This is a genomic window from Paenibacillus oenotherae (genome assembly GCF_019443105.1).
Taxonomy (GTDB): domain Bacteria; phylum Bacillota; class Bacilli; order Paenibacillales; family Paenibacillaceae; genus Paenibacillus_Z; species Paenibacillus_Z oenotherae.
On sequence record NZ_JAHZIJ010000009.1, the window covers coordinates 1 to 186,256 of the forward strand.

At 48.5% G+C, this 186,256-nt stretch carries 173 protein-coding genes, 9 tRNA genes and 2 pseudogenes; 91 read left to right on the plus strand and 93 right to left on the minus strand.

Annotated elements, in window-relative coordinates; genetic code table 11:
• Together K0T92_RS13725 and K0T92_RS13730 are read right to left on the minus strand one after the other, a co-directional pair.
• A partial coding sequence (locus K0T92_RS13725; RefSeq protein ID WP_219873059.1) for a DUF6531 domain-containing protein occupies positions 1-622 on the minus strand: 622 nt, incomplete at its 3' end.
• Between the two features lie 50 nt (positions 623-672).
• A complete protein-coding gene (locus K0T92_RS13730; protein ID WP_219873060.1) occupies positions 673-2,970 on the minus strand; it encodes a DNRLRE domain-containing protein in 2,298 nt (765 codons plus the stop codon).
• Between the two features lie 442 nt (positions 2,971-3,412).
• Between K0T92_RS13730 and K0T92_RS13735 the strand changes: the two genes are divergently transcribed.
• On the plus strand, positions 3,413-5,836 hold the full coding sequence (locus K0T92_RS13735; protein WP_219873061.1) for a TIM-barrel domain-containing protein: 2,424 nt from the start codon (positions 3,413-3,415) through the stop codon (positions 5,834-5,836).
• A gap of 79 nt (positions 5,837-5,915) precedes the next feature.
• Here K0T92_RS13735 and K0T92_RS13740 read toward each other — a convergent pair whose 3' ends face one another.
• Entirely contained in the window at positions 5,916-8,147 is a 2,232-nt protein-coding gene (locus K0T92_RS13740; RefSeq protein ID WP_219873062.1) for a YhgE/Pip family protein, read from the minus strand.
• Between the two features lie 402 nt (positions 8,148-8,549).
• Between K0T92_RS13740 and K0T92_RS13745 the strand changes: the two genes are divergently transcribed.
• On the plus strand, positions 8,550-8,960 hold the full coding sequence (locus K0T92_RS13745) for a hypothetical protein (RefSeq protein ID WP_219873063.1): 411 nt from the start codon (positions 8,550-8,552) through the stop codon (positions 8,958-8,960).
• A 104-nt stretch (positions 8,961-9,064) separates the two neighbouring features.
• Here K0T92_RS13745 and K0T92_RS13750 read toward each other — a convergent pair whose 3' ends face one another.
• From K0T92_RS13750 to K0T92_RS13830, 17 genes are all read right to left on the minus strand, one after another.
• Positions 9,065-10,126: a LacI family DNA-binding transcriptional regulator gene (locus tag K0T92_RS13750; protein WP_246628152.1), complete on the minus strand. Its 1,062-nt coding sequence runs from the start codon at positions 10,124-10,126 to the stop codon at positions 9,065-9,067.
• A 43-nt stretch (positions 10,127-10,169) separates the two neighbouring features.
• Entirely contained in the window at positions 10,170-10,862 is a 693-nt protein-coding gene (locus K0T92_RS13755; protein ID WP_219873064.1) for an MgtC/SapB family protein, read from the minus strand.
• An 86-nt stretch (positions 10,863-10,948) separates the two neighbouring features.
• Positions 10,949-11,791, minus strand: a complete 843-nt coding sequence (locus K0T92_RS13760; protein ID WP_219873065.1) for a sugar ABC transporter permease — start codon at positions 11,789-11,791, stop codon at positions 10,949-10,951.
• A complete protein-coding gene (locus K0T92_RS13765) occupies positions 11,788-13,029 on the minus strand; it encodes a sugar ABC transporter permease (protein WP_219873214.1) in 1,242 nt (413 codons plus the stop codon). The genes K0T92_RS13760 and K0T92_RS13765 overlap by 4 nt, the downstream gene beginning before the upstream one ends.
• Before the next feature lie 135 nt (positions 13,030-13,164).
• The gene (locus tag K0T92_RS13770) at positions 13,165-14,457 is read right to left on the minus strand and encodes a sugar ABC transporter substrate-binding protein (protein ID WP_219873066.1); all 1,293 of its coding nucleotides are present in this window, start codon (positions 14,455-14,457) and stop codon (positions 13,165-13,167) included.
• 28 nt (positions 14,458-14,485) lie between these two features.
• On the minus strand, positions 14,486-15,109 hold the full coding sequence (locus K0T92_RS13775; protein WP_219873067.1) for a histidine phosphatase family protein: 624 nt from the start codon (positions 15,107-15,109) through the stop codon (positions 14,486-14,488).
• 205 nt (positions 15,110-15,314) lie between these two features.
• Complete coding sequence (locus tag K0T92_RS13780) at positions 15,315-15,935, minus strand: histidine phosphatase family protein (RefSeq protein ID WP_219873068.1); 621 nt, start codon at positions 15,933-15,935, stop codon at positions 15,315-15,317.
• Positions 15,936-16,708: 773 nt separating this feature from the next.
• Complete coding sequence (locus tag K0T92_RS13785) at positions 16,709-16,888, minus strand: hypothetical protein (protein WP_219873069.1); 180 nt, start codon at positions 16,886-16,888, stop codon at positions 16,709-16,711.
• A gap of 346 nt (positions 16,889-17,234) precedes the next feature.
• A complete protein-coding gene (locus K0T92_RS13790) occupies positions 17,235-17,645 on the minus strand; it encodes a 6-pyruvoyl trahydropterin synthase family protein (RefSeq protein ID WP_219873070.1) in 411 nt (136 codons plus the stop codon).
• Between the two features lie 85 nt (positions 17,646-17,730).
• Positions 17,731-18,660 (minus strand): pseudouridine-5'-phosphate glycosidase, encoded by a 930-nt coding sequence (locus K0T92_RS13795; protein WP_219873071.1) that lies wholly within the window; start codon positions 18,658-18,660, stop codon positions 17,731-17,733.
• 120 nt (positions 18,661-18,780) lie between these two features.
• On the minus strand, positions 18,781-19,974 hold the full coding sequence (locus K0T92_RS13800; protein WP_219873072.1) for an amidohydrolase family protein: 1,194 nt from the start codon (positions 19,972-19,974) through the stop codon (positions 18,781-18,783).
• Positions 19,959-20,930 (minus strand): carbohydrate kinase family protein, encoded by a 972-nt coding sequence (locus K0T92_RS13805; RefSeq protein ID WP_219873073.1) that lies wholly within the window; start codon positions 20,928-20,930, stop codon positions 19,959-19,961. The genes K0T92_RS13800 and K0T92_RS13805 overlap by 16 nt, the downstream gene beginning before the upstream one ends.
• 6 nt (positions 20,931-20,936) lie before the next feature.
• Positions 20,937-22,076, minus strand: a complete 1,140-nt coding sequence (locus tag K0T92_RS13810) for an ABC transporter ATP-binding protein (RefSeq protein WP_219873074.1) — start codon at positions 22,074-22,076, stop codon at positions 20,937-20,939.
• A gap of 136 nt (positions 22,077-22,212) precedes the next feature.
• Positions 22,213-23,025 carry a nucleoside phosphorylase gene (locus K0T92_RS13815; RefSeq protein ID WP_219873075.1) on the minus strand — a complete coding sequence of 271 codons (813 nt, stop codon included), beginning with the start codon at positions 23,023-23,025 and terminating at the stop codon, positions 22,213-22,215.
• Positions 23,026-23,064: 39 nt separating this feature from the next.
• Entirely contained in the window at positions 23,065-23,874 is an 810-nt protein-coding gene (locus tag K0T92_RS13820; RefSeq protein WP_219873076.1) for an ABC transporter permease, read from the minus strand.
• The gene (locus K0T92_RS13825) at positions 23,871-24,776 is read right to left on the minus strand and encodes an ABC transporter permease (protein WP_219873077.1); all 906 of its coding nucleotides are present in this window, start codon (positions 24,774-24,776) and stop codon (positions 23,871-23,873) included. Before K0T92_RS13825 ends, K0T92_RS13820 begins: the two co-directional genes overlap by 4 nt.
• 39 nt (positions 24,777-24,815) lie before the next feature.
• Complete coding sequence (locus K0T92_RS13830; RefSeq protein WP_219873078.1) at positions 24,816-25,916, minus strand: extracellular solute-binding protein; 1,101 nt, start codon at positions 25,914-25,916, stop codon at positions 24,816-24,818.
• A gap of 715 nt (positions 25,917-26,631) precedes the next feature.
• Here K0T92_RS13830 and K0T92_RS13835 point away from each other — a divergent pair.
• Together K0T92_RS13835 and K0T92_RS13840 are read left to right on the plus strand one after the other, a co-directional pair.
• Positions 26,632-27,426, plus strand: a complete 795-nt coding sequence (locus K0T92_RS13835; protein WP_219873079.1) for a creatininase family protein — start codon at positions 26,632-26,634, stop codon at positions 27,424-27,426.
• A 38-nt stretch (positions 27,427-27,464) separates the two neighbouring features.
• The gene (locus tag K0T92_RS13840; RefSeq protein ID WP_219873080.1) at positions 27,465-29,069 is read left to right on the plus strand and encodes a PucR family transcriptional regulator; all 1,605 of its coding nucleotides are present in this window, start codon (positions 27,465-27,467) and stop codon (positions 29,067-29,069) included.
• A gap of 328 nt (positions 29,070-29,397) precedes the next feature.
• On the opposite strand, the gene K0T92_RS13845 is transcribed toward K0T92_RS13840, so the two are convergent.
• The 15 genes from K0T92_RS13845 to K0T92_RS13915 form a co-directional block, all read right to left on the minus strand.
• Positions 29,398-29,739 (minus strand): thioredoxin family protein, encoded by a 342-nt coding sequence (locus K0T92_RS13845; protein ID WP_219873081.1) that lies wholly within the window; start codon positions 29,737-29,739, stop codon positions 29,398-29,400.
• A 97-nt stretch (positions 29,740-29,836) separates the two neighbouring features.
• A complete protein-coding gene (locus tag K0T92_RS13850) occupies positions 29,837-30,298 on the minus strand; it encodes a DUF2306 domain-containing protein (protein ID WP_219873082.1) in 462 nt (153 codons plus the stop codon).
• 465 nt (positions 30,299-30,763) lie between these two features.
• Complete coding sequence (locus tag K0T92_RS13855; RefSeq protein ID WP_246628153.1) at positions 30,764-31,354, minus strand: ribonuclease H-like YkuK family protein; 591 nt, start codon at positions 31,352-31,354, stop codon at positions 30,764-30,766.
• 52 nt (positions 31,355-31,406) lie between these two features.
• Positions 31,407-31,488 (minus strand) — tRNA-Leu (locus K0T92_RS13860).
• Positions 31,489-31,540: 52 nt separating this feature from the next.
• Positions 31,541-31,617: transfer RNA gene (locus K0T92_RS13865), tRNA-Asp, on the minus strand.
• Between the two features lie 5 nt (positions 31,618-31,622).
• A tRNA-Glu gene (locus tag K0T92_RS13870) sits at positions 31,623-31,700 on the minus strand.
• A gap of 6 nt (positions 31,701-31,706) precedes the next feature.
• A tRNA-Pro gene (locus K0T92_RS13875) sits at positions 31,707-31,783 on the minus strand.
• 3 nt (positions 31,784-31,786) lie between these two features.
• Positions 31,787-31,872 (minus strand) — tRNA-Tyr (locus K0T92_RS13880).
• Positions 31,873-31,881: 9 nt separating this feature from the next.
• Positions 31,882-31,954, minus strand: a tRNA-Lys gene (locus tag K0T92_RS13885).
• A 146-nt stretch (positions 31,955-32,100) separates the two neighbouring features.
• Positions 32,101-32,186, minus strand: a tRNA-Leu gene (locus K0T92_RS13890).
• Between the two features lies 1 nt (position 32,187).
• Positions 32,188-32,261: transfer RNA gene (locus K0T92_RS13895), tRNA-Gln, on the minus strand.
• 75 nt (positions 32,262-32,336) lie between these two features.
• Positions 32,337-32,412, minus strand: a tRNA-Glu gene (locus K0T92_RS13900).
• A 255-nt stretch (positions 32,413-32,667) separates the two neighbouring features.
• Positions 32,668-32,889 (minus strand): hypothetical protein, encoded by a 222-nt coding sequence (locus K0T92_RS13905; RefSeq protein WP_219873083.1) that lies wholly within the window; start codon positions 32,887-32,889, stop codon positions 32,668-32,670.
• A 381-nt stretch (positions 32,890-33,270) separates the two neighbouring features.
• Positions 33,271-33,411, minus strand: coding sequence for a hypothetical protein (locus K0T92_RS13910; RefSeq protein WP_219873084.1), 141 nt, complete (start codon positions 33,409-33,411; stop codon positions 33,271-33,273).
• Positions 33,412-34,334: 923 nt separating this feature from the next.
• Positions 34,335-34,796, minus strand: a complete 462-nt coding sequence (locus tag K0T92_RS13915) for a MarR family winged helix-turn-helix transcriptional regulator (RefSeq protein ID WP_219873085.1) — start codon at positions 34,794-34,796, stop codon at positions 34,335-34,337.
• A gap of 193 nt (positions 34,797-34,989) precedes the next feature.
• Here K0T92_RS13915 and K0T92_RS13920 point away from each other — a divergent pair, with 193 nt between their 5' ends.
• Positions 34,990-35,361 (plus strand): CidA/LrgA family protein, encoded by a 372-nt coding sequence (locus K0T92_RS13920; protein WP_219873086.1) that lies wholly within the window; start codon positions 34,990-34,992, stop codon positions 35,359-35,361.
• A gap of 2 nt (positions 35,362-35,363) precedes the next feature.
• Positions 35,364-36,050: an LrgB family protein gene (locus K0T92_RS13925; RefSeq protein ID WP_219873087.1), complete on the plus strand. Its 687-nt coding sequence runs from the start codon at positions 35,364-35,366 to the stop codon at positions 36,048-36,050.
• Positions 36,051-36,139: 89 nt separating this feature from the next.
• Here the strand turns inward: K0T92_RS13925 and K0T92_RS13930 are convergent, their stop codons facing one another.
• Positions 36,140-37,528 carry an aldehyde dehydrogenase gene (locus tag K0T92_RS13930; RefSeq protein WP_425517656.1) on the minus strand — a complete coding sequence of 463 codons (1,389 nt, stop codon included), beginning with the start codon at positions 37,526-37,528 and terminating at the stop codon, positions 36,140-36,142.
• A gap of 182 nt (positions 37,529-37,710) precedes the next feature.
• Here K0T92_RS13930 and K0T92_RS13935 point away from each other — a divergent pair, with 182 nt between their 5' ends.
• On the plus strand, positions 37,711-38,007 hold the full coding sequence (locus K0T92_RS13935) for a hypothetical protein (RefSeq protein ID WP_219873088.1): 297 nt from the start codon (positions 37,711-37,713) through the stop codon (positions 38,005-38,007).
• 657 nt (positions 38,008-38,664) lie between these two features.
• On the opposite strand, the gene K0T92_RS13940 is transcribed toward K0T92_RS13935, so the two are convergent.
• Positions 38,665-39,534: a hypothetical protein gene (locus K0T92_RS13940; protein ID WP_219873089.1), complete on the minus strand. Its 870-nt coding sequence runs from the start codon at positions 39,532-39,534 to the stop codon at positions 38,665-38,667.
• Entirely contained in the window at positions 39,521-40,069 is a 549-nt protein-coding gene (locus K0T92_RS13945; protein ID WP_246628154.1) for an RNA polymerase sigma factor, read from the minus strand. Before K0T92_RS13945 ends, K0T92_RS13940 begins: the two co-directional genes overlap by 14 nt.
• Positions 40,070-40,226: 157 nt before the next feature.
• Here K0T92_RS13945 and K0T92_RS13950 point away from each other — a divergent pair, with 157 nt between their 5' ends.
• Entirely contained in the window at positions 40,227-41,003 is a 777-nt protein-coding gene (locus tag K0T92_RS13950; RefSeq protein WP_219873090.1) for a Cof-type HAD-IIB family hydrolase, read from the plus strand.
• Positions 41,004-41,248: 245 nt separating this feature from the next.
• Here the strand turns inward: K0T92_RS13950 and K0T92_RS13955 are convergent, their stop codons facing one another.
• A complete protein-coding gene (locus tag K0T92_RS13955; protein ID WP_219873218.1) occupies positions 41,249-42,010 on the minus strand; it encodes a GTP pyrophosphokinase in 762 nt (253 codons plus the stop codon).
• Positions 42,011-42,531: 521 nt separating this feature from the next.
• A complete protein-coding gene (locus K0T92_RS13960; protein ID WP_343223707.1) occupies positions 42,532-42,894 on the minus strand; it encodes a DUF6036 family nucleotidyltransferase in 363 nt (120 codons plus the stop codon).
• Between the two features lie 516 nt (positions 42,895-43,410).
• On the opposite strand from K0T92_RS13960, the gene K0T92_RS13965 reads away from it, so the two are divergent.
• Positions 43,411-44,535 carry a hypothetical protein gene (locus tag K0T92_RS13965; RefSeq protein ID WP_219873092.1) on the plus strand — a complete coding sequence of 375 codons (1,125 nt, stop codon included), beginning with the start codon at positions 43,411-43,413 and terminating at the stop codon, positions 44,533-44,535.
• Between the two features lie 470 nt (positions 44,536-45,005).
• Here K0T92_RS13965 and K0T92_RS13970 read toward each other — a convergent pair whose 3' ends face one another.
• The 6 genes from K0T92_RS13970 to nirB (K0T92_RS13995) all read right to left on the minus strand — a co-directional run bounded on the left by K0T92_RS13970 (position 45,006) and on the right by nirB (K0T92_RS13995) (position 54,594).
• Entirely contained in the window at positions 45,006-45,362 is a 357-nt protein-coding gene (locus K0T92_RS13970; RefSeq protein ID WP_219873093.1) for a nucleotide excision repair endonuclease, read from the minus strand.
• Positions 45,363-45,961: 599 nt separating this feature from the next.
• On the minus strand, positions 45,962-48,103 hold the full coding sequence (gene nasC, locus K0T92_RS13975; RefSeq protein WP_246628155.1) for an assimilatory nitrate reductase catalytic subunit NasC: 2,142 nt from the start codon (positions 48,101-48,103) through the stop codon (positions 45,962-45,964).
• Positions 48,104-48,113: 10 nt separating this feature from the next.
• The gene (gene nirB, locus K0T92_RS13980; protein WP_219873094.1) at positions 48,114-50,516 is read right to left on the minus strand and encodes a nitrite reductase large subunit NirB; all 2,403 of its coding nucleotides are present in this window, start codon (positions 50,514-50,516) and stop codon (positions 48,114-48,116) included.
• Positions 50,517-50,568: 52 nt separating this feature from the next.
• Positions 50,569-51,744: an MFS transporter gene (locus tag K0T92_RS13985; protein WP_219873095.1), complete on the minus strand. Its 1,176-nt coding sequence runs from the start codon at positions 51,742-51,744 to the stop codon at positions 50,569-50,571.
• 64 nt (positions 51,745-51,808) lie between these two features.
• On the minus strand, positions 51,809-52,144 hold the full coding sequence (nirD, locus tag K0T92_RS13990) for a nitrite reductase small subunit NirD (RefSeq protein ID WP_219873096.1): 336 nt from the start codon (positions 52,142-52,144) through the stop codon (positions 51,809-51,811).
• A 20-nt stretch (positions 52,145-52,164) separates the two neighbouring features.
• On the minus strand, positions 52,165-54,594 hold the full coding sequence (gene nirB, locus K0T92_RS13995) for a nitrite reductase large subunit NirB (RefSeq protein ID WP_219873097.1): 2,430 nt from the start codon (positions 54,592-54,594) through the stop codon (positions 52,165-52,167).
• Positions 54,595-55,165: 571 nt separating this feature from the next.
• Between nirB (K0T92_RS13995) and K0T92_RS14000 the strand changes: the two genes are divergently transcribed.
• Entirely contained in the window at positions 55,166-55,384 is a 219-nt protein-coding gene (locus K0T92_RS14000; RefSeq protein ID WP_219873098.1) for a helix-hairpin-helix domain-containing protein, read from the plus strand.
• A 322-nt stretch (positions 55,385-55,706) separates the two neighbouring features.
• Positions 55,707-55,862 carry a hypothetical protein gene (locus tag K0T92_RS14005; RefSeq protein ID WP_219873099.1) on the plus strand — a complete coding sequence of 52 codons (156 nt, stop codon included), beginning with the start codon at positions 55,707-55,709 and terminating at the stop codon, positions 55,860-55,862.
• Positions 55,863-56,013: 151 nt separating this feature from the next.
• Here K0T92_RS14005 and K0T92_RS14010 read toward each other — a convergent pair whose 3' ends face one another.
• The 4 genes from K0T92_RS14010 to K0T92_RS14025 form a co-directional block, all read right to left on the minus strand.
• A complete protein-coding gene (locus tag K0T92_RS14010) occupies positions 56,014-56,337 on the minus strand; it encodes a hypothetical protein (RefSeq protein WP_219873220.1) in 324 nt (107 codons plus the stop codon).
• 444 nt (positions 56,338-56,781) lie between these two features.
• Positions 56,782-57,705: a DUF6612 family protein gene (locus tag K0T92_RS14015; RefSeq protein WP_219873100.1), complete on the minus strand. Its 924-nt coding sequence runs from the start codon at positions 57,703-57,705 to the stop codon at positions 56,782-56,784.
• A gap of 174 nt (positions 57,706-57,879) precedes the next feature.
• Complete coding sequence (locus K0T92_RS14020) at positions 57,880-59,895, minus strand: FtsX-like permease family protein (RefSeq protein WP_219873101.1); 2,016 nt, start codon at positions 59,893-59,895, stop codon at positions 57,880-57,882.
• Complete coding sequence (locus K0T92_RS14025; RefSeq protein ID WP_219873102.1) at positions 59,882-60,643, minus strand: ABC transporter ATP-binding protein; 762 nt, start codon at positions 60,641-60,643, stop codon at positions 59,882-59,884. Before K0T92_RS14025 ends, K0T92_RS14020 begins: the two co-directional genes overlap by 14 nt.
• Positions 60,644-60,927: 284 nt before the next feature.
• Here K0T92_RS14025 and K0T92_RS14030 point away from each other — a divergent pair, with 284 nt between their 5' ends.
• The 3 genes from K0T92_RS14030 to K0T92_RS14040 are packed head-to-tail and all read left to right on the plus strand — an operon-like array spanning position 60,928 to position 64,168.
• Positions 60,928-61,476 carry a hypothetical protein gene (locus K0T92_RS14030; protein ID WP_219873103.1) on the plus strand — a complete coding sequence of 183 codons (549 nt, stop codon included), beginning with the start codon at positions 60,928-60,930 and terminating at the stop codon, positions 61,474-61,476.
• Positions 61,473-63,632: an ABC transporter transmembrane domain-containing protein gene (locus K0T92_RS14035; protein WP_219873104.1), complete on the plus strand. Its 2,160-nt coding sequence runs from the start codon at positions 61,473-61,475 to the stop codon at positions 63,630-63,632. The genes K0T92_RS14030 and K0T92_RS14035 overlap by 4 nt, the downstream gene beginning before the upstream one ends.
• 20 nt (positions 63,633-63,652) lie before the next feature.
• Positions 63,653-64,168 carry a GNAT family N-acetyltransferase gene (locus K0T92_RS14040; RefSeq protein WP_219873105.1) on the plus strand — a complete coding sequence of 172 codons (516 nt, stop codon included), beginning with the start codon at positions 63,653-63,655 and terminating at the stop codon, positions 64,166-64,168.
• Between the two features lie 304 nt (positions 64,169-64,472).
• Here the strand turns inward: K0T92_RS14040 and K0T92_RS14045 are convergent, their stop codons facing one another.
• Together K0T92_RS14045 and K0T92_RS14050 are read right to left on the minus strand one after the other, a co-directional pair.
• Complete coding sequence (locus K0T92_RS14045) at positions 64,473-68,111, minus strand: Npt1/Npt2 family nucleotide transporter (protein WP_219873106.1); 3,639 nt, start codon at positions 68,109-68,111, stop codon at positions 64,473-64,475.
• A 214-nt stretch (positions 68,112-68,325) separates the two neighbouring features.
• Entirely contained in the window at positions 68,326-68,991 is a 666-nt protein-coding gene (locus K0T92_RS14050; RefSeq protein WP_219873107.1) for a YceI family protein, read from the minus strand.
• Between the two features lie 197 nt (positions 68,992-69,188).
• Between K0T92_RS14050 and K0T92_RS14055 the strand changes: the two genes are divergently transcribed.
• Positions 69,189-69,869 (plus strand): response regulator transcription factor, encoded by a 681-nt coding sequence (locus tag K0T92_RS14055; RefSeq protein ID WP_219873108.1) that lies wholly within the window; start codon positions 69,189-69,191, stop codon positions 69,867-69,869.
• 14 nt (positions 69,870-69,883) lie between these two features.
• Entirely contained in the window at positions 69,884-71,221 is a 1,338-nt protein-coding gene (locus K0T92_RS14060; RefSeq protein WP_219873109.1) for a sensor histidine kinase, read from the plus strand.
• Between the two features lie 34 nt (positions 71,222-71,255).
• Here the strand turns inward: K0T92_RS14060 and K0T92_RS14065 are convergent, their stop codons facing one another.
• Together K0T92_RS14065 and K0T92_RS14070 are read right to left on the minus strand one after the other, a co-directional pair.
• Entirely contained in the window at positions 71,256-71,894 is a 639-nt protein-coding gene (locus K0T92_RS14065) for a TetR/AcrR family transcriptional regulator (RefSeq protein WP_219873110.1), read from the minus strand.
• Between the two features lie 51 nt (positions 71,895-71,945).
• Positions 71,946-72,545, minus strand: coding sequence for a class I SAM-dependent methyltransferase (locus K0T92_RS14070; RefSeq protein ID WP_219873111.1), 600 nt, complete (start codon positions 72,543-72,545; stop codon positions 71,946-71,948).
• Positions 72,546-72,721: 176 nt separating this feature from the next.
• On the opposite strand from K0T92_RS14070, the gene K0T92_RS14075 reads away from it, so the two are divergent.
• The gene (locus tag K0T92_RS14075; protein ID WP_219873112.1) at positions 72,722-73,306 is read left to right on the plus strand and encodes a TetR/AcrR family transcriptional regulator; all 585 of its coding nucleotides are present in this window, start codon (positions 72,722-72,724) and stop codon (positions 73,304-73,306) included.
• A 61-nt stretch (positions 73,307-73,367) separates the two neighbouring features.
• The gene (locus K0T92_RS14080; protein ID WP_219873113.1) at positions 73,368-75,221 is read left to right on the plus strand and encodes an alpha/beta fold hydrolase; all 1,854 of its coding nucleotides are present in this window, start codon (positions 73,368-73,370) and stop codon (positions 75,219-75,221) included.
• A gap of 522 nt (positions 75,222-75,743) precedes the next feature.
• On the opposite strand, the gene hflX is transcribed toward K0T92_RS14080, so the two are convergent.
• Positions 75,744-77,021: a GTPase HflX gene (gene hflX / locus K0T92_RS14085; RefSeq protein WP_219873114.1), complete on the minus strand. Its 1,278-nt coding sequence runs from the start codon at positions 77,019-77,021 to the stop codon at positions 75,744-75,746.
• 704 nt (positions 77,022-77,725) lie between these two features.
• Between hflX and K0T92_RS14090 the strand changes: the two genes are divergently transcribed.
• From K0T92_RS14090 to K0T92_RS14100, 3 genes are all read left to right on the plus strand, one after another.
• Positions 77,726-79,198 (plus strand): sensor histidine kinase, encoded by a 1,473-nt coding sequence (locus K0T92_RS14090; protein WP_219873115.1) that lies wholly within the window; start codon positions 77,726-77,728, stop codon positions 79,196-79,198.
• Positions 79,199-79,204: 6 nt separating this feature from the next.
• Complete coding sequence (locus tag K0T92_RS14095) at positions 79,205-79,900, plus strand: response regulator transcription factor (RefSeq protein ID WP_219873116.1); 696 nt, start codon at positions 79,205-79,207, stop codon at positions 79,898-79,900.
• A gap of 137 nt (positions 79,901-80,037) precedes the next feature.
• Positions 80,038-81,537, plus strand: coding sequence for an S-layer homology domain-containing protein (locus K0T92_RS14100; RefSeq protein WP_219873117.1), 1,500 nt, complete (start codon positions 80,038-80,040; stop codon positions 81,535-81,537).
• Between the two features lie 354 nt (positions 81,538-81,891).
• Here K0T92_RS14100 and K0T92_RS14105 read toward each other — a convergent pair whose 3' ends face one another.
• The 12 genes from K0T92_RS14105 to K0T92_RS14160 all read right to left on the minus strand — a co-directional run bounded on the left by K0T92_RS14105 (position 81,892) and on the right by K0T92_RS14160 (position 96,848).
• A complete protein-coding gene (locus K0T92_RS14105; protein ID WP_219873118.1) occupies positions 81,892-83,409 on the minus strand; it encodes a cysteine peptidase family C39 domain-containing protein in 1,518 nt (505 codons plus the stop codon).
• A gap of 385 nt (positions 83,410-83,794) precedes the next feature.
• Positions 83,795-85,219, minus strand: coding sequence for an RtcB family protein (locus K0T92_RS14110; protein WP_219873119.1), 1,425 nt, complete (start codon positions 85,217-85,219; stop codon positions 83,795-83,797).
• Positions 85,220-85,505: 286 nt separating this feature from the next.
• Positions 85,506-86,045, minus strand: a complete 540-nt coding sequence (locus K0T92_RS14115; RefSeq protein WP_219873120.1) for an NUDIX hydrolase — start codon at positions 86,043-86,045, stop codon at positions 85,506-85,508.
• A 76-nt stretch (positions 86,046-86,121) separates the two neighbouring features.
• On the minus strand, positions 86,122-87,060 hold the full coding sequence (locus K0T92_RS14120) for a 5'-nucleotidase (RefSeq protein WP_219873221.1): 939 nt from the start codon (positions 87,058-87,060) through the stop codon (positions 86,122-86,124).
• 191 nt (positions 87,061-87,251) lie between these two features.
• Positions 87,252-87,671 (minus strand): DUF3995 domain-containing protein, encoded by a 420-nt coding sequence (locus K0T92_RS14125; protein ID WP_219873121.1) that lies wholly within the window; start codon positions 87,669-87,671, stop codon positions 87,252-87,254.
• 12 nt (positions 87,672-87,683) lie between these two features.
• A complete protein-coding gene (locus K0T92_RS14130) occupies positions 87,684-88,238 on the minus strand; it encodes a TetR/AcrR family transcriptional regulator (RefSeq protein WP_219873122.1) in 555 nt (184 codons plus the stop codon).
• Positions 88,239-88,423: 185 nt separating this feature from the next.
• Positions 88,424-89,092: a hypothetical protein gene (locus tag K0T92_RS14135; RefSeq protein WP_219873123.1), complete on the minus strand. Its 669-nt coding sequence runs from the start codon at positions 89,090-89,092 to the stop codon at positions 88,424-88,426.
• The gene (locus K0T92_RS14140; RefSeq protein WP_219873124.1) at positions 89,089-90,300 is read right to left on the minus strand and encodes an AAA family ATPase; all 1,212 of its coding nucleotides are present in this window, start codon (positions 90,298-90,300) and stop codon (positions 89,089-89,091) included. The genes K0T92_RS14135 and K0T92_RS14140 overlap by 4 nt, the downstream gene beginning before the upstream one ends.
• 272 nt (positions 90,301-90,572) lie before the next feature.
• Positions 90,573-92,474 carry an AraC family transcriptional regulator gene (locus K0T92_RS14145; protein WP_219873125.1) on the minus strand — a complete coding sequence of 634 codons (1,902 nt, stop codon included), beginning with the start codon at positions 92,472-92,474 and terminating at the stop codon, positions 90,573-90,575.
• A gap of 40 nt (positions 92,475-92,514) precedes the next feature.
• Complete coding sequence (locus K0T92_RS14150) at positions 92,515-93,786, minus strand: MFS transporter (protein ID WP_219873126.1); 1,272 nt, start codon at positions 93,784-93,786, stop codon at positions 92,515-92,517.
• Between the two features lie 65 nt (positions 93,787-93,851).
• Positions 93,852-94,523: an ArsR/SmtB family transcription factor gene (locus tag K0T92_RS14155; protein WP_219873127.1), complete on the minus strand. Its 672-nt coding sequence runs from the start codon at positions 94,521-94,523 to the stop codon at positions 93,852-93,854.
• Positions 94,524-94,760: 237 nt separating this feature from the next.
• Complete coding sequence (locus K0T92_RS14160) at positions 94,761-96,848, minus strand: methyl-accepting chemotaxis protein (RefSeq protein WP_219873128.1); 2,088 nt, start codon at positions 96,846-96,848, stop codon at positions 94,761-94,763.
• 277 nt (positions 96,849-97,125) lie between these two features.
• Between K0T92_RS14160 and K0T92_RS14165 the strand changes: the two are divergent.
• Positions 97,126-97,770: pseudogene (locus tag K0T92_RS14165) on the plus strand (Fic family protein); the annotation flags it as partial.
• A 154-nt stretch (positions 97,771-97,924) separates the two neighbouring features.
• Here the strand turns inward: K0T92_RS14165 and K0T92_RS14170 are convergent.
• From K0T92_RS14170 to K0T92_RS25045, 3 genes and pseudogenes are all read right to left on the minus strand, one after another.
• Positions 97,925-100,309, minus strand: a complete 2,385-nt coding sequence (locus K0T92_RS14170; protein ID WP_219873129.1) for a polyprenyl synthetase family protein — start codon at positions 100,307-100,309, stop codon at positions 97,925-97,927.
• Positions 100,310-100,625: 316 nt separating this feature from the next.
• Positions 100,626-101,378: a VCBS repeat-containing protein gene (locus K0T92_RS14175; protein WP_219873130.1), complete on the minus strand. Its 753-nt coding sequence runs from the start codon at positions 101,376-101,378 to the stop codon at positions 100,626-100,628.
• Between the two features lie 129 nt (positions 101,379-101,507).
• Positions 101,508-101,630: pseudogene (locus K0T92_RS25045) on the minus strand (AraC family transcriptional regulator); the annotation flags it as partial.
• A gap of 384 nt (positions 101,631-102,014) precedes the next feature.
• Between K0T92_RS25045 and K0T92_RS14180 the strand changes: the two are divergent.
• The 4 genes from K0T92_RS14180 to K0T92_RS14195 all read left to right on the plus strand — a co-directional run bounded on the left by K0T92_RS14180 (position 102,015) and on the right by K0T92_RS14195 (position 112,397).
• Positions 102,015-102,629 (plus strand): TetR/AcrR family transcriptional regulator, encoded by a 615-nt coding sequence (locus tag K0T92_RS14180; protein WP_219873131.1) that lies wholly within the window; start codon positions 102,015-102,017, stop codon positions 102,627-102,629.
• Positions 102,630-102,677: 48 nt separating this feature from the next.
• On the plus strand, positions 102,678-105,041 hold the full coding sequence (locus tag K0T92_RS14185) for an MMPL family transporter (protein ID WP_219873132.1): 2,364 nt from the start codon (positions 102,678-102,680) through the stop codon (positions 105,039-105,041).
• A 692-nt stretch (positions 105,042-105,733) separates the two neighbouring features.
• Positions 105,734-111,448: a DUF6531 domain-containing protein gene (locus K0T92_RS14190; protein WP_219873133.1), complete on the plus strand. Its 5,715-nt coding sequence runs from the start codon at positions 105,734-105,736 to the stop codon at positions 111,446-111,448.
• 19 nt (positions 111,449-111,467) lie between these two features.
• Positions 111,468-112,397 (plus strand): hypothetical protein, encoded by a 930-nt coding sequence (locus tag K0T92_RS14195; RefSeq protein ID WP_219873134.1) that lies wholly within the window; start codon positions 111,468-111,470, stop codon positions 112,395-112,397.
• A gap of 61 nt (positions 112,398-112,458) precedes the next feature.
• Here K0T92_RS14195 and K0T92_RS25660 read toward each other — a convergent pair whose 3' ends face one another.
• The 5 genes from K0T92_RS25660 to K0T92_RS14220 form a co-directional block, all read right to left on the minus strand.
• On the minus strand, positions 112,459-112,794 hold the full coding sequence (locus K0T92_RS25660) for a hypothetical protein (RefSeq protein ID WP_425517657.1): 336 nt from the start codon (positions 112,792-112,794) through the stop codon (positions 112,459-112,461).
• A gap of 63 nt (positions 112,795-112,857) precedes the next feature.
• Entirely contained in the window at positions 112,858-113,037 is a 180-nt protein-coding gene (locus K0T92_RS14205) for a hypothetical protein (protein WP_219873135.1), read from the minus strand.
• Between the two features lie 125 nt (positions 113,038-113,162).
• Positions 113,163-113,975 (minus strand): ABC transporter permease, encoded by an 813-nt coding sequence (locus tag K0T92_RS14210; RefSeq protein ID WP_219873136.1) that lies wholly within the window; start codon positions 113,973-113,975, stop codon positions 113,163-113,165.
• 8 nt (positions 113,976-113,983) lie between these two features.
• On the minus strand, positions 113,984-114,778 hold the full coding sequence (locus tag K0T92_RS14215; RefSeq protein ID WP_219873137.1) for an ABC transporter permease: 795 nt from the start codon (positions 114,776-114,778) through the stop codon (positions 113,984-113,986).
• 2 nt (positions 114,779-114,780) lie between these two features.
• Complete coding sequence (locus K0T92_RS14220) at positions 114,781-115,800, minus strand: ABC transporter ATP-binding protein (RefSeq protein WP_219873138.1); 1,020 nt, start codon at positions 115,798-115,800, stop codon at positions 114,781-114,783.
• A 103-nt stretch (positions 115,801-115,903) separates the two neighbouring features.
• Here K0T92_RS14220 and pdxR point away from each other — a divergent pair, with 103 nt between their 5' ends.
• On the plus strand, positions 115,904-117,325 hold the full coding sequence (pdxR, locus tag K0T92_RS14225) for a MocR-like pyridoxine biosynthesis transcription factor PdxR (protein ID WP_219873139.1): 1,422 nt from the start codon (positions 115,904-115,906) through the stop codon (positions 117,323-117,325).
• A gap of 554 nt (positions 117,326-117,879) precedes the next feature.
• Here the strand turns inward: pdxR and sigJ are convergent.
• A complete protein-coding gene (gene sigJ, locus K0T92_RS14230; protein ID WP_219873140.1) occupies positions 117,880-118,782 on the minus strand; it encodes an RNA polymerase sigma factor SigJ in 903 nt (300 codons plus the stop codon).
• Positions 118,783-119,071: 289 nt separating this feature from the next.
• Here sigJ and K0T92_RS14235 point away from each other — a divergent pair, with 289 nt between their 5' ends.
• Positions 119,072-119,515 carry a carboxymuconolactone decarboxylase family protein gene (locus tag K0T92_RS14235; RefSeq protein ID WP_219873141.1) on the plus strand — a complete coding sequence of 148 codons (444 nt, stop codon included), beginning with the start codon at positions 119,072-119,074 and terminating at the stop codon, positions 119,513-119,515.
• 28 nt (positions 119,516-119,543) lie between these two features.
• A complete protein-coding gene (locus K0T92_RS14240; RefSeq protein WP_219873142.1) occupies positions 119,544-120,974 on the plus strand; it encodes an MFS transporter in 1,431 nt (476 codons plus the stop codon).
• Between the two features lie 76 nt (positions 120,975-121,050).
• Here K0T92_RS14240 and fabF read toward each other — a convergent pair whose 3' ends face one another.
• On the minus strand, positions 121,051-122,289 hold the full coding sequence (gene fabF, locus K0T92_RS14245; protein WP_219873143.1) for a beta-ketoacyl-ACP synthase II: 1,239 nt from the start codon (positions 122,287-122,289) through the stop codon (positions 121,051-121,053).
• Positions 122,290-122,419: 130 nt separating this feature from the next.
• Here fabF and K0T92_RS14250 point away from each other — a divergent pair, with 130 nt between their 5' ends.
• On the plus strand, positions 122,420-123,259 hold the full coding sequence (locus tag K0T92_RS14250; RefSeq protein WP_219873144.1) for a helix-turn-helix transcriptional regulator: 840 nt from the start codon (positions 122,420-122,422) through the stop codon (positions 123,257-123,259).
• Between the two features lie 41 nt (positions 123,260-123,300).
• On the opposite strand, the gene K0T92_RS14255 is transcribed toward K0T92_RS14250, so the two are convergent.
• Complete coding sequence (locus tag K0T92_RS14255; RefSeq protein ID WP_219873145.1) at positions 123,301-124,221, minus strand: VOC family protein; 921 nt, start codon at positions 124,219-124,221, stop codon at positions 123,301-123,303.
• A 225-nt stretch (positions 124,222-124,446) separates the two neighbouring features.
• Between K0T92_RS14255 and K0T92_RS25515 the strand changes: the two genes are divergently transcribed.
• Positions 124,447-124,776 carry a transporter gene (locus tag K0T92_RS25515; RefSeq protein WP_343223708.1) on the plus strand — a complete coding sequence of 110 codons (330 nt, stop codon included), beginning with the start codon at positions 124,447-124,449 and terminating at the stop codon, positions 124,774-124,776.
• A gap of 535 nt (positions 124,777-125,311) precedes the next feature.
• Here K0T92_RS25515 and K0T92_RS14260 read toward each other — a convergent pair.
• Positions 125,312-125,947, minus strand: a complete 636-nt coding sequence (locus K0T92_RS14260) for an FMN-dependent NADH-azoreductase (RefSeq protein ID WP_219873146.1) — start codon at positions 125,945-125,947, stop codon at positions 125,312-125,314.
• Between the two features lie 246 nt (positions 125,948-126,193).
• Between K0T92_RS14260 and K0T92_RS14265 the strand changes: the two genes are divergently transcribed.
• Positions 126,194-126,589, plus strand: coding sequence for a VOC family protein (locus K0T92_RS14265; protein WP_219873147.1), 396 nt, complete (start codon positions 126,194-126,196; stop codon positions 126,587-126,589).
• Between the two features lie 587 nt (positions 126,590-127,176).
• Here K0T92_RS14265 and K0T92_RS14270 read toward each other — a convergent pair.
• Positions 127,177-128,070, minus strand: a complete 894-nt coding sequence (locus K0T92_RS14270; RefSeq protein WP_219873148.1) for a carbohydrate kinase family protein — start codon at positions 128,068-128,070, stop codon at positions 127,177-127,179.
• A 4-nt stretch (positions 128,071-128,074) separates the two neighbouring features.
• Positions 128,075-128,854, minus strand: a complete 780-nt coding sequence (locus tag K0T92_RS14275; RefSeq protein ID WP_219873149.1) for a hypothetical protein — start codon at positions 128,852-128,854, stop codon at positions 128,075-128,077.
• A gap of 165 nt (positions 128,855-129,019) precedes the next feature.
• On the opposite strand from K0T92_RS14275, the gene K0T92_RS14280 reads away from it, so the two are divergent.
• Entirely contained in the window at positions 129,020-130,081 is a 1,062-nt protein-coding gene (locus K0T92_RS14280; protein ID WP_219873150.1) for an ArsR/SmtB family transcription factor, read from the plus strand.
• A 207-nt stretch (positions 130,082-130,288) separates the two neighbouring features.
• Here the strand turns inward: K0T92_RS14280 and K0T92_RS14285 are convergent, their stop codons facing one another.
• From K0T92_RS14285 to K0T92_RS14300, 4 genes are all read right to left on the minus strand, one after another.
• A complete protein-coding gene (locus K0T92_RS14285; RefSeq protein ID WP_219873151.1) occupies positions 130,289-130,696 on the minus strand; it encodes a type II toxin-antitoxin system death-on-curing family toxin in 408 nt (135 codons plus the stop codon).
• Positions 130,693-130,956: an AbrB/MazE/SpoVT family DNA-binding domain-containing protein gene (locus tag K0T92_RS14290; protein WP_219873152.1), complete on the minus strand. Its 264-nt coding sequence runs from the start codon at positions 130,954-130,956 to the stop codon at positions 130,693-130,695. Before K0T92_RS14290 ends, K0T92_RS14285 begins: the two co-directional genes overlap by 4 nt.
• A 419-nt stretch (positions 130,957-131,375) precedes the next feature.
• The gene (locus K0T92_RS14295) at positions 131,376-132,899 is read right to left on the minus strand and encodes a recombinase family protein (RefSeq protein ID WP_219873153.1); all 1,524 of its coding nucleotides are present in this window, start codon (positions 132,897-132,899) and stop codon (positions 131,376-131,378) included.
• A 390-nt stretch (positions 132,900-133,289) separates the two neighbouring features.
• A complete protein-coding gene (locus K0T92_RS14300) occupies positions 133,290-133,919 on the minus strand; it encodes a LexA family protein (protein WP_219873154.1) in 630 nt (209 codons plus the stop codon).
• 159 nt (positions 133,920-134,078) lie between these two features.
• Here K0T92_RS14300 and K0T92_RS14305 point away from each other — a divergent pair, with 159 nt between their 5' ends.
• The 25 genes from K0T92_RS14305 (at position 134,079) to K0T92_RS14420 (ending at position 149,193) form a co-directional block, all read left to right on the plus strand.
• A complete protein-coding gene (locus tag K0T92_RS14305) occupies positions 134,079-134,321 on the plus strand; it encodes a helix-turn-helix transcriptional regulator (RefSeq protein ID WP_246628158.1) in 243 nt (80 codons plus the stop codon).
• Between the two features lie 366 nt (positions 134,322-134,687).
• Positions 134,688-135,338 carry a Rha family transcriptional regulator gene (locus tag K0T92_RS14310; protein ID WP_219873155.1) on the plus strand — a complete coding sequence of 217 codons (651 nt, stop codon included), beginning with the start codon at positions 134,688-134,690 and terminating at the stop codon, positions 135,336-135,338.
• Between the two features lie 7 nt (positions 135,339-135,345).
• Positions 135,346-135,477 (plus strand): hypothetical protein, encoded by a 132-nt coding sequence (locus K0T92_RS25305; RefSeq protein WP_281423150.1) that lies wholly within the window; start codon positions 135,346-135,348, stop codon positions 135,475-135,477.
• A 5-nt stretch (positions 135,478-135,482) separates the two neighbouring features.
• Complete coding sequence (locus tag K0T92_RS14315; protein WP_219873156.1) at positions 135,483-135,656, plus strand: hypothetical protein; 174 nt, start codon at positions 135,483-135,485, stop codon at positions 135,654-135,656.
• Positions 135,640-135,807: a hypothetical protein gene (locus K0T92_RS14320; RefSeq protein WP_219873157.1), complete on the plus strand. Its 168-nt coding sequence runs from the start codon at positions 135,640-135,642 to the stop codon at positions 135,805-135,807. Before K0T92_RS14315 ends, K0T92_RS14320 begins: the two co-directional genes overlap by 17 nt.
• Positions 135,808-135,890: 83 nt before the next feature.
• The gene (locus K0T92_RS14325; RefSeq protein ID WP_219873158.1) at positions 135,891-137,519 is read left to right on the plus strand and encodes an AAA family ATPase; all 1,629 of its coding nucleotides are present in this window, start codon (positions 135,891-135,893) and stop codon (positions 137,517-137,519) included.
• Positions 137,520-137,522: 3 nt separating this feature from the next.
• Complete coding sequence (locus K0T92_RS14330) at positions 137,523-138,260, plus strand: RecT family recombinase (RefSeq protein WP_219873159.1); 738 nt, start codon at positions 137,523-137,525, stop codon at positions 138,258-138,260.
• Entirely contained in the window at positions 138,241-139,053 is an 813-nt protein-coding gene (locus K0T92_RS14335; RefSeq protein WP_219873160.1) for a PD-(D/E)XK nuclease-like domain-containing protein, read from the plus strand. The genes K0T92_RS14330 and K0T92_RS14335 overlap by 20 nt, the downstream gene beginning before the upstream one ends.
• A 363-nt stretch (positions 139,054-139,416) precedes the next feature.
• Positions 139,417-139,938 carry a hypothetical protein gene (locus K0T92_RS14340; protein WP_219873161.1) on the plus strand — a complete coding sequence of 174 codons (522 nt, stop codon included), beginning with the start codon at positions 139,417-139,419 and terminating at the stop codon, positions 139,936-139,938.
• Entirely contained in the window at positions 139,932-140,345 is a 414-nt protein-coding gene (gene ssb, locus K0T92_RS14345; protein ID WP_219873162.1) for a single-stranded DNA-binding protein, read from the plus strand. The genes K0T92_RS14340 and ssb overlap by 7 nt, the downstream gene beginning before the upstream one ends.
• Positions 140,346-140,396: 51 nt before the next feature.
• Complete coding sequence (locus K0T92_RS25310; RefSeq protein ID WP_281423151.1) at positions 140,397-140,528, plus strand: hypothetical protein; 132 nt, start codon at positions 140,397-140,399, stop codon at positions 140,526-140,528.
• Between the two features lie 15 nt (positions 140,529-140,543).
• On the plus strand, positions 140,544-141,422 hold the full coding sequence (locus tag K0T92_RS14355; RefSeq protein ID WP_219873164.1) for a hypothetical protein: 879 nt from the start codon (positions 140,544-140,546) through the stop codon (positions 141,420-141,422).
• On the plus strand, positions 141,419-141,754 hold the full coding sequence (locus K0T92_RS14360; protein ID WP_219873165.1) for a hypothetical protein: 336 nt from the start codon (positions 141,419-141,421) through the stop codon (positions 141,752-141,754). The genes K0T92_RS14355 and K0T92_RS14360 overlap by 4 nt, the downstream gene beginning before the upstream one ends.
• A complete protein-coding gene (locus tag K0T92_RS14365; RefSeq protein WP_219873166.1) occupies positions 141,751-142,197 on the plus strand; it encodes a hypothetical protein in 447 nt (148 codons plus the stop codon). The genes K0T92_RS14360 and K0T92_RS14365 overlap by 4 nt, the downstream gene beginning before the upstream one ends.
• Positions 142,175-143,608 (plus strand): DNA cytosine methyltransferase, encoded by a 1,434-nt coding sequence (locus K0T92_RS14370; protein ID WP_219873167.1) that lies wholly within the window; start codon positions 142,175-142,177, stop codon positions 143,606-143,608. Before K0T92_RS14365 ends, K0T92_RS14370 begins: the two co-directional genes overlap by 23 nt.
• Before the next feature lie 4 nt (positions 143,609-143,612).
• Entirely contained in the window at positions 143,613-144,362 is a 750-nt protein-coding gene (locus tag K0T92_RS14375; protein ID WP_219873223.1) for a DNA-methyltransferase, read from the plus strand.
• 10 nt (positions 144,363-144,372) lie between these two features.
• The gene (locus K0T92_RS14380) at positions 144,373-145,023 is read left to right on the plus strand and encodes a hypothetical protein (protein WP_219873168.1); all 651 of its coding nucleotides are present in this window, start codon (positions 144,373-144,375) and stop codon (positions 145,021-145,023) included.
• A 22-nt stretch (positions 145,024-145,045) separates the two neighbouring features.
• Complete coding sequence (locus K0T92_RS14385) at positions 145,046-146,104, plus strand: hypothetical protein (RefSeq protein WP_219873169.1); 1,059 nt, start codon at positions 145,046-145,048, stop codon at positions 146,102-146,104.
• Between the two features lie 39 nt (positions 146,105-146,143).
• Positions 146,144-146,461, plus strand: a complete 318-nt coding sequence (locus K0T92_RS14390) for a hypothetical protein (protein ID WP_219873170.1) — start codon at positions 146,144-146,146, stop codon at positions 146,459-146,461.
• 32 nt (positions 146,462-146,493) lie between these two features.
• A complete protein-coding gene (locus tag K0T92_RS14395) occupies positions 146,494-147,153 on the plus strand; it encodes a coiled-coil domain-containing protein (RefSeq protein WP_219873171.1) in 660 nt (219 codons plus the stop codon).
• Positions 147,150-147,626 carry an ASCH domain-containing protein gene (locus K0T92_RS14400; protein WP_219873172.1) on the plus strand — a complete coding sequence of 159 codons (477 nt, stop codon included), beginning with the start codon at positions 147,150-147,152 and terminating at the stop codon, positions 147,624-147,626. The genes K0T92_RS14395 and K0T92_RS14400 overlap by 4 nt, the downstream gene beginning before the upstream one ends.
• A complete protein-coding gene (locus tag K0T92_RS14405; protein WP_219873173.1) occupies positions 147,623-147,943 on the plus strand; it encodes a DUF551 domain-containing protein in 321 nt (106 codons plus the stop codon). The genes K0T92_RS14400 and K0T92_RS14405 overlap by 4 nt, the downstream gene beginning before the upstream one ends.
• Positions 147,940-148,365, plus strand: coding sequence for a hypothetical protein (locus tag K0T92_RS25055; RefSeq protein ID WP_246628160.1), 426 nt, complete (start codon positions 147,940-147,942; stop codon positions 148,363-148,365). Before K0T92_RS14405 ends, K0T92_RS25055 begins: the two co-directional genes overlap by 4 nt.
• Positions 148,362-148,610, plus strand: coding sequence for a DUF3310 domain-containing protein (locus K0T92_RS14415; RefSeq protein ID WP_219873174.1), 249 nt, complete (start codon positions 148,362-148,364; stop codon positions 148,608-148,610). The genes K0T92_RS25055 and K0T92_RS14415 overlap by 4 nt, the downstream gene beginning before the upstream one ends.
• Positions 148,588-149,193: a sigma factor-like helix-turn-helix DNA-binding protein gene (locus K0T92_RS14420; protein WP_219873175.1), complete on the plus strand. Its 606-nt coding sequence runs from the start codon at positions 148,588-148,590 to the stop codon at positions 149,191-149,193. Before K0T92_RS14415 ends, K0T92_RS14420 begins: the two co-directional genes overlap by 23 nt.
• A gap of 327 nt (positions 149,194-149,520) precedes the next feature.
• On the opposite strand, the gene K0T92_RS14425 is transcribed toward K0T92_RS14420, so the two are convergent.
• Positions 149,521-149,748: a helix-turn-helix domain-containing protein gene (locus K0T92_RS14425; RefSeq protein WP_219873176.1), complete on the minus strand. Its 228-nt coding sequence runs from the start codon at positions 149,746-149,748 to the stop codon at positions 149,521-149,523.
• A 652-nt stretch (positions 149,749-150,400) separates the two neighbouring features.
• Between K0T92_RS14425 and K0T92_RS25520 the strand changes: the two genes are divergently transcribed.
• The 19 genes from K0T92_RS25520 (at position 150,401) to K0T92_RS14520 (ending at position 165,673) form a co-directional block, all read left to right on the plus strand.
• Entirely contained in the window at positions 150,401-150,580 is a 180-nt protein-coding gene (locus tag K0T92_RS25520; protein ID WP_343223710.1) for an HNH endonuclease, read from the plus strand.
• Between the two features lie 434 nt (positions 150,581-151,014).
• On the plus strand, positions 151,015-151,560 hold the full coding sequence (locus tag K0T92_RS14435; protein ID WP_246628161.1) for a P27 family phage terminase small subunit: 546 nt from the start codon (positions 151,015-151,017) through the stop codon (positions 151,558-151,560).
• A complete protein-coding gene (locus K0T92_RS14440) occupies positions 151,550-153,142 on the plus strand; it encodes a terminase large subunit (RefSeq protein ID WP_219873179.1) in 1,593 nt (530 codons plus the stop codon). The genes K0T92_RS14435 and K0T92_RS14440 overlap by 11 nt, the downstream gene beginning before the upstream one ends.
• Positions 153,143-153,201: 59 nt before the next feature.
• The gene (locus tag K0T92_RS14445; protein WP_219873225.1) at positions 153,202-154,491 is read left to right on the plus strand and encodes a phage portal protein; all 1,290 of its coding nucleotides are present in this window, start codon (positions 153,202-153,204) and stop codon (positions 154,489-154,491) included.
• Complete coding sequence (locus K0T92_RS14450; RefSeq protein WP_219873180.1) at positions 154,430-155,065, plus strand: HK97 family phage prohead protease; 636 nt, start codon at positions 154,430-154,432, stop codon at positions 155,063-155,065. The genes K0T92_RS14445 and K0T92_RS14450 overlap by 62 nt, the downstream gene beginning before the upstream one ends.
• A 43-nt stretch (positions 155,066-155,108) precedes the next feature.
• Positions 155,109-156,296, plus strand: coding sequence for a phage major capsid protein (locus tag K0T92_RS14455; protein WP_219873181.1), 1,188 nt, complete (start codon positions 155,109-155,111; stop codon positions 156,294-156,296).
• A 54-nt stretch (positions 156,297-156,350) separates the two neighbouring features.
• Positions 156,351-156,509 carry a hypothetical protein gene (locus K0T92_RS14460; RefSeq protein ID WP_219873182.1) on the plus strand — a complete coding sequence of 53 codons (159 nt, stop codon included), beginning with the start codon at positions 156,351-156,353 and terminating at the stop codon, positions 156,507-156,509.
• Positions 156,490-156,792 (plus strand): head-tail connector protein, encoded by a 303-nt coding sequence (locus tag K0T92_RS14465; protein WP_219873183.1) that lies wholly within the window; start codon positions 156,490-156,492, stop codon positions 156,790-156,792. Before K0T92_RS14460 ends, K0T92_RS14465 begins: the two co-directional genes overlap by 20 nt.
• Positions 156,789-157,118 (plus strand): phage head closure protein, encoded by a 330-nt coding sequence (locus K0T92_RS14470; RefSeq protein ID WP_219873184.1) that lies wholly within the window; start codon positions 156,789-156,791, stop codon positions 157,116-157,118. The genes K0T92_RS14465 and K0T92_RS14470 overlap by 4 nt, the downstream gene beginning before the upstream one ends.
• 1 nt (position 157,119) lies before the next feature.
• Positions 157,120-157,569 carry an HK97 gp10 family phage protein gene (locus K0T92_RS14475; protein WP_246628162.1) on the plus strand — a complete coding sequence of 150 codons (450 nt, stop codon included), beginning with the start codon at positions 157,120-157,122 and terminating at the stop codon, positions 157,567-157,569.
• A gap of 5 nt (positions 157,570-157,574) precedes the next feature.
• A complete protein-coding gene (locus K0T92_RS14480) occupies positions 157,575-157,973 on the plus strand; it encodes a DUF3168 domain-containing protein (protein ID WP_219873185.1) in 399 nt (132 codons plus the stop codon).
• Between the two features lie 5 nt (positions 157,974-157,978).
• Entirely contained in the window at positions 157,979-158,395 is a 417-nt protein-coding gene (locus tag K0T92_RS14485) for a phage tail tube protein (protein ID WP_219873186.1), read from the plus strand.
• 16 nt (positions 158,396-158,411) lie between these two features.
• Positions 158,412-158,792 carry a hypothetical protein gene (locus K0T92_RS14490; RefSeq protein WP_219873187.1) on the plus strand — a complete coding sequence of 127 codons (381 nt, stop codon included), beginning with the start codon at positions 158,412-158,414 and terminating at the stop codon, positions 158,790-158,792.
• 44 nt (positions 158,793-158,836) lie between these two features.
• Positions 158,837-159,082, plus strand: a complete 246-nt coding sequence (locus K0T92_RS14495; protein WP_219873188.1) for a hypothetical protein — start codon at positions 158,837-158,839, stop codon at positions 159,080-159,082.
• 39 nt (positions 159,083-159,121) lie between these two features.
• Positions 159,122-162,064, plus strand: coding sequence for a hypothetical protein (locus K0T92_RS14500; RefSeq protein ID WP_219873189.1), 2,943 nt, complete (start codon positions 159,122-159,124; stop codon positions 162,062-162,064).
• A 13-nt stretch (positions 162,065-162,077) separates the two neighbouring features.
• Complete coding sequence (locus K0T92_RS14505) at positions 162,078-162,443, plus strand: DUF6711 family protein (RefSeq protein WP_219873190.1); 366 nt, start codon at positions 162,078-162,080, stop codon at positions 162,441-162,443.
• Between the two features lie 3 nt (positions 162,444-162,446).
• A complete protein-coding gene (locus K0T92_RS14510; RefSeq protein ID WP_219873191.1) occupies positions 162,447-164,579 on the plus strand; it encodes a DUF3672 domain-containing protein in 2,133 nt (710 codons plus the stop codon).
• A gap of 40 nt (positions 164,580-164,619) precedes the next feature.
• Positions 164,620-165,207, plus strand: coding sequence for a hypothetical protein (locus K0T92_RS14515; RefSeq protein WP_219873192.1), 588 nt, complete (start codon positions 164,620-164,622; stop codon positions 165,205-165,207).
• Between the two features lie 67 nt (positions 165,208-165,274).
• Complete coding sequence (locus tag K0T92_RS14520) at positions 165,275-165,673, plus strand: hypothetical protein (protein ID WP_219873193.1); 399 nt, start codon at positions 165,275-165,277, stop codon at positions 165,671-165,673.
• Here the strand turns inward: K0T92_RS14520 and K0T92_RS25665 are convergent.
• Positions 165,608-166,084: a DUF2513 domain-containing protein gene (locus K0T92_RS25665; protein WP_425517658.1), complete on the minus strand. Its 477-nt coding sequence runs from the start codon at positions 166,082-166,084 to the stop codon at positions 165,608-165,610. The two genes, K0T92_RS14520 and K0T92_RS25665, sit on opposite strands and share 66 nt — an antisense overlap.
• Between K0T92_RS25665 and K0T92_RS14530 the strand changes: the two genes are divergently transcribed.
• From K0T92_RS14530 to K0T92_RS14580, 11 genes are all read left to right on the plus strand, one after another.
• The gene (locus tag K0T92_RS14530) at positions 166,084-166,269 is read left to right on the plus strand and encodes a hypothetical protein (RefSeq protein ID WP_219873195.1); all 186 of its coding nucleotides are present in this window, start codon (positions 166,084-166,086) and stop codon (positions 166,267-166,269) included. The genes K0T92_RS25665 and K0T92_RS14530 overlap by 1 nt on opposite strands.
• Positions 166,262-168,109 (plus strand): hypothetical protein, encoded by a 1,848-nt coding sequence (locus K0T92_RS14535; protein WP_219873196.1) that lies wholly within the window; start codon positions 166,262-166,264, stop codon positions 168,107-168,109. Before K0T92_RS14530 ends, K0T92_RS14535 begins: the two co-directional genes overlap by 8 nt.
• Before the next feature lie 12 nt (positions 168,110-168,121).
• Positions 168,122-168,457, plus strand: coding sequence for a hypothetical protein (locus K0T92_RS14540; RefSeq protein ID WP_219873197.1), 336 nt, complete (start codon positions 168,122-168,124; stop codon positions 168,455-168,457).
• Positions 168,450-168,590, plus strand: coding sequence for an XkdX family protein (locus K0T92_RS14545; protein WP_219873198.1), 141 nt, complete (start codon positions 168,450-168,452; stop codon positions 168,588-168,590). The genes K0T92_RS14540 and K0T92_RS14545 overlap by 8 nt, the downstream gene beginning before the upstream one ends.
• Before the next feature lie 28 nt (positions 168,591-168,618).
• Positions 168,619-169,095 carry a phage holin family protein gene (locus tag K0T92_RS14550; RefSeq protein ID WP_219873199.1) on the plus strand — a complete coding sequence of 159 codons (477 nt, stop codon included), beginning with the start codon at positions 168,619-168,621 and terminating at the stop codon, positions 169,093-169,095.
• Positions 169,079-169,780 (plus strand): stalk domain-containing protein, encoded by a 702-nt coding sequence (locus K0T92_RS14555; RefSeq protein WP_219873200.1) that lies wholly within the window; start codon positions 169,079-169,081, stop codon positions 169,778-169,780. Before K0T92_RS14550 ends, K0T92_RS14555 begins: the two co-directional genes overlap by 17 nt.
• A gap of 13 nt (positions 169,781-169,793) precedes the next feature.
• Entirely contained in the window at positions 169,794-170,183 is a 390-nt protein-coding gene (locus K0T92_RS14560; RefSeq protein WP_219873201.1) for a hypothetical protein, read from the plus strand.
• Positions 170,184-170,196: 13 nt separating this feature from the next.
• Complete coding sequence (locus K0T92_RS14565) at positions 170,197-170,988, plus strand: hypothetical protein (protein ID WP_219873202.1); 792 nt, start codon at positions 170,197-170,199, stop codon at positions 170,986-170,988.
• Positions 170,985-171,305 (plus strand): hypothetical protein, encoded by a 321-nt coding sequence (locus K0T92_RS14570; protein WP_219873203.1) that lies wholly within the window; start codon positions 170,985-170,987, stop codon positions 171,303-171,305. Before K0T92_RS14565 ends, K0T92_RS14570 begins: the two co-directional genes overlap by 4 nt.
• A 489-nt stretch (positions 171,306-171,794) precedes the next feature.
• Positions 171,795-171,965: a hypothetical protein gene (locus tag K0T92_RS14575; RefSeq protein WP_219873204.1), complete on the plus strand. Its 171-nt coding sequence runs from the start codon at positions 171,795-171,797 to the stop codon at positions 171,963-171,965.
• Between the two features lie 430 nt (positions 171,966-172,395).
• Entirely contained in the window at positions 172,396-172,872 is a 477-nt protein-coding gene (locus tag K0T92_RS14580; RefSeq protein WP_219873205.1) for a Panacea domain-containing protein, read from the plus strand.
• 590 nt (positions 172,873-173,462) lie between these two features.
• Here the strand turns inward: K0T92_RS14580 and K0T92_RS14585 are convergent.
• Both K0T92_RS14585 and K0T92_RS14590 read right to left on the minus strand, forming a co-directional pair.
• On the minus strand, positions 173,463-173,867 hold the full coding sequence (locus tag K0T92_RS14585; protein WP_219873206.1) for a type II toxin-antitoxin system death-on-curing family toxin: 405 nt from the start codon (positions 173,865-173,867) through the stop codon (positions 173,463-173,465).
• A complete protein-coding gene (locus K0T92_RS14590; RefSeq protein WP_219873152.1) occupies positions 173,864-174,127 on the minus strand; it encodes an AbrB/MazE/SpoVT family DNA-binding domain-containing protein in 264 nt (87 codons plus the stop codon). Before K0T92_RS14590 ends, K0T92_RS14585 begins: the two co-directional genes overlap by 4 nt.
• A 496-nt stretch (positions 174,128-174,623) precedes the next feature.
• Here K0T92_RS14590 and K0T92_RS14595 point away from each other — a divergent pair, with 496 nt between their 5' ends.
• From K0T92_RS14595 to K0T92_RS14605, 3 genes are all read left to right on the plus strand, one after another.
• A complete protein-coding gene (locus K0T92_RS14595) occupies positions 174,624-175,079 on the plus strand; it encodes a UPF0158 family protein (RefSeq protein ID WP_219873207.1) in 456 nt (151 codons plus the stop codon).
• Between the two features lie 204 nt (positions 175,080-175,283).
• On the plus strand, positions 175,284-175,742 hold the full coding sequence (locus K0T92_RS14600; RefSeq protein ID WP_219873208.1) for a plasmid pRiA4b ORF-3 family protein: 459 nt from the start codon (positions 175,284-175,286) through the stop codon (positions 175,740-175,742).
• A gap of 414 nt (positions 175,743-176,156) precedes the next feature.
• On the plus strand, positions 176,157-181,823 hold the full coding sequence (locus tag K0T92_RS14605) for a 5'-nucleotidase C-terminal domain-containing protein (protein ID WP_219873209.1): 5,667 nt from the start codon (positions 176,157-176,159) through the stop codon (positions 181,821-181,823).
• Positions 181,824-182,213: 390 nt separating this feature from the next.
• On the opposite strand, the gene K0T92_RS14610 is transcribed toward K0T92_RS14605, so the two are convergent.
• From K0T92_RS14610 to K0T92_RS14625, 4 genes are all read right to left on the minus strand, one after another.
• The gene (locus tag K0T92_RS14610; protein WP_219873210.1) at positions 182,214-182,606 is read right to left on the minus strand and encodes a type II toxin-antitoxin system death-on-curing family toxin; all 393 of its coding nucleotides are present in this window, start codon (positions 182,604-182,606) and stop codon (positions 182,214-182,216) included.
• A 1-nt stretch (position 182,607) separates the two neighbouring features.
• Entirely contained in the window at positions 182,608-182,964 is a 357-nt protein-coding gene (locus tag K0T92_RS14615) for an AbrB/MazE/SpoVT family DNA-binding domain-containing protein (RefSeq protein ID WP_246628163.1), read from the minus strand.
• A gap of 596 nt (positions 182,965-183,560) precedes the next feature.
• A complete protein-coding gene (locus K0T92_RS14620) occupies positions 183,561-185,303 on the minus strand; it encodes a hypothetical protein (RefSeq protein WP_219873211.1) in 1,743 nt (580 codons plus the stop codon).
• 26 nt (positions 185,304-185,329) lie between these two features.
• Positions 185,330-185,635, minus strand: coding sequence for a hypothetical protein (locus K0T92_RS14625; RefSeq protein WP_219873212.1), 306 nt, complete (start codon positions 185,633-185,635; stop codon positions 185,330-185,332).
• Positions 185,636-186,256: the final 621 nt, after the last annotated feature.

Consider the following 186,256-nt stretch of genomic DNA (forward strand, 5'->3'; position numbering starts at 1 on the left):
CTGTATTGTCGTTATATCTCTCTGTATAGCTGATCGCATCGTATTCAATGATACAGGAGCAAAATAAGCCGAAAGATACCTCTTTGTCGTAGACATTCGAGGAGGAAGAATCGTAGTAACGGCTCAAGGTAAAGGATAAGCCATTGCGCCCAGGCAGGGACAGATCCGCTTCCTGCAGCGATAAGCTGCCGCTTACGGGCGAGATGCTCTCCGCCCCTTTGTTGATTCGGAAGGGGGATTGCATGTTTTTGAGATTCAGATTGTTAATGGCAGACAGGATACTCGGTGAAGGAATCGGATCGGACATGGCCGTCATCATACGGGCACTTCTGCCGTATACGGAGTCCGTTACGGTCGGTTCCTCACCGTATACCGCATCAACAACCTGGGGAAGCTTGTCTACGATTATTGCTCCATCTACATTACTCAATTGAACGGGATCGATGGGTTCGATAATAGTATTCACTGATTGAATTGGCTCATTCTCGAATGGCACGACAGAGTATGATTCTGTATACGGTGTCCTGTCATTAACAGTCTTCGTACCGGAATTGGCGCTTGCGGTGTTAATGCCTGTTAATAAGAGAGATAAAACAAGCATTACAACTATCATTTTTCTCATATAACAAAGCCCTCCTTGTATAATTTATCTTTAGGTAAGTATGCAATCGTCTATTTTCTCTCTGTTTGAGTACTAATCCGCTTGATGATGTTTCCGTTTAAATCATAAATGTACTCGGTCCTCATGTAGTAGAACCCCCAATAATATGAGATAAATTGCAAACGCCCCAATGAATCATAGATGTAAGAATACTGGTTTTTCAAAAAGGAATGCTGCGTTGGAGTCACTGCCCATTTATAAGGACCACCGAAATTTGCAGCAACATTGGAAATACGTATGTAATAAATTTTTCCCTCCACTGAATTGAAATCAATTTCCAAGCTTATTCCGTGTTTAATAGTGTTGGACGCGGGCACAACCACCTGATTATTTTCATCTAATATCACAACATTAATTTCTGTTGGATTATACTGAGAAGTGAGATTTTTCAATGACAAGTGATTTCCTCCCGTGGAAGAAGCAGTGAATTTGAAAAAATCCACGGTATCTCCCGTATCAAATCCTCCGTAATAGACTTTGTTTATTTCGTTCATCGGAACATTGGAGTGAGTGTTCGGAGCATCCACATGATCTATCACCACATCCCTCACAATTTCATTGCTCCAGTCTATTCCGTCAAATGCAGAAACCTTAAATTCCCACATTCCAGTTGAAAGAGCACTATTTAAATAATGACAATATGAGCTGCCATAACTTCCACTCAAATAGTTCACTCCAGAGTGGTATGCCGATGAACCGTCATACCTTATCCCTGACATCCGATATTTCACTTGATCGTCACCATTTAAATCTTTATAATTCCAACAAATTTTTGTCCTTCTGTTTAAATACATTACGATGTCATTTTTGCTAAAACTTACAGTTGGAGGAGAGTTTACTGTACTCGTTCTATAGTTGATAATTAATTTGTTTATGGGCGGTGAGGACCCGTCGAACTGGACATGTTTTAATGCTCCATTTCCTCCCGAACTAACGGGATATAGAACCATCGAAACCGACTTATTAGCATGCAAAGTGGAGGTGTTCTCAAAGTTGCTTTTTGTCATCGCTGTAACATCCCAGTACAAGTAATCAGTCGTCATAGGCACGCGATTTCTGCTTACTCTCAGTGACCCTCCACTATTAGTAGTCGTATGACTGGGACGATTATTATAGGTTAGGTTCTGCACATTCAAGCTTCCCTCTACCTCATAAGGAATAATATCCAGATAAGCCTCCGGCTGTATATCTAAGCTTGACATTTTAGCAGCAAGGACAACGCTTGTAATTTGCGTATTTTCCGGTATGTGACCAAGAGGGAATTTGTAGTAAGCAAGATAGATGTCCTTCGTGCTTCCTGAGGTTCTTTCTCCGACCCTTAATATGGTGGGGAACGACATATCAGGACTATATGATGATACTCCGGCTGCGCCGCCCCCGCTCCCGTAAGAATAAACCCAGACACTCGGGTCTACCGTTATCGGGTAACTCATCCCATCCGTATCTACCTCGATATGAAACATATGTTTCTTTCCTTCCATTGCAATGGTCGGCTGAATATTTCTCACGTTCCCTTTACTATCCTCCATCCAGAGTGGTTCAATAATCAGGTCACCCTGCTGGAGATTATTTTTCAACTTCGCATTGATTTCGAATGAAAACTTCTTAGGAGCTTTGTCATTAAGGAGATAGATATACTCCTTCACCCCCTGGTTTGTTACAATCAGTTCTACATCCGTATAGCTCCAGACGTTCTTATAATGAATCCGATTCTTTGCCCCACTATCGATCGTGCCGATAGATTTGTTTGCATTCACCGGTTTAAAAGTCAGCTTGTCCGTCCCTTTGGCAATTGAATACCCCTTACTGTAATCCTTCGGAATGACCGTATCAAATGGCACCTTGATAGAGCGGAAATTTGTCTGACTTCTGTCTACTCCCTTCTTCACTTTAGCTTTGTTGTTGTTCGTAATTTCTCTTGCCTCTTTGGCAATGTCCTTCGATACCTTCATCGCTGTGATATCAATGTCCGCCTCGTCAATCAATGCTGTGTTAATCTCTTGCCAATTATGAGTCTCGTCCTGAAAGTGTAAATTTCCTTGATGAATTTCCGCTCTCATGGTTCCGTCATCCATTAGAAAATGCTTTGTATTGAATGTTCTCTTTTCTGTCATTTCTTTCACTACTTTAGGCTCAGCATCTTTTTCCAGCCTAGAATCATCCGTATTGAGTTCTCCCGTGCCGTTGTCAGGTTTCATTTCAATTGTTGCGGCAGCATTGTCCTTGGATTTGCCAATGGCAATGCTCGGCAATAACAGCATTAAGCATACAATTATTAGTAGCATCCTGATTATTCTACTTTTCTTCATGATCAATCTCCTCGATATTTATTTTTATGTCTTGAAATCACAGTCCAAATTCTATTTATCAAAAGCATTTCTCACCCCAATTAAATAGTAATTTTGCGTAATTCAAAGTCATCTTACAGTATCGAAATAAAAATTTCATTTAGATATTTTGTCGTTAAATGTCTATTTATTAATTATTTTGCATATTTATTAAATTTTAAGGTAATGTTCGCATGTGTTTTAGATGAGTCAGAGGGTTATTGGAAAAGCGATCCCTTTGTTTATTTGAACTGTTCAATACTTTAACAATAAATACTATAAATAAATTCCGTTCCATTAAATCGACCGGACATCATATTTTATGCCAAAATTATCAATTAAGTTTAGCTATTTCCTTTCTTTTCGGGTTACAATTAACGATAGAAATACATACATCATCTTATTGGGGGACATTATGGGAGCTATGACACGTAACCGGGGAAAGTTGATGCTTATTGTTGGTGGAATTACGCTTGCAGTGATCGCCGTTATTGTTGCAGTCTCGATGAACCGAGGCGCAGAGCAAGACGCAGAGAAAGAGAAATCTGCACCCGTTGTTGAAAGCGCTTCACCCAGTTCTGACGAGAAGGCCTTGAGTGTCGTAAAGTCGCAGGCTGATGGGCTCGAGCTGAGCTCGGGCAAGGATGTTATTCTCATCGATGTCGTTCAAGCCGATGCATTAAGAGTACGGGTTAATCCGGGCGGCGCTGAGGAACCGGACACGGAAGTAATCGGAACCCGTGATTTTGCTCCGGTTGGAGCGGTCATTGATGCGGAAGGCGACCCGATCACCGTGAAGACCGATCAGATGAAAGTGGAAATTAATAAAAAGGATCGCAGCATCACAGTTTACGATGCGGCCAACAAGCTGCTGCTGAAGCAAGCGGACATCCTGCTGGCTTTAGAAGACGAGCTTGCCTTTACACATGATAAGAACGACAGCCTCTACGGGATTAGCGGCTATCAATCATCGGAGATATCTACGGACGGCATGCTGCGAGCCAGCTCCAAATCAGTCAAGGGCGGGATGCAAGGCCATGCCGGAGCCCCGTTTGTATGGAGCACTGCGGGATACGGCCTGCTGGTAGACACGATTGATGCGGAATACAGGAACAGCGGGGATACTTTTTCCTTCAGCAACCTGTCGAAGAAGAGTCCCCACTATTATTTTATCGTAGGCAATCCGCCTGGCATCATGTCCACAGCAGCCGATATTAGCGGCAAACCGCCACTGTTCCCCAAATGGGCGCTGGGCTTCATGAACAGCGAATGGGGCATTGATGAGAAGGAGCTGCTCCAGCATGTGACTACATACCGGCAGAAGGGAATTCCGATCGACAGCTTCTCGCTCGACTTTGACTGGAAGGCATGGGGCGAGGACCAGTACGGGGAATTCCGCTGGAATGAGAAGAAGTTCCCGAACGGATCATCCGGCAAGCTGAAGGAGACGCTGGATGGAATGGGCATCAAGCTGACAGGAATTTTCAAGCCGCGGATTCATGTGGACACCGAGCAGGGCCGTTATGCGACCGAGCATAATTTCTGGTGGCCGAATAAGCCGGTATATCCCGATTATTTCTCCAATTTGCCCGTCAATGATTTGGATTTCTCCATTGATGAGGTACGGCAATGGTATTTCGAGCATGCGAAGCAAGCATTCGATACCGGAATTATCGGCTGGTGGAATGATGAGGCCGACGAGGGCTATACGACCACGCAGTTTATTGATATGCAAAAAGGATTGTACGAGGAGCAGCGCAAATATTCCGATAAGCGTGTCTGGTCGCTCAACCGGAACTTCTACCTGGGTGCGCAGAAATACGCTTACGGACTATGGTCAGGCGATATCTCCAGCGGGTTCAAGCCGATGGCCGAGCAGCGGGAGCGCATGCTCTCAGCGGTCAATGTCGGGCAAGCCAAGTGGGGAATGGACACTGGCGGGTTCCAAACCAATCCGCAGCCGGACAACTATGCGCGCTGGATGCAGTTCAGTGCCTTTACTCCAATCTTCCGCGTGCATGGCAAGCTCGATCATCAGCGGCAGCCATGGTTCTATGGCGAACAGGCGGAGGCAGCAGCCAAGGCGGCGATTGAGCTGCGCTACAAGCTGATTCCTTATATCTATTCCTACGAGCGCAGAGCCTATGAGTCAGGACTCGGATTGGTCAAGCCGCTCATGATGGACTATCCGCAGGATCCTGCTGTAGCGAATCTGGTCGATTCCTGGATGTTCGGCGATTGGCTGCTGGTCTCGCCAGTCGTTACGGAGGCAGAGCCGACCAAGCCGGTTTACTTGCCGCAAGGCACATGGATTGACTACGCGAACGGCACCGTGTACGAGGGCGGCCAGACCATTACACATCAGGTCGATCTGAAGAACTGGACGGACATCCCTCTTTTCATCAAGAAAGGGGCGATCATTCCGTCTCAGCCAGTGATGAATTACATCGGCGAGAATAAGGTCGACACTGTAACGGTTGACGTATTCCCGGATACCGTCCAGACCTCCTTCCATTATTATGATGATGACGGGGCCACTTATCAGTATGAGCAGGAGCATTATTTCAAACAAACACTCTCCGCGCAGCAAAAGGATGGTGGAGCGCTGTTCCATGCCTCCTCCAAAGCAGGGACGTACACACCGGAGCTGCAATATTATATGGTCGCCATTCACGGCATCGCCGGGAAGAATGTAACCATTAACAGCTCCCCCGCTCTCCAGGCGGATAGCTTGAACAGCCTTGCCGGACTGAAGGGCGAGGGCTGGTTCCAAGGGAAGGACGTCTACGGCGATGTGACGTATGTCAAGATCGAAGCCGGCAATGAGCGTCAAGTTGCCGTTGAATAATCCCGGCCTTGCGATATAAGGAAGGGCTGCCCGCATACAGTAGGAGATTCTACTGGTGCGAGCAGCCCTTTTTGCAATATTATGATGCCGCAACAGCAGTCTCCGATCCCTGTGCCTTCTGCTTATGGTGTACTGCTGCAAAGTAAATCATTGTAATCAATGCGAATACTAGCGCGAATCCGCCAAGCACGGCGGCATGACGCCACATCGACGAATAATCGCCGCTTGAGATAACATCCTTCAATCCTGCGACCGAGTACGTCATCGGCAGCCAAGGCGTAACCTTCTGCAGCCAGTTCGGGATCAGTTCAAGCGGGAATGTGCCTGCCGAGCTCGTCAACTGGAAGATCAGCAGAACAATCGCCAGGAATCGGCCCGGATTCTGCATCGTCGTCACGAGGAACTGGATCAGCATCATGAACGTTATGCTCGTCAGAATGGAGAACAGCATGAACAGCGGGATACTCTTCACTTCCAGATCGAGAATCATCAGAAGCGCCGCATCAGCGATCAGAGCTTGAATCGTTCCTGCAATGACAAGCGTGAGCGCCTTGCTCCAGAACCAGCTAAGGCCGCTTGCCGGACGAACGGCCGGCTCACGTACAGAGTAGACAATGGTCATGACAAGCGCGCCTACGAACAAGCCAAGGGACAAGAAATACGGCGCGAAGCCTGTGCCGTAGTTAGGCACCTCATTCACCTTCTGCACATCGGCCTCAACAGGCCCGGCAAACATTTCGAACATGGAATCCGATGCATGCAGCCCGGATGTCTTCGCTGTCGCATCACTTAATTTGCCGGACAGCTCCTTCGAGCCGTCATCCAGCTGAAGCAGCGCCGTATTCAGCTTTTGCGCTCCATCCTGCAGCTTGGATGAGCCGTCGATGAACGGATTGACATTGCTTTGAAGAAGGCTAAGGCCCCGATGCAGCTGAGTCGCGCCGCCGGATACCGTCGCTGCTCCTGCGGACAGCGCCTTGCTGCCATCGGCAGCTTCTGCCAGCTTCGTACCGAACTGCTCCATGCCATCCGCAGCTTTCTTCGCTCCGTCCGACAGCTTCTTCCCTCCGGCAGCCAGCTGCTGTCCGCCTGCGGCAGCTTCCTTCAGCTTGCCATCGAATGTATCCAGACCTGCCTTCAGCTTGCCAAGTCCGGCATGCAGTCCGCTCGCACCCGCACTTAATTGCTTCTGCGCCTCGTTTGAGCTCGCCAGACCGGCGGCCAGACTCTTGCTTCCTGCGATCAGCCCTTGGAATCCCTGATCCTGGGCCAGCTCGGCGTTCTTGGACGCCAGAACCTCTAGTCCTTGAACGAGCTGCGCTGCGCCTTGCTCCAGCTTGACGCCTCCTGCCTGAGACTGCTGCAATCCGGCTGCAATCTTGCCCGCAGCCTGCTCCGCTTGCAGCGTATTGTCTGCAAGCGTTCCGCTTCCTTGCGAGAGCTGCGATAAGCCATTGCTCAAATTGTGAGAGCCTGCCTGCAGCGCATCCGCCCCAGTGCCAAGCGCCGTGACACCCGCACTAAGCTCTTGCTCTGCTTTATGAAGCGCAGCAAGACCGCTCGCCAATTTGCTTGCGCCGCCGCTTAGCGCTGTTGCGCCTTGCTGAAGCTTGCTGCCCCCGGCTTCCAGCTTGGCGACTCCATCCTTCAATGAAAGCGATCCGCTTACCAGCTTGCCTAAATTCTGCTCGAGCTGCCCGGCGCCATCCTTCACCTTGCTCGTACCTTCAGCCAGCTTGCCCGCTCCATCGCTCGCTTTGCCGATCCCGTCAGCAAGCTGCTCCATCTGATCGAACACCGTTCTGACGTAGACCTCCGTAATCTCCTTATTCAAGGATTCCTTCATCTTCTCAACCGCCGTGTTCCCAATCTGGGAAGCCAGGAAATTAAAGCTTTCATTCGGCATATACGTAAACCTTGCCGGGGCAGGCGCATCGGACGTCAGTGTCGTTGTCTTCTCGGAGAAATCCTCCGGGATTTCAATCGTCATATAGTACGTCTTGTCGTCCATCCCTGCCTTTGCCTCAGCTTCGGTGACGAAATCCCAATTGAACTGCGGATTCTCCTTTAGCTTGTCCACAAATTCTTCACCGATATGCAGCGTTTTTCCATTGAATTCCGCACCCTTGTCAGCATTCACAATCGCAACTGGCAGATCCTCCAAGCGATCATACGGATCCCAGAATGCCCCCAGAAACATAGCCGTATAAAGAACAGGAACCATCAATACCGCAATAACCGGAATGAGCACTTTGCGGTTGCGCACTATCGACGCCAGCTCGCTGCCGAATTGACTCAAGCCTCTCTTCATCTCTATCCACTCCTCTGTATCATGAAATGACCAATTAAGTCATATAGTCATAAATTAGTTTAAAAAAAGGCGCCTCTACCGGAGCCATCGTCCATCACGAACTTATTGACTATTATATTCATTTGGTCATTTTTTTATTTGAAACTTATAGTATCACTTTCATTTTCATTTTGCAATACCCTGGTTAATCGCATTAATCTACATAGTGACATCGCCTATATCGAAGCTATCTCCACAATTAAATTAAGGTAAAATTAACCTTATATTACACAAATCGACTTATATATGACCCTATACTACCATGACAATAATTGGTACTACAGTATAATAAAGCTGTAGATCCGTTGGCCAACGCAAATCTGCTCGATTGCCCAAATTCAAATTGAGATTAGGAGTGATACAATGACAAAAGCTTTCAAGCTTGGTCGTACCCTTTCCGTATTCGTGTTAGCGCTTTGTTTAATGACAATAACAGCAGCAACAGCCTTTGCCGACGCTCGAACGCAAATCGTATACCCTTCTAATGGCAGCCTGCACAACAGCGCCCCAACCGTTGTCATTTGGAATCAAACAACGGATGTCAAAGCTTCACAACTTAACATAACAGCTCTGGACGGCAGTTTTGTCTACAACTCAGGGCCTATCTACAAATCTCCAGGTTCTACATCTTATGTCTTCTATATTCCTTACTCCGTTTATTCAACGATGCCTAAAGGCAAAGCTTATTCCCTTTACGTTGAAGACTACCACTACACAGGCAATACTTATACCGGATACAGCTCCGATCAGGCTTTCTTCTCTGTTCTGCCCTAATAACGCCTGCCTGAATGTTATAACGAAGCAAAAATGTAAAATGTTTCATAACTAAAACACCCGCTGCAGCCGTCATCATGACAGGCTCCAGCGGGTGCTCCGCATTAATTTAGTTTCATTCGTTGAGTTGATTGCCGCTCCATAATTTCTGAAGGGAGCGTAACGCTCTTCTTCACCGATGCCTTAGGCCTATCGTGGATCAGATCGTACAGAAGCTGGAACGCTTCCGCGCCCATCAGATCCGGATTCAGGTTCACACCGGTAATGGAAGGCGTCATCTTCTCCAGGTAAGGCGCGTTGCTGAAGCACAGGATGCCTACATCCTCCGGCACCCGCAGACCTTTGCTCTGACAATATTTCAACGCGGTGAGCGACATGATGCTCTCCATCGTCATAATCGCGTCGAATGCGACCCCTTCCTCCATGACCCCATCCAATGCCCTCGTTATTTCCGCTTCTTCATTCTCGCTGTAGACCACATGTGATGACGTAATGTCAAGCCCATGCTCCTCAACCGCGCGCTGATAGCCGTGAAGCCGGTCGTACATGACATCCTGCTTCAACTGATTCGTGAGAAACAGAATCTTCCGGTAGCCCTTCTCGATCAGAAACTTGGTCGCCATATAGCTGTCGCGAATATTGTCATTGTGAATGGAGAAGACATGATGATTGAGGCTCGTGCCAATCATGACGAACGGTATTTCCTTCTCCAGCATGCTCTTAAGCAGAATATCCTTATCCGATCTCAGCACACTGGTAAAAATAAAGCCGTCCACCTGCTTCTCCCGATACAGCTTGATGCAGCTTGCGATCTGTTCTTCCACATTATGCGACAACGAGAAGTTCACATTGTAATCAACCCGTCGCGCTGCGTCCGATATGCCGAAGAGCACATCGCTAAAAAATGGATTGCCCAGCTTATATTTGGGGTTTCTCGCGATGGAGAAGCTGATCGTGCCCGGTTTGCTCTGAGCAATAGAGGATTGTGACGGCACATAGTTGATCTGTTCCATCGCAGAGAGAACCTTTGCTTTCGTATCACTTGCAATATTGCCTTTATTCGTTATTACTCTGGATACCGTCGCAGGCGAAACACCCGCAAGCAGCGCCACATCTTTAATGGTAGAGATTACAATCACCTCATAGACGGCAGAGTTTGATGACAAATCTACCATTTTACTTTATTTTACTACGATTGCAGCTTTTAATCTATCCCTCTATCTTCAGTGATTTCACGCCCGGCAGCCGATTCAGCTTGTTCACAAGCGCGATCCGAATCTTGTTGCTGGAGGCTGTGAAGGTAACGGTCACCTGCTGCATGGAATTGCCGAACTGTTCTTCATTATCGATACTAATATTTTTAACGCGGACCTCTTTGTCTGTCAAATAGTGCTGCAGTTCATTCAGGCATCTCGAGCCTTTCACTACCTGAATGCGCAATACCTGCGACTTGCCCGCTGCCAGAAAGCGATGCTCCAGCTTGTTCAATATCCGCAGCGAACCGAAGACTAATGCGCAGCAGATGATGGCCGGATAATAGAACCCTGCGCCTACCGCAAGCCCGATTGCCGCCATGACCCACAGCGTCGCGGCCGTGGTCAAGCCTTTCACTGACAAGCCCTTCTGCATAATCGTGCCCGCTCCTAGAAACCCGACCCCGGTTATGACCTGGGCCGCAAGCCTCGCCGGATCCATCCTGACATTCGGCTCGTCCGCAAACATCTCAAAGCCATACATAGACAGCAGCATAATAAGCGTTGAACCCAGACAGACGAGAATGTTCGTCCTCAGCCCTGCCGCATGATTGTTAAGCTCCCTCTCGAACCCGATAAGACCGCCCAGCAGGAACGAAACAACAAGACGAAATGTCATTTCCAAAGCATCAATATGCCAAGGATTCATAATTATCCACCTCCTCTCTTGCACATCAATCCATCGGTAAAGGGGCCCACCCTATTCGGCAAGAAGGCCCCTAACCGCTGGAACCGTTAGCTTTTGGACGCGCCTGCTGTCAGTCCTGAGATCAGATAGCGCTGGAAGTATAGGAATACCGTTGCAATCGGCACTGCAATCAAGATGGAGCCCGCTGCAAAGTGCGTGAAGTTGCTTCCAAACTCCCGGTTGATGAAGTTGTACAAGCCCAGTGCCAGCGTATAATTCTCCGGACTCCGGATGACGATGCTCGGAAGCAGGAAGTCCATGAACGGCGCCATGAAGTTGAATAGGGCGACAACCGCGATAATAGGCACCGCCAGCGGCAAAATGATCTGGAAGAAGATGCGGAAATGTCCCGCACCGTCAATCTTCGCGGATTCATCCAGATCCCTTGGAATCGTATCGAAGTACCCTTTGACCAGAAAAGCATGGGTCGGGATAGACGTCCCTACATAGATAAGTGTCAGACCGACCAGCGAGTCCAGCAGTCCCAGCAGGTTGAGCAGGATATAGATCGCGACCATCCCCATCAGTACCGGGAAGATTTTGACCAGCATAAGGACGAACAGGCCGTTCTTCTTCCCGACGAACTGATAGCGCGAGAAAGCATACGCTATAGCCAGCGTCACAATCAGCGACAGCACCGTCTTGGCTGCTGCGACGATCAGCGTATTCTTATACCACAGCAGATAATGGCTGTCCTTGTCCGTGAATAACCAGATGTAATGCTCCAGCGACGCATTCTTGGGAATAATGGAAGCATTATAGATACTCGTGCCGGGACTGAGCGAGATGCCAAGCACCCACACCAGCGGATACATAATGACGAGAAACATAATGAAGATAACCAGATAGATGCCGGTCAGCTCCAGCCTGGATTTGAACTTGCTGCTCATCGGCTGTCTCCCCCTTCCTTGAACGAACGAGTCCGTCTGAATTGAATGAAAGCAAAGCCCGCAACGACGATACCAAGCATAATGGAGATAACAGCCGCCATATTGTAATTCATTGTATCGAACGTCAGCTTATAGACCCACGAAATTACGATATCCGTCGACCCGGCCGATTGTCCACGCACCGGCGGACCGCCCTGGTTGAACAGATAGATCAGATTGAAGTTATTGAAATTGCCCGTGTACTGAATAATCAATAACGGCGCCGTAGCGAATAACACATGCGGCAGCGTAATGAACCGGAACTTCTGCCACTTGTTCGCGCCATCCACTTCAGCAGCCTCGTACCAGTCGCCCGACACACTTTGCAGCACACCCGTAAACAGAGCGAATACAAAGGCGAAGCCGAGCCATACCTCGACGAAAATAATCGCTACCTTGGTCCACATAGAGTCCGTCATCCACGGAATATGAATGCCGAATGGCGCCAGCAGCAGATTGTTAACCGCACCGAACTGGTCGTTGAACATTCCGGCGAAGGTCAGAATCGATACAAAGCCCGGCACCGCCCAAGGCAAAATAAGAAACGTACGTATAAACTTCTTAAACCTTACCCGTTTGTCATTGACGATAACCGCCAGGAACAGAGCAAGACCGATTTGCAAAGTTGTAGCAACCAGCGTCCATATAACGGTCCAGGACAAGACAGAGAAGAACGTTTTGCGCCAGATCGGCACGGAGAACACATCAATAAAGTTTTGGAAGCCCACCCAGCTAAGAAGAAACCGCGGCGGGGAATTGTAGATATTATAGTTCGTAAATGCCAGCGAAATCATAAACAACAACGGCAGTACCAATACAAAAATAATCATGAACAGCGCTGGCGTGACCAGCACATAAGGAAAGCTGTTGTTCCATGCGGTAGTAAAGCCTTCGCGAAGAGACGTTATCCGCCAGCCATTCTGAATCTTGACCGCTTCCCGCCTCGCATCCATCAAGTTAAGCACATAGAAGGTAACAGCAAACGCCGTCAATATAATAGAGATAATACCGCGAATAAGCAGCGATCTGGAATCATCCACCCCTTCCAGCGTCCCTAGTGTAACGATGCCCCAATACCCGATATTGAGAAAATCGCTGAATACGCCCAGGAAGGAAGCTCCTACAATAAAGAGCAGCAAGCCTTTGATATATCTGCGGTTATACACTTGTCCTAAACCCGGAATAATGGACAGCAGCATCGCGGTCGTCGGGCTGTGATGTCGGGGAGTGCCGCTTCTGCCTGCGCCTTTTCCCTGCTCGTTCTGTTGTTCCAAGAGTTAACCCCCTAACGATAGACGGATGAGGATTGCAGCAATCCTCATCCCCGGCTCTATCTATTTTTTCGACTGGTTAATCGCAATTTGTTCCTTGATCTGACTAACCGCTTCATCCAGAATTTGCTTGGCGTCATTGCCCTGCGAGAGGAAGATAAGCGCGTTCTTCATCGGCTCCCACGTCTGTGAAATCTCCGGATTATTCGGTGTCGGCGTAGCGGATTTGACCTGCTCAGCTACAGCGGAGTAGTAAGGGTGGTTCGTAATTTTGTCACTTCCCAGGCCGCTTAGCGTAGCTGGAACTTCACCTGCCGTCTCAAAATAATGCTCAAGCGACTGCTGGTTCGTCATGTAGACAGCAAGCTTCTGGCCCCATTCCTTGTTCTTGGAGAAAGGAGAGAGAACCCAGCCTTTAATACCAAGGAAGGATGGCGGACGCTGGCCGTTCTCCAGCTTAGGCAGCGGCGCTACACCCAGCTTGTCGCCGAGTGAATCCGTGTAGTTCTTCAGAGAAGAAGGCACGGATACGACAGCTCCTACAGTACCTTGCTTGAACAAGCCATCCATAATATCAGTCGTAATGGATTGAGGAATGTAACCCTTCTGGAACCATTTCTGAATCAGCTTCGCGCCTTGTACCGACCCTTCATTGTTCAGGCCGATATCGGTTGCGTCATAGCCTTTCTCATCATTGTATCCGAACACATAGCCGCCATTGCCCTGCATGAACATATTGCCGTAGTAGAAGTTGATGCCATCCAGGATAAAGCCGTATTTATTCTTCTTGGCGTCATTAAAGGTATCGGAGAATTTCTCCAGATCAGCCCATGTCTCCGGCGCCTCTGGCAGCAGTTCTTTGTTGTAGTAAAGAACAGCCGTCTCGACAACCATCGGCAGGTTATAGATTTTGCCCTGCTGGGTAACCGCTTTGATTGTATCCTCTGAATAATTTTTCAGAACCTCTTCATCCAGGTTGAATGGCTCGGCAAGTCCTTGCAGCACATTCTTGCCCATGGAATTATGCGTTGCCCACCACAGGTCCGGTCCTCTTCCTGCTGGTCCGTCCAAGGAGAAGGATTTGGCTTGCTCACGCGCATTGACAGGCACGACCTTAACCTTAACGCCTGTCTCCTGCGTAAATTTCTCGGTAATTTCGCGAATAGCCTGGAGTTCTTTCTCCGCCTCATTCGCCCAGATCGTCAGTTCCTCAGGCTTTGCCGCCTCGGTATTATTCGTCTGGGAATTCGTCTTTCCCGTATCAGTGCCCTTATTATTCTCGCGATCTGGACCGCAAGCCGCAACTACAAGCGCAAGGATAGAAATAACTACGATAACGGATGTTTTTCTTAACATCGAATATCCCCCCATGAAATGTGTTAGATTAATCAGAAACGTGAGGACCCAGATGGGCCGTATGCACTTTGGCAGACTCACACGTGCCATCAGCATTCATAGTGAACTCAACAACTCCCGCATTGTAGACCGGAATCTTGTCGCCGGGATTGGCGCTGCGCTTCAAATCCGCCGTAGACTGGCCGTGTCCAAACACAACAATATGTTCATCCGTTCCTGCTCTTGGGGCAAGATGAGCATCGTAGAAGGTTTGCACCCGCGCTCCGACAATGCGCTTATCCTCCGGCCATACAGGCCACCATTGCTTGCTCTTGTCATGCGTTTCGATAAACGCCGTTCCCGGGTAAACGCTTTCAATCTCGCTGCAGCTTTGCCAATCATAGTCTCGGTAATCTGTCCACTCCTCCAGAAACATCTCAGACATCTCTGGAACGAGAATAATGGGCAGGCTATGCGCCTTGGCAAGCGGCAATGCGGTAAGAATCGTTCTACGCAGCGGACTGCAATAGATCGCTTTAATATTAATATCCTTGAAGAAGGTCGGAATCTGTTCGGCCTGCCAATATCCTACCGGTGACAACTCGCAGTTTGCCCCTCCGCCTTGCTTAATATTCATCGTTGATTGTGCGTGTCTGATGACGTACAAATGCACTGAGGTATTCACCTCCTTTCAATATGGTTAATCACGCCCCGTTCAGGCAGCAGTGATGGGGCGCGGCGGGATGATGGACTGCCAGCACGAGCGCCCCTTCTTACGTCTGAAGCGACAGCCCGATGCCCTGTTGAATTACGTCTGAAGAGACAGCCCAATGCCCTGTCGAATCACGTCTGAAGAGACAGCCCGATGCTCTGTCGAATCACGTGCGAAAAGCCAGCTCCAGATGCTCGGTCAGATTCAGCTTGCGCACTTCCGTCCCGTCGCTCTTGATCACAAAAATATTCACATTCGTGTTCGATTGATGAAAGCTGACCTGCGCCCCGCTGGATATGTGCAGTATCTCCCGGATCAAGTAATCATTAAACGATCCATGCGCGAACATAGCGATGCAGTCATTCTCGTATTGCGGCTCGCGGAGCTTCTGAATGATTGCCTTCGCCCGCTCGCATACCGTTGCAGGTGTTTCACCACCAGGATAACACCAGCCGTCCTCTTCCATGCTTGGGCACACGACAACTTCCGGATACAGACATTCCCATTCCAGCTTCGAAGGCCCTATGTAAGCGCTGCCTTCACGGTATTCATAAAGATCCTTCCACAGCTCGATCTGCAGAGACAACGCTTCGGAGAGCGGCTGAGCCGTTTGAACCGCTCGCACCAAAGGACTTGAAACGATACGTGTAACAGGCTTTTTGCTCACATACTTGGCCACTTTCTCGGCTTGCTTCATACCTAGCTCGGTTAAGGGTGAATCCGGCATATCCTCATGAACCCTGATGTTGCCCACAGACTGACCGTGTCTAATAAGAATTAATTCCATTTGACCTCCAAACGAGTGAATCATGATGCGCTGACAATTCAGCTTATTCAGCTTATCTGCCAGCAATGATTCAGATTCATGAAAATTAATGAAAAAATATCTGCAATAATTTCAAAATGTTTCATTTGATTTCATTTATATTAAATCATAATTATTGAAATTTGTGAAGTGCCTTTTCAATATATTTTCAGCCTTGCTTCATGGGAATTGAAGGATCAAGGATGCCAAATCCTACTTATTCTCAAGGATTTTCGTTGAATTCCGGGTTTTTTCAGCACCTGAAATCGACAATGATTCTTTCTCATTATGTTTTCACTATTTTTCATATCATATTTCACAATTTTCATTGTTATTCCATCTCATTACCTTCAACACAAGGAAATCGGGAAATTCGGGAGGACTTCCCTTTAACCGGGTTTCTAACTATCATGTACGAGTAACTGACTGCAACACATCCGGTTGGTAGAAAGCGGGGAACCTGCGAAAGTGCAGGAATTTTGGTCAAAAGAAGTCATAGAAGGCAGAATGCCTGCGATTAAGCAGGAATATATGGCGGATTAAGCTGCTATCGGGGAAATACAGCGAAATGCCTGCACTTTGGCAGGCATTCGGTCATCAGCAGGCTGAAATGAAAAAAAACCTGCTTTCTAGCAGGAATGCTCGCCGATAAGGGAGCCAGGCCCCCTCGGAAAGGGTCGTTTCAACAGCAGAGGGACGCCTCTGATCGGCATCCCTCTTCTATATCGTGCCACATGTTGTCGCTGCTCATTAGATTAGCTTTGGTTGCGGTAAGCGTTGATCTCCGATTCGCCCTGATGCAGTTCCTTGATCATATTTTTGTAAAAGCTGCTTTCCTGTCCGCTCAATCCCTGCTTGTTGCTCTTCAGAATCATGCTGCCGATATTGCGCTTCAGAATTTCATTCCGACGTCTCATCATTTCAATATAAGTCAAGATAAGTACCTCCATCTGCTGCAAAATGATTGATCAATAATAAGTATAGCGCTCTTTATTTTCATTGAAAAATCCAATAGAGGACCTTTAGCTCTCCTGAGCCATGCTAGGCAACTATCGCCTCCCCTCACGGGAAGTATTCGAAGATATCCTGCCCCATCCTCCGGATTCCACCTAGATGAGCGCCAACAACCTTCTATTTATTACATTTTATTCTAGTATAAGTAATTTTAATGCCATTCTAACCAGGCTCAATACAGCAAAAGGCCGCCATTCAATCATCCTCTGTGATGACGGAATGGCGGCCTCTATTGTTTAGCGGATGAACAGTTCTGCCTAGCTGGGGTTAAACATTTTCACGATAAATGACATAGCTCGAGGGATTCTCTCTTACGAGCACCTGCAAACATTTCGGCTTATTCGGCATTTCTACAAGCGCATTTGCGACCAGATGATAGACAGTCTTGGCAATCCCTTCAGTCGTTGGGAACTGTCCGGCAAATTCCGGATGATCATTCAGCACCGAGAAGTCGAACCGCTGCACAAACGCATTGATGACACCGAAATTGACCAGAAAGCCTGAATCCTGAAGCTCATCGCCGACAAGTGTAATACTGACAATAAACGTATGACCATGCATATTGCGGGAGGGGCCTGCGGTCACGTGAGGATTGAAGTGCGCCGCCGCAAGCTCGATATCCTTGTTCAATTCGAATTTATAGGGATGCTGGACAGAGGGGTAATATTGAAAAAGCATATATAATCAGCTCCTTGTCTGTGATGCTATTAATGTCATTTTTATCATAGAGGTCATTGAAGCCATTCCACTCGCGTTCACTTGGCTAACATTGCATATTGCCCGACCGCGCGCAGGAGGCCGCCTGCCTTGCCAAAGCCGCCGCAGTTTCAGCAGCCGCACAAGCAGCTTCCACAATTAGCGCCCGGTTAGCAGCTGCCGACCGGCCTTCGGTAAAGCTCTCAATTGCCCGAATAATGTGTGGGGTCACGCCTTTTCCGCCTGAGAAGCCCTTCGCCCCGTCCAATGCGCGTTTAATGACCGCCTCAATCTCATCCTTATCAAATGCGCTCGCATGCGGAATCGAAGCCCCCAGAACAATTCCCGTCCGCAGACCGAGCCCCCAGTGGGCCGCCGCCATTGCCGCAATTTCCTCACCATTGTCAACCCGAAGCGCCGGATAATCCGAATCATGCACAAAGTAGCCGGGAAACCGCTCATTCTTATAAGACCATACCGGGACTCCAAGCGTCTCCAGCGCCTCCAGACTTTTGCCAATATCGAGAAATGTTTTGATTCCGCCGCATGCCATAATGACAGGTGTGGAGCCCATAATCGTCAGATCCCCGGAAATGTCCCATGTATCTCCGACATCGCGATGGACACCGCCGAGCCCTCCGGCAAGCGCAACCCGGATGCCAGCTTTGTGCGCAGCCCATGCTGTTGTCGCAGCAGTCGTGCCGCCGCTGTATCCCCTCACCATCGCCGCACCGAGATCAGCCGTCGTCAGCTTGACATTACCCTCCGCCTTCGCCAGCCGTTCCTGCTCTGCCCGCTCCAACCCGACAATCAGCTTGCCCTCCGACAGAGCTACAAGTGCCGGTTCCGCACCGCCTGCACGGATATGATGTTCAATTTCCAAGACCAGATCGAGCGCATGCGGATAGGACAGGCCGTGCGTGAGCAAAGTGGATTCCACCGCAACGACCGCCCTCCCTTGTTCAAGCGCCGCCTGAATTCGGGGCGAGAATTCCATACCTCCATCCCCCTAACTATAAAGTTTTACAGAGAACCATTCCCTTGCGAGCGTCGCAGACGCCGTAAGACGGTTCCTCCCGCCTATAGCCTATAGCTAACCGGCATTATTCCATACCGCTTATATATTGAGCATGAAGATATAGTCCTCGATTACTTTCACACCGCCGCAAATGAAGTGGCGAATATCGGCAGGGCCGCATCTGTGAACGACAGAGGAGACCCAATCATTGCTGTAGACGAAAGCGTCGCGGGTCATGTCCAGCACGAGAAAGGTGGCATCCTTCCCAGGCTCGAGCGCCCCCATGGCGCCATCAAGCTTGAGCGCCTTGGCGCCGGATATGGTCGCAGAGGTCAGCAAATACCGCGAATCAATCGACTTGGGATCCTGCGTTGCGCCCCGCGTCGAGCGGCTGGCCGTATCCATCTCCCGGAACAGGTCCGGACTGGAGAACATCATATTATCCGAGCCGATGGATACCGGAATGCCATTCCGGTAGAACTCATGCAGCGGCGGGATGCCGTCGCCGAGCAGCAGATTCGTGCGCGGACAGCACGCAATATGCTGCCTGCGCGCCTTCAGTTCGACCAGATCGGAGGCCGTCGCATGCGTCAGATGCACCATCAAGTCAGGCTCGAAGGCGAAAGCCCGCTTCACCTCGGTCGCCCCGTAGCGATTCATGGACATCTCCGCGTCTCTGGGCGATTCGCTTAGATGAATCGCCAGTATTTTGTCACCGGCAATCTCCCGCATCTGTTGGAACACTTCCAGCTCGAACGCATTAATGCTGGAGATGCCAAAGCCGTCCGCTTGCTCCGCGACCGCCTCCAGCTCCGCCCGCTTCAGATCATGCCCCGCTTTGTAATCCGCCATGGGCCGCCCCAGAATAACAGGACGGATCGGTAGCGCCCGGCTCGCTTCACGCAGTGCGCGAATGCCGTCCAGACCGCCCTCGCGAAAGTCCCCGAAGGCAGCGACGCCGCATTTCATCATTTCCTTCAGACCCTGCCGGATGGATGCAATCAGCCTCTCCTCGCTGAGCTGCTGAAGAAAGCGGTGCTTCAGCCCATGCGGAGGGGCAACGGCCTCTTCGACAAGCAGCCCGATGCCCAGCTCTTTGGCCGCAGTATCTCCGATATGGGTATGTGCGTCATAGAATGCAGGCACAACAAGCCCGCCCTCCAGATCAATGCCTTCCTCATAATGATCGCGTGTTATGGAGACGATCTTTCCTTTATCAACAATGATGGCCGCGTTCGGGAGCAGCTCCAGCTCCGGGCCCATCAGCACATTCGCATTTATATAAGTTTCCATTCCATATCCACCTCGGTCATTGTAATTGCAAGCCGCTGTTCCGCCATCACTTCTTCGATCTCCGCCAGCGAAGGATAGTACACCGAGCTGCCAGAGCGGCTGACGGCAACAGAAGAAGCAGCAGTCGCAAAAACAACGGCGTCCTCAGCGCCCCCGCCATGCAACAAACAATGCACGAACGCAGCGGCAAAAATATCCCCCGCAGCCAGCGAGTTGCTCGTCACAACGGGAATGGAGGGGCAAGCAATCAAGCGGCCGCCAGCGAGCACAATGCTCCCCCGCCTCCCTCTCGTGCATACAACCATAGCAGGTCCAAGCGCCGCAATCCGCAGCAGCTTATCCGCAAGCTCCTGCCCCTCCGGGCATAACAGCGCTACGGCTGGCTCATTAATAAACACAATATCCGTACAGGCCAGCGCCCGCCGGACACCCTCCTCACCCCAGCGCCGGATAGATGACGGCTCCACATCAAGCGACCGCGTAATCCCCATCCGGCCGCATTCTGCCAGCAAACGCAGCACATACGGCTCCAGAAACAAGTGGGTATGAATATGCTTCGTATGGGTGAGATCGAATACCGCCACTTCCTCCGGCCTGGGCAGACGCGCTCCATCAATTGGCGGCGAGAGCAGCACGGACTTCTCCCCCGTTCCATCAATCATGATGATAGCGGTTGGCGTCTGCGTATCCAGAATGTGGTTGAAGGAAGGCTCCACTCCTCTGGCCTCAAGCGTCTGCTGAAGCTGGCGCCCTATGGAGTCGTTGCCGAGCCACCCCAGAACGTTGGCCCGTGCGCCCAGCTTGGCGGATGTGATGGCAAAATGTACCGCAGGTCCGCCTGGCGACCAGGTCAGCGTCTCCGCGAACACCTTTTCGTCGTAACCTGGCAGACGGGGCACGATAAACAACCCATCCATCACAATATTGCCGAAAGTCAAAATTCTCTGATCCTCCATCACGACTCAACTCCCTGATCGGGCGGCATAAGCTGCCGCCGAATCCTTGATCTCAATGGCGGTCACCGCTCCTGTCGTATCTCCATGAAACAACAGCGCGTTCTCCACCACCAATTGAAGCTTCACCCGATCTCCGCTGCCTGGAATCCACTTGGAATGCACCAGCGCACACAGCTTCGTGCCGGAGCCCGCCGTCCGGATATGGACGAGCGCCGCCGAACCCAGATACTCCACCACATCCACAGTTGCAGCAATTCCGCCCCTCCCTTCATCCACTGGCGATAGAAGCACATCCTCCGGCCGAATGCCGAGCACGTAATCGCAATCCTCTGGCGGCACTCCCGTTCCGCAGCTAATTTCAAGGAAGGTATCCAGCACAGAGATGCCGACCGCTCCGCCGCTCCGCTTGCTGCGACAGGGGTACAGATTGATCGGCGGATCGCCGATGAACCCCGCCACGAACAGGTTCGCAGGTGACTTGTACAATTCGAGAGGCGTGCCAATCTGCTGAATGACCCCGTTCTGCAGCACTGCGATCCGGTCTGCCATCGTCATGGCTTCTTCCTGATCATGCGTGACCATAATCGTCGTAATGCCAAGCTCCTGCTGCAGCGCCCGCATCTCCAGCCGAATTTGCCGCCTTAGCTTGGCGTCCAGATTCGACAACGGCTCATCGAGCAGCAGCAGTGCGGGTCTGAGCGCAATAGCGCGGGCGATTGCAACCCGCTGCTGCTGCCCGCCCGAGAGCTGCTTCGGATACCGCTTCTCAAGTCCGGTCAGTCCGACGATATCCAGCACCGAACGGATACGCGCCTTGCTCTCTTCTGCTGCAGTTCGTTTGCATTTCAGGCCAAAAGCAATATTCTCTTCTACAGTCAGATGCGGGAACAGCGCATAATCTTGGAAAACAAAGCCGATGTTCCGCCGATTCGGAGGCAAATCCCCGATCTCCTCGCCTGCGAGAGAGATCGTTCCAAGATCCGCCGTCTCGAAGCCGCCGACCATTCTTAGAATGGTGCTTTTCCCAGAGCCGCTCGGTCCCAGCAGACAGATGAACTCGCCCGGCTCCGCCTGCAGATGAATATCACGAAGCACCTCTACGCCCCGAAAGGTCTTCGAAATCCGTTCCAGGCTCAATTGGCTCATCGCAGCTCCTCCTTTCGCCAGTCTATTTCTCTTGCCAACTCCTTCTTACGCACTCTTCTTATGAACTCTTCTTACTAGCTCTTCTTGCGAACGCTTCTTACTAGCTCCTCTTGCGAAATCATCTCACTAGCCCCTCTTACAGATTCTTCTTCAGCTCCGCATCCAGCAGCACAATGCCATCCAGCGCCGTTACAACTGCATGCTCGAAGCCCGCTCCGGCAAGAAACGGCTCTCCCGTTACAAAATTATCGCCAATCGCATTCACAACACCGCCGCGCAGTCCGAACAATGTCGTCAGCGTCAGCAGAATCGCCGCTTCGCGCTCGATATTGAGCACGCCTGCGCGGTGCCACAGCTCAAACTGCTCCTTATGCCGCTCCAGAATGTAGCCATTGCGTGCAGGACGGCCTACGCCGACATACTCCGAATCCACGGAGCGTGTAATGCCCAGATGATGCTTGAATCCGTTCCGCTCTGCCGCCTGCTTCATGCAGGCAACCAGCTGGTAATCGGCAATCGCCGGGAATTGCGCAGGCACATAGGCGTGGCTCGTCCCTTCATCCCGGACAGCACCTGTCGCAATTACAAGATCGCCAACGGACATTTGCTCCTGCAGACCGCCTGAGCCGCCAACCCGTATAAACGTGGATGCATCCGTATTCATCATGAAATCCATCAAAATAATTTCAAGCTCAGGCGCGCCGCTGCCGCAGGAGACAACCGTCACATCCACACCCTTGTAGGTTCCGGTGTAGGTTCTGCACATGCCGGTATCTGCGACCAGCACGCGCGTATCGAAGTGGTCCGCTACCTCCTCCGCGACATCCTTCTCACAGCCGTGCAGCGGATCTTTTACTACAAAAATGACATAAGGCGCCGCTTGCTCCGGCGTAATCCCTGTAAAAGCAGGCTTTCCATTTATCGTGAAAGGACCGATTTTGTTCAACATATGATCAACAACCTCCTGTATGGGCTCTTTGGCAACCTCTTAGAAATATCTCGACCAGCGGGCGAATCTCTCCCCAATGAGAGACAGGATGAAGATAATGAGCGTAATGATGGCCGACCAAGCGAGCACGATCTGGTTCAGCCCTTCGCTGCGCTGCTCTGAATAGACTCTGACCGGGAAAGTAGAGGAGCCCGAGCTGGAAATAAACATCGTTAGCGTCACATCTGTAAATGACATTAGAAATCCGAATATGGCTCCGACCAGCAGTCCGGGCATAATGAGCGGCAGCGTAATTCTGCGGAACGTCGTCCATCTGCCAGCCCCCAGACTGGATGCAGCCTCTTCAAGCTTAGGATTCATCTCGCGAAGGCTTTGAACGACAATTCGCAGAATAAAGGGCGTAATCATAACCGTATGCGCCAGCACCAGCGATAAGAAGGAGCCCGATAAGCCGATCATGCCGTAAAATTGCAGAAGGCCAAGCGACCAAATTACGAGCGGGAAGAACAATGGCGCCAGCAGCACCGTTTCCGCCAGCTTGCCGGAACTTCTCCGCAGCGCGATAGCTGCAGGCACCGATATAAGAAGCGAGAGTACAGCTGCAATCGAAGCAAGCTTCAAGCTGTTCATTATAGAACTGCGATACTCCGTATTGACGATCATCTCCTGGAACCACCGAAAGCTAAGTCCCTCAAGCGGGAACGAGAAATAGTCGGCCTTGTTGAAGGCCACCAGCACCATGAGCAGCATAGGCGCAAGCACGAATAGAAAAGCAAGCCAAACAAGGAAGCGATGGACCATTCGAAGCAGCAGCATCGATACCCGCCCGGGGGCCATAGGACGACTCATCCGCGATTCCTCCCCTGCAGCTTGACCGATCCGGTCAAGGACATCGTTACGATAATGAGCACGAGCAACAGCGCGATGGAGATGACCGAAGCGAACGACCAGTCGAAGATTTGAATCGCCTGCTGATAAATAATTTGGGCCAGCATTTGAATTTTGCCTTGCCCGATAATACCGGGTGTGGCGAAGGAACCGATCGTACCGCCGAACACGAGTGCGCTGCCCGCCATCATGCCTCCCTTAGTAAGCGGAAGGGTGACACGCAGGAAGGCGGTCCATGAATTCGCCCCGAGACTGGAGGCCGCATCCAGCACATTGACCGGAATTGAACGAAGCGAGTTGACGATTGACAGCACCATGAAGGGCAAGAAGCCATGAACAAGCGCGATCACAACCGCCGTGTACGTACCAAGGAAATTATAGGGCTGGTCGATCAGCCCGATATCCTTCAGGAAAGCGTTAATCGGCCCGTAGCGGGCGAACATCAGATACCAGCCGAGAGATTGCAGCAGCGCCCCGCTGAACAGCGGCGTGAGCACGATTGTAATCAGACTTGTTTTGACAAAGGACTTGGCCTTGTAGATGTGATAAGCGAGCACGTAGCCGATCACCAGGGACACGAGTACGACGATGACGCCCATCAGCAGCGTAATGCCAATGACTTTGATGAAATAGGGATCAGATACGAACCGGATGAAATTGGCCAGTGTCAGCTCTCTTTCCCACATGCTCTTCTCGGGCTGGTTGACCTGGATGCTGTTGATCAGCAGCACAATTGCGGGAATCAGGAAAACAAGCCAGTAGATGAGCATAGCGGGAGAGAGCAGCGCCACATAGGACCATAGCCGCCTTCTCGCAGCTGGCTTCGCTTTGATCGGCCCTCCAGTGATAATGTCTTCGCGCATCTGCCTCTCCCCCTTTCTCACATTATTTTTATGCCGGAGCTACTTCGCAAGAATTTCCGTATTCCACTTCTGCGTCCACTCGGAACGCTTGGAGATGATATAGTCCCAATCCAGCACTTCCAGCTTGCCTACCGCTTCAGGGCCATAAACAATTTTGTTTGTCAGGTCACCCTCTACCTTCACCTCTTTATTCGTAGGGCCGAAGAACAGGTCGGTGGCAAAATGCTGCTGCATCTCCACGCCAATCGCCAAATTGACGAACTCCTTGGCAAGCGCCTCATGCTTCGTGCCCTCGGCGATCACAATGGTATCCTTGGCCATCACCGGGCCCGGACTGTTCGGATAGACGAACTCTACCGGGAATCCTTTGCCGATATATTCATAGGCGTAGCTGTTGAAGATAGGCGCTGCAAGCACACTGCCGTTCTTCATCTCCAGGAACAGCTCGTCCAGATTGGAGTAGGTCATCGGTACAGGCTTCAGCTCCTTCAGCTTGTCGAAGTTGGCCCCGTCGTCCTTCTCTGTCTTGCCAAAAGCCTTGCCTGCCATCGCGATCAACGCATCGCCCTCGAAGCCGGGATAGGTCGGGAATGCAATCTTGCCCGCCAGCTCTGGTGTCCACAAGTCGGCCCATTCCTTAATTTCGCCCTTCACGAGCTCCTTGTTGTACACAATTCCGAGACCCATAAACGTCATTCCATAGCCATTCTCCTGTGCGGCCGGATAGAGCTGCGCGAAGTTCGGCAGGCTGGAATCGACAGGCTGGGCAACACCGTCATCGATTGCCTGTTTCGATTCATACAAGTTGAGGAAAGCGACATCCATCGTCGGATTGCCCTTCTCTGCATACAGCTTGGCCAGACGATCGCCAGTGCCTCCAAGCACAAGCTCCACCGTCGCGCCTTTCTTCTCCAGCGGCTCTACCGCGTATTTCTTGATCGTATCCGCATAGGAACCGCCCCACACGCCTACAACCAGTTTCTCTCCTTTATAAGGCTGATCATCCTCGGCTGGAGCTGGAGCATTATTGCCTCCGCCAGCTGTGCTGTTTCCCTCGTTCTTGCCGCAAGCGGCTGCAATTAACAATAACGCGACCATCATGACCGACACCCATGCGAATCTCTTTCTGCTCCTATCCATTCCAAGTCCTCCTCGTGATGAGTTGATAGTAAGTCTTGCAATGAATTATACGGATAGCGAAATAGTAATGTAAATTAACATAACATTGATTTGTGTTATAATCTTAAATAACCGAACTAATTTGTTCATTTATATAAAAACATACGGATTCTCATTCATTTCTAGTGAATGTCATCGCAGTTAATGTTATATTTCATAACATATTGAGTATTGAGAATTGATATAAAAGGAGGAGCCAAACGTTACAATCGATAACCAGCGATGACTTCAACTAAATTCAACTCGACTTTCAACTCGACAGGCAGAGAAAGAAGCCCCCGTAAGTGCAGGGATTTTCGGATGAATAAGCCATAGGCGGCTGAAAGCCTGCGAGAATGCAGGAATAGAAGGCAGAATTGACCGATAGAGGCGAAATACGAGAGAATGCCTGCACTTTGGCAGGTATTTGGTCTTCAGTAGACCATAACTCGAACATGGCTGCGCTTTGGCAGGCATTCTATTCTATATAAGTTGAAAGAAGCAGGGAATGATGCAGAAGAAGCATCAGCGCTCGCAGGAACCTTCCCCTACGCAGCAGCCTGGAAGTTCATTCAAGCGTTCAACAACGCAACATAGCCGACACCTTCCGTTCAATCACTCTAATTACGCAATATCGACGGCCTGAATATTATTTTTCATCACACACCAAATATAATTAGAAAGGAAGTTTACACCTATGCGCACTCGTTACGAAGGAACCGTCTGGAATGACCGTTTTTTGCCCCGTCTGACTACAGAAGAAATTGCAGCTATCCCCAAAGACACCGCTCTGCTCATTCTGCCGATCGCATCCGTTGAGCAGCATGGCAATCACCTTCCCGTCTTCACCGATTCCTTATTGAACGAAAGCCTTATCACTGGCGCGATTGAATTGCTGCCTGATGATGTGCAGGTATGGCTGCTGCCGCCGCTGCAATATGGCAAGAGCAACGAGCATACCGGGTTCTCCGGCACCTTCTCGCTCTCTACCTCGGCTCTGCAGGGCGTTCTTGCCGACCTCACCCGCAGCATGAAGGCTGACGGATGGAAGAAGCTCATGATTATTAACAGCCACGGCGGCAATCCGGAGATTATTACACTTGCGGCCCGCGATGCCAGAGTGGAGCTTGATCTTGAAATTTTTTGCGTGAATACAGGGGGCTTGTACGTCGAAGAATCATTGCCTGCACGGGAGCTGGAATACGGCATCCATGGCGGAGCATTGGAGACCTCGCTGATGCTGGCCGTGAAGCCGGATTGGGTGCACACCGACCGCTACACAGCTGAATATCCGGCATTCGCCGAATGCTCCTGCTTCAAGCTTGGGGGCGAAGTTTCCTTCAACTGGAAGACCAAGGATATCTCCCATACCGGTGTGATCGGCGACCCTGCGCTATCCACCGCCGAGGCCGGAGTTCAGATCTACCGCCGCGTCACCCGGCAGATCGCCGATATGATGCTGGCCGCCCTTGTATTCAAGACGCAACGATAAGAGCGCAAGCCATTCCCAGTACGAGAGGAGGGACAACAATGCATCTCACCGTAGAGGAAGCACTGCGTATTTATCCACTGAGCAAAGCCAGAATTGCAGCCGGGATCGAGGGCAAGGGGCGCATAATCAGATCGGTCAATACAATGGATGCTCCTGACGTCACAGACTGGGTCAAAACAGGGGAGATGCTGTTCACTACCGCCTTCGCCATCAGAGACACACCGGAGGATTTTCTCCGCATTCTTCAGAGGCTCAACGACCGGGGAGCGGCCGGTCTTGGCATTAAGCTCGGCCGCTATTGGACCGAAATTCCGCCAGTGGTGATCGAGGAAGCGAACCGGTTGAATTTCCCCCTGCTGGAGCTGCCCTTTGAGTTCACCTTCTCCGATCAGATGAATGCCTTGATGCAAGCGGAGATCGAGAAAAGCACGAAGAAGCTGCATGACGCCTTGGACAAGCAGAAGAATCTTATGCGGTTCGCGATGCAGCCCGGCGATTCCTCGCAGCATTTTCAGCAGATTGGCGATATTCTCGCCCATCCCATCGTGGTTATCAGCGCCAGGGGGCAGATTCTGTACAATACGAGCGATTGGCCGGAGACCGAGCTGCTGCTCAATTGGCCATGGATTCCCAAATATCAGAAGCTGCGCAGCGCGAGCGGCTGGCGCTGTACAATCCCGTTAATGGAGGAGGGGGAATGCTACGGATTTCTGATGGTAATGCCGCGTCATGCGAGCGCCATTCAGGAGGAGGAGGGGCTTTTTCATCAGGCGGCGGAAATTTTATCGTTTCATATGGACCGGTTCCAGGATGAGCGCCAGTCCGTATCCGCTTACCGGTGGACCTCCATTCTGGAGCGCTATCTGCTTGGAAGAATGCTGCCGGAGGCATTCCTTGAGCAGTCCCGGGCTGTTCTCGGAGATTCGGCTCAAGCAGCGGTCTTCCTCTGTGTAATGACCTGCTCCGAGCAGGATGATGGGGACGGGCCCAACAGAGGATTGCGCAAAATTCGCCGGGATCTGATGTACCATCCTTATCTATCGAAGGTAAGCTCCCATCACTTGTTCATGGCGGAGAGGATGGTGTCGATCTTCACCCTTACAGAGAGCGGCATGTCCGTATCCGCTCATCAGCAGGGAATCGTCGCCAGCTTCTCGGAAGTGCTGGAATCAGGGAGCAACGAAGGATTCCGCTGCTTCGTCAGCAACCCCAAGTTCGAGCTGGAGGAGCTGCTGGAGGCTTATGGAGAATGCGAGAAAGCGCAGGACATCAGCAATCGCCTTTCCTTCGAGCGTACCGTCACCCTGTTCTCGGATCTGGAGCTTAACTATATTTTCCGGCACATTCCGCAGGACACCATGCAGCAATATTGCAACAATCTGCTGAAGCCGCTTAGTCATAAGGGAGAAGATTACACGTCAGAGATACTGCGGACGCTGGAGGTTTATTTTGCCAACGAAGGGCATGTCAATGAAGTAGCCAGACAGCTGTTCGTCCACCGCAATACCGTGCTGTACCGCCTTGAGAAGGCAGGCGAGCTGCTCGGGGTCGATCTGAAGAAGATCAGTGATCTTCTTCAGTTGAAGCTGGCCTTGGTGTTCCGGAGAATGATCAGCATAGAGAATAATAAACGAAGCGAGTAATCCGCTTTATTCGCAGCAAGGGTGTCCCGAAAGTCATCGAGAATGACGACGGGACACCCTTTTCCTAAACGTGAAACAAATTCGACAACTGGATATAATTGCATATCCATTTGAACCGAGCTGTTTGAAAGTGTAAAATATATACAATGAAGGTTGGTGAACAAGATGAGAAGCCATTTTCTAAGATTTTCATTAGCTTTTATCATTACCTATGTAATGCTGCTCGTTCTCATTGGAATTCTACAGTTTATCAGCAGTCAATAAGATAAATGATATCATCAGGGCAGGCTGGTCTTCGGAGTCCAACTGAGCGTAACCCAACCAGCCTTCACCCTGCAGATTCCAGACTCTTCAGCAATTCGTACAAATGATCGACCGACCGCATCGCATATTCGAACCGTACTGGCCGGCCATTGCGGAGCAGAACCAGACACGGAACGCTGGAAATCCGCCACTCCTCACGCAGCCTGGGGGCATAATTGATATTTAACTTGGTGATCTCCACAGCAACAGTCGTTGCCGCGACGATTTCGAGCATTCGCTCCGCTATCTTGCACGTTCCGCACAGCGGGGTGAACATAAGCACAGCCCCCGTCACCGATTCATCCCCGTCATGCCAGCCCAATAAGCGCAGTACATCCCCTTCATTCACTTCGTGTATGCCTGTCATTAGAGGTTCCTTTCCCGTTCCATAATTCCTTCCTCCAAACGATAGAACAGGTCCAGCCAAAAAGCAACTCCTCCCGCTGCAGCCGCACTATCCCAGGTTAATTTCGCGAGCCGTGTTTGCGGCCAATCCAGACAATAATCGGCGTCCCGATGATAGTCGGAATGAACCATAAGAGCAAGGCAGGGAGATCATTCAGCAGCGGTATCCGGTGTCCGTTAACAACCAGAATCGCTGTCATGATAGCGATGTAGGATCCCAGCATTCCGCCGATATGCCTGCCGATCCAATTCGTTCTCCGCCGTTTGCCCGCCACATATCCGAACAAAGCCAGGCCGTATGAAAAAATGCCGATAAAAAACAGATACGCGCTCGACTCCCAGTGCAAAATAGCCATCCATATGGAGGTGACGAAGATAACGACATATACAGCATGATAAATTTCCCCGAAACCCGTGTGGAGCCCTTTCCTTTTCCTGACCAGGGCTGCGCCTATCCCTGCTGCGAGACATACAAACCCTGCTGCAATATGAATAACAAGCAATACTTGAAAAAGATCCATGCCTCATCATCCTCATCCTATCGAAATGTGAATGCAGACTGGCTGCGCCTTGCCATGCCCTCATTCGACCGGGATGGCATCCAACAAGGTGTGCATCCGATCCGGCTGCGTCTTCCCTTTCATTCTAGAGCGCCATCCCCCTTCATCATAGTGAAGATAGTCACCACTTCATAATGACTTTTGTATGCTCCAGGCTACAGCTCGCCAAGGCCAATCATCGTCATGCAGCGCGATACGGCGCGCCCGGAGCTGTGCGTTGTGTTGCACTCGTGCATCTGCGATTTACATGCAATACAAAAAACAGCCGAAACCAACAAAATCGGCTGTTGTTATTCATTTTTTCTACAATAAGGAGGAGACCGCGAGCGGGGGAGCATTCTGGAGAAGCGAAGCGTTCGCCTTTGTCCAATGACAACAGCGATCGGAAGAAAGCTCCGCCCTGCGAGCGCCCGCGCCTTCCCTTTTCTACGAATTAGCCGCAGCAGACAACGGGTACCGGTAAGGCTTCTTCGTTTCGCGATCTGCGAGACTGACCATGACGGATTCCGGCTTCACGTGGGCGATCAATCCCATTGCTTCTACGAGACTGACCATCTCGGCCACATAAGCTGCCGTCTTATTTTTGATTTTGTCCGTGCCGCCGTCAATATCAATGAAGAACTTGATGTCGGCTCCTCCATCCATATAAGGAAGGATCATATCCTCCAGCAAGACACGATAGGCATAATCGAAGTGCACGGCAATTTCTTGGCTATAGGTCGTTTCCAGCAATAATTTCTCCTGAACAGCGTTTATTTCTCTCGGCACAATCACTTGACGGCTGCACAGCCACGCCCCTTGTCCTACGCGGTATGCAACGATGAACGTCACAAATTTCGTGTGCCCGCTGTGCACTTGAGCGTCTGTTGTGATAACCAGATTGTAGATCGCCCTCGGATCTTGAGCTATAAACCCGGCGATTCGATCCATGACCTCTTGAATATCAAGGTTCTGTTCAGATAAATTACGGAATGTCGTTTCGTGAATCATTGGAAAAGATCGTCTTTGTTTTTTCATTCGGTTCACCTGTACTGCAAAGTCGGCTTCTTCCTTTCTATGAGTGGATTTATGCGCCTCAAGGGACTTGAACCCTTATCGTCCTTCGACCACGGATTTTAAGTCCGCTGCGTCTGCCATTCCGCCAGAGGCGCGTTGTAATTGTAATCAGGCAAGAACTCTGCCTCTGAGCTGCGTAAGCGTATTTGGCGGTCCCAAGGGGATTTGAACCCCTGACCTCTGCACTGACAATGCAGCGTTCTGCCAGACTGAACTATGGGACCAGATTTGGTAACGTGGACGGGGCTCGAACCCGCAGATCCGGACGTGAAAGGCCCGTGTGTTATTCCAGTTTCACCACCACGTCATAATTTGGTAGGGATGGCCGGACTTGAACCAGCGGCCTCTAGTATCCAAAACTAGCGTTCTGCCAAACTGAACTACATCCCTGTATGGTGGGAGGAGACGGATTTGAACCGCCGAACCCAAAGGGGAGCTGGATTACAACCAACCGCGTTTAACCTCTTCGCTATCCTCCCGAATTACAATGCCGGCGAAAGGATTCGAACCTTCAGCCTACCGATTAAAAGTCGGTTGCTCTGCCAACTGAGCTGCGCCAGCTTATTGGACTCGGTAAATCCTTGCTTGGAGAGGGTTAGCCTCCCGCTGATTTTTTACAGCTTGTGTTTCGTTCAGCCACACCACCTCTTGAACCCTTACTAGTGGCCGACTCACACTCTGCGAACCGAATCAATGCGTATGAATAATGCGGCCAGCGGGACTCGAACCCGCAAATGAGCTTGCGCTGCACGGGCTTCTTAGACCCGCATGTCTTCCATTCCATCACAGCCGCATGGCTGCCCTTCTTGGGATCGAACCAAGGATCGCGGATTCAAAATCCGCTGCCTTCCCACTTGGCTAAAGGGCAATTGGGGAGAACCGAGCGAGGTACCAGGGCCACAACCTGGCGTGTTAGCCACTTCACCACGATCTCCATATGTATTGGTGACGCATGGGGGAATCGAACCCTCCGTTCCAAGATTGAAAGTCTTGAGGCTTAGCCACTTGCCAAATGCGCCATATTATAAAATTTTTAACATGGTCTTCGTCCCCGCTATTTCACAGCTAAAACGCCGCCGATACAAGAACGTATGTTCTTTTTGTACCAACAAAAAAGACTACTGCCCTCTTCATGGTTCCATTGTGCAGCATGCGTCAATGGAGCGAGCCCCTTTCAACAGTATGCACAAATGAACCACTTGCTTGGATGCAAGTAGCCTTACGTATCTAATCAATATTCATCGGATTATATTAGAACGGTCCGTGATTGTTGATCACGCCAGCACCGCTCCTCCTCTTAGGGAATTCGAACGGACTGAACGCGGTACGTAAAAGCTACCGATAATCGGCTTGATATAGGGCATTAGATTGCTCTCAAATAACCCTATGATGCTAATCTCATCCTGCTTATCTATGCCATAATCACAGCGGCCTGCAGGTTTAATCGGTTGATGATTCGTTAGTTCGTCATAATGACGGATTAAGAGTTCTCTCATGACCTATACCTTCCTTTCCCAGTAAAATTTATCGCAACCCGCAATCGCGCTGCTCCAAATAATTCATATTGCATACGGAATACCGCAATACCGCAATATCGCAATACCGCAATACCGCAATACCTAACACTGCAACAACTTAACATGCCGTGTTTTCATCGTTTATTCTTCATCGCTTTAACGCTTTAGTGTTTTATCGTGTTGCTGTTACGATATTATCATCCCATTTTTATACTGTCAATACTTTTTTTGAAATTTTATTATCAGCTATGTCGAACAATACAGTTTATATGCGCAAACGAAAGGGACCGCTGAACGTTCCAGCGGTCCCTGTTATATCCCCAATAAAGAGGCTCCCTCAATCCATCGAAATGATTGTAGTCAATCATACGATCCCAATAAGGTATAACTGCCGCGCGATGCGTATAGAGGCTTCTGAGCATCAAGAAATAAATGGCCGCCCTTAATCGGGCTCCATTCATTATTGCGCTCATATCCATTCGGATTAATAGCCTTTATCACAACCACGCACGCTCCTCTCTTCTTTGTCCCTTAATTTTCCTAATCCTAATCCATTGACTCGCAGCATGTCAAGCAATTTTTTCCAGATCATAGAACCGCAAGCAGGCAAATCCTCCAACAGCAGCTCAAAACATCAACTCAGCATCATTCATAACGCTATAAGCAGGAATGATCCTTTCTCAGCGTGAAAACCAAGGAAAGCTTCAGTTGCATGCAGGAATTATCGTGTCACAGACAGCGGCAATTTGAGACCATGCGAGGGGCCAAGTTACAAAACGCGGCATAAGAAGGCGAAGTGAGGATTAGCGGTATAAGAAGACGAAGTGACGATCAGCGACATAAGAAGCCTAGAAGCCTGCGAATGTGCATGAATTTCGGTGAAAAGACGCCTAAAATATAAAATCCCTGCAGACATGCAGGAATTTGAGGAAAAACTGGCCCGATAATGGAAACTAGGATGAAATACCTGCTCTCTGGCAGGCATTTCATCCTCAGCAGGCCAGTAACGGGGAAAAGCCTGCGGTTTCGCAGGCATATCTCGTATCTCGTATCTCGCATCTTGTATCTCACATCTCGTATGTCGTATCTCGTATCTCACATCTCGTATCTCACATCTCGTATCTCAAATCTCGCGTGTTTCGATTGAAGAGAATGCGCAGACAGAGGAATTTAGCGAGAGTGCCCGGCTAGAAATATCGGATATGACGCTGCTTGTGAAGCTGGATGGCGAGAGCAGGCATAGCCTAGCTGTAATCACGCGCGATTGTGGAGTGCTGCAACAGCACAATTGCGTCACCGCAACCGATCGGCTATAACGGGGAGCCAACTTCACGATGCCATTGTCCATTTTCCCGTGGCGCAGTTGCCTGACGTCCATAACAGCCATGCTTGCTCCCACAGGAATCAGTCAGTAATACCGCTATTTAGAGGGAATCCAGATATTTGCTCCCTGGTCTCTCTTCTGCATACTCCTCCATCACCTTGGTCCAAGCCGCGATATGGGAGGCGCCAACCTTGTCGATGATGGCCTGCAGCTGTTCCATTTGCACTGCTGTAAGCTCCTGCAGCAGCTCCGATCCGCTCCCGGTCAGGTGCAGCCGCTTTATCCGTTTATCATGCGGATCTGAATCCGTCGTAATATAATTTTTCTCCCTCAGCTGCCTGAGCGGTACGTTCAACGCCTGCTTGGTGACCTCAAGAATCGTCAGCAGTTCATTGACACTAAGTCCGGGCAAATGGCCGATAAAAAAGAGAATCCGGTGGTGGACACGCTGTATCGCGTACTTCTCCGCTATTCTGTCCGGCTTCTCATTGAGACTGCGGTATGCAAAGAAAAATAGAGCGATTTTCTTATAAAGTGCATGCTCGTGTTCCGATGCCGTCACTGGTATTTAGCGCTCCTTCCATACTCCCTTTCTGTTTCAGTATATCAAAATAAAGGAATAGGTCAATCTTGTTGACGTATTCCCGAATGCCCTTGTATACTTAATAGGTCAATTTAATTGACCTATTAATAAGCCGAGCTTATACAAAGGGGGCAGTCGTGTTCCACCATCATAACGGAGCGCGGCCAAATCTATGAAAATCATAACCATTATAGTCCAAATCGGAATTCTCTACTTATTCTATCTGGCGGGCGAGTGGGTTCAAGAGCTCCTGAGCCTGACGCTGCCAGGGAGCATTCTCGGTTTGTTATTGCTGTGGGCAGCACTGCTATGCAAGCTTCTCCCTGCCAAGTGGATCGACTCCGGAGCGAACTTCATCCAGAGCTATCTGCCGCTTATCTTCATTCCGGCTACGATTGGCATTATGAATTATTTTAATATTTTCGCGGGCAAAGGAATGCTGTTGATTCTGGTCGTTATCGCCAGCACGCTCATTACGATGGTCGCAGCCGGCTACACCAGTCAATTCATTGTCCGCCTGGCCGGCAAAGGAAAGGAACTCTAATCATGCCTATGCCGCTTACCGCAGTCATCATTGTTGTTCTTACCGCTATGCTGTATCTTCTGATGAACCGTATCTATAAGAAATATAAGCTGCCTTTCCTGGTGCCGGTCATAACGACTTCCTTCTCCATCATCTTGATCCTGACCGGCTTTCACATTCCATATGACACCTTTATGATCGGCGGTCAATGGATCAATCTGCTGCTAGGCCCCGCTGTTGTCTCACTGGCATATCCGCTGTACAGGCAGCGGGCCCAGCTGATGCAAAATGTCGTTCCGATACTGGGGGGAGTGATCGTCGGTTCTATTGTGGGCATGCTTACCGGCCTCGTATTCGCCGAGCTGCTTGGTGTAACCGAGCAGATTCTCTACACGCTTCTGCCCAAGTCGATTACAACACCTGTGGCGATTCAGATTGCCTCCGAGCTGGGCGGCATCTCTTCATTAGCCGCATCATTCGTTATGATAGCGGGCTTCACAGGCCTTATTCTGGGACCCGCCACGTTCAAATTATGCAAAATCGACAGCATCATCGGCCGGGGAATCGGACTGGGGAGCGCTTCGCATGCCATCGGTACTGTGAAAGCAATCGAGTATGGCGAGCAGGCCGTATCGATGAGCTCTGTCGCGATGACCATCTGCGCATTAGTAGGCTCCTTATTGGCGCCGCTCATTGTCTGGTTTTTGTAAAAGAATCCCCCTTCTTCAAAGCGGACATCTCCGGGTGAAGAAGAGGGATTTTTCGTCTATAGGGCTTCTACAGTTTCTGCGGTTTGCCGTTATTTCATCACTTTGCGGATCAGTTTGATCTTCTTCAAGGAATAGGGCGGGTAGATGAAGCTCCAGTTAATCTTTGTCCGCTTCTTGAGCACGCTCTTCATATGCGAGAATGTCTCAAAGCTTTTGCGTCCATGATAGGATCCGGTGCCTGACGCTCCCACTCCGCCGAAGGGCAGATGAGGGCTTGTCAGATGAATCATCGTATCATTGACACAGCCGCCGCCGAAGGACACCCGTTCCAGCACCTGCTGCTCCGTATCCTTGTTGGTTGTAAACACGTACAACGCGAGCGGCTTGGATCTCCCGTTGATCCTCTGAATGGCCGCATCCAGATTATCATAGGCTAGCACGGGAAGAATCGGCCCGAATATCTCCTCCTCCATCACCTTGTCATCCCAAGTCACATCATCCATAATCGTTGGAGCAATATACAGATCATCCCGCTGCGAATCACCGCCTGCTGCAATTTTGTCCAGATCCAGCAGCCCCACGAGCCGCTCCCAATGACGCTCATTCACAATTCTGCCGAAATCAGCACTGTTTTGCGGATTGTCTCCGTAGAAGGCAGTAATCTTGTCTTTCATTCTCGCGACAAGCGACTCCTTAATATCCTTGTGGACGAGAATGTAGTCCGGGGCAACACAGGTCTGTCCGGCATTGAGAAACTTGCCCCATATGATTCGGTGTGCGGCGAGCTCGATATCGGAATCACGATCAACGATGCATGGGCTTTTTCCACCCAATTCCAGCGTTACAGGCACAAGGTTCTTCGCCGCTGCCTCCATCACGATGCGCCCAACCCCGATACTGCCGGTAAAAAAGATATAGTCAAAAGGAGTATGAATCAGCGCAGAGGTGGCTTCCCTGCCCCCTTCGACAACAGCAATGTAGTGCTCTTTGAAATTCGCGCGTAGAATCGCGGTGATGGCCGCAGATATATGAGGGGTGAACTCCGACGGCTTCACCACAGCGCAATTGCCTGCAGCAATCGCTCCGATAAGCGGCTCCATCACGATCATGAAAGGGTAGTTATAAGGGCCGATAACAAGCACCGATCCGTAAGGTTCGGGATAAATATAGCTCTTGGAGCCCCAATGGACAAGAGGCGTACGGACAAGCTTGACCTTGGCCCATTTCTTCAAGTGCTTGCTAATATAGCGGATGCTTTCATATACGAACCCGATTTCCGTTGCATAAGCCTCGAATTCGGACTTGCGAAGATCCTTATGCATCGCCTCAATAAGCAAAGCTTCATGCTGCTTGATCGCAGCCTTGAGCAGCTCGAGCTGCTTGAGCCGGTAATCGACGGATCGCGTTGAGCCGGATTGGACATACTCCTGCTGGCTTCTCACTATGCCCAATGCCATAGTAGCATTCATTGTTTCCATCGGCGGCGCCCCCTTCCTGCCAATCCTGCCGTACTGTTACACTCGCGGTGCTGTCATACTTGCGGCGCTGTCATTCTTGTGAACTTTGTCACTGCATATCCTTACATCATCTGATACAATGGGAACCATACCTATATAATTTCTGTTATACATCGATAACATTCCTATAGAGGTGAGCGCTGATGAGAAAAGAGCATATTGTTTATTTTAAGGTGATCCACAAGGGAGAGGCAAGTCTGCTTAGGGGACTCCTCTACTTGGAAGAAGGCCAAGAGCCCACCCTTCAAGATTTCGAGCAGTGTCTGCGAGCATGCGGCCATGATGTCCGCGTCATAGACCAGGAGCAGTTCATATTCACGGCTAACAGAGACGGCGAGGATTACACCATCGATGTGATCGAGGATTACGAACAAACCCATCGGGATCTATATTCCGATAGCTTGAACAAAACCTTTATCAAGAAGGATCGTATTCTGTAGAACCCCCCTGTAAAGGGGATCGAGTATATTATTGGCGAACATTCCTGCGAGAATGCATGTATTCCTTCGTTCCGATCTGCTGAGTGATGAAATGCCTGCGAACAAGCAGGCTTTTCGCCGTATTCGCCCTTTTTGAGCCCAAGCTGCCTCATATTCCTGCTTACTCGCAGGCATTCTGCATCTAAGACCCTTTTTGACCAAAATTCCTGCTCTTTCGCAGGATTCCTTGATTCCCTGAAGTAATGACAATCCGCAAGCAACCTGCAAGGGAATCCGCAACTGAAGTACGGATTACGGTTCGCGGTTGACGAGTTACGGATTATGGTTCGCGGTTAACGAGTTACGGTTGACGAGTTACGGATTATGGTTCGCGGTTAACGAGTTACGGTTGACGGATTACGGTTCGCGGTTGACGAATGAAAGTTGGCGACGGATCCAGGCGCCTTGCTTTGCCTCATAGCTTGTCTCATAGTTTGCCGAACTACTGTGGCTGTCATTCCTGCTTATCGGCCTTGTGAATCGTCGCTGGGATAGCTTGCACATACGGAGTCCATGCGGAATTTATGCGGAATCCAATTTGTCCATGCGTTCGGCCCAATGAGTGACCCGCTCCTACTTCGCACCGCACGCCTTCGACAGCGTTCTCCTCCAGACTTTCTAAAAATAATAAGTGCCCTTAACTATAACCTCGCCTTCGGCATCCATAGCCGCTACAGTGTATGCGTCCTCCTGCTGGGGTAATACGGCAAACCAATAAGTGTAGCCATCTTTACCAGGAATAATTTTGGCCATTTGCTGTATGTTATGCTCCTTGTTCGTTATGCGGATTTGAGAAATTCGCGAATCTATAATGGCGCCACAAAAAAGCGGAACTGTATCAAGCCTGAACCATGCAGTAATCAAGCTTTTCGCACCCATTTGACCGGGGCCCTCTGGAAAAGCATACGAACTACTCTGCTGCCTCCCCCATTTCTGCGAACCCCACTCGTAATAATCGACTCCCATGGATATCCTGTGATACTGATCCCGTTTCTTCGAGAAAATCAGCATGATCTCATCTCCAACGCTTTCCTTATCCAGCATCTCCTTCTTGTTCTCCGGCACTGCCTGATCCATATTGGGATCGGGATAGGCCTGATTAATCAGTTGCTCCCACTCGCTGTCTGCAGGAGATTTCTTGGATAGCAGCACATTCACTTCCTCATCGGACAAAACAGGGATGACAGGGATGGCTCCTTCTGCGGATTCCGCAAGCTGGGCAGGCTGCTCAAGCGAACCAGCCATATACGTTTCGGCACCGCCCCGGCTGTTCGAAGCTTTATCGATAATAAACAACATCAGCCCCAATAAACATAGGAGGCTTATACTTGACACCGCTAACGGGCGCAGCACTTTTCTTGACCGGACCTGTGCCGTCGATGCCATTGCCTTGTCTTTGATCTGTGCAGCCAGCTGATCGGTAAAGGTTGTGCGGTTCAATGGATTGCCCTGCAGCTCCTCGTACCAGTAAGGGTTAGATCGGTTCATTGATTAAACTCTCCTCCTTTAATAAGGCCGACATTCTCTTGCGGGCTCCGAATAACCTGGATTTGACTGTCCCCTCGGGAATTTTCAATATATGAGCGATGTCGCTTATAGAAAGCTGATATTTGGCATGCAAGACGAGCACCTCCCGAAATTTCACCGGCAAATTGAATACCTGCTTCCACACATGATTCGCGGCTTCTTTCTCCAGAAAGGATTGTTCGGCAGAACGGCTGTATTCCTTGGAGACAGCGGTATCCACAAGCAGTACTTTTCGAAAAAAAGCCGTGTTGCGATAATTGCAGCTAATATTTCGGGTAATTCGCAGCAGCCAGGTTTTAACCGAGGCCTCCCCCCTGAAGGATGATATATGACGATAGACTTGCAAAAACACATCCTGCGTGATGTCGTCCGCCATGCTGCTGTTTTTCGTTAAGAAAAACGCAAAATTCCATACCTCTTGCCCGTACTGCTTCATCAGTTCATCCAGCGTGAACGGGTCCATTTCGGTTAGATATTTCAAAGAATCGCTGTTCAATTATTCTCACCTCACTAATATAGACAATCCATCGCACGTTTTGGTTCATTAATGACTGCAATCTTCCATTGACGGCAACGGGATAATATAGAAGAATGAAGTATTAACAGGCTGGGCTATTCGCTCAGTTCGAACCTAGAGGGAGCATGATGGAGATATGAGCTATAAAATTGTATTTTTTGACCTGGACGGTACCCTATTAAACGAAGAGAAGCAGATTCCTTCCGATGCGGCGGAAGCCATTCGCGAACTGAAGGAGCAAGGCGTGGAGCCCGTAATCGCAACCGGAAGAGCCCCTTACTTCTTCCTCCCGATTCTGGAGTCGCTCGGCATTGATTCCTATATCAGCCTGAACGGAGCTTACGTTGTCTATCAGGGCCAACCGCTCCTCAAGCGGCCGATTCCCAAGACAGACCTCGAGAAGCTGGTAACGCTGGCCGCAAGCCATCGCCATTCCCTAGTCTTCGAAGGCGGAGAAGCTTACTTCACCGACACTGAGGCGCATCCATTCGTGGAGGAGGCGATCTCATCGCTGCGCGTTGCTATGCCAGGCTTCGATCCCGGTTATTGGCGCAACGAGGATATTTATCAAGTATTCCTCCACTGCGAGTCCCATGAAGAACATCTGTACGAGCAGCTGCTGCAAGAATTGAAGATGGTGCGCTGGCATGCAAAGGCGATGGATGTGCTGCCCTCCGATGGCTCCAAGGCACTCGGAATCGACATGCTGCTCCGCCATTTGAAGCTTCAGCCGGAGCAAGCCGTCGCTTTCGGTGATGGCCTTAACGACAAGGAAATGCTGACACATGTGGGCCTCGGCATCGCCATGGGCAACTCGCATCCGGAGCTGCTGCCGTTCGCCGACTACGTAACGGCCCATGTCGATGAAGGCGGCGTTGTCCAAGGTCTGCGGCATGCGGGCTTGCTGGCCTAAGAAGGCAGTCGCGGCCTTCTTCTAGAACGATTAAACGTCAGCTGCTTTAACAGCATGCCAAATACCCCTCCGGCCAGCAGGGACTTGCGTTCATCCTGACATGAACGCCTCTTCCGCTGTCTGCCAGAGGGGCAACTGCACGATAATACTCATCTTGGCGGGCATCGCCATTATTTGAAGGAAGCCTTTTGCAATACCGATGCTCGCCTCTCATTCCTGAAGCCTCACACCGCTGCTCCCGCTTGTTATTCTTGGGGCTCGGAGAGCATTTTCTGGAGATCTATAAGTTCATAGAATACTTTGGGGATCGTAAACTGCTGGTCCTGAGCGAAGAGCTTGGTTATCTCCTCTTCGTCATTCAACATCCGCTCCTCCTTGATAGCCTCAACCTGATTATGGAGACGCTCCATCTGCTTGTCCAGTGCAGCTGCGGAATCCGCGGCCTCCTTCAGCTCCTGAAGAAGCTGTGCGGGCACTTCCTGATTGTATTTATAGAAAATTTTGTGCTCCAGACTTGCCCAGAAATCCATCGCAATCGTCCGAATCTGAATCTCCACACAGACCTGCTCCTGCCGATCCGACATAAATACAGGAACCTCAACAAGAAGATGAAGGCTTTGGTAACCATTGGGTTTGGGATTCTTAATATAATCCTTTACCTCCAAGACGGTCAGATCGCATTGCTTACTGAGCATCTCGCTGATCAGATAGATATCGGAAAGGAAAGAGCATGTAATTCGCAATCCGGCAATGTCTCTAATCTTGTACTTGATGCTTTCTAAAGAAAGGTCGTCCCCTTTCCGCATGAGCTTCTTCAAGATGCTTTCCGGTGATTTCAAACGGGACTTGGTATGCTCGATCGGATTATAATCATGAACCAAATGAAATTCTTCCTTCAAAATATCAACCTTCGTCTCCAACTCCTGCAGCGCAAATTTATATTGCATCAGGAACCGGATAATTTCCCGCTTCATGTTTTTGAATTGTTCGACTTGAATAGGTGTCATTCCTTCTCTTCCCTTCTTGGGCCACATTCGCAAATTCGGCTCCTGCTGCTTGTTCTTGCCGACAAACAACAACGATCGCTTAACTGTTACACAACTTCAATATACTGAGAATATTTGGGCGCGTTATTCTTCCTGAATGACTGTACAAAGGTCCACACCAGCTTCTGCAAGTCCTTGTAGCCTTCTGGCAACGGCGTGTAAAACAACCTCTTCCGATCAACAGATGCAAGAAAAATATCGCAGAATCGGTTTATCATAAAATCGTTATAGACCAGGTCGTTCATTCTCATACTTTACAATACCTTTTGCATTCCTTCGGGCATGTCCAAATGGACATATTCGGAGTATGCAGGCTCCACCAGAGGCAGGAGATATTGCAAGTATAGCGCCCTATGGTTTTCTTCAGAGACCGCTTCAATCCGGCTGATGACCAGGGCAGCTGTGTTGACTCTACATGAAGCCCTAGCCACTTCATTGCCAATTCAAATACGTATTGTTTGAAAGCGAACCTGTATTCTTCTTCAGGTATTACGGTTTCTGGAATCATAATACCTCACCTCATTGTAGTTGTCTTCAAGCTCAGGGTTATTTTTAAACCAATGCAAGTTCCACCGTTCGAACAATACATCCAGCGTATTAACGTCAACTATGCCCTCTTTGATCATTTGGATCATGTCAACCTTATCCTTATTACGGAAAGCCCTAAGCTTGGTAAACCAGATGTCGTGTGCATCGACATACATTACCTTGAGGTTCTCGTACTCCCCGTCAACTTGCTTCGCCCTGGATATATAATCCTCCGGGAGATAGAAATAATGCTCATCGAACACCTCGAGCCCATGCTCAGAGAAAACCCTGAAGAACCTCGACGGAATGATATCCACGTCATTGGACCCCCGATTATTCTTTCTAGCCAATACAATCGCAGAATAGCCTACAACGAAACGAATACGTCAATCGACGGCTTTCCGTGCAAAGCCTTGTCAACTCCCTCGAAAAGCTGAAAGATGCTCTCCTCCGTACCAAACTCTTCATTGCCCATCCGCGATCCTCCTTGACCATAGTAAATCCAACAATTTTTCATAAATTCAATCATTATTATATACAGAAGACGTATCTCCGCACAAAGCCTTGCTATCTTTTCATGTAATATGAGGCGCACTTTTTCGTCCGTATCCGAGCAAAAAATCTCTCCCAAAATATTTTTTGAATAATCAGTTTATTTTTTGAGCGGAACATGCTACAATAACCATTGCCATAATTTTATATAATATGAATTAAAAGGAAGTGATTGCAAATGATTATCATTGATTGATTTTGATAAGTCTGATATCTACCTATAATCATTATGTTATAAGTATTAATTTTAATAAAAAATATGGAAGGCGATGATGTAAGATATGAGAACCGTTTTCAAAAGGACATTATCTCTTGTATTAACTTTAAGCATGACTGTTTTACCTTTTTCTGATATTTCTCTTGCTGAAAGTAGATCATCAGAATCAACTAGTAAAATAAAGACCGTCGAAGTATTTACAGTTGATAAACTGTCTGACCTTAAAAATGAAAAGGGATTCTATGATATCGAAGGCACCTCAAAAGTTAATTCAATAACTGAAGTTATAGCCGATATAAGGGGATTTCCGGTTGAAACAAACATAAGTGTAGTTGAAGATGTATTTGATAATAATGGTACTTATGTATATTCTAAAGTAACAACGGAAACGGCTAAAAATGATTTTAGCAAAGGGAAAGTGAAGTACAGAAAAAGTAGTAAACGAATTGATAATGAATCCCCCCTTTCAGAATTTACAGAAACTAAGATAGGTGAGATAACCAAATTAACACAGGCACAAGAAACAATTGTCGAGAACAACATTTTAGAAAAAACCAAATCTTTAGAACAAGGTCAAGAAAGCGAATCAATCGGTTTGACTGATATTCAATTTTTAAAATTAAGAGAATTAGCTCAAAATGCACTTAAAAATGAGCAAACCTCATCGCAAATGATCTCACCTTTAGCACTTGAGCAACAAGGTGCATATGATAACTATTACAACCACGATACTTCTACAGGTTCATTTATCGCTCAAGCTCTATATACTGGATCTAGTGGACATGGCTATTATGAAAAATTGGTAGGGACCACCTATGGAAGCACCAAAAATGCGACAACTATGGCTTCTTTCAAGAGCAATATTAACAATTACGAAACTAACATTATCAACTTCATGGATGCAGCAACATGGCCTGAAGTAACTGGATACGCTTCAGTTATTGCAAGTTTCGTTTTAATAGTAATCGGATTCGCAACAGGCCCTGCTGGCTGGGTATCAATTGTATTAAACTATGCCAGTGCACTCGCTACTTTTATTGGTTTGACATCAACTGCCTATGGAACTTATAGTCGAATGTCGTACAGCAAAACTGCTCAACAATATTTAGAAAATGCTCGTCAGTATACTTTAAATTACCCAACATACTTTGATTCTAGCACGACCTTTTCAGTTGTAAGTGGATTTTAGATATATTTCAAACTAATAATTTCATGTTGAAGAGGGCCTACTCACCCTCTTCTTTAATAGCAAAAAATAATTTCGTGGAGCGAGAGATTATGAATAATAACAACTATAATTTAAAATTAAGAATTTCATATATTATATTAAATACATTTCTGTATTTACTATTTATAGGGTTTAGTTCTTTTGTAATTTCAAATGCCGCCGACCTGAATAGTATAAATCAGCTTGGTGTCTGGGTTATTATTATGATTGTTTTGCTTCTCATATCTATTTTTGCTACCTTTAAAATAAGAACTTGGATTAAGAACGGCAAACTCTAATCATTCTATAAATATTAACGTTCATGTGCCGAGCAAACTTACGAATTAATTAATTAATTGCTATCCATATAAAAATTACATTCGCCTGAAGTCAAAAAAAGCAACGAGCCGAGTCATCATGCGACTGCGCCCATTGCTTTTTGCCCGTCCGTATTATCTGAACAGTACTTTGTCTACGTTGTACTTCGCCCTTAGCTTGTTGATAATGTAGGTTTCGTAGATCTCCCGATCAACGGGGTCCTCATTCACATAGACCTCAATAGTGCTCACTTCGTTTCGATGATTCTTGATGACAGATACGGTATCCTCGAAATGCTTCTTAATTCGGGGCCTTAGCTTCCTTGCTTTGCCGACGAACAGCAGCTCTCGCTTATCATTGTAAAACATAAAAAAACCACCCTTATCTCTAGGAATCAGGTGAAAATCAGTAAACCCGTAAATATTGCTCATCTGGGGATTGATCTGCTTGGTAATGGTCACGTCAGGCTCTGGTATCGTTATGTTTATCACTGTCGTTCACTTCCTCTTTCCATATAGGTCTAAATGTTATCACAGATTAGGAATTAAAACCATCAGCCTGTTGACGCACACCTCGCCAGAGGACGATCCGTCATTCACACGCCGATGCAAACGAGATACGCCATGGCATGCCAGGCCATGCCAGCTAGCCCAGCTAGGCAAAACGTGCGAAACGGCAGGTTTTATCTCGTTTCTGACCGGATAGAGGTGAAATGCCTGCCAGAGTGCAGGCATTTTACCTCCTCTCCCCCCTTAACGGCCGATTTCCCCTCATATTCATGCATGATCGCAGGAATTTTATCATTATGGCGTCTTGCAACCGAAATGCATGCCCATTCGCAGGCTTCTCACTCCGTCACGCTGCCTTCCAACCACTTGGAGAAGGGGGTGTTCCCGAACGTTGTTTGATGGATTTCAGAGTCCCCACCCCTATAACAACGAAAAAGATGCTTCTAACCCCACTTTCAGTGGTTTTCGAGGCATCTTTTCACATCATTTGGGACGGACTCTTTGGATAGTGGACCTTTCGGACAGCCCTTCCCGAACCTGCCATTGCTTAACCGACTGTTACATGCAAGCTAGCCAGTTATTTATTTCGCCAAATGACCAATCGCAGCCTCCACAACAAGCGGGCTCACTCTCACCGCACACACCTTAAAGCCAGGCATTCTGCAGGTAGGGTCGAGCGCCTGGTTCGTGATCTTGTTCACGTTCTGCGTATCTCCCCAATGCATCGGCACGAATACCGTGTCCTCGCGAATATCATTGCTGAGCCTGCAGCGCACGAATATGGATCCGCGAACGGATTCCACCTTGACGAGCGTCGCATCCTCAATACGGTGCTTCTTAGCCGTCCGCGGGTGGATCTCCATGAAGGATTCCACATCACGCGCAGCAAGAGAATGGCTCTTCCGTGTCTGTACGCCTGTCAAATAATGCGTAAGTACGCGCCCTGTTGTCAGGTACAGCGGATATTCGGCACTTACCTGCTCCTTAGGCAGATGATTCTGTACGGCGATCAATTCCGCCCGGCCGTCTTCATGGGCGAACGACGATTCGAACAGCCGCTTCGCGCCGGGATGATCGGGTGCAGGGCACGGCCAGTATACGCCTTCCTCCCTGCGCAGCCGGTCATAGGTGATGCCGTAGTAATCAGCAATGCCGCCACGGCTTGCCAGACGAAGCTCATCGAATATGCTCTCTGCCGACTCGAAGCTGAAATACTGCCCCCTGCCCAATTTCTCGGCAACATCGCATAGAATCTGCCAGTCATGCTTCGCTTCGCCCGGTGCGGGACGGCTGGATTGCCGCAGCAGTACCCGTCCCTCCAGATTCGTCAGCGTCCCCTCATTCTCCAGATAAGCAGTTGCCGGCAGAATCAAGTCCGCCAGCTGAGCTGTCTCGGACATCAGCATGTCGGCGACAACGAGGAAGTCCAGCTTGCGGAGTCCCTCTTCCACGAAGTTGGCATTGGGATTGGACACGATAGGATTGGAGCCCATAACGAACAAGGCACGAATTTCCTGCTCATGCACTTTTTCCATCATCTCGTATGCAGATACGCCTTTTCCCGGCAACTCGCCTGGATCGATCCCCCAAACATCCGCCACATAAGCGCGGTCCTCAGGGTTCTCTATCAAACGATAGCCCGGCAGTTGGTCCGCCTTCTGTCCGTGCTCCCGGCCGCCCTGTCCGTTCCCTTGGCCCGTAACCGCGCCATAGCCGCAGCCCGGCTTGCCGATCTTGCCAGTCAGCAGAACGAGATTCAGGAAATTGCGGACAGCCATATAACCGTCCGTCTGCTGCTCCACACCGCGAGCGGTGAAGACCATGCCTGTCGATGCCTTGCCGTAAGCAATCGCGGCCTGGCGGATCAGCTTCACAGGCACACCGGTAAGCTCGGCGATCTCTTCCAGATTCAGTCCTTCCAAATGAGCCTTCAGCTCTCCGAAGCCCTTCGTCCGCTGCTGCACGAAGCTCTCGTCAATCAAGCCCTCCTCCAGCAGAACCTTGAGCATTCCATTGGCCAGCGATGCATCCATTCCCGGCTTCACGCGCAGATGCAGGTCGGCAGCACGGGTTGTACCCGTTTCCCGCGGGTCTATCGCAATGATGTACGCGCCCTTCTCCTTAGCCCGTGTAAAATAAGGCATAAGCGTCGGTTGGCACTCGGCAATATTGGTCCCTGCCAGCACGATGCATTCTGCCCGTTCAATATCCGCGAGCTGATTCGTCAGACCACGATCAATGCCGAAGGCCTTATTGCCCGCCGACGCGGCTGCCGACATGCAGAATCTTCCATTATAATCAATGTATTTGCTTCGCAAAGCAATGCGAGCGAATTTCCCAAGCAAGTAGGCGGATTCATTCGTCAATGACCCTCCGCCGTATACGCCGATGGCATCATTCCCGTACTGGCCTTGCAGTGCTGTGAACTTCTGCTCTATGAGACTGTAAGCCTCTTCCCAAGTAATGCGGACGAATTGGCCGTCCTGCTTCATCATGGGATGAAGCAGGCGTTCCCCTGTCAGCGCATGCTGATAAGCATTCATCCCCTTGATGCAGAGACGTCCCTCAGATGCGGCATTCGGTGTCGGAATTACAGTATAAGCCGGCCGCTTGCCGGCACTTCTCTCCTCAATAACCTGCATCTTGCACTGCACGCTGCAAAACGGACATTGCGTATTCATAACCAGCGTCGACACGTCATCCTGCTCAATCACTCGATTCATATCGCTCAGCTCACCTTATCAAAGCAGCCGATGGCTGCGGATTTATTGGACTATGTTCCGATTGCCCGTTCGCTTCATCCAATCTTGCCAAGAGGTCTGCGCGGAATTCCAAATTGAACAAGGCCTCGCGAAGCTGAAGCAGCCCTACACGCTCTATCCACTGTCCGGTCGTTTCGCCGTAATAGGCATTCTCCCGGTACCATTGCAGGAAGGCCGCCGACAACTCAAGCACCCTCGCTTCCACAGACTCCATGCTCAGCAGCTGCCCTTGCCTGAGCTGCGCATTCCCGCTGCCGCCAACGTAGATCTCCCAGCCCCCCGGCACGCCGACGATGCCCAGATCCTTGGTCAGCGTTCCAGCGCGATGGAGCGGACTGCTGGAGACTGCCACATAGACAGGCGCTGGCATCTGCAGGTGCTCAAGCTTCCGTTCCAGTGCAGCACCCATCGCAACCGAATCCTTAATCGCACTGCCATCATAGCGTATGCCCAAGCAGGTCGCAACAGAAGCGATCGATCTTCCATACTCTTGGGCGCCAGCCGCCATTCCAAGCTCGGCCCCGACAGAACCGACATGCTGTGAATCGATACCGAGCAAATCCAGATGAGCGCCGCCAGCGAGCTTGGCGAGCGGTATATTGTATTTCTCCATCACATCGGCAATTTGCCGAAGCTGCTCGGCGCTTGTTACACCACCGTACATGCGGGGCACAACAGCATAGGTGCCGTCTGCAAGCAAGCTTGCCGCCGGAGCCATTGCTGCCGGAACTGCGGCCGCCTGTGCAGCGACCGATGCCTCCTCGTCTGCAACACTGCTTCTGATCGAGCCAATATAGTACGAAAGCACCGGCCGGCAGACGCTGCATCCGTCCCCTTGCAACCAGCCCAGCCCATTCATCGCTTTATCCGCTGATGTGTAGCCGCCGCTGCGCAGCGCTGTCCGCAGCTCTTCATGATCCATCGTCGTACAGGCGCATACCGTCTCCTTATCCGGCTCAGGAGCATCCTTGCTCTGCAGCGCCAGCTGCAGAATCGCGGATACGAGCGGCTTGCAGCCGCCGCATGTACTGGATGCTCTCGTACAGGCACGAACCTCCTCGACGGTCTCCAAGCCGTTCTCGCAAACGGCATCCATGATCGTTCCTTTGGTCACTCCATTACAGGAGCAGACCGTCTCCTTATCCGACAGCGAGCAGACGTAAGCTTCGTCAATGCCGCCAGTACCCGCTGCCGCTGCATTATCCAGCACTGAGATATCCGCCTGCTGCTTAATGTAGCCGAGCAGCTTGTTCCCTTCACTGCTGTCGCCGAACAAGACAGCCCCGACGATCTTGTTATCGCGTACGGAGATCTTCTTATACGTATTGCGGATCCCGTCGTATGCCTTGACAGAGGTCGTAATCTCCGCATCGCGAATTTCCCCGGCCGAGAACACTTCAACACCGGAAACCTTCAGCTGTGAATAGAGAATGGAGCCCTCGTAAGCCTCGGCCTCAACGCCGCAAATCTTCTTGGCAAGCACCTTGCCCTGCTCATAGAGCGGCGCAACAAGTCCGTATACCATGCCGCGATGCTCTGCGCATTCGCCAACCGCGTACACATTCGGGACATCTGTCTCCATGTAATCATTGACGACAATGGCCCGATTCGTCTCAATGCCGCTGTCTGCCGCCAGCTTGATGTTCGGACGGACGCCAACCGCGATAACGACCAGATCCGCCTCCACCTTGCTCCCGTCCTTAAACAGCAGTCCTTCAACCCGCTTCTTGCCAAGAATCTTCTCTGTCTGCTTCTTGAGCAGGAATCGCATCCCCTGCTTCTCCAGCTCCTGGCGCAGCATGCCTGCCGCCGTAGGCGTCAGCTGCCGCTCCATCAGATGGTCAAAAATATGAACGACGTGAACCTCCATACCCAGGTTGAGCAGGCCCCTCGCAGCCTCCAGGCCGAGCAGGCCGCCGCCGATCACGACGGCTTTCTTGTAGCTTTTCGAAGCTTCAAGCATCGTCTGGCAATCTTTAATATCCCGAAAAGCCGTTACCCCCGGCTTGTCGGCTCCCGGAAGCGGAAGCATAAACGGCAGCGAGCCAGTTGCAATAATGAGATGATCGTAGCTTAGGCTGCGTCCGCTGTCGCTGACAACCAGCCGTGACTTCGTATCGATGCGCACGACCGTTTCACCCGTGTACAGCACAATATCATTATCCTTGTACCACTGCCAATCATTGATCGTGATATCATCTACCTTGGTATCGCCTTGAAGCACTTTAGAGAGCATGATGCGGTTATAGTTCGGATGCGGCTCACTGCCGAAGATCGTAATCTCGAACCGGTCAGGCGCAAGCTTCAGAATCTCTTCGACACACCGCACACCCGCCATCCCGTTCCCTACGACAACAAGTTTTTGTTTCCCCATATTGCACAACCTCACATTCCGATGCTGAAGTTCTTCCTTATCCACCAATCGATCAAGCCATCACGACTTTTTTCGCAGCCTTCAGCCGCTTGGTTGCAAGGTTCATCCACAAACAAGCACAGGCAGTTATCATCAACAGCACAAAGCCTAATGTATATGCGCCTGACAAATCGTTAATAATACCAAGCACGATCGGCGGGAAAAAGCCCCCTATGCCGCCAGCCGCGCCTACAATACCCGTTACAGCGCCCGTATTGCCTGTCGATACCTCGGGAACCATCTTGAACACGGCTCCATTGCCGAGTCCCAGCAGTACCGACGCCATCAAGCAGCCCACGCTAAAAGCAACAAAATGCTGCAGCGACAGCGCCATCACAAGCGCGCATACCGCGATACCGGTGAACACAACCGCAAGCACTTTGCGCGAGCCGATCCGGTCGGCCAAGTAGCCGCCTAGCGGACGAATAAGCGTCGCCACGATGACAAAGCCTGCCGTCTTCAAGCCCGCATCTGTCACTGACAGCTGGAACAATTCCTTCAGGAATGTCGGCAAATATACGCTGAAAGCAACAAATCCGCCAAACGTCAGGAAATAGAATATCGATAGAAACCACGTTGGTTCTTGCTTCAGAACCTCCATGGATTGTTTGAACGTCTTCGTCTGTGCCGGTTTAGGCAGCTCCTTCGTACAAAGCCAGAAGATCAGAGTCACAATCACGATCATAATGGCAAGACTCCAGAACACCCAAGACAGCCCATAGCGGCTGAATATAATCGGGATGGAGAAGTTTGCCACCGCTCCGCCCAGGTTGCCTAATCCCGCCAATCCAAGCACAAGCCCTTGCCGTTCCGGCGTAAACCATCTCGATACATAGGTCAGCGAGACCGCGAATGTCGTTCCGGCCATACCGATGAACAGCGCACAGAGCAGCAGCATCCAATAGGATTGCGCCCATCCTGCCAGCAGCAGCGGAAGCGTAAGGAACAGCATCGTTGCAGAGAACACCTTTTTTCCGCCATAGCGGTCTGTATATATGCCCATCGGAATCCGCAGGATTGAGCCCAGCAGAATAGGCGTTGCGATCAGCACACTTTTCTGAATGGTGCTTAACTGGAAAATCTCTTGTATTTGCCCCGCGATGGGGGAGAATACACTCCAAATAACGAATGAGGCCGTCATTGCCAATGTAGATAACCCAAGCGCCCCAGCAGATCCATTGTGTCGCATCGTAATATCTCCTATATTCCCATTCTCTCTATGCCGTTATGCTTCTCATGTCAACAAATTCAATCTAAGAGGCCAGAATGCTCTCATCTGCAATGTGCAGCCACATATCTCCGTTATGCTCATCCACTTCAACCTCGAAGGAGGCCACGCAACCGTCATCCGGAGCTTGAACCTGCCCATCATGCAGATCGATCTTCCAATCATGCAGCGGACAAAATACGTGGTGGTCGCAAACGATTCCCTCCGAAAGCTTACCCGCCTTATGCGGGCAGCGATTCTCAATCGCCTTGATCGCACCTCCCGACAGTTTGAACATCGCAATCTCGATAGACCCGATCTTGACTACACGCGATCTCTTCTCTGCGATTTCCGCAATGTTGCCTACAAGTATCCGTTTCATATATGTTGTCATCCTCTCGATTACAGAATGGTTTGCGCAGCTTGTGTATCCATCGGCTCGAACGTCTTGCGAAGCTCCTGCTTCTCAATAATTTCTTTCCATGGGTCCTTCATCAGATCCAACGTCTTCTCAATGCGTTCCACCAGTGCGAGCCGGTCTTCCTTGCTCTCAAGCGCAGCCTTAACCGTATCCAGGCCTACACGCTCCAGCCATTCCGACGTCCGTTCGTTGTACTTGCCTGTCTCACGGTAATATTGCAGGTACGCCCCGGACCATTCCAGCACTTCCTCTTCCGTCTTCACCTTGCACAGCAGGTCTGTACCGCGAAGCTTCGTTCCTCCGTTGCCGCCGACATGCAGCTCCCAGCCGCCATCGATGGCGACAACACCGAAGTCCTTGATCGTCGCCTCCGCACAGTTGCGCGGACAGCCCGACACAGCCATCTTCACCTTCGCAGGTGTATTCAAACGCTCGAACCGCTTCTCAAGCTGGATGCCCATGCCGATGGAATCCTGTGTGCCGAACCGGCAGAAGGTAGAGCCTACGCAGGTTTTAACGGTACGCAGCGTCTTGCCGTAGGCATAACCGGACGGCATATCGAGATCCGCCCACATGCCCGGCAGGTCCTCCTTCTTCACACCGAGCAAGTCGATGCGCTGACCGCCCGTCACTTTAACGAGAGGCACTTCATATTTCTCCGCGATTTCCGCGATTTTCTTCAAGTCCTTAGGTGTCGTTACACCGCCGTACATTCTTGGCACAACAGAGTAGGTGCCGTCCTTCTGAATATTCGCATGGTTGCGCTCGTTCACGAAGCGGGACTCTCTCTCGTCCTCATGCTCTTCCGGCCATACCATGCCCAGATAGTAGTTGAGCGCCGGACGGCACTTGGAGCAGCCCTCTGTATTCGACCATTCCAGCACGTTCATAACTTCCTTCGAGGTCGTCAGGCGCATACTGCGAATCGCCTCAACAACTTCATCGCGCCCAAGCGTTGTACAGCCGCAAATTCCTTCCTTGACACTCTTCACTCCGTCGGCTCCCAGCACATAGGTGAGCACATCTCCAACCAGCGGCTTACAGCCTCCGCAGGAACCGGATGCTTTGGTGCACGCCTTGATATCATTGATGCTGGAGCAGCCCTTCTCCTGAATCGCCTGCACGATCGCACCCTTGGATACGCCGTTACAGCCGCACACAATCTCGTCATCGCTCATAGCGGCAACAAGATCTACACCGGATTTGGCCTTGCCTCCGCCTTCGCCGAGAAGCACTTCCTTCTCCTTGCCGGTCACGTCCTCGCCGTTGCGAATCATAGCGAACAGGCGGGAGCCGTCGCTGATATCTCCGAACAATACAGCGCCGATTACTTTGCCGTCCTTAATAACTGCCTTCTTATAGATGCCTTCAAAATCATCCTGGACACGAACAGCGCGCGTATCCGGTCCGTCTGCATAAGCGCCTGCGGAGAATACGTCCACGCCGGATACCTTCAGCTTCGTGGATACGACAGACCCGTGGTAGCCGCCCGTCTCGATACCGGCAAGCCGCTTCGCCAGCACTGCACCCTGCTCATAAAGCGGAGCAACCAGACCGTAAGCAACGCCGCGATGCTCGACACATTCGCCGACAGCGTAGATGTTAGGCACACTCGTCTCAAGGAAGTCATTGACCACGATTCCGCGGTTAATCTCAATTCCGCTGTTCTTGGCAAGCGCGATGTTCGGACGGATACCAACAGCCATAACAACGAGGTCGGCATCGACTTCCACACCATCTGTAAAGCGAACGCCCGTCACTCTTTTCTTGCCCAATATGGAATCTGTATTCTTCTTCAGCAGGAAATTCATTCCCTGGCGCTCAAGTTCGGCTCTCAGCATAGCGGATGCCGTCTGATCCAACTGTCTCTCCATCACGTACTCGTGGATATGAACAACCGATACTTCCATATTGAGGTTAAGCAATCCGCGCGCCGCTTCCAGACCGAGCAGTCCGCCGCCGATAACGACAGCTTTCTTGTACTTCTTGGCCGTTTCGATCATTGTCTCGCAGTCTTTAATGTCACGGAAGGCAATAACGCCTTCTTTGTCCGCTCCCGGCAGGGGCAGCATGAAGGGCAGCGAGCCAGTCGCGATGATGAGCTCGTCATAAGGCACGCTTATGCCTCCATCAGTTCGAACAAGCTTCCGGTTCGTGTCAATTTTGCTGACAGTTTGGCCGGTGTGCAGCGTAATGTGATTCTCTTCATACCAGGACCAGTCATTAATTACGATATCATTCATGTCCGCATCGCCAGCCAATACGGAGGAAAGCAGAATTCGATTATAATTGGGATGCGGTTCGCTCCCGAAAATTGTAATGTCATAGAGATTCGGTGAAAGTTTCAACAATTGCTCGATACAGCTGACCCCAGCCATCCCATTCCCGATCAAAACCACTTTTTTCTTCATTGATGTTCACACTCCTATATTGGATGTAACCTGACATACAATGTAATTAATATCGGATTTTCTTTTTGTCATTCCGATTCAGCGTTAAGATACCTAACATAATTCCTTGTTATTAATGTAACTGAAATATTCGTTCATTTCAACTAAAAAATGCAGAAAAATTTAGCTGATTTCCTAAAGGATCGCCGATTAGGCGAACGTTATTAAGTTTTTCTTATCGATTTGTTCGGTTTTTCTGATGGGAACGCATTCAAATTCTTCTGAATGGTTCTCCACATTCGAAGACAAACAATGAAATCGACGTGGCATGTTACATTGATTGACGCTCGCACATTTTCGAGTCACATTAGGCAGAATACCTGACATGTAAAAAGCCATCAACCGAAATTTCGGCTAATGGCTCTGCTTAGATACTTAAATTAGGAACAAACAGAGGGATTTTCCCCAGTCATAAACATGACGGAGACAGCCCCTCTTCAATTGTAGCGTACAGCACTATTTTTGATCATTGAAGCAGCAGCAATTATACTTATATCAGATCCTTGCATATGCGAATGGGAGGGGTATAATAATGAACGAATTCAATCCTTCAGCACCAGAGAGCGATCTGCCCAAAATAAGCAATCCCGCCACACGAGCTCTCGCGAATGCCGGGTATTATCGGCTGGAACAATTCACAGCCGTTACTGAAGCAGACATTTTGAAGCTGCATGGTGTAGGTCCAAAAGGAATAAGAATACTGAATGAAGCTCTCAAGGAGAGAGGGCTGTCCTTTGCCGAAAAATGGTAAAACCAATTAGAAAGCCACAACAACCCCCGACGTAAAGAAGGGTCTGTCTCGAAAGTCCTTTTTGGAAATCTCAGCTCCCGCTAGGCAAAACATGCGAAACGGCATCTATTTGCTCGTTTCTGGCCCCATGAAGGTGAAATGCCTGCCAGAGGGCATGTATTTCACCTTCGTTCCCCCTTATCGGCCGATTTCTCCTCAAATTCGTGCTGCATCGCAGGCATTCTACTATATATGGCGTCTTGTAACCGAAATTCATGCACATTCGCAGGCTTCTTACTCCGTCAGTCTGCCGTCAAATCACACTTGGAGAAGGGGAAAGGCAATGCCGGGAAACCTCCCGGCCGATGCAGGTTATGGTGGCGAAGAGAAGGACTGCGATCTGGGAAGAGGAGCAGACCTGCTGCCCGCTCAAAAGCAACTGTACGAAAGCGCAGGGAAATTCGGGAAATTCGGGAACCTGCTCAGTGGGCGAGCATGAACCAGGGACGGACTGTCAAGTCCCCATATACAATGAAAGGGATGCTTCCAGCCCCACTTTGTAGTGGTTTCTGGAGGCATCCCTTCGCATCATTTGGGACTGGCTCATTGGATATTGGACTTATCGGACAGCCCCTTCTCCGAGCTCTAGCTTATTGGAAATTCTGATAAGGCGGGGGCGGCAATTCCTTCGACTTCTGGGCTGCACTCACCATAAGGAAGATACCGGAGAGAAGATGCATCAGCCATCCGAGGAATGGCACCCAAGCTACTAATGAAGTAATAATGCCTAGAATCGAACCGTACTTAGGCTCCCTGTTCGCAATAGAGAGGAATAATGTGATCGCATGGAGGATCAACATCACAACCAGCACTGTGTAGGAGCTGCCCAAAACGATAAGGGCTCCGACAACAGGTATTGCCAAACAGAGTTCAAATGCGCCTGTAACCCATTTCAATACTTTGGACGCTGTCAGATCAAACGCCTCCCTAGGTAATTATTCCTAATTCATTGTAACAAATTCGACATATTCTGGACAGTCCTATTTTTTCCTTTTCTTCATACATGCGGGATTCTATACTATTCTCCCCTCGCAGCGGCTGACTAAATGAGCCCCCGAACCGGGAGCTCGCGGCCTTCCCCGCTCCAGCGTATCCTTTCACCTTCTACAAGTGTAGTTTGAAGGCAGCGTGACGGAATAAGAAGCCTGCGAATATGCATGCATTTCGGTCATAAGACGCCATAATGGCAACATTCCTGCGATGAAGCATGAATTTGCGGAAAAATCGGCCGATAAGGGAAAATGAAGGTGAAATACCTGCACGCTGGCAGGCATTTCACCTTCATGTAGCCAGAAACGAGCAAATACATGCCGTTTCGCATGTTTTGCCTAGCCTAGCTCGCATCGATCATCCGGAAACTACTGGGGAAGCATCGTATCTGGCATTTCGATCGCTTGCTTGGCCGCTTCCGGCAATTCGATCTTGCTGACCCCATTCATATTGAAGTAGACAACCTCCATAGCCTGCGTCATCTTCATTTTCTTGTCCCCTGAACCTATTTCCATTACACTTTTCAGATTCATTTGGGTAGGATAGAACGTCGTTTTATCGATGGTATACGTTAATTCCATGCTCTTCACATTCATATCCGGTCGATCCGCAGTCTCGGCACCTGGCGAATAGCTTTGCATCAGCTCGTCGAACAACTGCTTGAACTTATCGCCTTCAATGGCCATATGCATCACATAGACGCCATCCTCTTCGGTCAAGTTGAACTCGTCAGCGTACAACTTCATTCTCTCCATTTCCTTGCCTGGGTCTGACTGCGATTGCATCATCGCTTTTCGCATTTCTTCAGCCATTCCAGCCGGATATTTGACCCACTGCTCTCCTGCAGCACTGTTCATCATATAGAACTGGTCATCAACACCGTACATGGCCACCTCGATTATCTTGCCTTCCATATTCATTTTCATGACCTTGCGCATATTAAGGGGGTTCATAATGATCTCCACCTTAATAGAGGTATCGATGTTAGCAACTTTACCTGCTGCGTCCTCTGTTGACATCTTTATTCGACCGTCAATCGCCATGCTTTTAATTTCTCTGGATGCCAGGATTGACTTGTTCAGAATTTCCTCCGTGTCCACAGACCCGCCCGCCGGCTCGTCTTTCTCTTCAACCGCCGTCACCGGCTGCTCGACCCCGCCGCTGCCCGTCACTTCTGTTTTGCCGGATTCACCGGGCTTGCTTGTGCCTGCGGCATTCTCTTCTTGTGCACCGCAAGCGGCCAGACCAATCATAGACATGACCAATACGCATGTGATGAATAATTTCTTCACGCTGCTTCCCCTCTCTGTATGAGCTGCACAGGCAGCACAGAAGCCTCAGCGGTCATTCCGCTGGAACTGCCCCCTGCCGCTGCCGCGCCTCTATTACAGTACCAATTTTTCCATATTCCTTCAACTCTAACTGCTATTTGCTAACCGACTGTCTTTAGGAGGCAAGCCCCGCCTCTAATTCTCGTATACCATTTTCGTATAATTCCGGCTTATCCCGGCATAGAAGACCCCCATTATAACCGCGAACAACCCCACACCATATATCATCTGCATAGCGAACTCGACATTCATAATCTCTTCCAGCATATTCATCGCGAAGATGCTATGAAGGATTCCTACAATTACAGGCAGCACAAAGGCAATCCCTACCTGCCAATAGACCGAGCGCCGCACCTCGCGCCTGCTCATCCCTATCTGCTTGAGAATGGCATACTGCTCCCTGTCCATTAACGCATCGCTTAATATTTTGAAATAGATCGTACTGAACGTAGCAAGCGCAAAGACCATCGACATGATCAATCCCAGGAAGAAAAAGATGCCAAGCGCATAATATTCCTGTATGTACGGCTTTGCATAATCATTCAGATGATCCCTGCCGCCAGGGACGATCTCCGCCATACGCTGCACAAGCTCATCCAATTCCTTAGGCTCGACATGACGATTCATCCCCTTATACTCGCTATGCTCACTCTGCCCCTTAATCCCTTCTTGTTCATCCTGCCCATCATACCCATTCCGCTCCGCCAGCTGAATGCCGCTCAATGTCAGCTCCGTCCCGTTGCTCCTCAGCTTCTCGTACTCCTGATCCTCCAGCACATATATATTTTTCTTGCCCCAAGCGGCGATATTCCCGATAAAAGGAACCTGTATGCTCTCCTTAATCGCATACGTATTCCCATTCAGTCGAATCTCCTCCCCTTCCACATTAATAGGAGAAGCCATCGTATTCGCATTCAGAATAAAGACAGCTTCACCTCCCCTTAATGTCATCCGTTCTAATAAATGCTCCCGCTCCTCAGCCTGAAGAAATTCCAGCGTTCCCCTGATTTCCGAATAACTCGTAACTATCGCTTCATTATTGAAATCTATCCTTTTGCCGCTGTCGGCATACTCAACTTGCGCCGGAACAAAGCGGTTCTCATGAACACCGATTACGCCATACCTGGAATCTCCGAGAACTTCCGCTGCCTTGCCTCTTATCTGCGCATCATCGCTAATAAAGCTAAGGCTGTACGGAGCTTCGATGATAACATGATCCTCTGCGAACCCCCTGAAGGACAAGCTGATGCTGAATGCAGTTACAGTGGCTGCCGCAAGAATGGCGGTCATCGCCAGACTTCTATAATTACCCCTGAGCCGGAAGAAAACATTGCTTATGCTGACCAGCCGCACGCTTCTGTAGACGAACGTTTTGGAAGCCATCAGCTTGCTAAGAATGACCGCCAGGCAGCTCCCGAAGAACATATAGGTGCCCAGACTCACCAGAATAAGAATGCTCATCGACGCAAGCAGCAGATCCCAATTCCATTGCTTGAAATTCATCGCAATGACATAGCCGGCTGCGATCAGCACAACTCCGAGGATGCCGCTCCCCGCCTTCAAACGGGGAGGGGCCTGCTTCCGGGCAGCCGCCTGAAGCATACCGATTAACCGGCTTCTCTTGACGGCTCTATAATTCTTCAAGCCCAGCACGGTGAACAGAGCTCCGAACACCACAACCAGCTGCACGATCGCCTGCCAAGACAGTGTGAAGGGCAGCCCCTCCTCCAGAAACATAGCCTTGCCGAGCAGCAGGAAGAACAGTCTGGACAGCAGCAAGCCGACAGGAAGGCCGATCAACAGCGATAACCCGCCCAGCAGCATGCTTTCTATTGCCAGCACGCGTCCAATTCTGGAGGTGCTGATCCCCATCAGCATATACAGCCCGATTTCCCTCTGCCTCTGCTTGAAGAAGAAACCGTTCGCATGCCACAGGAAGAAGACGACGGTGCAGAGCAATACAAAGCCGCAGGTCATGCTTGCGACGACTGCGGATTGCAGCTGTTCTGCTAACTGGACAAACGCAGTATTGTACTGAATCGCCATGAAGTTATAGCAGGTGGCCACTGTAATAGCGAGAACGATGAGGTAGAGTCCATAGATCCCCCGATTATTGTGCAGCAGCTTCCAAGCCAGCCTAAAGGCGCCCATGTTCCGAGCCTCCCATAACAGCAAGCATGTTCAAGATGTTCGCAAACAGCATCTGCTTGTCGCCATCGCCGTCCACTTCCCCGTGAATCCTGCCATCCTTCAAGAACAGGATGCGGTCACAATAGCTTGCTGCCATCGCATCATGAGTAACCATAATAATGGTTGTTCCGAGCCTGCTGTTAATATCCTTCAGACATTCCAGCACCTCTGAGGCTGACTTGGAGTCAAGCGCACCTGTCGGCTCATCTGCAAAAACCACCTTCGGTGATGTGATAAGCGCCCTGCAGATCGCAGCTCTCTGCTTCTGACCGCCGGACAGCTCATACGGGTATTTGTCCAGCTGCTCCTCGATGCCCAGAATCTCCGTCAGCTCATCAATCCCATTCAGAATGACACTCGCCTTCACATTATTGAGAGAAAGAGGGAGGGCAATATTATCTCTTACCGTCATATTGTCCAGCAGCTGATAGGCCTGAAAGACAAACCCGACCTTATCCCTTCTAAACTTGGCGGCTTCTTCTTCCTTCATTGCGGTAATATCTCGCCCGTCGATATGAATATTGCCCGCCGTTGCTCCGTCAATGGTGGACAGAATATGCAGCAGGGTTGTCTTGCCGGAACCTGACGACCCCATAATCCCGACAAACTCTCCTTCATGAATAGTGAGGCTTACATCGTTTAACGCTCTATATGCGCCAGCACCGCCATATTCCTTCGTAACCCTTGAGACCTCGACGATATTTTTCATGCACACATCTCCCTTGCTATTCATTTGCCCCGCCCTGTATCAATGACAGAGCGATTGCATGTTTACCCTCTTTTTTCCACTATTATAGGGTCACATCCTAATACTCTCCTATCGCTCTACATGACATTTCGCAGATTGAATGTGACATTATTGTCATCATCGGATCGGCACAGCGTTCATCGTCAAAAAGACCGCAAGGCTGCGGGATGCTCCTGCATAATTCTACTTTTAGCGAAATATGCCATCATGGTATAATGGCCCCAACAGCAGGGGGGATCCAAGACATGAGCTATTACTTTCAAATCTGTGCAACGGAACGTTATCAGGAATTGTACATCACTTTTCTATTGGAGCATTATTCCGAGCTCAACCTGCCCTATTCCTTCCCGGTTGCGCTCAGCTATATGGCCAGTCCTGTTCTAATGAGGGAAGAGGCGATCCTGTGCTTTGATCAGAACGACGAAATAGCAGGCGCTCTTGGGTTTATCTACGGAACCGGCGAGCAGCAGTACCAGGATGTTCATGTCGTCCAGCTCCAGGTCGTATTTCTACAAGAGGAGCACCGCGGAACACGCCTTTTCCTGGAAGGACTCCAGTATCTTGCACAATATTTGGCCGCACTTGAGAGGAAGATCACAGAGATTCGCTTCTGGGCGCCTTCCCAGAGCGAACTCCGTCAATTATTCGGCAAGCTGGCCGAGCGGGTTGCCTCCAGCAAGACCGAAGGCGGAGAGATCGATGCGTACCGCGCATCCTTGGATCAGTGGCTTGCTTATGGCAGGCGCTTTCGCCACGAGATCTATTTTGATACCTGCAGAGGGAACAAGTCATGATCACGGTTATTAAAAATATGGTTGGCTATTTGCGCCCATACAAGCTGCTGACGACTCTCTTTTTTATCGGTCTGTTCCTTGATCTTGCCTTCGTCTCTCTGGCTCCCCTGAGCTTCAAGTTCATGCTGGACAATGCAATCGTCCCTCATGACTACGGGCAATTCTACTTTATACTCACCATCCTTGGAATCGCGGGCCTAATCGGCTTCAGCTCCGGTATTATGAGCGACTACATGTTGTCCAAACTAAGCTCCCGTGTCCAAAAGGACCTGCGCAGCCGCTTGTTCGCCCACCTTCAGCACGCCAATATCGCCTACTTCCAGCGAGCCCGGGCAAGTGACCTTCTCTCCTACCTTACCGGTGATCTGGCCGCTATTGACCGGGCAATAACAGTCATACTGACAACAGGCATACAATCTGTTTCCGTTGTTCTGATCAGCGCATTCGTGCTCTTCATCCTGGAATGGAGCATGGCCGTATTCGTCCTGATCGGGGCTCTCCTCATATTCGCCGGACCATACCTGCTTGGCGGGCGGGCCCAGGCTGTGAACGCCGGATACAAGGAGCAGATGTCACTGGTATCAGGCGATATTCAGGAGAATATTAAAGCCCAGCGGGTCATTAAAGGCTTCAATCTGCAGCAAATCATGATCGACAAGTTCAACACCAGGCTGCAGGCTATGTTTGTGATCGATTACAAGAGGAATGTGATCAACTCCAATCTTGAGCGCATACCGATGATCAGCCTTCTGCTGATCAACTTCACAATCATTGGATTCGGATCCTACCTGGCCTTGGAAGGCCATATTACTGTAGGTGCGCTGGTCGCCTTCTTTACGATGTATACTTCTATGGGCAATTCGGTGTTCAACCTTACTTTCGCTATTCCGTCCTTTACCGATGCTAAGGTCAGCATGGAACGGATTCAACGGCTCCTGGACGAGCAGAACGAAGCGAATGGAGCCTCGCAGCTCGTCATTCCGGACGGCCAACAGCCCGACATCCGGGCGGCAGGACTGTCGTTCCGTTACAACGACGGGCAGCAGGACGTGCTGAAAGCGGTAGACCTGTATATCCCGCCAGGGACAACAGCGGCTTTCGTAGGCTCCAGCGGCTCCGGCAAAAGTACGATGATGCAGCTGATTCTGGGCTTCTATGAACCTGGCGAGGGCTATATCCGGATCAACGGCCGCAGCCTGCAGGAGCTGGACAAAGGTTCCCTGCGCGAGGAGATCGGCATCGTATTCCAGGACAACTTTCTGTTCCGGGGAACGATCATGGACAATATTCGCATCAGCAAGCCGCTTGCCACAGAGGAAGAGGTTGTACGGGCTGCGGCAAGGGCCGAAATTGATGATTTTATTAAAAGCTTGCCGGATGGTTATGATACCGAGGTTCTGGATGATGGCAGCAACTTCTCAGGCGGCCAGCGCCAAAGAATTGCGATTGCCCGCGCTATTCTTCGCGATCCTCCGATTCTGCTGCTGGATGAAGCGACTTCCGCCTTGGATCCGATCTCGGAGGCTTCCATTAACGAAACCTTTCGCCACCTATCGCATAACCGCACAGTAGTAACGGTTACGCACCGGCTGTCCGCCATTACGGAAGCGGATGGGATTTTTGTGTTCGATCAGGGCGAGCTGGTCGAAAGCGGAACCCATAAGCAAATGCTCGAAGCAGGGGGATACTATAAGGAACTGTGGGATAAGCAGAACGGGCTATCGGTATCATTAAGCGGCGAGGAAGCGGAGATTGATGAGCATCGGCTGTCGAGACTTCCCTTCTTCCGCGATATGAACATCGAGGTGCTGAGCGAGATCAAAGGCCTGTTCAATACAGAGACATTCGGCACCGGAGATAGAGTCATTCATGAAGGAGAGGCAGGCAACAAATTTTATATTATTGCCCGCGGCAAGGTTGAGATCTCGAAGCGCCCTGTCGGGAATGCGGAACGTACAAGGCTGGCGGTGCTTGCTGATGGAGATCACTTCGGGGAAATTGCGCTCCTGGAGAATGTTCCGCGAACGGCTGATGTAACAGCATTGACGGAATGCACCTTTCTGACCTTGCAGCGCAGGGTGCTCCACTATGTCCTGTCCCAATATCCCGAGCTTGACTCCCGTGTCAGAGACAAGTTGAAGGAACGCTACAACTAGAATCAGGAGGCTGACTTCCGATGACTATCCATTACCGGCTCTGCCGAACGGACGAAGATTTTGTCCGATTCACTTTATTTTTCATCCGGCACCGCAAAGATTTCAGCGCCGACTTTTCGTTGTCTGATACTTTAATGCATGCACTGGAAACGATTCCCTCCTCACATATTCTGCTTATCGCAGGCAGCAGCGATGAAACGATAGGCTGGGGGATGTATCGTTACGTAACAGCGGACTATGAACCCCATCCGGAAGGCGAGATCGTGTTCGTAGATTCTGTAGTCATTGGGGAGAAATACCGCAGCAGCCGCCTGTTCGTCAGCGGTTTTCGCCAACTGGCCAATCACATTGCAGCAGAGAACCGCCACGTGCGCACCTTTCAATTCTTCGCCCTTCAGGACAATCCTTATCTGACCCGGCTCTACTCCAAGTTCGCTGCTATAATTGGCCAAAGAGAAGGATATCACGGCGTAGAAAATATATTCTCAACTGAATTCCATAATTTACTAAAATATATTAATTATTCTGACAACTAAGGTTGACCCCATATTATTCCATATGATATTCTAAAAGAAATCTATTCTTACAAACTTTTATTAAGGAGGCGACAATATGTTTCCACCAAAAGCAGGTTTCAATAACAAAGGAAAGAAGACCCCTCTTTCGTTCGCTGATTTGCTCAAGCTTAATGAGCAGCTGCGTGCAACAGCTGTAGCGAAATAGTACAAGGCATCATAAAGAACCTCCGAATCCACATTTCCAGTGGTTTCCGAGGTTCTTTTGCTTATGTTGGCGGCTTAATCCGCTTGCGGCTGCCAGTGCCGCCGGTGGTTTCTACTGCTATGCCGCATCCTTTAGCCGGTCGGCGAGAACACGCATCATGCTTCTCATAACATCAATATTGCGGAAGCAGAAAGCAAATACTTGATCCTTATGCAGCTTCAGCAGAACAGTCGGGCTCGCTGCGGTACAATCCGCAGAACGGGGACCGCTGTCAATAATCGCCATCTCTCCGAAGAAATCTCCTTCGTGAAGCATCGCCAGCTCGTCATTGCCCCGATGCACCCGAACGACCCCTTCAATGATGCCGTACATCGCGTCCCCGATATCTCCCGTACTGCAAATCACCCCGCCCTGCTCATAGCTGACCTCCTCCACGTTCTGGGCAAGCCAGACGAAATCTGCCGGGGCCAAATGTGCGAACAAATCGATCTTTTGCAGGACCAGTACCCGGCGGAGAAGCGCTTCATCAGCGGTCTGCTCCACGACATCAGCCCATTCTCCAACAGGATCGGATCCCTTGCCATCCACGCCGTCCATTCCTTCCGTGCCGTCCGCCTGGGACTCCCCGGCCCCTATGCCGGATTGGACTTTGCGCCCGCCCTGATCCTGAGTGCCATCACCAGCGCTCACTGATGCAGCACGCAGCCTGCGGGACAACAGCTTCATCATTTCAAGCATGATGCTGGATTGATCGAACATCATATCGTAGAAGTCGGAGGCATCCAGTCTCCACAGCTTCACATTCTCTTCCGCCAGGATTGTTGCCGTCCTTGGGCCCCGGGTAAGGATCGCCATCTCCCCGAAGAAGCTGCCCCGGTTCAGCCCGCTTATATGCTGTCCGTTCCGGTAGACGCCAGCACGGCCTCTGTCCACAATCATCAGCGAGTCTCCCGGCTCCCCTTCTTGGATAATGATGCCGCCCTCGGCGACGCTCATCCTCTGCAGCCGGCCTGCGATTACGAATAAATCCCTGCTCGACAAGCCTTGAAAAATAGACACCTTCCTCAACAGCCGCACACGTTCCGCCATATCGGAAAGCCGCCCATATTCCTCAGCCGCCGAGCCTTTCAATGCCGATTCTTGCCCTTGAAGGCTATAGAAGCGCACTGTATCGCGGAACCAGGCATCTCCATGGGATGCGAGCCAGCTCATGTTATACTTCAGCCTTGCTGCATCGACATGGGTCTTGGCGATTGTACCGGATGACGACATCCATTGCGTGATCTGGAGTCTAAGCTTGCCGCGCAGCGTCTGATCAATCACTTCCTCAGCGTTAGCCTGCCTTCTCGCGTCACCCTCCGACCAATTCGCAAATACGGCCTGCATCGTTGGACCATCATAGAGGAATGACAGAAGCTGAAAAATACGGCGGCAAATTCCGGTCCGAACCTCACCGAGCATGCCTTCAATCTCAGCATTCCGCTCCTCGCCGCAAATACCCGCCCCATGCTCGGTGTACTGTCCGTACAGGTCAATCTCACCCGCAATAAGGCGCTCCACCTCTTTGCTGTCGGCTTGCAAAGCTCCATTATGCATACGAAGCAGAGATTGCACAATCCGATCGCGCATCTCGTCAGCTGCCGGTTCATAGCTTGCAAACAGAATGTCAAAGGCCTGCTGTGTCCCCATCCGTTCAAAAATAGCAGGGATATGCAGGCACACCTCGTCCTTCTCCCAATAGGACTTGAGCTGGTTCTCCATCTCCCCCTCGTCATAGGCGGCAAGCGCATCGATGGCATAGCGCCTGGTATGGCTATGCTTGAGATTGGCAACGAGAGACGGAATCAACGCAGGCACACGAAGAATGGCTGCCGATTCCAATGCGCGATTCCTCACCCGGGAGCTCTTATCGCTCAATAGAGGGAGCAATGGCTTATAGAAACTCTTGATGCCGATCTCTCCGAACAGCCTCGCCATGGCAGTCCGTTCTTTCTCCTGATCACTGTCGATCAGTTCTTTAAGTCTTCCAACCGCTCTGAACATGCCCTCAATACCGTAATATTTGATTAATCCAGCGATTGCTGCAGCTTGAATCGTCACGGACTCGTCTTCCAGGCAGTCCGTTATTTCGTCCAGACAGGCATCCTCGGCATATGCAGCCAGCGCCAGAATAGCCTGTGCTCTTACTTCACCGCTGGCTGCAGCGACGCAGGCTTGAAGATGCGTCTGCATCCCGGCTGGCAGTGTGTCCCTCACATATGCCAGCGCCTCAATGCGAACCTCAGGCACAGGATGATGCAGCAGCGCCTTGAGATGCGGAGCCAGATCAAATGATTCCATCCCCCGCAGTATACGGATGGCGTACAGCGTCTGCTGCTTGTCGGCGCTGGATAGCGCATCAATCAATAGCTGCCGGCTGGAGGGGTCCATGAAATTAAGCTCTGCTCTTTGAAGCTCGCCTTCTCCCGTCTGCAGACTGGACATCAGCGCTTGCAAATACGCCTTCTTCACCTTGAAGCCATAAAAGATGCCAACAGCAAGCAGCAGCAGCACGATCCAGCTTAGTTGTTCCGGCGCCAGCAGTTGTGACACGACGAGCAGGCACACAGCGGCAAGCCCTTTGGCGCCGTTGCGCACTACACCATCCAGAAAGCTCTTGGCCTTCCCGCGCCATTCCGGCGGAACAGGAAACATGACCAGCTGATTCACGGAGGAATAGAGCGTATCCCCGACAGCCTTGTCACTGCCCTTCACGACAACAGCCATAGCCAGAACAGGCAGCAGCAAGATGCCGAGACTTCCCGCCGCCAGCACAACCGGGAATACGAGCAGCGAGATCATGACACCGAACCGCGTTAAGACACGGCCCGCAATGAACAGCTGAATGAACAGGGCAACAAGCCCGGAGAAGCCATAGAAGCTTCCCATGAAGCCTGCCAAGGCCTCATTCTGCAGCGACTGCCTCAATATCACCTTGAACTGGTAATCGATCAACGTAAGCGACATCACTATTGCGACGGATAGTACCGCAATAGCCTTCAAATAAGGAACGTTGGCGAAGAGGCCTGACTGCACCCGCTCTGCTCCCTTGGGAGAGTCGGGCTTGCGCTGGGCAGGTCTTGCCTCCGGTGAAGATGCGGCAGCCTTGCCCCTCAGAAGGAGCACGGCAACCAGACCTAACAGATGAAGCGCCACGTAGAAGTAGATCAGATTGGCCGTGCCGACAACCGGAGCCAGCGCTTTCAACCCGAACCCGCTCAATATTCCGCCTGTTATGCCGCCGCTCCCAACGATGCCGATCATTCTCTTCGCCTTTCTCTGATCCATGACAGCTGTCGCAAACTGCCAGAAGCAGACGATCATCAGAAAGTTAATGACATCATAGCCGATATAAATGACGGGAAATACCCAGCGCAGCTCCAGTCCGACGCCGACTCTGGAGATAAGCACCAACACCGCTGCAAGCGGGATTAAGCCTGTAATGAGCGATTCTATGCGCAGCCTGTGAGAGAAGCGCTGAAACACAAGTCCAGCTGCTATCATGATCAACGCTTGCGGCAAGTACATATAAGACAGCGCCGAATTATCAAACCGGCTTAAGAACAGTGTATCCGCCGTCGTTCTGCCAATGGTAGAAGCGGATACAACACTGAAAAGATAGCCAAACAGGATGAATACCTTGCGGTACTCATCCCGATCCTGCAATAATTTTGCCCCTATATTCTTCGAAATAATGCCCGATATCCAGCTGCCCATGCAGCAGTTCCCCCATTCGCTGTTAACGCCTCAAGCCACTGGAATAACATAACAATATTCTCATAGACAAGCAAGGGAAATTAGATGGCTGGGCCGCTATTAAATGTAATAAAATTACAATTAATCATTCGTTCAACATGAAGCAACAGCATCCTGATGGCAAAACCTCACGAACAGCAAAAAGGAACCCCCGCAAAGAGAGTTCCTTCTACCATTAGCTGCCCAGTACGAGCTGCAAATTGACAATAATATTGTCTTCTATTGTAGCTACTGCCGAGCTTGGATTCTTAATGCCGAAATCCGCGAAGGTCACGACAGTTGTACCTTTGAGCTTCATTTGACCCTTCTCGTACAAGGCTTCACAGTCGAAGACGACTGCTTTCTCGATACCCTTTACTTTCAACGTTCCCGCCATTTGGATATTGACAGGCTTGCCTTCCAATACTTCCTTAGGCCATTGCTTGACCTCGCTCAACTTGAATTCCGCTGTAGGGAATTGGGTCGCATCCAGCAAATCAGCTTTTTCCACATGCTCATCCCGCTTGGCAATTCCGGAATCCAGCCCCTTGATATCCACGACCGCAGTCGCGTACATCTTCGCCGGATCTCCTGTATTGATCTCCCAGTTTCCTCTTACCCCCTTGAAAGCCATATTAACCGGCTCATTGGAGGTTGTGATGCTTAGGTATACCTTGGATTGACTGTCGATGTTCCAGGTCTTATCCAGCTGTTCATTCGGAATCTGGTCGCCGACTTGAAGCGTTGTACTATCGAACACATCCTCAATTTCAACATGGTTGCCCGTGTAATAATCAATCAATACATACCCCCCAGCCAGAAGAACCGCACACACGACAGATAAAATAAGCCACTTCTTCATTATACAACTCCTTTTCCCATTCATTAATCTTGCCCATACTCCACCCAGCGAAGGGTTTCCTGTTCTCATTGTATAGAATACAACGTCAGCTAACATTACAACAACCTTAAAGGAAAATTAGAATTTCATTAGAATAGGAGGTCAGTATTCAATACAGCCATATATTGTTATATGATGGTTATGATGGGGGCGATATCATGAAAAATGTCTTAATCATAGAAGATGAGAAGCCGCTGGCAAGGTTTCTGGAGCTTGAATTAGCCCATGAGGGCTATAAGGTGGAAACTTGCCATGAAGGCCTTGAGGGGCTGCACAAAGCGCTGCTCTTCGACTATGATTTCATCCTGCTGGATCTCATGCTTCCGAAAATGAGCGGACTAGAGGTTTGCCGAAAGGTACGCGCAGCAAAAACGACACCTATCATTATGATCACAGCGAGAAATGCCGTGATCGATCGTGTCGTTGGCCTGGACCTCGGTGCAGATGATTATTTAACCAAGCCTTTTGCCATTGAAGAATTGCTGGCCCGTATCCGTTCACTCAATCGGAGAATGGCGCCCGCCGCGCAGCCGGCTTCGCCGAGATACACGGTCGGAGATTTGACGCTGGAGCCCGATTCTCATCGTGTTCAGCGCGCCAATCAGACAATCTCGTTGTCGCACAGGGAATACGAGCTGCTCAAATATTTAATGGAGCATCAGAATACCGCTATTCCACGCAACCAGCTGCTGAATGAGGTCTGGGGATATGATTTCGACGGGGGGACGAACGTAGTAGATGTCTATATCCGGTATTTGCGGGCCAAGCTCGATGATCCGCATGCCATCAAGCTGATCCATACGATTCGCGGGTTTGGCTACGTCATAAGAAATCCATAGAAGGAGGGAATATAATGTCGCTAAAGTGGAAGGTTAGCGCGTTAATTACCGTAACGACAGCAGCCATTCTGCTTGTTATTAATATGTTTGTTTATTACCAGGTGACGAAGGTTACGGAAGACCGGGTGATGGATTATTTGCTGGAGAAGGGGAAGCGGCTCGCGGAACGCATCCAGCCCAATACCCTTCCCCACCTCGATAAGCAGATCGCCTCCTGGATTCAGGAGTTCGAGATTACACAGGGCATCCAGGTCGTCAGGAAGGATGGAACCATTCTGTTCGAATCACAGACGACACCGGACAGCGTACTCATTGGCGAAGCCAATGCGGGCGTTTGCGCCGAGACAGGCGTTCCATTGCTTGATGATGTCATGATCAGAATCTATGACCGCGCGGAGAAGGAAGAGATCTTCCTTAGCAATCTGCGAATGTTCCTGATCATCGGGAGCCTGATTGGCATCGGACTCTGCACCATTGTTTCTTATGTAATCGCAGGAGTTGCCATCTCTCCCCTGCGAAGAATTATTCAGCAGATTCAAGGCATCGGCATAGACGAGTTGGACCAGCGGCTGGCCGAGCCCAAGAGCAAAGATGAGCTTCACCAACTCACCCAATCCTTCAACCGTCTCATCCATCGGCTGCAGGGCGGAGTCGAACAATTGAAGCAATTTATCTCTGACGCTTCCCATGAGCTTCGCACCCCTATTGCGACGATCGAGGGACATGCCAACCTGATCAAGCGCTGGGGCAAGGATTCCAAGGAAGTGCTGGATGAATCCATCGATTATATTACGAGTGAAGCGCGGCGGATGAAGCACCTGACGAACCAGCTGCTCCAACTGGCTTACCTGGAGCAGAATCAGCCCCTGCACAGCTTCGAGCCAACAGATGTAACCAGTATGGTAAGCGATATTAAGAATCAATTAATTCCGCTGCACCCCCGGATTGAGCTGGCGATCAGACCGACCGCCCATCCTATACTGGCGCAAATTCCGGCAGATACGCTGCAGCAGGTTCTGCTGAATGTCGTCAACAACGCCATTAAGTACACGCTTAATGGCGATTGGGTCCATATTGAAGTAAATCGAGTTAACCAGAACGTTTTTATCCATGTGAGAGATAACGGAATCGGAATTCCGGCAGAGGATCTGCCCTATATATTCGAGCGCTTCTACCGCGTGGACAAATCCAGAAGCCGCGAATACGGCGGTAGCGGTCTGGGACTTGCAATAACGAAGAAGCTGACAGAGCTCTATGGCGGCGAGATCAGTGTGCAAAGCATACCCGACGAGGGTTCAACCTTCAGCATACGGCTTCCGCTGGAAGCCCAGCAGCGCCTCATCTCAGCTTGATGATCCGGTCAGGGACACCGCCAGGTGTCCCTGCTTAATGTTCTCCCGGGAGTAGACGATTCGCACTGAACATCCCCGGTTCCATCCCAAGCAATGCTTCTACAATAGAACCGATTGATTGCACCCGTTCTCTCCGCTCAGCATCCGTCCAATGAAAAATAGCGGAGTCCAGCCAGAATTGAAAGCCAGTCAAGAAGAACTCGGCAACCGCAAGCGGCTCCTTTATATTAAAATCGCCTTCCCGCACACCTTGCTCGAATACTGCTGCCAATAAAGGGGCAAAGCTGCGCACCATTTTCACAATTAAATTTTGATGGAGCAGCGCATTGTTTTCATGGTGCAAGTACTGGAATGCATCCTCATGTCCCTCGCCCTTGTCCTCGCTGAGCTCCATTCTGAGCAGTACCTTCATCTTCTCGTAAGCCGTCCATTGCCCATTCCCGGCTACTTTGCTAAAGGGCTCCAGCATATGTGCCAAATGCCGGGCAATTATAGCATCAGCCACTTCTTCTTTCGACTTGAAATAGTAATAGAACGTCCCTTGCGCCACCCCGATTTGCTTAACGATATCGCTTACCGCGGTTTGCTGATACCCTTTCTGGCCGAACAAAGCTTGAGCCGTATCAAGGATTTCCTCTCGTCTTTCTTGCGGATTCTTGGTTATTCTGGGCATCGCGCACCTCCACTCTGCTCTCATTAAAGCATGGCGGATGGGTGCAGTCAACTAAGGGAGAAAGCTATACTCCAAGCCTATGGCAGAGCGGCTCCATGTCCAAGTTCTCCTTCTCAGGAGGCCTGCCTCTCCAAGATATCGATCCGCTTGCTCCGGGGAAATCCGTTCATTCATAGGAGGTCCGAAAGATAATTTATTGCTGAATTCTATAATAATGACACGGCCCGTCGGCTTCAGAATCGGGGCCAAGCTGCGAAAAAATTGCTCCGGCGTATCCAATTCATGGACAACGTAGGCCAGAAAAGCAACATCCACCTCAGCCTTCCCGATTGGAATTCGGTTCTCCTCGGAGAGGCTTGGAATAACATTATCTATTCTCTTCGATTGGAGCGTTCGATTCAACATGCCTAACATAGCTGGACTAATATCAACTGCATGTACCTTGGCAACCCGGCTTGCAATAGGTATCGTGAAAAATCCGTTCCCGCAGCCAATGTCCGCCCATACTTCGCCTTCCACTGAGCCAGCCCCGATGTCATTCAACATCCGCACTGGCGACGCGAACCACCTGCGCAAGAAATGATTGAGGAGAGCCGCTCCTCTTGCACCGTGCTCCGGATTATATTTATGCCGGCCTCTGAAATGATCCAACACCTTCACCCTCCTAACTTATTTCCTGATAAGTGTCCATCAAATATTGACAAGCATCCTTCAACAATTGTACTTTAACATTTTAATTGACTGACTGTCAATCAGTATTACACATCCAAGCCATCGCACTATATAAATAATTTGACTCACGTCATTTAGAACTGTATAGTACTACTATGCATAAAAACAAACTTTCCAACCGGGATATTGCGCTCCAGTCCGCCTCGACTCTTTTTCTGACCAAAGGCTATCAGGTTACAAGCATGGACGACATTGTGGCGCACAGCAGCGTCTCCAAAACGAACATCTATTATTATTTTAAGAGCAAGGAGGAGCTTCTGCTTGTCATTGTAGATAGATTGATCTCCCAATACGAGCAGCGCATTCATCACGTTCTGACGCAAGAAGACATCACCACTCCCGACAAATTGGCACGGCTGCTGGACATTCTCACTGAAGAGCATGAGCAGAGGGATTATCTCGGAGGCTGCCCGTTCCTCACCCTGTATACACAGACAGCGGGTGAATCCCCGGCAGTAGCAGCCAAGATTCAGCACTTCTTCGAGAGACAATTCCAAGCCGTTGAACTACTATTGGCTGACGGAATAGCGAGACATGAGATCAAAGGCGATCTTCCCATCCGACAGACGGCTGCCCTGATTATTTCCTCTATTGAGGGTGCTCTATTCATCGCCAAAGCTTCCAGCAGACCAACTCTGTTTAAGGATTTGACCCTTGCTTTAGCCTTGCTGCTAAAGTGATTTTTTTGACTCCATTAGTACTGTTTAGTACTAAATTTTATTGAAAAGGACGGTTATTCCAATGCATATTTTCTTAACCGGGGGAACTGGATTTATCGGCAAGCAGGTATTGCAGGAGTTATCCACGCAGCACCATATTTTCGTTCTGGTACGCAGTATGAATCGAATGGAACATATCTTGAAACAATTGCACTTAGAGGGCAGCACCAGCATTACCCCTGTTATTGGAGACTTGACTCTGCCCAGGCTGGGGCTGCAGGAAAGCGACTATAGACTGCTCCAGGATTGTGATGTCATTATTCACGCAGGCGGCCCGATGAACATCTCGTTGACGTCCAAGGAAGCCGATGGGCTGTTTCTTCAACCCGCAGTAGAATTGATCAACATCGCTAGAGAGATTCACGAGAGGAAGGGATTGAAGCATTTTATTCATGTCGTTGGTTTCATGAGCCCCTATAATGAGGACAATAGAGCTAGCCCTCCAACACCTCTTCTTGAGAAAGTCCCTCCGTATGAGAGGATGAAGTTCAAGGCGGACACTTATATCCGAGGCGCTCTGCAAGCGATGAATATCCCGCTTTCCACGGTCAATCCCAGCGTAGTCATCGGAAACTCTCATTCAGGCGTCACAGAACAAATTGGCGGATTAAGCATTCTCGTTGATGCCGTGAGAAGAAGACTTATGCCGCTTGTCCCAGGCGGGGCGGACTACTGGCTTCCTATGGTGCATGTAGATCATGCGGCCTCCTTTCTATCCCAATTAGTGGACAGAGAACATCCCAGAAGCAACACTTATTATTTGTTGGATCAGAAGCGGGACAGTCTATCCATCCAGGCATTGATTCATTTGATTGCACAGGAAACACGGGTAAGCGCCCCTATCGGCACCGTGCCTCTTCCCTTACTAAAGCTGGCGCTCCGGCTTGGTACAGGCAAGCTATTGGGCATTCCAGCGGAATCGATGAACTTCCTTGTACAGTCGGACTTTCCAGTCCAGTCCAAATTAGAAGTCGAACAAACAAGCGGGGAACCTTCATCCGTTAATCCCGCCGCACTTCCATTTGTGGTCGCCGATCTCGATTTCCGCCTTTCCCATGCTGCAGCAGGAAGAGCGCAGAAGCAGAACGAGTTGGCTCAACATTTTACCCAACGCAGAAGATCCAATCTGGTTACATTAGAAAGCGGCAACGAGGGAACACCGCTCTTGTTCCTGCATAGCACCTTCAGCGGCGCCGATTGCTTTCTCCCAGTGGCACGAATATTGAAGGATGCAAACAGCATTCTTGTCGATCTTCCGGGATTCGGAAGGACTCCGTACCATCATCATCCTTCGATTATCGAAGGGTATGTTGCCAGTGTGGCGCAGATGATCCTTCGTATGGAGACACCCGTTGTGTTGGTCGGCCATTCGTTCGGGGGACTTATTGCTGCGAAGGTGATGGAAAGAATCGGTCGGAATATCCGGCAGCTCCTGCTTCTGCAGCCCGTCCTGCATCCTATAGAAGCTGCGTACCGATATTCGTTCTTGGGCAAACAGATACTAAAACGGATAACACCGTCCAAGTTCAAGAAAATGATGCTTCAGGCGCATCATTTTGCAGCGGGGGATGAGCGGCTGGATGATTATGCGGATTATGCTGTCAATGATCTGCAATCACCGCGTGTCCGAACGACTACAGCAGAGGTAATGGCGGCGCTAACGCGACCAGAATCCATTCAATTGGAGCCTCAAAGCTGGGAGCCCGACAAGGTCAAAATATTATGGGGCGAGCGCGACAAAAAGCATCGTATTCCTGAGCAGTATGAGCATATAGACAGAACATACGTCCCTTACGGACATCAATTTCCAATCTCCGAGCCTCTTTACACGGCGCAATGGATTCGCCAAACGCTGGACTCGCTCCAATTGTCATGATAGAGAAAAACCGACCCTGCAGGGTCGGTCAGGCTGTTGAAACTGTCGAGCTCCCCTTCCAGGGGAGCGGCTCCATGATCGCGGCGGACATTCCTGCTGAAAAGCAGGCTTCTTCTCGCTTCGGACTGTCTGAAGACGAAATGCCTGCCAAACTGCAGGCTTATCGTCGGGTTCCCACGATATCGGCCCAATCCGCCATATATTCCTGCGCTTTCGCAGGCATTCAGCCCTCATGAGCTTCTTTTAGCCGAAATTCCTGCGCTTACGCAGGCTTTCTTCCCTTTACCAACCGGATGTGTTGCAGTCAGTCACTGGCATACGTTGAGAGCCTCGCGCAGCTCCCAGCACGGTGAGGCGGTAGTGGTGACACGTGACACCACCTATTTATTGATGGGGAGCCCACCGGATTTTCTCAGACCAACAGCCTGATCCTGCAGGATCAGGCTGTTGGTCTGGCGATAGGTATACCACGACGTGCACAATCAATCATTCGCCGGACTGACTGCACCGCTGAAGCTGCGACTATTCAATCGCTTCCGGCTCTGCGAACAGATGCTGATACTTCTCATAGTCCGCCTTCTTGCACTCCATCGTGAGGCGGGTTCCGTTCGGCTCATAGCTGGTCTCCCGGACATGCGCATTCGCGTTGAAATAAGCGACCAATCTGCCTTCAGCGAAAGGAATGATGACCTCGCACTGGATATAGTCCTGGAAGATCCGCTCCTTCACAAGCGTTATCAGCTCTTCCAAGCCGGACTGCTGCTTGACGGAAAGGTATACCTTGTCTCCGTTCACCTGCGGATAACGCTCACCGGTCAGATCCGTCTTGTTGTACGCATAGATCATCGGGATATGATCGGCGCCCAGCTCCTTGAGTGTCGTATTGGTCACTTCGATGAGTCGTTCGTATTCCGGATTAGAGTAGTCAACGACTTGTATCAGAAGGTCGGCCTCGGTTACCTCTTCAAGGGTGGAGCGGAACGCCTTGACCAAATAATGCGGCAGCTGGCTGACGAAGCCGACTGTATCCGTGAGCAGAAACGACTTGTTGTCCGGCAGCTCAATGCTGCGAACCGATGTCTCCAATGTGGCGAAAAGCATATCTTTAGCCAATACCTGTTTGTTCGAATCAGGCATATATTGATCCAGCATCGCATTCATGAGACTGGACTTGCCCGCATTCGTGTAGCCGACGAGACAGACGACAGGCACGCCGGTTTTCTGGCGCTGTTTGCGCTGAACCTGACGCTGTGCAACGAGTTTCTCCAGCTCGGTCTGCAGCGCGGAGATTCTGTCCTCGATACGCCGGCGGTCGAGCTCCAGCTTCGTTTCGCCCGTCCCTTTGTTCTTCATGCCGGAGCCGCCGCCCTGGCGGCCGAGCGATTCACGCAGGCCGACGAGCCGCGGGAGCATATATTGCAGCTGCGCTACTTCCACTTGCAGCTGCGCTTCACGCGTTCGGGCCCGCTGGGCAAAAATATCAAGGATCAGAATCGTCCGGTCGATCACCTTCTTCTGCAGCGCACTCTCCAAATTGCGAATTTGCGAAGGCGACAGCTCATCGTTGAAAATAACGGTCGATGCGTCCAGCCCTTCCACAAGCGCGGACAGCTCCACCACTTTACCGGTGCCAAGGTATTGCGAGCTGTTGATCTTGGCTACCTTCTGTGTCAATTCTCCGGCTACATCGATATTGCATGCGTCCGCAAGATTGCGCAGCTCCTCCATGGAGTAAGCAAAATCGGGCCGATCCTGCACATTAACGCCGACGATAACCGCTTTGTTGTTTGGTTGTTCCATATAAGAATTCCTCCTCGTATATGACGAAATTTAGAGACAAAAAAACACACTGGCGCTGCGGCCTGTGCGTTCGATTTACGAAAAGAGGAGCTTGGATATCGCCCTGATTGCAAGCGGATCTACCGCTGGAAGGGCAAAGGTCATTTCGAGCATCTACAGGAAAGAAACCCACCGCTATGGCGAGCAACTGGTATATGCGTCGAATATTGCTGTTCTTAAAGGCAACACGAGACCTGTATTCCGGTTCATCTCGTGATAAATGCAAGTATATGGGTTACCTTTAATGGGGCAGACCTATCCTAAGTCCTCTGCACACAGGCAGAGCCTTGGCGCTATTCAATTAGCCGCGCAAAGTTCTAACTCGGATAAAGTCTATCACACGTAACCCTCCGTTCCAATTTAAGTAAACTCATTCTAACATACGTCTTCGCCCAGTTGCAACCCATTGCTGTAACCAGATTGAAGAGGAACTCGTACATTCATTCGCGCTGAAGCTTTGAACCATTGGGGGCACAAAGAACTTTCATCTCCACTTTTATAGTGGTATGAAGGTTCTTTGTGCATTTTATGAGATTGGCCCACTGAGGGTTACCCTTTATTTAGGGCGGTTGCGGGAAGTAACAAAATAAACTACAATTCATGATTAATACGCACAATACAGCGAAATCGCCGATTGTTCTAGCAAGATACGGGAGGGATGAAAATTGTCGATTCGATTCAGGCTGCTGCTGTCCTTCACATCGGTGGTCGTTGTCTCCGTTATTCTGTTTGTGCTGACCGCGTATTTGCTGTCCGTTGCAGCAACAGGCGATTTTCGCAGCATTAGCAGCTTCTACAATATCCACTATTCCCTTCATCCGCTCTCGGAGGAAGAGGAGAACCTGTTTATCGATATGAAATATTGGGCCAAGCACGAACCGGAACGGTTAAAGGATCAGCTTCTGCTGGCAGACTATGATTATCAATTGAAGATGGTGCAGGCCGGGCTCGTAGTCCGCCAAAACAATAAAATTATCTATGCCGCTCCGACGTTGAATGGCATGGATCTGACAGCGGGCCTGCCCTCCTATGATATGGGCAATAATTCGATTCGCAATACGATGAATGTGGGAAACCGATTCTTCTCCTATGCCAAATTCGATTTCTACTTCTCTCCCGAGACGGGTGAGAAAGGAAGCATCTTTGTTATCCGGGAGAGAAGCCCGTTCGCCGAGATGGTGCGGACGCTGCTCCCCATTCTCATCGTCATATTCGTTGCTATTCTGTTGTTAACCGGCTTCTTGCTGTATCGATATGTGACTCGCACCATTATCCATCCTCTTAATAAACTTAGACAATCCGCAGAACATATCAAGGATGGGGATCTGACATTCCAACTGCAGGCAACATCTCGTGATGAGGTGGGACAGCTTGTTCTAACCTTTGATCAAATGCGCCAGCAGCTATACGATTCCATTCAGCTTCAGCTCCATTATGAGGAGAACCGCAAGCAGCTGCTGTCGAATATTTCGCATGATTTGAGAACCCCGATTACGACGATCAAGGGCTATGCGGAAGGTATACGCGACGGCGTGGCCCAAACACAGGAGAAGCTGGACAAGTATGTGGGGGCGATCCATACGAAAGCGACAGACATGGAACGTCTCGTGGATGAACTGCTGTACTATTCGAAGCTTGATTTGAACAAGGAGCCTTTTTCATTCGGGCAGGTAGAGCTGGGTCCCTTTCTTCATCGTATTGCGGATGAATTAGCCATCGAATTCGATAACCATGCCGTTACGGTGAAGTGGGAAGAGGAGCATGAGCAGCCGCTATTCGTACTTGCTGATCGCGAGAAGCTCAAGCGCGTGATCATCAATCTGCTCGACAACTCGCTCAAATATATGAATCAAAGCCCTAAGCAATTGACAATCGCGATAGAGCGGAACGATGAACAGGCAACGATAAAGATTGCGGATAACGGTCCCGGCATTCATCACGATTCTCTGCCGCATGTTTTTGAACGCTTTTACCGGGAGGAGCCTTCACGGGGCCAGGCCGCGGGAGGAAACGGGCTTGGACTTGCGATTGCCCGGCAAATTATCGAAGGGCATGGCGGAACAATCTGGGCGGAGAGTGAGCCGGGCCAAGGCACGAGCGTCTTTTTTACATTAAAAATTTTTGTGGATCGTCGGTGAGCATAGATGAAACGAGTCTTAATTATTGAAGATGATCCGTATATTGCGGAGCTGCAAAGAGATTATTTCATGCTGCATGACTACGAGGTCGAATTGAGCCATGACGGCCGGGAGGGGCTCGCCAAAGCACTAGGCGGAGGGCATAACCTCATTATTCTTGATCTCCAGCTGCCGGGAATAGACGGGTTCGAGATATGCAGACAGATTCGCGAGCAGTTGGACGTGCCCATCCTGATCGTATCGGCCAAGAAAGAGGAGATCGATAAAATTCGGGGCTTCGGTCTCGGTGCGGATGATTTCGTCACGAAGCCGTTTAGTCCTGGCGAGCTGCTCGCCAGAGCGAAAGCGCATGTAGCGCGCTATGAACGTTTTACAGGAGATGCTGCCAAGGTCAAGGAAGCGGACAACATCAACATTCGCGAGCTGTCGATCAACAAATCCTCACATCGGGTGTTCGTGCACGACAAGGAAGTGATGCTCACCGTCAAGGAATTCGAGGTGCTCGTATTCATGGCAGCGAATCCCAATCGGGTATTCAATAAAGAGCAGCTGTTCGAGCGAATTTGGGGCTTGGAATCGAATGGAGAGATCGCGACAGTGACCGTTCATATTTCGCGAATTCGGGAGAAGATCGAGGCTGATCCATCCAATCCGCAGTTCATTGAGACCGTCTGGGGTGCGGGATATCGGTTCAAGATCTGATGGCCTTCAGGCAGCTTTGAGGAAAGTTATCCTTCTGTTTATAATTTGTTTATACTTTGTTGTCAGCCGATTTAGAGTGGTCGTTTAAGATGGATTTATGAACGAAACAACCACTTTAAACGGAGGGGAACATCGTAATGAAGAAAGTAAACCAGAGAGCTGCTATCGCTGCTTTAACCGTACTAATAGGCGGAGGCTCATTGCTCCCATTCCAGACACAGGCGGCATCACTGGCGCCACTAGCCAATATTCAACAAACGGCAGTCACCAGCTTCAGCCAACAGGCTGAACAAGCCATTCAACAATTAGTAAGCCAAGGTGTGCTTACAGGCTACGAGGATGGGCAGATGAGAGCAGAGAAGCATGTGACGAATGCTGAGCTGATCAAAATGATCATTCTCGCGCTTGAACTGGATCAAAGCGGCGAGGTACAGAACAATAACGGCAAGAAAGACAAATGGTATACGCCATATGTCGAGACAGCAGCAGCGAATGGCCTTATTGACAGCGCGGATAAGTTCCAGCCGAACAAACCGGCAGCAGGCGCTGATGCCGCTCCAATGATTGCCAAGGCGCTGCAGCGCGATGTGAAATCCGTCCAATATTGGATGGAGGGCTTCAAGATCGGCAATCATACACTAACTCGCGGTGAAGCAGCCCAGCTTCTCGTGCTGTCGAAGAAAGCAGTGCGTTCCGCAGCGGCTGAGATCGTATCGATTAAAGCGTTGAATGCCATCACTTTTGAAGTGGTGTTCACTGCGCCGCTTACTGTCGAAGATGAAACAACAGCAGCAGCCAATGCCAATTTCGCCTTCGACCATGACTTGAAGCTCGTGAATCAGCCGCGGCTGAAAACGGGATCTGTCGCCACTTATATCGTCCCGGTGCAAACCATGACGCCAGGAACGACCTATACAACGAACTATAAAGGCAAGAAATCGCATTCCGCAACAGCAAGCGCAGAGAAGATTCAGCTTAACGATGTGCGTCAAGTCACTTCCGATACTTTCGAGGTGGATTCCTTCCGCACGGAAGGCGTCGTCGATTACGGCTACCTGATCTCCGCATATGCAGGCAGCCGCGGAGCAAACGCGATCGTATTGGATGAGAATAATCACTATAATGGACAGCCTATGCAGGTTATTTCGTCCCTTGCTGCGAGGCAAGCAACCCTTACACCGGAAGGCGGAGCGCCGATCACGGTTGGATATGTAGGCTTCACGCAATCGACCGATGGCAAGCAAGAGCCGAAATTCCGTCTTCCGGCAGGCACATCACTGCAGCCAGGGGTGAAGTACACCGTAACCTCGAACTGGTTCGAGCTGGAGAATAATACGTTCACTGCACAAGCCATTCCGCCGCTGGCCATCGCGTCCGTATCCAAGATTGATGCTGCTGCGCTTACTGTCACACTGACCGCGGATCCTGAGGATGAGCTGTTCGCTTACCGTTCCATTCAACTGAAGGGCTCGGATGGCACGCTGCTTACTGCGCAATACAAAGTACAGACTCGCAAGGGCGCTGCTGGCGTATTCGAGCTGCAGAACAACGGCAAGCTGGCGGAGGGTGTTGATTACGAGATTGCACCGGTAGGAAGCTGGGCTGTTGCCGATCAAGTAACGCTGGAATCGGAATAAATATTCGCGGAATAGAAGGAAGATTGAGCGATCGCAGGCAACCGGGTCGAATCGGCCAGTCATGTGTGGTTTGAAGGCAATGTTACGAAGTAAGAAGCCTGCAAATGTGCATGAATTTCGGTTTGAAGACGCCTTAATGGTAGAATTCCTGCGATCGTGCATCCATTTCAGGAGAAATCGGCCACTAAGGGGAAACGAAGGTGAAATGCCTGCACGCTGGCAGGAATTTCACCTTCATGGGGCCAGAAATGGGAAAAAAGCTGCGGTTTCGCATGTTTCGCCTAGCTCAAATCTCGCACGGGGGTGCTGTTTCCCTGCCCCCTGCGAGTAAACGCAATATCTTGAGCCGACAAATCATTGAACATCCAAATGCGATATAAATTGTAGTTGCATCGGCTGCACAGAGAACCAATTTCTGCAGCCTATGCCAATTCCGCTTAATCGCGAGAGCGCATTTGTTCGATATACATCCACCATAGATTTTTCTTGCTCAGCATAGGAGAATATATATTCCCCGTTTTTATCCAATCTAACTTGCAGTCTATTCACATCACCCTCAATATCCAAACTGAATATTGGATCAATCGACTGTGACAAGACGATTTTTTCGTTATTAATAATCCCCCACATATATGTCTCTCCATGGCCTGTTCGAAATACAATACCCGCTTGATAAGCAGGAACGTGAGGCTTTTTAATAATGGAGATATTCGCGGTGTATAAAAGACTTTGATCATTTGTTCCAGCAGCTATTGGGTACATGATTTTAGGGCAATTAATATAATCATGTTCTTTCTTCGTTTGAAAACTGAAGCTAGCCGTATTTCCGTCAAATTTCAAGATATTATCTTCATTATTTTCTTCTGTCCAGATTGATTTCGCAGCCTGCCCCCCTTGCGCTTCTCGGAGTGCATGAAGCATTGTCTGAACTTCCTCCAGGCAAGTTTTCATGGACTTTTCCAAATGCAATACTTTCTCCAGTCTCGTTCCGGTATCAAAGATTTCCTTCTTAAGCATACTTCTCATATAAATTGCAATGACGATTGTCCATTCTTGAATAAGTTGTGCTGCCAGATTCTCAATCTGTTCTATTAGTGGAACATGGCCTAGAAATCGTTTGAATTGTGACGTTAATTCGATATATAGCACTTCTTTAGATTTGGTCATCCTTATTAACTTAGTAGCAAGAGTCTGTTCATCCATATCCCTATTGTCCTGGTAATCTACCATCGCAATAAACTCATTGTTAACTAAGGGCGCATTCAAAATTTCATTCGTACAAGTAATCAGCAATTCTGATTCCAGCGGCTCTCGGTCTGCTGTTTCAACTGAAAAAATAAGCTCCGTTGCAAATATTTCATGGGAGGATATCGCCAAATTTTCTAACATTTCCGAGGTTATAGTGAATTCCTCAAATCTATATCCGCCATCTTTCTTTTGTGTACTATCCATAATGTAATAGACATCCGTTTCGTCATTGTATCCTTTAACGAGAAATAAATGCATCCAATCAGAGGTCTTGTAGTGGTGAGAATAATAGAGCAAGCGTAAGTTGCCACAGACAAGGACGGGGCGTTGAAGACGGAGTTGTTCTCTTATAATCGTATGAAAGTCGTTACATCTATTGAAAAAGTGCACGTTAAGACCTAAGAGGCTCATAACTTCTTTTGCATTTTGATAGAACCCGTTTGAATTTTTCTTTACTTTTGATACACGATAAAGATCAATACATTTCACAAGAATAAAATAGTAACTTGAGAAAAATTTTCTCTTGCCCTCTGCGACCATTGATAATGGTTTCTCTATGCAATTCACTTGATCAAGAGGATAACTGTCTTTATTAGGATATATAAAGGGTATGTGAACGATCATACTTATCTCATCTCCAGACTACTTATTAAGATTCACCTTCCAATTGGAGCGGGTCATCTCGTAAATCCCTTACGAAAATTAATTTTCCCATAGGTATGTTAAAATTACAACAAAATGTTAATTCCTGCACTTCCGATACTTTCGAGCTTGCAAATAATAGGTATACCGGACCATCAGGTGGCTATGCTGAATTCGAAATAAACATGACGGAACAAAAAGAAGCCAGGTCACCCTTTGTGGATTTCCTGGCTTCTTCCTTTCCCGAGAGTCGTTCGAAAGTCCGTACAATTACAGACCTGACGGAACCGAACCGGACGAGGTTCAATTACGTTGAGTGCAAGTATTCGGACTATCCCAATTTAGGTCTTGATATAGGAATTATCGGTTACACCCCTTTTACCGCCGCCAGAGGGCGGCACCTGGCCACGACAGCGGCCAGACGCGCCTGAACGACGCTCTCTATAATTTGGTCTACATCCTTGTACGCTTGAGGAGACTCATCAATCAGCGCTTCCAGCGCCCGATGATTGAGTACAATCTCATCCTCCTGCCCGATGCGCAGGGAGGAAGCGAACTCGTCTAGCGTGACGAGCTGCTTCGTCGCGTTCCGCGAGCGTACCCTGCCTGCCCCGTGGCAGATCGAGTGATAGTTCCGCGCGCCTCCCGGCAAGCCCGCCATCAAGTACGAGGCCGTTCCCATGGAGCCGGGAATAAGAGCAGGATGTCCCGTGTCGCGATAGGGCTCCGGATTGCCGGAATGTCCGGCCGGAAGCGCGCGCGTAGTGCCTTTGCGATGGATGAACAGCGGCTCATCGCCGTGGCTTTCCTCACAGGCGTAGTTATGCATCAGATCATAAAGCGTGGTCAGCTCCGCCTTGGAACCCAACGTCTCCTTAAATGCATCACGAACGGCGAAGGCCATCAAGTGCCGATTCGCTACGGCGAAGTTGAGCGCCGAATACATCAGATTCGTGTATGTCCGGCCAGCTTCGCTATCCAGTGGCGCGTAGGTTAGCTTGGGATCGGCTGTGCCGAGTCCGAGCCTGCTCATCGTCTTAACGACTTGCGAGCTGCACATTTGGTTGACTGCTCCTCCCCAGGCACGGGAGCCAGAATGAATCATCACGGCGACTTGACCGTCTCTTAAACCCCAGCGCTCCGCGATATGGCGGTTCTCTTCATTAATGCTCAGAGCCTGAATCTCGATAAAATGGTTGCCGTTGCCAAGGGTGCCGAGCTGGCGATGAGCTCGATGCCATACCTGTTCCGGAATACGGTCAAGCTCGCTTTCATCGAACCGGAACCTGCTGCATTCAACATGGGTGAGCGAGGTCGCCTTTCTCGGCGTATACATATCTGGAACATACTTGCCCGGCAGGCCATGAAGGCCTTTGCGCAGCACATCCTCCAAGCGGATGTCGGAGAAATAGCCTCTCGCATGGTTTTCTACCGGTATCCGCTTCTCGATGGCTTTGACCAGCTTGCGGCGGAGCTTGACGTCCTGCAGCTCATGCGCTTGCAAATTCGTCAGATGCACCCGCATGCCGCAGCCGATATCGCTGCCGACGATGGACGGTGACACGAAGCCGTTCTCCGTCCCCCATACCGCCGTCGTACCGATACAAGTACCCACTCCGACGTGGGCATCAGGCGTATAGCTCATATACCGGATATTAGGAATTTGCAAATTGTTGTTCGCCATCTCGAGCACTTTGGCCCCCATGGCATGGAATAAATCATCATGTGCGAATACGTGCAGATCTCCCGCAGGAAGATCGATTCGCCTGTAATAAGGATCGTTGGAATTCATATCGTTTGTTATTTCCTCTCTTTAATAAATAATAGGGAACGCAAAAAAGACCGTAAGCCCTGTCGCTTACGGTCTTCGCGCAATGTGAAATTAGAGGCAGCCGATCTTCTCCGATGAAGCGGGAAGACGTTAACCTTGTCTTTTCTTTGCTTGGGCCCGTAGAGGCCGATGGACAATGAAGCGATTATTTAGTTGCGGCGACTTGGCGGCATTGCGGCGATTGTGTAGTAGGGTCATGTCTTGTCGGCCTCCTTTCTGAAATAAGATAGTGTTTATCATAATGCTTTCAGGGAATGATTGTCAATACGTTTTCATCCACTAGACGAGCTGCAAGCTCAAGAATCGCAAGATCCCTCCGCAGCATAAACTTCTCGGAGTACTCATCACAATGACGAATCGAATATTTCATTTGGACAATAGCATCTTCGAGGCTCATCCATATCAACCGCATGCCAAGTACAATCTCATCCTCAGTTAACACCGCAGTCCCTTGCTCGCTCGCGGCCTTGGCAATATAGCAATAGGATCGTTGCATATACTGATTCCTATATTTATGTTCATCAATGTACCCAAGCTCAAGCAGAATTAGAGCATCGAAGCCTGTCTCTTCCCTAAGCTCACGCACAAATGCCGATTCTCTATCCTCCCCCTCTTCTAAACCGCCACCAGGCAGCTTATATAGATTGAGGCTCGACATTTCCATCATAGCAACTTGCCTGTCTTCATTGATCAGCACGCCTCTGGACGAATGCCGAGACACATAGTCCATGAATAGAGGTTCCCCGCCGAAAAAGTCGCTATCCGTAATGCTCGTTATTAGACGCACGCTTCTCACCCTCTGGTCGGTTCAATGAATATGAACCGTTGCGATATCCCTGCCATAATCCCCTCACTTCTATAACTTACTTCGTCGAAGAAGAAAGATTGGTCACTCCAAAAGGAACATGAGCGGAAGGAGAAATACTTGACACACCTTCAATGTGGCCAATCTGATCATCGAAAAAGATATGAGGTCTAAATATTTTCAGTACCCTTCCTTTATCTATGCCGCCTAAAAAAAATGCTTCGTCAACTCGTACTCCCAGACTTCTTAACGTTGTTACTACACGTTCATGAGCAGGAGCGTTTCTAGCTGTTGCAATAGCCACTCTAACACGTGGCGTATAGGAATCATCTTTCTGCTTTTTCTCCCATTCACTCCGTTGCAGGCGTGAAACCTCCTGAAAAAATTTAAGAAGCGGCCCTGGCGGCATCGCCTCGCCAGCCTTCAGCTTCTCATTCTCATGGAAACTCTGCATGCCTAGTCTCTGATAGATCCCTTCCGACGAATCATCGACAATTATTCCATCAAAGTCAAAAGCAATTCGAAGTTCGGCTTCCTCCTCGTTGTCTACAAACTCAGTAGGAAACACCTGAGCTGCGGGAAGCCCCTTACTTAGAGCAGCTCGGACATCATCCGGATTCGCTGATAGAAATAACGAAGCGTTAAATGCTTCCATATAATTAATAGGGTTGGAGCCAGCTACGAAAGCAGCTCGTGAAATGGGCAGCCCATAGTGTTCGATTGATTTCAAAACGCGAAGACCCGTATCGTGATCATTCCGGGACAAAAGAATAACCTCAACCGGCTGATCACTTGGATCCTCGCCATTAATCATAAGCAAGCGTTTGATTAATGGAAAAGCAACGCCCTGTTCTAATACAACCTGCTCATGTTCACGCTGATATTTTCTATATTCCTCTTCTCCTTGCTCTTGAAATACCTTATGCGATTCCTCAAGGTTAAAAAGAGCACTCGAGGCAACAGCCACAACAAACTTTTCTTCTATAGGAAAAGGCATAGTTCCTCCACACACTTTATTTGGAATGTAGTATACCACCCAATTTTTCCTGCACAAAAAAACCAAACTATCTCTTTCCTACTATCCGCCGAAATCAGTTTTCCTTCTAATATTATACATTATTAGTCAATATATGATCTACCGAAATAAGGCAGTTCTCCATTTCCCGATATACCCTGCGGAGCACCCTCTTATTCGACTGTAATCACAATCAGGCTTGCCCCCAAGAGCAGGCAAAGCGGGGAATAGAGAATGCTGTCCCACTCAGCAAATGGTGTTCCTTTCTTGCTCTTGAAGAACCCTAACCATCTAAAATCTCCGATTGCACGCAGAATAAACAAGATTGCCAGGCCCCAGCCGCCATACAAGAATAGCCAATCAGGAAAAATCGGCTGCCCATACCCGCCCAATTGAAAAACAAAGCCGCCCATTGCAGCCAATAATATTGCAACAACACCCGTTGCAGATTTGGAAGGCCGAAACAACGGTTCCTCCCCCGTAGTCGGAACAGCGATGCGCAGCCCTTTCCTTCCGCCTGACACCCAGTAGACATGAACACCACTTAAGAGAAACGAGACGATTCCAACAAACCAGGTCAGCAGTTCAACCATTCGAAGCCCTCCTTAAAGCTGTATCAAATGCTCTCGAAGCAATGTCACATGATGGAGCACGTCTTCCTCCGTGAGCTGATGCAATTTGTGCCGCTCATACCATCCAAGGTAATAATGATAGAGAAACCAAGCCTTATGATCAGCAGCCTCTTCGGGCAAGCCAATCTGCATGAATAATGCTTTTGCAAAGTTCATTCTGGCCCGCTCCATTCGATCGAGCATTTCGTGATACACAGATTCTTCCGCAGACAGCTTTCGGAGATAGAATAGAAAATCTCCCTTCCGAGTGACCGCGAACATCTGGCAAAGCAGCTCTATCAGCTTCTCTTCCGCCGCAGTTGGCTCCAATGAAGCTGTTATCACCTTCTGAGTGGACTTTTCGATCCAATCATCCACGATTCGCCGGATGAACGCACTGCGATTGGTAAAATACCAGTAAAAGCTGCTTTTACTGCACTTTAACTCCGATGACATACTCTCAATTACTAGTGCTTCAGGCCCGCCCCGGGCAAACCGCTCTGCACCTAGCTGAATCCACTGTTCTTCCGTCACAATAATTTTCGGCATGGCAATCGCTCTTTCTATACGGTATCGTCTAGATACATCCAGTATATGCTATATTCTTACTCTGCACCACATCTGTACGGTAGCGTTCATAAAATCGTAAAAAAGATCCCCTGCCGTTCAGGGGATCTTGATAGAGAGGCAGAATGCCACCAGTATGGAGCTACTTCTCAAAGTAACAGCTATACTCATAACTGCAATAAAGCCTGATGCAGCTTCTCGGCTTGTCTACAAAAAGTTCTTATGTAATCCCATCTGTCGACAACCCTGGGGATTAACTTATCTCTATAAAGAACCTGATTCTTTTTGGGCTTACCTTCTTTTCTTCTTATAAGTTTATAAGGATCTTTTGAAAGAATATCATCGGGATCATGAACACATTCTATCTGTTTATCCGCTCCATGATAAGTAAGCTCTTCATCAAAAGCCGTTAGTATCCATGCCTCAGTATTATCAGAAGGTATACAGCAAATAATTCTTGTGTCAAACTTTTCAATACCCAACTTATTCTTAATTATATTTTCAAGTTGTATAACTGTATCTTCTGCCTCAGGGCAAGGTTTTGCACAGTTGATTTCAGTATCTCTCGCCACATCTGCATCTAACTGAATAATAAGCACATCAACTTGCGTTTCAAGCAATAACTCATATATTTTTCCTGAATAAGATTCGCACCAAGTAAGAACGCCTTTCCAACCATTGCTATGTCGGGTAACACCCAAACCTTGCGTTTCCGACAAATCAGGTTGTATAGGTAAAAATCGATGGCTACCTGGGACAATCCGCATAAAAATATTCGTTATTACATCAAAATCAATTGGTCCCTCTGAAACGATACCCACAGATAAACGCTTCATATATTGGGTACCCCTCCAAGCATCCCCATAACCCATAATCTTGATAAACTTTGTCCTTCAGATAATAATTTATCATTAACTAGAATTCGGTTTATCTTTGTATAACCGTGTATATCTCTATCAACTGAAAACAATCTAATGCGATCATCATTCAAATCTAGACCATCGAGGACTAATGGATTATGCGTTGTGATAAAAGCCATTTTCTTATTTTCAATAATTTGATCACAAAAGACTTTCGTTATTTCCCTAGCTAACCTTGGGTTCAGCGCTTGATCGAAATTGTCAATAGCAAACATGTTCGGTGTTTTTTTGTGAATTGCAAGGACTAATAAAAATAGAACATAAAGAGATCCTTCGCTTGCATCATAGGGTGTTAATTCATTTCTTCCCTCTCTCATAAATCTGTCTGTGAATCGAATAGTTTTCGAAGTAACCGGTACACTTGGCGAAATAATATCTTTTGAAGCTTTACCAATTGTTATTGCATTTGTCCACTGTAGTAGATCTAATAAATCGTAGAGATCTAAATTTCCAAAGGTCTCTTCTTCAATATCTAATAAATCATCCACAGCTTCTGATAGCCGTCCACCCAAGAGTCCCACCGGCTCACGTTGAAAAGGATCTGTCTGAATTCCCCTTAGCGTCGTTGTATTGGGTGTGAATATTGCGTAATCTTTAAACAACTCGTAAAGATCATTGGCTCCTTCATTGATCGTATCGTTCTTTATACCTTGCAAAAAAGAATACAGTCCTTTATAGGAATCAATTTCAAACTCTGGAAGATTATCAATTTTATAAGTAGAAGCCCTAGACCTTCCGAAAACCTTTTTATCGTTATTATTAAGTAACTCTGAAAAATACTCCCATGCAGGTTTTGGCTTTTCTACAGGATTGCTTAAATGAACTTTGTAATCCCAAGAACCTTTATTATTGTTCCAACGTACATTGAATCCAATTGTCGCTGGTAATCTATCTTGTTTTTTAAATGATGATTTATATAAAGAAGGCGTTCCTAGCCGTACTCCTTTACTGCTAAGTAAAGCATCATCAACTTTCTCTGAGATAGCAGCACTTAATACACCTATCGCCTCTAACAATGCACTTTTGCCCGTTCCATTGGCACCGATAAATACATTTACCTGGCCTGGTTTAATCTCAACATCGGCGAGTGACTTGAAATTGCTAATATTTATCTGCATCTGCATAAGGCACTTCCTTACTCCCTTATTTCTTAGCTCTATTAGAAGCTTTGACTTAAGCTTCTAATAACATACTCTTATTCATTACGGCAATATTAGTATTCACTACTCGACGGTCATAATCCTTCAATTACATCAATCTTCTATAGACATATTATCTACGACTATAGAGTATAGCTGTCTTATAATTAAAACATAAAACCCAGTCCTCATGCGGACTGGGTTTTCATGGTGAAGGCGAACCGTGGCTGTGCCAAACCACAATTCGCCGCCGAGTACTATTGAAAATTGTTGTTTCCAATCAGTAAATTAACGATGATATCCAGCTGTTGCTCTACTGAAATCGGATCACTGGGAAGAAATTGATCGAAATCAATATTGTAGATCCTTCCCGCTTTCCCTGCTGGCGAATTCTGTATTAACTTTTCTACTTCCTTCATGTCTCCCTCTGCTCCTTCATTCACAGCCAGGAATAACCGATCGCCTATGAAATCCGGGATCACCTCGGCAGATATTTCCCATGTTTCACCATTAATGACGTCAGTCTTTACTTTTTCAGTTGACTTCAAGCCTAGATACTTGTAAATAATGTTGCCTCCCATATTGGTATCGCCGTAAACATAAAACGCACCGGGACGCACATTCAATATCGAGAAGGTTTCATCAGCCCCAATATACGGGCTAATCTTCTCTCTATATGCAGCTATTTTTGTCGCGAAGGCCTTATTCCATTGCTGCGCTTCCTCTTGCTTGCCGAGAATATCACCAAACATTTCGACATCCTTGACCGGATCATTGTACTGCTCCACAACAATTGTTGGCGCGATCCGGTTCAGCGCTTCGTACCCGCCCTCTACTACTTCCGCGAATGGCCCCGTTGTAACAATCAGGTCAGGCTCCAGCGACAGAATCTTCTCCACATCAGGCGGAACCCCAACATCTTCAATATCAGAAGTATCGCTTAACAGCGGATTATTCAAAATGTAGGTAGTTGAACCTACCGGCTTTACCCCAAGCGCCATCAATTCACCTAAATGAAAGAGGCTAACCACCCGCTGAGGCTTCACAGGAATTTCCGTCTTGCCCTTCAAATGCTCGTAAATACGTGTTTCTACAGCTGTGCTATCCTTAGCGGAATCCGCTGGAGCAGGTTGGGAGGCCGTCGTTCCTGTATTGCTGCCCGCCTGGCATGCACTCAGAAGCAAGGTTGTGCATAATAGCATCATTGCTCCGAACGCTGGTCTTGAAAATCTAAACATCGATGTGTCCCCTTCCTCAATCCATTGATAATAACTCTCATTCTCATTATGAGAACCAGGGTTTGGGGATACAATGGACGATTTCAATAGACCTAATGGATTATTCTGAACAGCCCGCCGATTGTTCTCCCGAAATTGAAGCGGAGAGCAGCCAGTATGCTTCTTGAATAAGCGACTGAAATAATAAACATCCTCATAGCCGACGCTTCTAGCTATTTCCTGGATACGAGCCTCCGATTTCAGCAGAAACTGCTTTGATTTGTGAATACGTACATGAATCAGGTATTCAATCGGACCGACTCCTAAATGGTTTTTGAACAAACGAGCCAAATAGCTCGCGCTGCAACTGTACAGGCCGGCCAATTCCTCGGCTGTAATCGACTCCCTGTAATGCTCATGAATATAGTGAATCGCTTCGTTTACCCAGTTCGGTCTGCTGTTATCCGTTGCTGACGTGCGGATTTGCCGCATAACCTCGTAAACAAACGGAAGAAAAGCAGCTTGCGCCTGCAGCTTGTCCATCGGTGTTGCTTGTTGCCACAGGCGATTCATGACTTGACACTTTTCCTGCAGAGGCAGCAACGCATACGGCGTGAAAGCATACGACATATGGAAGCTCTCCCGATCCTCCGGCGATTCACAATCGGCTTTATACAGAAGCAAAAAGCAGGCAAAATCGTTGCCTAGCGGCATAATATCCAGCTCCGCTTCCCTTCCTCCGTGCAGAATGTGAAGAGAACGGGTTCGGTAGACCGTTCCCGATAGACTCACTCTCGCTTCTCCACGAGTAGTAACTACGAAAAAGCTGGTATGTACCACAAAGCGATCAGGGACCGTTCCATTCTCCATGCAATACTGTCGAATATCGAGCAGTCTAACGGCGGTTCGGCTCCACCGTTCGATGTGAGCTTCCCAATCCATACGTTCTCCCCCTCTGACCTTTTCAGTGAATTCACCGCTGTTACATTCGTTTGCTTCGTGACCATATAACGACTGGAATAAGCAGCAGTGCAAGCCCGCCGCCAGCAAGCGAAAGGGTTGCATAACTGGAATGGGATACAACCATGCCGGACAGTGCTCCACCCGAGGCTCCGGCTAGTGCGAGCAGCACATCAAGCGTTCCCTGGGTTTTTGCACGGGTTGTCGGATCAGTTGCATCTACAATGATTGCCGTACCGCTGATTAAGCCGATATTCCAGCCGAGTCCGAGCAAGGCAAGAGCAACGATGAGTACCAGCATCGAATCTGGAGGAGCTACTGCCGCCACAATACCTGCAAGCAATAGTATCGCCCCTGAAGCAATGGACATGGCATTGCGGCCAATCTTATCGACTAAAACGCCTGTTATAAGTGAGGGCAAAAACATCGCACCTATATGAATGCCTATAACTAGTCCTACATCTCCCAGGCTATGACCATGATGTTTCATGTGTACCGGCGTCATTGTCATAATCGCAACCATGACGATTTGCGTCAATATCATTACCGCTGCTCCTACAACCAGACCTCTATTGTCATTAAGGCGCGTTTCCTTATTGCCGGCTGCCGGTGAATGCTGTACAGTTTTCCTGGCTAGCTCTCTGGCGACAAGCAATGGATCGGGACGGAGAAAGATCAACAAGACCAAACCCGCCAGGATGAAGGCCGTGGCAGCTAAAAGAAACGGACCCGCAAGAGCTGGCAAACCGATGGCCGTGGCAAATCGGCCCGTAACTTCAACCGTATTCGGACCCGCAACGGCGCCGAATGTAGTTGAAACCATCGCAATACTAATCGCTTTGGCCCGCTCGTTTGGTGCTGCCAAATCTGTTCCTGCATATCGCGCTTGCAAGTTCGCTGCCGTTCCTGCTCCATAGACAAGCAGCGATACGAACAACAGCGCCACACTATTCACTTGCGCGGCCGCTATAACGCCGATCGCTCCGAATCCTCCGACGATAAATCCTCCGGCAAGCCCCAACCGGCGCCCATGCCGTTGCGACAGTCGTCCCACCAGCAAAGATGCCATAGCAGAGCCAAGCGTAAGCAATGCGGTGGGAACGCCTGCATAGCTCTCCGAGCCTAACATATCCTGTGCAAGCAGAGCGCCTACCGTAACCCCGGCAGCAAGTCCTGCACCTCCAAAAATTTGCGAAAGGACAACGATGAGCAAGGATCTTTTATATAGCTTCCGCTGCATTTCTGTGGAATTGACATAAGCACTGTCGGTTGTACTCTGGGGTTCATGCGTCATCGCTTAGAACCACCTTTCCAGTTGTTATTAGGGTCAATGAACGGTCAGGGGTGAGAACGCCCCCATCAAATCGACGACATTTTAGAATCTTCCATATATCGCTTCCATTCATGTACGCCTTCCTCTAAACGAGCAGCTTTTATCCCCTTGCTCTTCAAAATTTCAACCGCTTGCGCAGACATTAGACAATATGGTCCGCGGCAATATGCCACTATCTCCTTATCTGCGGGTAATGAAGTCAGATGCTGCTCCAGTTCTTCCATAGGTACAGAGATTGCGCCGGGTATATGGCCCATTGCGTATTCATCTTCTGGTCGTACATCCAACAACACAACTTCTCCTCTATCCATTCGCACTAAGAGCTCTTCCATGGCTATTGGTTCCATATTTACGCTATGATGCAAAATTTCCGATTTCAGCTTCTGAATCTCTACTAACTGTTTTTCACTGAGACGGTGCAAGGATATCATAAATTCAGCGACAGATGGTTCGGCAATATCATAGATCACAAAGTTTCCTCTTTTATGGGAACGGACCAGTCTTGATTCATGCAAGGTTTGCAAATGCTGCGACACATTTGCAACACTCATTCCGGTTAATTTAGCGAGTTGTTCTACGGCTTTGGGGCCTTGAGCAAGCAAGTCGATCAGCTCTAATCGTTTCGGACTAGACAGGCACTTGCCAATACGAGCAAACTCCTGATAAAGTTGGTCTTTCCATTGGCGTTCCAAGTTCATAATAAACCCACCTCAACTATTCAATTGTTTTATTGAATAGTTGTATGTTAAAGCTCCAACACTTCAGTGTCAAGAGCTTTCTCTCCTGTTCTGTTGATTCCATGCTTCCCGTTCGTTCAACAAACACCTGTCATCCGTCGAATATTCCGCTCGTTTGCCAAAACAATAAGAGCAGTCAACCCTGTATGGGTTGCTGCCCTCTCAATAATTCTTTGAGCTGCATCATGATATAATTGCCTACATTCTAAAGTGGCTAAGCTGATCCTTGGACAGGTTCGTCATTTGGAGCAATTCATCTGCAGACTCCAACAAGGTTTTCATTATCCGTGCCTGGCTGGTCATCGATTCTGATGCGTATTTGGTCTTCTCTGCTGATTGCTTGGCAATAGCAGACACTTCATGGACGGATGCCGTAACTTCTTCCGAGCTTGCGGAGATCTGCTCTGTCAGGTTAGTGACCTGCTGCACACGATCTACTAGTATCTGAGAGGACTCCAGTATTCCAGTGAATATGTCATTGGCGCTATGGATCGCCTCAATCCCTTTATCGACCTCCACGATTTCGTTATCCATCGATGCGCCTAACCTGTTGATCTTCTCCGTAATCGCTTCTAATTTCTCTGAAATATCATCTGTAGAACGCTTGGACTGGCTGGCCAGCTTCTGAATTTCAGCAGCTACAACTGCGAACCCTCTTCCATGTTCACCTGCCCGTGCAGCCTCGATCGAAGCGTTGAGCGCGAGGATGTTTGTCTGGGCTGAGATGTGCGCAATGATGCCCACCATACCTTGTACCTGCATGGACTGGCTTGTCAGGAATTCTACTAATTCACTGGAGCTTCTAACAGAGCTATTAATTTTATTCATTTGATTAAAAGCGCCATCGATAGCTAATTTGCCCTGAATAGCTTGTTGATGGGAATGGGATGATTCCGTAAGAACATCCTGGGCAGACTCTGCTATATGCTGGATGTTAACCGAGATTTCGTTCATAGCTGTCGAGCTTTCCTCAGAATTTATGTATTGGGTTTGAGTTCCGCTCCTTAACTCGACCATCTCATTTTTGATATGATCCAATTCTCCCACCGATTGTGTAATCGCCTCTGTTAGAGCGGATGAGGATACAGAGACCTTGCTGCTCGTTATTTTACTTGCACGAATCATTTTTCTGAACTCACTTATTACTGTATTTATCGGGTGGACAATATCTCCAACTTCGTCCTTCGTATAGGGAACGAGACTGTTCGTCAAATCTCCCTGACTGACCTGAATGAGGGAGGTATTAATATAGGCAATCGACTTCTTGACCGAGATATAGAACCCGATGAAAATATAGAGCAGAATGATGAAGCCAATAATAACCGCGATATTAAAAATCAGCGCTTTATCTTCATAGGCATCTACTCTATTCTTGATCAACCCATCCAATAACGTTAGCTCCAGATGATACAGCTCCGAGTTATTCTCGATGAACGCTGTCGCTACTTGATCATAATCACTCACCGGAAATCCCAGTGTGGGTGCATCGAGCAGTTCCTTGTTGACTAGTTCGATAAATTTGTTTCGTTCCTCTTCAAGTTTTATCCTGGCCCCTTCAAGCTCTGCGCTTAACGAGGGATTTTGTTCCATAACCAGGTTAATTCCGTTGCTGATATCATTGGTGGAATAGTTCAATAAAGAGATCAAGGTCAATAGATGATCCCTCTGCCCCACGGTCATGGACTTGGCCAGCAAATATTCTGACCCAACATCACGAATTTGCGCCAGCTTCTCCGTTGCAAAGGGAACTTTATTAATGACCCCATCCATCAAGTAGTAGCTATCCAGATCCGGGTCAAGAATCAAGTTCGATGAGTCCCCAACTGCTGCAATGAGTTGGATGCTGCGGTCAATTATATCCGTGCGGCTGTCCAAGTCATCGCTAATGCCAATGCTTTTCCAATCCTCATAAATGTTATGTATCGTTCCTTCCACCTTTAATTCTTCTCCCAGCTTGTCATCAACTGCAAAAACCTGTTGAAACGCTTGTTCCATTTCTGTATTGCTAATGTCGATCTGTTCTTTTACCGAAGCATCCTTGTTGGATAAATATAGATGATGTACGCCGCGATTTTGCTGCATTTTCGTAATTAATTGCTGCAAGGGAGCTATATATTCCACGCCTATTCTCTCTTTCGTATTAAACGAAATGAGATCGCTGGACTGGCCTTGATACATATAGGACATCACTACCATTGGAATAAAAATTAATAATCCGATAACGATAAACTTATAAGCATACCTCAGCCTTCGAATCAACTGCTCCGACAACCAGAATACATTCATGAAAACGCTTCCTCCCACCGATAATAGACTCTCTCTAATGTTCTTCGACATTGGTTCAAACAATATTTCTACAAATTTCGATAAAAACCTTTATATGGTTAAAAAATAATTAAACGAACCCCCAGACCCGTAGGGAAAACTGATGGAACGAACCTTCAACACCTGTCAAAAAGTTCAAAGAAAAGCAAAAAATCCACAGCCTCATTCGATTGTGGATTGACATGGCGGAGGCGTTAAACGGGCTCGTTTAGCCGATGGTGACGGGCATGCCAGTTACCATCCTCCGGCATTTAATGAAGTTCCGCGTCTCATGCGGGCATACTTTTCTTGGCTCTACACAAGTGTAACCGGATATACAAACCCATACGAGACCACAAATGCCAATCTTGATAAAAAGCTCCATCCACTCATTATTTCTGGAATAACTCATCACGTTATAGGCTATATCCATCCATTTCCCGATGGTAATGGAAGAACCGCGCGGGCATTTTCTACTTTGGTTGGTTTAATACACAGCGACCTAGCTACAATAAAGGACACATTTTGTGTAGAAGAATTTTTTGATAAAAGAATCGACGATTATTATGATACGCTAATGTCTGCAACTCAAGGCAACTTGAAGCCATTCATCGTTTTTTATCTAGAATGTGTCAACGCATCACTTACTAAGGTTCTCAAAGAACTCCAACGTTACGATAGAATTAAACATATTCGTGAATTGCTAGGTAAAGGGCATGCGAAAACAATGTTTGAATTGATTAGCAGAATGGATGACGGAGAGATATTTCATAGACAATTATTTGACGATACTCTGGATGCTTCTTCTTCGAGTATTGCCAAGAATATTACAAAACTTAAGGACTTAGGTGTCATCAAGCCAGGAATCGGCCGGGGAGAATATAGCGTTTGTATAGTTGATTGACTTTATTAATTAATCAAAGCCATAACATTATTAACGAGCACTGCTCCACGTATCGAACCCCTGTCCAACTTTAAAAACTGTGGTTTGCATGAACAAGGGTTTAAAAAGGCGAATCGTGGCTGTGTACACCCACAATTCGCCGAAGTCCCTGAGCTCAACGGTCCCGATTAACGATATAATTCAATAAGTGCTTCAGAAAAGCAGTCCGGCGCGGCATCTCTGTCAACGTATCCAGAGCAAGGCAGTAGTGCTCCCACATCGCTTTCTGGGCGCCTTCCTTTCCCAGGATGGTAACAAAAGTCGAGGTGTTGTTCTCAACATCCAGACCAACCGGTTTCCCGAGCAAGCCTACGTCCCCCTCCAAATCGAGCAGATCATCCTTAATCTGAAAAGCGATGCCCGCATGACGGGCAAATGATTGCAGCATTGCGATGTCCTGTTCATTGGCCTTAGCAAGAATGGCGGGCATAACGAGCGCGGCCTCGAAGGCAATTCCGGTTTTGTAGAAGCAGATCGTATTCAATTGCTCCAGCGTCAGCGTCTTTCCTTTGGAATTCAAATCCATCGCCTGCCCCATACACAGATCCTCTGTCTTCTGGGCCGAATATTGCATCACCGCAATCACCGTCTTGGGATCGAACGGCTCCAATGACGCTTGCTCCTGAATCGCCTTCTGAATCAGCAGCAGTCCGGTTAATTCTGCGGTGGCACTATTATGCACCTGATGCAGTGTCGGGCGCCCCCTGCGGGTAGAAGCGTTATCCTGGGACGGCAAATCATCGAAAATCAGGGAGGCTGTATGCATGTACTCCAATGATCGCAATAAAGGCATGATGGCAGATGCCTGCAATCCGTATTCCTGTACGCCCATGACCCAGGTCAGTATGGGACGCAGACGTTTGCCGCCCCCTTCGAGACTGTAATTCGCCGCATCGATCAAGGTCTCTTTCATCGCTGGACTTCCGTCAGGCTTCGCTATGCGCAGCGAGCTGTTGATCCCTTCGCGGGCCATTGCAACCGTCTCGAAGAAGACCTCCTTCTCCTTCCGGTCGTTCTTTAGAGTGGCGACCAGTTGATCCCTAAGCAATTTATCGAAGAAATCCACATCATCCGCTTTTTGAACCATTTGCTGGACAAGCCGATTGAATGCCGGATTTCCGCAAGCGAATATCTCCATAATGTCGTTATACTTTTCAGTGCCGATACGTGCTTTGCACCTTTTCAGGCCGTTGATGGCACGATCCAGTATGATCTCGCGGGTCTTGGCATCGGAGTGATACACATTATGAATGAGATGGTAAATGACCGACCAGTATAATTCAAAGGGATTAATCAAATCCGGGCGCTCATTGCGGTAGGTTAAATAATAAGTGTATGGCGTTACTGCGCCGTCCCTCTGATCGTCGAACATATCCGCAAAATCGTCAGCCAGCTGGTTGTAGATCCCATAAAAGAACGTTCGATTCTCGAAGCCCTCGTCTTCAGGAGCACGAATAACGGAGCGGGCAATTAACCGTGAAGAGGCGGACTTCAGAATGATCGGGATATACAGCTCTTCGTTGGTGTACGTTGTATGCGATAAAACCTTGGCGCGATCCAATTCCTGCGAATGAAAAAACACATAGGTCTGCTCGAAGAACAGGTGCTGCGTCTCCGGCTGCTGATGATGCTTAATATACTCGAAGGCTTCCCGCAGCTCCGCATGGACGAATTGAATCATCGCCTTGTTCATTCCGGTCCACTCGCCCAGCTCCGGCACCGATCCCGTAAGCAGCGCGGTTCGTATGACATCGGAATATTGCGCCTTCTCTTGAACGGTCAGAACCTGCGCATCCAGCAGGTCGTCGATGAACGGATAGGTCAGGCCATAGGAGTAACCGAGCCTGATCGCTTCATCAAGTCTCCGGGCGCGCTCCGCAGGCGATCGTTCATCTCCCATCTCTTCGACCACATGCAGAACTACGCCGATAATGATCTTAATCAGTTTGCGCTGAGCGTGCTCGGCATTCATTTCCTCCGGTATATGGGTCGATACATGCCTCAATTTATCTATTACCCAGATCGCGGCAGTCTCAACGCCTTCCTTCTGGGCCCACCGATACAGCCCCGCCAGGCTTATAAAATCAGGCTGGTCTCCCCGGTTGGCTGCCGTCGATTGAATCAAGCTATTCTTGATGTCAGCGGCTAAACGTTGAATTCTGGCCTGTGTATCCGGAGAATCCATTACTTTGCCCAGATCTCTCATGTAAATATAGGACACGCTGCGGTCCAGATAATCATCCAGCTTGCCTGTATGCTTCAGCCATTGAATATGGCGATGATAATTCCCGGTATCGGACTTGCGCTTTCCTCGCAATAACAAGGATAGCCAAGGCTGGCGATGAATACGGCTTCGTTTCCACAGCCGGATATCTTCTGACAGGGCAGAGACGTACGTCTTCTCCACGACCTGATTATAAAGCGACGCAAAATAGCGGGCGGCCTTCTGCTCAGCCAGCCGATAACAGGAATCGGGATGGACTATTGTTTCCACATTCATAGGGTATATGACCTCAACTTCTATAGTTGTTGTAACAGTATGCTTAATGGGAAATACGGAAGCAGATGTATTAGGTTACGCATTCATTATAAAGGGGATGGGACTAATGTCTCAAGGAGGGAAAAGGTTTGTCTCTCGTCATCTTGAGCCGGACAATGCTGCTGCTCAGTAAAAAAGACACCTGAAAAGGTGCCGTTAACCATTTTCCCATGAAGCTATCGATATAACGTATCTTGATGATCCAGGCAAAGCCGTTATTTTATATTATGACGTTAGTGCGTCCCCACATGTGCTTTCACGGATGCAGTGACAGATTCTATATATCACTCCCGTTAACAGAAGCCCATTGATACATAGGGATAAATTTAGAAGTATTTGCGTTCCAGCTTAACGGGGTTTGCAAATACCCCAGCGTATCTGCATTATACAAGCCAATCACACGTTGGAAAGGCCATAATTCATATATGCGGTCCCCTTGCAGGTCGATCGGATAAGCCCCGCCTACGCCCATGACGCTGCCTTCAACTGGTTTTTTCAACTTCCCGTTCGCATCATACAATTCAGACAAGTACGATGGGTCGCGCTTGCTGATGTCCAGAAGGTATTCCTTCTGCAAGGATCGATTGACGATTCGAACCCTGTAGTTGTCCTCATAGAAAACAGAGGCGTCGCTGTATGTTTCGTAGAACCACTCATTGTTATAGAGCTCGCGAAACATGTTGCGCATAAAGGAATAAATGTAGTTGTAAGTAAAGCCGCCGCTACCGCCAGAGTCGATACTCACAAGAATATTATCCACGCGATCTCCCGTAAAGTCACCTAAGAAAAGGCGCGCGTTATAGCCTGCATTGTTCTTCAGTTGGCTCGTGTATCTTGCACCGCTGCGTCCATCCACAACGACTAGTTGTATATTCTGGACAAAGGAGCTGTTCGTGTCTCCTGTAGGATTACCTGTCAAATAAACTTGGTCTGGCGTTCGATCCCCGTTTACATCCCCCAACTTCACATCCAATACGACTGTGCCGTTTCTGATCATGCCGTGACTTCCCCAAATATGTGCATGGGCCATAATGAATCCACCTCTTTCGCATTTGCCAGCCATAGCATCTTATGCAATAGCCCAGTTGAAGGTTTCATCTAAAATGTCGCCTATTGAGAGCAAATCCGCAATTCGTCGCCGCGCAAGCTCCATCTTCCTTCAATTGATATGCGACATATATTCATACGCTGTAGTTCCATATACGCAATGGGTTAAATCAACAAAACCACAAGCAGCGACTGCAGAATAAATATCTCTGCTTTGTTCGATTAACTGTTTTGCACATTTTGCAGTTCAGAAAGATAGCCTTTTACCTTCTCCAAGTGTGGTACGAAGGCAGCGTGATAAAGAAAGAAGCCTGCGAATGTGCATGAATTTCGTTTACAAGAGCCCTTAATGGTAAAATCCCTGCAATGGTGCATGAATTCGAGGAAAAATTGGACGCTATCGGAAATGAGGGTAAAATGCCTGCACTCTGGCAGCAATATCACCTTTATCAGGGCAGAAACGAAAATATAAATGCCGTTTCGCATGCTCGCATCTCTCATGCCATAATTGCACAATATGCATCGTTTCTCTAAGTGCATTATTGCACATTGGGCAATCATATGATAAGGTAGACCCATGCAGAATGCCATCCTGATGAATGGAGGTGAGTGTCAAGATATGAATAAACCAGGCTTGCGTGAATTAAAAAAAGAGGCGACTGTACATGCGCTGGCGGACGCGGCTTTCGAGCTTGCGCTTGAGAAAGGATTGGACGGCTTTGTTGTCGATGATGTAGTGCAGCGCGCGGGGTATTCCCGAAGAACGTTCGCGAACCATTTCTCCTGCAAAGAAGAAGCTGTCGTAATGGCTGCTGTAACTTTCAAGGGTATCGACGAAGCAGAGTTCACCACAGCGGATTTACCCGAAGGCACAACCCCGCTTGACGCCCTGCATCAATGGATGAGGCTGCAGCTTACAACCGATATGCTCCGTAAAATGCGCGTTCTCGTGTCGCTGTCCCAAAGCCATCCAACGCTGGAGCCGTACATTCTCGGCGCATTCCATCAATTGCAAAAGAGTGCCCAGGAGGCGCTAAATGGTTTCTTCCATGGCCGTTATCCAGAAGAATACAGCCACATTCTCGTAGGAGCCGTATATGGAGCTATTCTGCCGATTGTCGACGGCAGCATAGAAGTACAGCTTCCGGGTGAGCCGGCAGACGAAATGCCCAATGCCGCAACATTTGATCAATATTTGGATACGACGTTCGGCTACCTGCGCAATGGATTCTAGGTTGTCGGATTCACATGTTTAGAGATATAAAGGAGAGGAACCGTCCCGATGTCAAAATTATTGTACAGAATAGGAAAAACTGCCTTTGACAAGCCATGGGCCTTCATTGCTGGTTGGATCGTGATCGTTGGAATCGTCATCGCGATGATTGGCAGTAACGGTATTCACACAAGCTCTGAGATGAAGATCGAAGGCACCGAGTCGCAGAAGGTATTGGACAAACTGGAGCAGGAGCTGCCGGAAGCGTCCGGCGGTCAAGGAAGTGTGGTGTTCACGGCACCTGAAGGGGAGCAGCTCAATACCCCCGAACGATTGGCCGCAATCACCAAAGCGATTAACAGCGTGTACGAACTCGACTACGTAATCAACCCTGCGGAACTCGCCGCTGCCGCTGCTGCGAACGGCGCATCCCCATCCGGAGAGACTTCACAAGGCGATCAGACAGCGCAAGCAGGCAATGGTCAGGCCGGGAATCAAGCTGCTGCAGAAGCCGCCAAGGCAGAAATGCCGCCATACGGCCCGCTTCTCGTGGACGGGATGCCCGTACCGGGCATGCTGATTGCAACCAACGGCAGCGTGGCCCTGTTCCAATTTCAGTTCACGGTCCAGCAAAACTCGCTGCCTGCAGGCGTCACGGATTCGGTCGTCGAGGCAGTCACCAAAGCGGAGAATGGCACCGGCATTACGGTTCTGCCGAGCGACTCTCTGAAGTCGCCGGAAATTCCGATCGGGAGCAATGAGGTTATCGGATTGATCATCGCTGCGATTGTTCTGGTCATGACGCTTGGCTCTGTCGTAGCAGCCGGTCTGCCGATTGTAACTGCGCTCTTTGGTGTCGGGATTGGTGTCGGCGGTGCCTTCGCCATCTCGAACTTCGTCACCATGACCTCCTTCACGCCGGTGTTGGCCCTTATGATCGGCCTGGCAGTAGGTATCGATTATGCGCTCTTTATTGTGAACCGCCAGCGACGCCTTATTTTCGACCAGGGGCTGACGGCGCGTGAAGCTGCAAGCAGAGCTGTAGGTACAGCGGGAAGCGCGGTATTCTTCGCCGGATTGACGGTAATTATCGCCCTGTGCGGGCTTCTGGTCATCGGGATTACCTTCCTCAGCATGATGGCGATCGTTGCTGCCGTCACCGTGTTCCTGAGCGTACTCATTGCACTCACACTGCTGCCAGCGATGCTCGGCCTGGTCGGCGAGCGCATCTGTTCCCGCAGAGCGCGAGAGAAGAGCAGTTCAAAGTCGTCGGACACGCAGCATGGCGTTGCGGACGGCTGGGTGAAAGGAATCGTGAAACTCCGTTGGCCCGTAATTATAGCTGTTGTCGCGATCCTCGGGCTAGCTGCGATTCCGGTTGCCGAGATGAAGCTCGGGATGCCTTCCGGCGGTACCGCGAATCTGGATACCGCGCAACGGCAGAGCTACGATGCGATCTCCAGTGGTTTTGGCGAAGGATTCAACGGTCCTCTTCTCATCGTCGCCGAGCCGAAAGATACGGAAGGAACGATCACGCCTCAGGCGCTTGCAGGGATCGTGCAGGATATTCAAAAGGTTGACAACGTGTCGGTCGTATCACCGCTTGGTGTGAACGAAGACGGAAAAATAGCTATCCTGAGCCTGATTCCGAACACGGGACCAACTGATGCGGAGACGAAGAATCTGGTGCAGGATCTGCGGGCGGCCGACTCGGCGATTGCCCGCAATCATAACGTTGCCCTTGGAGTTACAGGGTTCACTGCAATCAACATCGATATGTCGGCCAAGCTGGCAGAGGTCTTTCCACTTTATGTCGGAATCATCGTCATCCTCTCGCTGATCATTCTATTATTGGTCTTCCGGTCCATACTCGTCCCGATTAAGGCAACGGTCGGCTTCCTGCTTAGCGTGCTTGCGACGTTCGGGATCACTACAGCCGTGTTTCAGTGGGGATGGGCTAGCCAAATCTTCGGGGTTGATACCGGCGGCCCGCTTATGAGCTTTATCCCTATCCTGGTTACAGGGATTCTCTACGGCTTGGCGATGGACTACCAAGTCTTCCTCGTCTCCTCCATGCGTGAGTCTTATGTGCATGGGTATAAGGGCAAGCAGAGCGTTATTCATGGATACAACCAGGCCAGCCGTGTCGTAGTGGCCGCCGCTGTCATTATGGTGGCTGTATTCGCAGGATTCATATTCACGCACGACATCATGATCAAGCAGATCGGTTTCGCTCTGGCGATCGGCGTGCTGATCGACGCGTTCATCGTCCGTATGGCGCTTGTTCCAGCCGTCATAGCCATCTTTGGCGACAAGACCTGGTGGCTGCCGCAATGGATGGATCGTCTGCTGCCGAACCTGGACGTCGAAGGCGACAAGCTCATCGCCGAGCTTAATGCCAAGGACGGCGCTAACGCGCACAAGACTCACTAATATAACAAAGAGCGCCGGTAAATACCTGTACCGTTACAGATATTTCCGGCGCTTTTTCTATTGTCATAAAGCAGTGATTACATCACGTTCATTCTTCATATATCCGCAGAGGACGGTCATCCCATATCTGTGCTTCAATATATCGTTCAGGCCCATAACTACCATCCGAATTCCATTCTTGTGGAAATCCTAATCGACGGGTAACATCATATATTTATAAAATATATCGTCTTGGGATCGCATTGTTGAACAAGTCACCATAAGCGAAACTGATCGTCGAAGGATCGAATTGATTAATTGGTATTCTCAGTTCCTTTCCACTCTGATACCATTCTAACAACTATGAACATCGGCCGAAAGGTAGTGCGGGTATGCCCTTAACGGTTTCCTCCTTTCTGTTCAAACATGGTTCTTGCCTTGTTATCAAGTTTCCTACGTATGATCAAATAGTCGAAAGGCGACACTGGAATTTATCTGTCTGGAAGACAGCGCGGAGAAACTAACCAATTCCGATTGGGCACCTCATTTGACTACTGGTTAATAGACGAAAGAGATCTGCTTGTGGGCGCGGTAACATCTGATACTAGTGCTATTACATATTTCTACAAAATATCTCATTGCTATTATTTGTATTAAATTCTACAATAATACTTGTAATATTTTGTATAAATTTTTAATAGGGAGGTTTTGGATTGAGAATTTTATCGAAAAAGAGGTTTGTGTTACTGCTTCTCGTAGTTTTCATGCTGCAGTTGTTTCCCGCTGGTGCCTTCGCGGCTCTCGACGACGATCCCGGACAGGGGCATGCTGCCTTCGATTCGGCGAATCCGCCGAAAGAGAGTACAAGTGTCGCGGATAGCGTGTACGGAAAAGAACTCGGTTCAGCGACGGGCATCATGGCTTTGGCACCCCAAACGATCAGTGCGGAGGATGCAGATATTCTATTGATTCAATCCCGGAATCCATGGGATACGAGTTCTAACGAAGAAGTGTTGAACCAATTGGGATTCACATATCACAAAGTGAGTATCTCTGACGCGATAACGGTTGATTTCGAACCATACAAACTGATCATTGTAGCCAATGATCAAGACGATCAATTCTATCGGAAACTCTCTTCCATTCGAACAAAACTTGAGCTTTATGTCATGAACGGAGGAACACTTCTATACGGCATCAGCGATGCCGGCTGGGGCTACGGAACAAGCGACCTTCTCATTCCAGGTGATGTTCGCCTCCGTCCCGTCGACTATAGCTACTACAATTACATACAAGATTCTGCGCATCCAATAGTAACAGGCGCCCTTACAGATGGGACTGCCCTGACAAACGGAGACTTGTACAACAATTACACCAGTCATCGTTCCTTTGAGACGGATTCCCTCCCTTTCGATACTCGTGTCATTCTGAATGCCGGTAGTGATAGGCCCACATTGGTAGAATATCCAATCGGAGACGGTATCGTCGTTGCTTCCGGTCTTACGTGGGAGTTTAGTTGGGCCTATCGCTCCGGTAATGACGGGTATGGTACATTCGGAAAAAAAGCATTCGACGATCTGATCGTCTATGCTTATAGCATCGCCGGCAATTCCGGCAGCAGCGGCACCACGAGCGGACTGGGAATCGACGATATAGAGAACGGATCTTCCCTTGCAGTTGGAGACCCCGTTAACGTGGCCAATGGTAATTTTTTCATGAAGAAGGAAGACTTAAGTATCGACGGCCCATTCCCGCTGGCGTTCATCAGATTTTATAACACGATTGATGATGGTCAAGGCGGTTTAGGGGCCAAGTGGCATCATAATTTCGAAGTTAAACTGAAAGAAATTAGCAACCGTCGTGTAAGGGTTACCTTCGAGGATGGTCATACAGAGGATTTCATCCACGGCGACGATGGTATCTGGTATGCGATGCCAGGAAAGTATTCCAAAATCGATAGGCTTGCGGACGGAACCTTCGTTATTACAAGCAAAGACGGGCTTACTTATAATTTCGATCCGTCTGGCCACCTTCAATTCTTGGAAGATACCAAGGGAAATCGGGTAGAACTGACTTACGATTCCGGTCGTCTGATCAAGCTGGCAAGCGCGAATGCCTTCATCAGCCTAGAATACGAAGATGGTCTTGTCGTGCGGGCTACAGATTCCACGGGGCGTTCCGTCGAATACGGCTATACGTTGGGATGCCTGACATCGGTTAAGGACGTGGAAGGTCAGACAAGTACCTATGCATGCGACGACAAGAACAGAATCACGACGATTATCGACTCCGCAGGTATCGTCCGAGTTGCCAATATATATGACGAGCAAGACCGAGTGACGCATCAGACGCTGGCTGACGGCAGCACTGCCTCATTTGTGTATGATGACACCAATCTAACGACGACATATACCGAGCGCAATGGCGCCATCATGGTATACGTTCGGGACAAGAATAATCGGATTACCGAAAGACGCTACGAGGATGGAACTGAGACGCTAGTCTTCAACGATAAGAACCAGATAACGGCCTTTACCGACAAGAACGGCCATACGTACGCCTATGAGTACGACGAGTACGGTAATGTGATCAAGGAAACGAATCCACTCGGAATTGCGAAGGAGTACGGCTACAACGCTAATCGTAAGCTAACCATGCTTCGCAATCCAGACGGATCAACCTATGAATACACCTATGATGACAAAGGCAACATGCTGACCGCCAAGGACCCACTGGGCAGAGTGCTCGCCATGAATTATAATACCCAAGGGTTGCCGAGCAAGGTGATGTTGCCGACAGGGAAATCCACATCTCTTTCCTATGATGTGAGAGGTAATGTCACGTCGGTTAGCGACCCCGACGGCAATATGACCCGGTACACCTACGATGAACTGAATCGACTATCCGGTGTAATCAAGCCTAACGGAAGCCATACGGAGTACAAATACACTGCTTCCGGCAAGACGACGCAGGTCACTCACCCGGACGGTACATCTTTAACCGCCCGGTATGACTCAAGGGGTCTGAAAGTGGAGGAGTCCGATGAGTCTGGCCGAATCAATAAGTACAAATATGACGATGCCGGACAACTGTCGGCTAAAATCGACGCAACTGGTGGTGTTACGAGTTACGAATACGATTCGATGGGCAATGTGAGAACAATCATCCTGCCGGACGGAAGTAAGACCGTCTATACTTACAATAAGGCGAACCTGTTGGCTTCAGTCACAGACGGCGAAGGGTACACTCATCAATCGGAATACGACGGCAACGGGAATCTCTTGAATGAAATCGATCCGAACGGAAACCAAACTGAATATATATATGACGGGCTGAACAGGCTGATCGGAATTCACCTGCCGAACGGCGCGGAGACGCAATATGAATACCGTTATGATGGCAAATTGACGAAGCTGATAGACGCGTTGAACAATTCCATTTCATACAGTTATGATACGGCAGGTCAGTTGCTTGCCGTTACCGATCAGGCAGGTGCGACGACCTCGTATACGTACGACGCCACGGGAAACGTAGAATCCATAACGAATCCATATGGCGCAAAGACTCGGTATGAGTACAATGGGAACAGTAAAATTACCAAGGTTATTTTACCAGATGCCACTTCCGAGCTTATAGCGTATGATGCCAATGGTAATCTGGTGAAATATACCGGTCCTAATGGTCATATAACAACCTATTCTTACGATCAGCGGGATCGTCTGACCACCATTACTAATGCGGCAGGGAAGCAGAAGAAATTTGAATATTCGCCCACTGGCAAGCTGACGGTGGTTGTCGACGAGAATGGGAACCGCATAAACTACACCTATGATGGACTGGACAGGCTCTCCGAAGTAGTGAGTCCGGAAGGCGGTAAGACGGCCTACGGTTACGATGCTGTCGGGAATTTAATAGAGATCCATCAATATGCCGCCGTAACCCAGAAAACGCTTGCTGACATGAAGAATGGAACAGCAGCCGGTTTTCGTGCGGAGATGAAGGAACTCATAACCAAATATAAATATGACAAGCGAGGATTATTGCTCGAGGAGACAAACCCGGCGCAGAAAATGACGATATACCGTTACGATGCCAACGGTAATCGGATCTCCATGACCGACCGGGACGGCCTAGTCACGAAGTACGGGTACGATGCGGTGAATCATCTGTCCCAAGTTCAATATCAGGACGGGAAAATCGTCGAATACTCATATAACCCGTTAGGGCAAGCCATTTCCATGACGGATTGGAACGGTACAACCAACTACGAGTTAGATGCTGTTGGCCGCGTGAAAAAAGTTACGGATTATCAGGGGCGGGCAATCGGCTACGCTTGGGGCTTACAGGGGGAACAACAAGCCATCGACTATCCGGACGGAAGCCGCGTAAAATACGAATACGATGTGATGGGGCGGCTGTTAAACGTAACGGATGCCAAGAACAAAGTGACCTCCTACGCGTACGATGCAGCAGGAAACATCTCTTCCAAGCTTTTACCGAACGGATTCAAGACCGTCTACGAATACGATGCGTTATCCAGGTTGACCTATTTAAAAGATTACGATAAAACCGGCAATATCGTGAACAGCTATGGTTATGTCTATGACGCTGTTGGAAACAGGCTGACCATGGAACGGAAGAGATCCAATGACCGAATTGGCAAGTTAATCGACGAAACGGAAGGAATAACGCAGTACAAATACGACAAGTTGAATCAATTAATACAAGTACAAAAACCGAGCCGAATGGTGGAGAAATATTTCTACGATACCCTCGGCAACCGCATCCGCAAGGAAAATTGGCTTACCGGCGCATTATTCCAAAGTGCAACGAACTACAAATACGATAATCAGAATAGGTTGACACGTATCGACGGCAAAGACGAGATCGTAACTGGGGCGCTTGTGAACAAGCCCGTTAGCTTGGATTACGACGAACGCGGCAATTTGGTGAAGGCAGTAAGCGGGGGCAAAATCTTATCCCAGTATGAATACGATACAACGAATCGAATGGTCAGTTCGGTCAACAAGTATGGAATTGAGTCCAAATACGAGTACGACGGCGCAGGTCGGCGAATCAAGATGTCCGTCGAGATTCCCAAAGCCCTGATTCCGACCGTAAGCAACTTAGTCAGTAAGGATAATGAGCTGCAAGAGCTTACCAACAATCTATTTGATGGTGTACACTTTAAGAAGGAATATAACTACGTGACGGATGAGACTTCACCGTACAACCGGGTTCTAATGACATATGGCGAGCACAATGAAACTCAGCGTTACACCTACGGTTTTGACGTGCTCAGCGTAGATAACTGGAAAAAACCATTGAATCAATGGCCTACGGATATAGCAGACGCGTTATCCAGCAAATCCAAGCGGACTTATTTCTTGCTGGACGAGATGGGAAGTCCAGCCAAACTGGTAAACGAATCAGGAAAAACCGAGGCTACGTTCGGTTATGATGCCTTTGGACGTCCGCTCCTCGCGTCGCTCTTCAGCGAATTGAAGTTACAGGGCAACATCCACGGCTACACGGGTTATCAATATGACTTGGCTACCGGCCTCTTCTTCGCACAGGCTCGTTACTATATGCCTGAGACGGGCAGGTTCGTCGCAGAGGATACACGTAAAGGATACGTGCAGGAGCCACTAAGCCTGAATCGATATGCTTATGCCTATAATCAACCAATGGCATATAAGGATCAAGATGGCTATGAGCCCGTGACGATCGGAAATATCTATATTGCTGAAGGTACCATTGATGGAGAATCACGGGTTTACGTAGGGTCAACAGCACAAGACCTCAAGAAACGGATCGGCAAACATCATTGGAAGGAATTCCTGATAGCCGAAAGCACGACCGTTCGAACTGTCGAAGTCAAAGCGGAAATGAATGTAGCATCATCCGGAAGAGGAACACTGTTCAGCGCTCGGAACGAAGCGCTCCGCGCTGCAGAACAGAAGATCCTTAATTCGATCGACAACGATAAACTGCTGAATGAGATCCGGGCTGCTACGCCAGAAAATGCAGAGGCTTGGGCGAAGACACATACTGTTGAGACGGGCTCTCCAAAAATATCGCTTAAGGGTGGAATAAAAGTTGGTGCTATTGGCGGCTTCGCACTTCTAGATGCCATCAACATCTATCGAGAAATCAACATGTCCGAGTATGTGTACGCCCCTTACATTCTGCAGGACGAAGGCGGTTTGTTCAAATTATCGGAGGAACAAGCACATTGGTTCGCCCATCATTACCGCTGGAAGGTCTATGTAACTGGAGCGCTTGCGGGTCAGAAAATAGAAGTCACCAAAGAGGAATTCAACTTTTGGAGGTGGGAAGGGGAATCACTGTGGGGAACGGTTGATTTATGGGGCAATTTCGTACCGGGTCTCCTTCGTCCCGAACTGGAAGTCGCTTGTATGTTCTAAAGAAAGTGAGGTTTGGCCTATGGTCATTTTCGAGAGCAAGGAAATCAACTTAGAAGAAACGAATTATCGAGAGCTCATCGCCATCGATGAAGGCGTAAACGCCATCAATCTGCATAACGATTCTGGTGTACACATAGACGGGGATTCCTTGGCGGAGCACCTGGCCCATGTGGAAGGGATCGAGGGTATCCAGTCTTTGTCTGTCAAGTTCTCTTCAAAACTCTTGGACGTAAAAGTCATAAGGGGGTTGCCAGGCTTAACGCGTCTCCATGTCAACGGACACCGGATTCAAACCTTAGATGGTCTGGAATCATTTCGCTCAGGTCAGCACCTTGACATCGTGACGGGATCGAATCGTAAACGTCGAATCGCGAATATCGCACAGGCGCCAATCAACAATTTGACGCTTGAATATGCGCGCGTAGAGGATTTCATGGACATCGGTCTCAGCACGACGATACGCAAGCTGCAGCTTTCAGGAAGTCCAAGCCCAGACTTTCAAGATTGGAGCAGCGTCCCTCTGGAATCGCTCTTCTTCTCGAAAGGTAAGTTTAGCGAGCTACTCGACACAGGGCACGTGCAGAGTTTGGAAAAGTTAACTCTGATCGGCTGTCGCAACCTCGAAAGATTCGTAGGCGACCATAGCGGAATCAACAAGCTCCTGGTTGACAATTGCAAGCGGCTAGACGTGCGTACGGTAGCTGCATTTCGGCGCTTAGAATCCTTAACACTCAATGGAAGTTCGCAACGACTGTCGCTTACTGATTTCGTAGTGAATGAACAGCTTCAAAGCCTTAATTTGCTTAATTGCGAGGTCGACGTCAATATTGACGACCTCAAAAGCTTTCTGCCGAGATTGGAGAAGCTCCATATATCGAAATTAAAAAAAGAGCAGATTCTCAGTCTTCGCGAGCAGAATCCAAGCGTGGCAATCAACATGGGGCTATGAAATTTGAATGGGAAGCCGGCGCCGGTATGAGTAATCTTCACCCTGTTAAAGTAGACAGTATCTAAACTGAAAGTCGCAGAGCGTTATTCATGGATACAACCAGGCCAGCCGTGTCGTAGTTGCCGCCGCTGTCATTATGGTGGCTGTATTCGCCGGATTCATATTCACGCACGACAGCATGATCAAGCAGATCGGTTTCGCTCTGGCGATCGGCGTGCTGATCGATGCGTTCATCGTCCGTATGGCGCTTGTTCCAGCCGTCATAGCCATCTTTGGCGACAAGACCTGATGGCTGCCGCAATGGATGGATCGTCTGCTGCCGAACCTGGACGTCGAAGGCGACAAGCTCATCGCCGAGCTTAATGCCAAGGACGGCGCTAACGCGCACAAGACTCACTAATATAACAAAGAGCGCCGGTAAATACCTGTACCGTTACAGATATTTCCGGCGCTTTTTCTATTAAAAATCCATCCAGAAAAACTGAGAGACAGCAAGAACGAGCCCAATGGCATTCGCGACGATAAAAAACCACTTTTTGGCCCTTCGGCTTATTGGCTCTAGCCCTGTTAACAAAGTCCAAACCACAATTCCGTTTAATACAACCATAATAATGAGAGCGAACCACCAATTAGCCGCCATTATGATCTCATCCTCTCCTGACCAAGCTGCCTATTTTTTGGAATATATCTTTTAAAATTACGTTAATTCCCTTTTCTTTGTCAAGCTCTAGAATCAACCCCCTATCCCGCAAAAAAAAAACACCTTCAAGAACCCGCACTATCGTAACGCATTACTCCCCGGCGAAAAATCCATACCGCGGCCGCGAACAGAGCGGCACCAACCGCCAGCGAGCTGTAGCTGTACAGGTGCGATAGCTCGGAGCTTCCGGCATGATCCTTCCCGAAAAAAGCCGCCGCCGGATAGTAATTGACGAAAGCATATGGAATCACAAATGTCAGCAGCAGCTGAATCGATCTCCCATATATGCTGATAGGATAATTAATGAAATTCCGAATCGCATAGATCGAGATATCGACGACGGTCCCCGACCGTACGACCCAGAAGGCACTGGAAGCCGCAGTAATGATAATGCCTGCTTGAATGAGCGTTCCGCCCAGGACGCAGAGAAGCAAGAACGCGATATTTCCGGTCGTCCAGTGGATCTCAAGCTGAATGGTGCATAGAACCATAACTGTTCCCGCTACAATGATGTGTCCAATGAACGTATGCTGAAACTGCCGGAACACGAGCAGCTTCAACGGATCAAGCGGGCGGACTAGAAATTGATCGAACTCCCCGGAACGAACCAAATGCTCCAGTTGTTTCATTGGTCCCCAGAAGAACAACGAACTGGTTGCATAGGTCAGCAAATTCAGATTGTACAGGAAGACCACTTCCCAATAATTCCATCCGTTCATCGTGGGGAAAGTGTTGAACAACACCCAGAAGCTCAAGTAAAGCGTAACGAAGGTCATCATATTAACGAATATATCCCCGAAGAAGGAGAACCTGTACTCCAGCTGTGTTTTCATATACGTTCGCAGAAAGCGCCCGTACAATCGGAATGGGTGTGGCATCTTGTTTCTCAGCCTCCTTGAATGACCAGTTTTCGTTTGCCCAGATGCCAGATCATGACTGCAGCTGCTGCAAGCAGCGCGATCCACACGCAGCCTTTGGCCAACATAACGCCGATCTCTGCATACTTCGCCTTTCCCAGCAAAACGGACAACGGCGCATAATAAACGAGGTCGAACGGCAGCCAATCCATAACGGCACGCAGCTCGCGAGGAAAAAACCATAACGGAATCATTAAGCCTGAGAAGAAATTCATCACATGGGTAAGCATAAATTCCAGATGGAATGTGCGAATATACCAGAAGCTGCTCATGCCGACGATGAATGTCATCAGGAAAAATGTCGTAAATGCCATGATTAGCATGATCATAAACACGGGTATCGCCTCTATATTCGGCAGCGGAAGCCCGAGCACGAAGTGGCTCACAATCAATACGGGGATGATCTCGAACAGGATCATGAACACCTTGGAGCCAAGCGTCTCGAACAGCAGGGAGCGAAACAGCCCAATCGGACGGATAAGTGCAGTGACGATATGGCCCGTCTGGATTTTATCGCTGAGTGAATAAATGTTGCCGTTGGCAACCATCAGGCCGATCAAGCTGCTGTAAACGACATACATCCACATCTCCTGCAGCGATGCCTGCGTAATCTCCATTTGAAACGATTGCGCTCCCTTGTATAAAGCTGTCCATAAGGAAATCTGCACGAAAATGCCGATCAATCGCTGAAAGGTCGTCACGAACGTATGAAAACGGTAAACCGTACTGCTCTGTACCGCATTCAGCATTAATTTGTAATACACGTTCATTGTGCCTCCCCAAGCCCGCAGCTTGTGGAATCCTGGTAAATATCCCTTATCACGTCTTCCACCTCAGCCGGTTTGATTTCGAAATCGTGGACTGCGGTCCGTTCCATGAACCACGCCAGAATAGAAGCAGGTTTAGCCTGGCGCTTGTCATAGCGAAGCTGGATCGAGCCTGACTCTGGATGATAAGTAAAATCTGTAACCCCCAGATGGCTGATATCCCGGTCAAGCCCGATTTCGTGATCAACATGCAGAATCATTGTTTCACCCGCACTGTAGTCGGATTTTAGCCGATCCAGATCGCCGTCGAACATTTTCCTGCCGTTATTGATAATAATCACACGCGAACACAGCTTCTCCACATCAGACATATCATGCGTAGTAAGCAGAATCGTTGTTTGGCGCTGGGCGTTCACTTCGAGCAAAAACTCCCGGATTTTCTTCTTTACAACAACATCGAGTCCAATAGTAGGCTCGTCTAAATATACAATGGAAGGATTATGCAGCAGAGCTGCGCACAGATCGGCCCGCATCCGCTGGCCTAAGCTCAGCTGACGCACGGCGACATGCATGAAATCCTGTATGCCGAGCACATCAGTGAACAGCTCCATGTTCCGCTTGAAGTCCACTGCTGGTATATTGTACATGCACTTCATAAGCTCGAACGTTTCGGAGACGGGGATATCCCACCACAGCTGGGAGCGTTGGCCGAAGACAACACCAATCTTTCTCGCATTCTCCCTCCGGTTCTTGTACGGAATCTCGCTGTCGACCCGCACTTCTCCGCTCGTTGGCACGAGGATGCCGACCAGCATTTTGATAGAGGTCGATTTCCCCGCTCCATTAGGGCCCAGATACCCGACAATTTCACCCCTTTCAATAGTGAACGAGATATGGTCTACAGCCGTCTTCTCCTCATAGCGGCGATTGATCAGATCGCGAATCGCACCTATTGCCCCTGTCCCGCGGATCGGCCTGCTGAACGTTTTCGTTAATTGATCCACCTGAATGATTGACATTCTATCTCACCTCTGCGAAATAATGATAAAATGAATATATAAATAAACCTTCCATGTGGATAGATACAAAATCGCAGAAAATAACTGGGACAGATGGTGACGAATGTTAAGCTTGATGCCGCCTTTAATGAAGCAAAGCCGTACGCCGATTTACCTGCAGCTCTATACTTTTATCAAAGAGGAAATTCTGTCCGGACGCCTGCAAGCCGGGTGCCGTCTGCCCCCGATCCGGGAGCTGGCACATACTCTTTCCATCAGCAAGAATACCGTCAGCACAGCCTACCAACAGCTAATTGCAGAGGGCTATGCCGCAAGCAAGGATCGCAGCGGGCTTTACATAACCATGCATTCGGATTCATTCTCTGATTCGATGGCGGCCATGATCGCTGTACCGGAGAAAATTTGGCGAAGGCCCGATCCGGACGAGCACGTTCGATGCAATTTCTACTCGGGCCCGATCGATACATCAGCATTTCCGGTCGACATCTGGAAGAAGTGCTTGCTGGACGCCTTGTATTCCCCTGTCAAAAATTCGCTGGGCTACAGCACCTCACAGGGTGATTACGAGCTGCGCGAAGAGCTCGCGGAATACCTGTTTCAGTCACGGGGAATCCCCTGTTCCCCGGATCAAATATTCCTGTCCTCGGGAACCCAGCATTCGCTCAGCCTGCTGTGCCAATATCTTCAATTATCAGGACAGAGCATCGCCATGGAGAATCCGGGGTTCCGCGGCACGCGCGTTGTATTCCAGAATCTGGGCTGCTCACTGGACGATATTCCACTTGATGACGATGGCATTGGGATCGACCAGCTATACGCTTCCTCAGCGGGCATGGTCTATGTCACGCCGTCCCACCAGTTCCCGATGGGGATGGTGATGCCCGTTCATAGACGCCAGCAATTGCTGCAATGGGCACATGAAAGGAAGGCCTGGATTATCGAGGATGATTATGACAGTGAATTCCGCTATCATGGTGAACCGATTCCTGCCATGAAAGCGATGGACAGCTATGATCGGGTGATTTACCTGGGGACCTTGTCGAAAATATTTCTTCCTTCTGCACGGCTCAGCTATATCGTCGTGCCCCGTTCGCTCGTCGCAGTCTTTCAACAGAAGAACCAATTCTACAATCAATCCGTTTCCTTGCTGGTGCAGCATGCTGTACATCTCTTCATGAGAGACGGACATTTCACCAGACACGTCCGCCGGATGAGGAAAATATACCAGTCCAAATACGAAGTCTTAACCTCCGCGATTGGCCGGTTCATGAACGATAACGTCACGATACTTGGACATAATGCGGGCCTGCATCTTCTATTGAAGCTGAATGCTGCATTCAATGGTGCGGATCTATTCAGAGCCGCCCGGGATGCAGGCATCATGATCGAGCCGGTTACCAATCACTGGTCAGGGCCGGAGGATGCGTATGCGAATACGTTCATCCTTGGGTTCGGGGCATTGTCGGCGGAAGAGCTGGAAGACGGTATCCAGCAGCTGGCGGAGATGTGGTTTGGCTCTGAATAAAGACACGGGGCTATCCAGAAAATCCTTTTAGAAATCTCAGCTCCCACTTTAAGAAGCGGTACGATGTGGAATGCCTGCGTTCATTAGCCTGTTGACGTAGTCCAGAGGACGATCCGTCATTCGAACGCCGAGACAAACAAGGTACGAGATACGAGATACGAGATACGAGATGCCAGCTAGACGAAACATGCGAAACTGCAGCTTTTTTCTCGCATCTGACTCCACGAAGGTGAAATGCCTGCCAGAGGGCAGGTATTTCACCTTTGTTTCCCCTTAACGGCCGATTTTTGCTCAAATTCATGCTTCATCGCAGGAATATTACCATTATGGCGTCTTGTAACCGAAATTCATGCACATTCGCAGGCTTCTTACTCGGTCACCCTACCTTCAAACCACTTGGAGAAGGGGTTATTCCCCATATACAACAAAAAAGATGCTTTCAGTCCCATTTTTTAGTAGTTTTGGGGGCATCTTTGCACATCATTTGGGACTGACTCATTGGATATTGGACCTTTCGGACAGCGTAATGATTTGCCAGCTATTTTCCCATTCGATTACTCGTGCAACAACTCGTCTCTGAAGCGTCCCTCAGCTGTGCAGCTCCTGACTTTATCGGGATTAACAACGAAATACAATCCTCGGAACACAGTATTCTGCGGCTCCATCTCCAACATCAGCAGAGCGGCTGGAGTCCCCTTCTCGTAAAATACTACACCTGGTTGACCGTTCAGGACGGCCATTTGATACGCCAGGTGCGCATAGCGTTTAGCAGACACCCCCATCAAGAAAGCTACCACTCTATCCCTGCCATAAAGCGGATTGATCGCCGTGTTGACCTTCCCGCCTCCATCGGACACCAGGATCGACGTGTCAGTCAATAATCGGATTAATGCAGACGAATCCCCGCTCTGAAATGCTCTTACAAACTGCTCAACGAGCGATGTCATATGCGCTTGGCCCGTTAGTGATCTTGATCGATTCGGATCCAGTTTCTTTTTGGCCCGGCTGTAGATTTTACGGCAGTTGGCCTCTGATTTGTCCACCAGTTGAGCAATCTCCGAATAGGGATAATCATAACCCTCCCGCAGTACAATAATCGCCCTTTCCACCGGTTCCAACTGCTCTAACAAGATCATAAAGGCATAAGATAACGATTCACGCTGCTCCGCCATCTGGTGCGGCTGCTGCCAATCCTTATCGGATGTCGGCTCAGGCAGCCAGACTCCGGGGTATACTTCCCTCTTCTTCCTTGCTGATTGAAGCACATTCAGACAGCGATTAGTCGTCGCACGTGTGAGATAGGTCTTCACATGCTCAATCGTATCCAGATTCTCGTGAACATCCAGGAACAGCTCCTGAACAACATCTTCCGCATCCGAGACCGACCCTAGCATATGGTACGCCACCGAATGCAAATAGGGATAATAGGAAGAATATACCGTATTGAAATCTGCCATCACAGCATCCCGCCATTTTCAAATTTATATGTGGAAATAAATGGTTATATTACTCATTAATAATTGTACATGGGTATACGGTAAATAGCTATACATACATCCCCCATTTCGCATGTATTCATGTGGAAAGTGGATACATGATTGTATCTGTACTAGCTCATTGTGCTCTGCACGGAAATCGGCCAGCTTCCGTACATTTTTTTTAGAATAGCACTTTTTGTCACAAAATGATTCCCTCCCTTGTCTATATGATGCTTACACCAACTTATATGGAATGGGGAGATTAAACATGAACACACGATTTGATTATTACAAAGCCTGTCCTGAAGCGACGGAGACGATGTTAAAGCTGGAGGAATTCATTAAAGGCAGTGGATTGGATACGACGCTATACGAGTTAATCAAGCTGCGAGCTTCGCAAATCAATGGGTGCTCTTACTGCATTGACTCCCATACGAGCGACCTGAAGAAAATAGGGGAGACAGACCAGCGCCTCTATCTGCTGCCAGTATGGAGAGAGGTCCCATTTTATACCGAGAAGGAATGTGCTGTCTTGGCATTAACCGAAGCCGTGTCGCTCATATCTGAGGCCGGTGTACCAGATGATGTGTATGACCAAGTGATGAAACATTTCGACGAGCGGGAATTCATGGTGCTCATCATGGCCATCAACACCATTAATAGCTGGAATCGAATCGGAATTTCGACACGGTTACTGCCCAAGCAGAGATAACGGCTGTAGAAAGGAAAGGAGGATTGGAATGGAGCCGACGCAGACGCCCTCTCCCTTACACAACCGAAGCATCGTCTTGCTTTTTATCTGTTGTGGAATATTTATGGTTTATCTGGATTCAATGATCGTGAATGTCGCCCTTCCCTCGATCCGCAGCGACCTGCATGTCGGCATATCCAGCTTGCAGTGGGTGATTGACGCCTACACGATTGCTTTTGCCTGTCTTCTGCTGACGGCGGGAAATCTCGGAGATAGTATAGGCCACAAGAAAGTATTCGTTTCCGGCCTGATCGGGTTCACTGTAGCTTCTCTGCTCTGCGCGTTCGCTCCCTCGATCGGCATTCTGCTGATCGGGAGAGCCCTGCAAGGCATGATGGGGTCCATGATGATTCCCGTCTCATTGGCCATCATTAGAGGGATTTATCAAGAGCCCGCCTCCAGGGCGAAGGCGATTGGAATTTGGGCAGGCATAGGCGGACTCGCCTTAGCGGTTGGGCCTGTTGCGGGAGGGCTGCTGGTCGAGCATTTCGGCTGGCAGAGTATCTTTTGGATCAACATTCCACTCGGATTGTTGTCTGCAGTCGTATTGAGCCGGGTCTTAAAGGAAACACGGACGAGACGACCCCAGAAGCAGGATCTGCCGGGACAAATCTTGTTTATTGCCGGTATTTCTGCTCTCACCTACGCCTGCATTGAAGGAAATTCTCTTGGCTGGTTTTCAAGTCCTATCTTGCTGGCAATCGGGAGTGTTGTCGTATGCTTGATTCTTTTTGTACGATGGGAGTTGAGATGCGAGGAACCGCTTATTCCGCTCGATTTCTTCCGGAACCGAATTTTCAATGTGGCGTGTACCGTTAATTTTTTCGGCTTTTTCGGCATGTATGTCGTCATTTTTCTATTAACGTTGTATCTTCAAAACATTAATCACTATTCTGCTCTTGAGACCGGCATCCGCTTCTTGCCTTTGACGATCAGTATAATGGTGGCCTCCTTCGTAGGCAGTACGATCGCCTCCCGTATCGGATATCTGAAGCTCATCATTGGAGGAACCTTCATGGTCGGAGTCGGGGTCCTCGTTCTTACGGTGTTAAAGGAGGGGAGCGGTTATCTCACGTATGGCTGGGCCCTTGCACTCGTCGGCATCGGCGTTTCTTTCATCGGAGCCGCTTCGACAATCGCGCTCATCGAAGCCGTTCCGCCGGAACGCGTTGGTGCTGCATATGGTGTCACCAACACGTTTCGTCAGCTAAGCGCAGTTTTTGGGGTCGCCTTGTCGGGCGCATTAATATCGCAGCACATGGATGCATCTGCACTTGAAATCACTCCAGAAATATTCATCCAAGGATTTAGAAGTTCATTTTATATCGCCGGTATTGCAAGTTTGATTGCGGGCATTTGTGCTTTTGTCTTCCTCGGGAATCGTACGCGCGCGCAGATCAAGAAAGATGTGGCACAATAAGCACGGATGTTCAGATACACAAAAAGTGGCTTCACTTCTCAGGAGTGAAGTTGCTTTTTGTCATCACATATGAAAATTAGCCTTTGAAGGCTTTGAGCACGATCACAGCATTATGCCCACCAAAGCCGAAAGAATTAGATAGCCCTACGTTCAATGCGGCTTCACGAGCTTCATTGGGTATATGGTCCAGATCACACTCAAGATCTTTCTGCTCCTGGTTAATTGTCGGGGGGATGATGTTTTGCTGAAGGCTTTTAACTAGAGCGATGGCCTCTACTGCACTAGAAGCTCCCAACAGATGGCCAGTCATGGACTTATTTGCTGTAACCGGAATCCGGCGGGCGGTTTCCCCGAATAGCTTTTTAATCGCTAAAGTTTCCGACCTATCGCCGATTTCTGTGCTAGTAGCGTGTGCACTGATCACATCCACTTCATCGAGGCCGATGCCAGCTTCTTGAATAGCCAGTTTCATGGCCATATAAGCGCCTTTCCCCTCGGGATGCGTTGCCACCACATGGTAAGCATCGGAACTGGCTCCATAGCCGATAACTTCAGCATAAATTCGAGCATTTCTTCGCAAAGCATGTGTAAGCGACTCCAGAACCAAGATTCCTGCGCCTTCTGCCATAACGAATCCGTCTCGGCCTGCATCGAATGGACGACTGGCTCGGGCAGGCTCAGCGTTCCTGGTAGATAAAGCCGTTGCATTGCCAAAACTCGCTAAAGATAATTCTGTGACAGCGGCTTCAGTCCCTCCGGCAAAAATGATATCCGCGAGTCCTGAACGGATGATTCGGTATGCCTCTCCAACCGCCGTATTTCCGATTGAACACGCCGTTACAGGAGATAAGGTTGGTCCCAGTGCACCGTATTTAATACTAATGTGAGCCGCCGCCATATTCGATATCATCATGGGTACTAAAGTCGGGCTTACCCGTTCCGGCCCACGTTCTCGAATAATCGCAGCTTGATCGAACAAAGTCTGAATGCCCCCGGTACCAGAGCCTACATATACACCCATACGTTCCTGATCAACCTGTTCCAGAGAAAGCCCCGAATCCTCCCATGCTTGCTCAGCAGCAGCCACAGCAAATTGACAAAAACGATCCATACGTCGTGCTTCTTTTCGCCCGAATCGTCCCTCTGCATCAAAATCCCGAACCAATCCAGCTATTTGGGATTTATATCTAGAAACGTCAAATGTATCAATCAATGAAATTCCAGATTTCCCTCTTATTAATCGATTCCAGTAACTTTCTATCGTGTTCCCAAGCGGTGAAACCACACCCATACCCGTAATAACAACCCTTTCCATTACTGTTGTCCTCCTTTATTCTAAGTCAAGTTAATATTATTTTGTTCTATATATTATCCTATTACAAGTTATGGTTTATCATAGTATAATGAGTAACATAATAAACGAAATAAAAAGGTGAATTGATAGTATGGATCGTACAGTAAGACTCCAAACACTATCTGCTTTTTTGAAGTCAAAAAGGGCGAAAATTTTCCCCGAATCTATTGGGCTCACTTCAGGCAGCCGCAGAAGAACACCAGGCCTCCGAAGGGAAGAAGTCGCCCAACTGGCAGGGGTCAGCACCACTTGGTATACGTGGCTTGAACAGGGGCGAGATATAAGAATGTCCGCATCGGTGTTGGATTGTATCGCAAATGCGCTGCAATTGACCGCTGATGAACGCAAATATGTATTTGCTTTAGCACTGGAGTCGGGTTTAGGGGCCGCATCGTCGAAGGAAGAACAGACAGAAATCAGCCCGTCTTTAAAAAAGATTATGAACGAGCTGCAATTTTGCCCTACCATCATAACCGATAGACGTTATTTTATTGTCGGTTGGAATGAGGCGGCAGCGCACGTTTTTTTAGACTTCGAACAAATTCCGATCGATCAGCGCAATATGATTCGTTTGTTGTTCACAAGGAAAGAGCTTCAAAGATTGGCGGTTAATTGGGACCATTTTATCAGGGGATTTCTTGCTATCTTTCGTGCTTACTATGGTCAATATATGGAGGATGATTGGTACGATCGGTTTCTTGAGGAAATGAAGCTTGTTCACCCCGATTTCGACCATCTATGGCAGCAAAGCGAGGTGAAATCGGCTCCGGAGGTTTTGATCGAATTTCGTCATGCAAAAGCAGGAAAGATGCTGTTTAATTTGACGTCCCTTCTGGTTCAAGGTAGTTCAGATTTGCGCTGCAGCATCTATACTCCTGCTGTTGATTCCACAACAGAAAACAAGTTGCAAAAATTAATGGGCCGTAAATAATCAGCAAACCAGAGGCGCTGAATGCGGGGGCTTAGAGCACATTATCTTTTGTATGCTTTCTGCAATTCCGCAAGATCAAATTTCTTCATTTTAAGAAATGCTTTTGTTATAGAAGCAACTTGCTCCGGCGTACCCTTGCTCATCATCTCATCCATCTCTCTCGGTACGATTTGCCAGGACACACCATACTTATCTTTCAGCCAGCCGCATTGCTCGGCTTCAGGAACCTCAGAGAGCTTCCCCCAGTAGTAGTCAATTTCATCTTGTGTGTCGCAATACACCATGAATGAAACTGCCTCGTTGATACTAAATTGATGCTCGTGCGCGCTGTCCATTGCGGCAAACCACTGATTTGCCAGCATGAAATCGGCGAACATGACCGTTCCTTCTTTGTCAGGTTCCATGCCTTTGGGGTAGCGAGCGGTAAGTCCCTGCTTGGAGTTCTTAAATACGGATAAGTAAAAATGAATCGCCTCTTCCGTTTTGCCGCATTGATCACCGACAAACAATATCGACGGTATGATTGCAGGACGTACTTCACCTTCCGGGTTGGTAAGAATCAACTGCCACGTCAAACCATACTTATCCTGAATCCAGCCATATCTCTCACTGAACGGATACTTATCGAGCGGCATTAACGCTGTCCCACCATCAGATAGCTTGTTCCAAACCTCATTAATTCTCTCCCTCGCATCTTTGTCACGGGACGGGTCAAAATTAACCATGAAAGACACAGACGGATTGATTTTAAAATAGGGTCCTGCGCTGATCGCCATGAACTTCTGACCCCATATTTCAAAAGAGACTAGATCGCTATCGCCTGATGGTGTGTCAAGTAATGTGGTTACATTCGTAATTTTAGAGTCCGGGAACAAGGAAACATAAAACTCTGCTGCTTCCTTGGCCTCCTTGTCGTACCATAAATGCGGAACGATTGTTTGATCTGTTAAACTGATTGACATGATTCAACAGCCCCTTTATGGAGGAATTTTGACAACCCTATATTGTTATATACCATAAATGAGCTGTTCAAACACAGATTTCGGTTCAACCCGTTATACATAATCCTGAAAACATTTCATCCTCCGCAAAACGCATTTAAGAAAATACGGGGTATGCCCATTCACTTATCTCCGCTCCCACATACGATGGTTTAGCCTATCAATGTAAGGAGTGACAAGAAGAACATGTCATTTATGCCACCTCCACCTCCAACTCCCCCAGGATTCCCAGGGCAGCCGGGACCGTCGGCACCACCGGGAATTATGGCACCCAGTTCGCCTCCCCCGGGTTTTATCCCTCAGCAACCTGCGGTTTCGCCCTTTGCTGTCGACCCGGGAGCGATTGCTCGTTGTTTGTTTCGGAATACGTATGTTTGGCTCGTGAATGGAAATCAATTCTGGTTTTACCCGGTTTTCGTAGGTCGCACCTCGGTTTCGGGGTTTCGGTGGAACGGAAGGGTTTGGCTGTATACCGGATTGAGCTTGCAATCCATCCAATCCTTTACATGTTTCTAAATGAACACGGGAAAAAGCTCCGTTCCACGAGGAACGGAGCTTTTCTTGTCATAAAAGGAGCCTTCGTGTGCCGGATTCATGTGTTGGCCACATATACTCTGCCTCATGCACGCCGAGAACTGCGCAAGATGCAGCAAGTCGGAGGAGCCGTACAACACACTGCGTGAGGGGACTCTGAAGTCATTCCATCGGCGGCGGCAGACATTCCTGCGAATCGGCATGCTTTTTCTCTTTCCAGCCTGCTTAATACCGAATGCCTGCCAACGCGCAGGCATTTGGCCATATTTTTCCGATAGCGACCCAATCCGCCGTATATTCCTGCATGATCGCAGGCATTCTGCCCTCAACGGCTTCTTTTAGCTGAAATTCCTGCACTTTCGCAGGCTTCCCCTCACTCTACTAGCCGGATCTGTTGTAGTCAGATACAGCCACACGTTTGCAGCCTAGTTAACGGGAAGCCCGCCGGTTCTTGCCATGTGTGAACCAATCTTCGGCAGAAGCGGGACAGCCGCTTGTATGGCATCCATTACAGAACTTAGAAGCTGGCTGCAACCTCTTTTGCTTTAACAATCGCTTTTTCTTTGATCGCTTGGCCTTGGTCTTGCGATAAAGCCATGCCTTCTACAAAAATAGGTTCAAAGGAAGGAATTCCGTAGAACAGCGAGATTTTCTTCAGGTAGCTAAAACCGCTTTCCATCGCAGCAGCAGGACCCTCGGAATACACTCCGCCGCTAGCTTGGATATGCAGTCCTTTTTTGTCAGTAAGCAGGCCTACAGGACCCTCCGGCGTATATTTGAACGTTTTGCCCGCAACGGAAACAGCATCAATGTACGCTTTCAAAACGGGCGGGAATGAGAAATTCCACATCGGAGAAACAAAAACATACTTGTCCGCAGCAACAAACTGATCCACGAGTTCACCTAAACGTGCTACTTTTGCCTGTTCAGCATCGGATAGTTGGTCAAAAGCACTTCCTGATTGAAGTTTACCCCAGCCACTGAATACATCAGCATCAATTGCAGGAATATCCAGATTGAACAGATCAAGACGAATGACTTCATCCGAAGGATTCGCTTCGCTATACGCGTTAATGAACTCTTCACCTACAGCAAGACTGAACGATGTTGAGTGATCATGCGGGTGTGCAGTAATATACAGTACAGTTGACATTATTATAACTTCCCTCCAAGTTTAATGGTTGCTTTACTATTATAACTTTTTTTAAGTTAATTTCAAATAGTAATTTAATAATTATATTTGGCATTCGAATGGACGCATGTATGAATATGATCTCCAATGAGAGCAGGTATAACAAATGGATAATTTACCACAAAACCAAAATACTAAAGCAGGAAAGTCCAATAGAAAACCTAATTAATTAAAGGGATACTAAAATTCAGTACACAGGAGGTAATTATGGGCAGATTAGTTCATTTTGAGGTTCATGTTGATGATATGGAGCGTGCCAAGACGTTCTATGGAGAGGTATTCGGATGGACCTTTGAGGATTGGAGCAGCTATGCGGGAATGCCCTATTTTGGAGCTGTAACGGGTGACGCAAACGCGCTTGGAATTAACGGGGCTTTGGTGAAGCGCCAAGGGCCTTCCCCGGAGCAAGGCCAGCCTGTGAATGGCTATGCATGTACGATGGGTGTAGAAGACTACGATGCTACGGAAGCGAAAATTCTTAATCATGGAGGCAAAATCGCATTACCCAAGTACGCCCTTCCTGGAATGGCGTGGCAAGGCTATTATATCGACACGGAAGGCAATATTTTTGGCATCCATCAACCAGATGAGAACGCCAAATAGACTTGCCTTGTATTTTTCTCACCAAGGGGCTGTCCGAAAAGTCCAATATCGAATGATCAGTCCCAAATGATATGAGGATGCCTCGAAACCACTAAAAAGTGGGGCTGGAAGCATCCCTATCATTGTATATAGCGACTTAGTGGGGACTCTGAAAGCATCTAACAACTTTCTGGACAACCCCTTCTCCAACTGTTATGAAGGCAGCGTGACAGAGTAAGAAGCCTGCGAATGTGCAGGAATTTCGGCTGCAAGACCCCATAATGGTTAAATTCCTGCGATCATGCATGAATTTGAGTAAAAATCGGCCGTTAAGGAGAAACAAAGGTGAAATACCTGCACTCTGGCAGGCATTTCACCTTCATGGGGTCAGAAACGAGCAAAAGGCTGCCGTTTCGCAGGTTTCGCCTGGCTCGCAGCTCGCTTGTCTCGGTGTTTGAGTTACTGATCGTCCTCTGGCGAGGAGTACGTTAACTGTCCCATGATCGCAGGCATTCCACATCGTGCCACTTCTTAAAGTGAGTTGAGATTTCCAAAAAGGACTTTTTGGCCAGTCCTTGGTGATGGGGGCGAGCTGTGATTCAGCAAATCTACAATCCGCCGTAATACTTCCGATACTCCTGCTCCAGAAGCGATTCGCTTAATTCACCGCACGCAAGCTCTTTGGAGGAAATACACAATCCTGCACAGATCGTGCCCAGCCTCAAGCTCTCCTCCACCGATTTTCCGTTCATGAATCCGTATAGATACCCCACGAAGAAATTGTCTCCAGCCCCGTTCGCATCAACAAAAGGATAATCCGGTATGATCGGTGTTTCCAACCATTTGCCCTCCTTTGTCAAAGCAGTTGAGCCTCCTTTGCCATGGGTGCAAACAACCAATTCTTTCCCTTGTGCGATCCACTTCATCATCACAGCTCGATAATCATCCAACTGATCGGAGCTTAAGAAGATGGTATCGGCAATTTCGATATAATCTTCGTGGTAAGGATTGCCCAAGTCATAATCGTGCAGGTCCGTCCAGACAGGCTTACGATGCTTCTTCACAAGCGGTATAAGCTGCTTCGTATATCCGATAATATTAAGGACAACGAGATCACATTGTTCAATACATTGCTCCAGCCTAACCATATCAAGAGGCAGCTCCACAGAGGATTGCGTAACAAAAATCGAGATTCGGCCTCCCTGCGGATCCATCAGGTTCACATGTCTCTCCGTTCCATTGGGATCGAAATCATAGATGAAATGTACCCCTTCCTTCTCAAGGTCGTCGATAATCTTGTGGCCGTAGGGATCATTTCCGATAATCGAATGAAGTATGGGGCTCCTGTTAAGCTTCGATAGAGGAATAGCCTTGCCCGCTCCGGTCGAGCCCATCGTTTCATGAAAGGGAGCATAATGGATCGTTTGCGGCTTAGGCTCAGGCAGTTGCGGCAAATAAATGATAGAGTCATACGTTGTACCGCCGATAATCAGTATCTTCATTCTTTTATTGTTCTCCTTTGCGGACGTGGCATAGTTGTTGTATTTTTTGTTTCATCGCAGCATTAATAGAAAATTCACGATCGAGAAAATTCAGAATCGCTTCCGCAGACTGCGGCAAGTTGTTATACCCGGCTATGCACTGCGAAAGTATTGGAGCATGCTGCTTATATCTGAACTCAAATCGCCGATGGATCATGAAACGATCCTCCGTGATAGCTTGCGGCTTCTCGATCAATGCAATCAAATCCAGCACCCGATCGACGGCGAATCTTTCAATAAAGGCATGGGCGCATAGCTGTTCCCCCCGATGATACCGGCACAAGCCTACATACAGATTGGTAAGCGCTTCACCGATCAGCCATTCTGTATCGGGCGCTTTATGCCCTTGACCCTCTGAAGGAAGGGAGCATTCGGAGATGGTATAGTCGTCGGACTTCCAAACCACTCTCCCGCCAGTATAAGCAATTTCCTGCAGCCTTTGGGGCTCAAACACGGCGTACTCGCAAAAAATCCCATCCTGGTAAAGGAGCTTGCAGCCGTCTTCCGTATTTTTAAAACGATAAGCGATCGGACCTTGTTCTTCCAGCCAATCGAAGTGCTCCAGAAACCGCTCCTTCGTCCCCTCCTTGCAGATCACGAAGAAGTCAAGATCGGAATACTCATCCAGGCGATTGAGCTCCGATCCCACGGAACCTACTCCCAACAAGGCGAGGCCTTCAGGCCTCCGGCTTACAGCATCCGCGATTCCATCCAACCGCTCTAGCAGATGTCCTTTCATATTCATCTAATCACCCTTTTTATGTTCGATATCTATCTAATTCGATTGTATGCGAATCCGATCCCCTTATCAAGAGGGATGCCCCTGTTTGACACTTGATTGGTCCTATTTTATAATTAACCGGATTAGATCATTATCTAATACAATGAACCTTGAAAGAGGGTTTCACTCATGGCCCCATCCCAACCAATCACGCTGCACATTCATCCGCCATTCGAGTATCTCTACTCCTTGTTTGCTTTGGGGACCAAAGAGCATTACTATACGATGATTCGTGAATGTGATCTGGAGCCGAGCAGGCAAATCGTAACCGCTCTTGATGAAATGAGCGCCGGCTTATCCGTTTATTTGGAGCGGGAACTGGAATATTTTTTCGATCTGTCTGGCTTAGGTTACATTCTTTATAAATACATCTTGTCGCATCCGGAGCTGACAGAGGTAACTTCGCTTCTGAACGTGCTTCAGAGGTCTGATGCCACCGCACTGGCATTTCATATCGTGAGCAGCGTCGGGAAGAACAAGATGCCTCAGGCACATACGAAGCAATGGGATAAACTGCAGCATAGTGCCGCAGAGATGCTTCAGCTTGTCAATGGGGTCGAGTTTCAAGATCCTGTAAGGCGTGAGCGTGTCATCGAAAGCCTCCGCAATCCGGAGGAAACCAAACAGCGGTTCTGCTGGCTGCTGACACAGGTCTATACCCGCTGCTACTCTCCGCTGGAGAGTCGAATCCTGCAATGGATCTCAGACGAACAAGGGAAGTATCAGAGCATGCTGGATGAGAACCCTTCTGCTTTCGTGGAGCAATATATGAACCTCGAAGCCAGCCGACAGCCGGATCTCCATATCCATCTAAGCTTCTTTAAATATGTAAGCTGGCACCATTATTCACTGTATGATAAAGAAGACAGCCCGGACTGGTTTATTCTCGGCGCCTATTCGGATCAGCTCTTCCGGAAAAATATTTTTGCCGACAAGTATTCGAGTTTCTTCAAAGCATTGTCGGACCCCAACCGAATTGAAATTCTGAAGCTGTTGTCCAAGCGGCCATGGTTCGGGCAGGAGCTTGCGGAACAGCTGCAGATTACGCCTGCAACCGTGTCGTATCATATGTCCTTTCTGCAGAAAATCGGTGCGGTCACTTTTCAGCGCGCAGATAACCGCTCCTACTATTCCCTTAACGGAGCAAAGCTGATCAAGCCGCTCGAGGAATTTAGTCACTATTTTCAATAGAAATCCACCCTTAGCGATGAGGCATGATCGCAGAATCCCGGCTGCCTTTTCACGATGGACGCGCCAGCTCATACTCATCCACATCCAAACAAGTCGCTTCGCTTATTGAAGATCCTCTGCAGCAAAAAAGGTATAATCCCTCATTATTTCGAGGAGATTATACCTTTTTTTGAGATCGTTCAGCACGCCTATAGGGGTTTTTGCATTTTATGATTCTGGAATCGACATGCAGTGAGCTTCAATGATCACAACGGTTTGTTGACGGTCGAATCGATGATTAACCATATCCACCGTAAAATCCTCGGCTTTCTTTGTATCCATCTTAAAGTGCAAGTCATTATAAAGTAGAAATATAACCAGTGCTGTAAATGCTGTTCGTTTATTTGCGTTGTGAAAAGGATGGTTTTGCCCCAGCGATTCGAATAAAGCAGCAGCTTTCTCAAAAATAGTGGGATAAGCATCTTCACCAAAGACTGAAGATTGAGGTCGATGGACAGCTGATTCGAGCATTCCTGGTTCTTTTACTCCTATATGTTCACCCGGGCTATAACGTTGAATCATGGCTACATTGATAGCTATCACTTCTTGGACGGATAGATAGCGGATGGATGTCATCTGTCTTTAAGCCCGCGAAGCGTTTGATCGTATTCCTCAATGACATCAGTCAATTTATCCATGAAGTCCGTACTAATTCCGTCAGGTAAGGAAACTTTCGTCGATTTCCTAATGACGATTTCCCCTGTGTCTGGGCTAACATCGATGCTGACTGTATCACCCTGATCCAATCCAATTTGCTTCAAAGCATCAGTCATGGTTATACCTAGGCTGTTGCCGAATTTGGTCACTTTTCGTTCCATCTCAACCATCCTATTCATTAGGGTCCCTCCTTATCATCCTATTCAATTGTTATAACAATTATACATGAATTGATTTGATGTTCAACGAAAAATATTTGGACTCCTCCTTGCAACGACTAGTTTATCGGGTAGTTGTTTTCTGTCATAGGTTCGCAATGAGTGATATGTATTACAATGATAATAAATAAATCAAACTCCTTAATAACATTTCATAGGTAGGATTGTAATAACGCATGTATAAAGGGGGAGGATTAGTATCTAAATCCTCAATTTGGAGTGGGTCTGTTTGAAACATATAGGAAATATGATCCCAAGCGGTGTGCCGTGAAATTTTGGAACTTTTGCGTGGCAACGAGTGCGAGGACGCATGGTTGATTTTATTAGCAAGCATTCGAATATTATTAAACCGAATCGTACTATTGTCTTCGGACAGGGGTTCAAATCCCCTCGCCTCCACCATTAAAAACCCTGTACGTGATTTCCGCGTCATAATGGTTGATATCAGTGGACGATTGGATCACGATACGATCTACATATTCCTGAAGGACTTCCTTCTTATCGTTTTCATCCGATGAGTTCAGGGAGTTCTTTTTATTTTCAAGGACTTTATAAACTAGCTCTTCATCTACTGTCTTAGCTTTATCCATTAACTCCGCGCGTTGTAATGCAAAGAGCAGAGCTTCTTTACGCTGTTCAGCCTGTTTGATGTTATCGATTACACTCATTACGCCTGCCCCGATAGCTGTTGTCCAGTTCTTTATTTGAACGTTCAATTCAGATAGTTCGCGCTTAATAGGTTCGACGTCACTCATGGACTGTTTTTTCTCACGCAAATAAAGTTCTTGCACTCGCTTTGCGATATCCAACATGCCTTCATTTGTGAAGCAGTTGTATACAAGTTTCTCCATGACCAACTGTTCGAGATCTTCTTTGCGCACACTGGTATTTCCGCACTTCGCCTGACACTTATAATAGGTCAGCAAAGTGTTTTCGCTACTCTTACTGTTCTTATAGGAGTTCCCAGAATATAAAGCGCCACAATTCCCGCAGTAGACTTTCCCGCTCAACAAATAGACCACCTTCGCCTTCATCCTTCCCGGGGTGCGTTTTCGGCTTTTAAATTTCTCATTTACCCGATCCCATTGTTCGGCTGATATAATCGCAGGAATGATACCTGGAATGATAGTTTGTTCGCTCTCTGGCTTCTTTTTATTGGTGTTGCGCTTTCCCTCCTCATCTTTAGCAGATGACGCATTATAAACGTAGTCCCCTTTGTACTTGCGGTTGGTTGCCCAGCCATAAAAACTATTGGCGGTAAACTCTTCTCCTGTTTGTGTACGAAATCCTTCTTCGTTTAACCGAGCTGCAATTGCCGGATTGGGCACATCATTATCAATGCCATCGAAATAAATTTGAACAGCACGGTAGGTACGTTCGTCTATTTCGTACTTTCTCGTTTCTGGGTTTACTCTTAGTCCGTATGCAGGGCGACCACCTGTATGAATACCAAGCTCCGCGTTTACAAACATCCCCTTCATTACTTCCCGGGCCAGATTCAAACTATAGTATTCGGCCATTCCTTCTAATACTGACTCAAGGATGACTGATTCGGGAGAGCCATCTAGTTGTTCCAATACCGATTCAACTTTTATTCCATTCTTTTTCAGTATGCGTTTATAATGAGCGCTGTCATACCGGTTGCGGGCGAAGCGATCCAGTTTATGCACAACAACCACATCGAATAAGCGTTTGTAACTGTCATCAATCATGCGCTGAAACTCTGGCCTGCGATCGACGGTGCCAGTTAACTCTTCATCTGGATAGATATCAACGATTACATAACCTTTTTGTTGGCAATATGCTTCTATGGCTCTCATTTGAGCAGTAATGGATTCTTCACGTTGATTGTCTGAGCTGTATCGAGGGTAGGCTGCTGCTCTGATTAATTTATTTATTTGCATGTAGCACCCTCCCAATTCGTTACATTTAAAAATTAGGGTTCGTATTGAAATTTGCACTCATAACATCCGTTATGCAAATGATAAATTGCTCGATGTCTGTCATCAGGAACGAGGGAGTATACTTTTCTCCACGAATCTTGTTAATACGCCGCTTTACCATTGGAAGATAGATTCCTATGTGATTCGGCTTATCATACCTGGTGATTAATTCAGCCTGCTCAATAGTCAAGCTAATCTGATCGTCAAGGAAGTCCTCATAAGCATACGTACAAGTGGGGGAGGGGGATGGAACGAATAAACTTGTGGCGCTCCAATCAATTCTTCCTCTCTGAAATTTAACGATTATCCATTTGGGAACTGAACAATCATAGTAAATGGACGTTCTTTCAATCATACGTCAAACTCAACCTTCTTTACTTGACCCTGAATCATTACTTCATTGATCGGCAGAATTCGAGGCGGAACATTTCTGTTCGAAGCTCGCAGGACAACGGTGTCACCTTCGTAATAAACCCTCTTGAGTGTGCCTTCCTCGCCGTCAACTATAACGACAGCAATCTTTCCTTGTTCGCAGTTGTTCTGGCTCTTAACAAGTACCCTCATGCCCTCATGTATGCCTTCTTCGACCATGGAGTCCCCTTTTACTATTAAGTAAAAATATTCCCCGTCTTGCATTGAATCTTTAGACATAATCTCGTACCCGACAATATCTTCACGAGCGAGCGAATTATACCCAGCCCGGATCTCCCCGTATATAGGCACTTCGACCATCTCCATCCCTAAAAATGATTGTGCCCCTTGAGTTAGTTGGGATACAGATACTTCGAGTGCTTCAGCGATGTCTGAGAGGCGGTTCATATCAATTTTGATCTCACCGTTTTCATACCGCTGTATTGTTTTCTTAGTTAATCCGATTTTTTCAGCAAGAGCCTGTAAACTATAATTTCGCAGATCTCTATACTTTTTTATGTTTTTGCCCACATGTATGTAAAATAATTTCGAGTCGCTTGAATTGGTCATTTCAAATTCCCCTTCATTAAATGGCTTGATAATAGTTAACCACAAAAAGACACGAAATGCAACAATAATGTTATTTCGTGTCTTTTTAATGTTGACGGTAGTTGGAAGTGATGGTATTCTGATTGTGTCATATAAAGACACGAAAGGGGTGAAGATAAAATGGCTGAACCTATCAAACTTACTGTTAAAGCAGCTCGTGTAAATTGTGGAAAAAAGAGTAAAGATGTGGCGGATAGTTTGGGGTTGTCTGTCACTGGTTACTCAAAGAAAGAGAATGGACATGCTCGTTTCTATGTTGACGAAATTGTAAAGCTGGGACAATTGTTGGATGTTCCATTTGAAAATTTTTTTGAAGTAGAGTGTCATAAAAAGACACAAAACAACAAGGGCGGTGTGATGTGAAGAATAATATTACGGCCACCGTTGAAACTGTCCTCCATCCAAACCCACAGCGCCTTGTAGAAATGTGGGCGAGGATTGTTCTGAAAGAGTTGATTCGGATCGAAACCGGACAAGGAGGAGAACACACTGCAGAACAATCTAGCTAAACTGCTAGACCTAACGCAATCAACAACAAGTAAGTGTTACGCGGTGAACATCCATATCGTAAGCGGCATCGGAGTAGATGTGTTTATCCTCCAGCGTCAAAAAGATAAACATAGAGTGGTTGAGGCCTTTTTTGGAGTGGGAAAATGCCCATCAAAAATGAAGGCAGCTTTGGATGCTGTACAGGCTATACATGACGGCAAATATACGGGAGGGGATTAGATGAACCTTGTACGCATTGAAAACGGCAGGCCGGTAACAGACAGTTTGACGGTAGCTGAGACATTTGGTAAAGAACATCGTCGTGTCATGCAGGACGTAAGGGAGTTGGAATGCAGCGAAGAATTCAATCAGCACAATTTCGTGCAGATTGACTACACCGATTCAAGGAATCGCACATACCCAAAATACCTTATCACTGAACAGGGATTCGCTTTTCTTGTCATGGGATATACCGGCAAAGAAGCAGCTCGCTTCAAGGAAATGTACATTTCGGAATTCGGCAGGATGCGCGAGCAGCTTCAAAGACCAGTAGCCTTGGACAGCCAGGCAGCTATATCCATAGCACTCCGGCAGACAGCGGACATGATGGACAAGCTGCCGCAGATAGAGACGCGCCTTGAGGAAATCGACAACAAGGTTGAGACCCAAATCACTCTCACCCAAGGTGAACAGCGCCGTGTGCAGAGGGCCGTTAGTTCTAGGGTATATGAGTTCCCTGCTGACACAGAAGAGCGTTCCAAGCTTTTCCGGGAGTTGTACCGGGACATTAAGGACCGTTGGGGTGTACCGAGCTACCGCGATGTGCTGCGAAAGGATCTACAGTCAGTTATCAAATATGTGGATGCGTGGCATCCACGAAAGGAGGTCTAACATGAGAATGAGAGATCGTGTTGCTCAACTGCTGGCTTACAAAGAAGAGTTGGAGGCGCTGATTCTGAATTTAGAAGCGCGCATTACGGCGCTAGAAAAGGAAAACACGCTGTTAAGTCTGTATGGAAGGAGGTCATAGGAAAGTTGGACAAAGACATCATTGAACAACTAATAGGCCGTCCAATGAACGAGGAAGAGGCACAGACGGTTGAATGGCTGAACGGCTGGGATTTTTCAACAAAGGTGAACATCATGCGCCTGCTGCAGGCTGCACATCAAAACGGTTTGGGGGTAACGCATTATGCCTTTGGGGACTAGACAGGAGCTGCATTGGAGGAAGTGTGAGCTCCAGCGCATCCGCTGGAGGATTGAGAACGGGAGAGTGGCGATTGATCCGTCCGTCAAACCAGCAGCATTATGCTGGCTTGATGGAGAGATCAACGCATTAAATCTGGCTATTGCGGGGTAGGAGCCGCATGAGCCTGCAATACAAATCAAATAATGCCGTCAGTATAGCGTATATTTGGCGGCGTGTAAATGGGAGGAATTATTTTGCATATTAAACGGATTGAGATAAAAGACTGGATCGGCATTAAGGAACAATCCTTCTCGCCGGGAAAAATCACGAAGATTATCGGGGACTCTGGCACTGGCAAGACAAGCATTATCGAAGGCATGGAGAAGGCCCTTACTAATAAAAGCAGGCGGACGGAAGTCATTAGCCACGGCGCGGAAGAGGCGGAACTGCTTGTTGAGCTGGAGGATGGTTTGCAGATCGTGCGCAAGGTGCGCTCAGAGAAAGCGGACTATTTGAAGGTGAAGCACGACAGCAAAGCCGTCTCCAGTACGGAGGCATTCCTCCGGAAAATGATCAACGGCGATATCTTCCGTCCTATCGAATTTATTCAGCAAGACGTCAAAAGGCAAACCGAAATCATTCTAAATATGCTCCAGATCGGCTGGACGGTAGATGACATTAAGGCATGGTTCGGGGAGGTCCCAGAGGCGGACTACCAGTTGCATATTCTTCAAATTCTTAAGCAGATTGAGGCCGGATACTACGCGGAACGTGAAAGCTTGAACCGTGAAATCACGTTACTCAAAGCCAATATTGAAGGTATTAAACGCAATCTGCCGGCCAATTACGACGGCGAACAATGGCAGACTGTCAACCTTCAAATGTTGTACAAGCAGCTATCTGATGCAGATGAGTCCAACAAACGATTGGCGGAAGCGCAGTCTCTCATTGACGGGCTGTCGCTTCGGTTCGACGATATCAGGCGCCGTTCCGAGACGGCTACCGAGTCGAAGCGACTCGAATATAGCCGGCAACGTGATAACCTTGGCGGCGCAATCAAGCGGCTTGAGGACAATGTGCAGCGCGAGCAGGCGGTCATTGACGACGCCGACCGGCGCATAGCGGATTCAGGCGTAAGGCTGGACGCGGAGATGGAACAGGCGATTGAGCGCTTGCGGTTGCAATACCAAGCGAAAAAGCAGTCAGAGCGCGACGGCATCCGGCAAGAAGTCGAACAAAGCCAAGTATTTGCCGCGGAATATAAAGAACAAATCGCGACGAAACGTACGGAGCTTTCGGGCTTGTCGGAGCTCGAACGCCGAGACTTGGACAAGATTGTCGACCACGAGGCTAACCTGATTGCAACAGAGAGGGCTAAGTCTGGAAACGCGGAACAGGTCATTAAGGATACGGTTTACGTGGATCCAGCCCCACTTAAAGCTGCAGCGGACGAAGCTGCCGGCATGAAAGAATACCTCCGAGAATGGCAACGGATGAACGACATTATCCGGGAGAAGTTGGCACCGAAGGAGAAGCAAAGTGCGGAGCTGACGGCCAAAATTCAAACGGCTCGGGATTTGCCGATGGAATTGCTCAAGACCGCGGCGTTGCCGGTGGATGGGCTGTCCGTGGATGCGCAGGGGCGGATCCGGATTGACGGAACACTGATTGATGGATTGTCGGAAGGCGAGGCGTGGGCGTTTGCCTTTAAGCTTGCCAAGGCTCAGGCGGGCGAGTTGAAGGTCATCTGCATCGATGGATGGCAAAACCTCGGCAGCCGCCAGCAAGAAATCATCGCGGCAGCTCAGACGGACGATTACCAGTACTTTCTATTGTCCACGATTGAGGGACAACCTTTGAAAATTGAATCGGTGGAGGGGTAAGCGATGGCTACTGACATTCAAGTTTTAGCGGCTCTGGAGGATTTGTTGGAGGCAAAGCACGACGCTTTGCCTTCTGGCTTCAACGCGGTGCGGTTTGTCCAGAACTGCAAAGCATATCTGCCGGATGTTCGGGGCGTCGACCGGATTGATGCGGATGATATTGCTCAACAACTATTTAAAGGCGCGATACTTGGACTTGATTTTAACGCCAAAGAATGCCATGTCATCACCGAAGGCGCAGGGGCGCGATTCCAGACTGATTACAAGGGCGAGATGAAGCTTGTCAAAAAGCACAGTGTCCGGCCCCTAATCGACATATACGCCAAGAACGTCCGAGAGGGCGACGGATTCGAGGAGGCCGTAGTAGAAGGTCGACCGGTTATCAACTTTAACCCGCTGCCGTTTAATAACAGCGCCATTGTGGGTAGCTTTGCCATTGCTCAATACAACGACGGCGGTATGGTGTATGAATCTATGAGCGCGGAAGAAATCGAAGGTGTTCGTACCAACTACGGCAAGAATCCGGGTAGTGACACATGGGATAAATCCAAAGGCGAAATGTACAAACGGACCGTGCTGCGGCGCCTTTGCAAAACGATCGAAATCGACTTTGATGCGGAGCAACGACTTGCCTTCGAAGCAGGCGGTGAATTCGACTTCGGCCGGCAGCCGCGCCCGAAACAGCAGAGCCCGCTGAATGTTGAAAGCGAGGTGGAGCCAAATGCAACTGACCAAGAGTAATTATTTCAGTCTGGAAGCTAATCGGTACTATATGAGCGTCAGCCAGTTCAAGGGCTTTCTGCCCGCTTACGGAGGTTGCGAAGCCCGAAGCATGGCCGAACTGGCAGGGGAATACGAGCGACCGGATAAAGCTGCCTTCATGGAAGGTCATTATGTCCATGCCTGGAACGAAGGGACGCTTGCTGAATTTAAGGCAAACAACCCGGACCTTTTCAGCAGCCGCGGCCCTACAGCGGGTCAGCTCAAGTCGAACTTCCAACACTGTAACAAGATGATAGAGGTGCTGGAGAATGATCCGCTCGTTATGAAGGCACTGGCCGGGCAAAAAGAGGTCATATTTACCGCGGAGCTATTCGGGATCAAGTGGAAGGTGATGCTCGATAGCTATCAGCCCGAAGCAGGTATTTTCGCAGACCTGAAAGCATTGAAAGAAATTGACGGGAAGTTTTGGAACAAAGAAGTGCAAGCCTATGAAAATTTCCTCGACCACTACGGCTATAACATCCAAATGTCGGTCTATGCAAAGGTTGAACAGATTGTAATCGGTAGGGACAACCCTTTGCTGCCTCACATGGTTATCGTGACCAAGCAGGACCCGCCAGACCACGAAATTATCTATTTTGACTACGATCTTATAGAACAGCAGCTGCTTATAGTCGCCAAGCATATAGAGCGCGTCAAGGCCGTTAAATCGGGCGAAGCTGCGCCGGACAGGTGTGAGAAGTGCGACTACTGCCGGCAGACGAAAAAGCTCAAGCACATCAAGCATTACGCTGAACTGGCGGTGTACTGATGGCCCGGGTCATTACAGACCTATCTGGCGAGTTTCATCCTTGCCCTAAACCTGGCAAATCAGTCCGTGTAAATCCTACACAAAAGCAGATGGGTGACATAAGCGCCAAGGTGGACAAGCAGCTAAAGGCAAGGTCAAAGGGCATCTGCGAGGTTAAGGAGCGCTGTAGCGGCGCTCCAGCTGCCGAGAGAGCCCATACAATAGGACGGCGCATTATCCCGCATAAGACAACCGTAGATGATCTATTTCATGCTTGCGTAGCCTGTCACCATTGGCTGGATCGTGATCCTGCCGGGATAAGGTTTAGGCGATCGGTCCGGGAAATAGGCACGACAGAATATTTATTGAAGGGAGCATATAACAATGGCTGTATTGAATACAAAAGCACTTTGCAAACAGATAAGAGCAAGCCGTAATCAAGTAATCTGGTCTTTCAACGGAGAGGAACACCTAATTACAAACCGTCACTGGGGTGTGAAATTCACCGAACTTCCGACAGACATCAAGGTTACGTTATTGACGACTTTTGAAGGTGAGACTCCAAATATTAATGAAACACTGTCAAAAATGTCGGGGATTAGTGTGAAAAAACCAGAAGCTTTAAAACTTCCTTTCCCTTCCAAAGAGAACGAGAAGGAAGCTCAATGGACACTTTATTTAAGACAAATTGACAATGACCTGCTTAGGGTATTTAGAATTGGCGATCAGTTCATTTATATCAAATCGTCATACTTGGAAGCGGCCTCGGACATTGGCCTGAAAGTGGTCGGAACAGGGCCTCATCAGCCTTTATACTTTCCAGAAATCAACTATTTAGTTTTGCCGGTCAGGCTCCAGCGTGAACCTGATTTACTATCCATTATGGAGGCGGAAGGTCGATGCTGAATCGGGTGATTTTAATCGGTCGCTTAACTAAAGACCCTGAATTAAGATACACACCGTCAGGTCATGCGACATCGACATTTACACTTGCAACGGATCGGCCGTTCAGCAGCGGTCAAGGCGAAAGGGAAGCGGATTTTATCCCTATCGTGACTTGGCGTCAGACTGCGGAGGCTTGCGCCAACTACTTACGCAAGGGCCGTCTGTGCGCCGTCGAGGGGCGGATACAGACACGGAACTACGAGAACAACGAAGGCCGCAGGGTTTATATAACTGAGGTTGTAGCGGACAATGTTCGTTTCTTGGAGCGCGGCCAGACACCTCAGTCCTCTCCAGAACGGGGGCAGGGCGATCCGTTCCCGGATGATGGACGACCGATTGACATATCAGATGATGACCTTCCGTTCTAGATGATAAACGATAAACCATTAATGCAATCGGGCGTATCAGAGCGGATTTGGATGATAGCAGGGAATGACCTTGACGAATTTTACCGGGAGGTACAGCGCTATTTTGCGCTGGCCTACCCGGGCTTTACACCAGTTAACTATAACTTTGAGCGGCGCATTGTGTGGCTGCGGGATGACAGATAAGGGAGGAGGGCCGCGATGGCATGGATAGAGAGCCACCAAGAATTAGCGAGGCATCCTAAGACACGAAAACTGGCGCGGAAGCTTGGTGTATCCATTCCGGCGGCAGTAGGTCACCTGCATTTCTTATGGTGGTGGGCTTTGGATTACGCTCAAGACGGAGATTTAACTTCATTCGAACCAGAAGACATTGCTGAAGCGATGGAATGGCCGTGTGACACGGCACACGATTTAATAACGGCATTGGTAGATTCTGTATTCATAGACAATGAGGACGGCCAACTGACGCTACATGATTGGTACGATTACGCAGGACGTCTCGTGGACAAGCGTGAGCAAAACCGCGAACGGAAGCGGAAGTCACGCGCCAAGAAACAAGACGAATCAGAAAGTCACGCGCCAGTCACGCGCCAGTCACGCGGACAAACCGATGACGTATCTGATGGTCACGGGGCTACAGAACCCAACCCAACCCAACCAAACAGAACAGTACAGAACAGTAAAGTAAGGACCGCATTTGAAGCATACACTTCAAATCCTACTCTTATTGAGTCTCTGGAATCATTCATTGAATTCCGCAAGAAGATCAAGAAACCGATGACAGAAAAGGCCGTTACGCTGCTCATGGGCAATTTGGATAAGTTAGCAAGCAATGACGAAGACAAGGTAGCAATTTTGGAACAATCGATTTTGAACGGGTGGCAAGGAGTATTTGCTTTAAAAGGGGATACGAATCAGAATCGGAGCCGGAACCAAAATGGATACAGCAACAAGCCCCAAATACAGATCGTTAAACCGGGATCTTCCAGTGATTTAACACCGGAGGAAATGGAGAATATCCGGGCGCTCGCCCGGAAACTTGATGGCAATAAGGAACGGGAGGGGCATCCAGGATGAATACATTTAAGCTCAAGGGTGAGCTTCGCCGGAATGTACCGGATGAGGGGGATAAACTCGACGGCATAACTTTCGATAAGTTGGGCCGAATGAAGTACCACCCAGAATTTCATTTTAATCACGGCAAACCGTTTACTTTGGACGAGAAAATCTATTTGACCAAATATTATGAATTGGACGGACCGCGGGCTATAGGTTTTGCACTAGGAAGAACGGAGCATACGGTAATGAACATCGTCTGTAATATGCGTAAAAGCGGTGAGTGGAAGCGATACGCCTCCTTATCCGATGACGAGTGGCTGAGTATTACTGAGGGAGCTGAGGCCGTATGAACGAACACATCAACCGAGGCCCACGCCGACCGGTACCACAACACACACCGCCAGAGCCGTATAACAACGGTGTTATCGAATACCAGCTTAATGATGTTGAGTTGGCTTGGGCTCGCGCCGGAAGAACTGACCTGATAGCAACGGGTGAGCAGCGCGGGCTAAAGGCTGAGCCGCTACCACCAAGGGTGTTTAAGGAACTGAAGCCGGAACCTGTGAAAAGGTCGGCTGCATCAAAAATACTCGAGTCGATACCAACTGAAACCCTGCAGATGCACATAAAGGCTGGTCTGACAAATAGAGAAATCGGAGATTTATATAACTTGACTGCATCGAGCATATCCAGCCTATTGTGTAACCGTGGACTTGGAGGCAAAAAGGGCGTCCCGCGTAGGCGGCACAAAGGCAAGGGGGCAGGACAGTATGCAAGAGATCATCATAGATAACTTTGCCGGGGGCGGTGGTGCCAGCACCGGAGCGGAGAAGGCAACGGGACGCAGTGTGGATGTTGCCATCAACCATGATGAACCAGCAATAGTGATGCATGAGGCCAATCATCCCGAAACCAAACATTATTGTGAATCTGTCTGGGATGTCGATCCACGTGTCGTGGTGGCCGGCCGGAAAGTGGGGTTGGCGTGGTTTTCGCCGGACTGTACACATCACAGTAAAGCGCGGGGTGGGAAGCCCCGACAGAAAAATATTCGCGGTTTGGCATGGGTGGCCGTTCGCTGGGCTGCTACGGTGCAGCCAAGGGTTATTATTCTCGAAAACGTTGAGGAGTTCCAAGATTGGGGTCCGCTCGATAAAAACGGCCATCCTATCAAGGCGCGGAGGGGGCACACGTTTCAATCATTCGTGAATGCTCTACGGCGGCAAGGATATGAGGTTGAGTGGAAAGAGCTTACTGCTAGTGATTTTGGAGCTCCAACAAGCAGGACGCGTCTGTTTCTTATTGCTCGCTGTGACGGAAAGCCAATTGTCTGGCCGTTGCCAACACACGCACATAGACGATCACCGGCGGTTGCAGCTCGGCTCCTTGAACCCTACAAACCATCATCCGGAATTATTGACTGGACGATTCCCTGCAAGTCAATCTTTGGTAGGGAGCGACCGCTCGCGGATAAGACGATGCGTCGTCTAGCACTTGGAACTTATAAATTCGTCATCAATGATTCAGATCCGTTTATTGTCCCGGATGAACACATTCATCCTTGGATGCAGGAGATTGACGAAGGAAATGCATCAGTAGTCTCGGCTTTTCTCTCCACTTACTACGGAGAAACGAAGGCAGGGAAGGCCCGTGGTAGCAGCCTGCACGATCCCCTCCATACAATCACGGCGGGCGGTAATCGATTTGCGCTGGTGACCAGTCACCTGACAAAGTTTCGCGGAACAAATATTGGATCGTCTTTAAAGGATCCGCTGCCTACCATCACTGCAGGTGGACAGCATCTCGGCCAGGTATATGCGTTCCTCACGATGTACTACGGCACTGGTGTCGGTCAAGACCTACGGGAGCCGATTAATACGATTGTCACCAAGGACCGGTTCGGTCTGGTGCTTATCCGCGGCATCGCTTATCAAATCGTAGATATCTGCATGCGGATGCTTACACCGCGGGAGCTCTACCGGGGACAAGGTTTCCCGGAAAGCTATATCATCAATCCGATTTACCAAGGTAAACATTTCCCGATCAAACAGCAGGTCGCTAAAGTTGGAAATTCTGTATCGCCGGTAATGTCCGAGGTGCTGGTTCGGGCCAATCTACCAGAGCTATGCACGGGATCGGGCAATACACTGGCGTTTGAGAGGTACACCGCCGCTGCTGCCGGTCAGCTGCAGCTATCAATGTGAGGTGATGACATACTTGATTAACCAAATCATAAATGCGGATTGCTTCGACATATTTCCAAACATCCCAACCGGCAGCGTGGACATGATTTTGTGCGATCTACCTTACGGCACTACACAGAGTCCATGGGATTCGATTCTACCATTTGGTCCGCTTTGGGCAGCATATGAACGGATCATCAAGGAGAACGGAGCGATCTTACTATTTGCCAAAGCTCCATTCGACAAGGCGCTCGCCGCCAGCAACATGAAGTTGTTCCGGTATGAATGGATTTGGGAAAAGAACAAAGCGACCGGGCATTTGAATAAAGAGTTGATGCCGTTACAGGCCCATGAGAATATTTTGGTCTTTTATAAAAAGCCGCCAACATATAACCCGCAAATGTCACAAGGACACAAGCCGATGAATGCGGCGACAGGGAATCATAAATCCACTGTTTACGGTGGAGGTAAAGCCACCCCTAATAATGCGGGATCAACCGAGAGATACCCGCGCAGCGTGCTTTACTATCCAGTGGTAAACAACGACGATCCTGAGCGCATCCATCCAAACCAAAAGCCGGTGCCGCTTTGCGAATACCTCATACGGACATACACAAATGAGGGAGGGCTTGTTCTTGATAACTGCGGTGGAAGCTGCACAACGGCAGTCGCGGCAGATAGAACCAATAGGAATTACATTGTGATCGAGAAAGAAGCTTATTGGGCGGCAGGCGGCGAAAATCGGATCAGGAATATGCAGTTGACACTTTTTTAAGGAGGCAACCATGCAGGAACCCAAGATAGACATAGAGCAGCTTATCCAGAAGTTAAGAGATATGGATAGACAATTGTACTATTATGTGCTTGCGAAAACTGTAAATGATGCGGCAGACACATTAGAGCATCAGCAGAGGGAGATCGAATCCCTACGCTCTCAACTGGCAGTGTCGGAAGATCAGTACAAAGTTATCGCCGAAGAGAAAGCCGAGATTGAGATGTTACTAGAAGAGGCAGAACGGGAATGGGATGAACTCAGGGAAGAATACAATTTAGCTGTTTCAGCGGGCGTGGACACCGCAACAAGGTTGGTTGATACAAAAATGACATTGGACACACTCAGGGTAGCCAATACCGCTCTACTGAATGGACTGCGGTGGTATGGGGATGAATCTATCTATGACACAAATGAGGGTGCGGAATATCCGGAAGTGTTAGTCGACGAGGGCGAACAAGCCCGTGATCTACTGGCCCAATACGATACCTCGAAATCAGGAACTCTGCAATCAGTGTCTCTTGCTTGTCCCAATTGCAGTGAGAACAACGTATTTAACATTTGCGATGGTGAATTTCCTGACGTTGAATGGTTTAAATGTTCGTTTTGTGGAGGCATTCCGACTAAGAACGAGTGGCTGGCCCAATACGATACATCACAATGAATTTCGGGGAAGGGGAGTTTCCATGGAACAACTTAAATTGTTCGAGGTTTCTCCAGATTATCGGAGTCATAAGAAATATCGCAATAAGCTGTTTAAAACAAAAAATGAGATTGAGGCAGACCTAAGAGCAGATGGTAAAGACCGGATATATCACGTTCTTTCATTCGGCGGCGGTACACAGTCAGCTCATCTACTTGAGCAGCACTTTCGAGGCGAGATTAATTATGATTTCATCATCTTCTCGGATACCGGAGCAGAGCCGCAATTTATACATGATCAGGTCAGATGGTGGCGGTCACGGCAACAGGAGATAGAAAACGCCACACCTTTTATAACAACGCACCACAGCAGCATGGAACGCGGTTTGGAAGAGATGCTGATGCGGTACATCCATACAGACTATCAGCGGTTTCAGATGCCTGTGTACTGCAGTCGGATCGATGAGGAGACAGGCGAGATAATCCCGGCAGGCATAATGCCCCGACAATGCACAGTGGACTTTAAGATCGTACCAGTTAAGCAAATGGCCCGCCGAATGGTGATGAACAAGCTGGGTTTGGAGTATCGCCAGAAGATGCCAGACGATATCGCCTTTATCATTGACATCGGTTTTAGCTATGACGAAATCAAAAGGATTCAACGTTATGAGTCGCCGCAATTCAAATACATGTATCTGGCCTATCCGCTGGTTGAGGAAAACATGACAACGCAGGATAGCATCGACTTCTTGATCGCCAACGGTCTGCCGACGCGCCGGAGCCGCTGTTATCTATGTCCCTTCAATTGCGATGACCATACGATCGGTATGGATTGGGACGAGATCATCCGGACGGAGCCGATTTCGTTCCTGAAAGCCTGCTGGTTCGACGAGCAACTGCGGAAGGTTCAGCGGAGCGGATCAAAGATCATGAGGAGCATCCCATATTTGCACTACAGCCGACAGCCGCTTATGGAGGTATACCGGGAGGGTTATGAGCGAATCGCTGGAAGATATCGAAGCGATTTGGATGTCTGGGTAACGGAATGGGAAACAGCAATCCATCAGAAATATGCCATGATTCAGTCTTATGAAACGGGTTGAGAATTAACATTTTGAATACGGAATACATGGGAGGGCTTTATGACAACAGCAACGTTTTATAAAAATGGATTCGTGATTACAGGACATACACGAAATGACATTTGCAGCGAGCTATCCATGTTCGCATGGACGGTCACAAACATCATCATGAATATTTCAGCAGGGAAGTATGTAACCGATGAAATTCCAGGTTACGGTCACTTCATCTTCGACCAAGAAGACCCGACATCAGCGCACATCTTCTCTGTAGCAACACGAATGCTGCCGGTGTGGGCTGAAAAGTACGGTTGGAATGACTTTGTGAATATCAATGTGTTGAATGAAATTTTAACCTTACCTGATAGGGATGCAGATTGAATATAGAAGGCCGTGAGAGAGGACGGATAAGGATGGATTACGATGATGAGTTTTACGACGAGCCGAGCGAGTTCGACCAGCAGATAGACGAGTTTAAGCAATCGCTGCTGAACGCAGTAAGGGATAAATATAAGGCCGAGATGGAACAGCTGCAGAAGAAAAACGAGGAGCTGCAAGATACAAAAAGCCGATTGGAAGAGATCGAGAGAGAGCATCGGAGAAAACTGAATGAACTGGACAGTGTGAAACGAGATGCGCTGAACATTGTCCGCAAAGAGAAACTAACCAAGCTAATGGAATCGCTGTATGTGAAAGTTTATGCGGCAGAATCCTACAGAGAAGAATTGCCAAAATGCGATAAGTGTAATGAGCGGCGCATGATAGAGTTTCCTTCGCCGAGCGGAAAACTGCTTACAGAAGAATGCTCCTGCAAAAATGGTCGGAAAAAGTTCCGGCCCAAGGAACATGTATGTGTGGAGTTTGCCAGCAACGACGGTAAATTGTCGGCTTGGTACAAACCTAGCGATTGCATTGATTCGGAGCATATGAAATCGAGCACGTATATGGAAAGTTTAGGTGATGACGTTCCCTTCAGCGATATTAAATATCACTGGAAAAGTTTTTTTCTCGATGAGTCCAAGTGCCAAGCATATTGTGACTGGCTGACACAGAGAGAGGACGGATACAAATGAGGGTTATAACGGTAATCCAGCCTTGGGCTACATTGATTGCAATCGGGGCTAAACGCTTTGAGACAAGACCGCGCCGGACACATATCCGGGGACCACTGGCGATCCATGCAGGCAAAAAGGTAGACCGCGAAGCCTGCGAGAGGGAGCCTATCAAGTCCACGCTTGTTAAGTATGGCTATACATCGGATAATCTGCCGACCGGGGCGGTAGTGGCGACATGCCTAATATCTGAATGCTGGAAAGTAATTGGTGAAGCGGATGTACCTGTACAAGGAACTCGGGTCTTAATTGACCCAACAGGAGAGAAAATGTTTGGCATAACGCAAGATATCGACGAGTTTCATTTCGGAGACTTAACGCCTGGCCGCTACGCATGGGAACTAACTAACGTCAAGCAGCTCGCTGAGCCGATCCCGGCCAAAGGGCAGCAGGGGTTCTGGAACTTCCCTTTAGGAGAGGAGCAAGGTAAATGAGTGAGTGGATTAAATGCAGCGAACGGCTGCCAGAACCTGCGCAAAGAGTGCTTGCGGTCTTTCTGACAGGCCATAAAGATAATCAGCGCATATCTCTTGTTGTATATGTCCCAGCAAAGAAAGTGAAGGCAGAAGATTTATGGAACGATGACAGTGGGGATTGTGTTGAATACGACGAAGAAAATGATTGTTATTATATCGATGAAGGTTGGTACGAGTCTTCCTATGAGTCCGAAACGGACTGGAAACTCACCTGTGAAGTGACTCATTGGATGCCGTTGCCGCAGGTTCCTAGTAAGAAGGAGGTCAGCCCATGAGTGAGTATATAAGCAAACTGGCGCTGATGGATTGGCTGGAGATGCAACAATTAGGAGAAATCGAAGAATACGAACTCGACCGAGCTGGTGCATACGGAACCGCCTATAAAGAGATCGACAAAGGGCGCTTCGATATCACATCCGATCAGGGAGAAGTACAGCTTCGCCCAGAGGTTAAGTGGTTTGCCGAGCAGATGGAGACGGTCTTGAGAGCCGACGATCATAAAGGCGGATGGTTGCATATGGACTTTGGTGACCTTATGCAACGCTTAACAGAAGAGGTTGACGAACTGTTTGAACTTCAAGGGACGGAACCAGCCAATGAATTTGTAATCAAAGAAGCTGCTGACGTTGCTAATTTTGCAATGATGATTGCTGATCTGGTTCGTCGTTCATCCAGAGAAGGGAGAGCAGAGCGATGAACGATAACGTAAACCAACCATCACACTATACAGCTGGCAACGTCGAGTGCATTGACGCAATAGAGGCCGCGACAACGGGATTAGAGGGCATAGAGGCTGTATGCACGGCCAACGTAATCAAGTACGTCTGGCGCTGGAAGAGGAAGAACGGGCTGGAGGACATTCTTAAAGCTAGGTGGTACTTGGACAAGCTGATAAAGCAACTAGAGGGAGTTGAGCAGGATGAGCGAGCAACAGGCAATTGAGCAATTATCAAGCTACCGGCAAATGCAAGCCCGCATCAAGGTGTTATCTACCTACAGTGTCGGTGCCGGGATCACGGTGAGTCGCCTTAACCAGGAGGATCAGTTACAAGACCTGCACCGCCGATTACGTGGGCTACCGTCCTACATGTATCTATCAACACGGGAGCTACGTTTAGAGCAAGTCGCTAACGCCTATATGACCCGCCACCCGGCGGGTGTAAAGAGCCAGCTTGCCGCTGTGCCGACGCACGGAGTTGATGACGAGGACAGTTCACTGCTGCAGGAGCTGCGAGCCAAGATTGCAAAGGTCGTGGCAGCCAGAGGGTACGACATCCGCGACGACTTGGATGCGGTGCTGGATCGACTTGTCGAGCTGCAGGAGCTGCAGGACACGGTGAGCCGCATTGATACGGTGCTGGCCGCATTGGAGCAGTACAAGCCGGATTATGCACGGCTACTGCAATTAAAATATATGGATGGTCTAACGCAGGAACAGGCAGCGGAGAGTTTGAATATCAACGAACGGACCGTAAGACGCCGGAGAAATGAAGCTGAAAAGGAGTTTGTCCGGTTAATGTCCTGAAAATGTCCGTTCGATGTCCTTCACACCGCTGAATTTGACAGGTAAGATGGTATCATCGAAGAATTATAAATACGCGAGAGTCGTCCAGTGATGGGCGGCTTTTTGTTTGGTGGTGAGCAACTTGTGAAGCCTAAAGAGTACAAGAAATATCAGCAAGACAAAGACACCCCTAAGCAACCAAAACAGTGTGTCAGGTGCATCTGGGGCAGGTGGTGCGGTACAGCGCAAGTATGCAGCCGTCCTGTGTGCGTCAAAAACAAATAGGCCGCAGGGATGCTTTCCCATACGGCTTAATGGCAGTCTAACATAAATCCCAACTTTTTGCAGTTATTTTTTCCGGTTGTATTTACTGGCTTCTTCCTTTCGTTGAAGCACATCGGCTCGCCAGAATAGCCGGTCTTTACCGCTGTCCTTGATTGGGGTTAACTTCCCATTCTTCACAAAGCCGTGAATGTTCTGTCTTTTACAATCCAGTATCTCCATTGCCTCCGATGTGGTGACGACTTCTTGGGCTAACCAGGCTGTGAGTTCTTCTTTGGATTCAAAGGTGTACATGGACATCACCACTTGACCAGAAGAATGACCAGCGCAGTAATACTGATAGCGAGCGCAACGATACTGATAACCATTGAGATTTTATTGATCTGTGAGGTGTTCATATCCTCATCCCCTTTGTGGTATAATGAGTTAAGCGAGAAAGAAACAGCAACCCTTATATTTCACCGTCCCCGTTAAACCGAGGCCCCTTTCGGGGCCAAGGCTTGTGGGTACTGCTTAGCGGCTGAGTGTGACGATGAGGGCGATAATCGAGTTCATTAGGCTAATGATTGCCGTCACTAGCGTAAGTAATGAGCGATTATCCGTTTGCTGTTTCTTTCTCTTTTTCTTCATTGGCTTGTTCACCTCCTTGTCTTTATTATAACATTAATACTTTACGATCGTCAAGTAATATATTCTATTTTGCCTGATCTCATGATCGGGCTATTTTGCGTTGGGGGTACTTGTTATGCCAGCCAAGCCCAAGCGGCCATGTAACAAAACGGGATGCCGCACCTTAACAAGTAGCCGGTATTGTGATGAGCATGTGCATATAGCTGTACAACAGCGCAAGCAGAGACATAAGCAGTACGATACATTAAAACGGGATAAGCAAGCAGCAGCGTTCTACCATGGCGTGGAGTGGCAGGCTGCAAGGCAGGCCGCATTAATGCGAGATCACGGGTTATGCCAACACTGCAAGCTAGAGAGGTGTATCACGGTGGCAGACATGGTGCATCACCGGTTCCCTGTTCGTTCGCATTGGCACTTGCGGTTGGTACTGAGCAACCTTGTGAGTTTGTGTAATAGTTGTCATGCCAAGATAGACCATGGCAAGATTGGAGGGTGAGACTATGGATATCAAGCACATATGTGAAACGTGCAATAAAGAAGCAGAGCCAAACAAGGAGAAGAGCAACGAGAACTGGTCCGTGTATGATACGACATGTAAACGTTGCGGCGGAAAGGTGAAGATGAACTTCCAATAGGGGCAGGGGTATACCCTACTAACCCCCGGGGGGAGGTCCTGAAATATATAAATCAAAAGGCTAGGACCGCGCCCCCAGCTTGGCACAAACTTTTTTCGTTTTTTGAGATTTTTCAATGTGATGCGGTAGTGATAATGGCAAACACGGGATAACAGGTTCCGGACTAGGGTGGAAACCAAATTCGGGGTTCGAGCCCCCGACCGCATCGTCACTATTAAGCTGGAGGTGAGCCCTCGTGGCAGGGAGACATGCGAAACCGGTTGCTCTGCATGTAGCAGAGGGCAACCCGAACAGATTGACCAAGGAAGAGATCAAGCAACGGCAGGAGGCCGAAGTCAAACTTGGGGAGAAGGATCTGGCAAAGCTCAAGAAGCCAGCATTTGTTTCCAAGGACAAGGCAGCCTCAAAAATCTGGAATGAACTGATCAAAGAATACAAGCTTGCTGCCGCACAAGGTGTTGAGCTGCTAACCAGCTCAGATATCGGAATGCTGGCTCTGTACTGCAAAACCTATAGCGAGTATGAACGGCTACTCGGCGCCTATCAACGGATTGACCGAATCGCTGAAAACACGGACGCCCTGTATGATTACATCTTGGGGCAGGATGAGTTTGTAATTAAAGCGATGACTCAGATTGCACAACTGGCGTCCATAGATGGCATCTTGAAAATCGAAACGGCCATCAACAAAAAAATGGACATGCTGCTCAAGATGCAAGACAGGCTCTTCTTAAATCCGCTGGCCAAGGTGAAGAACGTACCAAAGCCGAAGAAGGAAGAGAAGAAATCTGCGATGGCCCAGTTTATGAACCGCCGAGCAGGTGGCGGCCATGGCACATGATAAGCAGCGTGCTCTTGAGCCGATTGAGTTTATTCAGATGCTTCATGCCGTTGATGACTTTTACGGACAACCTTTCATCCTGCTCGACTGGCAATATCAAATCTTATGGGATGTATACGGGACGATAACTGACCGAGGGTATAGGCAATATCAATATGCCTATCTAGAAGTCCCTAAGAAGAACGGTAAAACGTCACTTATCGCGGCTGTTGCGCTATACCACCTGACATGCGATCCGCCAGGCGGACAAATATACTGTTGTGCGGCAGACAAAGAGCAGGCAAAGCTTGTTTACAAGGCTGCAGCAGGGATGATCGAGCAGGAACCAGAGCTAGAAGGCATCTTGAAAGTCACGGAAAGCTCGAAAGAGATCAAAAACGTGCTTACAGGAACAGTCATGAAAGTCCTGTCAGCTGAGGCATATACCAAGCATGGCATTAACCCGACTGTCGTCATATTTGATGAACTTCACGCCCAACCTAACCGCGATTTGTGGGATGTAATGACATTTGGAGCGGGAGCTGCACGGAAAGAGCCTCTATGGTGGGTTATTACAACTGCTGGTGACGACCCAGATCGGCACTCAGTTGGTTGGGAACAGCACGAATACGCGAAACAAGTCATATCTGGTGAGATCATAGATCCATCGTGGTATGCCAAGGTTTATGGAATACCCGAAGATGGGATCGATGCCGAAGGCAAAGAGGTAGACATATACGATGAGTCGTTGTGGTATCAGGTTAATCCAAGCTTGGGCCACACGATCGATATAGATGCTGTGCGCAAAGAGGCGCTCGCTGCTCGCAATAAGGAGTCAGCGGAGCGTCTTTTTCGTTGGTTGCGACTGAATCAGTGGATTTCGCTCAAGCGGACCGGATGGCAGCCGTTGACGTTGTGGGATAAGACGGCGGGTCAATGGGGGCTGTCCGAACTGGTCGGCAAAAGGTGTTATCCCGGTCTAGACTTATCAAGCACAACAGACATTACGGCAGCGTGTTACCTCTTTCCACCGCAAAGCGGCCTACCAGACTGGCGGGTTGTTTTTGACGCATGGATACCAGAGGACAATATGCGCGAACGGGTCCGTGTTGATAAGGTGCCTTATGACAAATGGGTGGATCAAAAGCACCTGCTGACCACTCCGGGAGATGTCGTGGATTATGATTTTGTTGAGGCTCGCATCTTGGCAGCCAATCAACAATACGACATGCAAACACTCGGGACCGATCCATGGAATAGCCGAATGTTATCTCAACGGCTTATTCGCGGTGGCGTGGAAGTTGTGGAGATCGCGCAGAACATGCAAAACATGAGTCCTGCCATGAAACTTATAGAGCAACTCATGAAAAGAGGATTGATGACCCATGAAGTAAACCCTGTTGCTCGCTGGTGCTGGGGAAATGTTGCCGTTGCAGTAGACGGAAATGAGAACATCAAGCCGATGAAGAACAAGTCCAAGGAACGTATCGACTTGATTGTGGCCATGATTAATGCCATGGCGACAGCTATGCTCTTTGAAGAGATCGACATGAACTTCGGGGAGTTTGCCGAAGAAGAATTTTTGGATAAGCTTTGGAGCTGATCTTGAAAGGAGGGGGTGCTGATGTGAATATCTTGAATGTTGCCCGGCGAATAGTCGGAATGCCTGAGAAACGCGAAACAGTAGAACTAAATGTAGACGATCGGCGCCTACTTGAAATGTTTGGCATCGACCCTGACAGCATCAATGTCAAGGGAAAGGCAGCTCTCAAAATCGATACGGTTTATGCTTGTGTGCGCATCCGGTCAGAGTCAGTAGCGAAACTGCCGCTGAAAGTCCACCAAGAGGATGAAAATGGTATCCAGAAGCCAGCCAAGCACCAATTGCACCAATTACTCAGGCTTCGCCCTAATCCATACATGAGTGCTTTCGACTTTTGGAAGTGCATAGAAGCTCAGAGCTGCCTATATGGTAATGCCTACGCCAGTATTGAGTATGATCGGCGCGGTCGCGTTGTTGGACTTTGGCCGATGGATGCAGCGCGTGTAAAGATCATCGTGGACAATGATACGGCAGCGAGCGGTATTGTCACCAATCAATCGTCAGTAGCTTATGAGGTTAACCTGGGGGCAGAGCAGCGCAAGCTAATGCCGCATGATGTGCTCCATTTTAAATCCGGATTGACGCTTGATGGGATTGTAGGGCTGTCACCGCTTGACTTGCTCAAAGGGACACTTGAAAATGCAGCATCTGCAAATAAGTTCGTCAACAATTTTTACAAGCAAGGTCTGCAAGCCAAGGGAATCATTCAGTACGTAGGTGAGCTTGACGAGAAGGCCAAGCGGAATTTTCGTGATAAATTTGAATCCATGTCATCCGGACTGAACAACAGTCATCGGGTGGCATTAATGCCTGTCGGCTATCAGTTTGTGCCAATTGCGTTGAACATGCACGATGCGCAATTTTTGGAAAACAACCAGCTCACGATCCGACAGATCGCGGCGGCCTACGGCATCAAGATGCACCAGCTTAACGACTTGACGCGGGCGACGCATACCAACGTAGCGGAGCAGCAAAAGGAGTTTTACACTGACACGTTGCAACCGATCCTCACCTGCTATGAGCAGGAGATGACATGGAAACTGCTGCTGGATGACGAACTGGATGCTGGCTACTATTTGCGCTTCAATGTTGACGCGATTTTGCGCGGCGACCTGAAGAGTAGATACGAGGCGTACCGGATCGGGGTGCAGGGTGGCTTTTTGGCGCCCAATGAAGCGCGGGCTAAAGAGGAACTCCCCCCAAAAGAAGGCGGCGATCAGTTGTTAGTGAATGGCAGTATGGTGCCTATTATCGATGCAGGCAAAGCTTATAGCACGAAAGGGGGTGATGGAACTGGCACAGGAGAAGAAGACGACCTCGACAAGGGAGATAAGAGCACTACCGGTTAAGCTGGAGATCCGTGCATCCGAAGGAGACGACGGTAAGCGCACCATCACCGGGGCGATCAAGTACGACACCGACAGTGCAGATATGCGTGACTGGTACGGCGATACGATCGTGGAGCAGATTGCATCGGGTGCGTTTGCTGAAAGCTTGGCACAGCGTGGTGTAGTCGGGCTTTGGAGTCACGACACAAGCCAGGTGCTCGGGAATACCAAATCAGGTACACTGCGGGTATTTGATGGTACGAAGGAAATGAGGTTTGAATTGGACATCCCCAATACATCTGTAGGAAACGACGCTTGGGAGTTGATCCAGCGCGGGGACGTAGATGGTGTGTCCTTCGGAATGCGAGTCACCAAGGATAAATGGTCAACCGAGAAGCGCGGCGAACTGAAAATTTACAAGCGGTCTATTCTCAACGCTGAACTTTTCGAAATCAGCCCGGTGGCTTTTCCGGCTTATCCGGCCAATGAAATTAACGCGGAAGCGCGGAGCCTGGAAGAATTCAAGGCCGAAGAATTACGGTCCAAAAATGAATACGAGAAAGAACGCTTACTTATGGAGCTTGATCTAATCTGATCGGCTCTTTTTGTTTGTCCAAAAAATATACGAGGTGATTATTTTGACGAAAGAATTGCGTGCGCTGCTCCAGAAACTGGACGGCATGAAACAGGAAGTACGGACAATGTTGGCAGAGGACAAGACGACCGAAGCCAAGGCAAAAATGGACGAAGTGCGCAGCCTGCAGGAGAAGGTTGATCTGCAGCGTGAACTGGAGGAAACGGAAGCCCGCGGTCTTGGCGGCAAGGAGCTGGATGAGGACGGCAAAGTACCTGAGCGCGAAATGCGCGAGCTGGAACAGGAGTACACAGGTATTGTCCTTCGAGGTATTCGCCGCCAAGGGATCAACGATGAACAGCGCAGCATTATCGCGGAATACGAGCGTCGCGCAACGATGAACAGTGGCAACACGAATCCTGCCATCCCAGACGGGGATGTGGGCATTGTAATTCCACAGGATATCCAGACACAAATCAACACGTTGATGCGGGCTTGGAACGATCTTTCGGAGTATGTGACCGTGGAAAACGTCACGGCATTGTCGGGCTCTCGCGTTCTGGAGACCGATGCCGACATGACACCATTTGCAGATGTGGATGAGTATGGAGTCATCGCTGCTACGGACAATCCGAAGTTTACACCAATTACCTACAAGGTGAAAAAGCGTGCAGGCTACTTGCCGCTGACGAACGAGTTGCTGGCCGATAACGATGCGAACCTGATTAATTACGTAACCAATTGGATCGCCCGCAAAGCTGCTCATACACGCAACACGCACATTATTACGGCTGTAAAAACGTTGACGCCTTCGGCGGTGGCGAATCTCGCTGCACTCAATAAGATTTTGAACATCACACTGGACCCTGCTATTAGCATCATGGCCTCTATCATGACGAATCAGGATGGTTTCGATTGGCTCGATAATCAGGTTGACGGCATGGGGCGGCCTATTCTGAGCGAAGACTTTACAAAACCCGGACGAAAGCTGTTCAAGGGCCGTCCGATCGTCGTCGTCAGCAATCGGATTCTACCATCGGTCACCGGCACTCCGAACAAGGCACCGCTGTTTGTCGGTAACTTGAAGCAGTTCCTTGTATTGTTTAATCGCCGGTTTTTCGAGCTCGCATCGACACGCGAAGGCGGCGATGCATGGCGCCGTGATACGACGGAGCTGCGCACGATCATGCGCGACGACTACGTTAAATGGGACGTCGCATCCCTCGTATACGGTCAACTGAGCCTTGCGTAATCGGTGGCGGGGATCAACCCCGCCTATCTCAATAAAACAGAACGAGGTGATTAAATGAGCGAGAAGTTAACCAAAAAACCAACTAACTATAAACAGGATACAGTGCTACACTCCCCTAGCGGCTATCGATATGCTCTGGAAGTAGATGATTCTGGGAACATCTCCACGAAGCTGGTTGAGGAAGTGAGCGGCGATGCCGATATTGACGCTTGATGAAACGAAAACATGGCTTAGAATCGACGGAGAAGACGATGACACATCCATCTACATGTTGATGGGGGCTGCTGAGACTTATCTGCATAACGCGACCGAGGTCACGTTCGACTCATCAAATGATCTTGCAAAGCTCTACTGTCTTGTGCTCACAGCAGACTGGTATGAAAATCGTGAATTAATTGGATCTCAACCATCAGACAAGGTGCGGTATACATGCCAATCGATAATGGCTCAATTGCAGCATGCATACGTACCTCCACCTGAAGGTGAGACCGCATGACGATCCTCGTTAATCGTTTGGACAAGCGAGTAAAAGTCTATCGTCCCCCAGGACCCGAGGAAACGGACGAATACGGCGAACCCCTTAACGTTCCGATAGAGGTCTGCAATATATGGGCTGCGATCGAGCCGTTACAGGGCCGTGAGTACTTCGCCGCGATGCAGGTAAACGCCGAAGTGACAACCCGTATCCGTATCCGTTATCGCGAAGGGGTTGACCGGACTATGTTCGTTAAGCACAAAGGTCTGGAGTTCGAGATCCTTTATACTATCAATCCAAAATTTGAAAATAAAGAGATACAGCTCATGTGCAAGGAGCGACAGTGATATGGCGAGTAGCGATATTGTTGGTATGAGAGAGCTCCAACGCCTATTTCAGCGCCTTGGCAGGGTGCCTCAGTCTGCTGCAACTCGCGGTGCGCGAGCCGGGGCGCGGATAGCTCTCAGGGCGGCTAAAGCCAAAGCGCCAGTTGACCTAGGAGATTTGAAGCGTGGAATCATCATGAAGGCAGAACGGCGTGTGAGGGTTGGCAAAAAGGTATATGACATCATGATGGACCCTGCCAAAAGTGACATCTTTGCAAAGACATCACTGGCTGGGAAAAGGTCGTATTATCCTGCGAGCCAAGAGTATGGCTGGATGATGCAGAGCGGTCAATACATTCCGGGATATCGCTATTTGAGGCGGGCTATCGACGATAACGCGCAGGAAATTAAAAACAAGACGCTATCGGAGGCCGCCAAAGATATTGATAGGCTCCTTAATAGGGGGAGGTGATCACTTTGGACTTTGAAGCGGCGTTAAAAAAGGAACTGGAGACTGTCACGATACTCAATAAGCGCATTTATCCACTTACGGCGCCTGAGGCTATCCCGGCAAACGGTGTCCCTTATTTGATCTACATCTCCAGTGAAGGCGTGCGGGCTAAAAGCATAGGAGAAGGCTATTTATCCGGAAAAACCGTAAATGCTGAGCTGCACATTGTAGCAGCTCGTTATGCAGACTTGAAGGCGATCACGAATAATGTGGTCGCCTTACTTATTGGAATGGAACAACGTGTGATCGGGACAGGCGGACCGTACATCCAAGAACTTACTTACCGAACACCCGTAGAAATATACGAGAGTCAACCAAAACTCTATCGATGCGTGACAGAAATACAAGTTTATTTTGAGGAGTGATTATAGTGGCAAAAAGAGCACTAGGTACAAAGCTTAAAATTGGAACACCTGGAACAGCCATTGGAGAGCTTACATCCATATCGTCACCGTCGATGAGTCAAGAGACGATTGACGTCACGACATTGGACAGCGCAGGCGAGTACCGAGAGTTTATCGGTGGATTTAAGGATGGCGGAGAGGTTTCGGCGTCTGGATTTTTTAACCCTCAGGATGCTGGACAAGCAGCTGTCTATGAAGCCCTAGAAGACAGCGCCGAAGAAGATTTTACGATTGAATTCCCGGCTGCCATGGGGGCTACGTGGACGTTTAAAGGTGTGGTAACAGCCTACTCTACATCTGCAGAGTTGGAAGATGCAATTAGCTTTGAGATTACGATTAAAGTATCAGGTAAGCCGACGCTGACGATCACGCCAACACCATAATAGGAGGAACAATTGAATGGCTGACAAAAACAATGATGTTGTGATTATTAACCTGGACCGCCCTCGCGTATTGCGCTACGGACACAAGGCACTTAAGACGTTGACAGCCTTAACCGGCCGCAGCATCGACGAATTGGAAGGCGATGACGGTTTTGATATGGAGCACATCGAGAAGTTTATCTATTGCGGTCTGCTCTCAGATGCTCGCGATAACGGCGAAACGCTGAAATTAGAGCAAATGGAAGACCTGTTGGATTGTGCACCGAGTTATCAGCATGTCATCGAAAGCATGCAGCGGGCCTTTACGGTTGCGTTCGGACCAGCCCCTGAACCAGCGGGAAACCCCCAGCTGCCGGTGGAGACGGCGGCAGCGAATGGGACTGGGAACAAAGCTTAAAGGTAGCTTTGCAGGTCGGGGTATCTTTACGAGATTACAACGACATGACGCCGCACGAGCTCAATTTGCACATCCAAGTGTACGCTGAGCACAATCGCCGCGAGATTGAGGAGGGGCTGACCCTCGCCTATATGACGGCCTACTGGCATCGAGTCAAGCGGATGCCGGATCTAAAAAAGCTCATCCAGGACACAAGGCCGAGAGTGAGTAAAACACCTGAGCAATTGCTTGCCCAGGTCAAAGCTATAAACGCAGCTATGGGCGGCGTGATTAATGAGGGCGGTATCTAACCGTTCTCTTTTTCATTTCTACAGGGAAGGAGGCGGGACATGGCTGTTGTACGAAATCTACTCATTCGAGCCGGCGCAGATTTTTCTAGTATGCGGCGCGAAATGACAAGGGCCCAAGCAGATCTTAACAAATTCAAAGCTGGTATAAATAATACGTTACGAGGCATAGGGGCTGCACTTGCTGCTGTTGGTGTAGGCATGGGGTTAGGGTCAGCGATTAAGGATGCAATGACATATGAGGCGTCTTTGCAGCAGATTAACCGCATGATGCAAACCAGCGCTGGCGAGTTTAAGCGATGGTCAGAGGAAAGCGCTATAGCATTTGGTATCGCCCGATCCGAAGCAGTAAAATACGGAGCGGTATTTAGCAATCTTATCGGCACGTTTGAATCAGATTCCGCGCAGCTTGCGAACCATACGAAAGACATTCTTAAAACATCCGCTGTTATATCTGGTGCGACGGGTCGGGATATGGAAGATGTCATGTGGCGTATTCGGTCAGGGTTGCTCGGCAACACCGAAGCCATTGAAGACTTAGGGGTTAATGTGAACGTCGCGATGCTGGAATCAACCGAAGCCTTTAAGAAGTTTGCCAATGGAAAGAGCTGGCTGCAACTCAGTTTTCAGACACAACAACAGATCCGGTTATTCGGCATCATGGAACAATCGGCCAAGAAATACGGCACGGAGGTAGCTGTCAATACAGCCTCCAAACTTGGAACACTGGTAGCGATCTTGCGTAATGTCAAGCTATCTCTTGGGCAAGCTTTTTTACCTATTGTAAATCTGGTGCTGCCTATCTTGACTACACTCGCGACGGCCTTGGCCCGCGTCATGTCCTTGGTTGCCCAATTTTCGCAGGCGCTGTTTGGAAAGAAAACGGAGCAGCAAACGAGTAATGTAAACAACCTTGCAACGGCTTATACCAATGCTGGAGATGCTGCCAAAAAAGCAGGTAAAAAGGCTGCTCAATCTGTGGCAGGTTTTGATCAGCTCAATGTTATCAATAAGAGCTCAGCAAGTGGAGCAGATGACGAAACACCAGCAGCAAGCGGAGCAGCAGACATAGGGCTCGGTGAAATTGGCGGAGGTTTTGCTGATACTGCCGTTGAGGTGTCGGCTGAGGTGCAAGCCATGGCCGATAAAATAAAGGCCACGTTAAACGGACTGCGCTCCAGTTTCGGGGGCTTTGGCCAATCCCTTGCACAGACGTTTGCTGGCATCGGACCAGCGCTTCAACCGTTTGTGGACATGCTGACGCCCATTGGTAAATCGGTGCGGAGTATCGGCAATACGTTCATCCAGCTTAAAGATAACTTTCTGGTCCCCTTTGCAACCTATGTTCTTGGTGATTTTATCCCATCAATTGTGACAGGGTTTGTAAAGTCGTTTGCACCAGTAATTGCCCATCAAATCACATGGGCATTTGCCATGGTCGATAAGACATTTAAAAATGCAACTAACACGATATCAAGCCTATGGACGTCAACATGGTTACCTGCATTGGAATTGATTAAGCAGGCGTTTATAACGAACATGCCGCTGATTGCAGGTTCTCTTGACAGCCTGTTAACCAACACGCTTAATCCGTTCGTAGACTTTTTTATAAATCAATTTGTGCTGCCAATCGCATCATCAGCCCATGAAACGCTTGTTCCGATATTTACAAAGACTTTGGTTTGGGCGGTCGGTCAGTTTGCGGATACCTTCGAAAATGCGGTTAAGACAATAAACGGGTTATGGGAGAGTACGCTATTACCAGCCTTGTCGCAACTGCGAGATGCGTTTCTAGATGCGTTTCCGAAGATTGCGGGGGCCTTGGACAACTTGCTGGATAACACGATCAAACCTTTAGTCGAGTACATCCTCAATGATTTCGTTATCCCTGTAGCCGATGCGATCGTCCGCACACTGGTACCGATTTTGTCGCAAACGCTAGTGGTAGCTTTCCGAGAGATGGCCACCAATTTTAAATGGGCGGTCGGAATAATCAATGATACCTACAAGACAGTGCTCAAACCGGTATTCGATCTCATTAAAAAAATCGTACTAGACACCCTTCAGATCGTGAAGAATCTATGGGACGAGTACGGGGCTGACATATTAAACGGTTTGACTGAAACAATGACTAGTATTAGGAGTCTGTTTCAGAGCTTATGGGACGATATTTTGAAGCCCATAATCATTCCGTTTTTGGAAATGCTCACATGGTTGTGGGACAAGCACCTCAAGGGCCTAGTTACCGAGATTGGTAATTTTGTCGCAAAGCTGATTACAGCTGCGATGGATATTAACAATAAGTTTATCGCGCCTATAGTCGGTTTTTTGATTAAGACTTTTGGTCCTACATTTACGAATATTTTTAATCTGGTATCCGATGTGGTTGGCACGGCAGTTGGGATAATCTCCGACGTAATTAAGGGACTGCTACGCGCATTAGGCGGTGTGATCGACTTTATCGCAGGCGTCTTTACCCTCGATTGGAAACGCGCCTGGGGTGGTATTCAAACGTGGTTTGAGGGATTCAAGGATGTTTTAGTTGGTATCTTTAAGGGCGCGGTTAATCTGATCATTGACGCGGTTAATTTCATGGTAAGACAGCTCAATAAAATAGACATTAAAATTCCCGATTGGGATTGGTTACCTGATGGTATGCAGGGCAAGTCCTTCGGGATTAACATTCCGGAGATTCCCAAACTCGCTAAGGGCGGACTGGCCTATGGGCCGACACTCGCGATGGTAGGGGATAACCGTGGAGCTGCAGCTGACCCCGAAGTAATAGCACCCTTGTCAAAACTGTCAGGCATAATGGGTAACGACAACAGCGAGGTTGTATCAGTGCTTCGGGCGATCTTGTCGGCTGTTAAGCAGAGCGGTCCCGGCGATCAGGCTGTAATCAGCAAGTCCGATCTTGCACGGGCTGCAATATCCGGGCAAAATGACCTGACACGCCGAGCGGGTCACACATTAGCAATTACGTAAAGGAGGCGGGGACGTGCTGCTTAAAATAAATAACGTAGAGATTGCTGCATATCCAAAGCCCGGAGATTTCAAAGTTACCATACTTGACCTGGATGACGGCGAATCGACCGTCAGGACGTCAGACGGGACCTTGCACCGGGACCGTATTGCGGTTAAGCGGCAGGTGGAGATGAGTTTTGCGCCACTCCCAGACAACAAAATATCAGCGATCTTGCAGGCGATGAGCGCGCCATTCTTCGACTTTTACTATCCTGACCCCATGGTAGGCGGGTATGTGACAAAGCGGATGTATGTCGGTAATAGACCTGCAGCTGTGCCGATTGAGCGCAATGGTGTTCTATGGTGGGACGGTTTACAGATCACACTAACGGAGCAATAGGTCATGTATCCAATATCTCCGCTATATGCGGACTATTTGCGGCGTAAAGACCGTGAGTTTTTGGTCAAGGCCAATATCGCGGGTATAGAGTACGACAACCGGGTGATCGTCGATTTTGAAATCGACAACAGCCTAGTGCTGGGGGACGAGTTTGCGATCGGGACAACAACCTTATCCAAACTGACGATCAAGTTGCGGACGAACGACATCATCCCGTCAAGTGCTAAAGTTGTCCCTTATTTGGCGCTCTCTATGACGGGTGTCTCTTGGGATGACGCTGAATTCGCTTGGCAGGATGCCGATTTCCCGTGGTCTGGCGGTCCGTCTTCTTGGCTGCCGCTGGGTGAGTTTTATGTGGATAGTCGATCAAAGGTCAACGATGTATGGGAATTCACCTGCTACGACAAACTTGTATTTGCTGACGCGGCCTATATCAGTTCGCTGCCCTACCCTGCGACGATGAAGGCTGTATGGGACGAGATATGTACACGGCTAGGCTATACCTACGACAGCAGCGTGGTCATCAATCCAGCCTATCAAATACAGGCGGGGCCAGCTGGGTACAGCATGCGGCAGATATTAGGCTACATCGCCAGCGCGAACAATGCCAGTGTGTTCGCGGGTAAAGACGGTACGATCAAATTCAAACGCTTCAGCGCAGCGGAGACCCCTGTATTTAATATCACCGGCTCCGATTATATCCGAGCTGTGCAAATCAATCCGATCAAGACATATACACGGGTAGTCGTGACCTATAACACAGAAGACGGGCTGACCTATGAGGCTGGATCCGGTGATGAAAATCACACGCTTTATGTCGAAAATCCATTTGCAACGCAAGCCATGGTGAACAACCTCCATGCTCAGCTAAACGGGTTGTCCTATCTGCCGGTTGCTATGGACGCAATGGGCTTTCCGCAACTGGAACACGGGGATTGTATCGGTTTCTCGGTGGACGAAGGACTAACGTGGGAGAATGCCACAATCCCGTGGCAGGACATGGATATCCCTTGGGACGGGATTGTTCACTACAAGACGTTCATCCTGCATAAGGTGTATAGCTTCAAGGGCGGCTTAAAAATGTCGATCGAAGCCCCGTCCAAGAGTGAACAGCAGTCAGAGTTTGTCGTAGAGGGCACATTAAGCCAACAGGTTAACAAGATCAACAGAGATGCGGTCAAGCAGGGCCGGAGCTACTACGGGGCAACGATCACACGCACAGAGGGGCTTATCGTCGAGAGAGAGGACCATGCAAGCAAGGTTGTCCTTAACTCGGATGAAATGACGTTCTACAAGGGCTCAGACAAGGCTATATGGTTTGATCTGCCGAGTAACCGCTATAAATTCAAGGGCACACTTGAGGCTGCTGACGGTGTGTTTAGTGGGTCGCTATCCGCTGCGACTGGCACATTTGCAGGGTCGCTTTCTGCCGCTACTGGTACGTTTGCGGGCAACCTATCAGCCGCGGGCGGTACGTTCACGGGGGCACTATCCGCTGCAACGGGTACATTTGCGGGGAGCTTGTCAGCTGCAACTGGCACGTTTAGCGGCAATTTGTCAGCAGCAGGCGGGACGTTTACAGGGACACTAGTTGCTGCCAACGGATCGTTTTCAGGCACGATCACAGCAGCGACCATTAACGGGGGCACGATAACAGGGGCGGTTATCCGCACAGCATCAAGCTATCCATATTCTATTATGGACACGACGGGTAACTACTTTGGAGCCTATGCGTCAGCCAATAACTACATTAAGGTGTCGCCGTTTTATTTTTCTTCACCGCGTCCAGTTCTATCGTTTACTAATGGCGGGTTCGATGTGACTTTCGACCACTTTGCACCAGGTTATTTTAAGATTAGTGCGTTGGAGCTTCACTTGGATGCTAACGTGTTCATAACTGATAATCAGACTCTGTGGGTGAATGATTGGAGTAGAATCATAACGAATAGCGGAAATCTTGAAACAGAGCTTACGAATATCGGCTATCAAATAATGAGTAAAGCTTCTGCCGGAGTAAGTACTGGACAATCGGGTGGGCATAACCACGGCATACCTGACGGTACTGTTTTGAGGACGGCAGACGGAGGTACAGTTACTTATTTTTCTGCTCCAAACCACTCCCATGCCCAAGTATAGTATGGTACAATAGTGCCAAATTGTGGAGGGGGTTAATAGTATGCGTAAATATATTGTCGGATTCTTGGTAGGGTTACTGGCGGCATCCGCTATGCCTGCCTACGGAGCAGTACAATCCTTAATAGGCAAAAAAGTAGGCGGAGAGCTTTCCATCAGCTATAATGGTGAGCAGATCGGTAAGGGGATAATTGTAGATGGTCGGAGTTACCTACCTGTGCGTGATACTGCCAATGCTCTCGGGCTTAATTTAAATGTAGGTAAGGAGGGTGTCCAATTGTCAGTTCCCGTTGATCCGCTCGATCAAATTGCAAGCAAAAATGAAGAGATTAACGGCCTTAAATCGCAGATCATTATTCTAAACAATAAAAGGGACGTTGCAGTAAGAGAGCGTGACCAGCTCAAGAACGCTTTGTCACAGCCTAACAAGGTATTAGAGACAGCCCGTATTTACCTGGATAGCCTTGGGGCGGATGATCCACGTCGAGTTAAAGCCACCAGCAGTGTTGACCAGTTGGAGAAGCAAGAAGTCGAGGACAAACAGCGCCTTGCTGATCTGGAATCCGAAATCGTCGAATACGATAATCAGATTGCAGCGTTAGAAGCTGAAATAACTGAGCTACAAAAATAACATACCTAACAAATAAGAGTCTCGCCATTGGCGGGGCTTTTTGTTTTGGGATTGGAGGATGAAGAAGATGGCTAAGGGCGAGATTGTGGTGAACGTGAAATTGGAGATCAACGAGGATACGGAGCAGGCCATTCGCCGGATCGTGAGGGAAGAAATAGCCGCCCGCAAGGAACATGTAAGAGGGCCAGAGGTAATTGTTCCTATGACCAATCTAAACTGCGGCGGGATTGTAAATAAAGAGCAAATGACGGTCGTCGGAGATTCCCAAAATAATGATCTTATTATTACCAAGGAAGGCATCTTCTTAAATGGTTCCAAAATTAAAGACGTCTTCGATTATCAAGTGAAAAGTTCTGCGGGATACCCCACAGAACTTACATTGAAAATGTATGTCTCATCGTCAAAAATTCTTATTGATCGCCGCTGTAACTACACCAACGGCAATCTTGGTCAAAGCATCCAATGAAAAGGAACCTACGTTTTTAGCGATTTCTTTTGTTTTGTTCCAATTGGTATCCGATCGGATGTCCGCAAGGAAAGCGTGCCCCGTAGGGGTTAAGTCTTCAACGTGATAGCTTGGGTTCATAGTCTTTCTAACGCGGGTAACCAGGCCAGACATTCTACACTGATCTATGTGATAGAAGACTTCCTCATAACTAAAATCTGTTAATCTCGGTTTTGATAGGGGGATGTAAAAGTCAGACTCTCGATCGTACCCACTTTCATCTTCCACAGTTAATAGAATCGCTCTGATACAGTCTGGATTTAGTTTCACTATAGAACCTCCCTTCTGTACGAAATAGGGGTCAAACAACCTATATTTCGACAACATGGGAGGTTTTTCCTTGCAAACAAACGTTCTAAGGAGGGATTCCATTGGCACATATACAGCCAGTAATCAAGATTGAGATTGACCCTACCAAACCTGTGCCAGAGATATGCGCGGTTATTGCGGCGGTGTTGCCGTATCATCCCGGGCATGAAGAGGCTATCCTGCGCGGAGTGGTCGAGGCAGTAGAGCTCAGGATTAAACAACTGAAAGGAGCTGCTGAGAATGCCTAATAGATACGCGACTCTCGTAGGGTCGAATAGGATCAGCGATGAGTATACCAAAATCAATACCGGATTTGACACTGTGCAGGCCGAAATGGATACCCACACTGCGGACAACGGAGCCCACGGGGCCACGTCAGCAGCTACAGTAAGTCGTATCATACGGCGCGATGCAGCAGGTCGGGCTAAAGTGGTAGCCCCGGCAGCTGCGGATGATATAGCTCGTAAAGATACGGTTGACGCTGCGATAACTACGGCAGCAGACGATGCTACGACAAAGGCCAATGCTGTACAGGCCAATCTGGACACTCACACGGGTAACGCCAGTATCCACACGTCGGCTGCGGAAAAATCTAAGCTGGCAGGAATTGAGGCAGGGGCAGAGGTCAATCAGCCAGCATTTAGCACAATTAACGATATAGTTGCTGACGATCCGGAGGACACATTGACCATCGTCGGCGGGACAGGGATCACGGTCAGCACCAATCCTGCAACTAAGACAGCGATGATAACGGCTACCGGCACAGCTACGCCAGGCGCTCATGCTTCTTCTCATGTAACCGGTGGTGCTGATGTTATCCCTGATGCAGTGGCTGGCGGCAACAGCGGATTAATGAGCGGGGCGGACAAGACTGCCGTTGATAATGCCACTGCACATATAGCAGCTACTACAGGAGTCCACGGAGCTACCAGTGCTGCCACGGCCAGCCGCATACCGATCCGCGATGCAAGCGGACGATTTAAAGTAGCAGCTCCCAGTGCAGCAGATGATGTGGCGCGCAAGGATACGGTTGATAATGCCGTTAATATGGGGATGGAGCGCCAGGCGATTATCAACGGTAATTTTGATATTTGGCAAAGAGGCTCCACTTTTACGAATCCGTCAAACGGTGGATATACTGCGGATAGATATGTCGTTGCCTATGTATTGGACGGGGGCACTAACCCGACTCTAACGCATTCCAGGTTGACACTTGCAAGCGGAGATATTGCGGGCGGCTACTACGGTTACCGCATTAATACAAGCGGTGCAGGGTCTGGATTTGGTGCAAACTCTATGCAGTGGTTAGCTCAAAAAATAGAGTTTGGTACACGATATATGTGTGGAGTTGGCAAAAAAGTAACAGTGTCGTTTTGGGCAAAGTCTAATATAGCAAACAAAAAAATAGGGGTGTGGGCTCGGCAAAATTATGGATCAGGTGGGTCGCCATCAGCGAGTGAGGTGATCAATGGAGCTAACTGGACATTAACGAGTTCATGGACACGATACTCTTACACATTCGCCACGAACACCCTAGCAGGAAAAACATTCGGATCTGACGGGAACGATAATCTAGAGATAGCTTTCTCCTACCAATGGGGAGCGACTTTAGGAGCGAGAGTAGGATCAGGAGTTCTTGAGACGTTAGTCGGGGCAGGTGATATCGATATAAAACAAATCCAATTTAATGCAGGGGAATCGGTGTTGCCATTTCAACCACGAACCTTTGCGGAAGAATCAATAATGTGCAGACGGTATTGTTTTGCATTATCTTCAGATGCTGCAAACACAACTTATCCTGTCGGCTTTGGCTATGGGGCATCTTCTACGGTCGCCTATATAGGAGTGGTTTTCCCTGTCGAGATGCGGATGCCACCCACTCTTGTTGCAACGGCATCAGATTGGCAACTACAAGACGGTAACTCTGCAACCGATGTTACCTCGTTAGCCATATTAAACAACCGCAACAGCAAAAACAGCGCTGTATTACAAGTGACAGTAACTAGCTTGATAACAGCTCACCGACCGTATTCATTAAACGCTGACGGGATAGCTGGTAGAATGATAATATTCGATGCCGAATTATAAGGAGGGGCAGCCATGAACCACAAACACTATTACCGATTGAATGAGGATGGTGTCGTAATTCTTGCTTTCTCGGATGCATTCCAGCAACCGGAGTCATCGGATTATTATGTCGAAGATGGGGGAAGACACTTTAACCCACTGATTATCAACGGGCGTGGACAGTACATCTATCGGCTTGTAAGTGGTGAGATGATTGAGCGGTCTACAACTGAACTGGATGAGGAATGGGATGATCGACTGCCATCTCCAAGGACCCCAATAGAACTGTTACAAGATCAGATCGACGCGCAGCAGGCGGTAATCGATGCGCTCCTATTAGATGCGCTGGGAGGTGCGTTAGATGTTTGAATACCTTAAACGGCTGTATGACGCTGGCAAGCTTACAGCCGACATGCTACAGCGAGCTGTAACGGATAAAGGTTGGATCACACAACAGCAGTACGACGAGATTGTAAATAACAATCAAGAGGGCTCCGCATAGCGGGGCCTTTTACTTTGGAGGGGTTAACTTGACGAATCAATTGAGGGAATACGGCGTTAATCTTGCGACAGCAGCGGTCGGGGCATCCGGCAAAGAGGCAACAATAGGTGGCTATATTGCTGCTGCAGGGTTGTTTTTATCTGGCCTGCTCGGTGGTTGGGACATGGCATTGAAGGTACTCTTAGTTTTGATGGTCGTTGACTATGTAACGGGTGTTCTTGGGGCGGCAAAGCATAAGAAACTCAATAGTGATGTGATGTATTGGGGCGGCATCCGCAAGATGGTTGTGTTAGTTGTTGTTGGTCTGGGAGCTATGATCGACGATTGGATTCAACCAGGAGCGCCGATCTTTCGAACCGCCGCCATCTACTTTTACGCCGGGCGCGAAGGTTTATCTGTTATTGAAAACCTAGGCACGATTGGCGTACCGTTGCCGCGAGCAATCCATGAATTTCTCACGCAACTCAACGAGAAAGGCGGCGGCAGTGATGGCAAGAACGTTTAAGAGATATACGCTTGCCGAGTTTATCACAGTCTTGCGGCAGCATGTCGGAAAGGTAAAGTTTTCAGAAGTCCACGTTCATGCAACGTGGAAACCGACCATTGCCGACTTTAGGCGTTCAGGCGGGCTCAAGCTCCAGCAGGCCATGCAGCGAGCTCACCTGCAGCGTGGGTTCAACGACATAGCGCAACACGTTACGATTGATCCGGACGGATACATCTGGGAGGGGCGGCCATTGACGGTCGCTCCTGCTTCAGCAACAGGCCACAATGATGGTGATAGCGACGGCGAGCACCCGTTCATGTTTGAGATGATTGGCAACTTTGATAGAGGATGTGAGCTGCTCGAGGGGGCGCAGTTGGAGACGACATTAGGGCTGACTCGTGCGATCATGTCGCTGTTCGGTGTGCCACTCAAGCGTGTCAGGTTTCACCGAGATATGACGAGTCTCAAGACATGTCCAGGCAGCGGGGTTAATAAAGCCGAGTTTATGCGGCAGTTACAGGAGGAGGAGGGCGAAGACATGGAGCCGATCAAAGTAGAGATTAACGGCAAGGCTGTAACTGGCGGCGAGTTGTCCAAGGCTGGCGTAGTAATGGTGCCGCTGCGGGCTGTAGGAGAGGCGCTGGGGGCAAAGGTCAGTTGGGACAAGACAAGCAAAACAGCGCGGGTTAAAACTAAGAAATAGGGGGGCATCACTGATGGCTCTTAAAATATCGAAAAACGCAGGGTTGACGGATATCGTCGCAGACGCTAATCCGATTACAACCGAGCATCCGATAACCGGATCGGCTGTAGAGGTACGGCTGTGGCTCTTTAACGACAGCGCAAACAAGCGGTACACAACCATTGCGCTCCAACCAACGGATATAACCAGCCCAGATGACAGCGGGTGGGTGCAGCTCGCTCCGGACGTTGCTGGAGTGCCGGGGGCTTATCTGGCAGGCGGCGCCGCGCTATCAATGGCTGACATCTCGGATAGCGGGATCGGTAAGCCCTATTGGGTAAAGGTCACGACTCCATCGGTCGCGGACTCGCAAAACAAGGCCGATATTAAGCTGACGGTTACGGCCAAAGAATACGCGGTGTAGCATGTATCTACAGATGAATGGCACAACGGATATCCTCAAACTCCCGTCAATGGCTTTTAACGAGGTGGTACTTGATTTTGCTGCGGACTTGTCGTTAGGCGGGTCCCAGTATTACATTGATGCCCGTACAGGGTCGGTTAACGGCTATGTTTACCGCTTATCCACCGGACAGGATACTTGGGGCGACTCTGTATCCAGTGTGTTTATCAACGGAGCTCCGATAGTTAAAGGCACAGCTGCAGTGCCGACAAACACAAGAATCACAATGCGCATTGTCATGGCTGCAGTTGGTACTGACGATATCAATGTATTTGGGCGAAACAACAGCACCGCGACAACCAAAGGCAAGCTTTACTCCTTGCGCATGCTTAACGCTGGGGCTACCGTGGCCTATTATGACATGGCACTAGGCAACGTGATGGACCAGTCTGGTAACGGCCGCCATGCCGCATTAACGGGCGGTACATGGGTAGATGATGGGATAATCGTCACGTACCCATATGCGACTAGGCAGGCGGTATACGCACCACGCTCAATGTCTGTGCCGCTGCAGCAGTCTTTTTATAGAGAGCAGCTGCTCAAATGCTCCATGCTGCAAGCGATATACACGGATCGGCACACAGACTACCCGCTGAGACAATCCGTATTTGCTGAGAGGTCATATTCGGGGCCTTTGTTGATCCGGATCAGCAAGCTGCCTGCAGAAATCGTGTCTATTGTGCGGTTGGCGGCATCGAGGGAGATCAGAGTAAACCTGTCAGCATCAAGGGAACTGACGGTACGATTGAGGGGAGGGGTAACGTGACACAAGGTCAAAATTTTACGATGTATGCCGGGGATACAAAGGAGATTGTCGTTACAATCCCTGATGTGGATTTACTCGGGGCGACAATCAAGTGGGCCATGCTCAAGACGGCAACGGGGCCAACGATCATACAGCGGAGTACGACAGTGGGGATAATCGTCGATGCTGATGCTGGCACATTTACATTTAAGCTGGAGTCAGCGGACACAGAAAACCTTTATGGACAGTACTACCATGAGGCCGAGTTAACGGACGTGCTGGGCAATGTGTCAACGATCATGACTGGAGCTGTATTTATTAAACCTAGCAGTACATAAAATAGCCCACTGCCCTATGCGGACGGTGGGCTTTTTGCATTTACCTGATCAAGACGATAACGAGTGATACTGTTGATATAACTAAAGCAACAAGGCTAATTACCATAGCGACATTTGTTATTTTTGACGACTTCATATCCACGTCCCCTTTGTGGTATAATGAGTAAAGCGAGAAAGAAACAGCAACCCTTTTATTTCACCGTCCCCGTTAAACCGAGGCCCCTTTCGGGGCCAAGGCTTACGGGTACTGCTTAGCGGCTGAGTGTGACGATGAGGGCGATAATCGAGTTCATTAGGCTAATGATTGCCGTCACTAGCGTAAGTACTGAGCGATTATCCGTTTGCTGTTTCTTTCTCTTTTTCTTCATGTATTTCTCACCTCCTTATACCCTTATTATACAGCATTTAAAATGCTTTGTAAATGATTTTTTTGAGTATTGCAAAAATATTTTAAATGCTGTAATATTGCCGTAAAGGAGCGTGGTCGATATGGCAGGTAGACCGCCGAAAGCGGACAAGAAGATTCGGGAAGCTATCTATTTTGAACCCCCCTTGTTGGAATGGTTACAACAGAGGGCCGATAAACAAAAGACAACGGTGAGTGTCATCGTGAATTTGATAACCGAAGAGATGATAAAAAGAGAGCAGCCAGAAGATTGACCCGGCTGCTCCTTTTTTTATGATTGCACACGAACAAACATTCGGTTATTATAAGAACATACATTCGTAATGAAGGGGGTTCGCATGCAGTTGAAAGGAAAATAAGAGAACATGAGGTAACAGAGCATTATGTTAAGGTTTTGTGTTTGGAGGTCAATGCACGTCGAATGCTGCTGCAAGAAACCATACTAGCTATCGCTCCTGTATACACTGAGTCTGTGCAGAACAGGAATAAGGCTCTTAATGCAGGGCATAACTATAGAGTGCGTTAATTATATCGATCAAAAAGTTTCCATAAGTGGACATTTTGTTAACGAAAACATGGATTTTGTATACATAATTGTCGAATGGCAAATGTTTTGTATACAAAAAAAATACGATGTGTGATAATGATTAGAATATACCTTAAATTTTAGAGGGGGGTGTTAACGTGACTGAATTGAGCGCACTTGAAGTTTCCAGATGGTTTGTTTTGAGAAATAACATGAACACTCAGCAGTACGGAGATGAGTTACTATCCCACCTAAAATTACAGAAGCTCTTGTACTACGCTCAAGGTATCTTTTTAGCATACACAAATGGGAAGTCTTTATTCAATGAAGAAATACATGCGTGGGATCATGGCCCCGTTGTTCCGGGCGTTTATACTGAATATAAAGAACACGGAAGAGATGAAATTGAATTCAATCCTGAACATACGGACATGGAATTACTTGATAAAGTGTCTGGCAATGAAGAAATTAAAATGGTTCTAGAGTTTGTGTATACGAACTATGGCAAATACTCAGCATGGCATTTAAGAAACAAAACACATGAAGAACGCCCATGGAAAGTAACACCAAGAAATAAAATCATCAAAAAAGAAGTAATCCAAGATTACTTCATGAAAGAGGTTCTTGTTGATTAGATGGGAAGCGGCCGGAAATTAAAAATAAAGGAATCTTCAAATGATAGGTTTAAAAGAGAAGATATACAATCCAGCAAACCAACACATCTAAAATTCAACCTATCTTTCATCACGAATAATAATTCGTTCTGTTATCAAAATAAGAATTTCAAAGATGAATATAAAGTGAGCTTATTGAATCGAATATTTGAATTGTCATCCGAAGAATATATAAAGGTATTGCTCTTATCAAAAAATCGCGGTTTAGAATTTATTGAAAAATCGGCTTTATCCAAGGCTATAGAATTTGGCAAGTTTTTTGATTCTGCTGATCATAGGAAAAATTTCAGTGGGAAAATGGCTGTATTCCGATTGTATCCCAATAACAATCCTCTGCCAGCAAGAGTATTCGGGCAGGTGATACAAAATGTCTTTTACATCCTGTATATTGATCTAAACCATGAGCTTTGCAAGTCGTAACCGAAAAAGCCCTGATACCTTAATCGGTATTAGGGCTTTTTCGGTTATAAGAAATACGCAGGGTTTTTAACAGTGTAAGTTCGCCTCCACCAAATCATGAACACCATCCGCGAGAGGATGGTGTTTTTGCATTATTCTGGAATCGACATGCAGTGAGCTTCAATGATCGCAACGGTTTGTTGACGGTTGAATCGATGATTAACCATATCCACCGTAAAATCCTCGGCTTTCTTTGTATCCATCTTAAAGTGCAAGTCATTATAACGTAGAAATATAACGAGTGCTGTAAATGCTGTTCGTTTATTTGCGTTGTGAAAAGGAGGGTTTTGCCCCAGCGATTCGAATAAAGCGGCAGCTTTCTCAAAAATAGTGGGATAAGCATCTTCACCTAAGACTGAAGATTGAGGTCGATGGACAGCTGATTCGAGCAATCCAGGTTCTTTTACTCCTATATGTTCACCCGGGCTATAACGTTGAATCATGGCTACATTGATAGCTATCACTTCTTGGACGGATAGATAGCGGATGGATGTCATCTGTCTTTAAGCCCGCGAAGCGTTTGATCGTATTCCTCAATGACATCAGTCAATTTATCCATGAAGTCCGTACTAATTCCGTCAGGCAAGGAAACTTTCGTCGATTTCCTAATGACGATTTCCCCTGTGTCTGGGCTAACATCGATGCTGACTGTATCACCCTGATCCAATCCAATCTGCTTCAAAGCATCAGTCATGGTTATACCTAGGCTGTTGCCGAATTTGGTCACTTTTCGTTCCATCTCAACCATCCTATTCATTAGGTTCCCTCCTTATCATCCTATTCAATTGTTATAACAATTATACATACATGAATTGATTTGATGTTCAACGAAAAATATTTGGATTCCTCTTTGCAACGACTGGTTAGTTATTTTGAAGGAAAGGGGCTCTAATTGGGGGATAATTAGTTCTAGAAGTAGCAGGAATAAACAGTCAACAATAGCTATATCAGCTTTCTCCAAGGTTTATGAAGATCAAACAACTAGCATAAATGGTGATGTGAAAGTAGATCAAGTTAATCATTTCATCGGAAGGCGATCGAATTAGAAAGTCAGCTAAGGGAGATAGAAGAGAAGTTAAGAATAAGTGAAAATGAACGTATGCTTTATGGGAAATACAAGATATTTTAAGGTCAAGACTATGGTTTTGATGAAAGTCGATGAAAGAATCCGTGAAACAGCACGGATGGCGTATTGATGTTTGCCGTAGTTCTGCTAAAATTTAATCCAAGTAATCAAGGGAGGCTGGACGTAAATGATATTAATGGACGAGCTTATTATCGCTTACTTGGATAACGATGTTGATCATCCCTATTATTTGGATATATACACCGGACAAGTCATTTTGAATATGGATGAAGCTTATACAGGCGAACCGGGTATCGACTGGGATGATGAGGAAAATGAAGAACGTTATATCGAGATCCCCAAAATTAGTTCGGATCAGGCGTTTTTTGTGATGACGAAATTCGCACAGCGTACCGACTCCGATCCTGAAGATAAGTTATTTGCTGCCCTTAATGGTTACAAACCTTTTCGAAAGTTCAAGGACAAGCTTTATGAGTTGGTTCTTTGGGATGAATGGAACAAGTTCGAGCACAAATATGCAGAAGAAGCGGTTCAATCCTGGCTGGAGCGGTTTGAGCTGGATTACAATGAATTGAACGAAAAGTACAATAATAACCTCCCTTTTTTACAATCAGAGGAGTAGTTTTATTCGAATAGACAAGAATCGCAGAAAATAGTTCGTCATGCGGTGCATCAAATGACCTGGAAACTATGTGAACTCCCACACAGTGGAGCAAGCCAAGCCTAAGTCCGTCGAAGAGAGCAGACTATCTGCAAGGTACGGATGAGTCTTGAATCTTATCCGTCTTAAAGGCAGGTAAATTGTGAACAAAACGGAGGTTGAAATATGCAGGCGAAAGAGTTCAAGGTGATATGGAGCGATTGGAACGGAGCTGTACGCGGTCGTCCAAGCCGCAGCATAGCGGTTCAGGCCGATGCAACTTTGTACGATTTGGCGGCAGCGGTGTTGAGCAGTTTTGATTTTGACATGGACCATGCTTTCGGTTTCTATGATAATCTGAAAGATTGGACGAGTTCGCAGATAGGTTATGAGTGGTTCGCGGATATGGGAGAAAGAGGAATGTTTCCCGGAGTGAAGCGAACTCGGATATCCAAGGCGTTTCGAACGGATAATCAAAAGCTGCTGTTGTTGTTCGATTATGGCGACGAATGGCGGTTTGTCGTACAGTATATCAAGGAAATAGATAGTCCTGCGGGAAAAGAACTGCCGATGGTATTGTCAAGTAAGGGAAATGCACCAAGTCAATATGGAGATGATGAGTATGAAGATGAAGGGGAATGTTAACAGTTTGATGTTTGGGCTGAACTAGACTTGCCTCTGGCCATGAGCGGAGCATCGGAAGTCCGGTTTCTATATAAGTTGATCGCGCATCAAGGCAAGCCAGGCACAACCAGCTGATGAGAATTCAATGGCAGGATTCGACTTTCTTGTTCTGCATATCCAAATAGCCTCGCGAACTATGAGAAACCCGACCGGATCAGGTCGGGTTTTTGCGTTTATATAGCTTATGGGATAGCTCGATATACTTTGCTACTGCATGCATTTCTAATTGAATGGCTTTTCACATCACAACAAATGTTCAACTTTACTGGAACTTAATTGTACTTTGATGCTTTGATTACAATCTAGAACTACTCTATTAGGGATGTAGTTCTAGTTATTGTGCAATTTTAGGTAGGAGAGAGGAGAGAAAGTAACATGCGGCATTGGATTTCACTTGTAAAGAGACAGACAGGTATGGTGCTGGCGGCTGTTATGATTGTCGGCAGCACGCTCGGAAGTGTAGGCGTCCCAGTACAGGCAGCGGCGGCTAATCATGTTGTGATTTCGCAGGTATACGGGGGCGGAGGCAACAGTGGGGCTGAGTATAAAAATGATTTTATCGAGTTGTACAATCCGACCGATTCTCCAGTCACGATGACGAATTGGAAGGTACGCTATGCCAGTTCTGCTAACCCGTTTGATAGTACTAATGTTACGACATTAAACGGCACGATTAATGCGAAAGGCTACTTTTTGATTAAGCAATCGGCAGGCACTGGCGGGACGAAGGATTTGCCCGCTCCCGATGCAGGCGGAACGTTAGCCTTGAGTGGCACGAATGGGAAAGTAGATTTGGTTGACAGTTCTGGTACTACAATCGATTTGGTAGGCTACGGAACCGCTAACTTATCGGAGACGAGTCCGACCCCTGCTTTATCAAACACGACAGCGGCCATACGGAAGGAGGCTGCAGGCGCTTCGGGAGGTAGTCGCGGAGAGGATACGGATAGCAACGCAGCGGATTTCGAAGTCAAAATGCCTGACCCGCGCAACAGCAGCTACAACGCGCTTGCCGTAAGCCCTGTTATAGCTTCGCCTGCACCAAATGCTTGGCCTGCAGGCACGGAGATCTCCTTAAGCTCGGCAACAGTGAGCGCCTCTGTTTATGCGGCCGTGTACGGTTCGGGCGGAACGGAAAACTTTGAGCCGTATGCAGGACGGATCACAATAAGCGAAGCGACAACGATCAAGGCTTACGCGCAGGCGCATGGCATGCCGGATAGCCCAGAGTCGACTTTTGACTATACGATATTGGAGAAGTCGGATGTTGCCACAGCCCGCACGGCTGCAAAGGCGCAAAATGTGTGGACGGAAGGCGTTGTGACGCATATTGACGGAGCGGAGATGTACATTCAGGACGAGACTGCCGGGCTGGTATTGTACGGATTCTCGTCGTTCGCGGAGGTCGGAGACCTTGTCGAAGTCAGCGGTACCATGGATATCTACAGCAGTCTGCAGGAAATTAAGCCTCAATCCGGGCTCACGTATGAAGTCGTAGAGCAGGACGCCGGTATACCGGAACCGAAGCTGTTGACGGCGGCGGATTTGTCGGCGGCAAACGGCGAGGCTCACGAAGCTGAGCTCGTTACGCTTGAGGATGTGACCATCGTCAGCGTTGTCGGAAGTAAAGTAACAGCAAGCCAGGGCGGTAGTACATTCACGATCTACTCCAACCTGTCCAAATTCAAAGAAAACAGTACCTTTGCAAAAATTACCGGCGTTATTAAGCAGTATAACGCGGATTATCAGTTTATTCCGCTTAACGAAGGCGCGCTGGTAGAGGATATGCTTTCGGTAACGGCAAGCCCCGGAGCAGGCCGTATTATCATCGGAAGCCCGGTAACACTCTCGAGCCCGTCGAGCGGGGCGGCGATTTACTACACGCTGGATGGTTCCAGCCCGACAGCTTCAAGCCAGCTCTATAACGCGCCGATTACGGTGAGCGAAGACGTCGTCATTAAAGCGATTGCCGTTGCTGGCGGTCAGACGAGCAATGTTTACACATTCGAGTACAAGGCTTCGGAAGCACCGCGCATCCACGATATTCAAGGCGAGTCTCATACGTCGGAATATGCCGGTCAGACTGTTACGGATATTGAAGGCATCGTAACGCAGTACGGTTACAATTTTGCCACCGGCAGTTACAAAGGCTTCTTCATGCAGGACCCGAATCCGGATAATAACATCAATACTTCCGAAGGTATCTTCGTATACAGCACGAATGAATCGCTGAAGCCGGCCATCGGGGACTCGGTTGCGGTAACGGGTACGGTATCCGAATACAATGAAGGAAGCACCAGCAATTTGACGTCTACACAAATTACGATGACAACTAGGACAATCCTGTCTTCCAACCATATGGTGCCTGAACCAGTCACACTTGGCAAGAACGGGAGAGTGATTCCATCATCCATTATCGACAATGACACCATTCCTATGACGGAGTTCCAACCTGCAGAAGATGCAATCGACTTCTATGAATCATTGGAGGGCATGCTCGTTAAGCTGCCGAAACCGACGATCCTCAGTCCTTATTGGACTAGCGGGAGCGGCAATTCCAAGTTGTTCAATATACCGACAAGAATTGAAAATGATGCAAACGATGTCCTTACAGCTGCGGGAGGACTGGTACTGAAAGAGCTGAATAACCTGAATCCGCAGCGTCTCTTGATCGCATATGGCGATCCGGGTCAGCAAGTCAGCACAGGCGACAAATTCAATAGTGACGTAACAGGCGTTATTGGCTATAACAACGGTAATTTCAAAGTGATTCCGGCATGGAGCAGCTTGCCTGCTATTACTCAAGGTACATTTCAGCGGGAAACAACTACTCTTGAAGTCGATGAAGACAAATTATTAATCGCCTCCTATAACATTGAAAACTATTACCCGGGAGTAGGAGCGATCAAGACGGAGAAATTAGCCGAATCCATCGTATCCAACATGAAGAAGCCTGATATTATCGGCGTCGTCGAGATGCAGGACGGCAACGGCGAGACTGATTCCGGCATGGTCGAGGCGGATGCATCCGATTTGATCGCAGCGATTAAAGCTGCTGGCGGTCCTGATTATGTATACACAGATATCGCTCCACAGAACAAGCAGGATGGCGGAGCGCCAGGCGGAAATATTCGCGTGGGTTTCCTATATAATCCGGACCGTGTAAGCCTGTCAGGCAGCGTGAACAGTCGGAAAGGTTCCGCGACTGAAGCTGTAGGGTACAGGGCCCATAGCAATGAATTGACCTACAATCCGGGACGGATCGACCCAACGAACAGCGCATTCAACAGCTCGCGCAAGCCGCTTGCGGCTCAATTTGAATTTAACGGAGAGAAAGTAATTGTCATCGCCAACCACTTCAATTCGAAAGGGGGCGACAATGGGCCATTCGGTGTCGTTCAACCTCCGGTACTGTCCAGCGAAGAGCAGCGTCATGACATTGCTGCAATCGTGAACAGCTTTGTGAAAGACGTGCTGACGAAAAATCCGGAAGCCAATATTGTTGCCCTTGGCGACTTGAATGACTTCCAGTTCACCGATACGGCAAAGATTTTGAAAGGAAATGAGCTTTACAATTTGATCGACAAGCTGCCGCGGAGCGAACGTTATACGTATACGTTTGACGGCAATTCGCAGGTGCTTGATCATATCCTGGTCAGCAACAACCTGACTGCAAATGCTGTGCCGGACATCGTTCACTTGAACGCAGACTTCTCGCCGTCAGACGGCCGGGTATCCGATCACGACGCGGTCATGGCGCAGATCGACTTGAGGAAGCCGTCCGGGTTCCCGCTCACAGTACTGCACACGAACGACACGCATGCGAACCTGGATACGACCAATTCGCCAAACAGCGTTCTGCGTCGCGTGACGGCGATCAAGGATGCGAAAGCTAGCGCGACGAATCCGCTTCTCGTCGATGCGGGAGACGTATTCTCAGGTACGCTGTATTTTAATAAGTATCTTGGCCAAGCGGATCTCGAATTCATGAATCTGGTCGGTTATGATGCGATGACGTTCGGCAACCACGAGTTCGACAAGAACTCTGAGGTGCTTGCTGATTTTATTGGCAATGCGGAATTCCCATTCGTTTCCTCCAACGTGAACTTCTCGAATGATGCGATTTTGAAGCAAATGTTCAAGAATGAAATCGGCAGTCCTGGCAGCGACAAGACTATCTATCCGGCGCTTATTAAGGATATTGATGGTGAGAAGGTCGGAATTATCGGCTTGACGACGGAGGATACGGCGAATATCGCTTCTCCTGGCGACGTCACATTCGAAGATGCAGAGGCTAAGGCGGCGGCTGCGGTTGCCATGCTGGAGGAGCAAGGTATTAATAAAATCATCGTGCTTTCTCATCTGGGCTACGATGCTGAGGTTGAGCTTGCTAAAGCGGTAGAAGGCATCGATATTATCGTCGGCGGACATAGCCACACCAAGCTGGATGAAGCGGTTGTCGACGATACTGACCCGAACGCGCCGAAGCTGATCGTACAAGCTGGCGAGAAGGGCCAATTCCTGGGCAGGCTCGAAGTCATGTTTAATGATGAAGGCGTTCTGACGGAGTGGGACGAAGAGCTGATCTCCGTTGATGCGAAGGTCGGAACGGCATATAATCTGGCTGAGGACGCCGAAGCCAAAGCGATCCTGGATACGAAGTATAAGCCGGGTATTGTTGAGCTAGCGGGTACTGAGGTCGGCAACACGGACGTTATGCTGAACGGTGTAAGGACAGACGTGCGCTCGAAGGAAACGAATCTCGGCAACCTGATCGCCGACGGTATGCTGGACGCGGCGAAAGCGGCCGGCACGAATGCGGTCATCGCGCTGCAGAACGGCGGCGGCATTCGCGATTCGATAAATGTGGGGCCGATTACGCAAGGGGAAGTGCTGACGGTTCTTCCGTTCAATAACGACCTGGTTACGATTATGTTAACGGGTCAAGAAATCAAGGATGCGCTTGAAAACGGCGTCTCCACGATTACGACGACGAAGGACGGCCGCTTCCCGCATGTTGCGGGCATGAGGTTCGATTACGATTCGACCAAGCCGGTAAACGAGCGCATCGTGCGCGTAGAGGTGAAGAACGGCAACAGCTACGTTCCGCTTGATTGGAATGCGACCTATGAAGTGGCAACGAATGCGTTCACGGCCAAAGGCGGAGATTTCTATGCTTCGCTGGAGAAGGCTTATAAAGAGGGACGCGTCAAACTGCTGTATTTGCCGGATTACGAGGTGTTTACGAAATATATTCAGAAGGTTGGAAGAATTACGGCGGCTACCTCCGCTGTCGAAGGAAGGATCGTCGATTTGAACGGCAGTCCTCTGCCAACACCGACGCCAACACCGACGCCAACGCCAACACCAACGCCAACGCCAACACCAACGCCAACACCGACGCCAACACCGACGCCAACACCGACGCCAACACCAACACCAACGCCAACACCGACGCCAACGCCAACGTCTACTCCGAAGGAGCCAGCAGTTTCATTCACGGATGTGGGCAGCCACTGGGCTGCGGAGTCGATAGTCGAGGCAGTAGAAGCGGGCATTATTAGCGGCTACGGAGATGGCACGTTCCGTCCTGACAGCAAAGCGACAAGAGCGGAGTTTATAACGATGGTCGGCAGAACGCTTAAGCTCGAGATTATTTCGGGCGGCGAACTGAACTTTGCGGATGCTGATCAAGTGCCGGTATGGGCACGATCATTCTTCGCTCAATTGACCCGGGACCAAGTTATCACAGGTTATAAGGATAATACGCTGCGCCCGTCGAATCCGTTGACACGGACGGAGATGATCGTTATTCTGGTACGTGCACAGGACATTGAGGTCAACCCGAAAGCGGCACCTGCTTTTGCCGATGCCGATCAGATCAAGGCGTGGGCCCGTCCATACATTGCGGCCGCTTACGATGCGGGTTTAATTCAAGGTATGGGCGACAACCGGTTCAAGCCGCAATTAAACGCAACGAGAGCTGAAGCCGTTACGCTGCTGCTTTCCGTGCTGGAGTACATGAAGAGTAATCAACAATAAGGAGTTAAGCAAACGGGAATCCGTTTAGGAAAAAGAGTCCTTGTTCACTTCGTTCGCGAGTGGGCCGGGACTCTTTTGTATGCCCTGCGGTCATTGTCATTAGGACGGCCGCCCTGGTACTTGACCGAAAAGTCGGCAGAGAAACGCGATTTAGTCTAAACGCCTCCCCGTTCAAAGAAATTCAAGATTGGATGACTTTCTACAGCGAATTCTGGAGTGCGAATATGTTTTCAGATTCGAACTCAGCCGATCGAATATCACGTTCGGGACTTGCGCCCTAGAGCGTACATGGAGGCGAGGGGATTTGATCCCCTGTCCGAGGACATCGCCACATAAGCATCTACGGGTGTAGTCACAGATCCGATGTCACCTGAGCAGGCGCCCTATTATTCATTTGTCTACGGAATGCTCTTTCAATATACGTGCAGTATTCTCCAACGAATACACTCCTTTTGCAATATCCACGATAAATTCCACCGCATATGTACGTTCCATTTTTAAGTGTTTTCCATTTAACATAAGGAATGACTTTGCTACCATATAGGCGGTACGTTTATTACCATTGTGGAAGCAATGATTCTTCACTAGAGACTCTAGTAGGGCCGCGACTTTGTCATATAAATTTGGATAAGCATCTTCTTCAAAAACACTTTGCTGGGGTCTATGTACCGCAGATTCCAGCAGGCCGTGATCCTTCACAACTGCTTGGTCTACATCGTTCATTTTCTTCATCATAAAGTAGTGGGCTGAAATAACCTCTTCTTTGGTCAGGAATGTTGTCATTTCATCGGTCCCTTAAATCCTCAAGGATTCCTTCGTCTTCTTCAAACACGTCAAAGAAAGCTTCAAGAACCTCTGGCCTTACATTATCGGGGAGTTGACCTTTCCTAGCCTTTTTCAATACGACTTCACCGCGATCATTTTCAATAAATTCGATCTCATCGCCTTGCGAGACATTTAACTTTTCAGCCAGAATTTTTGGCAAGCTTACTCCCAGGCCGTTGCCCATTCTTCCAATTTTTCGGGAATAACGCTTCACATTATCATTTGTCACTTTGACACTGTAACCACTCTCCTCCCAATTATATTTAGTGTTGTGTATTTCTATATTCGGGTGTACTATTAAAAGACCATACATCATTTGTAGCATCAGGTAGTGTTATTTGGACTTTCAGGCGAATGCGATTGACCACCGTATTCAAAAGGACATTCGATTATCCTTCGTTTTTTATTGGGAGTTAAAATTTGAGTTGCTTATCGGTCACTAGATCTCGGGATAATTCGAACGTAATACAAAAAGAGGACGTAGTGGCTTACGTCCTCTTTTTGTTCCCCTACTATAAGCATCCCGAGTTCATTTCTACTTGACCTACGCATACGACCTATCCCCAAGTACACGATCAGTTTTAGTGGCAGTATTGTTCAAGGGACCAACTTGCTTGGGTATTATTTGCTCGGTATAGCATACTCTGAATTTGGTTAAGATACTTAATGTAAAGCACTAACTTTCAGCCTATTTTTTCTTCTTTGCGTTGTTAGCAACAAGGACGATGACAAGCGGCGTCATCACACCAAGTACTCCAAACAACACCATAAACACCAATTGTAATATTTGGTAATCAGTCATTTGGTTTCCTTTCTACTGAAAGTGTTACCATAGACCGCATGTAAAATTATATCAATCTCATAACTATAAGTCGAGAGAATTATTAAAGGAGGAATAAGGTAGTACTGTAATTATAGCACCACCTTATTAAGTGTAAAATCAAGCTCCACTCTCTTTACAGCATCTCTAATATTGTGGAGAAGTGACTCACGGCATTCCTTAAGTCTTTTATCATACTTACGCTGAAGCTCTTCATGAAGATCCTCATCTAGTACAATCTTTTTCAAGATAAGACTCGCACCTTCCAAATCTTCCCTCTCAAGCCTTGAATTAAACACTTGTGTTGGAGTTGGCTCAGGAGATAAAATGGCATTTAATAGAATGGAAATAGGAATATAATCATCAATAAGCTCATAGTTTTCTCTTAGCCCTATTTCCGGAATCATTAATAAGTCTTCATTTAAAATAACAAAAGGATCTGCTTCTTTGTTGTGTATCATTATTTCAGGATCAAATAAATCATAAACGTTTTGTATAGCTTTTCCCAAAATTAATCGACTCACCCTAACAGGGAACGATAAGTCTCTATCATCTTCTAACTCTTTAAATACCGAAGTATGTAATTTTTTCAATGCAGTTTGAAGCATTTTCGCTTGTCTTTGGTAGTATTCTTTATTATTCCCTGGTTTTGTTTCTACAAGATCTACCCACTCACGCGCTAAATCAATTACTTCCATAATATTTGTTTGAAGCTGAATTAGAGTTCTTCCAATAATTTCGTGTCTATTCGCCGAGCGCTCCACTTCATATCGATCCGCATGGTTTATTTTAATCTTAGTTTCACTTGGATCAGAGTATTTCTTAATTTGCTCTTTGAGCCACTCGATTTGACTAATATCATTAACTAATACAGGTTGCAGTAATGAAAGAATAAAGCCATTTGGCTCAAACCACTTTTTCCAAACTTTTAGAGCTGGTTGGAATGTTATACGAATCGACTTTAATCTATGAATAGCATCGTTTGTTCTTACCTGAAGCTGTTTTAGTTCGGTTTGCCATCCTGATTCACTACGAATATTTCGTAACACACTAAGATCTAAAGGTACATACGATCTTCCGAAAGAATCCACTTCTTTCATCCAGTTGTATAAACTACCAGTAAAGCTAAGTTGCACTATGATTTGGTTACTATTGGTATTTGGCGCTAGGATAGCTGATCGGAGAACAGCTGCCGCAAGAAGATTCCGGGTTTCCTCATTGAGTCCTGGTCCCATTTCAATTTGCGAGATTAACACCTCGTAATCTGCTTTTAACGCATGCATAAGCCCTCCAGAATTATGCCTAATATGTTGAGCAAGGACTAAAGAATGCATCAGACGAGCAGGTATAAAAGGTTCTATTTCACGCTCAAAATGCTCTGCAATCCGGTAAGCATATGCAAGTTTACCTTCCGACATTAATTTCCAAAATACATCCTTTAATTTTTGAGAATCCCCTGTTTCCGAATCATGGATCTGTTTCGTATCTTGTTCAATGGAACTCTGTAGTTTGCTTGTCAGATCCCCGATATAATTTACTGGACTTGACACGTGAGTGTAATTCGCTTTCCCTTCTAATTCATCTTCATTTTCTTGATCCCCGTCTATTTCAACATTCATGGAATCCTCATCCAAAGATACTGTTACGCTCTCCATACTCTTATCTGCTATTTCAATCACGTTAGGAACTTTAGTTAAAGAAAAAGCTTTTAGTGTATCAGTTTTATTGAACTTAATATACTTTGGAAGAAGTATTTTTTTTGATAAATCATTATAAAATCTCCTACTGATTCTTTCATTTTTCAGGATTGGCTCAGGTAAGTTCAATGGATACATTAGCAAAGAAAATGGCTCCAACTGAACTATCTGTTTGTTCTTATTAGGCAAGACCCTAAAGAACTGCGTTCTAATCGATAATATTCTTCAACCATTCCGTAAATAGTAGTGACTTCATTTACTATAGGGAAATCTATACTGTTAAAACTATTAATCATTTCCTCTTTAAGTAAGTCAAACTCACTTAATAAATGTTGAATATTCGAAGCCAACTCATTGCTCGGTAATGCTCCTGTATTTGTCAATTCGTTGCCTGAATGTACCAGTTGTTTGCTAAGTATTTGTGCAAACCCAGCAATATTATTAATTCTTTTCTCAAGTGTATTTTTCATTTTCACCCTTCCTCTTACAGTCAAATAGTTGCACCTTTAAATCCAAAATTAGGTTAGTACATCCTAACTATACACAAATTCTCTAATTAATTAGTGATTATGCTAACTTCTATTGATTTTTTTGACTAATACCTCCAGTGATATCAGTTTCGGAATTAGTGAACTGGATGCGTTTTCGCTTTAAAACCTCCTTGTCATTTTCAGCATTTTAATGGGCACTACGGTTGATTCGCAAAGAAAGAATTACAAATATTAATCAATAAACAACGCGTAACCCCCACCACATTTGAGATATAGAATCATCATATTGAAATAAAACACTGAAGTATCTTCTACTACCGAATATAGGTGCCATGCTTTTTTCACACATTCTGCTATATAGCCCATCTAATATAGGGAAGCATATTTTTTATTTAGGCTCACTTTATATAATAACTAATTTTATTGCTTATAAATAGCAAAAATCCACAACCTCATGCGGTTGTGGATTTACATGGTGGAGGCGAACTTACACTGTTAAAAACCCTGCGTATTTCTTATAACCGAAAAAGCCCTAATACCGATTAAGGTATCAGGGCTTTTTCGGTTACGACTTGCAAAGCTCATGGTTTAGATCAATAT

Excerpts from the sequence above, each read along its gene's own strand:
- K0T92_RS13730 (WP_219873060.1), bottom strand. The coding sequence starts at position 2,970 with ATGAAGAAAAGTAGAATAATCAGGATGCTACTAATAATTGTATGCTTA.
- K0T92_RS13735 (WP_219873061.1), top strand. The coding sequence starts at position 3,413 with ATGACACGTAACCGGGGAAAGTTGATGCTTATTGTTGGTGGAATTACG.
- K0T92_RS13740 (WP_219873062.1), bottom strand. The coding sequence starts at position 8,147 with ATGAAGAGAGGCTTGAGTCAATTCGGCAGCGAGCTGGCGTCGATAGTG.
- K0T92_RS13745 (WP_219873063.1), top strand. The coding sequence starts at position 8,550 with ATGACAAAAGCTTTCAAGCTTGGTCGTACCCTTTCCGTATTCGTGTTA.
- K0T92_RS13755 (WP_219873064.1), bottom strand. The coding sequence starts at position 10,862 with ATGAATCCTTGGCATATTGATGCTTTGGAAATGACATTTCGTCTTGTT.
- K0T92_RS13760 (WP_219873065.1), bottom strand. The coding sequence starts at position 11,791 with ATGAGCAGCAAGTTCAAATCCAGGCTGGAGCTGACCGGCATCTATCTG.
- K0T92_RS13765 (WP_219873214.1), bottom strand. The coding sequence starts at position 13,029 with ATGCTGCTGTCCATTATTCCGGGTTTAGGACAAGTGTATAACCGCAGA.
- K0T92_RS13770 (WP_219873066.1), bottom strand. The coding sequence starts at position 14,457 with ATGTTAAGAAAAACATCCGTTATCGTAGTTATTTCTATCCTTGCGCTT.
- K0T92_RS13780 (WP_219873068.1), bottom strand. The coding sequence starts at position 15,935 with ATGGAATTAATTCTTATTAGACACGGTCAGTCTGTGGGCAACATCAGG.
- K0T92_RS13790 (WP_219873070.1), bottom strand. The coding sequence starts at position 17,645 with ATGCTTTTTCAATATTACCCCTCTGTCCAGCATCCCTATAAATTCGAA.
- K0T92_RS13795 (WP_219873071.1), bottom strand. The coding sequence starts at position 18,660 with ATGGAATTCTCGCCCCGAATTCAGGCGGCGCTTGAACAAGGGAGGGCG.
- K0T92_RS13800 (WP_219873072.1), bottom strand. The coding sequence starts at position 19,974 with ATGGAAACTTATATAAATGCGAATGTGCTGATGGGCCCGGAGCTGGAG.
- K0T92_RS13805 (WP_219873073.1), bottom strand. The coding sequence starts at position 20,930 with ATGGAGGATCAGAGAATTTTGACTTTCGGCAATATTGTGATGGATGGG.
- K0T92_RS13810 (WP_219873074.1), bottom strand. The coding sequence starts at position 22,076 with ATGAGCCAATTGAGCCTGGAACGGATTTCGAAGACCTTTCGGGGCGTA.
- K0T92_RS13815 (WP_219873075.1), bottom strand. The coding sequence starts at position 23,025 with ATGTTGAACAAAATCGGTCCTTTCACGATAAATGGAAAGCCTGCTTTT.
- K0T92_RS13820 (WP_219873076.1), bottom strand. The coding sequence starts at position 23,874 with ATGAGTCGTCCTATGGCCCCCGGGCGGGTATCGATGCTGCTGCTTCGA.
- K0T92_RS13825 (WP_219873077.1), bottom strand. The coding sequence starts at position 24,776 with ATGCGCGAAGACATTATCACTGGAGGGCCGATCAAAGCGAAGCCAGCT.
- K0T92_RS13830 (WP_219873078.1), bottom strand. The coding sequence starts at position 25,916 with ATGGATAGGAGCAGAAAGAGATTCGCATGGGTGTCGGTCATGATGGTC.
- K0T92_RS13835 (WP_219873079.1), top strand. The coding sequence starts at position 26,632 with ATGCGCACTCGTTACGAAGGAACCGTCTGGAATGACCGTTTTTTGCCC.
- K0T92_RS13840 (WP_219873080.1), top strand. The coding sequence starts at position 27,465 with ATGCATCTCACCGTAGAGGAAGCACTGCGTATTTATCCACTGAGCAAA.
- K0T92_RS13845 (WP_219873081.1), bottom strand. The coding sequence starts at position 29,739 with ATGACAGGCATACACGAAGTGAATGAAGGGGATGTACTGCGCTTATTG.
- K0T92_RS13850 (WP_219873082.1), bottom strand. The coding sequence starts at position 30,298 with ATGGATCTTTTTCAAGTATTGCTTGTTATTCATATTGCAGCAGGGTTT.
- K0T92_RS13855 (WP_246628153.1), bottom strand. The coding sequence starts at position 31,354 with ATGAAAAAACAAAGACGATCTTTTCCAATGATTCACGAAACGACATTC.
- K0T92_RS13905 (WP_219873083.1), bottom strand. The coding sequence starts at position 32,889 with ATGAGAGAACTCTTAATCCGTCATTATGACGAACTAACGAATCATCAA.
- K0T92_RS13920 (WP_219873086.1), top strand. The coding sequence starts at position 34,990 with ATGAAAATCATAACCATTATAGTCCAAATCGGAATTCTCTACTTATTC.
- K0T92_RS13925 (WP_219873087.1), top strand. The coding sequence starts at position 35,364 with ATGCCTATGCCGCTTACCGCAGTCATCATTGTTGTTCTTACCGCTATG.
- K0T92_RS13930 (WP_425517656.1), bottom strand. The coding sequence starts at position 37,528 with ATGGAAACAATGAATGCTACTATGGCATTGGGCATAGTGAGAAGCCAG.
- K0T92_RS13935 (WP_219873088.1), top strand. The coding sequence starts at position 37,711 with ATGAGAAAAGAGCATATTGTTTATTTTAAGGTGATCCACAAGGGAGAG.
- K0T92_RS13940 (WP_219873089.1), bottom strand. The coding sequence starts at position 39,534 with ATGAACCGATCTAACCCTTACTGGTACGAGGAGCTGCAGGGCAATCCA.
- K0T92_RS13950 (WP_219873090.1), top strand. The coding sequence starts at position 40,227 with ATGAGCTATAAAATTGTATTTTTTGACCTGGACGGTACCCTATTAAAC.
- K0T92_RS13955 (WP_219873218.1), bottom strand. The coding sequence starts at position 42,010 with ATGACACCTATTCAAGTCGAACAATTCAAAAACATGAAGCGGGAAATT.
- K0T92_RS13965 (WP_219873092.1), top strand. The coding sequence starts at position 43,411 with ATGAGAACCGTTTTCAAAAGGACATTATCTCTTGTATTAACTTTAAGC.
- nasC (WP_246628155.1), bottom strand. The coding sequence starts at position 48,103 with ATGAATCGAGTGATTGAGCAGGATGACGTGTCGACGCTGGTTATGAAT.
- nirB (WP_219873094.1), bottom strand. The coding sequence starts at position 50,516 with ATGGGGAAACAAAAACTTGTTGTCGTAGGGAACGGGATGGCGGGTGTG.
- K0T92_RS13985 (WP_219873095.1), bottom strand. The coding sequence starts at position 51,744 with ATGCGACACAATGGATCTGCTGGGGCGCTTGGGTTATCTACATTGGCA.
- nirD (WP_219873096.1), bottom strand. The coding sequence starts at position 52,144 with ATGAAACGGATACTTGTAGGCAACATTGCGGAAATCGCAGAGAAGAGA.
- nirB (WP_219873097.1), bottom strand. The coding sequence starts at position 54,594 with ATGAAGAAAAAAGTGGTTTTGATCGGGAATGGGATGGCTGGGGTCAGC.
- K0T92_RS14000 (WP_219873098.1), top strand. The coding sequence starts at position 55,166 with ATGAACGAATTCAATCCTTCAGCACCAGAGAGCGATCTGCCCAAAATA.
- K0T92_RS14005 (WP_219873099.1), top strand. The coding sequence starts at position 55,707 with ATGCCGGGAAACCTCCCGGCCGATGCAGGTTATGGTGGCGAAGAGAAG.
- K0T92_RS14020 (WP_219873101.1), bottom strand. The coding sequence starts at position 59,895 with ATGGGCGCCTTTAGGCTGGCTTGGAAGCTGCTGCACAATAATCGGGGG.
- K0T92_RS14025 (WP_219873102.1), bottom strand. The coding sequence starts at position 60,643 with ATGAAAAATATCGTCGAGGTCTCAAGGGTTACGAAGGAATATGGCGGT.
- K0T92_RS14030 (WP_219873103.1), top strand. The coding sequence starts at position 60,928 with ATGAGCTATTACTTTCAAATCTGTGCAACGGAACGTTATCAGGAATTG.
- K0T92_RS14035 (WP_219873104.1), top strand. The coding sequence starts at position 61,473 with ATGATCACGGTTATTAAAAATATGGTTGGCTATTTGCGCCCATACAAG.
- K0T92_RS14040 (WP_219873105.1), top strand. The coding sequence starts at position 63,653 with ATGACTATCCATTACCGGCTCTGCCGAACGGACGAAGATTTTGTCCGA.
- K0T92_RS14045 (WP_219873106.1), bottom strand. The coding sequence starts at position 68,111 with ATGGGCAGCTGGATATCGGGCATTATTTCGAAGAATATAGGGGCAAAA.
- K0T92_RS14050 (WP_219873107.1), bottom strand. The coding sequence starts at position 68,991 with ATGAAGAAGTGGCTTATTTTATCTGTCGTGTGTGCGGTTCTTCTGGCT.
- K0T92_RS14055 (WP_219873108.1), top strand. The coding sequence starts at position 69,189 with ATGAAAAATGTCTTAATCATAGAAGATGAGAAGCCGCTGGCAAGGTTT.
- K0T92_RS14060 (WP_219873109.1), top strand. The coding sequence starts at position 69,884 with ATGTCGCTAAAGTGGAAGGTTAGCGCGTTAATTACCGTAACGACAGCA.
- K0T92_RS14065 (WP_219873110.1), bottom strand. The coding sequence starts at position 71,894 with ATGCCCAGAATAACCAAGAATCCGCAAGAAAGACGAGAGGAAATCCTT.
- K0T92_RS14075 (WP_219873112.1), top strand. The coding sequence starts at position 72,722 with ATGCATAAAAACAAACTTTCCAACCGGGATATTGCGCTCCAGTCCGCC.
- K0T92_RS14080 (WP_219873113.1), top strand. The coding sequence starts at position 73,368 with ATGCATATTTTCTTAACCGGGGGAACTGGATTTATCGGCAAGCAGGTA.
- hflX (WP_219873114.1), bottom strand. The coding sequence starts at position 77,021 with ATGGAACAACCAAACAACAAAGCGGTTATCGTCGGCGTTAATGTGCAG.
- K0T92_RS14095 (WP_219873116.1), top strand. The coding sequence starts at position 79,205 with ATGAAACGAGTCTTAATTATTGAAGATGATCCGTATATTGCGGAGCTG.
- K0T92_RS14100 (WP_219873117.1), top strand. The coding sequence starts at position 80,038 with ATGAAGAAAGTAAACCAGAGAGCTGCTATCGCTGCTTTAACCGTACTA.
- K0T92_RS14105 (WP_219873118.1), bottom strand. The coding sequence starts at position 83,409 with ATGATCGTTCACATACCCTTTATATATCCTAATAAAGACAGTTATCCT.
- K0T92_RS14110 (WP_219873119.1), bottom strand. The coding sequence starts at position 85,219 with ATGAATTCCAACGATCCTTATTACAGGCGAATCGATCTTCCTGCGGGA.
- K0T92_RS14120 (WP_219873221.1), bottom strand. The coding sequence starts at position 87,060 with ATGCCTTTTCCTATAGAAGAAAAGTTTGTTGTGGCTGTTGCCTCGAGT.
- K0T92_RS14125 (WP_219873121.1), bottom strand. The coding sequence starts at position 87,671 with ATGGTTGAACTGCTGACCTGGTTTGTTGGAATCGTCTCGTTTCTCTTA.
- K0T92_RS14130 (WP_219873122.1), bottom strand. The coding sequence starts at position 88,238 with ATGCCGAAAATTATTGTGACGGAAGAACAGTGGATTCAGCTAGGTGCA.
- K0T92_RS14135 (WP_219873123.1), bottom strand. The coding sequence starts at position 89,092 with ATGAAGCGTTTATCTGTGGGTATCGTTTCAGAGGGACCAATTGATTTT.
- K0T92_RS14140 (WP_219873124.1), bottom strand. The coding sequence starts at position 90,300 with ATGCAGATGCAGATAAATATTAGCAATTTCAAGTCACTCGCCGATGTT.
- K0T92_RS14145 (WP_219873125.1), bottom strand. The coding sequence starts at position 92,474 with ATGGATTGGGAAGCTCACATCGAACGGTGGAGCCGAACCGCCGTTAGA.
- K0T92_RS14150 (WP_219873126.1), bottom strand. The coding sequence starts at position 93,786 with ATGACGCATGAACCCCAGAGTACAACCGACAGTGCTTATGTCAATTCC.
- K0T92_RS14155 (WP_219873127.1), bottom strand. The coding sequence starts at position 94,523 with ATGAACTTGGAACGCCAATGGAAAGACCAACTTTATCAGGAGTTTGCT.
- K0T92_RS14160 (WP_219873128.1), bottom strand. The coding sequence starts at position 96,848 with ATGAATGTATTCTGGTTGTCGGAGCAGTTGATTCGAAGGCTGAGGTAT.
- K0T92_RS14170 (WP_219873129.1), bottom strand. The coding sequence starts at position 100,309 with ATGAATGTGGAAACAATAGTCCATCCCGATTCCTGTTATCGGCTGGCT.
- K0T92_RS14175 (WP_219873130.1), bottom strand. The coding sequence starts at position 101,378 with ATGGCCCATGCACATATTTGGGGAAGTCACGGCATGATCAGAAACGGC.
- K0T92_RS14180 (WP_219873131.1), top strand. The coding sequence starts at position 102,015 with ATGAATAAACCAGGCTTGCGTGAATTAAAAAAAGAGGCGACTGTACAT.
- K0T92_RS14185 (WP_219873132.1), top strand. The coding sequence starts at position 102,678 with ATGTCAAAATTATTGTACAGAATAGGAAAAACTGCCTTTGACAAGCCA.
- K0T92_RS14195 (WP_219873134.1), top strand. The coding sequence starts at position 111,468 with ATGGTCATTTTCGAGAGCAAGGAAATCAACTTAGAAGAAACGAATTAT.
- K0T92_RS14205 (WP_219873135.1), bottom strand. The coding sequence starts at position 113,037 with ATGGCGGCTAATTGGTGGTTCGCTCTCATTATTATGGTTGTATTAAAC.
- K0T92_RS14210 (WP_219873136.1), bottom strand. The coding sequence starts at position 113,975 with ATGCCACACCCATTCCGATTGTACGGGCGCTTTCTGCGAACGTATATG.
- K0T92_RS14220 (WP_219873138.1), bottom strand. The coding sequence starts at position 115,800 with ATGTCAATCATTCAGGTGGATCAATTAACGAAAACGTTCAGCAGGCCG.
- pdxR (WP_219873139.1), top strand. The coding sequence starts at position 115,904 with ATGTTAAGCTTGATGCCGCCTTTAATGAAGCAAAGCCGTACGCCGATT.
- sigJ (WP_219873140.1), bottom strand. The coding sequence starts at position 118,782 with ATGGCAGATTTCAATACGGTATATTCTTCCTATTATCCCTATTTGCAT.
- K0T92_RS14235 (WP_219873141.1), top strand. The coding sequence starts at position 119,072 with ATGAACACACGATTTGATTATTACAAAGCCTGTCCTGAAGCGACGGAG.
- K0T92_RS14240 (WP_219873142.1), top strand. The coding sequence starts at position 119,544 with ATGGAGCCGACGCAGACGCCCTCTCCCTTACACAACCGAAGCATCGTC.
- fabF (WP_219873143.1), bottom strand. The coding sequence starts at position 122,289 with ATGGAAAGGGTTGTTATTACGGGTATGGGTGTGGTTTCACCGCTTGGG.
- K0T92_RS14250 (WP_219873144.1), top strand. The coding sequence starts at position 122,420 with ATGGATCGTACAGTAAGACTCCAAACACTATCTGCTTTTTTGAAGTCA.
- K0T92_RS14255 (WP_219873145.1), bottom strand. The coding sequence starts at position 124,221 with ATGTCAATCAGTTTAACAGATCAAACAATCGTTCCGCATTTATGGTAC.
- K0T92_RS25515 (WP_343223708.1), top strand. The coding sequence starts at position 124,447 with ATGTCATTTATGCCACCTCCACCTCCAACTCCCCCAGGATTCCCAGGG.
- K0T92_RS14260 (WP_219873146.1), bottom strand. The coding sequence starts at position 125,947 with ATGTCAACTGTACTGTATATTACTGCACACCCGCATGATCACTCAACA.
- K0T92_RS14265 (WP_219873147.1), top strand. The coding sequence starts at position 126,194 with ATGGGCAGATTAGTTCATTTTGAGGTTCATGTTGATGATATGGAGCGT.
- K0T92_RS14270 (WP_219873148.1), bottom strand. The coding sequence starts at position 128,070 with ATGAAGATACTGATTATCGGCGGTACAACGTATGACTCTATCATTTAT.
- K0T92_RS14275 (WP_219873149.1), bottom strand. The coding sequence starts at position 128,854 with ATGAATATGAAAGGACATCTGCTAGAGCGGTTGGATGGAATCGCGGAT.
- K0T92_RS14280 (WP_219873150.1), top strand. The coding sequence starts at position 129,020 with ATGGCCCCATCCCAACCAATCACGCTGCACATTCATCCGCCATTCGAG.
- K0T92_RS14285 (WP_219873151.1), bottom strand. The coding sequence starts at position 130,696 with ATGACATCCATCCGCTATCTATCCGTCCAAGAAGTGATAGCTATCAAT.
- K0T92_RS14290 (WP_219873152.1), bottom strand. The coding sequence starts at position 130,956 with ATGAATAGGATGGTTGAGATGGAACGAAAAGTGACCAAATTCGGCAAC.
- K0T92_RS14295 (WP_219873153.1), bottom strand. The coding sequence starts at position 132,899 with ATGCAAATAAATAAATTAATCAGAGCAGCAGCCTACCCTCGATACAGC.
- K0T92_RS14300 (WP_219873154.1), bottom strand. The coding sequence starts at position 133,919 with ATGACCAATTCAAGCGACTCGAAATTATTTTACATACATGTGGGCAAA.
- K0T92_RS14305 (WP_246628158.1), top strand. The coding sequence starts at position 134,079 with ATGGCTGAACCTATCAAACTTACTGTTAAAGCAGCTCGTGTAAATTGT.
- K0T92_RS14310 (WP_219873155.1), top strand. The coding sequence starts at position 134,688 with ATGAACCTTGTACGCATTGAAAACGGCAGGCCGGTAACAGACAGTTTG.
- K0T92_RS25305 (WP_281423150.1), top strand. The coding sequence starts at position 135,346 with ATGAGAGATCGTGTTGCTCAACTGCTGGCTTACAAAGAAGAGTTGGAG.
- K0T92_RS14320 (WP_219873157.1), top strand. The coding sequence starts at position 135,640 with ATGCCTTTGGGGACTAGACAGGAGCTGCATTGGAGGAAGTGTGAGCTC.
- K0T92_RS14330 (WP_219873159.1), top strand. The coding sequence starts at position 137,523 with ATGGCTACTGACATTCAAGTTTTAGCGGCTCTGGAGGATTTGTTGGAG.
- K0T92_RS14335 (WP_219873160.1), top strand. The coding sequence starts at position 138,241 with ATGCAACTGACCAAGAGTAATTATTTCAGTCTGGAAGCTAATCGGTAC.
- K0T92_RS14340 (WP_219873161.1), top strand. The coding sequence starts at position 139,417 with ATGGCTGTATTGAATACAAAAGCACTTTGCAAACAGATAAGAGCAAGC.
- ssb (WP_219873162.1), top strand. The coding sequence starts at position 139,932 with ATGCTGAATCGGGTGATTTTAATCGGTCGCTTAACTAAAGACCCTGAA.
- K0T92_RS25310 (WP_281423151.1), top strand. The coding sequence starts at position 140,397 with ATGATAGCAGGGAATGACCTTGACGAATTTTACCGGGAGGTACAGCGC.
- K0T92_RS14355 (WP_219873164.1), top strand. The coding sequence starts at position 140,544 with ATGGCATGGATAGAGAGCCACCAAGAATTAGCGAGGCATCCTAAGACA.
- K0T92_RS14360 (WP_219873165.1), top strand. The coding sequence starts at position 141,419 with ATGAATACATTTAAGCTCAAGGGTGAGCTTCGCCGGAATGTACCGGAT.
- K0T92_RS14365 (WP_219873166.1), top strand. The coding sequence starts at position 141,751 with ATGAACGAACACATCAACCGAGGCCCACGCCGACCGGTACCACAACAC.
- K0T92_RS14370 (WP_219873167.1), top strand. The coding sequence starts at position 142,175 with ATGCAAGAGATCATCATAGATAACTTTGCCGGGGGCGGTGGTGCCAGC.
- K0T92_RS14375 (WP_219873223.1), top strand. The coding sequence starts at position 143,613 with ATGACATACTTGATTAACCAAATCATAAATGCGGATTGCTTCGACATA.
- K0T92_RS14380 (WP_219873168.1), top strand. The coding sequence starts at position 144,373 with ATGCAGGAACCCAAGATAGACATAGAGCAGCTTATCCAGAAGTTAAGA.
- K0T92_RS14385 (WP_219873169.1), top strand. The coding sequence starts at position 145,046 with ATGGAACAACTTAAATTGTTCGAGGTTTCTCCAGATTATCGGAGTCAT.
- K0T92_RS14390 (WP_219873170.1), top strand. The coding sequence starts at position 146,144 with ATGACAACAGCAACGTTTTATAAAAATGGATTCGTGATTACAGGACAT.
- K0T92_RS14395 (WP_219873171.1), top strand. The coding sequence starts at position 146,494 with ATGGATTACGATGATGAGTTTTACGACGAGCCGAGCGAGTTCGACCAG.
- K0T92_RS14400 (WP_219873172.1), top strand. The coding sequence starts at position 147,150 with ATGAGGGTTATAACGGTAATCCAGCCTTGGGCTACATTGATTGCAATC.
- K0T92_RS14405 (WP_219873173.1), top strand. The coding sequence starts at position 147,623 with ATGAGTGAGTGGATTAAATGCAGCGAACGGCTGCCAGAACCTGCGCAA.
- K0T92_RS25055 (WP_246628160.1), top strand. The coding sequence starts at position 147,940 with ATGAGTGAGTATATAAGCAAACTGGCGCTGATGGATTGGCTGGAGATG.
- K0T92_RS14415 (WP_219873174.1), top strand. The coding sequence starts at position 148,362 with ATGAACGATAACGTAAACCAACCATCACACTATACAGCTGGCAACGTC.
- K0T92_RS14420 (WP_219873175.1), top strand. The coding sequence starts at position 148,588 with ATGAGCGAGCAACAGGCAATTGAGCAATTATCAAGCTACCGGCAAATG.
- K0T92_RS14425 (WP_219873176.1), bottom strand. The coding sequence starts at position 149,748 with ATGTACACCTTTGAATCCAAAGAAGAACTCACAGCCTGGTTAGCCCAA.
- K0T92_RS25520 (WP_343223710.1), top strand. The coding sequence starts at position 150,401 with ATGCGAGATCACGGGTTATGCCAACACTGCAAGCTAGAGAGGTGTATC.
- K0T92_RS14440 (WP_219873179.1), top strand. The coding sequence starts at position 151,550 with ATGGCACATGATAAGCAGCGTGCTCTTGAGCCGATTGAGTTTATTCAG.
- K0T92_RS14445 (WP_219873225.1), top strand. The coding sequence starts at position 153,202 with ATGCCTGAGAAACGCGAAACAGTAGAACTAAATGTAGACGATCGGCGC.
- K0T92_RS14450 (WP_219873180.1), top strand. The coding sequence starts at position 154,430 with ATGGAACTGGCACAGGAGAAGAAGACGACCTCGACAAGGGAGATAAGA.
- K0T92_RS14460 (WP_219873182.1), top strand. The coding sequence starts at position 156,351 with ATGAGCGAGAAGTTAACCAAAAAACCAACTAACTATAAACAGGATACA.
- K0T92_RS14465 (WP_219873183.1), top strand. The coding sequence starts at position 156,490 with ATGCCGATATTGACGCTTGATGAAACGAAAACATGGCTTAGAATCGAC.
- K0T92_RS14470 (WP_219873184.1), top strand. The coding sequence starts at position 156,789 with ATGACGATCCTCGTTAATCGTTTGGACAAGCGAGTAAAAGTCTATCGT.
- K0T92_RS14475 (WP_246628162.1), top strand. The coding sequence starts at position 157,120 with ATGGCGAGTAGCGATATTGTTGGTATGAGAGAGCTCCAACGCCTATTT.
- K0T92_RS14490 (WP_219873187.1), top strand. The coding sequence starts at position 158,412 with ATGGCTGACAAAAACAATGATGTTGTGATTATTAACCTGGACCGCCCT.
- K0T92_RS14495 (WP_219873188.1), top strand. The coding sequence starts at position 158,837 with ATGACGCCGCACGAGCTCAATTTGCACATCCAAGTGTACGCTGAGCAC.
- K0T92_RS14500 (WP_219873189.1), top strand. The coding sequence starts at position 159,122 with ATGGCTGTTGTACGAAATCTACTCATTCGAGCCGGCGCAGATTTTTCT.
- K0T92_RS14510 (WP_219873191.1), top strand. The coding sequence starts at position 162,447 with ATGTATCCAATATCTCCGCTATATGCGGACTATTTGCGGCGTAAAGAC.
- K0T92_RS14515 (WP_219873192.1), top strand. The coding sequence starts at position 164,620 with ATGCGTAAATATATTGTCGGATTCTTGGTAGGGTTACTGGCGGCATCC.
- K0T92_RS14520 (WP_219873193.1), top strand. The coding sequence starts at position 165,275 with ATGGCTAAGGGCGAGATTGTGGTGAACGTGAAATTGGAGATCAACGAG.
- K0T92_RS25665 (WP_425517658.1), bottom strand. The coding sequence starts at position 166,084 with ATGGAATCCCTCCTTAGAACGTTTGTTTGCAAGGAAAAACCTCCCATG.
- K0T92_RS14535 (WP_219873196.1), top strand. The coding sequence starts at position 166,262 with ATGCCTAATAGATACGCGACTCTCGTAGGGTCGAATAGGATCAGCGAT.
- K0T92_RS14540 (WP_219873197.1), top strand. The coding sequence starts at position 168,122 with ATGAACCACAAACACTATTACCGATTGAATGAGGATGGTGTCGTAATT.
- K0T92_RS14545 (WP_219873198.1), top strand. The coding sequence starts at position 168,450 with ATGTTTGAATACCTTAAACGGCTGTATGACGCTGGCAAGCTTACAGCC.
- K0T92_RS14555 (WP_219873200.1), top strand. The coding sequence starts at position 169,079 with ATGGCAAGAACGTTTAAGAGATATACGCTTGCCGAGTTTATCACAGTC.
- K0T92_RS14560 (WP_219873201.1), top strand. The coding sequence starts at position 169,794 with ATGGCTCTTAAAATATCGAAAAACGCAGGGTTGACGGATATCGTCGCA.
- K0T92_RS14565 (WP_219873202.1), top strand. The coding sequence starts at position 170,197 with ATGAATGGCACAACGGATATCCTCAAACTCCCGTCAATGGCTTTTAAC.
- K0T92_RS14575 (WP_219873204.1), top strand. The coding sequence starts at position 171,795 with ATGGCAGGTAGACCGCCGAAAGCGGACAAGAAGATTCGGGAAGCTATC.
- K0T92_RS14585 (WP_219873206.1), bottom strand. The coding sequence starts at position 173,867 with ATGACATCCATCCGCTATCTATCCGTCCAAGAAGTGATAGCTATCAAT.
- K0T92_RS14590 (WP_219873152.1), bottom strand. The coding sequence starts at position 174,127 with ATGAATAGGATGGTTGAGATGGAACGAAAAGTGACCAAATTCGGCAAC.
- K0T92_RS14595 (WP_219873207.1), top strand. The coding sequence starts at position 174,624 with ATGATATTAATGGACGAGCTTATTATCGCTTACTTGGATAACGATGTT.
- K0T92_RS14600 (WP_219873208.1), top strand. The coding sequence starts at position 175,284 with ATGCAGGCGAAAGAGTTCAAGGTGATATGGAGCGATTGGAACGGAGCT.
- K0T92_RS14605 (WP_219873209.1), top strand. The coding sequence starts at position 176,157 with ATGCGGCATTGGATTTCACTTGTAAAGAGACAGACAGGTATGGTGCTG.
- K0T92_RS14610 (WP_219873210.1), bottom strand. The coding sequence starts at position 182,606 with ATGACAACATTCCTGACCAAAGAAGAGGTTATTTCAGCCCACTACTTT.
- K0T92_RS14615 (WP_246628163.1), bottom strand. The coding sequence starts at position 182,964 with ATGATGTATGGTCTTTTAATAGTACACCCGAATATAGAAATACACAAC.
- K0T92_RS14620 (WP_219873211.1), bottom strand. The coding sequence starts at position 185,303 with ATGTATCCATTGAACTTACCTGAGCCAATCCTGAAAAATGAAAGAATC.
- K0T92_RS14625 (WP_219873212.1), bottom strand. The coding sequence starts at position 185,635 with ATGAAAAATACACTTGAGAAAAGAATTAATAATATTGCTGGGTTTGCA.